This is a genomic window from Sphingobacterium sp. B16(2022) (assembly GCF_012030425.1).
GTDB lineage: Bacteria > Bacteroidota > Bacteroidia > Sphingobacteriales > Sphingobacteriaceae > Sphingobacterium > Sphingobacterium anhuiense.
This window is the reverse complement of record NZ_JAAUVN010000001.1, coordinates 1672476-1903161: the sequence shown is the minus strand read 5'-3', so window position 1 is coordinate 1903161 and position 230686 is coordinate 1672476. Positions and strand designations below refer to the sequence as shown.

Below are 230686 nucleotides of genomic sequence, written 5' to 3'. Positions count from 1 at the left end.
GTGCTTTCGTTGGGTTAAATAGAGATATAGATGCAACAGGGCTTGATGTCAAGATTCAGGAGTTATATCACATTTTAAAAATGCCGAATGTGGAATTAGTAGAAGGTCTGGCAAAAAGAAATGCGGAAGTATCGCAATCGAGAAGGTCGGCACCTTGGATTAAAATGAATGATGACCGTTTGGAAGTGAACCACCATGAAGGAGGTTATCCGCTTAGAGAATTCAATGGAGAAGAACAATATGATAATAGTTATTTTCTATATTCCTATTTACATATCCATAAACAGCTATATTAAGCATGAATCAATTAATTTTAAAAGAAGAGATTAAGGAAAAGATTGATGGTCAAAAAGTATATGCTGTCCTCATGTATAGTTTTAATTTTGACCCCATCTTCTTTGAAAACTATGTAATGCCATTATTCATACCAGATAATGATTTTTCAGATATCGCTATTTATAATAAAATTCTATGGCGCAAGTATCAAAAAGACGATCGTATTCCACCCGTCACTGTTTACTGTGATTTTTATGCAAAAGACAGAAGTGTAGCACCTTCATTAGGGTACTCCATCAATTGCATTCAAGTACCCGAAAAAAAAGGTTATATCTGCAATTTTCATCCTAAGCATATCTTTATATTGGTCCATGATAAAGGGAGCGGTGCAAACGCCGGTGTGAAAAGTCAAAAGCTCATTGTCGTAACCGGTTCTGGTAACATTACTCCGAGTGGCTGGTGTGATAATTTTGAAGTCTTTTCCATACGTGAGTTTAAAGCAAATAAAAGTAAACCTCGAAGTACTACCCGAAATGTCCTTCAAGATGTTATTCGTAGTACTGCTCATTTGAATCATTTACCTAATAACAGTTTGTCTGGTGCAGAAGAACGTATACATACATTCCTCAATTATGTCGATATCAAATCAGATTTTGTGTATCATCACAGTCAAAAACAAAGTTTTAAGGATTTTATAAAATCTGAGATCCCAGAAGACGAACAGATTCAAAAGATCGAAATTATATCGCCTTTCTTTAGTGCAGATACATATTTGCTAGAGACTCTTCAGGATAGCTTCATCCATGCTGAAATCAGCATTCTTATCCCTCGTTTAAAAACTAACGAAGTAACGCTAAAAAAAGAAACATTTGACTTGCTTCATGAAAGGGGGGCTGTCTGGAGTAAATGGAACAACAGCGATTTCAATAAAGAAGTACGCAATCTGCATGCAAAAATATACAGATTTCATGGCAAAGAAAACGTATATACTATTTTAGGTTCAGTAAATTTCACGAATCCAGCATGGGGTAAGTGTTTTACCGATGACAATCAGTCTAACGTTGAGACAGCTGTTTTGTATAAGGAGAAAATCACAGAAAACCGGTATTTACTGAAACCTGTTAACGAACATGAACTGGAAAATCTCCAATTTTTACCATTAGAAAGTTTAGAAAATAATGATGCTAATCCCTTTGTCAGATACGCCCCAGATATCCATTTTAAATTAGATTGGAAAAAGCGCACATTGTCATACGAACTGCACAGTAAAGAAAAAGGAGTGCGGTTTCAAAATATCTTAAATGATATTCCTATAGTAAAAGGTATTCATTGTAAAGCATTAAGTGATAGTGATATTAAACAGCTTTCGGCCAATACTCTTATTGAAATAGCAGTAAGGACCAAAGAGCAAGATCTAGTTTACACCTATTATCCCGAGCAATTACATGTAGAAAGCAAACCACTTGAATTCAGGCTGTCGGTTCTACATATATTAGATTATTGGAGAAACTTGGGTGATGAGTTGGCAAGCAATCAGCTTAGCCGCATGTTTGCACAACGTGCAACAAATGAATCTGGAGTGATACAAGAAGAGTTAGTCGAACCGAAATCAATCTTAAATGAAATGGCATCCTATTTCAATGCTCTTATTAAGCTTGAAAATTATCTCTTTAATCCAGGCAAACGAAAGGATAAACAAACGTGGTTTAGAGATCTAAAATATTATCTTTTTACAGAAAATATAGATACAATTCCCAATTGTTTAGTTATGTTGGAGAAGGACTGTCAGGCAGGTAAACCTAAAAGCCTTTACTGGATGGTACTTCAGATCGTAATTGTTAATTTTTATGAAAACGCAAGCAAGCTACTGCCAGATTTCGAGCACGCTGACTTTAGAAATGATATCCTGTCTATTGTAGGACGATTGAAGAAAAGGTCAAAACAGATTGCTAACCAGATACCGGGCATGGAAGATGTAGAGGTTCAAAATTGGGTTATTAAAGAATTGAAAAAGAATTATGATTAAGACCTTAGCACAAGTACGAGAGATCATTGATCTTAATCCAACAGGATCTATATCCACAGTTATTAGCGACCGTCAAATAGAGGTGATCAGGAAGTCCTTCAATTATTTAGTAAGTAGCAAGAATAATACAGTCGTTTATATTGCTGATGAAGTTGGATTAGGGAAGACCTACATCGCAATGGGCATTTTGGCCCTTTTTCGTTCAATTTCCAAAGAATTTTCGCATCGCGCATTGATCATCGTTCCAAAAGTCAATTTGCAACATAAGTGGCAGAAGGAATTGAAGCTTTTTATGCAGCAGAATTACCTTTTGTCCAGACAAGAAGAAGAAACATTTGAAGAATGTAACCCGAGAATTTACGATCGCTTAGGTGCCATAGATAGCGCTGAAGATTTTAATATTTTTAGAATAAGCTCCTTCAGTCATATTGTCTATTTTGAAGGGGATGAAAACAAAAGAAAGCAACTTAAAGAAAAACTTATCCAACAACATTTTTTAGATAACGCATACTGTAGGAGTATTGTAGAACAGGCCTATCATTTGGGTTATTTCCGCAAAGATAAAATATCGCAGCTCAGACATCTTTTAGCTTATCTACTCAATGTCTGTAGTCCAGCTATTGAATGCCTTGTTGTTGACGAAGCTCATAATTACAAACATGGACCTGGGCATGAAGATCAATTTAATGCCATCCGAAACGAAGTTACCGCAAGATATTTAGGAGCTATTCGAGATTCCGCAATTTTTAATGATTTTGAAGGATTAGAAGCGCAAGTTAAATTTCCATTGGCCAAAAAGGTTATCTGCCTTTCAGCAACACCCAAAGATAGCAGCCTTATTGAAATCAAGAATCAGTTTCACTGCTTTACCAATAAACATGTCCTGTCCGAATGTTTATCCGCTGAAGATATTAAAAAATGTTTAAATCAGTTTTTGATTAGGGGAAATATGGAATATCGCTTTGGTGATACATCCTATTCACGTAATCAGAGCCGTGAAGAACATCGGTTTGGTAATGTCAATAAATCGATAGATCCGGAGAGACTAGAGATCAAGGATGAATTTGAGGGCGTTTTCTGGCAATTATTACAGTATAAGTCCCTTAAGCATCTTCAGGTCAAAAATGGAATTGAATTTGAAATGGGTATGTTGGCCGGGTTTGAAAGTTATTCGGTAGATGTAGAGAAAAAGATAAAAAAAAGAAGCGCTTCGGTCGAGACAGATGCTACCAAAGAATATGAAGAGGTTGCCCATCGGAATAAAAAGGAGAGCGAAGATCTCAATGTGATAAAGAACATTATCCGTTCCTATACCAATAAATTTAAGAAGGAGCTCCCGCCACATCCAAAGCAGAGCAAATTTGAAGCGGAGCTACTAAAGCAGTTACACCGTCAAGAGAAATCTTTAACTTTTGTACGTCGTGTTATGACGGTACATGAGATGGAAAATCGGCTGCTTCGACAATATGAAAAACATATCGTGGTTGAAAAGCAGTTGAAATTTTCAGGAAAATATAAAGATTTCCAGAATGAAAACATTGAAGCTTTGATCAATGACTGGAGAGATCGAGATATTAAAAATAAATTGCCTGATTTCTTTCAGAAGCTACTCCAAAGGAGGACATGGCAAAGGTTGATGAAGGAGTGCCAAATAATGGACGAGCTTATTGTGAAACAAATGTTGAGAACGATTTACAATGAAAATGAAGCAATAAAGCAATTAATAAAACCTCTACTGGTAAAGAATTCAATTAATATACCATTTAAAACAGAAGAAGCTTTAATCGATACATTTAAGGCCAAGCACTTTGCTACGCATGTAGACGAAGCCGAGGAAATTTTAGACGACGAATCTTCAGAAGCAGATGACAGCGCTGTAGATGGTAACAGTTATTTTTTTGGAACCTATTTTAGGAAAGGGGAAAACGGACATCCGTTCCGTACAAAGATGTATCGCGAAAATTGGTTTGAGCTCGATATAAGCTATTTAAATAACCAATTTTCATTATTTAGTTTTGATGAGATCCATCTAGAAGAAAAGTTAAAGGGGCTTCCGGTCGCTTCAGATCGAGTCCGAAAACATCAGTTGTATGCTTTGAGACAGAACACCCTTATCGAATGCTTGGGACAGGCTGCAATACTATCTTTTGGTAAGGAAAGTACTATTTCTTCTGTAATTAATACAGAGGGATTAGATGAACATCAGATTTCGGCAGACAATAGCTTTTTGACTCAGTTATTATTGCAGTACTGTAGAGCTGAAATGAACAACTGGCTTAAGGCCATTTGTCAAGTTTCCCAAACGCCAAAAGATCTGTTGTCTCAGGTCCAAATTCTCAATACAATTCTAAGAAATATTTTCCGTAACGGTTCTGGACTTTTACCATCATTTGTGGCAGAGACACAGCCCGAAGATTTTTCAAAGTCATTACTAGAATTAATTCTTGCCGAAGATGCACCCTTTCATTTTTTACTCAGTGAGATTAAATGTGTTTTGACAGATTATCATCTCCAGATGAATACTAATTTTAGAAATAAAAGTAAAAAAGATATCACTAGCATGTTTCGATCTATGAGTCCAGTCGTAGGAGTGAGTGGCCTAGTGAAAAGAGACCGTAGTTTAGTCGCTGCTCAATTTCGAATGCCAGGGTTTCCCTATGTGCTGCTCTCGACTGATATTTTGCGAGAAGGAGAAGATTTGCATACCTATTGCCAGCATGTCTATCATTATGGTGTCGCTTGGAACCCTAGTGATATGGAACAGCGTACCGGAAGAGTAGATCGTATCAATTCATTGAGTTACCGAAAGCTTAACGAACGACAAAGGTTAGATTTTAACGATAAGATCCAAGTATTTTATCCCCATTTAAGTCAATCTATTGAGGTAAATCAAGTATATAAATTACTACATAACATCAATCGGTTCACGGAGACATTCAACGATATTACAACACATGCGTCTTATTCAAGTACGGTTCATATTGATGAGCAAATCAGTGAAGATACATTACCTAAAGCCATCAAACATAAGATAGAAGCACTTTATGATGTAGCTAATTTTAAAGATGAATTAATGGACGAGTAAAAGTATTGTATTTAAGGGGTAACAAACACATGTAAAAATGATATTTGCAATTGTTTTCATTTTGCCATTATGCTTATTCATGAAGTTTTGTAAATTTATAATATGAACCATATAACCGAGATTATCACTTTAGCTTGCGCTATTATAGGTGTAATAGTTGCAATTGCGACATATAAACGGACATTTCAAAAGAACTCTATTCAAGATATTAAATATTTGACTTCTCGGTATATATTAGCAAAAAGTCTAACTGAAAAAGTACTATTATCACTTGATCAGTATGCATCAATTCACGGCGCATATAATAATCATTTTATGCAGGGTATTACTTTTGGGAAATCTATTAATCTTTTAAAAGATATTAAAAGTGAAATATTTACACCTGAGATCGATATGCTTTTAGGAGAAAAGGGAATATTGAATAAATATGATAAGTCGGAAGAAAATCTACTTAAAACCATTGACATACATATCAAGCATATATGTGAGGTACAAACTTTTTTTAACTTTTATTTTGAAGACGAAAACAAAGGTTTAATTATTTGAGGTAATCCATCGATAATGGTGAAAATAAAATTGAATTTCTAAACGATCTTGATGGTGACGGATTTATAGGAAAAATAGATGGTAGTTTTTAATTGAAAAGATGGCACGAATATATTTTGATACAAATGTTTTTAGTAATCTTCGACGTAATGAAGTTGATGCTTTCCAAGCTCTTAAAAATAGGATAACAGAATTAGATCATAGTTTAAGTTTCTTTTTTTCGGTTGCACATATCCGTGATAAAGAAAAAGATAAGTCAGATTTTAAGTTTGATGATTTCAAATTTATGGAATCAATAACTAAAAATAACTATTTGGCATATGATCCAATTAATAAAATCACAAACTACTATTTAGCAACGCCTCAAGAAGTTTTTGAAGACGAAATAGGTGAAGATTATAGTTTCAATTTTTCAAAATTATTAGCTGAACAGGATGAAGATGATGATTTTTTAAAAGATATGAAGCGAATGTTTTCTAGTAAGATTATTGATTTAAAATGTTTAAATACTGATTCTCTAACAGTTGACCATTCAGCTTTGATTAAAAAGATGCTTCCTCAAGGGAACAAGAGAGTTTCATTGTCTGATATTTTAGATCAACAGATAAAATTTAATGCCGATTTATATGAAAATTATGACAGTTATAAACAGTTAAGAACCCTTTTAGATCAGGAGATTAATAAAGGTAAAATAACACTAAAGAATAATTTTGATTTTAATAGCGCTCTGCAAAATACTCAAATTAATAAAACTTTTTTTGAGTACGTTAAGGATTTGATGTATCAGCCAGATAAAAATAATTTACCTTTTTACGAATATTATTTGATGTCGTATAAATTATTGGATATGTTAGGAATAAGCAAGGATAAATTGTCTCATAAAAATAGTTTAAATAATCAAGATAATGATGGCCTCCACTCTTATTTTGCTAGTTACTGTGATTTTTTCGTTTCCGATGATGCAAAAATTCGTGAAAAAAGTAAAGCATTGTATAATTCTTTTGATATTGAAACAATAGTATTAAGTTCAAGTGAATTTCTAGGAAAGTTAGTTGAACTGTTTGAAATAAGGCAAAATACACTGAAAAGATTTCTAGAGAAACTTGTGTACATTTTTGTGAATTTTGAGAAGGAAAATGAAGTTGAACTTAATGGTCTGAAGATATCAAAATTCAAGAAATCATTTCTTTTTTTTGGATTTTTTAATAGTATTATTCAAGTTCAATATCCCGATAACTGTTTTTCTTTTTTTATGTTTAAAAGTCAATCACATAATCTAAGTGAACCTAATTATCATGAACTAAATCAAATTATAAATTATGCTATAGAGCAATTTGGTATTGATTTAGATATGAAAGGGAAATGCAATTTAGAAGTTGGCGAAAAATATCCTAAAGATTTTTTTGATAGGAAATGGCATTTTGGTAATTTTTTTTTTGAATTATGTCATTCAGAAATTGTTGATGGAAAATATACTTTTGCAGTCCATCAAAAAGAAAAGTAATAAAATATTATAAAATCTTATCTTACGGTTTCCCGTATATTAAGTAAAAAAAGATTACTTATCATTGTGCGCAATTGCAGATTACAAAACTATTTTGCTTTTAATTTTTTAATCTTTGATTTTCAGGTTATATTGTAGATGATTTCTAAACAACCATATGAATAATTATGAAATCTTAACTAATTTATGAAATAGAATCTCGATCCAATTTTTCGCTCAATAATTTAGGAGGCTTTTTTTGTATCTCCATGTCGAAAAAAGTAAACGGTTTTCTTTAATGTGTTTATATGAGCTACCTAGAGTTTAATAGATGGGCATACGAGTATTATAGGACCACTACTTTAAAGAATGGTGTGTGTTGCTTGGCTATTGATGAATATGAAATTGCAATATTCAAAAGGAAATATTCTCTAGATAACCTTTATTTTAAGGAAATCAGATTATCGCCATGGAGCAACTTACTTTGTTCGCATAATTATGGTGATGTGGAAATCCCTATTTATTTTGGACTGATAGCATTACAGTGCTTAGCTGCTAGTTCTATGGAAAATTCTGAAAGAGTATTTTCTGTTGAATTGAATGAGAAGGCTATTAAAATTTCGGCAGGGAACTTTTGGAGCCGCTTTTGTGATATAACTGGAATTGAAAAGGAGGGATTGTTAAATTTCTATGTAGAGTTGAAAAATAATGTACCAATTCAAGAAGTTATATGGGAAAGTGTTGGGAGATATTTAAAGGATAACTTAGGATTTCAATTAACTATTCCTCCAGCCATAACTGGCACGGGAAGATACATACAGTACCCTAAATCACAAGTTGTTTTAAATAAAGAGGATCTAAAGGAAATTGCAAATAAAGTTTTAGTCTGTTTCGATTTGGAAGAAGCGATTTCAGAGGAACAATTCTATAGCTTGTTTCAAAAAGAATTTTTGCTTCATAATTTCTATAGAAATAACAATAAGATTAATTATCAAGGGTCGACTCGTGATATTTTCTTTAAACAGGTTTTCAATTATTACAATTCGGGTGAATGGAGACTTATAGAGTCAAAAATTGAAATGCCAAGACGTCATCGGAAAATCAAGTATGTTATTGAGTTTAGTTTAAGTGGTAATCTTCATTTTTATAACCAAATGACTGAAATTCATCAACCCTATGAAATTTTTAAAGGAGGTGAAGTAAATATTTTTGAAAAGGTTGCAGGGTCAGAAGAATTTGAGCAGTCAAGCTTATTCTCTTTAAATACTGAATTGATAATAGTTTCAACCTCTACGCTTAAGATGGGGTGTATTGTTAATCATAAACATGTTGGGCTTAATATTGTTCGTTGCACTTTTAACAATGAAAAGGATATCCCTTTTTTGCTGCGAGATAAACTACGGAAAACCAGGGATGAAATACCAGTTTATTTAAAAGGAATTCGTTTAGGACATACTTGGCAATATATCCAGAATTTTGGTCCTGAGATTATAGGAGCAGATTATTCAATTTTATATACTGACTTTACTAATACAAAAGAACAGTTGATTCTTGAGGGATATGACTCTTTGAGCTGTAAGCCAGGTTTATACATCGTGAGAGTTGCTGGTTTTACTAGTTTACGATTTATAGTGTTGGAACAAAAAGGAATTAATATTCATAATGAAAATGAAATGGGCTTAAAGCTTAATAGTTTTACAATTGACACTACAGGTATTTTATTAAAAGGGTTGCAATTGTATGGACAGTCATGCACGTTAATCAATAATAAAATACACATAAATGGTTGGGTGAAAGCAAACATAGGACAAGATTTTTCATCCAAAAGCACTTTTTTAAAATCAATTAAATACAAGCATTATGAGTAATGATAAGTACATAGCTATTTTAGATAAGTATGTGGGAGATGATAGTGACAGTGCGTTTTGTACCGTTTTGGCGAAACAAATCTCTAATTCGTTAGATGGATATGTCATTGAAGAAGAAAAGTTAATACGTGAATTTGATGGATTTAGGGAAATTTTTGTGCCAAGATTAAAACATCATAATTTCAAGGAAGGGGAAGTATTATCTTTTACAAAAAAAGAACTTATTTCGCAAGAAGGTAGAAAACCTAGATTACATTTTTCGGGGGTGGAGAAAGCTAATGCTTCAATTTGTATTGAGTTAAAACAGGTAGAGATTGATGATGTATTTCTGAATGTTGAGTTGCTACAAGAAAATATAATTTCAAGATTTACGGCGACTGAAACTAGTTTTTATGTGAGTGACGGTGTTGGGATTTATGGAGATTTTAGGATTGAAAAAAATAAAGTTAAAGCTGGGTATGGTGTAAATGTAAATAGGTATTTAGCTGATCAATGTTTAAAAATTGAACATCCCTACGCAGATCAGAGTGATATTACACTTCTTTTACATTTACCAAAAGATGGTGCAAAGAAATACGATTGTTCTACTAATACGCAATTAATTGAAAGAGTTAAGGATATCATTGGTAAATCCAAGATAACCAATGAAACTGGCCGATATATTAATCATATTAAAGCTTTAATTACGAGCGAAGATCTAGATGAAATTGAAGTTGCAAAAATCAAGAGAGTACAAGTATTGTTAGACAAAGTTTCACTAAAATATGAGCAGTTTGAAGCATTACGGAGTAATTCAGAATTTTGGTCTGATGTTTTCAATAACAGTATTAAAGAGTTTGAAGAACGCTTAACCAATGAATTTTGGGAGAAAAATAAGGAAATTCTTGATCTTGAGATGCAAAAACAATCAGAGAAACTCGATTTGATTCAGCAGCGGTTAACCGATGAAGAGACAAGATTAGAAGAAATTGTATCCGTAATATTAAAAGAGAATGAAATTTTAGAATCGTTAAATAATCAAATCAATTTACTTGAGCTTAAAAAAGATGAAATTATTCTTTCTCTTCAAGTACAAGGAAAAATAGGTAATGGTGCTGTAAAAGAATTTCTACCAAATTATGAAATACAACAATCACTAAATAAGTGCAATACTTTCTACCCAAGACCACTTGATTTTTTAAATGAATTATCTATTATTACAGAACTAGAAGAAGCAATAGAAGATGATTTGCACAAAGTGATTAAGCAGTTAAAATGTAATAATTTTTTCAAATGTAGTAATATAAGTAATTTTATGACACTCGTCAATACATTAGGGAATAGCTGTTTATATGTAAATAATGCTGAAGTTGATTGGATAAAATTCGATAAATTCATGAATCAGGGGTTATTGGAAGCATTTAAGCATGCTTATAATAAACCTTTGCAATCCGTTTATTATCTATTGCAAGATTTTAATATAGCTAGTCCAGAATGTTATGCTAAACCTCTAATTGATTTAAGTCGGAAAATTCGAAAGACATTACCGGTAGATGGTCGGTCGTGGCCTAACAATCTTCGAGTAGTTTTCTTTCCACTAGAGTTAGATATTGATGATTTTGGTTTTGATGTGAATGATGAAACGTTTTTAAGATGGGAAGAACTAGAAGTGCCATTTTTTGATTGTAATGGTATTAATTTACCTAAAGCTCTTAATTTAGAAAATAGATAATGATGTTATTTAAGTTAGCAGGAATATATTATCAATTTTTTGCTCAGTCTAAAGATTACACACTTTCCGAAATTAAAAGAAAGCAAATTGGAAAGGAGTTAATTGAGAGGCGTCCTCATGAAAATGACAAGAGTACAGTTAACAGATCTTATTTTTTACTACTATATATAGGTTTAATAGATCGTGTCCATGTTAATGGCAAGATGGCCTATCAATTTACTCAACCCACTAAAATAAATGGCTCAAAAAGAAGTATTTTAATTCATTGTGCTTTAGCTCCTAATGATGTGAAGTACATAGGCTTGAATTATGATATTATCAATCATGAAGATGATATTGCTATTGAGGAAATATTTGACCCAGTTTCTATCTTGAAGGCTATTCCAAAAATATCAAATATAATTAAAAATCGATTTACTGATGTATCTACAAAACCAACCTTTAAATATTTAGAAAAATGGTTGCCAAAAAAAAGTAATGGTGAGTGGGTAAAAACTAAGGATTTTGACTCAATTCCATCTTTATATAGACTATACATTATTAATAACGAATATTATGACTACTTGTTTTTCATTAAAGGAAACTTTTATAGCTTTCCCATGAATGATCTTGTAACTGTCCAGCTAGTGAAGAGTTTTTTACGAATTTCCAATGGTGAAATGGGATTTAAGTATGCTGTGGATACGGAGGAATTAATAGAACTTTACCCTCTTCTTGAGCCAATTAAAAAAATATTATTTACTCATCATATTTTATCCACTGGTCTTATCCCATTGGATTATAAGTATCAAGTTGATAGTACCATTATTAAACAATTAAAGCGGATTTATAGATGACAAATGCATTTGAAATATGGTCTGAAATTAAAGATGTCTATTTAAAATACATAGACACAGGATTACCAATGTATGATGTAAAGCTTGAAGGAGAGAGAAGGCTATTATACGAAAAAGACGATGCTATATGTAAAAAGCCAATAATAGAATTGACAAAAAAATACAAAGAGTATTTATCGGTTATTGATACTTGTGCTAAATATCATTTAGATCCATTATTTGCTGATTTGATTTCTAGTGGTTTATTCCCCTATAAAGATGGGAAACTTTATGAACATCAGGTCGATAGTTTGAATGAAGCAGTTAATAATGAAAAAAACATAATCGTAACTACAGGTACTGGATCTGGTAAAACAGAAAGCTTTTTGTTACCCTTATTTTATAATATTTTACAGACTAAAAAGAGAAAAAGCAAATTCAAAGGTATACAAGGTTTAATATTATACCCTCTAAATGCTTTGGCAGAGGATCAAATGCGTCGCTTAAGAAAGTCCTTAAGCAGTGATCCAGTAGTCGATTTTTTTGATAAAAAATTAAACAGCCAATACATTACATTTGCTCGATACACTGGTATTACTCCTTTTTCGGGATTGGAAGAAAAGGCCAAGATAGAAAAAGAAAAAATTGCATTATTACAAAACTGGGAATCTGCCCGTGACTTATCTATAAAAAGTTATGATGACGAGTATTTATATGATGTTGTAAATCCAAATCGTCCAATTGAACTTTGGAATCGATTTGATATTCAAAGGAACCCTCCTGATGTTTTCATTACTAATTATAGTATGTTAAATATAATACTCATGCGTGAGGCGGAGGATAATATATTTGAAGAGACTAGGAGATGGCTTAAGGAAAGTCCAGAGCATATATTCCATATCGTTATCGATGAATTGCACTCTTATAGAGGGACCGCCGGTACTGAAGTAGCTTATCTATTACGATTATTGCTTCAGCGATTAGATTTACATCCTGAATCTCCGCAAGTTCGATACTTGTGTTCAAGTGCTTCCATGCAGGAGGGTAATCGTTCAAAGAATTTTATTAAAGGCTTCTTTGGTGTATCAGAGACTTATTTTAACGAAAAATTCAAACTGATTGGGGGACGGGAAGATGAAATTGTGGAGGATTTTGAGAAGTTAGATGCCGATGCAATTCTGAATAGCATTGAAGCGGGAGTAAATATTTTTGAAAAATATGATCTATTAAATTTATTACGATCAAAAATCCCTAAGCCTTCACTTACACGTGATGTCCTAGCTGAAATTTTTATCGATTCCACAACACCAACCGCGGAATCTGCTTTAAGCGGAATTTTGGAAGAACTAACAAAATTGAAAAGTAATGGCAGTAATGAACAACCGCAAAGAATTCATTATTTTTTTAAAAATGTTGATGGATTGTGGGCTTGTGTTAACAGTGAGTGCAATGCTGTTGAAAGCATTTTTAGATTTAATAGTCGTACGGTAGGGAGACTTTACAAGCGTCCTGTTAGTCATTGCGAATGTGGAAGTCCAGTGTTAGAGGTTTTAACATGTCGACAATGTGGTGAATTGTACTTTAATGGATTTAAAAAGAAAAATAGTATTGAAAATCAGCTTTACATTGAACGAGGATTTGATGGTGAAGAATATTCTAATATTGTTTTTAAAAACTTAAACGGCTCAGAAATTTTTGAGATAGGTGAAGAATATGATTCCAATAAAGAAAATAAATCAAAATGGAAAACTTACGAGTTAGGTGAGAACTTAAATTATGCAAGGCGTTCAAGAGATGATTTTAATTCAGTTTTTTTTGAAAAAACGGATAGCTATAAAGCCGTTTATCCAAATGAATGCTTTTCATGTGAGCATAGTTTGGATGAAAATAAATTAGATGAAAATTCTTTTACTCCAATTCACCGTCATTATACAGGGGTACAGAAAGTAAACCAGTTATTAGCAGATAGTTTATTGCGCATTCTTAGGAAAGGCGATTCAAACTTTGCCAAACTCGTTTTGTTTTCTGATTCTCGACAAGCTGCGGCAAAATTGTCTGCAGGAATAGAATTGGATCATTATAAAGACACTATTCGTGCTATATTATACAATCAAATTTCAAGTGGTGATAAGTATTCCCAATATGCAATGCAGAAACTGGAGGGTATTGAACATTCTGATGAGGTAGTTGATGAAATTGAGAACGAAAGAGAAGTTAATTTAACATATAATCGATTAATTAGAAAAATCGAAAAATATCTAAGGAATCCAAAAGAGCAGGCAAGTGAGTATGACTCATTGATTAATGAAATTACAAAAAGAACTGGGATTGAATTCACAAGTCTTATATCCTCAATTGCAGATAAGTTAATTCATATAGGTATTAATCCTGGAGGACCAAAACATTCGATATCCTTTTTGAATAGAGAAGATGGAGAAAAATGGTTTAAAGGTTTATATGATGAAAGTACCAATCATTTTCTATTTCAAGCTCAGCACAGTAGTCTCGAAAGAGCTATTAAAGATAGTCTAATCTATGAGTTACTAAGCAGCCTTTTTGCTAATGGCCGTCGTTCATTTGAATCTCTAGGTATTGGATTTATTCGCGCTAAAATTGAGAATAACTATGGCTTTAGCGATGATCTTATTCAAAACTCCATAAAGGTGATGGCTGAGTCAGGTTTAGTTGTTGGAAGTCCATATACAATTAAAAGTTTTCCGAAAAAATTATGGAAGTACTGGCGAGTTGCGTTAGACTTCAAAGGATGGGGGGTGCCAAATGATTTTAAAAAAGCCTTCGAATCTATTTTGCTAGAAAATGAGATAACTCTAAAAAATTGCAATAATATATCTGGGAGAAATTTATTTATTCACTACACGGAAAATGTCGATATCTTTTATCACTGCGGAACGTGTGGTAATAACCAGTTACGGAATTTCGGGAATGTATGTACGAATTGTTTTAATAGAACATTGCAAAAAAAATCAAAAGAGTTTATTAATAGTCTTCTTGAAGAAAATTACTATTTGTTTTTAGCAGAACTATATAAAGATAGCCCTGTTCGCCTTCATTGTGAAGAGCTCACGGGGCAAACAGATGCTTCAGAGGCTCGCATGAGACAACGTCATTTTCAAGGTCGAATGCTTAATGATGAAAAAGAACAATTTGATGGTATCGACCTTTTAAGTGTTACCACTACTATGGAAGCTGGGGTAGATATTGGTGCTTTAAGTGCAGTTATGCTTGGGAATGTTCCGCCACAACGTTTTAATTATCAACAGCGTGTTGGTCGCGCGGGCAGGCGAGGATTACCGATGTCAATTGCACTTACTGTTGCAAAGGGAAATTCTCATGATCAATCATACTATGCGCAGCCAGAAAGAATGGTATCAGCAACTCCGACAGACCCATACCTAGAAATGGAACAAATGAGTATTATGCTGCGTTTTGTTAATAAAGAGATTTTTTACATCGCTACAAAAAAATGCGGTTTTAAGGGTAAAGATGTACACGGAGCTTTCGGTACAATAGATGATTGGGTCGTTATAAAACCTCTTGTGAAGTCCATAATAGCGCAGTCCGACGTAGTACAAGAAGTAATTACCAAATTCAAAGTTGGTACCCAAATAAATAAAACTAGTTTAGAAATTTACGAAACATATTATAAAGACTGGATAGATAAGATTGAAAAAGATGTCATTCATAATTTCGAAGATTATCCCCAGAATAATATAGCTGAAAAACTAGCAAATGCAGGAAAGTTTCCAATGTTTGGGTTTCCTACTCAGGTGAGAAGTTTGTTCGAAAAAGAACCAGCAAACAGAAACGAAGAATCACAATTGATACAGCGAACAATGGATCTTGCTATTTCAGAGTTTGCTCCTGGTTCTGAAGTTGTAAAGGATAAGCGGATTCTCAAATCGGTTGGTGTGATAGGTTATAAAAAAGTAGAGGGGCGAAATAAAATTATTGATGGGAGAGGTTCGTTAGATAAGGTCGTCTTTAAATGTATTTCTTGTAATACCATTTACTCTAAAGAACCAAACGATGTCTTCTGTAAAGTATGTGATGGAGAGCTCAAGCCTTTTCCAGCTATATCTCCTTTAGGATTTTATGTTGAAGAGGGCGAAATTAAAGACTTTGATGGTCGATTCGAATTTAATGCTAGAAGTGGGGAGGTACAATTAGATCCAGATTCAAATCTTAAGCTTTCTAAAAATGTTATTGGTAACATTTGGTTATATAACAATGCGGAGCCCGATAGTGGTTTAGTTCATATTATAAATGACAACGGCGGAAATTTATTTAAATTAGGTAAATATCGTAAAGAGAGAAAGAATGGTAGTGGCTATGACTCTATTTGGGTGAGCAAGGACGCATTCGTCAACCGAAAAGTTAATGTAACCGAAGAGCAAGATTATGCATTAATATCGACAAAACAAACTGGAGTGTTAACGTTGACAATTAATGATTTTGGAAATAATAATGAATTTAGATATAATTCGATCTATCAAAAATCTGCTTTTTTATCTTGGGGTTACTTGATAAGGAAATCTATTTGTACTGTATTGGATATTGAAACAAACGAGTTGCAGGTTGGATATAGGATATCCCCCAATACTAAAAAACATGAGGTTTTTATCGTTGAAACTGCTGTGAATGGGGCAGGTTATTGTGGGTATTTAAATGGTGATACTGATTATGATATTGCGAAGAAAGTATTTCTAGATCAATTAAGCTCCGAAGGGAAAGACACTGTTTATCAATATTTAATCAGTGAGGTACATGATGATTGTACGGCATCATGCTATGATTGTTTACGAGATTACTATAATCAAAACCATCATAGCTTATTAAATTGGAGATTAGCTTTAGATCTAGCTCAATTGGCAAGGGACTCATCAGTTGAATTAAATTTTTCACAGCCTTATTGGAAACAGTACTTCACAAAATACCTTGCATCGTTGGTTATGAAAAAGTATGATTCATCTCTTTATGAAAAAGATGGCTTTTATTATTTTATGAAAAATCAACAAAAAACACTCATTATTCATCCATTTTGGAAAAGAGATTATATTAGCGAGACTCGGTTAGCGCATAGTTTTATTAATGATGTAGTAATTAATGAATTGAAATAATTTAAGTAAAAGACCTTAACTATATTATAATGTCTAAGAAAATAATTGCGTTAGAATTTCTCGAGGAACTTGAAAGTATCCATAAAGATGAAATATCGTCTTTGTCGGTAAAATATCCCCAACTTAGGACGTTGTTGGAGAAGGTTTGTAAAAACCTTACAATAGATAGCTCAACTCAATTTTCAAACTTCTTCTCTAGATTGGTTTATGTCTGCAGCATGTACAATGTAGATCGTGCGATACACGGATTACGTATTACAGCTAACAAAGTATTGCATGAGGGGATTAAACCTAATGAGGACGATTACAAAAATCATATAGCTTTTTTTGCAGGTTTTTTAAAAGTAGTTTATGCTATTAACGTACCAGAAGTGTTGTTGGATGGAAGAAAGCGAGGAGTTGAATACGCACCTGTTAAAAGTGTTCGACTTAATGAGGCTAAAGTATGTATTGTAGAGAAGCGAGAGAATCATTTAATTTGTCAAATTGATGGACTAAGTATCAAAGGTAGTGGCTATGAGTTTGCTCCTGAAAAATTGGTTACTGTTCAAATATTGGAAAAAGGGGTTAATGAAGTTATTACATCATGTGAGAATTTTTGGATTGGTGCTTTGTTATATCTTATAGATATTGATATTGATGCCAATGAAGTTTTTCATCCCAAGATAATTGTTCTAGAGCCAGATTACCTTTTAGATGTATCCTCTATTGCAGAATGCATTCAAGATTATGGAGAAAGCGAACTTTTATTTCTGAAGTCAAAATTTGAAGAAAAACCTGATTCTAAACATTTATTGTTGGGGAACTTTGCAAACTTGGTTGTTGATGAAGTTTTTTCTAATCCTTTGGCACCGGTGGAATTCAATAGTGTTTTTCTTAAACACTTTAAAACAACCCCACTTGAATATACCACCTGTAAGGACATAGCAGAAACAAAAGATTTTAAAATTTATTATGATGAAAGCCAAAAGCAGTTTCTGAAAATTAAAGATATTATTGAAAATGGATTTTCAAAATTAGGTATCAATTTAGAAAACATCTCTCTTGAGCCTTCTTTCTTATCAGAAAAGTTCGGTCTACAAGGTCGACTAGATATGCTCGATTGGCGAAAAGGAAGCGAGGTATCCAAGATAATCGAGTTGAAATCTGGTAGTGCACCTTGGCCTGATGACGGCGCTAGTATTAAAGGCAATCATCTTGCTCAATTGTTTATGTATTACCTTCTTTATTCTCAGGTAGGTAAGTTAAATGTTAGTCAGGTGAATAATAGGTTGCAAGGTTTTATCTTGTACTCGAAGCCTAGTCAAAATAATTTAAGGAATACGGGGGCATATTTAAAAGGTTTTCAGGAAGTTATTAACCTAAGGAATAAAATAGTCTCTACCGAGCATCTTCTAATAGCAGATAGTAAGGAGAACACCGAAGGTATTCTAACTAAAATAAATCCACAAAACTTAATCAATAAAGATATTCATCCTAATTTCCGAGTTCGAATAGAACCTCAAATAGTTGATTTTCTTACTCCAATTACATCGGCCTCAGATCTTGAGAAAAATTATTTTATTTCGTTTGCAAATTATGTTTCATACGAACATTTTTTGAGCAAGGTTGGTGGATCAGATAGAGATAAAGAAGGAGGATCGAATGGTTTAGCAAGACTTTGGTTGGATAGCTTTGAGGAAAAGAAAAGTAGGTTTGAGATACTGTACGATCTTGAAATTGTTGATAATAAAATTGACAGCGTAGAGCAGGAAATAGTTTTCAGAAGGAGAAGTTTGGATAATAAACATGTTAATTTTAGAAAGGGAGATATCTGTGTGCTTTACCCTCGAAATAACATGTCAGAAATCGTTTCACATAGTCAAATTTTTAAATGTACTATAAAGGAAATTGTTGGAGAATATGTGACTGTTTGTTTTCGATATAAACAGCGAAATAAGGCGTTCTTTGAGTCTTTTGGAAAGAAAGGTAAGTGGGCATTAGAGAGCGACTTTATGGAGACCTCTTTCAATTCTATGTATAGGAATCTTTATGGGTTTTTAAAAGCAGGCCAGTCATATAAGGATTTAATATTGACTCAAAAATTTCCTGAGAAAGCTGGAGATTATGGTTATAAAAATCCAGCTGTTTCTTTGGAACAAAGGACTGTAATAAATAAAGCGTTATCTGCTAATGATTACTTTTTATTGAATGGACCTCCTGGCACAGGAAAGACATCAATTATTATTAAAAATTTAATTAAGGAATTAATTGATACTAATAAAAGCATTTTAGTTCTTGCATATACAAATCGAGCAGTTGATGAACTTTGCGAGGCAATTGATAATGCTTGTGGTGGTAGAAAAAAACTTAATTTCATTCGGTTTGGTTCAAAGCTATCTACCAGTTCTGAGTATCATGACAACCTTATAGATGTTGTGATCGAAGCTAAAGAAAAGGAGTTATCAGCATTCAATAAAAAATTTGGACGTGCCGAAGTAACAAATGTTATAGTTCAAAACAATGTCTATGTCTCTACAGTAGCTTCTGTCGGAAGCAAACTGAGTATTTTTCAAGTAAAGAGTTTTGATTATATAATAGTTGACGAAGCCTCTCAGATTTTGGAACCGCAATTGGTGGGTGTCTTGGCAAAAGCATCAAAATTTATTCTTATAGGAGATCACAAGCAACTACCTGCCATTTCTATACAATCAATAGATAGATCAAAAACGAATAATAAGCTTCTCGAATCAATTGGGTTATTTAATAGAAAGAACTCGCTATTCGAGCGTCTTTACAAATTCTGTGAAGATAATCTTTTGTCTCATGCATACGATACATTAACTTATCAAGGCCGCATGCATAAGGAAATTTCCTTATTTCCCAATTTTGCATTCTATAAAGGTAGATTGCGAGAAGCTTATGATACCCCTGATATCGATGCTGAGACTAAATCGTCTCTAAATAGACAAGTCGTAGATTTAGATTTTCACGAGTCTAGTGCAAACACAGTGCGGAAACTATTAAGTCAAAAAAGATTAGTATTTTTTAATAACAACAAGGTTGACGATCACTATGCTAAGTCTAATACGTTCGAAGCTGATTTTGTTGTAAAAATAGTTAAAGACATTATCTCTTTATATGAAACAAACAATAAGGAATTTGATCCTAGTAAGACTATTGGTATAATAGCTCCTTTTAGAAATCAAATAGCTCTTATCAAACACAAGTTAGAGGAAACCGGAATCCCAAACTACGAGGCTATAACGGTGGACTCTGTAGAACGTTTCCAAGGAAGTCAACGAGATATTATAATTTATTCCTTTTCAATTAATAATCCGTTCCAGCTTAGGGGGATGATTAATTTGAATGATGAAGGTGATGTTGATAGAAAACTAAATGTTGTTCTTACTAGGGCTAGAGAGCAAATGATATTAATTGGTAATGACTATATTTTATCAAGTAACCTGATATATTTAAGATTAATAGAATACTGCAAGTCAAAAGGAGGTTATATCAATAATTCGCTGTCAGGAATAATAAATAATGAACCTATTTTTTTTCCTAATGACACGTCTTCTATTAAGGATAGAAAGCCTATGTCAATCAATGAACCGTTCAAAGCTGCATTCGAGAATAAAGTTGAGAGTCTCGTAAGAAAGGATCGACGTACCAAATGGCCAAATGAAATATTGGGATTGAATACGGATTTCGCCCGTAATAATCTTATACGTTATGGTTTGGCTGACTTTGATCAGCAGGTCGACTTGAACTATGAGCAGAATGTAGGAGATTTAATTGGTAATCAGGAACTACTTACTTACTATACAGCACGCGAGAATGTTTTGCTCTATTGTTATTGGAGTATGAGGAAGCATTTTATTTCAACGGAAAGTATTTTCTTAAACCACAAAGAATTCTTTCAATCAAAGTTTAAAAACACAGAAGAAAGAGTAATGTTTATAGATTTCGGATGCGGTCCTATGACAGCTTCTTTGGCATTTAATAATGTTTTTAAATCTGATAGTAGAAGAAAGGTACACTATCTAGGAATTGATGTATCTAAAACTATGCTTGCCAAGGCACAAGAGTTCATTGACTCAGGAATCTTTAAGTCTAATGATACTTTCGAACTTTGTTGTGAGTTAAGAGAAAGTGACCCCTGCTATTATAAAGATGAATTTGTATTGCCTCATACAGTTATTATAACCTGCGCTAATTCACTTTCTAACATTGATCTCGATGCAATAGGGGATCTAGCTCGCTCCTTGAATGATTTCATTAATGAGTATCCTTTGAATAACTATCTATTAGTTTATCAAAATCCAGTTAATCGAGACCAAAATCTTAGAAAATTGTTGGAGAAAGTACCTAAGTTGAATAAGGCTTTAATCTCAAGGGAGAGCGCTGTTTCATATGATAATCCACATCAAGATTGGTATGCAACAAATGAACATTTTAACTATGAGGTGATTACGAATTAATTATTCATTTTATGTAATTAAGTATTAAAAGTAAACGTTCTTGACCAATGGTTTTTAGGGCTTGATAAGCTTTTCGATGGCAATAGCGGTATTTTTTACCGCTATTGCAAAAGCACATTGAGGTGCGTGAAGGTGTGTTATTATTGTAGATGAATTTTAGTAGTTTGTATGCTTCGTTTGCATCATTAGTATTTAACAGGTCGTAAATAGATTCTAAAATACCTTCTGAACCATGCGACCTTTCATTGAGAAAATATCCTTCTTTTTCACGGAAACTTTGATTGTGTAAGTAGGGTGTTACATGCTCTTTAATAAAACCTTTAAGTGTAATTCGTTTAGAGCAATGAATGAATTCCTCTACAGGCGTGCAAATGCAAAAATGTCCGTCCCCATATACGTGCCAGTCAATATTATGTGGAAGACGCTGAGCGGTTTCAAAAACATAAGGAAAGCTGGCGGGATATTCTGTGGTGCACTCTATCCTGATTGAGTATTTGTCGTATACGACGTTGTTTTCGTCGTATAGTGAAATATCTCCAACCAAATAGGGATGTGAATCTTCCCGAACACATAATTGTAGTTCGGGAAATTCACCTATTGCTTCATTAGCTTCAGCAGTAAAACTTATATATGCATTATTCATGTGCAAATGGATATGAAGTTATTGCTCCTGCAGCAGCTGCAGCAGCCCCATATGTTCTTTTTTCGTCTTTATTATCGCCAAGAGGAAAGCTATCACCTAAATGTTTGCGCCACAATTTGCTGGCTTCTTTTTGATTACTTTCATGAATAGCTGCATCTGCGTCCGTGATAAACTTATCTAATGCTTCAAGAAACTTGTCTTTATTTGCATAGTTTTCCAGAAGGTCATCATTTGGTACTGCTGGCACTATACATTTAAAATCATTATTTAATGCTTTTTTAATCTCCTGTAAAATGTCTCGCATAGTGATATCGTCACGTTCATTCAAAACAATTTTTTCTTTAGCGTTACTAGCTAATATGGTCAAAGCCAAACCACTTGGCATTTTAAACGACTGTTTATCAGCCCAACCTTTAAGGTATTTAGTATTACGCACTAATCTACCTTCTTTATCTTTTTTAGAGATAAACCAGTTTACCATTGCTTTAGGGTCACTATCTTCAAAGCCGACTCCTTTCACTGCTATTTGGTATTCTTTCCCTTCCTCCTTGCAGTAAACAGGATGATCTATTTCGTAGTCGTCAACAAATATTGTACGAATGCATTTTTTACGGTTTTCAGCAGCAGTGCTTGTATAGCCCTCAACCGCTTGTTTAACCCATTGTTTTAATGCGGTGGCAGTGACATCTGGCGCACGTAAAAAGTAAATTCCATCGTCTAAATCACAAATATCTTCTGAAGTACGGATGCCGTTCTTCATTTTGTATGATCCTTGTATATAGAAATAAGGAATATACTTTGGCTGGTTTTCTCGAAACCATTTTCTAATTCTTTTTCTAAGCCCCTCTTTTGAATCCATCATTCTCTGGTTCTTTTTCGATCCAATGGATATCTCATCATGATAATCCTGAAATAAATTGTGACAATTTGCCATAGTGTTATTGTTTTAAAAAATTTAATATTTCCGTTAATCTGTTTTTTGCCAATTCCTCACCAATAGCCTTCATTCGGTCTATGTGTTTCTTCTTGGATGAATTGAGCTCTATATTATCTCCTTTCATATCATGCTGTATGCGGAGGTGTTGAAATGTATTTCCAATTTTGCCTAATGCACGTTGCAGGAAGTTTAAATATTGTTCCGTAATCTGCGCCTGTGTGTCAAGTACGATATCCACTAGCTTTGGATTGGGGAATAGCCAGTCAAATACATTCTTGGGTCTCCAAGAGCGTTTAATAATTTGCTTTCCCTGTCCAGTTCCAAGTGAAAGAAGGACTATATCACCGATGGCAATATCTAGTTTGTCTGTAGCTTCAAAGACACCGATGAGTGAAGGGTTGTTGGCAAAAATACCCCCATCAATCATATTTATATTTGTCCCTTCTCCATGCTCGTTTTTAAACGAGAAGCTGTGAGGAGGAAAGTACACAGGGGCGGAAGCACTCGACATCGCCACATGATAGGCAGGGAGTTTGTAATCTCTCCTGTACTCAGGATGATGTTTTGTCTTTAAGACGTTTATTGCCCCTTCATTCCCGTTAAAAGCAGGGATGCAAACCTTAGCTTTAAGATCAAGCAATAGCGGATCTCGACCTCCGTTAGCATCTGCATATACTTCTCTTAGCTTTTTTAAAAGCTTTTTATTGCTATATATAGCGTTAAAGAACGCCCTGCTTTTTCGAGGTAAGAAACGGAAAACAAATCTCGGGAAGATGATATTTGCATGGTCTTCGTAAAATTTTGCTAATTCTTTCGCCGGTATTCCCAAAGCGATTCCTATTGCCAGAATAGCCCCGGTAGATGTGCCGCATATTAAATCAAAGTGTTCATAAAGCTTTTTATCAGGCTCTTCCTTTTGAAGTTCTGCTTCTAGCTCTGCCAAGACTTTGGCTGGGATAAGTCCTCTTATCCCGCCTCCGTCTATGGAGAGTATTTTAAATTTTGCGCTAATATCTTCTCCCATTCTCATCTAGTTGAAAGCTTCTCCGCATACCGCAGCCCAGTTTGGTCCAAATTGAGTAGAAACACACCTTACTAGTTTTACCCCTAAGGACTTAGTAATGGCACGTGCTTCGTCTCTGGCAGTTGCAGCTGTCTTAGAAGCATGATAAAGTGTGGTGTTTGGAAAGTAAATTGTTCCACAATCCACATTTGAGATACTATCCACGTAGCCCAAATCAAACATCTTTTCTTTGAATTCCCGATGCTTAGAAGGAATGTCGTAAGTAATTATTATTGCCATATTTTTAAAATATTAATGTTTGCTATAGGAGCTATCCTTCTTTGATAGCTCCGATTATCTATTTGGATTTTTTGACTGTTTCCTTAACAGTTGTCTTAGGATGCTTATCCGCGTAAGTTTTAGTTACGAATTGACCTGATCCTGCGTCCCGATGTACTGATGTTTTCTTTGCCATTTTATATACCTCCTTTCTTTGGTTCTATATATGCTAAATGCATGCCACTGAAAAAAACAGCTCAAAACACTTGTTTTTTTAATTATATATATCAATATTTGACTTTAAACTATCAAATATTGATATGAAAATATTATTATCTTGGGTTGCGGCAATGCACGATTTTCAAAAGGAAAACAATGAAAGAGGCAACAAAGTGAATTTAAGTGGACCGACATTTAACTATCATAAAGAATTCTATAAAAATGATAAGCATGTAATATTATGTCAAGGTAGGGCGGATGAGCCTAATCCCAAGGTGGAGTTGCTTAGGTCAGAATTGAATAAGGTGTTCAATGAACATTTTGTTGAAGTGTATTATATAGATGTATTAGATGTTATCGATATTGACGAGATACGAAGTAAAGTTGAGTCATATCTTTTGAAGTTTCATAAAGATGATGATATAGATATTTTCTTCTCTCCAGGCACCTCTGCAATGCAGATATCTTGGTACTTAATTCATGAATCTTCTGCTTTTAAAACTTCTTTGTTTCAAGTTAGGCCAGCGGTACACTCCAAAAGTTCTAAGCCGGAATTGCTTCAAATAACTACAGAAAAGTCTACGATTCCTTTAAGTAGTTTAATGAAGGAACGATCGCTGGATTCACACGTAGAGAATTACAAAATAACACAATCGCTAAAGCCTATTTATAACAAAGCGAGACTGATTGCTGCAGCGGATTCGGTAACATCATTAATTTATGGAGAAAGTGGAGTTGGGAAGGAGCATTTAGCAAACTTCATTCATAAAGAATCTTCTCGCGCAGAAAAACCATTTATTGCTGTGAATTGTTCTGCATTAACCGATGAATTACTATCATCCCAATTATTTGGCCATAAAAAAGGAGCTTTTACTGGAGCTATAGAAGATAAAATTGGTTTTTTTGAAGAGGCTAGAGGTGGCTCTGTCTTTTTGGATGAGATAGGAGATATTTCTCCTTTCATGCAACAATCATTACTTAGGGTAATTCAAGAAAAGAAAATAATAGGGGTGGGAGCTACTAAGGAAAGAAAAATTGATGTTCGAGTTATAGCCGCAACTAACAAGGATTTACCGGGTTTATGTGCTGAAGGAAAATTTCGCTGGGACCTTTATTATCGATTGACAGTTACTGAATTAACATTGCCTTCTTTGAGGGAAAGGAACGAAGTAGAAAGAAGGGAATTGATAGATTTTTTTCTTAAAACCAAGAAAAAAATCTTCAAGCGGACAAAGCAATTATTATTGGATAAAGAAGTTTTTCATTTAATATTGAAATATAAATTTCCTGGCAATGTCCGTGAGTTAGAAAATCTTATCGAAAGTTTTTATGTTTACAATGAAAAAAATGTTTCAGTAGATTCAGTGCCTTCAAGAATATTAGCCCCAAAAGAAGAGGATAAATTGGATTTGGTATCTGTTGAAAGAAGTCATATTGCAAAGGTTTTAAAAATGACGAATAGCAATGCCGAAGCTGCTAGATTACTCGGTATTGCTATTAATACTTTAAAAGCAAAGTTGAAAAATGTTTAATATCTCTTAGCTAAACCTTATAGATTTATTCGCCTTGAATGTTTTATAATAAACACTGATGTTTATGGCATTAATATTACTCCTTCAGGTTAAGAAAACAGTTAATTGGAATCCAAAGGAATTGCAGATAAGATCAATGCCAGAGATTGAAATCTTGTACGTGAAGGTCCTCGAATGACTCCGGAACTTAAAATTTTTTGAATAGGAATATATAAATAAGTAATAATCTTTTGGGAGTTCTTTTCCATAGCAGAAGGGCAAAAGACTCCAGTACTATCGATCTTAAAAATTAACTGAGCGACTTTCATGATTGGTCTAGAAATATTCTACTGAGTACTGGACTGTATTTCCTTAAAACATATATGAGTAGCTCAGTATCAATGATACTAATTTAGTAATTTGAAACTCTACCCAATCCTACACACGACAAGGGGTGTCAATTGATTTTAGTATGCAGAATGCTTATGATGTTGTTCAAGGAAGTAAATAAAAAATGCCCTCTAAAAGAGGGCTATCTTGTTTCTTTAGTTTTTCTTGTAAGTCTATCTTGAAGTTCAATAAAAATAAAAATATATTTAATTATCTTTTATCTTGATGTATTTCTTTAATGCAAATATATAAATATATGTTTATATATAAAAATATATTTAAACTTTTAACCATTCATCATCAGGCTTAGCTATAAGCCTAGCATTATTAATCGCCATATCTAGAGTCAAGCATGTAGAAGCACGATAAACATCATTTTCCTTTTCTATGACCAACGCTAAGTCTGCCTTTCCTTTTTCTTGTAGGCATAAAGGCAAAAGTAATTGAAGTTTGCCTTTATAATATTGAGGTATTGCGGTTTTATAATTCCTCTTAACTCTTCGCTTTGCATCTTCAATGGTTCCCTGAAGTATATTTGATAATAAATAGTTTTCCATTCGATTTAACGGTGTAGGAAATCTTTCTTTATTATCCTGAATTATGTGATCTATGTTGATTCGTAATTCAAATTGAGGGTTATAAATTAAATCAGAAGGATCAGTGATATAGTTAGCTACATCAGCCAACTTAGAAAACTTTGAAAGATCTCTGTGGCTTGATTTCCTCCATCCAATGAAATAGTACGGTATGGATGAGTTAGGTCTTTTATTAATTTGAAGATAACAAAAAATTTCTTCCTGATTTTCAGTAACTAGCCCAGTGTTGAAACAACAGAAATCTTCTGTATATTCAATCTTTGCCTCGCCATGTACTTTCTCAAATGTATGGTGAACGTAATTAACTAGGATTGGGTGCTTGCCAGTTGGGTCATTGCAATAATCCCAATTATCTTCCATTGCCAATTCTTTTAAATCTTCAATACTCTGACTGAAATTGGGAAACCATGTAAAATCAAATAGGCTCATAGTATTAATTATTTTGAAATAATGTTTAATATTTTAAATTTAATGATTATAATTTTTAATGGGATGCTTTTCGATATAGTCCTTCATCATTTCACCTGGTTTCTTTCCGACTGCTTTTTCGATAAGTAAGAATTCGAAAGGTTCTGGTGCACCTGTTTTGTAATAGATGTCTTTTAATCGCTTTTCTTCGATCCCAGTCTTTTGCTGGATGATGTCAAAGGAATTTTTACCACCAACATATTCAATGGTGTCTGAATCGAAGTTTTCCTTCATATATAATCCGAACTTATTTGCACTTTTCTTTTCCTTCGTATCGATCTTGACTTTTTTCAGATTAAATTTTCTGTGAGGATAAATATAGTCTCTTGCATTTTCTATGGTATCACCTGAGTTTATAGCAATAAGATAGAAGGAGTTCAGAGAAACTCCTTGACGTTTCTTACTAAGAATTTTACTAATTTCTCCCTTGGAAATATTGACCTTCTTACCAAACCCTTCGTTCGATAAACCAAGCAGTAATTTTCTGGAAAGTACATAAGCACAAAAATTATCTAAGTCCTTTTTAGCTAGCTCGTTTTCTACCATAATTAATATTTAATCGGTTCCTTTTATTTTATTTGGTTTTATGGAACCCGTTAGTTATCTTTGTTTAAGCGATTTGAAATTCTCGGCTAATAAGCCTTGATTAACGATGTACCTCGACCTGTAAACGACTAATTTATCTCGAGAGAACCGTGAAATCGCCCCGTGCTCAAAAAAATTATTACATTTGTAATTCTTTTATAAAGAAGCATGTGGGTGGTTCCGCGTAAACTCTGGGGATTGCGCCAGACTCCTTCGGGAAGAGGCAAAAAGGCTAGTCACCTTCAGGCCCAGAGTTGGAACCACCCCTTGTTTTGTACAAGGTATCTCCAACCCTTTGAGACTAACATCGTTCACCATAACCAAAAATTAATTATGATGAAACGAAAAGTAACCACCCAAAGAACCATCCAAGACATGATCAAGGATCAGAGTCATCGGTTCACCAATTTCAATTTTATAAAGAACATATCCTGCGCGCCAGAATAGGGCGTTTAGTAAAATATAAGTATAAATAGGATAGGGGAAGATTGTTCCAAATCTAAAAAGGCGCATTTTAGTAAAAGCATGGGGTAGCGACCATACTTAATATTAAAAATGACGTTCTAATAAGGTTAAAACTAGCTTGTTCCCATGCTATGATGGCTTATGTTTACCGACTTTCATTTTGATATACAATTGCTTGCATAGGCTAAATTGGATCGGATTTTGACGTTTTGCAACTTAAAATTACACTTTTCTAGTCATAAAGCAAATTATTGTCATCAAGTTTTATTGATTTACAGCAATAAAGGAAAGTCGGTTCTTGTTCTTTAACCCAAATAATGCAATAATGAAGACCATTATATAACCAATTGACGCTGACGTAAAATTGCATTTTCTTGATTTAATATTTTTTTAACTGGTTTCCTTACGGCGCGAGCCATGTCCAAATTGTTCGGTTTTAAGGGAACCAATTTAAACTTTTAAACAATGCAAAATACTTGCTATTGGGAGAGCTATGCGCTAACCCTAAGAGAGGAAATGTCTTCTTATCTGCGTGAAAAATGTGTTCCTGTTATTAAAAAACGAACTATGATCACACTTTTACCCGAACGATTTTTTAAAAATTTGTCGCTACCAGTTTCCGAATGCTCCGCGCATTCGGCGATGAAGTATGTCATGAAGGAAAGACCGAAGCAGCGTTATTATTCGCTCATGATCCGCCTGTTAGAGCCTTCGGATTCTTTCAGTATGGTGGTGCGCAATGACAACACCGATGTACTGCGGATCTCACTGATCAATATGACCGTCATTGAGATTTATCTCTTTGCTCTGGGACTACCTGCTAACTTTCCAACTAACCAAATACTGGTGTTAGGAGATCATAAGGAGCGGTTTATACCAATAGAGAAAGGGCAGAGTATCTCCTCATATTGCTATGAACTGGCAGTACCAGCACGGACAGAAAGGGAAGAATACCGACAACGGATACTGAACGATCTCAACAAGCACTTTGGAATAGAAGTGACCTTAGAAAGATTGACCATCGTAAAAGATAGTCGCAAGGTATTGAGCATAGCAGGAGAGTCTGTAGAGTTGATCTGGGAGGAACAGCTTATGATGATCATTAAAGCCAAAAGAGCGGTAAAAGAAAACCAAGAGTTAATCTTAGAAAAGTATTAATAAAGTTTCACTACCTGTGATCTCCGGATGCTGCCGAGGGAAAAGGTCTTGATGATCAAGTCTCCCTTGGTAGTAAACGGAGCAGGGAAGCTTTATGTCCAAAAAAATAAAATAATGAACATAAACATACAATATATAGTCAAGTTCTGGGATTATCTCCGGAAACTATTTAAGCCTGAAAGGGAAGGTGTGCTGTTGAGCAAAAAGCAGACGGAATTAACTGAATTTTCTGTTGCTAAAAAAGCGCTAGAAAATAATATTGCACATGCAACTAGTGATGGTTTAATCTTTCGTTTATACATTGCTGGTGAAAGTCTGGTTATCCTTAGGGACTGCCTTGTACCTGAGTATAGGTTGGCTCGGCAATCCATGGGTAGATCTTTGATAGCTGATTGTCAATATACCGAGCAAACAGTAATAAAAGAGCACAGAAAAGGCAAGCAAGGTGTAACGGAGTCTGCAAGGAGAAGCCTGCAAGAAGTAAAGAATAAGCCTAGAAACGGTAACGAATTGGCAATGAAATGCCAGACAAACGGCAATGAATCGGCAATAAACAAGCAAGGAAATACCAAAGAAATAGCAGAAGGTAGGCAAAGAAAAACTGGAAAAATGGAAGGGTTAATAAATTCTGATTTTTTCCTGACCAACTTAACACCAACTTCTAAGTTTCTGCGACTGGGCTTCGACTTGGCATCGGGATTTCATCGGCTACAGTGCATGAAAAGTCGAAGGATAGTCGAGCAAAAGTCAAGTGGAAGTAGAAAAAGGGGGCAAGACAGGGAAAAGAAAGTTAGTAGAAGTTTACTGGATGTGGCAAACAGCAAATTGAGGCATTTTCTGAGAGGTACCCGCTATATACCTGCTTTTAACCCGCTTCGGACCTTGTTTTACCTCCGTCCGTCGTTGCACCGTATGGGCACCGTACCTCTCCCGTCCCTGCACCAGGAAAAGGACGGTGCAACTACGGTACAAGTGTGGTGCAGTTACGGGGAAACTTACTACAAGGGTAAAAGAAGGTTAAAAGAAAGCCCGAACAAGATCCGAACCAGTGGCTTTGCTTTTTTTATGATTTTCATGAAGAATGTACTTGCTAAAATCATGGTTAATGTACGTTCAGTGTACGGTTTATTCACCAATGCCCTACCGAAAAGGTACCCAAAAGGTACTGGGAATGTACTGGAGAGCTACCAAAGAGCTACTGAGGTTAGTAGCTTAGCAGTGCTTGGACTGGCTTGTGCTAGGAAAGTATTTGGATTTAGTTTTCCATGTGTTGCCCAAGCGTCCGTAATGCGTATGCTAAGTACTGGTAATGCATGGATAGTGCGTAAAACGGTACCCATTTACGCACTACTGACGCACTATCAACGCTTTATCTATGCTTCATCCATACTTGATCCCTACACTGAAAGTGCTTTATCTCAAATAAGAGGATTTAAGCGATCCAATTTCTTTTGTCAGGTATCTGAGTGGTTTTGCATTAATAATCAGTCTAATCGCTTAAAATGCTTTTCAAATCAAAAGCAAGGAGGTGTTAGAGATGATGTGAATGAGAGTTTTATGAGTCGATTGGGAAAATCAGTGTTTTCAGCACCATTAATCTTACTGCTGTTGATGACTTTTGGATCAGTATCCGCACAAGCTCAGAATAAGCAAAATTATGTGTTGCAGGGAACGGTTATTTCTGCTGTAGATAAGAAGCCATTACAAGCTGTATCTGTGCGTGTTGAATCGGATAACGTGAAGACATCAACCAAGAAAGATGGCTCTTTCAGTATTGCTATATCCCAGCGTAGCGGCAAAGTGAAGTTCACCTCTGTCGGCTACAAAACCCTGGAGCTGGATTATACATCTGGTGTGGTGTTGTCTGTGCAACTAAATCCTGTCGAAAATCAAATTGACGAGGTAGAAGTGGTGTCTACGGGATACCAGAAAATACCCAAAGAAAGGGCGACCGGAAGCTTTGAATTTGTGGATAATAAGTTATTCAATCGGAAGGTTTCGGCAGATTTTGTGAGTAGGCTGGAAGATGTGGTGCCGAGTATATCTACGAATAAAACATATGCGCCAAATCGCGGTCGATATTTAGGAATTAAAATTCGTGGTGAAAGTACAATGAATTCTGATATAAATCCTTTGGTAGTAATTGATGGGGTACCTTATCCGTGGTCATTCGATAAATATATTGGAACATTTAATAATATCAACCCGAATGATATCGAGAATATCACCGTACTAAAGGATGCTGCGGCTTCATCTATTTGGGGAGCTCAATCTGGTAATGGGGTCATCGTGATCACCACTAAGCGTGGTAAATACAACCAGCCTTTTCAGCTTTCAGTGAACAGTAATGTGACTATTGCACAGAAACCCGATCTGTATTATTATTCCCAGATGAATACATCAGATTATATCGATCTGGAAAAAGAACTGTTTGATAAAGGCTATTGGAACAGTCGTATGAATCGATACGATGTTAATTTGACACCCGTGATTCAATTGTTGAAAAAGCACAAAGAAGGTGATTTGAACCAACTTGATTTGAATCGACAACTGGATGTATTGCGGGGTATCGATATGCGGGAGGATTTCTTGAAATACATTTATCGTGAGTCTATGAACCAGCAATACAATGTGCAGTTAAGCGGAGGTTCAGAAAAGATGAATACTTCTTTTTCTATTGGTTATGATAAAAACTTGGACGATGTCGTGACCTCCTCTTATAACCGTTTGACCGTTAAAAATAACACACAACTTCGACCGATTAAAAATCTGACATTGGATCTTGGAATTACTTACACTGAATCGAAAAGGAAGGATGCTAACACGGCTATGGTCGGTTATAATCTTATGGGGAGAGGTCAAGGAAATGCCCCCTACATGAAAATGGCCGATGAACATGGAAATCCGTTGGTTGTGGATGCTATTGGCTTTAATCCGATATTCAGAGATACTGTAGCAGGAGGAAGATTGTTGGATTGGAAATATCGACCATTAGATGAGTTATATGATACCCACATTTTAACCAATATTAGAGAAACGTTTTTAAATACCAAAGTTAATTATCAGATCTTACCATCTCTAAATGCTTCACTTCAATATGCTTATCAGCGCGCAGTTCAGCCGATAGAAAATTGGCAGGGGATAGGATCAGTTCATTTGCGTGAAACAATTAATTATCGGGCATCATGGGATAAGGATAAAGTGACGTGGAATTTACCAGTTGGTGATTACCTCAATACTTCCCACAATAATAACGATACGCACCAGGCACGGTACCAGATGGATTTTCAAAAGAATTGGAATGAACTCCATGATTTAAATGCCATAGCGGGTGTTGAGGTGAGACAGATCAGAAGTTCTGTTCAAAACACTGCTTATTGGGGGTATGATCCTGAATTCTTGACCCATCAGCCTGTACAAACCGGTAAATTAATTCCTGCTTTAAATGGAACGGCAGGACAGGTTTTTCTGTATGATTATTCCTATTTAGGTGCTTATACAAATCGTTATACTTCGTATTTTACAAATGCAACCTACACGTATAACAACCGTTATATTTTTAGTGGAAGTGCGCGTAAAGATGCGTCGAATTTATTTGGTGTAAAAACAAATGGTCGTGGTCAACCCTTTTGGTCCATAGGAGGAGCGTGGTTACTCTCTAAAGAATCTTTCATTAATGATCAGCTATTCCCTTTATTGAAATTAAGAGCCACTTATGGGTACAATGGTAATGTCAATAATAGTACGGCTGCTTATCCGATCATCAATATACAGCCTTCTCCTGATTATACTACAGGTCAGCCTTATGCCAGTATGCAATCTCCTCCAAATCCCAATTTACGTTGGGAGCGTGTGGGAATGTTGAATTTGGGATTGGATTTTTCTTTTAAAGATCGGATATCGGGGGCATTGGAATATTATAGAAAGCGATCCAAAGATTTAATAGCGGGAGCCATGATTGATCCGACTACGGGATATAGTTCTCTGGATATAAATTCTGCTGACCTGGATGGGCGTGGGGTTGATATTTCGTTGAATACTGTAAATATCAATAATAACGAGTTTAACTGGACTTCTAATTTGGTTTTCGCCTACAATAGGACAAAAGTGGTTAAATCTTATATTGAAAACAGAAGAGGTAATAATTTTATACCGGGGCCATATTCAAGTCCGATGACAGCTGTAGAAGGGTATGACCTTTATAGTTTGTTGACGTATAAATGGGCAGGTTTGGATCCAACTACTGGAATGCCCCGGGGTTACCTCGACGGAGAAATATCGGATGATTATTTTTCGATCGTATTCAATAGTACTATTGACGATCTAGAAAACCATGGTACTTCACAACCAAAATATTTTGGATCTTTTCGAAATAATTTCTCGTATAAAAATTTTGAGATATCCTTTAATATATCCTATCAGCTAGGGCATAAATTTATGCGTTCTTCATTTTACAACAAATATTTTATAGATCAGGGAGTGGGGCATTCGGACTATGCTCGACGTTGGCAGAAGCCTGGAGATGAAAAATGGACAGATGTGCCAGCTTTTACGTACCCCAACAACAATTTTGCAGGAGAGCTTTACTATTATTCATCTGCTTTGATTGAACGGGCAGATCAGATAAAACTTCGCGACATCCAATTAAGTTATTCAGTTCCTCTTTTGAAAAATACAGGAATAAAGAATGCGCGAGTGTACGCCTATATCCAAAATCCTGGAACGATATGGCGAGCGAATAAGCTGGGGCTGGATCCTGAATTTGGAGATGCAATCCCTGATCCGCTGTCTGTATCTATGGGTATTAATTTTAACCTTTAACAGTATGATCATGAAAAGAATTATACAATATATCCTGATGCTAAACTTCGCTTTTTTTGGTATTTCCTGTTCCAATTTTTTGGATTTGAAGCCTGATCAGAAGATGGCGGTTCCTAAGACGTTAGCACATTGTGAATTGCTATTGAACGATTATTCAGCCATGAATACCGGTTATCCTACCTTAGGTGAGATGGCGAATGATGATTATTATCTGAATGCTTCTGATTGGTATTCTGTATCAGAATATGAAGATCAGCAAACCTATATCTGGGCAGTTGACAAGTTTAATTTAAACAATCAATGGCAGATTCCGTATAAAAAAGTGTATCTGAGTAATCAAATATTGGATGTGCTGTCTCAACTGGATTCAAAACAGGATGCTCAAAAATACAATAAAGTAATTGGAGCGGCTCATTTCTTTCGTGCTTTTGCCTTTCATCAGGTGGCCGCTATTTTTACCTTGCCTTACCAAGAAAGTACTGCATCTCAAGAGATGGGCATTCCCTTGCGAATGAGCCCAGATATGGATTATAAATCGGTACGTGCAACTTTGCAAGAAACTTATGAACAGATCATCTCAGATTATAAATTGGCCATCGCTTATCTTCCCGTGTCGGAAGTGTTGAAGGGTAGGCCTTATAAAGCAACTGCTTATGCGGGCTTGGCCCGGGTATATCTAGATTTGCAAAATTACGCTCTGGCTTATGCTTACGCTGATTCATGCTTGCAATTGCAGCCTGAGCTGTTGGACTACAAAGAGCTTGATCAAGATGAAGGATTTCCCTTTGCACGTTTTAATAAAGAGGTACTTTTCCCTGCAACGGGACAGTATTCGTCGGTATTGTCTCAGTATATGGCTCGAGTGGATTCAAATTTATACCTGACATATGAGCTTCATGACTATCGAAAGACATTGTTTTTTCAACCCAATGATTTTGATTTTGGAACTTATGCTTTCAAAGGGTCTTATGATAATTCAGATGCACAGCCTTTTGTGGGCTTGACCACCAGCGAGGTCTATCTGATCCGTGCAGAGTCTGCTGTCCGTACGGGTAAAGTCACTCAGGCCTTGTTAGATATCAATATGCTATTGAGAAATCGGATCGATGCTAATCATTTCACTCCGGTAGCGGAAAATGATCCAGATAAATTGCTACGTATAATTTTAGCGGAACGCCGAAAGGAATTGATATTTCGCGGTCAGCGTTGGTCTGATCTGAAACGGCTGAATCAAGATGAACGCTTTAAAAAGACATTGGTACGTGTTATCGATGGAAAGGAATATCGTTTAGAACCCAATAGTTTAAAATATGCACACTTGATACCAGAATTAGTGATTTCAGAGTCTGGTATGCCTCAAAATAAAAGATAATCTAATGAATAAGAAACTGATAATAATAGCAATCATGATTTTTTTGTGCCCAATAGTCTGGGCACAAAAACAAATCGACCGTAGTCAAGAACTGAAAATAGGGCAGGTGATGCCGGATATACCAATTCAGCCTGTTCTTAATTATAAACAGAGTAATATCGATATTAATTCGTTTCGTGATAAAGTAGTAATTCTGGATTTTTTTGATACCTTTTGTAGCAATTGCATTGCGGCTATGCCGAAACTGCAAAAACTTCAAAATGAATTGGGGGATAAACTGCAAGTGATTTTGGTGACCTGGCAGGATCAAAAGACAATTGAGAAATTCTTTCAAACGAATAGTTTTTTGAAGGAGAACAAAGTCAGTTTACCAACGATATATTCGGCTGATCTTTTAAGGAGCTATTTCCCGCATAAGGGTGTGCCACATACCACGTGGCTTTATCAACATAAGGTGCAGGCCGTAACTCATTCTGATTTTGTGAAAAATGAAAATGTTGAGCTGCTTTATAAAAATGGTTTCATTAAGTTGCCTTTGAAGTCAGATTTTAATGATGGCTTGAAAGAAGAAGGGAATGCTTTGGAACAAAGAAAGGTAATTGGTTCTGTGGAAATATCCGGATATAAAGATGGGGTAGAAACGACAGGAATCCAGATCGTGTCCGATTCCATAACTAATCAGCAAAAGGCTACTTTTTATAATATGGATATTCTTGGTGCTTATACAGCCGTTTGGAGTAAAATAAAAAAACCAACATTTTTAATGAAAGATGAACGTATTATATGGAAGGTACAAGATTCTAGTCGGTACAAATATTTTAAAGGGAAGGATGGAAATATTGAATGGTTAATTAAAAATGGAATTTGTTATGAGCGGTATGATCAAATGAGTAGATCAGAGTCGGAGCAGGCACAGACCATACTTGATGATCTCAATTCATTTTTTGGATTGAACGTATATTGGGCGACTAAGGAATTGCCTTGCTTGGTGATCAAACAGCTGAAAGTAGAAAAGGGAAATATGCCACCATTAAAAAGCGATGGAGGTGTAGAGGGAACAAATGTTCTTGCTTTTATGATCGATTATCAGGGGAATTTTCCTCCAATCATCGATGAGGCAGAAGTTAAGATCAATATTCAGGTTGATGATTACTCGAGCTTGGAGAAGTTGAATCAACAACTGAAGGCGTATGGATTAATACTTAAGAAGGAAATACGACCCTTAGAGGTCTTGTTTTTTGAAGAGGTGTTATAAAACAGTTACGGGGTAGCCAATGGTTACCCCGTTCTATTCCGTATATTTTGCTTCAGAACCCAGTTCTTAGGCTTTAGTTAAGTTGGATAATCCTACTAAGTCTTTAACTGTACATTGGTAGATGCATTCCTGTTATGTAGGGCTAAAATCATTTCATCTTTCAATGCTGCAGATAATACTGGTTGTCCAGCATTATCAGTTGCCTGAATTGCACAGATTTGATTTGTGCCGCTACATCCCGGAGGAGGCGTTGAACCCACTAATTGATAGTTGCTAGGCTGCGTAGGATTAGAGCCGGTTAGTGAAAACCATGCCATAATATGTTGCAATCTTATACTTTATCATAATTGTGTTAGTTAATTGGCCCCGGCTCACCCGTAAGTGTGCCTACAGTAATTATGGCGTCGGGACATTGTTTCATTCGGCCAAACTGTTTTGTTTTCCCCTGTACCCAGTAGGGGAAGGTTGTAAACTTACGTCCATGTGCATCCCTGACTGGACCGGCGCAACAACAGCTTCCTTTCAAAGAATGATGGCGGAGCCCAATTCGGTCAACCATCCTGCAGCATAGCGCTGTGGATGCATAGCTTGTGCTTGCAAACCTTACGTTGTGTGGTGGTTTTCCAAATTGTCCTTTTCTATTTGTCTGCTCTTGCATGATCGTTTATTTTAATTTTTTCTTAGTTGTATTAATATCGTATCTCAAAGGTATAGCTAACATTATATCGTGTGTTAGGTAGAATTCATTTCTTGACTATGCAGAATTCATCATTTGATAAAAGGGAACTTGTTAGTTAATTGTAGTCCCTTGTATTAACTGACTCATTTTCCAACTTTAATGAACCTTTTGAATTTTATTCCTTCAGTTTTTGCAGTTCAATTTCATGTCGCTAAATTATTGCAACTATTTATTAATCAGATATTTGTATTTGTTTATTTAATAATTGTTTTGTATCTTTATATTACCATTTATAAATTCCATTTCCTGTATATATAACTATCCCAACTATGGGAAATATACCGTCTGTATTTTCATTTAATTTTTAATTAATTGACTATCAAGGGTATAATTTCACTTTTTATGTTAGAGATAGTAGAGAAATGGACATAAAACCTAAGATATGGTAGATGAAGCATTTAGAATATTAATTGATGATCCGGATCTGGGACTCCGGCTTATCATGGAGCTGCATGGACCTGAGCTGGTGAAGCAGATAAGCCGTTGCATCCAGAATGATGATGAATTGGTAAAAGATGTTTATCAACTTACCCTGATCGCGATATGGACGGATCATAAAAAGATAGGGAAATTGGAAGATCCTTTTGCATGGATAATGGTCATTGCCCGGAATACAGCACTTAGTACGCTTCGGTCCGAAAGAATACGACTAAAAGAACCGATTGAAGATCATGAAAACCTACGCAGTTCTGAACAGGCCGATACGGCTCTGGTCTATAAAGAGACGCTCGATGAACTGCTGCAGTACGCAAAACAGCTTACACCAAAGGAAGAAGAGATTTTTATAGCCTCTAAAGTGGACGGAATGGATAATAAGGAGTTGGAAAAAGTCCATAACCTCAAGGCTCAACGAATCAGGAACTTGCTGAGTTCTGCAAAAAAGAAGATCCGGAAGTTGCTAAGACGGTGAGCGCAACAGTTAATTGAGTTATTCATGCATTAGAACTATACACAATGGGACACACAGATATAAATATAAAAGAGTTAATCAAAAAGCAGTTATTGGAACAGCTAACTGTGGAGGAAGAGGAATTGTTGGAACGGGAGAAGACCAGGTATTCGGAAGATGAATACGAGCTTATGGTTATAGAGGTGTTGCGGGGATTGGGCGGACAATTGCCTAAAGGTATTCTGCAGGATTGGCAACCGGATGTTGATGCGATTATCGAAAAAGCGAAAGCCTTAAAAGCCGAAAAGGAAAAAGTGGTTAAAGTACAAAAGGAAGAAAATATTTACTGGGCTGTTGCCGTGGCAACCCTCTTATTTTTTGGACTCGCTACGCTAATATATTTTGCTTTAAGGCAAGAGGTTACCTATATATTTCCAGCTGGAAACAACAGTCTGCACTTTGCTAATGATGGAGATATTCCTTCTGAAGAGTCTTCCTGTATGCTTCTTGTCGGTAAATCGACCTGGATTAAAGTTTACCCCGATCATGTCGGCAGAATCAAGCAGGTAGGGGATTTATTGATCAGCAGGACAAAAGAGGGTGTGTTGAAAATTGAGAGAAGGGCAGGGAATCATGAAGAGCCAACGATCGCAAATCTAGAGATCTACACGGAGGCGAGACAGCAATGTGTCCTGGAGACTGAAGATGGTACACGTATCAGGATGAATGCACAGACCTGGGTGCGCTACCCGATACAGAAAAGGGACACATCTTATATTGATTTGATCGGTGAGGCTTATGTAGTGACCAGTGAGAAAACATTTATTATTGGTACTGTTAAGGGTAAAGTGACGGCAACGGCCAGTGATTTTGTGATTAAAGCGGAAAAAGAATCGACCAAGATAGTACTCAATAATGGAAAGTTGGATCTATACGCGTACAGTCTTAAGAAAAGTAAGAAGATGTATTGTCCCGGTGATCTTGGGGTACTGGTGGCAACACAGTCTTCTAAATCCAGTGTACCTAAAGATACGCTATTCCGTATGGAGAATATGGATTTTGAGATCGCTAAAATGTGGACCCGTAAAGTGCGCATTTATAAAAATATACCATTGCGTGCTTTCGTTGAAGAAATGAGCCGTTGGGAAGGATTTACAATCAAGCGGTGGGACTGTGTGCCCAAGAATAAATTAGTCACAGCATCTGTACATTATCGAAGCGATAAGCAAGAGGTATACAGTACTATACGCGATGCTGGTGTGCTTTTATACGAAGAAAGAGGAATGCTCAGTTTCTGCCCAGAAGATAAAAAGAATAAGATCGCAATGACTGAAAGGAGGAAATATCATGAGTAGTTATAAAAAGTTTGTGGACAGTGTGTTTTACAGTATCGAGATCAACGAAGTGATCGAGAGGCGCAAATGCCGAGCAACTGGGAAAGTAAGATTCAACGGTGTGGCAGAAGCGACCTTCTTTATTCATTGGCTTAAATGGCGGATTCGGAAATGGCTGAAAAATCCTGTGCGACGAAAGCATCGAAATAAAGGTTTCGGTGCTAAAACTGCAACTCCGCGGTATGTGTACCACTGTGAATTTTGTGAGGGATATCATATAACCAAAGAGCATCCATATGACTACCAACTTAAAAAAGAAAAGTATCATCGGAAATATTTTGGATAGTTATGTTAACAGTCTTTAGGAACGAATACTAGGTGTTATTATAATTGACCATTAACTTTTTCTAAAAATATGTTAATTTTAAAGTTGGTAAGGAAACAAGGGGATATGATCAAAATTAATAGGAGTGAACATTGTCTTATTTAAAAATAAAAGATGTCTAAAGAAAATTTAAATAGCCCATATAAAATTATAATCTCGAATGGAATCACCTATAGACAGAATGATCCAAAGACTCCGTATTCTGGAGCTTTCAACTGGACCGCTGTTGATGGCTCTGCTATAACATCTGTTTATGAAGATGGTTTTCTTGTCAGTCAGTTGATTACGGACAATGGTCTGGCTAGAAGTAAAACGCTATTTAGAAAAGATCACAGCAAAGAGATAACGATCTACGATGATAATGGAGATATTTACATTAGAAATCAAATGGTGGACGGGAAATTGGACGGCATGACAGAGATTTACACAGATGGAGTATTATTGATAACTACAGAATTTAAAAAAGGAAGAAAAAATGGGGAGTGCATTGTATACCATGCTGATGGGTCTATTGCTAGGCGGGAGTATTATCTCAATAATGTCAAACAAGATTAGAAACATAAGATGAATTCTAGCTCTGTTCAATATGTAGGAATTAATGAAAACTATTTATTTCTTGTACTTTCTGGAGAAAAACTCATTAGAGAAGTAATGGAAAAATTAGGAAGCCATAATATGAAAATAAAGCCCATTACAGATCTAATTTAGAAAAGTATCCATATTGAAAAAACGAACATGAGCATAGTAAAAATACCGAAAAAATTACGAGATATTTTGGACACTTTAAGAAGTGGACAAATTGAAATTGGTCTAGAGCAGTTAGAGCAAATAAAAGGCTTTGAACCTCAGAAAGCTATTGTTCATGCGGAGATAAATTACTTCAAGAGCAATTACGAAATCGCGATGACAAACGATGAAAGTGGTTTGCCATTTAATGACCAATGGTATGCTGGAAACGTTTTAAGTGAACACTTTTCTGCATACACAAATACAGCTCTAATGACGGGAAGTATTTCAAGAGCAGAGACTTTTTACAGCAATTTCTTAATTGAAAAAGAAAAATTAAATTTACCTGAACATCAGATACGTACTTATAGGTTTCAAATTGAACGTCATTTAGCTAAACTAAAGGGTGAAAATGATTTGAGTATTTCGCGTAAACCGCTCAAAATTATAAATGACGGTAAATCAACTGCTGAATTTATTGCACAATTGAAGCAGTATCGTCCAAAATTGACATTTGATAGTGAAAAAGGAGCAGAATACCTGCTTCACTTTATGTTAGAGTCAGGGAATACGGACGAAGGTCTAGCCTATTATGAAAAGTTTGCTGCTAAAATTTTCCTAGATAATATTCACATAAATGCCGCAAGACTTTTTTATCTGACAGGGCAAATCGATAAAGCAAAACAAGCTTTACTAACGTTTGCAAAAAATTGGTATCCTGTTGAGCACATTCAAATTACCCCAATGGTGTTGTTCGATTATGATGACTTGTTACCGGTTTTGACAAAAGAATTTAAACAAGAGATTTTAAGTCTTCCAAAAGGAAAACAATAAAGCAATTTAGGGAGTGACAGCTGTTGTGAAAAAAGAAAACATCTCCATTGTCACTGACAATCAGATGCTCAGTTGTACAACAATTCGTCTGCCGGGTAGTGGCGTATATAATATCAAAGAGCACGAATGGAGACAAATACCTTACGAATTGTAAACGATGACCCTCAAATATAAATTGGTCATAGATTGCCAGCGATAAAACTTGTAATTTACGGGAGTTCTTAGTGTTGCTAAATGAATATAATCATGATGAGAAAATATCTTTGTATAATGCTTCTTTTTATCGCTGCAGCGAATGGTCTGCATGCGCAAACGGTGACCAGTAAATTGCTCCCAACCAAATTAAAGGCAAGTTTTGAACGTGTAAAAGATGCTATCCCTGATATGCCCGGCTGGTACATTGATCAGGATATGGAGGTTAAAGCCCTGGCGCATACAGATAGTACGGCTACCTTTGAAATCCAGGAGAAAGGTTTAAGTACTGAAATTCTTGTTGATAACGAAAAAGAGTATAATAAGTTGGTCGCAGCGGCAGCAAAAGACGTTTCCAAACCAAGTATTTATATGCTCTATAATTACAAGTTAAAAGGCAAAAAAACGCAGTTTGTGCCGATAAAAAAAAGCTTTTTATTTTTTGAATACGGGTTTATCTGGACACTGACCGTAAAAAAAATAGCAGAAAACGAAACTGAGCTTTCATTTGCATATAAATCGCTGGCCCCCACATTTGCCAATAAAATAGAAAGCGAATTTAAAAGCGATACCTATTATAGCAACAAAATTCTAAAAATCTCGGTCGATGATAAGCGCATGCGTCAGCGGATCAACGATATTTTGATCAACAAAATGCATGTCGACAGGGATTATCCGGCGCCATCATATCCAACCCGTAATTAGGTTTTATATTTTGTGCCATGGATAATCTTTTAGATGTGATCCTGTTCAAATATTTCTACGGCGTATAGACCATATAGCCATCTTTTAAATCAACTCCAGTAAACCAGATTGGTCTTAGGAAATCCTCTTTTGTAATAGGAGTAGTCATATAATGACGAATGATTTCAAAGGGGTCTCCGTCCTGAAGGTCTACTTGCTTTGTATCCGAAATTTGAAAATGAATGGTTGAATTTGCCAAGATTGCCTCGTCCTGCTCGGTTAGTTCTCTTTTATAATATTTTTTTTCTATCAATGCTTTTATCGTTTCATAGTCCGCATCAGACTCCATGAAAATTGATGCAGCCCTGCCAAAGGAGATTCCATCAACATACATGTAGTCCTTTGGATCCAGACCTTTCATCGCTGCATGTGCTTTTGCTTTGGCATGGTCAGGCATACAATCTAAACTATAGATAAGATTGGTGAATCTTGTAGCATATAGGGATTTGGAATTTTTAGCTTTTGGGTTGACCGCAAGCATTATCTCTGCATTAATTTTTTGACCAAAAAATGCCCCTAACTTGTCATAAGATGCTACTTTTTGGGTATTGGGTGACGATTCGCTTACTATTACTGGTAATACATCCTCATCAAAATCTTTCATTATAAAATTGATCATCGCAGATTTGCTCGGAACTATGAGCGTGACATCTGTTGTCTGTAAATAGTCTACAGGCGGAAGGTTTGGAGCTTCAATAAATTCATAATTATCCTCATTGAGCGAACTGATCTTCATAATTGCACCCAGGTATAGTTTCTCAATATTTTTATTGGTGAAAATCCTATCTCTGTCATCGTCGACTTCTTGTGCTATGACGTTTAAACAAAATAGGTGCAATAATATGATGAGTATTTTTACTTTCATGACTTTACATTTTCGGGTACATAAATAATCTTGATCTTTAACCAGATTGTTTTCATAGCGGCTCTACTTTTATCACTCAATATGTCATTGATCGACGATGGATTGTAAAGCTGACCCGAGCGGAGGGCATTGGAATTCTCGCTTTTTAATTGGCTGTTATAGAGTGCAATATTTAATGAAATCTCATTTTTGTCGTTCTTGGTGGCAAAGTGTTTCCAATCCTTGTCTTGATCCTGATAAATAAACAAATCTTCTTTTTCCCATTTTATTTTATACGACTCTTTGTAGCCACCAGCTTTAGTAATGAACAGTGAATCCTTTTTGAGGGTCATAGCCTGAGGCCTGAAATATTTTGGACGGTTCTTGAAGTTCTTATCTTGATCAGTTTGTGCAAATGAAGATAGCAACTCATTATTTTGATAAAGGCTAAATTCCAATAGGCTCTCCGTGCTGTAAACATATGTCTGATCTTTGATCGGGTCTGGACCTTTCTCAGGTTCTGGCTCAGGTATTACTTTTGGTTCTTCGGGCGTTGTTTTTGTACAGGATTGGAATACGATGGCTCCTAGAAAAAGTATAAGGATATATCGAATATTGATAGCGGGTATCTTCATTTTATTAAACTTATAAAGTTAAAAGCTCTATTTTTTCTTATATCATATTTGGTTTTCTTTATAAATGTAGTGATTGTAAAATAGATTAACAAAATTAAATTCACTATGCAGGGAATATTTGATTTTGGAAATTTGTTGGTTGCTACCTTTGAAAAGTTTTTAGCCTTTGTTGATGGGATAAAAAGTAATGTAGAGATAGGATGCTCACTCTGACAATTCTAAAGTTCTTTTCTTTTTAAACTTCAATTCCGAGATCAGAGTTCCAATAAAAATGAGGCTTCCTCCGAGCAATAATTTTATGGATAAACTCTCATCTAAAATAAAGTAGGCCGCCACTGCTGCAAAAATAGGTTCGAACAAGTAAATAATAGCTACTTTTTCAGCGGAAATATATCGCTGGGATATATTGGATATGGTATACATATAGGCTGTTGAAAATATTGAACAGTACAAAATACCTAACCAAAAACCTTCATTTTGCGGAATCCATACTGTATTGTTATCCATAACTGTAAAACCAAACATAATAATGGTACAAAAGAAAAACATAGGAACAATCGTAGGTAAAATATTCTTCAGTAGACTATACTTTTCCACTTTTATTAAATAGACTGCAAATCCTATGGCGCCGATAAATGTATACAAGTCACCTAGTCCAATGCTGAAGTTTTTATTGACGGAGATTATCATCAAACCCATCAACGCAACTGTAGCTGCCAACCAAATTTTTAATTTTACTATATTTCTATAGAAAACCAGTTTTATAATGGGAATTATTACAACACAGATGCCAGCAATAAAAGCACATTGAGAGGCTGAGGTCATCTTGACTCCTAATGTCTGCATACTAATTCCGAACGTGAGTGGTACAGCTAGGAGAAGAGCATTTTTTAATATGCTCTTATCTATTTTAGAAAAATGCTTAAAAAAAAGTATCGAAAGAATTATTGTGGCCAGAAAAAATCGGTAAAATAAAAATGTATACGATGACCCGCTTCCTATGGCAGTCTTTGTGACCGGAAATGAAATGCCCCAAAAAGCTGTTCCAAGAATCAGAAGCAGTATAAACAGATTTTTACTTTTCATATTAAAAGATGACTACAGCATTTTTTTCATCATGATATCAGTTTGCTCATCGTCACCTAGAACAAATATGTGTTTGTCAAACTCTATAAAACCATTTTTCTTATAGAAGCTTATCGCTCTCGGGTTCTCTTCCCAAACACCTAACCATACATATTCAGATTTTCTTTCCAATGCGATCTGTAGTGCTTTTTCGTAAAGAATCTGACCGATTTTTTTTCCGTGATAATCCTGCAATACGTAAATCCTTTCTATTTCCAAGCTTTCGTGATGCTGCTCTTCAGTTTGAGATTCTCCAACATTTATTTTTAAGTATCCTATCACTTCCTGATTATCTAAAGCAAAATAAAACTCTGAATACGGATTGGTCAGTTCTTCTGTCAACTTATCTATTGAAAAACCTTCCTCAAGATATTTTTTCATATTTTCTTCCGTATTGCTTTCGGAAAATGTTTCGAAAAACGTTTGTTTTCCAATTTTTTGTAAATCTTTTATATCACTTAAAGTGACCTTTTTTATATTGATTTTTTCCATGTTTTTTATTTTGAAATGTTCCACTCATAGTTTAACCATTCTGTATTCTCATTTGCACCCAGCCGTTCGTAGAATTTTTTTCCAGATTCGTTCCAAGGTGCTACGGTCCATTTTATTTGTGCACAGTTGTTATGCTCAGCTTCGATACGTAATGCGTTCATTAACTGTTCTCCGATTTTTTGACCTCTGTAATTGGTATCCACAAATAGTTCTTTTAAATAGATCGACGGTCTGTTCTGTGCCGTATACGGAAGAAAGTAATATACCAGCATACCTACGAGTGAATCCCCATCTACAGCAACGATAGCGTAAAAGTCAGGAGGACTTTTTTTAAAGCCACTTTCTAAAACGATATCTGGTGTAATAGCAAAAGATTCGATGTAACTTTCAAAGACTGCCAATTCTTTCATCAGAAGCCACAGCTTTTCACTGTCGGCAGCAACTGCCTTGCGTATTTTTATTTCTGGATGGTTTGCAATCATATTTTTAAAGTTGAATTGAAGTTTTTTTGTATTTCAATGATCTATGGGATAATTCGTATATCATGATTCTAAATACAATAGATGTGATTTTAAGCTTAGTTATTATCTAATTTTAAATATATCTTATCCTCTTTCTAAGTGTAAAAGTATCAAATGTATTAATGCAAAAAAATGCTATTTTACGATTATTTAATGCGTTTTTTGCATAAGTAACAATATGCTCAGTTGTATAGTGGTGCATTAAAAGTGATTCCACGGATGTTATGGATAATGTTGCTAAGTATCTTAAAGTCTCAAAATGGAAAGTTCGGGAGTATTCCAACCTGTTATTCGGAAAGTCAATTCATAAATATGTAAGGAAGCCATGTATCATGGACTTCAATAGATGTAGGTCTTGATGCTTCCAATATCTCTGTTAGTCTTACCTTTCAAACTACTGATTCTAATGGAGGTAAAGCAAATTGGAAGGCAACAACATAAAAATGGTTATCTTGTTAGTATGAAAAAGCTTATTTTTATTCCATTTATAATTTTATTATTATTCTCTTGCGAGAATAGTAATAGAACAGTAGAAAATAAAAAAGTAACGAAAACTAAGAAGGAAGAGCCCTATTTTAGACCTGATTACCATTATGCGCAGCAGACACCTGATAGTCTACGAACTCCAGAACAAAATGCTTTGCTAAAAAAGCTTTCAATTGTGCTTTATGAAAATCTTGCTGTAAAAGACAACAAAATGGTGTTCAACTTAAATGAAAAAGAATTTGTAGCTAAAGGAATTCCTGTTGAATATTATGAATTAGTCCAAAAAGATTTGATCAATAATAACAAATTTTTCAAAGAAAACAATTATACAAACGTGGATTCAATTTTAAGAGAATCTAACAAACAGATCAAAGATTCACTGGGGTTATAGCAGTTTAAAAAGACATATGGACGGTACTTTAAAAAAACGTTTACAATCATGTAAACGTTTTTTTTAATGATAAAATTTTCACAGATGGTATTCACATAAATGCTGCAAGACTTTTTTATTTGAGTAATTTTACCGTATTTTTCACATCTAAACCGGTTGATTATTTACCATTGCCCTTATGCTTTTGGAGGAGATATTGGTATAAATTATCTACGTCTTCCTTCAAAAAAAGCCCAGTTCCTTCTGCCATTGTGGTCGCTGTACCACAAGCAATGCCCATACGCAATATTTCTTCCGCATTTCCCTCATTTACCAAAACAGAAACCATACCTGCGACCATACTATCTCCTGCTCCGACAGTACTCCTGACTTTTACAAGCGGTGCGGCTTGTTGTATCTTTCCTTTTTCAGAATACAGTACAGCACCTTTAGCACCTAAAGAAACAACAATTATTTCCGCTTTACCGTTTTGTATCAAATTTTTGGCGGCTTCATCCATTGTAGTTTCGGTCAATTCGCTTTTTCCTGAAAGAGCTGCTAATTCTCCAATATTCGGCTTCACGAGAAAAACACCCTCGTTCACAGCTATTTCCAATGCTTTACCAGAGGTGTCTACAATGACTTTGCTGTTTTTGTGCTTACATATCTGAATAATGTCCTTTATAAAGTCCGGCTTAACTTGTTCAGGTAAGCTGCCGCTTATAATCGTTATTTCGGGAAAAGTACTTATACTTTCAATAGTTCTTAAAATATTGATTTGTTCTTCCTCAGATATAGGTTGCCCCGGAAAACCGAACCTGAATTGCTGATTATTTAAAATATCTACAACAATAAAGTTTTCTCTTGTTTCATTTCCAACCGGCAACGGCAAAATATCAAGCTCTTCCTTTTGCAAAAGCTCTTCAAGAAGTTTCCCTGTCCTGCCTCCCGATGTAAGAATTGTAGTTGATGCTATGCCTAATCTTTTTAATGCGCGTGATACATTAATACCTCCGCCACCAGGTTCATATTTTGGAGCTTCACAACGCAGTTTCTTTTCGGGTACTAGCCCTTTAACCGTACTGCTTTTATCAATGCAGGGGTTTAATGTTATGGTTAGGACTGATTTTGACATTTTGTTTATATTTAGCTGTTGGCGAATCATAAAGTTGCCACGGGGATTTTTAACATCGCGTTTAATAGAAATACCTATTCAAATATAGTTAAAAAGTTTAATAGATTTCCTTCAGCCCCTCTTTTGGCAATACCTTGTTAGCGGTCATGCTTTCGGTTTTTAGTGTTTTATTTTGCCAAACGGCTGTTGTGCATTCGCCCTTATTTCAGTTCGCTTATAAAACAAATTGTTGATAAATCTGGAACGATCAATGATTGGTAATTTACCATAAAATAAAAACGTGGCCTTCTGAAAATCACGCATCTCTAAAAACTTATTTTTTGCCATTTGACAAATAATTATATTTTTGTTGATCCAAATTGGATTATTCATGATTTAAATCACGAATCCAGCAACAAAGGTAGAATTGAAAATTTTCAAAATGATGAATATGAAGAAAATGCTAGGTATGGTGATACTTTTGCTGGTTACACAGCTGAGTTTTGCGCAATATTTCAAATTAACAGCCAACGGTTTTGTATCTAACGACAATAACGATTTTGCGGTAGTAGATGTGCCTAACGTAAAACAGGCGGATTTGTACAAGAACGTACTCAATGCCATTAATTCGCTGTACAGCAATCCTCAAAAAGGCCTCAGTGTCCTGGAAGGTGAAAGTATTACACTGACAGCCTATGAAGAAAAAGCGATACCTGTAAGACATAGCAGTGGTGGTTTTGGAAAAACGAATTATAATTATGACCTGTCGTATACCTTGTCCTTTCTTTTTAAAGATGGCAAGATTCGGGTCAACAGTCCTACTTTTGAACTTAAAAGATGGTACGAAGGAACTTTCAGAGCTGGAAGTGGCTATGGCAATAGTGGCTGGACGACGCTAAATCTTGTTAAAGGCAAGAAGGATAGAGTGGCGATTTATGACCAAAATGGCAAATTGATTTTAGAAGATGCCACCAATGGATTGAACACTCATCTTAATACAATCGTAAAACAGATTATTGATAAATCGAATAGGATCAACAATTGGTAATAAGTGTTTAAAATAGGTTTTGGTTAGGATAAGTTATGGCAGAAAAATGGATTCATTCCATGAACGGAGTTCCTTGGACAAACGTTAAAATGAATGATGCAATTCAAATATTGCGACCTAATGCTTCTGTAACATTTGCTTTTGGAGCGGAAGAATTATCAGTATTAAAAGAACTAAATGAAATCGTTTTTCAGGTAAGACCAGATTTAATTCTTCATGTTTGGAGTGTTGCTGACAATCGCATCATAACAAATGAAGAATTGTCATTATTGACAAAAATGGGTAATGTCAAAAAGCTTTATTTCAATGGTTTTAATAATACTTCTTTACAAGAAGTTGCAGAAATGGAGCAACTGACAAGTTTACGACTTGAACCTAAAAAAAAGCTTGATCTTTCCTTTATTGAAAAATTAAATCACCTGACCAATATTAGTTTGACAGGAAAATTTATGGCGTTAGAGCCTTTGTCAAGTTGTAGTAAATTGACTAATCTACATTTATCTACTACAATTAATTCGTTTAGTTTTTTCAAAACTTTGAACAATATTAGGCATTTGAGTATTGATAATTGTATAACGTCAAGTGATTTTAACCAAATTAATAAGGAGACCCTGATCAACCTGAGCATTACTTCGATAAAAATGTTAGAAAATGTTGATTTTTTGGCAGACTTTCAAAACTTACAGTCTTTAAGACTTGGTGCTACAAGAGTAAAGACCTTACCAAGCTTAGCTAAACTCACAAAGTTGAAAAAATTAGAATTTGATTGTATGAAAGTTTGGGAAAATCCCGAAATTCTGCAAACCTTGCCCATGCTGGAAGAGTTATTACTGAAAGAAATTAACACGAAACTAAAAGCAGAGCAATTTTATTTTTTAACAGCTATGGATACTTTGACATCACTTGACTATAGGTTTATGGACTTCAATAAAAGTAGAATTGAAAAGCTAAATAATAGGTTTAAGGAAAGAGGTAAGGAATATATCCTAAAAAATTAATAATAAGTAATAAGTTAGTTATCAGTGGTTATAATTTGACTGTCTGAACGCATTGATCGGGTCGTCGCTTATTTTTCTAATGCAGTACTTAGCCCTTGAATTTGAGATCCTTGTCAGATGCATTGAAGCTTTTTAATTGCAGCAAGCTCACCAGAGAATGCTCATCTTAATACGCTCTTAAAACAGATTATTGATAAATCGAATACGATCAGTAATTGGTAATGTATATTTTTGTCTGTTTTTAATAGACTACTTAAGATCTTTCTAATTTCCCTATTAACAGATGGGAATAAAAATTTAATAAGCCATCTTGATTATGAGATGGCTTATTTTTTATCGGATTACAGTTTTATAAAACAAACAACTCGTTTTTTAAAGCAAACAGCACCAGTCCGGTTCTTGATTTTATTTCAAATTTTTGAAACAGATTTTGTCTGTAATTATCAATCGTATGTGGGCTTAAATTCATTTGATCAGCTATTTCTTTATAGGTATCTTCTGAACAGCAAAGCTGTAAAAATTTAATTTCATTCGCACTCAAATCCGCTAAAATATTTTGACCGGATTTGTTGTCCTGAATATTTCTTAATAATCTCCCAGAAACAAGATCGTTAAGGAAATAACCATGGTCGTTAATTGTTTTTATCGCCGCTACAACCTCACTTGTTTTAGATTCTTTAAGCAAATATCCTCCTGCGCCGTTTTTAAGCATTTTGATAATTGATTTATCTTCATCAAACATGCTTAAAGCGAGCACTTTGATTTGAGGATAGTTTGCCTTCAGCCAGCTGGTTGATTCGTAACCATCCATGACAGGCATGTTGATATCCATCAAAATAACTTCTGGAATTGGATTGCATACAATTTTATCTTTCATCTCTTTACCGTTGGAGGCATTAAAAACAATCTGGATCTCTTTAAATTCAGAAAGCAGGCTGATCATGCCCTGACGGAAGAGGGTATGGTCGTCAATAATTGCGATTGATATGATTTTATCGGCAGTCATAATAAAATAGATAAGATATTAATAAGGTATAGTAATAACGATTTTGGTACCTGATCCAGGTTTAGAACTAAATAGGGCATTCCCGTTAATCATTGCTGCTCTTTTCTGGATGTTCTGCAAACCCATGCCTTCATATTGTTGATTTACTTCAAAGCCAATACCATTGTCTTCTAGGGATAATGTTAAAACGTTGTTCGATAATTCTAAACTAATGGTAATTTGTGTGGCTTGGGCGTGCTTGAGGATATTATTTAGAATTTCCTGAAAAAGCCGGAAGATAATGGTTTCCTTTTCTGGTTGCGCTTTTAGGTCTTTTGCGTCGTTTAGATAGGTAATTGTAAAAAGGTCTGATTTTTCCAGCCATTCTAACTCAAATGCAATAGCCCCGGTTAATCCGCGGCTTAACAATTCTTCACCATGTAATAATCGCGAAATTGACCTAATGGCTTTTATGGATCTTTTCGTTAATTCCTCGGCAGTACTGATCTTCTCTGCAGCCTTTTCTCTATTTTCTAGATCAATGGAGCTTAACGTAATGACAGTTAAGCCCAAAATTTGACCAATATTGTCGTGTAAATCGTAAGCTATGGTTTTTAAAGTTTGTTCCTGAACTTCTATTTGAGATTTTAGAAGTTCGTTTTCGAACGCGCTTTTCAAGTTTCTTTTTTCTTCCGCATGTTTATTCTTCCGCTCGTTGTAAAGCCTGATATAAGCAATCAGAAATAACGGGATCGTTAAGAAAATAACCGTTATTATACTGATTAAGACGAGGATTTCCTTTGATGATATCTGCATATAAAAGCGTATGACCAGCAACAGTATAAAGTTATATTAAGTACGTTGAAAATAATATACCGAATAGAGTGCTGAAATTGTGATAATTGATCCCTGATCAGGTAGTCAAAGAAGATATTAAGTGCCGTGCTGCCAAAATAGAAAATAAGCGTTCCGTTTACCCACCAAAAAGGTGCATAGGAGTCTAATTTTTCATACTTTTCATCCCGTAATAATAGATAGTAATAGTATAAACTTGCCAGTACAAATACAAAGGAAATAGCAGCTGCAGTTTTAAAAGCAAAATTAGAAAATTGATTGCTGAAGAGTTCTGCGCTGTAAAGGATGATGAAAAGAGATAACCAGGTCATAAGCCATTTACTTCTGTCCGTATATTTTTTAAATAAGTTGTAAAAGAAGACACTAATGCTGAAACACTCTATTATTAGAAAAATGTTGTAGAGGGGTAGATTGGACATTTCCCATACTTTGCGCATATGGATTGCGAAAATCTCGGTAAGACATATGAGTACTAAATACAAAATAAAGAACCTCCATATTGGTTCTTTGTCGTTATACAGACAAAAACAACCAATAAGGAGGCAAATGAGTTCCGCGATTGTATTTACTGTCAAATAAATGCTCATCGGTTATTTTTAATCATTTTTTTGGGGAGTTGGTTATGGCTTATTAATGTATTAGTAATGCTCCAACATCCTTGCAATTTGCTGGAGGTGGGCACATCTCTCCACGGTTTTCAGGCACAGTGCCAATGATAAAACCGTTTATACCGTTATTTGCGCCAACTTTTCTATCATTGTAATAATCCCGATGGTATCTTTTCAAACTGTCTTTGGTCGAAACCATAATTAACGTATTGTGGTTCCAGTAAGGTCGAGGTGGTTGATGTTCCTTGCTTTTAGCATTGTAAGTACTGTCATAAGTTGCAAAGTAAAAACGAATTCCATCACCGCCTTCGGCTTCTATTTTTTCAACTAAAGCTTTTAATCTCGCAACACTAAACCATACGGCGCGGGTATCCGGTAGTTTCTTGATTTTAGAAATACCTTCTTCAGTAAAGACTGAGTCAACCGTACCAGCACGTTTAGCGTAGTTTCGGACATAATTTTCAGCGACCTGTAAGCTAAGGGTGTCCAAATTATCTTTAAAGTCGTTATCATTTGAAACGTTAACGGTTTTGTTCTGGCATGCAGCTAGACAGAGAGCTGCTAGGGCCAAAGTAATAGATTTAGTTCTGAGGTTCATAAAAGGTTTTTTATGTAAGTAAATATCAAAATAAATTTTTAGTTAATCAAATTATAATTATTTAATTTTATTGTTGAAAATAATTAATTAAAAGGCTTTTTTTAAAATTTAAAAGTTTTTACGGGTGATTTAAACCCTGTTTATAGCTTTTTAAAAACAGTGAAAACCCACAAGTGGCTTTGACTACAGGTAAGTAAATTTGATTTCATTAAATTTTTATAAACCATTTTACTTATTCAAACTATGAAATTAATCGTACAAGGCACCTATGCAAAGGCGCTATTTAACAACAATGTCGTTAATCCTGGTGAGGCAGGAACAGATAAGCAGGTAACTAGGGCTGTTTTTGAAACAGTAAATGAACTCGTTGATGCGGCGACGAATAAACCAACTGGCGCCGACCTTCCTGCTACAGTGACAGACAACCCAGCCCGGACGACTCCGGCAAAAGTACAAAGTCTTTTTGCGGCTCAACAGGCTACATCAACATCAATTGTTTTACTTGGCGAATCGCACGTTGATGAACCGGATCGGCAAAGGGCAGAAAACTACCTGGCTGCGATGAATGCAACGCCGCCAACGTTAAGTCCAACTCTTGTCGTTTTTGAAAGGGCCTTAAAGTACAACGCGCCTGATGATATTCCACTAGTACGCGAATCAAATCTAACAACGGTGAATTCAAACGGTAATATGATTGATTTTGGTATGCAATTGTCAAAAACCCAAAGAAGTATGGTTGTGGCGGGCTACTTAGCTGTATGTGTAGGTTCTGGAAATCAACAAGATATTAACCGTATTATTTTATTTTATGGTGCCAATCACAATGATATTTATAAATATTTTGATTATTTCGCCAGACATACCTCGGTTGATTATGTATTAAAGGAAACGCGTAACTTTTTCAACATACGCTCTAACGTGTAAAAAGATGCTGTAAAAACAGAAAAGCCCTTTCTTCAAGTCATAAACTTTGAGAAAGGGCTTTTTATTAACTTACCTTGCTTATTATTGCTTGATATCGGAAATGTTATTGACATCAATTTCCAGATTATTTAAAACCAGCAACGGTAAACTGTTTGTTGTTCCTGTGAGGTTGGAGTAGAAGAATGCTGAAAAGGTAATGACGCCACAGTTCAGTAAAGGTTTTGTGTCTACGAACCACTGCAATATGGTTTCATTTAATGCCTGTACAGCTTCGCCATTACCATCAACATCTGCTTTGGTAAATAATGTCGGCGGTACCAAAAGAATTGGTAAATTGATATAAGGCATTTCACCAAGCTTTCCGCTTGTTGTAAATTTATATTGTACGAGTATTTTTAAACTGGCTGCTGCGCTGCTTTGGTCCGGAGCAAGCAGTAACTTACTTAACAGATGGCAGAGATAGTGCTTTAACTGTTTTTGATCAGGAGCAGGTGGCTGCAGTTTAAAGGTATTGTTCAGATTCAACGATGGCATAATTGGATTGTTAAACCTGTTTAACGGTGTAGCGTAAATAAACTCGGGCGCAGTAGGGTACTGGCCTAGTGTTGCGTTTCTTTCAATCCATAAGCCGGCCCATGCATTTTGAATCAACAATACACTTAGATCTTTAAAGGTGATGCTTCGTGACCTTATCGTAACACCTTCTGTAAAGCTTAAGTATTCCTTTTTACCCTTAATAATTTTGTAATATCTCAAAATAACCAGTTCATACTGAGCGGGATCTTGACCCTGTGGTATAGGTAAAGGATCATTGCCATTGAGTTGAGTGCTGTAATACCATTCTGCTGTCCACTCAGGCAGGCTAACTTCAGGAAAATAGACATATGAAATTGCTTTATCGGCCGATACGACAGACCAATTGCTTATAGCAACCTGGAATAAACCTGTAGTCGGATCACTATCTGAAGATGATTCTGTAACCTGAAATACGGCTTTGATAACCTCCAAGATGGCTGCATAATTGGCTTTCAAATCTTTTGTGTACAGGCTGAGCCAAGCATCTCCGACATCGTTAACTAAATCGCTGTAGGAGCTGAGCATCTGGGTCAATGTTTTTAGTTCATCGCTGCTCGTATCTTTATTTACATTGGGCAGATTTGTTTTAAAATAATCTGTAAAATCATTTGAAACGGTTTCGAACTGGGCCAATTGAGCGAACAACGCTTTTTGTTTGGCACTTAGGTTTTTAGAATCTTGTAAATTTGCTATTTTTTCAGGATCAGCATTAAAGTAAACTTCAAAGTTATAACAGTCTTGTGCAATAAATTGATCTAATGTATAGTCGAATGAGAAATTGCTGAATTTGGCATCTTCTATCGTAATTTTATCTTGGTCAGTGTCTGCTATTTTAGGATTAATAATCTGGCTTCCAAAAACTGGTAATGCCGGGTATTGCCTCAGTGGAACAGGAATGTCAGTATTAGCCATGGTGCTGAAAGCAGCATCGAAAGGAATGATGAAATTTAACCATTCCGATAATTCGTAGTTTTCTAAATCGTCAGGTAAATTGGTTGCTCCTTCTTTTAATTTTTGAATATTGAATTCTGCATGCGTGATGTTGTACTGAACAGGAACCGAAATATGCGATGATAGCGAAGGAGTTTTAGCTTCAAAAGTATAGGTTAGGTAAGACGCTGAAGATTCTTGAGCTGCCGCAAAGTTTTTAAGTGGAATTTTCGCTGTAGAGAATGAATAGTTCTTTGCATCGTCTGCCACCTGATTATTAACAAATGGTTTACCATAATAATTTGGCGCTATTTGTTGTGTCTGATTTGGGTATGGTGTATCCATATCTACTCGATACTGCACCACGGTATTGATCATATACCCATTGTACAGGTTGATGAGCAGTTGCTGTTTTATTTTTTCAGATGCCAATGCTAAGCCACTTTCTTGCTGATCTGGATTTAAAAGGATCGGGATAGTCTGCAGGCCAATAGCATCAGCAACAATCTTTTTAGCATTTAATATTTTTGCTAAAATCCCTTGGTCGTCAGAACTTCCGTTTAAATGGTCTATCATCGTAATCGGTAAACTCAGATCGGAGCCTAATATGGTTTCGATGCTCTGTAAAAAATTTTGTGCCCACACTTCCGAATCGATCCCACTAAAATTGCGATTGCTGCTTCCGGTCTGACTTCCGGTATAGAAATCAAAATCATGTATTTCTATATCCTGTAAGCTGAAAAGGAAATTTGCCAGTGGTTGCGGTGCATAATAGTTTGCTTCATGGTAATTAACCGAACAAGCGATACCAGTTGTTTTATCGTTGGTATTTTTTATTCTAACCACCCACAATTCTTCGTTATGTGTATTGGTTAACGTGTTGTTTTTCTCTCCGACATAGGTTGCTGCCAGTTTAAACTGCTGGTTGCTGAAGGCCTGTTCAAAGTTTAAGGCAAAATCTCGAAGTGCTAATGATTTATTATCTGTATTCGTGCCTTTAGGTGAAAGGAAATCAGATGCTTTAGGTTTAATGGCATTGATCACCTGTTGTACGCCTGGCGCATATACTGCTATGCCGTTGTTATCGTAAATAAATTGAGGGTCGATTAAATTCGTTGATCTTGAAATGAACAGGTTTACAGATAATGCAAATATATCTTGCTGGTTTACAGGGTTGATGTAGCTATTAAATTCATAATCATAATTGTAAATCTTTGGGTTAAGATTTCCAGGTGCCTGATATTGATTATACAGATCTGGGTCGGCAATAAACGTTTGGATCCAGTCGGTCGTGGTATGGATAAAGGTAATCACGCCGTCCTTTAACGCTTGCTGCGCTGGAGCGAGCGGATATAGCTCATCTGGATTTGTCGATATTTTAAGATGAATGCTCACATCGTTCTGCATGACCTGGTCGAGGATGCCTGCGTAAATTTTTAAACTTTCTTTTGCCTGCGCAACTACGGCTGCCTTAAGATTTTGAACGTCAGGATCTGTTGGATTAAAGCTATACTTAGCGCCAGGTGTAAAATGGAATGTTAATTTAAAATTGGCATCAGAATCTTTGGCTACGGCTTTAAAGAAATAATAATCAGTAGTTAACGATGGCCATGTTGAAAAAGGTATTAACTGATCGAAGTATAAAATTTTATAACTTACCTGGTTCAATGGTGTACTAAAGATGTTTCCATAATTATCCTGCCAATTAAAATCTATCGTTACCGATTCACCCAGTCCGGTGTAGGCCGATGCAGCTTTTCCGTTGTAAAATTTACGCACAGGCATTGCTTTGCTATAATGCCAATCGTTATTGCTTGTATTGGGGTCTTTAGTCGGACTAACTGGTGTGACAGATTGTAAGCTGTTAAAGTGTTTACCATCACCATTAATGGCGTAATTTAATAAGTTATATTGGATCTGCAGGTCGTACGCATAGTTATCTGAATTGACTTTTTCAGCATGAAATAAATCATCTGGATTTTCTCTGTCCAGTTCAAAGCCTACATTTCCAGGTTTAATTACAGCGTTTCTGATAATCTGGTTTCTAATAAGCATCTGATTTAACTCTGCTGGTGTTGCAGTTTTTAGATCAGCCTGCCACTCACCAAAAAGAAGCGATTGCGAAGTGTCAATAGTTTGATAGAGCCCTGCCATATTCATATAAGCAGTAACTTGATTTTTTGGTAAGTTTTTATACTGAATCAAAAGGTAAATTTCCCCATTTCCGTTCTTATCAAAGAGTGATTCGGGCAATGTATCCCCATCTAAATCATAATACAGATAGTATCCACCAGTACGTACCAAAGAGGATTTCCATAAGCGGGATATAAAATCCATTGCTGTCGTATTACTTATTTTATTGTTTTCTGACCTTGCCGCAAATCTTAAGGTATCGGGATTGGTTTCGGTAGAAAGATTCGTGTTGATGAGCAACAATAAGAGTTTGCTAAAATCATCAGAACGTAATGCTCGAGCTTCGTCATTATCGGGGTTTGAGGAATATAAAATGCTTACAGAATCCAGTAGGGTATCGATATGATCAGCTCTGAGTAACGTTGTTAAGGTTTCAATACCACTAGCATCGGTTCCAAATACTTCAAAGGTGCGTTCGTTTATTTTTTCTTTAGCCTGTTCGCTTATTTTTTTTATGGTTATGGGAACCATTGTACCATAGAAATAGCTGTCTTGTGGTAAGGCATTAACTTGACGTGCAGCATCTGGTCTAGTTTGCATCGCAAGTTTTAAATCAACAATAGGATCGCTGCTTCCAATTCCGGCTAGGGATGATGGAAAATTCCAAATTGATGGGATCGGAGTGCGGCCAAAGGCACTCCAGGCAATCGGGTTAGAGAATGCAAATACGCGACTTTGATCTTGATACAATTGTATCGGGGATGGTCCCTTCGTAATTTTTGGGGTTATTCCAATTGTTTGGAAAGCGTATATTCTATCTATTTCTTCCTGCATTAATGCATATTCAATGCTGTTTACATCGGTGTTCTGTCCGTTGAAAATTAACCAGTTGATGGCTATTTCCGGATCTGTGGGTTTACTAAGTGTAAGGCTATAGTTAAATTGAGTAGGATCGTCGATCACGGGCATCGTGAATTGTTGTCCAGTCAGCTCATATAATCCATGTAATGCGGAACCTGGATTGCCATCAATGACTTCCGGTAACCGGAGGCCATGTAAGGCAAATCTGCTTGCGCTTCCACCTGCTTTTGAGAATCCATTGCTTTGATAAACAGCATTTAGAATAGTTTGAAGGCTTAGGGATTGTACATTGGTAATAAAGAAGCTTACACCATTTTGCAAAATATTTGCTTCAAGATTTGCTTCTGCAATTACATCCAGCTCCAAGCTGTAAGTTGTTGCAAATGACAAGAATGTACTGTCTTTGTCGATCGTAACGGTGAAGTGTGGCAGCGTTACAAGGCTAAAGGTCTCCAGTATGAGCTTTGTTTTATTATTTTCCATTACATCGGCCAGCTCACTTATTGTTAATTTATGGCTTTTTTTAATGGAATCGAACGTGTCGTTCGGTAAAATAATGTAGTCATGTCCATTGATCTCCATACCAGCGCCTGTCTGAAACATCATGGTTTTCAGGTTGTTGGTAATGAATTCCGTATTCCAGTCTGTACCTGTGTGGGTATATGGATATAACTTCTGTAAGCTAGAAAAGGTTTCTGCTGCGGCTAATGTGTATGCAATACCAGGGATTAGGATGTTTTTACCAGGTACTAAAATTCCCGGTATTGCTTTATTGGCTAAAACAATAGACAGGGCACTCACGTTAAATTCATTGGCAATGGCGTAAAGTGTATTTTCTGCGTCGCTCGGTAAGATGTAGTTGTAAACTTCTAAATTTTCCTGTGCCGATTGAAGAAGTGATTTGATCAATAGCTGGAAATAATCTGTAAACATGAGCGTAGCCATAGATTCGGTCTTTTCGCTTTGAACAGCTATCCTGTTTTCAGGGTCGCTATCGGTAAATTGCGATACCAATTTTAACACTTCATTCAGGTACAGCTCATTGACCGTATTGAAGGTGTTAAAATTGACGACATCATTATGTGCTGAATCTGTCATCAACAATTCTGGAATCATTGGAAAAACCGTTAACGGAAGTGTTTGCTCCTGATCTGCCTGTGCTTTAATTAGATTAAGCACATACAGTTCTTTTATAAAATTAATAAGCTGTTTATAGTTGAATGAATCAGTATTACCGGACTCAGGTAATGGTTGATTTAGGTTGTTTATGATCTGATCGATTTGCAGGGCAGAAATTTTGTCGCTCAATAAATCAGAAAAAGAGGTGTCATGTTGTTGCGCTAATGCTACATGAAGAGCCCATGACAAGAGGCCGATGCACAGTTTGTCAAATGGTTTTAATGTACTGTCGGCATGAAGCGAATTTTCATCAATGACATAATTTGTTATTGGTGTATGATTATCATTTTCTGCAAAAAGAGATGCAATACCAACTGTTGTTTGTACCTGCTCTGGTTTTGATGCACTAAAGAAAGGAATGAAGTATAGATCTAATTGTTGTGGAGTATCTATCGTCACCAAACTGTTCCAGTTCAAAGGAACAGTAGTTGTTTCATGATGGTTCAAGCGGTATAAAGAACCTTGGGCTGAGATTGGTTTCCATTGCGCTGGACCAGATGAACCAATGGTAAATTGCTCTCTGATAGTGGCACTAAAGGATAAGTGTATCTTGATGGAGAAAAAGCCTAGGTTTATTTTTACGGTTAGCTGAATGGAGACTCCAGCCTCAAAAGCAAGTAAAATAGGTTCTGCAGCTTCTATGGTCACGGTGGCTTGCGCATATACAATAATATCAAGTGTCGCTGATATAATAGCAAAGTTTACGGAACCAAATATATGGCCCACAATACCAAATGTCCCTTTCAGTTTATAGTACAGATCGGTATCTGAGGAACGGACAGTGTCGGGAGAATAAGGTTTGAACCAACCGAGTGTACCTTCTACAATACCATAAAAAACAAGGGTTAAGCCTGCGGAAAGAATACCTTTGTTGAAGGTTTTACCCAAACCCAGATTTAAACCGATACCAAATTCAAGGACAGGATTAAAAGTACCCAAATCTGTTTTAGGTACCGTTAATGAGGTTGATCCGTTTAATACGGCAAAATAAAAGCCGCCAGCTCCTGTGAATGGAAATGCTTGAACGGTGAACGAACGGGAAAAATCATTATTATAGGGGAAACCCAGATCAATTTTGAAGTTCCCGTTGGTATATATCCATATACCAATGACAGGAAGTGTGATGGATACGGCTCCAAATTCTAAATTTCGGATACTATCGGGTAGTTTCAATTCTATTTGAAAGACCCCGATATCGTCCGTTATTTTCTTGTATAAAATTTCAAATTCAAGTCCGGCAAATACTTTTGCTTTTTCGCCCGAAAGACTGAGGTAAAGTCCATAGAGTACGGGGTCATTAAATACAATTTTAAAGGCAACCGTATTCATAATAACAGCGTCAATAGCAAATAACCATTGACTGTTGTTGTTGAAATGTAGAGCCTGCGTAAAAGGTGGTACAACGGTTCCTGGGGGTGGTTCCTTCATTAATTCTTGCAGACGGTCGACAACCTCATTGACGTGATTGTACTTAGCTGCATCTGCAAGTTCTAAGTGCTGACCGGCACCTAAAAAGTTGAGTTTAAAGATACTTGGTTTAGGAGCTGGCTGCGGCATGCCCTGTGGATCGAGTAAATTAATACCATCCTGACCAAATAATTCATCAAGTTTATATTTTATCCCTAAAAAATCCAAACTACCTGTCATGTTAAAATTTACATCACGAATAGAGCGGGCCATGATGCTGAGTGAGGTGATCTCAAATCCTGGTATTTTTATAGCTGTATCGTATTGTATTCCAAATTCAATTGGTTTGCCAGATGATTTAGAAGGGACTTTTAGCTTTAGTTTAAAGTTTTTAATTTCGGCATTCAATATATAACTCCATGGCGCATCAAAATTTAAGGTATAGCTGGGCTTTACCATATGGATAATACCATTGATAAGTTCGCCTAGTGTAAATGTTGGCATGTCCACTTCGAAATTTGTTTCATTATCAGAAAGTGTTCCGGTAAGGACAAGTGGCTTGCCTGCAAATGTTAGATACATGCTGGCGCCATATGCAGTTTGATACGACATAAGTTTTATTGTATGGCCATGGTATTAGCCTGTTCTGGTGACTTTAATTTGAAATCCAACCCCATCAATAGTTATGTTTCCTAAAAGTGATGCCCCTTTATTTATTTTCACTGCAATTAGGAAAGAAATTTGGTCGATAGGGTGGATCTCGATAATCTGCATAAAGGCAATCTGGTTAGATGCCTTTAGTACAGTGAGCCCAGGAATGATCTCTTCAATTGTTTTGGTAATACTGTTTAACGATTCCTGCGCATTAATAAATGTCCCTGCTTCACCTAACTGTTCGGCAACGCTGGTAATGGCTTTGTCCGCCGCCGAAAAAATAACAGGATCGGCAGAGAGGGAAGGCACGGTATAATAGCAAATCAGTTTTTCGTCTGTTTTAGCTACTAACGGAATGACGCGTCCCTCTAAAGTTATGGTGGTGCAGATTTCAGACATGTTTAAGCGGTTTGAGTTAATGCAATATTGAAGGAAACCCCATCGAGTGTGATGGGCCCAAGTGTATTGCCCTCGGTCAATTTTAAACCCATACCAAAACTGTATCGACCGTCTTTTGCCGTATCGGATGATGGTGGCTGGATCACAAACTCTGTAATCACCAGTTCTGACTTTAAGATTTGTTTTAATACAGGTAAATTGCTTAAGCTGTCAATCTGCGTAGTAACTGTGTCGACTGAAATGCCTGTTTCGTCACTAAATTTATTTAAGATCTGCATCAGCGCATCTTTGATCTGCCCTAAGCTAACAGCCGTATAAAAAGATTCGGAGACATAGGAAAATCTAGGTATTTTAAGATTTGCTGCTGTCAGCATAATCTGCGAATCGCCAAAGGTTAAATAGACTGCACCTCCATACGTGGTTGCGTAAGTTGATGTCCCGGTTGTGGTTAAATTTTTAGAAGCCATTTTTTTTAGTTTTAAAGGTTATTAATTTATGTTAATTAAGTTTTTGATTTCTCCGCTTGATAAGCGCCATACCAGCCCAAATTGCCTTTGTTTGAATCATCCGTACTTCCATCGGGATTACCAAACAGATAGAAAATTGTATTTCCTGATCTGGGTAGTTTTAAACCCATTAGTGAAAGCCCGATTTGTGTAAATACCATGGCGTATTGTGTTTTTTGACCATCTGTAGCTGCTGTGTTGATAAACATGATTGAACCAACAGCAAACTTTAAAATACCTTGTAAGCTAAAGCCTTTGTCAGCCTTGCTACCACTGAAGGGCATTTTTATGAAAACCTGTGCGCAGTTACCTGCTAGACCAGGGCTCCAGGCGAGTAAAATTTCGGCATTAAAGCCAATTTTAGCTGTCAATGCACCCATGGATCCTAAATTGACATTAAATCTAAGTGCATACCAGGTGCTGGACAGGGGTAAGGTGGACAGCGGAGCGTCTACAGGAATATAAGATAAGGAAGCTGGTGTTACTGCCGGTGTATCTTTTGCAGCAGTGGCAGGGCTATTGTACAGTAGATTAGTTAAATCAAGAGGAAAATGGGGTACAAGGCTATCTGGACGTGTCTTCACATCGTTTTTACCGAAAACTATACCTGCAGGTTGAAAACTAAATGTCTTTGTCGGGGTATGGTCTGATCCCAGCACATTGAGATTAAACTTCATATCCAAGATTAAATTGCTGCATGGTAATGAAGTATAGGAAAGCATATCAAAATTGTCGAGCTGCTGGAAAGCTAAATTTCCGCTGATGTAAAATCTGGAGGTAACATCTGCAGTGTCTGTTTCATCTACAGTTGCCAACTGTACAGCAAGTACAGTTACATGGGTGATGGCTACACTGCTTAAAGTAAGCGTATTGGTATCGGTTATGGAAAATGAATAACCCGTGTTTCCATTTCTTTTATCGTAAAGGCCCTTCATAACAATGCTATATTGATTGATGGCATCCTTGTTTGGATTAGATTCAGAAATGACAGGTTCGTTAAAGAGTGTATTTAGCGTAAGCTGAATTTTAGACTTAAAGTCTTTAATGACCGACTTGTCAAAAATAACTTGCAATTCAAGTACTTTAAAGTCGAAGTCTCCGGGTGTAATCGGTAAGTTAACTGGAGGGTGTATTTTTAGTTTATTACGTGATTCGGAAGTTTCATTGACGTAACTAATGAGGCCAAACATCGAACTTTTAAAGTTTGCGTCCAGTTTGTTGTCTGCAGTTAAACCAATGTGATTAGCTTCTATACCGAAGTGATGAGCTGTAAATCTAGAGGTATCAATACCTGCCATGATGGCCTTGATTTCTTTTGGCAAACTGGTTAAATCGATCGTAACCTGGAGACAGATAATGCCAGTCCAGTTTGGATCGGTGACTATATTTACAAAGTTGTAAAATGGACTATTTTCTTTATCGTTGACTACTGCCTGTTTTGCTGTATTAATATAATCTAATATCCATTTGGTAAGTGCAGGTATTTTCTCTTGGTTATTGAAGTTTAACGGATCTGTCCACAATTTTTGATTTTTAATTCGTTCTTCAATGGAATAATTACAAAATTTAAAAATAACGATGTTGTTAAATCCGTTTTTATCTGTCCATTTATTTTGACCTGTAATATCCAGTATAAACGGCCATGCTGCGATATCAATTTTATTTTGAAAATAGCTGTTGTAGAAATCGATATGACCAGGAACGGGGTTACTGATCACTAAAAATTGCTCATTGGTTTGAAAGGCTTCCTGTAAACCCGTTTTGCTGCCTTCTGTATCCATGTTTTTAAACATTAAAGGCTGCAGAATTTCATTTTCATCCGTGGAAACCGTTGGATTGGCCAATGTTAAACTCTGCCAAGCAGATTGATCGTCAGTTAAGTTAACCAATAATCCTTGTGGAGTAGTACTTAAATTTACATTATTGGTGCTTGTTGCTTGTATACGTTTTTTCTGAAGGTGTTTAACAGTCTGGTTGGCAATAGCGATGGCTTGTTTACGCGCTGGATTTAAGATCTGTATTTCAAATTGACGGATAGTTTCTTGATCGTAGTAACCTGAGTCACCTTTTTTACGCATCCCTAAGTAGGGTTTACTGACTGCAGAACTAGCTAGTGGAAAATATGCGTTTTGATGTTCGTTCAGTTTTGAGGATGGGACTTCTGCATATCCTAAAATACCCGGTGTTTCACCAGGATTAAATAGTGCGGCGCCTTCTGGCTGTGAATGATAGAAAATAGGAGTAGCGTTATTTTGTTCCGATTTTTTAAACGAAAACCAGGCTGTGGTAAATTCATTGCTTAAAAGCGGTGATTCGTTTTTTACATTTTGGTCATTAAGAATAGGGAAAACCGGAGCATATGCTGGCTGATTGTTTTTAAAATTAATGATGTCACCTTTATAAATTTTATTTTCCCCAGTGAAACTGATGGTTTCAGTTCCCGAAATTCCGCAAAGTAGCCTGTTTTGAATCATGGTCTGCTCCATTGTGTCTGCATCCATTAATATAAAGTCTCCTGCAATGGTCCAGTAGTATCTTGATTTACCGGTATGGGTATCATCGGGCGATTTGCTAAAGACAAGAAGAGAATTTGCAGTGCTTTCGACGTTTAAGAGTTTACCATAGGTTGTCGGGATATTTGTGTATAGGGGTGAAGAAGGTTCTAATCTAAAACTTGTATAATCTGGACTGAAGATAGCGCCGGGATGAAATCTGGCAGTGAAATTGAGCAGATTTGTATTGTTGAAAAGCAAATAGGTCATTTCGGTCATACAGTTCTTTGGGCCAAAATAATACTTTAAACCAGTGGGCATAATGGTATATAAATTTTTACCGTTATAAGGATATAAATCTTGTTCAATTTGATAATATTGTGGTTTATCAAATTTCAAGGGAAAGGAAATAGCATACTGAATTGAACTGCCAGCACTGTTCAATAAAATAGTTAAAGGTATTTCTGAAGAGGGGTTCGCATTTTTTCGTGCTATACTACCCAAGGGTATAGGTGCCATAGTACTCAAAACATTGGTTAGGTATAAACCATAATCATATGGAACGGATATAGGAATCCTTTGGATAATAAAGCCATCGAGAGATTTATTCAGGCTTACCTGACTGTAAGGAGCAACAGCAAAATAGTTGCTGTTATTAAACCATAATTGTTGCGATGCCGTAACCGGATTTTTCTTTATGCTGTAAGAATTGTCAAATATAAGGGCTTGTGCAAACTGGTACTGTGCTATGACATCCGGGTTTCCTCCCTGGTTAAGCCACACAAAACAATGATCGCTTTGTTGTTGATAGAAAGGGTAATTGGTTTTTAAAAGGGTATATAATTTTTGAATGAATTGGTTATTTAAGTCTGGTGCTTCTAAGGCAAAAATATAAATACTGGCATGTTGATTAAAGCTGTCGGCTAGTGTAACTGATGGAGCTGTACTTAATTTGGGTAAAAAACAAGCCCGCCATTCTGTAGCAGTAACATAACTGTACAATCCTGGAATTTGAGTAGCTTTAAATATAATGCTCATCGGGTCTTTATTTTAGTGATTTATAAAAGTGTAAGAGGCAACAATATCTGTCCAAGCAGGTCCTGTACCATAAGTAATGGTGTACAATGTTCCCCGGATTAAATCGAGGTTGTTTATCGCAATAACATCTTCGCTCACAGTGGAATTGACAGTTTGCTTTTTAATCAGGTTATTGCAATCACTTAAAAAAGTCTCACCATTCCATACTCCGATCCAGTTTTTATTTTTAACAGGAATATTTCCTAAAGGCGTATTGAATTTGACAACTAAGTAATTATCTCCTCTTTCTAAAACCTCCAATGTTGTAGAAAAGGAAAGTCCGGGTTCGAAAAATTCAGCAGCTGCTTTAAAATAAAGTGTTGCTGAAACTGTGCTGGTATTACTTCCATTTCCAAGACCAATGATATATTCATTTTTCTGTATGGATAAGGAGTCGAAAGCAAAATCACCACTACTGGTCGTCCCTAAAATATAGGCTTTATGCAAAGGCGGCGAGTCGTATAAAATTTGACTTCCTTGCCATATACCGACCCAGTTTTGATTTTTAAGCGGATTGTTTCCTGACATCGTATTGTATTTTATCGTGATAATTTTGCCAGTAACCATATGCCCATTGATCGAAGTTTGACTTTGTATCGAAGAATCTTGTTGAACAAGAATTGATGTACTTTGCCCATTTGCAGTTAGAACCTGAAGGGTAATGAATTGCAGAAATAGAAACGTAAAACATAAGCCCTTTTTAATCTTCATGATTCTTTTTAAAAGTTGGCCCAAATAGGTATACTTGGGCCTTTGATCATGCGTTATGCTTCGAAAGAATAGTAGCTAATGATGTCGCTGTAGTTCGGTGAGCCACCTTTTGAGCTCATCCCATAAACAACTGTGTAGGTTTGATAGCGTTCAAGTCCATTTGGGATCTTATTCATAGATATCGAACCCGAGCTATTATCAGAGGTAGCATTAGCACTCGCAATTACATTAGCGCCAGTAAAGCAATTTGCGGTAAAAGGACCTTGAAATAAAGCGATCCAGTTCCCATTTGTTTTAGGTGAGTTATACAGAGGTGTGATGTAGCTCGCAATCAATGAATTTGTTCCTATTCCTTCCTCTGGTACCGAAACACTGCTTAAAGTTGGTGTTAATGGATCAAAAGGTTTCGAATTTTGAGGTACATATAAGGTTGCACAAATTGTAGTACCGACGTCATGATTTACGCCAAAGCCGATGATGTAATCTTGCCGTTGCAGTGTTAAACTGTCGAAATTTGTTGTGCCTGCTTGATTGTCTGTTTCAATTTCGTGCGTATCTAATGCTTGATCTAACGCTTGGATTTGAGATCCTTGCCAGATGGCAGCAAAGTAACCCATTGTTTTAGGGTGAGCCCCTGGTAAAGAATTGAAATTGATTTTTACCGTTCCACCATCGAAGATCGATCCGGTTAAATTGATGGTGCCCTTTTGAGAGTCAATAGTTTGTAGTCCCATGATTTAGTGTTTTAATGTTAAGTTTATTATACCACTAAATTGAATATTATAGTTAAATGCTGAGAAGCTGAAAACAGCCTTTTGTCTAAGCGCTTTTACCTAAATATAAGAAGCTGGAATTCATCATACTGGATGGAAATTGTCATGAAATGTATATGCATTAAAGCTTTTTAATTGCAGCAAGCTCACGACAGGATACCCATCTTAATAAGCTCTTAAAAACAAATTATTGATAAATCGAATAGGATCAGTAATTGGTAATCAAGGTCTTTAAACAAGAAAAAGCTAATCTTTCGATTAGCTTTTTCTTGTTGGATTTCGCTGCCATTCGAATAACAAATGTTGCAGCCGTAAACCATCAATTATTTAGTCCAGGCTTGTTTCTGGGGCTTTACCGATAAGTTCCATAAACTGATCTAACTTAGGGGTAATGATGATCTGTGTTCTTCTGTTTCTTGCTTTTCCAGCTTCGTTATCGTTAGGTGCGATGGTATTATACTCGCCACGTCCCGCTGCGGTTAAACGTTTTGGATCTACTCCATAATTGTTCTGCAAAGCCATCACCACGGATGAAGCTCTTAACGTACTTAAATCCCAGTTGTTGCGGATATTAGGCATGCTGATAGGCACATTATCGGTGTTACCTTCAATCAATACATCGTAACTGTTGTAATCGGTGATAATCTTAGCAATCTTCGCTAATGTTTCACCTGCTTTGTCTGAGATCTCATAGCTTCCAGATTTGTACAGCATATTATCAGCAAGGGATATATAGACGACTCCTTTTAATACCTGGATATCAACATCTCTGATTTCTTCTCTGCTTAGGGAGCGTGTCAGATTGTTGGTCAGCACTAAATTAAGTGAATCGCTTTTGTTTTTGCTATTGACAAGCTGCTGAATGTATTTGTTGGATGAATTAATCTCATCGACAAGTTTCGAAACATTTGCATTTCCCTGCGTGCTGGAATTTAGACAGTTGTTTAACGCCGTCTGTAAAGCAGCAACATTTGCTTTTTCGGAAGCAATCTGCTCATCTAGACTCTTGATTCTGATTTTTGAACCGTTTAAATCACTTTCAGATGCCTGTAAGCGGCTACTTAGGTCTTGATTACTTTGTTGTAGTTGGGTGTAACTTGCTTGTAGTGCGGCAAATTTTTTATTACTGGTACAACTTGATCCTAAAGTTGCCAGCGCTAGGAGAGCGCAAATAATTAACGGATATTTCATAGTTTTTAAAATTAAAAATTAATGCTTGACAGGCATCTCGGAGATATAATAAAAATAGTCGATTACCTTTTTTTATTAAGTCTCTAGCCAGACCAATAGTATAACACAAAATTGATGCCTTATTGGCTCACAAGCTGATGTTAATTCATAGATACAATCATAAACGTAGAAAATCGTTTCTTATTTTAGCAAACAAAAGTTTATAGCAAAAGTATGATGAGCTGCTTCTCTGCAACCGAAAATTAAGTGATGATTGCTGGATAATTCATCGTAGAAAAAGACTCGTAATGCATCATTAATAAGAGCAGCACCTCCGTCTGGAAGTGCTGTTTTTTTATATTGCAGCGTAGTGACCTGCGATGGCTATTTCATTCTGTTCTCATAAAAGTCATGATAAAGTGCTGATCCATTTGAAAGTAATAGAGCCAGAAAATAGATCAGATGATTTAATTGCTTTCCGTAGGGTGTAGATCTATCCACGAATAGCTTTTATGAATTATTTTCCAGGTACCCTCATATTTTAGCAGTAAGAAATAATCGGTAAACCTGCGCACATTGGGAATTACAATTTCAGCTTTGGCAATGGCGGCATCTTTTTCAATGTCAATCGAGATAATTTTCCCGATTCTATTTACTTTTTCTCCAACTTTTATGTTTGAGATGTATTCTTGACCGGAGCGTGTCCATAAAGAATCTTTTGCTACGGTGTATAGATTAAAATTGGGATGAAAGGCTTTGCGAAGCCTTTCTGGTTGTCCGTTTGCTGTTCCCTCTAGGTAATGCAGAAGTGTTGCTGTTACTTGCTCTGAATCGGTTTGCATAACAGGAGTGGTACTTTTTATATTTTTGTTTAAAATTTTCACCACTTCATTAGCCACTAACGTCGCTGAACTTGGATCTTGACCTGTTACAAATCTGCCATCGACTATATAAAAGCCATCTCCAGCCTTGTCGGAATAAACAAAATTGCCCTCATTTTTTTGAATCGCCTGGTCTATTGAAAACGGGAATGCTTTGTAATAATCCATCTCGGTATCTTCAAATTTGTCGGGATAACCGGTGATTCTTTTTCCTGCATACAGCGATTTGCCGTTATGATCCTTCAAGTAAGCTATTCCGGCTGTTCCGTGACAGAGGGTGGAAATAACGCCATTCTTATTATAAATGTCTCTAGCGATCTGCTGAATGGTCTGGTCTTCCGCTACTCCGAACATGGCAGCGCCACCACCACTGTAAAAAATGGCGGTGTAATTATCTGCTACTATTTCCGTTGGTTTCAATGTATGTTCCAATTTATCCATAAACCACGCATCATACAGGTACTTTTTCTGGAGACTATCGGAAGTGTTGAGGTAACCAATAGGGATGGCGCCACCTTTGGGACTGATGAAATCAACTTGAAACCCCGCTTTTATAAATACCTCGTAGGGATGAATAATTTCACCGAAATGGTTGGACGTACTGATCTTGGTGTTTCCGTAAAAATCCTGATTTGAGGTAACAAACAAGATTTTATGTTGTGTTTGAATGCTGACATTCAAATCTATATGCGCGTGAATGTTTACATTCAAACCTACAATAGCAAGTAGCAATATGAATAGTTTTGTCATGTTAGATCGATTTTTATTTTGCTGAAGCAGTTGGGGTTTCTAAGGTTCTGTGCGGACTTCTGGTCGAAATTTTATCGACAATATACCAGCCGTCACTGGTCTTCATGAGATTAAAGTAATCGGTAAACAGCAATTTTGCTGTGCTGATTTCCACTTTTGCGACGGCAACAGTGTTGGTGATATCAATAAAAACAATACGTCCTGACCATTTAGCCGATTTTACATGTGGAGCAATATCAAATCGTTCCATATATTTTGGTTTTTTGATGATATTTATCTTGTCATCCTCAAAATATTTCAATTGCCAGGAATCGTGAAAAGATTTAGATACCTTGATGGAATCGCTCGTGCCTATTCCGTCTAGGTAGAGATTTAGGGTTTTCTGAACCAAATGCCAGTCGTTATTGGCATCATCAGTTTGAGCGTTCACCTGTAGCATCAACAGAATTAGCCCGATAAATAATAGTACTTTTCTCATTTTTTTAATGATTTGAAATTGTTAAAATTAATAAGTTCAAATATCTGAGAAAGGCTATTGAAAGGGGTTTTAGGTTATAAATAAGAAGTTCGATGTTATAAAATAGAACTTATTTGGACTGTGATTTTTGATATTCAGCAGGAGTGGAGCCGGTGATTTTTTTAAATGCGGTGAAGAAAGTTGACTTCGAGCTAAAGCCACTGTCATAACCTAAACTTTCGATGGTGTAATTGCTTTCTTTTTCCAATAATTGTTTTGCTTTTTCAATCCGATATTCTTTGATCAGGTTGGAAAAGGATTTTCCCAAGGTTTCATTGATATACTGCGACAATAGATGCTTTGTCACTTTTAGTTCTTTTGCGGCGGTCTCAAGGGTGAAATTGGGGTCCAGGAACAATTCCTGATCAACGATGATAGCGAGTTTCTGATGCATGAGATCTAATGTTTCGGTATCAATTTCTTTGTTTTTGTATTTTTCTTTTTCCTGGAAAAAAGTAGTTTCCCGGCTATTTCTAAAAATGATAAGTAACAGAATTAAGTAGAAAACAAAAGAAAAGGACAATGACCCCACAATATAAGAGGCGTAAGCACCAAATTTGTAAGCAAACCAAATAATGGCAACACCTGTATAAATACTGAGCAACCAAACCTCGAAATCCATTAATTTTTCTTTTGCCTTTATTTTCATTAAAATCGGTATCAGGTATTTAAATGATAAGATCATATAAACCAGCCATTGCAGGTAAATTCCCAGGACAATCCAGTGGCTCCAGACACCTCGATGTTCGGTATAGGGATAGGCAATTCCTAAAATTGTAATGCCCACAATAAACGGCAGGATATGAACGACCCAACTGGAATTTTTGTTGGCGGAAAAAGATTTAAGATACAAAAACAGGAACGGGCCGATCAAAATGCAAGCAGAAAGGCCGATCTGAATAAAAATATTGGATAATTCAGGATTAAAATAGAAAAAGACGGATTTGATAATCCGGATACTTAGCACCAATAACAAGAAAGCTAAAAAATAGTTGGCAAAAACTTTTTTCTTTGTATTGATCGCAACATAAAGAGAAAGTAGCAAACCGTTGAAAGCACCTAATGCACTAAAAAAGAAAAGCAATTGATTAGGCTCTGTCATGGATTGAACTAAAAATATGTTTCAGCTAAAATAGTGAAATTTTAGCTGATAGTTTTTATAAATAATCGTGTTTTTTTCGTTACAATTATATTCTCTCTAGCGTTTTTGGTTTGCATTCTACCAAACTGGACTGCACCTTTAGGAGTTCATGTTTTTATTACGTTAAATAGCAATTTTATGGGTATTGTATCAATTATAACCAAAAAGCGCCTCCATATGGAAGCGCTCTTTGGTTTATGACATAACCTTCGTCTCATTTAGCTATGTACACAGGCTGATGCCGCCCTGTCCAATTGACTTTCTTCTTCGTTTTCTGAAATCTTATTAGGGAACCTTACAAAACTTAGGATAAACGTCACCGACAGCAATAGGATACTCACCCATAAAACGTAATGAACACCATAATGTACACTGATTATTCCGCCTAGAAATGCCCCTAAGGAAATTCCGATATTAAAAGAGGAAGTCAGTAGGCTGTTCACAAATTCTAAGGCATGATGCGGAACAGATTGCGTGGTCCGGATATTGGACACCAAAAATCCGCCGGTATGGATCATCCCCCAAAGGGATACGATGATGACCATCGGAATATAATGTCCGCCAAAATAGTAAGCGAGGATCTGTACCGTGACTAAGAGTATTAAAAACAGTCTGGCGGTTAAGAGTACATTTCTGTTCAGGGCCAGTCCCATCATCCAGTTTCCTAATGTTCCCATGCCACCGAAAAGGAGCAGCATCATACTGATCTGCGCACCGTCCATCTTGGTAATCTCTTCTAGATAGGCGGTCAGGTAGGTATAGCTGGCAAACATGGCCGCTAAAGTGGCTATAGTCGAAATAAGATTGAGCCACAGAAGTGGGCTTTTCAACACTTCGACCTGATTTTTGGTGGAGATCGCCTGATCGGCCGGCATAGAAGGAATAAAGAGCAATAGACCGATAAAGGCGATTAAACTGATTGCGCTACTGAGGAAAAAGGAAGCCTGCCAGTTCTGGAACAGATCTACGGCATAGGTGGTGAGGGGGATACCCAGTACCGTCGCTAAGCTTAACCCCAGCATAACGGTAGAAACGCCTTTTGCACCCTTTTCTTTAAATGCAATGGCGATGGCGATATTCCAGAATAGCGGATGCAGGATCGCAGGTAAGATACGGGCGACCATCAGCATGGTGAAGTTGGTCGAAAAGGCAGAAATTAAATTTGAAAAAACAAATATACTCATGACCTGACAGAGCAATAGCTTCCGGTTTATCTTTGTCGTAAATGAGGTGATAAAAGGGGAGGAAATGGCGACGGTGATCGCAAAGGCACTCAACAGCCAACCTGCCGTATCGATCGATACATCAAATTGCCGACTGATGGTCGGTAGGATGCCGACGATCCCAAATTCTGTGGTTATAATGCCAAAAGCGCCAAGTGCTAAGACGTAAATTGATGTTTTCATTATTTGTTAAAATTTATGTATGGCAAAATTGAACAGAAAAATTGTTAAAAATCAGTATATTTTCATGATAATTAGGTATTTTTGTCCTATGAAACGTGAGAACATCGATGAATTGGTCAAGGTGGAATACCATCAGGGCGCTAGTTGTCCGTTACGGGATATGCATTTTTCCTTTTTTCAGATTGTATATGTCATTTCCGGAAAAGGATTTCTGAACATCAACAACAATATGGCTTCTTACAGTAAAGGCAGTCTGATTCTCCTGACACCAAATGATCAGCATCACCTCGAAATCTTGGAAAGTACAGACCTTTTGCTTGTGAAGTTCAGTGAACGCTATGTGAAAAACTATCCTTGGAACAGCAATAATTCCATGGAATGCCTTTTATATGGTGCTTCCTTTCTTTCCGGATGTATTTTACAGAATAAACCTGATGTTGTTTTGGTCAATTCGATTGTGGAGTCACTGCTTCATGGTATCCACCATCCGGATCTGTATCAGGATGAGCTGACGTTGAATTACGTGAATGCGTTGATTGTCATCGCAGCACGAAATATCTCCAAGATGCGAGCGGAGCAAATTACCTCCAATTCGGATAAGAGGGTGATTCAGATCATTGATTATATCCAAGGCAACATCCATGATCCCGCATTATTGAAAGTTGCTGTGATCGCGAAGAAATTTGGGTTTTCAGAAACCTATCTGGGCAGTTACTTTAAAAATCAGTCCGGAGAAACGATTCAGCAATACATCTTGAATTATAAAATGCGCCTGATTGAACACCGGGTGCTGTTCAGTGATATGCGGGTCAATGAGATCGTCACGGAGTTTGGTTTTTCAGATGAAAGCCATCTGAATAAGTTTTTCAAAAAACGGCATCAGATGAGCTTATCAGAATTTAAAAAGACGAAGGGCAGTAAGGTCGTTGCCTAAGGCCTTTTTTGATTAGAAAAATTTTAAACTTCTACAATTAAATAGGACTGACCCTCTTTCTCCCGTTTTAATACCGGAAGAGCGACATTGTATACTGGGATTTCACTTGTGGTATGACCGCTGAGTGTGCCGCCATGTGCATGACCATGAAAGGCAATCGACACCTGTCTTCTGGTTAGGGGTTCTGCCAGGTGTGATGAGCCAAGAAAAGGGAACAGTTGCTCGGGTTCACCTACAACGGTATCTTTTATCGGTGCATAGTGAAGCAGTACGGCTTTGGGCAGATGGGGACATTCTTGTTCAAGCCGTGTGAGTGCACGGTCAAGCTGCAAAGATTCATTGACGACTTCATGCACAAATTGCTTCATCATATCTTCTCCGAAAATAGACAGCATATACTGATCAAATCCACCTCCAAATCCTTTTACACCTGCAAATGCAACATCTGCTAAGACAATAGATTCGCCATCTAAAATAGTCATATGATGTTCAGTCAGAATTTGTTTGATGATTTTCTGTCTGCCTTTTTCGTAATCATGATTGCCTAAAACGCCGACAACGGGTATGCGTAATGCTTTTAACTCTTCACCTAATATTTTAGCTTCTTCTTCGTCCCCGGTATCAGTCAGATCACCGCATATCGCCAACACATCGGCTTTTTCATTTAATTCTTCAAATATGCCCCTGAGCAATCCTTTGTCTGAAACACGAACATGTATATCCGCCATGGCGGCGATTCTCGTTTTTTTGCGTACTTCCATAGATTATATTGTCGTTATCGTGTATGATTTGTAATTCCATTCTTTTACATCTACCTCATATTGGGTTTGGTCGATAAGCGGACCCCGACATACTTTTTCGACGGGAGAGGGAATGTCATATTGCTCTGCAGCTCTTCTCATCAGTTCGTCAAATAACCACTTGGGGATGATCTCGCGATAATCTGAAGGATATACAAACTGGAAAATAAGCAATTGTGCCAAGAGGAGGTGCCAGTGTGGGTCTAAGCGTTTCAGCAGTAATTCCCAATCTACATTTTTTCCATATTTCAACAGAATATGGTTGATGTCAGCACTATCGTGACGCTCTCGGTTCTGCACATAAATTTTACACCAAAGGAGTTCTTCTACGGGAATAAATTTAACAGGTACGTCTGCAAAATGACCGCTTGGTGCCCGTTCGTACCAACTGTCGTCTACTGTACAGATATTGTTTACGGTATCGAATATAATATCGATAAAATAATCGCCATGGAAGACTTTTGCAAGCCATCTTACATCCGTCAGCTCGGTTTGATAACCCTTTTCGGCAAAGTGTTTCAGAATTTTAGGATATTCACTGCTCTTGCAGAAGATATCCAAATCTTTGGTGTCTCTAAAGATGCCGGTATAGTGGAACATGGCAAAAGCACCGCCTAACATAAACTGACACTCACACTCCTGTAAGAGGAGTAGTGCGTCTTTATAAAAATCTCCTGATTCCCGTTTTTCTTTGTCCGTTGTGAGCATATAGTATACTTAGTAAATGATATCGTTTAGAATACAACAATTTCACAACCCCATTAGTTTGGTAGCTAACAAGTCAACAGTCAGGAATGCTTGTTAAGGGCTTTTGCAAACAGCGTATTTGATACTTTGGACAAAATATCGCTTGATATCTTAAATTTTTAATCATTAGCTCCTGAAAGTGCTTGGTGTGGCATTGGTTTGCTTTCTGAAAAAGTGATTAAAATGTGATACATCTTTGAAACCTAAAGAAAAGGAAATTTCTGATATGCTCCAGTTCGTGTGTTTAAGAAGAATAATTGATTCTTTTAGTAACCTTTCATAAAGAAGTGTACTGGTTGTTTTACCTGTCACTTCTTTTAAAATGCGGTTGAGGTAGTTGACATGCACATGCAATAATGCAGCAAAGTCACTTGCAGTACGGAGGTATGAAATCTTTGAACTATCAATCGGAAACTGTCTTTCTAATAACTCATTAAAAATAGTATAGAGACGTTCTTTGGAAGTAAGTTTATGATTTCTTTCGGCTACTGGAGTAAGCGTATGAGCAATGTGCATCAATTCATTGATATGATTTCGGATCATATCGTCTTTCAATACATATGCAGAGCGACTCTGTTTTTCAATTTTATAAAATAAATTTTCAACTTCTTTTATTAGCGTTGCCGGGATATTATAAATTGGTTTATTTTTTCCATTAAATAAAGGAAATAGCGAGATACTGCTTTTAAAAAATGAATCGTAATAAAGTTCTGTGAAAATGATAAAACCAGCGTTTTCTTCCTCTTTCAATACCTCAATCGTATAGGGAACTAAAGGTGAAAAAAAAGATAATGATAGGCCTGATACGCTAATACTTTCATCGCCATAATGAACAATATAATCGCCTTTCAATAAACTGATTTTATAAAAATCCCTTCTCCGGTATGCAATCGTATTTCCGGTTGCGCAATCGGAAGAATTGAAAAATCGGAAAGATGAGGATTGATCATTATATTTCTGATCAAAACGAGCAGAGGATTCAAAGTCTGCGAACTTTTGTGTATGATTTATGTATTTTTCACGCATGCCTATTTCATTAGATGAATTGCATATTATAAATACGTTCAACTATCTAGGGCGCGATAGTTGAACGTATTTACAAATATATAATATTCTATTTTTTGTTCTTCTGATTGAATATTTTTTAATTTTTATGATTCAATAGGGGTTTTATTCAGGTATTCCGGGATAAATCTTGCACGCATGTAATCAACGTAGTTTTGATTCTCATTATTCTGTAATTTTCCTATATATAATTCTGCGTCTTTACCAGCTATATAACGTAGCTGATCGGTATTATCTATTGCGGCAGCAAAAATGGTAGCTGCAATTTCTTCTGGCGTCGAAGTCATTGTATCGTATTTAATCCAGTTTTGCAGTCCAATATTAATAAATTCTTCGTATTCCTTGTTATCTCCGGGTGTTCCTTCAGCAGCGCCAATAAATTTAGTGTCTGTTGATCCAGGTTCAATAATCTTAGTTCTGATTCCAAAAGGTATAAGTTCGTACGCCAGTGCTTCGGTGAATCCTTCTAAAGCAAATTTAGTTGCATGATAGAGACTACAAGTTGGAAATGTAATTCTACCACCAGTCGAAGTTATATTAATGACTGTTCCAGATCTCTGTTTTCTAAAATGTGGTAGTAACGCCCTCAGAACATGCATCGGACCGAATACATTAGTGTTAAAAAGATTTGTCACCTGCTCTTGTGTAGCATTTTCAAAAACACCGAACACAGCAGCGCCGGCATTATTGACGACTGCATCGATACTTCCAAATTTTTTAAGCCCTGCTTGGATTGCTGTGTCAATTGTTTCTGGTTTATTGACATCCAGAGCCGTGACTAGGATATGTGCTGACTTTTGTAATTCAAATTCCTTTTCGGGACTTCTCATTGTTGCGATGACATTCCATCCTTCTCTACTGAATTTCAATACAGATGCTCTTCCTATTCCTGAAGATGATCCCGTTATTAGTACTGTTTTCATTTTGTTAACTTTAAATATGTTTCATATTGTGTATGACAAAATTATAGTAATGACTACTTTTAAAATTGTTTGAAAGAAACCGAAACTTGTATCATTCAAACGATGGAGCGGTACTATTTGGCACCTGTAGTAAAATTCGCCATGCATATCATAAACTTATAACCCTTAAATAAATCAGCATAAGGATGAGAAGGGGGATGCCGGTAGAATTAGTTAAATCAGTATAAACAACTAATTCCTTTTGAAAATAGTTTCAAAAGGAATTAAGGTAAAAGAACAGTCGTAATAGAATGGAAGTTCCCTTTTTAATTTGACCTACATGAATGCGTCCATGATCCAGATCGGGTTCCAGTATTCGCGGTAGCTTGAAATTTTATCATCTTGTAATGTGATACGACCAATATAGATTTGTTGATAAGATTTGCCCGTAGCGATCACATCAGCACCGCCCTCAAATTCGACAAAGAAAGTATCAGGATTAGCTGTTGTTGTGAATACAAAATTTTTAAATTGCCAGTTGGTTGCACCATTAACGACATTTGTGATATAGTCGGCAATAGCTTCTCTACCGATCAGCTCTGTTGCGTATGGAGCAGGGGCATAAGGATACTGCTGAACGGCGTCTTCTGTAAATAATGCCGCGTATGCTTCCCGTGACATTTCTGGGTTAGTGAATTTAGAAAGATGCTTCTGAAAAAGATGTTGTGCAAGGGTTGTTTTTTGTGTGCTATCCATGGTGTTTACCTGTGTTTTATATACCATTAATTGAATTGATGAAGCAAAATTATTGATTCAATTCTATACCTTTGCTATGGGTTACAAAAAGGATATCATCTAAAAAAAGATACCACAATGAATAAAGATCGCTGTCTACTACCAGCCACTGACGATGAATGCAGGAAGGCGTGGCTTACACTTCATGATACCTTAGATATTGTAGGGGGAAAATGGAAATTGGTCTTGATCTCCATTTTAAGAGGGGGAAAAATGAAGTTTCGTGAGCTTGCCAAAGAGGCTGGAATATCGCCCAGAATTTTATCCAAGGAGCTCAAGGAACTTGAAGCAAATGGTCTTGTAAGCAGGACGGTTCTTGATACAAGACCAATTTCAGTTGAATATGAGCTTACTGCTTATAGCGTTTCCCTTAATGAAGTAATCTCAACAATGTATGAATGGGGGCAGATGCACCGCCAGAAAATAACGGGTAAAGTATAAAGCGTTGTTGATTATCGCATCAACGGTATCCTATAACTTGATCTGGTATATTTTCGATATAAGACTTATATCGTCTTTTTAGCGAAAGTGTCACCAGCCCTTATGTTGTATTATAAAATTTAAGTATACTTTTTTGAAACATCAAATTAAGTTGCTATGATTCACAAAGACATGCTCTAAGAGCAGTTTGCACAAACTCCTGTGAGTATGCAATTAACGTTGTGGACATTGTAATGCTCTGGCAATGAAAAGTTGACCATTACCGGTAGACACTCAATGGTCTGGCACTTCGTACAGCGAAAGTGAAAATGATGGTCAGGTAGCTGCTGCTGATCGCACTTTTGACAAACTGCAAAATATTGTTTACCATCATCTGCCACGATTTTATGGACTATTCCATCCTCACAGAACTGATTTAAGACTCGATAAATCGTTGCCCTATCAATCTCTATTTCTATTTTTTGTTCTATAGCATCAGAGCTCATTGCTCTTTTACTTGCATTGAGAACAGCGATAATCGCTTTTTTAGTGGGTGTGCTTCTCCTTGTCATATTATTGCAATAGTGTTGCATTAGTTATTGCGACACTATTGCAATAATACACAATTTTACTAGTTTTGTCAAGCAAAAAATATGTTAGCTAGCAATTTTGCAAGTTGTCTCTGCTGTTAATCGCATGAGGTAGTTATTTAATTAAAAAATCTTAATAAGTAAAAATTAAAAAATCCATGAAAAATCAAACATTAAAAGGATTGCTATTTCTAATACTTTTGCACTTGTTTATTCCGCAGCTTCGTGCTCAGCAAGAAGAAGGGGAGACAATCGTTGAAAACATTGCACAAATCGGCGATCAACACATCCATTATCTAAAAATGGGGTCAGGTTCAAAAACAATTGTGCTCCTCCACGGCTGGCCAGAAAGTTCTTATATGTGGAGAAAAATGATGCCTAAGCTCAAAAATGGAAACGAATTTACAATCATAGCGCCAGATTTATCTGGTGTAAACGGATCCTCAGCTCCGCACGGAAAATTTGATAAAGCTACTTTAGCTCAAGATATTCATAAATTGATTAAACATTTAGAACTACAAAATGTGATGCTTATCGGTCATGATATTGGAGGTATGGTTGCGTACGCCTATACTCGGTTATATCCTGCCGAAATCTTGGGAACAGCTATATTAGATGTTCCTTTACCAGGCCTGGGGACTTGGGATAATTTAATGAAAACCGAGCACGTTTGGCACTTTAGATTTCACGATCAAAAACCCCTGGCTGAGAATCTGATCATGGGAAAACAAGAGCTGTATTTCCGTTACTTCATCGATGGTCATTCCGCAAACAGAGCAGCCATAGATCAGGATGCTATAAAGGCGTACTCGAAAGCATACAGTACAGACTCTAGCCTTAAAGCAGGATTTGAATGGTACCGCGCATTCCCTCAAGATGTTTTATTCAATATCAGCCACAAAGGAAAAATTACAACTCCAATATTACTTGTAGGTGCAGAGTATAGCATGAAGGATTCTCTTGAAGATTTGAAAAATAGTCTTTCTAATTTAGGAATAAATAGCATAAAAACAGCTTTTGTAATGGGATCAGGCCACTATCTTGTGGAAGAAGAATTAGAAGAAACCAGTAAAATTCTTTTGACGTTTATTGCAGAAGTATATAATTGATATATCTTAACATACTCAAAGCAATTTTGAAAACGAGAAGAAAATTTTTAGCGGAAAGTTTGTTTGTTGCTGCGGCCGCACTCACACTTCCATCACATTTATCTGCAGATAAAAAAATATATAATATGACCGATAAAAACGAATTTGACGTAATAATTATTGGCGGGAGCTATGCTGGACTATCTGCCGCAATGGCGTTAGGTAGATCCCTTAGAAATGTACTTATTATTGACGCCGGTAACCCTTGTAATAAACAAACTCCTTTTTCTCATAACTTTATAACGCAGGATGGTAAACCTCCGGCTGTCATATCAGATATAGCAAAAGATCAGGTTTTGAAATATCCCAACGTTCAATTTTTAAAAGGAACTGCAAAAAGTGCCATCAAGAACAATATAGGAATAAAGGTCCTTATGGATTCTGGTAAAGCATTTCATGGAAGAAAGTTAATAATGGCTACAGGAATTACCGATATTTTACCTGAAATCGATGGCTTTGCGGAATGCTGGGGTATTACAGCTATTCATTGCCCTTATTGTCATGGTTATGAAGTGCGTCAGGCTAAAACAGGTATTTTGGCAAATGGAGACAGCGCTTATGAAACAGCAAAACTGATATCAAATTGGACAAATGACTTGACAATATTTACAAATGGTCAATCAAAATTGACGATTGGACAGGTATCAGAATTGAAGCAAAAGGGAATTCTAATTATAGAAAAAGAGATAAGCTCGATTATACATCATAAAGGCCATATCGATTATCTTGTTTTTAATGACAACTCAATAGAGAAAATAGAAGCATTATATGCAAGAGTACCGTTCAAACAGCATTCGAATATTTTACAGGAGTTAGGATGTGAAATGAATGAACAAGGCTTTGTGAAGGTAGATCAGTTTCAAAAAACATCTATTCCAGATATTTACGCCTGCGGTGACAATACAACATTCCTTAGATCTGTTGCGCAAGCAGTTTATACAGGAAGCGTTGCTGGAGCAAGCGCAAATCTGGAAATGATAAAAGAAGATTGGATTTAATGTTTTAAACTTAATTCTTTCCTCAAGTTTGGAATCTTTGAAATAAGTATTCCTTTCTTGGGTTTTACATAAAAAGAGACCTTTCATCTCAAAATGATCGGTCTCTTTTTTCGCTTCAATAATACAAATAGTAATTTTGTATTTTTATAAGATGCTAGATAATGCTCGATGTTGCTATTTAACCACCGTAGCTTCTAATTCAACTTTAAGGGTTTCAAATAGTTGCTGTACTTCTAGTACAGTACTTGTTTGCTTGATTTGGTTCCGATTGATCCATTCTTGGAAAAGATCAAAATTTTCAAACAATGCTGCTGAGTCTGTCGTGTAGATATTGAGCCGAACGATATTCCTGAGTTCGAAATCAGCTTCACGAATTACTTTTTCAAGATTTTCCAATGTCTTTTGCAGTTGGATTCGCATATGCTCATCACTTGAAATTCCATGCTCGTCAATCGCTGTCTGCCCGGATACATACAATGTACTTTCAACATGTTTCACTTCTACTGCCTGGACATAGCTTCGGGCATCTTGCCAAGTCCATGGATTGATGATCTTTTTTTCCATTTTAATGTTTTATTAAAGTATGGTACAAAGATCAAGATGTTGCTTTATAAGAGCGTGTGACAAATATCACAGTTTTCAAACATTTTATAAGATGCGGCTCAAAGTTTCGCGGGATACGCCCAGATAGGATGCCAACAATGTTTTGGGAATGCGCTGTATCAAAGAGGGCTGGTTTTTAATGATCTGCTCGTATCTTTCCTTTGCACTGGAAGTAAGAAATGATAAAATACGTTGTTGCGAACCAATATGTCCAGCAATCGATTTTTTAAGGAAAAAGTGTTCCATCTTCTGCATATCCGCACATAGCTTCTCAAAATTTTCCAGTGTTAGGCAAAGCATTTTTGTATTTTCAATGCATTTTAACGATAAGGTAGCGCTGCCCTTGGAATAAAAGGCTACGAAATCTGTTTCCCACCAGTCTTCCATTGCAAAAGAAATGAGATGTTCCTTGGCATCGCTATCGTTGTAGCTGAGCTTTACTAATCCTGAAAGTACAAAGTACACATGCTTAACCGGTTGACCTGCTGCGATGATCAGTTCATTTTTCTTAAATTCTTGAAATGTAAAATGATCGAATATTGATGAAATTTCAGCATCCGAAAGGCTGATGATTTTTTCGATATGTGCTCGCAATGTATCTTTTATAGCATTCATGTGAGATTATAATATGTGAAGTCAACTGCAATTTATGCATCGTTTATGAAGTTATAAAATGATTGCGCTATTTTTTCTAAATTGCCCCGTGAGCTTTGGCAATATATATGGACTGGCACTACCGTCTGTAATTGATGGTATGGCTCAAAACTAAAGCCGGCGGTGTTTTGTTATCTATTGGAGTAATTCGAATGGATATTGACAAACTGATCTGCCTCTTTTAAACCCTTTAAGATAATATTTGATCCCAGACAATGAAAGAAAAATTTAATCAGCTGATCGCAGAAGTGGTAAAACCGTTACTCAAAGAAAATGGCTTCACGAAGAAAGGGATGAGCTTTTATAAACGAAATGCTGATCTGGTTTTCCTTTTGAACGTTCAAAATAGTCATGGAAACACTTCTGAACAGACAAAATTTTATATTAATTGTGGTATTCATTCGACCACTATTGACAAAGTGATAGGTCGATCGGAACTTGTGGAACCAAAAGAGTACGAATGCTATTTCAAAGATCGCATTTCTTCGCTGATCAATGCCGTCGATGACGGTTACTTGATCACAAAGGATACGGACGTGGAAACGTTAAGTTTGACACTTCACCAAGATCTAAAATCGGTGCTGTTGCTATATGATAATATCAACAGGACCAGCGATCTGACGGACTTGATGATCAACAAAAATGGGCTCAACAATTATCAGGAACTATTTGAATATTTACTGCTAACCAATAATCAGGCAGATGCAAAACGTTTTGTGAAAAACCTGTATGATACTTTTGGACAGCAACGAAGGTGGACGATATTTGAAGACAACCTGTCTGAGCTGTTAAGAAAAAATAAACGAAAAGAAACCATTGCGGATTTATTACGCTAGCGTACAAGACCTTGAAATGAACTTTATGAAAAAACTTATCCTACTATTTGCTTTGCTTCCTGTCCTGGTATCTTGTAAAGACCGCGACAAGATAGATCTGTCCCAATTGCGCTTGAATGAAAGTATCGAGAGCCTCATTGATTTTGGTGAACCTAAAACAATCGCTGTTGAAACGGTTGAATACCCCTTTTGCTTGATGATTGAAGTAAATGATGGTGCAAACTATACTTTTGACGGTCTTGATCTGACGGGCCAAAAGGTATTTTTCCAGATCGATTCCGATTTGCTTAAAACAGATAGCCTGACGAAACAGGGCGGTGGTCATATTGACGTGCGATCTTTCAAAGACAAGAATGAGCTTGCTGAAATCCTAAAAAACTACCAAGCAGCAAATACCATCTACGGTATGCGGATCGAAATGAAAACGGAGGACTTCAAGAAACAGATACTCGCAAAACTGGAAAGCAGGTATGGAAAAGGAACTAAAAATCCGAATACCGATAATGGGCTGTATTGGAATGTCGCGAAAGAGCAAAAATACATCTTCTTTGCGCCAGATTATGACCGACTGATCATTTTAAACAGTACAGATCTCTCCAAAACCTGTTATTGGGATATCATGAACGGAACGATTGATTTTGGCGGATGTGATCAGGAGGCGTATACGAAGGAACTGCTTAAAAATACCAGTCCTGAAAAGGAAGTGACAGAAAAGCCTGTTGTGAAAATAGACAAAGATTGGAACCTCAATCAGCTGGTCGTAGGGAAAACTACGGAACAGGAGTTCGCATCCGCAGCGACGAATAAAAATTTTGAGCGAACGGTTGTGATCGACGGCAGTACGGCTTCGACCACGGAAGTATCTTATGACAACAAAGACAAAAACTTCTTTTTGTATTTTTCTGTAGGTCAAGGTAATGGTGAGAATCCCAAAAACAATCTTTTAAGTGGCTATAGCCTTCAGGATTTTAAACAGGTGGATATTTCATTTGACCATGGTCTTCGCCCTGGAATCTCTTTTAAGGAAGCTGTCAAATTATTCAACAAAAATGACATCATCAATTTCAATGATCTAAAATTTTCGAATTATATAGAAGTCAAAAGAGGGAACGGTAAGGTTACTCTTAACTTTGATGAAGACTATTTGTTTTCGGGTATTTATATAAAATGAGGGATATGATCTGCTTAACAAGAACATGTTGCAGCAATGGAATCAACAAAAAAAGTCTTTTCAGCGATTAGCTGAATAGACTTTTTTGATTTTGGATTAATTGTGTTACGGGTTGTATTGTAGCATTATAACTGTTATGATCTAAAGTGAAAGTATATAGTAGATTCTGATCGTAACCCATATTTTCCAATATATATTATCATTCATGTGAGATTATAAGATCTAACGTTACCTGCAAGTTATGCATCGTAGGTCAAGTTTAAATATGACAACGCTACTTTCTCAAGCGAATAATGCTCGATTGAATTTTACAACCTCTGGATGCGAAGGATAGCTAGACATAGCTGAAAGTTCGGCAATAGCTTTATCCCTCAAAATGGGCGCATCCTCTTTCACGCCGTCCGCCAATGCTTGTTTTAGTGCTGTCGCATTCAATTCTGTGCAGTAGGCTGGCGTTCCGGGTTGGTGTCTCCAGGATTCTGAAAGTGGACCAGCGTCAACGATATCGTATCCCGCTTCGTCAACTAATGTCGCAATTACTTTTTTGGCCTCAACATCATCACCCGCTATTGCCATTGCAATTCTGTCCTGAGTTCCAGTAGCTTTTCCACAACTGGCAAGTGTTTCCGCTAATAAATTGTTGAATGCTTTGATTACCGTTCTTCCCAATTGCTCAGATACCCAGATGCTCTCTATTTTTCCATTTTTGATCTCTTCAATATCAGCATCACGGAAGGGATAATAATTGGAGGTATCGACCACAATGACCTCTTCAGGAACGTCTGCAAAAAGATCTTGAGGTAATTTCGGGATTGCTATGGTCGGTATCGCTAAAATGATCACATCAACATCCTTCACCACTTCCTTTTGATCGGCAGCTGTAACACCTAATTCCTGAGCGCGCGCATTCAATTTATCCTTGTCGCTTGTATTGTTAATTTTCACCTGGTGACCAGCCGCAGCCATTTTTTTAGCGATTGTTCCGCCTATTGCACCGGTACCTATTATTCCTATTTTCATCTGCTCCTTATTTTAATATGGATTATCTTGTATTCATGCTATCATTTGCCTTCTCTTCAAAAGCTGTTCGGAATGATCTTTCGCACAGCACAAAGTTATCGCTATTTCACTATCATTTGTATAGGCCTTTCCTGAAGGAAAGCAGACTTTTGGATTTAAACGGCTAGAAGTGCTCTAATTGCCCTTTATAAATTTCACTTTCCTTTAGGTAACTACTATCTTTTGGTTAGTAATTTTGCTGTAATTTTGCAAGGTGTAAAATAGGTGCGATCAATACTTTAGAAAATCTCGAATTGAGATGGCGCCTTTTATATAAATCACCAGATATTATGGGTAATAAAAAGAAATTGAAGCTCGCTGCGATAATTGATGGACCTGGATGGAATCATACTTCTTGGCAACATCCGGATATGCTATCAGACGCAGGCGAAAATATCGACTTTTACGTTCAGCAGGCTAAACTTGCGGAAGATGCCAAATTTGAAAGTTTATTTTTGATTGATGTCAGTCATGTTGGTCCCGGGAATATTCCACATTATCTGAGTATGTTCGAGGGAGTTTCTATTATGTCTGCCTTAGCGATGAAAACCGAACGAATAGGACTCTCTATAACAGCTTCAAGTTCTTATACAGATCCCTATAATATTGCGCGTCAGGTCTTGTCATTGGATAAAATAAGCCGCGGAAGAGTGTCACTGAATGCCATTACTTCCAATCCGGGAGGGATGGTAAATTTCAGTCGGGGTCATTTGTCGAAAGCAGATCAGTATCCCATGCATATCGAGTTTTTAGAAATTATAAGGAACTTGTGGGACACCTATGAGGACGATGCATTTGTAAGAGATAAAGAAAATGGAATCTTTTTGAATCCACACAAAATGCATTTAACAAACTACAGGGGAAAATATTTTTCTGTTGAAGGTCCTTTGAATATAAGCCGTTCTGTTCAGGGAAGACCTGTTCTATACACCGCAGGTAGCTCGCCAACATTCGTTGATATTGCGACTACTTACACAGATGGTGCTTTTATAGGAGGCTTTTCCATGGAAGAGACAAGACATACCGCTATGGCGTTGAGAAGAAAGTTGGATGAGAAACAAAGAAACCAGGACAACTTTATCATCGCCACTTCGCAAAACCCGATTGTGGGAAGAACGGATGCTGAAGCGCATCAGAAATATATGGAGCTGGCTGTACTAAATCGGTATCAGCGAATTGCTCCACCGCTGTTTTTAGGGTCTGCCGAAAGTGTAGCTGATGAAATTCAAGAATGGCACGAACAGGGAATAATGGATATGCTGATCATTAAACAGGATCATCCCTACGGTCTCCGAGATTTTATCGAACTGGTCGTTCCTATTTTACAAGAACGCGGAATTTTCCATACGGAGTACGAAGAAACAACGCTACGCGGAAATCTCGAACTTCCAAAACCAGCATTCAGAAATTTTCAAAAGCATCAAGGGATTTAATTAAATCAAAAATACAAAAACATGAAAAAACATATCGCCCATTCCATTTTAGAACTCGCCATCGTTTCAGAAGGCAGTACATTTGGACAGACATTACAGCATTCGCTGGAATTGGCTAAAGTAGCAGAAGCAAATAATTATAAACGTTACTGGTTTGCGGAACATCATAATTCGGCTTCGGTAGGCAGCAGTGCCACTTCGCTATTAATTTTATATGTAGCCGAAAACACCAGTAAAATAAGAGTAGGGTCGGGTGGCATTATGTTACCCAATCACTCGCCTTTGATTATTGCAGAGCAATTTGGAACATTGGCGCATCTTTATCCGAACCGGATTGATTTAGGTCTGGGAAGAGCTCCGGGTACAGATACACTGACAGCTCAGGAGATCCGTTCGGACTTTATGAAAGCTGCGCACTCATTTCCTGCAGAAATTGAGAAAATTGAACATTATTTTTCAGAATCCAACAGTACGGGTAAAGTCAGAGCTCCGATCGCAGAAGGTGCTGATGTGCCGATTTATATTTTGGGATCAAGTACCGATAGTGCGCATCTCGCCGCTCGGAAAGGATTGCCTTATGCATTTGCAAGCCATTTTGCGACAGATCATTTAATATCGGCATTAAAAATTTACCGGGAAGAGTTTCAGTCTTCTGAAGTACTGGAGAAACCTTATGCGATTGCAGGTGTTAATGTGATTATTGCTGAAACGGATGAAGAAGCACAAAAATTGTTTACATCAGTAGTCCGAATGTTTTTGGGTATCTTGACCGGAAATTCTCAACCGCTGCATCCACCAACAGAAATGACGGAGGATTTGCAGGATATTTTCCATCATCCAAGTGTACATCAGATGCTGAAATACTCATTTGTGGGCACTAAGGAAGCTGTAAAAGCACAGACTAAGGCGTTCCTTGAGCAAACTCAAGTGGATGAGCTGATCGTCGTATCGACAATCTATGATTTCAAGGATCGAATCAAGTCGACCGAATTGTTTGCTGAAGTCATGAGCGAAATCAATGCCGATGATAGCACGGATTAACATTAACCTAATCCGCTTTTCATTATATTTAAAACTAAAACAATGGCACAAAAAAAAGTTCACTGTGACTGTCTAGAAACCATAAGACCGGTGCGCGACACGTTGGATGTTATCAATGGTAAATGGAAAATACCTATTATTATATCCATTGGTGTCGGTAATGATCGTTTCACGGATATCCAGGAGAGTATTCCCGGGATCTCGCCCAAAGTTTTGGCTAAAGAACTAAAAGATCTGGAGCAGCATAAGCTGGTCAGGAGAATTGTTATCGAGGAATATCCGGTAAAGATCTCCTACCAGCTGGAGGAATATGCCGATACGCTGACTCCAGTCATCTATGCACTGAAGGATTGGGGTATTAATCATAAGAAAAAGGTGCTGGAGTAATATTTTCTGATGTTAAAAATGCTGCTGGCTATGATTCCAGTTTTTAACTGGATTATAAAATTATAGTTTTACATTTGAAACTTGTACTTCAAACCTTAACATATGAAATCTAATTTATTGGCTTTGCTTTGTTTCTTTGCGCTGATCATCGTTATTGATCCTGTATTTTCTCAGATTTCTGACAAGGATATCATCAAGGAACAGCAAAATAAAAGTCTGAAGATCTTAGTTATATCGGATTTAAATGATAGTTATGGATCTACGACTTACAGTCAGGAAGTGTTGGATCTAGTGGGAAGTGTTTCAACATTAAAGCCAGATCTTATTTTGTGCGGTGGCGATATGGTTGCAGGACAAAAGAAGACTTTAACGAAAGATGCTATTCTGGCTATGTGGAAGGGATTTGATCAGGCTGTACTGCAACCTATAAAGGCTTCTGGAGTACCATTTGGATTTACCATGGGCAATCATGATGCCTCTCCTAATTTTGTGCTGGACCGTGAAGTTTCGGCATCATTTTGGGCGAGTCATAAAGCTGATGTCAATCTTACTTTCATCGAAAGCAGTCATTTTCCGTATTACTTTTCTTATATAAAAAATAATGTGTTCATGATCTCCTGGGATGCTTCATCATCTCAAATCCCAGCTGAAGTGAAAAGCTGGATGAAGGAGCAGCTGGATAGCCCTGTGGCTAAAGAGGCGAGATTTAAAATCGTATTAGGTCACCTGCCTTTATATGCACTCGTTGAAAGTAAAAATAAACCAGGAGAAGTTCTGGAGCATGCGGATGAGACCTTGCAGTTTTTGAAAGAATATCAGGTAGACCTGTATTTATCCGGTCATCAACATGTGTATTACCCTGCTAAAAAGGAATCGGTGATTTTATATCACAGCGGTTGCCTGGGTGGAGGGCCTCGTTCTTTATTGGGGCATCATGAGGCTCCCTATAAGTCCTATGGCTTTATTGAAATCCCGAAAAACATCAAAAATAAGGGTTCGGTAAAAGTAAGCGCGATAAGAGCGGATGATAAGCATGAAGTTAAACTGGAGGATTTACCTGCTCAAGTTTCTGGATTTAATGGGAGCTTAAACAGAATCGATCTCTCGAAGTAGTATAACAAAAAGACCTTTTCAGCTATGGGCTGAAAAGGTCTTTTAAATTATTGTGTTAGCTGTTATGTGCTCTATTATAGCTGTATAATAAATATGATCTAAGGTAACAGTTCATATACACGGACGTAATCGATTTCAAAAACATTCGGGAATATCTTGTCGTCAACTCCATGTTTACCGCCCCAATTTCCGCCGATGGCTAAATTTAGTAACCAGTGAAATTTTTGATCAAAGGGCCATTCGGCAAAGGTTTTATGTTCATTTTCAACTGAAAAAATCTCCTGATCATCGATAAATCCTTTGATATATTCGGGCGTCCAATCCACACGGTAAAGGTGAAAATCATCGGAAACACCTGCTACTTTTGTTGTTGCTGTTTTTTGGGTGTTGATATTGTGGTTATAAGCTTTCGTATGGGTTGAGATATGTAGCACATCCTGATCGTAACCTACGTGTTCCAATATATCGATCTCCCCCGAGTTAGGCCAATTGCCATATTTAGATGCTGTTGGTAGCATCCAGATCGCAGGCCAATTGCCGCGTCCCCGCGGTAATTTTGCACGGGCTTCAAAGCGGCCGTACAGGAAATCACCTTTATCTTTGCTCACTAATCGGGCAGAAGTGTAAGGTTTACCACCTTTTCTTTCTTTTAAAGCTTTGATTTTTAAGACCCCTTTACCGACAACTGAGTTTTTTAGCGAAGATGCAACATAATACTGATCCTCATTATTGCCCCAACCGTTATATTTTGAACCTACATCATACGACCATTTGGTGGTGTCGGGTAAGCCCTCATAATTAAATTCGTCAGCCCAGACAGGTTCAGTCGAAAAGCGGTAGGCATTTTTCTGGGTTGATGAAGCACTGGTATCTAACTTTTTAGCCGTTACATAGAAGGGGATATTGGCAGTAGCCACATTGTTATGACCATCGGAAACATAGACAAATAATCGGTATGCGCCTTCTTCCGCAGGAGCTGTAAGCTGTGTGTGCTGCTGAGCTTCATCTGCCACACGTCCTGGGATAGCCTTTGGTCTTTCTTCACGGTCGCCACCTTCTTTCAGGTCGGTACTTTCGTGCAGGAGCTCCCAGCGTGTCGTTAACTTGTCGCCATCCGGATCGTTTACAGACACAGCAACGGGATAAGTTTTCCCCGGTTCGACATAAACAAAGTCAGCTGCTTTTTTTCCATCTAACAGGAGGGACGATACATGTGGAGAACGGTTTTCAGGCCATTTTTTTGACCAGAGGTATTGCATCACATCGACCACTTCGTTTTCTTCACCAGCTTCGGTGAACAGTCCGTACCAGGTCGGGGTGCGCTCTTGTTTCTGTCCCCATAAGAAAACATAAGACCCTAAGCAGTTTTTGTCTGTACCGATAGAGGCTTCATAACGGCTTTTATAAACCGCCGCTTTTTCACTGCTGTTCTCCTCTATGGAAGCAGACCAAGGGGTCTGTGTCACCTCCCAGTGCCCTGTAGGACCCCATTCGGTCACCATATAAGGTTTAGTCCAGCCGACACTTTTAATCTGTTGCGGTACGGACGCGAGTCCTCCATATACCTGAACAGCGATCAGATCGATAGCCGGGCATTTCTCCTGAATATAATCAAATTCCTTTTGGTTGATGCCTGCCAACATGGTTGTCACCAAGTGATTAGGGTCTAGTTCATGAATCATTACTGCAATCGCATTGACCGCATCCCATACCTTGGGGTTGCTGTAATGGAGGTTCAGCTCATTGCCGATTCCCCAGGCTAAAAGCGCAGGATGATTGCGGTACTGCAGTACGGTCTTACGGATGCCCTCCAATTGTTGTGCTACCTGTTCGGGGTTGCTGTAGTCAAATCCATGTCTTTCGGCCCGTACGTCCAGTCCTAAGGTCACGGTAAGTCCCAAGCGATGGGCATCGTCCAATATTTTTCCCGCATTTTGTGGACTCCAAGTACGTATGGAGTTACCTCCATACGCTTTTAGACGATCCATATAATTGGTTCCACCAGCGCCTTTGATAAAATACGGCTGACCGTCACGCTTGATGGTGTAACCACCGTTTTCTTTAGCGATGACGGTTTTGACGGGTTTGTTGTCTTGCGATACCGCCAGCTGTACGTTGAAAAGGAGCAGGGAACCTAAAATTCCTGTTTTTATATGACTCATAATTTATCTGAAATTAGGGTTAGCATCGATCTGCGTTTGCGGTATAGGCAGAGATTCACTCACACCAGGAATAAATTTAGCGCCAAATACTTCTTTTGCTTTCCCGGTACGTACCAGGTCGTTGAAACGCTCACCCCACCATTCACAGGCAAATTCTGCTCTGCGCTCGTCTAAAATCTGGTTTAGCGTCACATTGGCAATAGCACCCAGTTTAGCTCTTTCGCGTACCAATCGGAACGGTTCGTCGCCATTTTGTCCTTTCCGTACTTTTGCTTCCGCATTTAGAAGCAATACATCTGCATAACGTAAGATACGAACATTATTGTTGGCGCCATATTCCATACGTCCCTCGGTCATCTGTGCTTTTGGAAGATAAGCTTTTCCGTTGAAATATTTAATACCAAATGGATTGCCATAGACCACATCACCGCTCGGGGTGGTGACCGAAGTTGCAGGATTACCATTGATGCCACAGTACTGAATCGTGTTTTTCAAGCGTTCAACATCGCCACGGTTCGTTAGGAAATCGACAATATTTTGAGATGGGGGTACCCAGCCGGCTCCTGAAATAGGACTTCCTTTTTGATCACCGGACGGTCCCTGCCACCTAAAGAATGTTCCCCAGTCTACTCCGGGACGTACAATATCGCCTGTACCTACGCCAAAATCAGAATATTGCAGTTCAAATAAGGATTCATTGGCCAGTTTTCCGGGAAGCTTAAAGAGCTCATACAGGTTTGGATATAAGGAGAATTTATTGCTCGCAATGATCTTATTGGTCGCATCCAAGACTTCTTCCCAATGCGGACTGCTATTATCATTACCGGCAAGATCTGCTGCTGCTTTGGCTTTGAGGAGCAGTGCCGTATACTTGGTCACGGCACCGATATGGATGGACTGATTCGGACGTGCATCTTCCAGTGCTTCGATGCATTCATTCATTTCGGCAATGATAAATTGTCTTACTTGGGCCGCAGTACTCTTTTCAATGGTCGCCAGGCGTCCAATATTTTCACTGTCGATCAAAATAGGGACATTTCCGAACAGGCGGGAGGCCATCAGATGTGCGTATGCGCGCAGAAAACGCACCTCAGCTTTGTATTGCTTATTGAGGTTGAGGTCTTTGCTGTTGCCGGCCGGTATTTTTGCCGCGAAATTATCCAGTTCGATCAGGGCATTGTTGGCCGCGATGACCAGGCTGTAATAACTGATCCACGATTGGTTCAGTCCCCAGTATGATTGCACGGTTACATCATTCTGGAAGTTTTTGATAGCCATGAGTTCCGGATTATCATTGGGGCTGGGAGCAGCCTGCAGGTAATCATCATCGCGCATGCAGCGGATGGATAGATCGATCCAATGGACCAGGTTGTCATCGGCTGCTGACCGGTAGACACCAGAAACGGGGCTGTACATCAGCGCAGGGTTGCTGTAATCAATTTCTTCCGAACGCTGCTGGTTTTCAAGAGGCTTGTCCAAAAACTTTTTACAGCTCATCATGGATAACGGTACTGCTATACAGCTTGCTATGAGGATATATTTAAAGGTATTCATAAGATTAAAAAGTAAGGTTAAAAATATTAAAAGGAAACTTTGACTCCTAGGCTGTACGTCGATGCAATTGGATACACATTGGCATCAAATCCCATTTCCCCGATTTCCGGTGTAAAACCATTGTATTTGGTAAACATAAAAGGTCGATCTGCCGTAACGAATATGCGGGTTGGCATTTTCGGGAAGTCAAAACTATAACCTAACTGAATATTTTGTACGCGGAGGTAAGCGCCACTTTCGACAAAGAACGAACTAGCCTGTAGGTTCCAGGAAGCCACCGAACCTGCTGCCGATGGATGGGTGTTGCTTGTTCCTTCACCTGTCCATAGTTTATCAACAAAGGCCGCATCCACATTCATCTGATTGTATTTTCTGCGCATAGCCCGGTTGAGGTTATGGATTTTATTGCCACTCACCCCTTGAAAGGCGACGCTTAGGTCAAACTTTTTGTAATCGAATGCCAAATTGAAACCATAGGTGATCTTTGGCAGGTAGTTTCCGAGATTGATACGGTCGTTTTCATCCAGTTCGCCATTATTATTCTGATCCTTATACTGAAGATACCCCGGTAAAATAGGAGCGTTTGGATTTTGCTGATTGTATGCCTTTGCGATCGGATCGGCATCGATCTGCGCCTGATTTTGGTACACGCCTGCTACTTCATAACCATAGTAAAAGTTGATCGGTTCGTTGATCTGGATTCTGGCCGGAAATTCTGCCGACCATTCCGGAAAGCCGTTCATGATATTCTCAAGTCCGCCCAGATTTTTAACGGTATTTTTCAATGTGGTTACATTTCCGCCAATGGAATAGCCCAATGCACCGACTTTATCTTTCCATTGAAGGGAAAGCTCCCATCCGCTGTTGGCGACACTGCCCCAGTTTCCATATACACGGTCCCACGAAAACGGAATAGGTCTGCTGAAGGCAAGATCATGGGTTGTTCTGTGGTAATAGTCTAATGTACCGCTCAGACGGTTGTTCAACAAGGCAAAATCGATACCGCCATCCCATTCTTCCACCACTTCCCAACGGACCTGTGAAAAGAACCTGCCAACACGGTATCCCGGAATACGGGTTCCGTTAGTACTGCCCTCACTACCAAAGATGCCTGAGAAATTGTTTCCGGAATACACGGTTGCATAGCCTGCATTGGGCTGGATACCGTCATTGCCCAGTTTACCCCAGCTTCCACGGAGTTTCAGTTGATTGAAAAGCTTTTGGTTTTCCATAAACTTCTCTCTGGTCAGCACCCATCCTAAACCCACAGATGGGAAATAGCCCCACTTGGTCTGGTATTTGGAACTTCCGTCCGCACGGAAGGTAGCGGTCAATAAGTATTTGTTGTCATAATCGTACGTTCCTCTGGTAAAATAAGATATTCCTGCGTTTCGAGAACCCCTTTCACCATATCCCGTGGCCGATCCGATTCCCTGAGCACCAACACCTACATACCAGAATTCTTCCGATTCAGGTACATCATTGGCCTGTACCCAGGTTTCACGCCAGCGGTCTTCACGTGTTGACTGTCCCAGGAGGACCGACCAGTGGTGTTTGCCAGCTTCATCTTTATACGTCAGTAAATTATCTAAGATGTAGTTGTTGTTACGGGCCTGTGCCGAACGTAGGAAAGAGCGGTCATTTCGCTGGTCGTTATCGATGTAATAGATTGGGTTATAGCCGATGTTATGCGTTGATTGATAGCGCTGGCTAAGCTGTGATTTGAATGTAATTTTATCTTTCCATAGTTCTGCCTCTACATAGAAACTCGGCAGGATCTGAAATCCTTTAGTCTGATTGTTTCTGTAGAAGGCTGTAGCGATCGGATTGTTGTACCAAAATCCTGACTGCATACCGATGGCGGTACTGGAACCGAATTTTTCAGGTTTCGAAAGTTCGATGGACGGATCGTAAACAGGGTATAAAGGCGATGCAAAGTAGGCCTGACGGAAAGCGGCATTATCGGGATGATAGGATTTAAAATTATTTAAATGTGCCATAAACCCAACTTTCAGCCAATCTGTAACCTTAGCATCGGCCTGCATGCGCATATTAAACTTCTGGTTGTTGTTTTTAGCATCCATGATGCCTTCTTGTTTGACGTAGTTGAGACCAAAGGCATAGGTAATTTTTTCACTGCCGCCCATGATATCCACATTATGGTTCATAATGAGTGCTTTTGAACGCAATAGTTCATCGAACCAATCGGTATCCATGGCCGGATTAGTCTCAGTACCACCATATTTTTCAACTGATTTTTTGACAAAGGCACCATTTCCGGTCGCATTGGCATAGTTGGCATACTGTTGTGCATTGGCCATTTTTAAGACATTGGTCGGGGTCTGAAAGCCTGCAAATCCATTGTACGTGACGCGCGATTTCATATTAAGACTTCCTTTTTTGGTTGTCACGAGGATAACCCCATTTGCGGCACGGACACCATAGATGGCAGCACCGGATGCATCTTTTAAGATGGAGATATCGGCAATGTCATTGGGGTTTAGGAAATCAATGTTATCCATAAACATCCCATCGACAACATACAGCGGGCTTTCATTGTTGAATGAACCTACACCGCGGACACGCACGGAGGGTGTTGATCCCGGAGCTCCTGAGCTGACGATCTGTACCCCTGCAACGGCACCCTGAAGGGCATCCATCGAATTGGAAACCGTACGTTTGGCCATATCTTGCATATTGACCGTTGAAATAGGTGCTGTTAGATCGCCTTTTCGTTGCGTACCGTAACCCACTACTACTACTTCATCCAGATTAAAATCGGCATTAGCCTTTAATTGGATGTTGACGGCATTGCCGGTGATGGCGACTGTTTTGGTTTCATAGCCCAAAGAAGAGACGGTCAAATAACTGGTGTTTTGGGGAAGAGATAGGGAAAAATCTCCCTGCTCGTTGCTGCTTGTTCCAATTTTGGAACCTCCAGATAAGGTAATACTTGCCACTAGCGGAATCCCCAGTTCATTTGTGACCTTACCTGTAATCATTCTGCTCTGTGCACTTACCGTATGGGTAAGACAAGACAGAAGAGCAACACTTGCCATGATGCTAACATTATTTTTCATGCTTGCTGAATTAAAAAATTTAGGAATGTTTATAATTAGCTCAAAATTAGATTTACATGGGCATAAGTTAAATTTAAACACTACTTCATTACTACTTCATGTTGCGTTAATGTGGTTAAAATCGCTATATTTGGGGTACGTCAATTGTACGTCAACCCTTATAAACAGTTTATATGAAGTATCTCGCAGTCCTATATTTTTTCGTTTTTTTTATAACACCCATTTCATTACGGGCACAAAATTTATTGGGATTACCGCTGGTCAATAACTATAATAAAACCGTGTATGGCGGTGGTAGCCGGACTTGGGATATTAAACAAGATAGCAGGGGCATCCTATATTTTGGAAACAGTGAAGGGCTGATTACTTTTGATGGCCGGTACTGGAAATCGTATGCGTTGCCCAACCATACCATTATCCGTTCGTTATGGATTGATCAGCATGATCGGATCTATGTGGGCGGTCAGGGGGATTTTGGTTATTTCGAACCTGCTGAGCAGGGTGGTCTGACCTATACATCATTAAAAGCATTGATTCCGGAGGAGTACCGCAATTTTGCTGACATCTGGAATACGCTGTCTTTTGGACAGTCTGTTTTTTTTAGGGCGACCAATGTCATTTTTGAACTCAAAGGCCAAAAAATAACGGTACATCCCGCTGCTGCGGAATGGTATTTTATGGGTAAGGTGGGTGAATCGCTTTTTGCGCAAGATAAAAAAAATGGCTTATTAGTCTACCGCAATAACCATTGGTCACCCGTGCTGGCAACGTTGCCTTACCGCGAAATGAAAATCGCATCGATGCTTCCGCTTGGTAAAGAGCGGATCGTGGTATCTACTTTAAATAACCAGAACTACTTATTGAAGGACAGGGTGTTATTACAGTTAAATAAGGAGCGTTGGGATGATAGTTATACACCATCTGCCGCACGTATCGATGACTCCACCTTCGTTGTCGGCAATGCCAAGGAGGGCTGCCATATCCGTGATCGCGATGGGAAAACGATTCAACGCATCGGTATCCGGGAAGGTTTGGTGAACAAGAATATTTCAGCGGTATTTGTGGACCAGCAAAAAAATATCTGGGTGGCCAGTGACAATGGGATTTCGGTGATTTCGTACGGATCTGCGGTACGGTATCTGCGTCCCAATCTTGAAAATGAGGTGACTGGGCTATCGTCGCTGATCTTTGATCATAAGCTTTATTTATCTTCATCCAACGGGGTATATGTGGCACCTATCAGCAAAGGGCTGAAAGATCAGAGCCGTTCGTTGAGTTCTTTTTCACTTTTTCCGAAAAGTGATGGTGGCGAGGCCTGGTTGCTGGAGGAACTGAACGGACGCTTATTACTGGGGCACAATAAAGGATTGTTTCAGATTCAGGATCAAGCTTTACTGCCGCTGTCCAATCGCACAGGTACCTGGAATGTATTGCCGTTAAGTTCCGTTTATCCGGTAGAACAGGCTCTGGTGGGTACTTATCAGGGTTTAGAGCTGTTGAATTATCAAAACGGTATTTTTCAGTCCGGCGGTCAGTTGCGCGGGTTTGTGGATTCTTATCGCTTTTTAGAATTAGATGATAAAAATACAATTTGGGCCTCACATCCTTATCGCGGCATTTACCGCATGCGACTGGAGGCAGACCGCCATGCTTACGATGCTGTTCTCTTAACGAAGAAGAATGGTTTACCGTCAGACTATCAGAATTTTGTGTTCAAGATTAAGGATCAGATCGTTTTTGCCACAGAAAAGGGCCTGTACACCTACGATTATGCCAAAAATGCGTTTGTCAAGTCTGCTGATTATAAGGAATTTGATGGTCTGACGATTCGCTATTTAAAGGAGGATAAAGAGGGCAATATCTGGTACTGTACAGATAAATACGTCGGGGTAGCACAATATGACGCAAAAAATAAGACCTATCAGCTTATTAAATTTCCGGAAATTGAAGGCATGAATACTTCGGGATTTGATCATATCAATACCTATGATAAAAACAACATCTATATCGGTGCTGAAAAAGGGATCATCCATATCAACTATGAAAAATATATTCAGGAAGCGCGGAAACCACTTGTGCTATTGTCGCAGGTAACGGCAAAATCAGCGCAGGACAGTATTCTATTTGCCGGGTATTTCACGAAAAACTCCACGGGCGCTTATGAACAGCTCCGTGCGGACCGGTTGGAGCTGGCTTCCAAATTCAATTCTTTTCAGTTTGCTTTCTCTTCGCCAAGTTTTGGTATCCATGAACATATGGAGTTCAGCTATCAACTGGTCGGTTATGATGAGAACTGGTCCACATGGGAGAATATTGCTGAAAAATCATATACCAACCTGCCAAGTGGAAAGTATCGTTTTCAGGTTCGGGTTCGAAACAATTTAAATCAGATCTCCGAGACCGTTAGCTATGATTTTACGATTTTACCACCCTGGTATCTGAGTATCTGGGCAAAGCTTGTCTATATTCTATTGGGAGCAATGGGCATCTATCTGTTTTTTAAGGTGCAAAAGCAGGTCTGGAAAAAGCAACAGCTCCAATATGAGAAGAAAATGGCACAGCTCCGCTACATCCATCAGCTGGAAATCGAAAAGAGCGAAAAGGAAATTGTCAAGCTCAATAATGAAAAGCTGGAACAGGAAGTACTGGTGAAGACGAAAGAGCTGGCCAGTGCGAGTATGCAGCTTTTGGAAAATTCGGGAACGCTTGTTAAAGTCCGTGATGAACTGGCAAAAATAGAAGGGAGTGAGGAAGAGGCTTCGGAATTAAAGCGGATCAACAATTTACTGAAAGATGTGGAGAAAAATAGTGCCAACTGGGATCAGTTTGCGCTGCATTTTGATGAACTAAATGATGGCTTTTTGAATAAGCTGAAATCCAATCACGAGGGGTTATCACGGAATGATCTTAAAGTCTGTGCTTATCTGAAATTGAATTTCACCACCAAGCAGATCGCGCAGTTGCAGAATATTACGGTCAGAGGAGTTGAAATACACCGGTACCGTTTACGTAAAAAACTACCAGTAGGAAAAGATCGGTCTTTAAGTGATTTTTTGAATGAAATCTAAAGGCATTTAAGCCTGGTTTTCTTCTTTTAGGTAAAAGAAAAGGGAATGATCTGTGGCTTGTGACGCAGTCTGTTGCTAGCTATATATTTAAAAAGCACCTGAACGGATCCGTTCAGGTGCTTTTTTTTGTGAAACTAAGGTTAATCTTGATAAGTGCCCACTTCGTTGAGCGCCGCCCATTGGGTGCCATCGGTGGCACTTGAAATCGTCACTTTAAAGTAACGGAAGGTTAGGCTATTGGGTAAAGTCACGTAGGCAGGTCCTGCCGCATCCGGGAGCACAAAACTGCCGGCATTTTGCCAGGTGCTGTTATTGGTACTGACCTGAATTTGAATATTCTTGGGTTTGCTTCCTCCAGAGCGCTGTACAAAGGTAAAGCGGTTCACCGGTTTTGAGGCTCCCATATCGATGGTAAAGAAATGCGGATGGGTAGAATTGGCTCCCGTCCAGCGGCTCACCCACTGCGTTGTTTTATCTCCGTCGATGAGATGCACAGCCTGACCGCTTTCTGCCTGAGTCTCTTCAGAACTTACGGCAACGATACTCCAGTTTGCTTTATTGTATTCGGGTCTGTCGCCAAATTGAATATCGGGTTTACCGTTCTGCATCTGATAACTGTAGCTGTTCCAATGTCTGTAGCCATTTTCATGGATTAGGCTGATCGTAAAATCATTCTGTAGGTTGCTGCGATCTTTGAATTCGGTTATGGCGATCTCGGTATAAAAACTATCCACACCGATCGGGGTGGTTACCCAGTTTTCCGAGTCGTAGTTTCCATCTCCGGCACTGCGCTTGGCATCGTTGGTAAAGCCGATGAAGTCCACCTTTTTGTTGCTGCTGAACCGTCCGGATACAATTACTTTTTGTATAGCATCGTCATAGCGGGCATTCAATTTGGTGATTTTCGCATTGGCAGCGGCATACCAGTCCGAACGTGTTGTGGTACTGAACACCTGTCCGCGGCTTAGTACGGCACAATCCCAGGCATCTAAATAAGTCGGTGCTACGACAAAAGTACCACCGTTTCCGGTGATGATCGGTGTACCGTAGAGGTTGTTCTGCGATACCAGACCGCCATTATGTGGCAGATTGAGACCGTGCATCATCTCATGCGTATTGCCTCCGATCCAGGAAGAAGCCAGCCCAGCTGTATCTGTACGGCTCATATTGGCGATTTCCATATCGGGGAAATCGATGCCGTAGCATTTTGTTCCGATGCCATAGTATGGCGCATTTTGCTCACCGAACTTATTGACCGTGGTTAGGATCAGGTAATGGTCACTGGATTTTTGATGGGTCTGAAAATACGTGGTAATTTCCTGCCACATAGCCGATTCTCCACCCTCATACGGATAGGAGGAAGTCGGAAGATTGCCCTGTACAACATGGATTTTGACCCTATTGGAAGCATTTTTTAACAATCCGAAGGTTTTGTCGCTATGTCCCCAATGCTGCATCCAGGTTTTGACAAAGTTTTGTTGGTAGATCAGTGTTTCGCTGATACGTCTTTCGTAATCGGGATTGGGAACCATGTCCGAGGGGACAAACAAGACGACGTTGAGGTTGTAGGGGTGGTCTGACGTGTAGACGGTGTCTAGGGTGTTCGTATTGGCATCAATACGGGTGAGAATTTCTGTTCTTTTACAGGAACCGAATAAGAGGGCCACTGCAAGTACGAGATGGTAAATTTTCATAACAGTTGTTTTTGGTTAAAGGATATATGGGTTATTCTAAATGATCGTATTGAAAAAACGGGTACTTGCATCTTATTCGGGACGAACCGTATATGTACGGATTTAGGCAATTGCTATACGTGATCTTGCTCTGGCTATCAGGTGTTTCGCTAAAAATCTCCCGCTTGATTATTTGACGAAACAAATGATTAGGTTAAAAATAGGAGGTTAAAATGAATAAAAATGCAAGTTTATTACCTTTTATTAAAACTATATTACCTTTAAATTGACGCTATCAAGACTGTTGCTCAGTCTTAAGTCTTCGGTCGGGGCTTGTTGCGCTGGGGATCTTTGGAAACAAATCGGAGGTTATGTTGTTACTAGTAATAGTGTCGGTCATGTGAAGGGTACCGACATGTTCTAATCTTCATCCATAACTTTATTTAAACATGGCTAAGCAACAAGAAAACAAAAAAGTGCAACAGATTCAGGAGCATACGATTGACAATGCCAATCGGGTATTGACGACGAATGATGGAGTTCCGATCAATGATAACAACAATATGCTCAAAGCAGGAGAACGTGGCCCTGCACTTATAGAAGATTTTATTTTTCAAGATAAGCTGGCTCATTTTGACCGCGAGCGGATTCCGGAACGTGTGGTACATGCAAGAGGTTCTGGTGCTCACGGTGTTTTTGAAGCGACAGCAGATGTTTCTCAATATACCAGTGCCGCTTTTTTAAAGAAAGGTACGGTAACGCCGTTATTTATCCGTTTTTCAACCGTTGCGGGCTTCAAAGGATCGACTGATCTGGCGCGCGATGTAAGGGGATTCTCGGTAAAGTTTTATACGGAGGAGGGTAATTATGATTTAGTGGGTAACAATATTCCGGTATTTTTTATCCAGGATTCGATGAACTTTCCGGATTTGATCCACGCTGTTAAGCCAGAACCGAATAATGAGATGCCTCAGGCCGCATCGGCTCATGATACGTTCTGGGATTTTATTTCTTTGATGCCTGAATCTGCACATATGCTGATGTGGGCGATGTCCGACCGTGCTATTCCACGTTCTTTTAGAATGATGGAAGGTTTTGGTGTCCACACGTTCAAATTTGTCAATGCAGAAGGCAAAGGCACTTTTGTGAAGTTTCATTGGAAACCTAAATTGGGAGTGCATTCGGTGGCATGGAACGAGGCGCAAAAATTATCGGGATTTGATTCGGATTTCTTACGCCGGGATCTGTGGGAGAATATCGAAAAGGGTAATTTTCCACAGTGGGACCTGGGTGTACAGCTTGTACCGGAAGAGGATGAACAGAAATATTCGTTCGATTTATTGGATGCAACGAAGATCATTCCGGAAGAATTAATTCCGGTGACGATTATCGGAACGATGACACTGAACCGTAATCCGGAAAATTTCTTTGCAGAAACCGAGCAGGTAGCCTTTGATCCAGGACGTCTGGTACCGGGTATTGACCTGACCAATGATCCTTTATTGCAGGGACGTATATTCTCTTATGCAGATACACAGAATTACCGATTGGGAGGTCCTAATTTTCATGAGCTTCCGATCAATAGACCGGTCAACGGTAAACATAACAATCAAAAAGACGGTTTCGGCAGACAGGATATCCTGAAAGGCAACGTCAGCTATTTCCCAAATAGTTTGGGTGGCGGTTGTCCCTATCAGGCCATGTTAAAAGGCGAGACCGGTTTTAAGAGTCATGAAGAAAAAGTGGATGGCTATAAAGTAAGACGCAGGTCTTCGTCATTTGCTGATCACTTTACACAAGCCCGCTTGTTTTTCAATTCGCAGACAGTACCTGAAAAGGAACATATCATCAGTGGTTATAGCTTTGAGCTATCGAAAGTCAATTCGGTAGCTATCCGTACACGGGAGCTGGCGATCTTAAATCAGATCGATCAGGAACTGGCGAAAAGAGTGGGTGCCAATCTGGGATTGACACCTCCGGAGCAACTGGATGAACTGACGTTACAGTTTGCGCGTCAGAACCATCCGGAATATCCGGTGAAAGCGCCTAAACCAGAGGTAGAGAAATCTGCCGCATTGAGTATGGCTACCGCTCCGGGCGAAGGAACGATTGAAACTCGGAAAGTGGCTTTTCTAGTGGCAGATGGTGTGAGCAAAGCATCGGTCGATGTGATGAAAAAAGCATTGGAAGCGGAGGGTGCTGAGGCCGTTCTGATCTCGACACATACGGGTAACGTGAAGTTTAAGGAAGGTGGAGAAGCGGAAATCCAGCATACTTATCTGACGGAAGCTTCGGTCTGTTATGATGCATTCTATACACCGGATGGCGATTCGGTTGAAACATTGGAGGATGAGCCGGATTATATCCATTTTATCAACGAAGGATTTAGACATTGTAAGGCTTTGGCCTTTGCTAAAGGTGCTGAAAAATTAATTGCAGGATCGTATATCGCCAAGCAGGAAAAAGATGCCGGCGTGGTACTCGAATCAAAAAATAACCTGACGGCAGACTTTATCAAAGCGATGAAAGGTCACCGGGTATGGGATCGGGAGAAAGTACGGAAAGTGCCTGCTTAGTGCGGGAACTATCGATCTCGTGCATATACAAAAAAGTCATGCTTCTGATGGGAGCATGACTTTTTTTATAAGGGTATATGTTGCTTATTTCGTCACAATGAACTGAAAATCTGCTTGGAATTTTACTTCGTCGCTCACCATCAATCCACCTGTTTCTAAAGCCGCGTTCCAAGTTAATCCGAAATCCTGACGGTTGATTTTACCGGTAGCGGTATAACCGATTTTTTCATTACCCCAAGGATCTTTTGCTACACCACCGAACTCCACGTCGAATGTAACGGATTTGGTAATGCCTTTGATCGTTAGATCGCCTGTTAATTTAATATCATCACCGTCTTTTTTACTGCTCGTAGCATGAAATGTAATGGTCGGGTTGGCCGCAACATCAAAAAAGTCTGCACTTTTCAAATGCTCGTCACGTTGTTCGTTTTTCGTGTTGATAGACGCTGTCTGAATGGTCAGGTCTATTTTGGCATTTTCTAAATGGTTTGAATCACTATCTACCGTAACGTCGAAATCTTGAAATTGACCTTTTACGTTAGTAATCATCATGTGTTTTACTTTAAACTCTATTTCACTGTGTGCTTTGTCTAAACTCCAATTTGCCATAACTTTAATGTTTAAATTTGTTTATAAATTTTTTATTTTCTTCTCTAATATTCTGCTACAAAAATAAGGGTTAACACCGTTATAATTCTTGACCTAGATCAATATCGTACATGTGCTTTGCCTTCTGACATTAGGTAAACAAAGAGGCGCTGTATTGGTTTCGATTTATTTTTGCACATCTGTTCAGATCTAATAAGGAACATTGAATTTTGTCAATCTCAGTACCACCTGCTGCAGTTTGGGTAAAAAGATCAGAATAATAATGACCAGTACGACTCCGGTAAGCATCAGGTCATAATAATCGCGGCTTGCGCGGGCGAGGATCTGTTCTTTGAGCATGGTATTGAAGAAGGCATTGGCGGCCACCTGCGATTTTAAGCCGTCATTACCTGCATTTTGATAGGTCTGTTCGATCTGTTGCAAGGCGAGGGGCAACTGCGGATTGATCTGGTTGACCGAATGGCGTACCTGATCCTGAACCGCGGCCCGGGTAAATAACTGCAGTTCGTTGTTAACTGCCATACTGCTGCAAAATCCGATAAATCGAGCCAGAATACCGATGAGTGATGCATTTACAGCGATTTTAGCAGGAGCAGCGGATGCTGTGAAGGTTACGATAGGCACAAATAAAACTCCCGTCGCAATACCATAGATAAACATAGGCAGTATAAAGTCTGCTGTCGATCCGGTCACGGAAATAAAGAGCAGCATATAGCTATAATACAAGCCCATGATGATAAATCCGACGATGATCATCCGAATCAGATGGGTTCCCAATAGTATAAAGCGCGCTGTTATATACATACTGAGTACTGTTCCGGATATGACAGCCAACCAAATGGGAATGGTATGTAAAGGATCGGTTCTTAAGATCGTTTCCAGATGGCTGTAGGTCAGTCCTGTACTTCCTTTGAAGAGGTAAAATACAAAAAGCAGTAAAAGACCGATAACAAAGTTTTTCGCTTTGAAAATCCGCAGATTAATCAATGGACGTTTTAACCGCATTTCTCTGATGATAAAAAGTATGAGGATGCACACTGCGGCCAGAACCAGCTGGCAGATCACGGTACTGCTGAACCAGCCCAGCTGCCTCCCGTAAATCAGGATATAGCCCAAGAGCAGTACAAAACTGGTATAGAAGAGGTAGCCGATCCAGTCCACCTGATAGAGCGGTATCTTTTTATGCAATCTTGCTTTGGCATCCATCGTGATCAATACGGTCGCGGTGAGCAGCAGCAGTAAGATATTGGCTCCGTAAAACAGCCAGTTAAAATCCAGATAATGAAGCACCATGCTGCAGTAGATGGAATAAAGTGGAATAGAAATCTGAATGCCGGCATAGAGAATGGTGTACCCGATGACTCTGGCCCGGGTGCTATGTAGCCTGGGGAACACCAGATGAAGTATAATACCCGATAGCAGTGCGCAGGTGATGCCCTGTGCAAATTGACAGACGAGAAAGAGGGGCCAGCTTTTACTATGGAAGCAGATCAATGTGCAGATACCATTGGTCGCTAATCCGATCAAGAGGTATTTGCGTGAGGTGAAGTATTTCACAATACGGGAATCGAGCGCCAAGAATGTCACTGTGGATCCATAGATGAGTACCATGGCATATTGTACATCTGTGGGTGCTACGCCGTAATACCCCATCACGGTTACAGGACTGCTGTAGAGAGCAAAACTGAATAAGCAGGTCATCAGGATTGCGAAGATAACCGATCTGGCCAGCCACTCGGATACCCAGTGTTTAAATAAAGGAATTTTATGTGCTTGCATCTTTAATTTTTTACCACATATACATGTGCGTTCATGCCGGCAGCGAGTTTGGCTAGCCCTTGGCTTGGGTTTAGTTTAATGCGGACAGGCATGCGCTGGATGATCTTCACGAAATTACCGGTGGCATTATCGGGAGGTAACAGGGAGTAGCGCGATCCAGTAGTGGGGGAAATGGATTGGATGGTTCCGGTGAATTGCTCTCCAGGAAAGGCATCAACTTCAATGTTGACCGTATTTCCGATATGTAGGCTGCCGATCTGGGTTTCCATAAAATTGGCCACGACCCATTTCTCTTCGGTATCATTGGTGAGAAATGCTAAGGTCTGTCCCGGTTGTACCAACTGTCCTTCCTGAATATTTTTTTTACCCAGTTGCCCATCAAAAGGTGCGGTGATCACGGTGTAGCGGACATCCAATTCCTGTCTTTTGAGCAGCGCTTCTTTGATCCGGATTTCGGCCTCAATCGCCGATCGCTGGGCTTTGAAATCTTGCAGTCTGGACTGCGCAACCTGCAGATTAGCCTGCGATTCATCATAATCTGCTTGATTGATGGCCAAGTTTGCCTCCACATGATCAAATTTCTGCTGTGTGGTGGATTGTTCGCCTAGCAGGTTCTGATAGCGGTTAAATTCTTTTTGTTGCTGTGTTAGTTTTGCCTTTGATCCGGACAGATGTGCTTTGATCACTTCGATGGTCTTGAGCTGAGTATCTTCATTTGCACTGAGGATCGGGAGTTTTGCACGTGAACTCATCAGTTCGGCCAATGCGGCTTCCTGTTTCAGGCCGTATTCACTTTCTTCGATGAGCAATAAGGTATCGCCTTTTTTTACCTGTTGGTTATCCTGGAAATAAATCTTGCTGATGTATCCACCGACTTTTGCGTTTACGGGTGAGAGGTAGGCATCGATCTGCGCATCGTTGGTTTGCTCGTATTGATATCCTTTCCAGAAATAGACGACGCACCAGCTGCTGATACCGACCAATAATAAGATGCCTAACCATTTGGTGATTGCGACTACAATTTTATCTGTTTTATTTTTGTCCATGGTGTTTACAATTAAAGTGCTCCTGTAATCAGCAGAAGCTTGATATGGCTTAATTTTAGATTGACCTGTGCTTGTGTTAAATTAAATTTTGATTCCAGCAGGATGTTCTCTGCATCGAGCAGATCGGTGAGCAGGGATTCCTGATTGAGGTAGCTGTTTCGGATGACCCGCACAGTTTCGGTCGTCTGGATGATATTGTCGGTTGCTGTTGTGACGCTTTCGAGCGCCTGTTGCTGTTGCAGGTATGCTTCTTTGACCCTGACCGAAATTTCATCTTTTTTGATGTTTGCTTTTTCTTTCTGCTGTTCGCTGAGATTGCGTGCTTGTGCGATGGTATGTTTGCTTTTGTAGAGGTTGTCTAGCGCAAACTGCATCTTGATACCGGTCTGTCCATAGCCCCAGGGATCGTTGGAGTAGGGATAAAAGGATACTTGCGGATACGTGTAGTTGTAATGTGAATACAAGGAGATCTTAGGCTGCAAGGTGGATTTTGCCTGTTTGATCTGAAGCTCGCTGATTTTGATATCACTTTGGGTGATTTTAAATTCCGGCGATTGACTGAGAGCCTCTGCCTGATAGCTTGCATAAGCTGCCCTATTGCCTGCCTCTAAGTTCACGATATCCTGAATAGGAATTTCCAATGGTTCGGTTTCGTTTCTTCCGATGAGTATATTGAGACGCTGTTTGGCCAGCACTACTTTTTTCTCCACGTCCGACAAACTGAGTTCCAATTGCGAGAGCTTGACCGAAGTACGTAAGACGTCACTTTTGAGGACGACACCATTTTTATGTAGGCTCTGGATGCTGCTGAGCTGCTGTTTTTCAGTTTTAATTTCTGTCTGCAGAAATTCATGGTATCGTAGATACTTGTACAGCTCGTAATAGACCATGGCGATGGCAAACTTGATGTTGTCATGTTGCAGTTCAAATTCAACTTGTTTGCGCTGTTGCTCTTCTTGTTTGATGTGGATATTTCGTTTATCCCTTCCGCCATTGTAAATGTTGAAATCCAGGCTGTAACCAAAGCCATAGCCATAACTGGAAACAGGAACATCCTGCGGTTTTGAAAAGAGACCGTTGTCGTAAATTAGAAATTTGGAGTTAAGGGCGTAATTTCCGGATACTGCCAGATCGGGAAGCAGTTTGTCCCGTGCTTCCTGGATACTGGTCCTGCTTTCCTGTACACTTAAATCCGCCAGATGCAGCTGCCGGTTCTGCTTTGCGGCGAGATCCCATATCTTTTCCAATGTCCAGGTGCTATCAGGAGCTTGTGCGAAAGAAGCCTGTGTGAGGAAAAGATTGCCGATCAATGCGATGATTAAAAAGGGGTACTGTTTCATTTTTGTATGCTGTATAATAATCTTTGTGCAAAATTATTGGAAGAAAAGAGCAGGTGTTTTATATAATTAGCCTAAAGTTTGTTAAATTGGGCCATATGGATCTTTTGGAGCAGCTCATTAAGAATATCGATCAGAATCCCGATTCGATTTTGGTGATCCGTCAACAGACGGAACAGCAATTGCTCGCCCATCAGCATGATAAGGGACAGCTTTTACTGGTTTACGGTGGGATTGCTTATCTGCAGACGCAGGAAAGGGACTATTATATTCCTTCTAATCATTATATCTGGATCCCGGGCCATTTTTCCCATAATCTGATGTTCAATACCAAGGATTTACAGATTATCAATTTTTATTACCCCAGTCAAGGTGATGCTGGTTTTTACGATGAACTGGGGATTTATCCGGTGAGTAAGCTCTTGTCCGAAATGCTTGTCTTCAGTGAAAAATGGCAGGGTGATTTTTTTCAGGGGTCCTGGGAATTTGAGTTTTTGAATACGGTGAAAAACCTGTTGCCGAAGGAGCATCTGAAGAAATTTGCAATTCAGCTTCCAGTTACTGATGACACCCGTCTGAATGCTATCACGAACTATTTACGTTCGAAAATAAGTGAATCTTTGACGCTGGAGGACATCGCCAGAACTTTTGGTTATAGTGTAAGGACTTTAACGCGGTTGTTCAAAAGCAAATTGCATATTTCTATTGTGCAGTATGTGAAAATGCTGCGGGTGATCCGTGCGATGGAATTGATGAAGGACACGGATCTTACGATTACCGAAATTGCCTATGAAGTGGGCTATTCGAATATTTCGGCATTCAGTAATACATTTTCCCAGCTGACCAATATGCGTCCGACTGATTTTAAAACGATGTAAGTTTCGCTCTAATATGTGGGCAGCTAGGCAAATCGTTTTTTGAGTTGAGCTACGACGATATTCAGGTTAGCAGGAAACAACATCCCAAGTTAACTGTTTTATAAGAGTATGACCTTAGCCGGTCGGAAAACTGAAGTGAGAAATATGATCAAGGAATTAGAATTTTAGAACATAAAATATAAAAAACAATGGAATACAGGAAATTAGGAGATAGTGATTTAGAGATTTCAGCGATTACTTTCGGTGCGTGGGCCGCTGGAGGTTGGATGTGGGGCAGTACGGATCGAAACGATGCAATCGAAGCGATCAAAGCTTCTTATGATGTCGGTGTAACGGCTATCGATACTGCACCGATCTATGGTCAGGGAACGAGTGAAGAAATCGTCGGTGAGGCGATTAAGGGAATTTCGCGGGATAAGGTCCAGCTATTGACCAAATTTGGCATGCGTTGGGATCTGGCAGAGGGGAATTTAGCAATGCATAGTAAAAACAATGCGGGTGAAGCGATCGATATCTACAAGTTTGCGGGGAAGGACAGTATTATTTACGAATGTGAACAGAGTTTACGCCGTCTAGGGACAGATTATATTGATCTGTATCAAATTCACTGGCCCGATACGACAACTGCAATAAGTGAAACGTTTGAAGCCGTAGGCCGGTTGATTGAACAGGGCAAGGTGCGCTATGCCGGTGTCTGTAATTATAGTGCCTCACAAATGGAGGAAGCTGAAAAAACGTTGAAATTGGTATCTAATCAAGTTCCTTTCAGTATGGTGAATCGAGGTATTGAAGAGGAAACCGTTTCTTACTGTGTGGTGAACAATAAATCGATTTTAGCTTATAGTCCATTACAAAGAGGGTTACTGACAGCTAAGATAACAACGGATTATCAATTTCAACCAGGAGACCACCGTGCAAATTTACCGCATTTTCAGCCTGAATTTATTGCTAAGACCAATGACTTACTGGCGAAAATAAAACCGATTGCTGATGAGCATCATGCTACCTTAGCCCAGTTGGTGTTGCGATGGACCATAGAAAGAGCGGGGATTACTATTGCTTTGGCAGGAGCAAGAAATGCAGATCAAGCGGTTCAAAATGCGCAGGCAATTGCGATCCATTTAAGTCAAGAAGAAATAGATACCATTAATGAATTTGTTAGTAATTTTTAGAGAGCTATGGAAAAAAGAAATAATGCTTATCAATTAGAATTAAAAGAAGTTAGTCTGAAGAATGGGGATGCGGGAACAAAATCTTTACATTTAAATTTTGATAATCATGATGATCTGTTCAACATTTTTGAGGTGATCAGTTCGAAACAGATTTTTGATAATAAGGAAACAGCGACTGAATTTGCTTTGGGACTGAAATTGTTTACGGAAGTTATGCTGAAAAACAAAGAAAATCCTTTGTTTGAGGATTTACGTCCGGCAATTTTAGAATTTATGAAGAAATTGAAAAGTAGTTAAAAGGATAGCGGAATGGCCATAGCAAAGTAGTGATCACATGCCTTTCAGCTTGCGCGATACCAATTGTATAAAATAGGAAAAGATGTGCTTAGCACAGGTTCTTGATTTTATGGAATAGCTATTTGCTATCAGTGGAAATTAAATGTTGGAAGTTGCTTTGCTATCGCTTTTTTGCATTACGCACGGTTGTAATGCTTATTGGACTGTACTTAAACTAAAATAGATTAAAATAATGAAATGGATCAATAACATGGTCTTTGTACTGACTTTATTCGGAATTATGGATCATACTTTAGCTCAGCAATACCACAGCGATGCGCTGATAGAAGCCGCTTCTTTTGGGAAATATCGGGCCATTGGCGTAAGTGTAAACACTGCTAATCGGCTATTTGTGGCTTTTCCGAAACAAAATACCGATTATCAGTACGGATTAACAGAAATTGTGAACGGTGAGCGTGTTCCTTATCCGAATGAAGAATGGAATAAACCGGGCGAAGAAAACGGGCATTTTGTGAGCGTCCAGGATTTGTATGTTGATGCGAATGATTTTCTTTGGGTATTGGATTCGAAACCTGCACCATCAGGTTCTATTTTTGGTGATAAAGGTGAAGCTGCAGAAGGGCAGTTCAAATTATTAAAAATCAATACCCGGACAAATCAAGTTGAGAAGCGCTACAACTTTGATGATCTGGATAAATCTAAATCGGGTTTGAACGATGTGCGTGTTGATGTCCAAAAGAATAAAGCCTATCTATCAGATCCTGGTCAAGCGGCAATCGTTGTACTGGATTTAGCAACAGGGAAAACACGTCAAGTTTTAGAAAAGACATCTTTTACTTTAGCCGATCCTGATCTGATACTTGTGTATGATGGAGTGGAAATGCGGGATAAAAACGGTAAACCGTTTATGTCAAATGTGAATGGTATTGCTTTAACGCATGATTTTAAATATTTTTATTTTAAACCGATTAATAAAACACATTTATATCGCATCGAAACGAAATATTTGACCGATGAATCTTTGACCGAGAAAGAATTGGAGTCGAAAGTTGAAGATATGGGGGATGTGGGTGTAACACATGGACTGATTGCCGATAAAAAGGGCAATATTTATTTAACCAATTCCTTGGACTATACCATTAAGTATTTAAGTCCAGATGGTCAGTTGCATACTTTAGTACAGGATTCAAGGTTACTCTGGCCAGATTCACTAGGCATCGGAACAGATGGCTTTCTGTATTTTTCTTGTGCTCAACTTCCACAGGATCCAAATTGGAGCAATGGAAAGAACAGAACGGAATTACCGTATCGTGTCTTCAAAGTCCAATTACCTTAAATCTGGAGTCAATCTTATTTGAAAATCTGGCTAAATTTGCCACAACAAGATTGATTCCTGCTTTCTTGCTGTGGATATCGATTAGTACGGGTACGGTATTACGTAAAAGCAGCTCATGCAGGTGAACATTATGCGAGAATAACAGTCTGTAGCGCTCCAAAGATAACTGTACAATGTTTATATAAATGTATTGATAATACAGACAAGGCCGATTATGATCAATCCGATGTACACGTATATAAAGAATTTTTTATGTTCGATCCGGTGGTTTAACCATCTGCCGATATAGATAGCCGGAATCATAACGGGTATTGATTTTAAGAAATAGAGGACAACTTCTTCTGTGATGAGATCTTTAAAATAATAACCGACTACGCTGATGAAGCTGACAGGTAAAAAATAACCTTGTAAGGTTGCTCTAAATTCGCTGGGATTCCAGCCTTTGATTTTTCCGTATACAACGAGCGGAGGACCGTTGATGCCAAAGGCTCCACCCAATACACCTGAAGCTATACCACAGGTCCAGAGCCATAAGCTGTTATGATCTGCTGTTTTAGCCTGTGTGTTTTTAGCAGTTAAGGCATAGATTGAATATGCAATTAGTAATATTCCCAATCCGATTTTAATCAATTTATCGTTGCCATACAGCAGCATACCCAAACCGGCTGGCAGGCCGATCAATGCGGCAAGTACGAGGTATTTGGTACTTTTAACATCTATTTTTTTGTGATCCTGAACGACGACCAATAAGGCAATAGCGACGGATAACATGACGGACATGGGAACTGCAATATCGAGCGGGAGAATAAAACTTAATAACGGCACTGCGATTAAGGCTTCGCCGAATCCAAATGTCGATCTGACTAATGTTGCAATAAAATTTATACCCAGTACTTTGATCAGTATGATATCCATCTGTATGTTGTTTTTTAATTAGTGCCGTATGTGCACAGCTTATGATGTTTTATTCTTTAAGAAATGTATCCTGCGAATAGGGTCTATTGACAAGTAAGAGTTCCTATTTTTAATTTTTTGGCAGCCGTGTTCATGTACTGCTTTGGATCAAAATATATCCTTATTTTTCAAGTTCCCGCAACAGTATTTTTTTGCGTCTGCGAATATTCTACAAGGATAAAAAAAACGCAGTGAAAACAGCCTGCAAATATGGGGTGTAGGTTGTTTAAATGTCTATTTTGAAGGCCTCAAGATGCATTATTCTTAGATGATAAATATACGAAATAATAGCCGGTTTTGAGGTGTTAATTGGTGGCTAAATGTCGTTAATTTGTTTATTTTCTTCATCTTTTCGGTTTAATAAAAAGATGAAGAAAAATGCGAACAAATGTTATTGCATAACAATCGTCGAATAGCCGAATGGTGGGATTTATTAAGGATTTAACTCAGGTTGCTTTGCTGTGGTTTATTGTCATTTTGATAGGCATCAATCTGTTTTAAAAGTTCTATTGACTTTAGTAGGGGTGTCCAATCATTGCCGTTGAAAATAAAGCGAAACCATTTCTTATCCCTATTTTCAAAATTGATATTGATGAAAAGCCAAATGGACAGATAAGTGCATGCAAGGGTTATGCTGCCCTGTAAAAACCATAACAGCCAGCTTCCATTGTCCAGCATGCTATCATTCCAATAAAAGGTGGTCCAGACCGGTAACTGTAAGAAAAGTAGACGGGTGACCCATAAGGTGGTTGATTTTAAATGAGCTATTTTCTTTTGTGTATCTAAGATGGGGCCGCTGATATCGACCTGATAAATGGTGATAAGCTGGTAGCTATAGGTGATCAATGCAATGGCCGACAGCATGACTTGAACCGTGGCTGAAAACAGAAAAAAGAGATTTGTTTTAGGGAAAGCGTATAAGAATAAGTAAACGACTAGTGTTCCTAAAAAACCGACCCAGACGACCCCCACTAAGATCGTAAAAAGCTTGACAGGCTTCATTGATGATAGGAAATGCGCCACTTTTATGTGCGTAATAGCTGCTGTATTTTGTGTGCTGATAGCCAGGTTAGTATCCAACTTTTCCTGTGCGGTTTGCCAAAGCTTTTTTAATTCTAACTCGTTCATTTCTTTATGGTTTTATTGTGAAAACTTTGTTTTTAATTTATCCTTGATGCGTCCTATTTTTGTTCCTATATTGCTGACGGATAGCCCTAAAATCTCTGCCATCTCGTGATGGCTTTTGTCTTCCAGATACATCAATATGAGGGCTTTGTCCAATTCTCTCAATTCGCTGATAAACTGTACTAATAAGTCAAGCTGCTGTTCTGTTTCTACTTTTTCTTCATTGTATAAATCTGATGTCTGCTCATTGAGAACCGTGAATCGGTTTGCCCTCGTTGTGTTTTTCCGATAAAAGGAAATCGCGACATTGAGTGAGATACGGTATAACCAGGTTGATATTTTAAACTGCTCTTTATATCTCGGAACAGATTGCCAGATCTGTATCATCATTTCCTGCATCAGATCATCCCTATCATGCTCGTCATGGCAATACACACGGGCAACTTTGAACAAAATTCCTTTGTGCTGTTCAATTATTTGCTGAAAGAATTCTTTTTGTTCCTGCTTGTTCATGATAAGTGCGCATGCCAACTCTTAATTTTATGTAAAGTTGTTGGGTTATACCTGATGTGTTTATCTCTTGCTTTATCCATAATAAAGCTTTGCGCAGAAATGTTTGCTAAAACGGACTTTGCTATGCGCGACCAGAAAAGCTGGATGTTAGTAGCCTGAAAGTACGGCTTCCAATGATGGAGAATAGGTGCTACTCGTTTCGGTAGCATACGATTTAAAGTGGCAGCAGTTATTGAAAATTCCATTGTTAAAAATATTAATTAAACTTATTTCCTTAATTATTCGCAGTGGGTGTCAAAAAATCACAGTTGTACACCAAATATTTTTTTTTTCGGCTGGTTTTTGACTGTAGATTGTATAAAACACTTCAATCACGGCCTCATGGGGTGACCAATCGGGTGTTTGGGTAGGAGTGATCAGCGAATGGATTAGTTGATTTTAGGATGTTATTGCCCGCTGAAATGCTGTGATTTACGTAGGAAAATAAACTGAAGACATTTGGAGTACTGGATGAGGAATGTTGATCATGCATCTTTTTTATTGAAAAATAATATGGAATATGATTGATGCTGGCATCTTAAAGATGAGTATTAACCAATTCTATCATTTAATCTAGAACATCATGGCAGAGCTAAATCAAAAACAACCGGAAGCAGGAAAAAAGAAAATCAGAAGTAAAAAACTGGCTCCTAAAGTCGATCTGACAGCAATGGTGGATCTTGCATTCTTATTGATCACCTTTTTTATGCTGACGACAACATTAAATAAACCTCATCGTCTAGATATCGCAATGCCTGATAAATCTGGGCATGAACCCATATTATTGGATGAAAGGCGTGTGATATCGCTTCTGTTAACCGATAAAGGATTGATGTGGTATCATGGCGATTTTAACCATCCGATCTCGAAACCGGAGTTCACTGACCTCAGTAAGAATGGGATAAGAAAAGTATTGGATCGAATGAAATTGGAGATCCCTGCAAAGGCAGATGGCAAGGATATGATCGTATTGATCAAACCAAGTAAGGAAGCACGGGCGGTGGATGTGGTACAGGCGCTGGACGAAATGAAGCATGTCGATATTAAACGCTATACCATCAGTAAAATAGGGGAAGATGAAGAAAAGATGGTCTTAGCTTCTCTATAATTTATTTTTGAAATTTCTGCATAGCGCTTCGTCCGATACAGACGAAGCGCTATGTTTTTAATCCTTATCTAGTTTTTCCCAGAATTGTGTTACCTGTGCTTTGATCACTTCAGGCAACTGACTGTAATTATCCGAGTATGTCGTCTTTTGGTACCCATCTGCTTGATCTGCCTGTAACCTGTAAAACTGTTTGTTGTAGAGTACAAGTGCGATACAGCTAAGCTGTTTGTCCATATTACCTTTTGGGTGTCGTGAATAGACAAAAATAGCATCTAGTTTTCCATCTTTATCGGCATCAAAAAAAGCTTTGCGGGCATCCCAGACGGAAGTGACGATATCTTTTTCTGAAACATGGTCTTCGGCAACAACAGTCCATTTGTCGTTATTTTTTTGAAACTGCTGGATATAGAGGTGATCGGGATCTGCATTCCGTTGTTCTTTAGAGAATACAATAAAATTATCTTCATTTGCTGTGGTAATATGCTCTACCTGTAGCACTCTTTTTCCTTTGAAGGGAAAACCAGATTGTTCAAAATTGGCTTTATTGACCGAAATGCTGGTAATCTGTGCATCGGCTGTACCCATACTGAATCCTAGTATAAGGAGTATAGCTAGTTGTTTCATCATATTTTTATTGTTAACAGGCTCTATTTGATTTAATCTTTCTTGAAGGTAGTTATTTATAGTGAAATATGTTAATTTTAGCACAGCAATTAACTATTTAATGTTCAGCGGTAAAGTCTAAAGGATCGTTATATAGTAAACCTTAATGAAGTTGATCATAAACATGAAATATTCGAAATTAACCACCGTATTACTTGCATTAGTGTTCTTTTCTGCCTGTAACCAGCATGGGAATGCTGGGGCATTAAAAGGAAAAGAAAAGGAAACAGCCCGGACAAGTAACGTGATCGACTTGATAGGGGAATTAAATGATAAAGTAAAGGAACTCTATAAATGGAATGAAACAAAGAGCACTCATGTGGATTTTGAACCGTTGCAACTGAAAGAGACGGATAGTGTTTACGCGGGACTTGATTTGGAAATACATAAAAAGAGAATCAACGAACTGCGGGAAACAAATCTATTCACGGATCAGTTTATTTCCAACTATGATAATATAGGCTTGATCATCGACGAGAAACTCCGAAACAAATCGTGGGTATGGTATGTGGGTGAACTTCCGCCATTTGGTAACGGAGCAAATCCCTGGTGCAACTGTCAGGATAATCCAGATAATTTCTGGGAAAAGATCATATTAAGAGATGTAAATTTTGCCAACAATCTGGCCACTTTCAACTGGTCGTGGGGAGATGGCTTTAATTACAAAACGAAGGCTCTGTTAGCTAACGGTATCTGGAAAATTGATTATCTGGAAGGTTTTGATCCGAAGGTGTTTCTTCCATCAGAATAAATGGTTTACCTTTGTGAAATTATCTATTGAGATTATGCAGCTTTATCCGTCATTGATGCTTTCCGCTATTGTAAAACACTACCTCATCATCAAGCATGATCATGATGGGTATGCCGATTACCGCTTGTTTTCGGATGGCAATCCGGGTTTGGTCTTTCACTTTAAAGATCCTTTCTTACAGGTGAATGCTTGTGAATCAGGAAGTAAACAGCCGCATAGTTTTCTTTATGGACAGATGACACATTTTAATGATATCAAGTCGGTCGGAAAATTGGATATGTTGATTGTGGTTCTCCATCCACATGGTCTGCATGCGCTGACGAACTTATCGGCTTATGAATTGAACAATACCATTACACCTTTGCGTACTGTTTTTGGTCAGGAGGGAAGTGATATGGAGGAGCAGGTATTGAGTTCTAAAAGCCCTTCTGAAGCGATAAAAGCGATCGAAAAGCTGTTGATATGCCGCGTGAATCGGTTTCAAAAGGAAGATGGTCTTATGCATGGGGCTTTAGATTTGATTTATCAAGCGAACGGAATGATTGCTGTTGCTGACCTGATCCAAAAACTGCCGGTAACGGAACGGCAATTGGAGCGGAAGTTTAAGGAACAGGTCGGAATCGCTCCTAAGAAATTTATAGATGTTATCAAGTTCCAGCATTTTCTCAAATCATTGCAAAAATCTTCTTCAGATATTAACCTTTCTCAGGTTGTGTATGCCTGTGGCTATTATGATCAGGCGCATCTGAATAATTGTTTCAAGCGTCAGGCAGGGGTTACCCCGATGCAATATCGCCATCATGATCATCTTCTTGCAATCAACCTGATGCAGGTGCTGTAAAACGATATTGTCGGTTTTTTCCAATTTATTGCGTGTTTGTCCCGCTAATTTTGAATCATTAATGGTTTTAAAAAATTAGAAATCAATGGAAAACTTAAAAATTGCCAGTGTACAGTTTGAAAATCGAAGTGGAGATAAGGTTTATAATCTTGACCTGATCAAAAAGCTTACTGCTGAAGCGGCAGAACAGGGAGCTGATGTGGTTGCTTTTCATGAATGTTCGATTACCGGTTATACCTTTGCCCGCAACCTTTCCTGTGAGGAAATGCTGGAGCTCGCGGAGCTGATCCCTGATGGTCCATCAGTAAACGCATTAACAGCAATCGCTAAAGAATATAAAATGACCATCTTGGCCGGCCTTTTTGAAAAAGATATTGCCGGTAATCTTTTTAAAGCGTATATCTGTGTTGATGAAACAGGTCTGATCGCGAAACACCGAAAACTGCATCCGTTTATCAATCCGCATCTTTCTCCGGGAACAGCTTATACCGTTTTTGAGATCAAGGGCTGGAAATGTGGGGTCTTAATCTGTTATGATAATAATATTATTGAAAATGTTCGAGCGACGACTTTACTTGGTGCGCAGGTGATCTTTATGCCGCATGTAACCATGTGTACACCTTCAACACGTCCGGGTGCTGGATTTGTAGATGCCAAATTATGGGAAAATAAACAAGAAAATGCTACGTTACTTCGGGAAGAGTTTGACGGGCTGAAAGGCCGCAGCTGGCTGATGAAATGGTTACCTGCACGTGCCTATGACAATGCCATATATGCTGTTTTTTCAAATCCTATCGGTATGGATGACGATCAGTTGAAGAATGGCTGTGCGATGATTATCGATCCTTATGGTGATATTATGGCGGAATGCCGTTCATTGGATAATGAAATCTGCGTAGCGGAACTAACTGCCGATAAGTTGGTGAAAGCGGGCGGATACCGATATATCAAGGCAAGGAAGCCTGCCCTGTACCGAGATATTTTAGGAAAAGAACATGTGAGTGAGCAAAAGGTGGTGTGGCTGGATAAGTAGCTGGCCTATTCGCAATTAAGAAATTGTCCGTGACACCTATTTTTAAGACTGGCTGATTAAGGGACGGTATCCAGGATGTTTAAAACATGCCTGGGTACCGTTTTTTGCGATTTTGAAATCAAGAGGAGTTGTGTATATTTGAGTACTGGCTATTGCCGCTAATACCAATTTATATTTAAGACTTTAATCTTTCAATACCGCTCATCAAGATAAGAACAGCATGACTTTAATACACCTCCATAAAATCCTGCTAATAGCCGGTGCGCTTACGGGCTTTGGTTTTTTGTTTTATCTCTTTCTTGGAGATGGTGTTGCATTTGAAACGCATGGTATATGGGCTAGTTTTGCCAACCTGTTAGGGGTTGTGATTCTACTGTCTCAGTTTATACTCCACTTTATTGTGCTACTGATCATTTGTGGTACCGGTACAAAGGGCCAAGAATTGACCGTCAAGCAAATGTGGATCATCGGTATCTACTGTTTGATTGCCGTGATTGCGAATATCGTACTTATTCTTAAGCATACGACGGTTTCCCGGTCTGAAATGACGGTTGAGCGGAAATGGCGCAATTCTGAAAAATACGAATGGGAACCGGCAATATCCAATCCTGAAGGCTATCCGGTTCGTGTGGTGGAAGGTCGTTTTTTTATTGAATCGTGGAGCAGAAATAATGCTTTTCCGGATATTGACAATAAATTTTACGATAGTCGCTGGGGGATAGGTACGTCTACTTTTATGAGTTCGGATCAGGGTGCTCTGGTGATGCCGGACAGCTTAAGTCTTTCCTGGTATTCTGTTGTGGAAGATTGTTATTATAAACTTAATGTGGCCCTGGATAAAGAAAAAATAAGTGCCCTGTTTAAGAAGGGGTTTGAAGCGAAGAATCACAATGGCGTATTCCATCGGACTTATGATGAAATTATTGTCGGATTGGCACCGGGAGGAGATGCGGCGTTATGGGTTGGCGGAAATTGGGGAAATGCTGTCGAAGTGAGTTTTTATCAGGCACAAAAAATAGATAGTACGGAGATTGAACTTGGTCAACGTCAGATGATTCAGGAGGAATTGGGAAGACTTCGTGCATCAAAAGAGTGGGTTGAGCAGACACATACAGCGGCTAATCCGCAGGCATACGATAAATGGCGTAAAAAATATCGCACACCCTATGCGTGGCGTCTTCAGTTTGTGAAGGATGCTGATTTGGTTAATCCGGAGGTGGAAGTTGAATTTTTTAATGGTGAGCAGGTGACCATCATCGACAGTCTATTGCTCGAACAGGATTTTCCAAGGCATGCTTTACCTTCTTCTTTGTTTTTAACTTCGACTGGACCTGATGGTAAAACAAAGCGTGATTATGTTGCTTTAGATGAGGAAAATACGTTTAGTGTGTTTGAGAAGCTTAAGATGAGTAAACAGAAAATAACAGTAGTTGTTACCTGTAAAATAAATAAGCAAGGTGAAATAGAAAAGATAACAGCTAAAAATAATTTGGAAGAGCTTCCGTTAAAATTAAAAGCGGACTAAAATTTGATCGTATTAACGGTAATGATTAAAACTAAAAAATGGACGATAAATTAATTGAACAGCTCAATCTATGGCATGAGAAAAGTAAGCACCGTCAAATTATTGAGACGCTTGAACAACTGCCGGCATCGGAATTAACCTATACGTTGAAAAACATGCTGGGACGGGCGTATAATAATATTTCGGATTACGGAAAAGCGCTTGATATTTTACTGTCGGAAAGTACGGCAGGAGCGGAAGATCCCTTGTGGAATTTTAGGGTGGGCTATGCTTACTACTATGGTAAGGAATATGAAAAGGCATTGCCTTATTTTCAAAAAAGTGCCGCGTTAGGGGATAGCACGGCTAAGAATTTTGAGGAATGGTGTGTTCAGGAGCTGAAAAATAAAATGGAGCAACCTCCTACGAATGATGGTGCTGATCTGGATAAAAAATGGTTTGATTTTACCTCACAATTTGTTGATAAGCTCAGCAATAATGAGAACGATTGGAACGCCCTGTCGGAGCACGAACAGGAATTGGCAGCACTTTGGAAACTTGAAATGGATATGTATAATGGCGGTTTTCTGCAGTTTTTCTGTAATTGGGGAACGGCTTGTTATGGCCATGCGGTAAGGGCATTGATGCGCTTAAAAGCAACGGAGTCATTAGCTATTATACAAAAGCAATATGAAATTATTGAACATCTGGAGGATAATCAAGAAATAGAGAAGTTGTGGGATATTCCGAATTATCTAACGGATGCTGAACAGCATGAAATTTCTGAGGTCCTGGATCTACAGTACTGGGATAATAAAGATCAGATTATTGAAAAGACATTTACAGTTTACGCGGATTTAATGGATAATAATGAAGGAAATACGGAACGTAAATCGACTTTAAATCAGATTGCCTGGTCTTTTTCATCGGAAGCGTACACAGATGCAGCACTATTTAATGAGGAGGTAATGCAATACCAAAAAGATATTTTCGGGTCGGCCGAGCGATGGAATCCGAATGAGATCGTGCTTGACGCCTCAGCGGTGCAGATTCAATATGAAGCCTGGATCATGAAACCATCTGACTTGCTGGAGAATGAACGTCTGATTTCGGAGGATGAGGATATTTTTGATGGGGAGGCCGATGATGAAGGATATCAGGTCGAGATTGTAGCTCAGTTTAAAGCCGATAATGATAAGAATTTTACCGCTTTGGAATTTTTGATGAAAGCACATAATCAACAGGCAAATAAGGAACTTGGCGACCATGTATTTTTCGAGGGTATTGCCGAAGAACCTACAGAAGTGGATGGTGTGCCGACGTATTATATTGCTTGTGGCAGCTAAGTAATCCGATAATTTTCTATTTCATAATCGTTATTAGAAATTAAAATCATGAAGCTATGGTGAGAAATATAAACTGGTTGGGACTGTTTGTTTTGTTATCTGGTATAATATTGACGGTGTGGAGTTGCCAGAATAAAGCTGCAGATACGGCACACAATAGGACTGAGGATCAGGACAGCACTTTCGTTATACGTGATTCCCTGGTTATGCAGGCAGATAAAAGAACGGTATTGCCTGATACCATCGTGATTTCTAAAAAACATGATCCCAATGTTGTTGTCTGTGATATGGATGGCGACAGTCGTTTGGATACTGTGCATATCGTTCAAAATACGATAAATCATAAATATGGTCTTAAAGTGTCTTTCGGCAACAAAAAAACTACTTATCTAGGAATGGGACAGGATATTTTAGGTCAGGGATTTGATGATATTGACTGGGTCGGTATTTTTGAAAAAGCGCCGAGAGGAGAGGTCTATTATAATAATGTGAGTGATGAAGGTGAAATTATGACAGAAGATGAGGTCGATGAAAAGGATAAAATTAAATTACCGCATGATGGTGTTTTTATCCATCAGGCAGAAGCCTGTGGTGGTGGGATCATTTACATGAATAACGGTAAATTTGAGTGGATTCAACAGGAGTAGCTTTTGACCAATGTCATGTACATAGATGGAAAATGAATTATTTTTGATGCTCGATCAGTTGAATCTGCAGTTCTCATAATGATCCCTGTGACTGAATCCGTTCGGGATAGGGTAAGAAATAAAAAGGCCAATCTCCTGTATTGAGATTGGCCTTTTTACTTTTTATAAGCTGCGATTAATTAGCAGGATAAACGAAAGGTTTACCATCAATCGTATTATTTTTGATATTGGCATTGATAACGCGCTCAAACAAAATTTCCTTTTTGTTCCAGTGAAATGCCGGATACTCCTTATTTGTCTTAATCGTATTGTTATTGAAAGTAATGCCATCTACAGATTTCGCATATAGAATTGGCTTATCAAAAGTTTCAAAATAGTTGTTTTCGATCTTGATACCGCTATGGAAGTATTTCTGCTGGTTTTTCAAGTCAGGAATCTCAGGATAGATGGAGATCACCGCATTGGTAAACTGGAACATGTTGGTCAAAGCATTGATAAACTTATTGTTTTTGATCGTGATATCACGGCATGTACCTGTTTCGTACCAGCCGTTGCTATCGCCACATAAAAGAATGGCTGTTCCTGAGGTATGATCAAATAGATTATTTTCCACTACGGTCTTTTGAGGAGTACTGAACAGTGCACCCCGTGCTCTGTTGTTTCGTACAGTATTGCCTTTAAACTCTACTTTTGGTGTCCACGTCAGGTTTTCAATACCGATGTCCAATTTGGTTGGATCGATGTAATCATCTAAGGGTTTTGTGAATACAATTTTGAAATCCTGGATCGGATCGCTATCTTTTTTACGGATTACTTCGATGGATTGAATACTGTTTTTATTGTCCCAGAGCTCCATTGTTTTGGATTGGATAAACTGTACTGAATCGGTCGCATAGCCCCAGTCAAAACCATAGGACTGTTCGTGCATGTATTTTGCAAGTACGGTTTTATTGTCCAGTTTTTGTGTGATTTTGAGATAAGTACCATGAATATTGATTGCATCGTCCATCATGTTTTCATATCGTCCATTATTGGATATGATCACACCTTTACAGCCTGAGAAATGGGTTGCATCTGCCTGTGCTGTAAAATAACGGGGATCGTTTTTCCCTCTTAATGAGACATTGAATTTTTCTAAATAAATGTTTTCAGTCAGCTGTGCCAACAGACCCATTCCTTCGGAATAGTGAACCGATATATTTTCTAATCTGGTGTCTTTACCTTTGTGCACGAAAATACCGGGATTAGGTCTATGCCAGCTTCTCATGGCAACGACTGTTCCGGGTATTAATTTTGAATTCTTCCACTTGAAGGCTTTGATGATTCCTTTTGATATTTCTGCTACATGTGCTGTGCCCACTGCGATATCACTGGTATTGTACACGATATACTTTGTTTTTTCTTCAAAAGCGATACCGGAGGTGGGTTTCATTTCCCAACCTTCACCGGTATTGTAGAAGGTGCTGTCTTTGATGGTATAAGTGACCCAGGGAGCAGTCTGGTACGTGATTGTACCTGCTTGGGTATCGTTTTCTAAGATTTTAACCTGACAGATCTGGGGTTGCTCGAAGTCGATATGCAGATTTTTAAGGCTGAGGTTTTGATTTTCAACCAATGCAAGGGGTAACATACGTCCATGAAAGATCAGGTCTGAGCCTTGTCCGTCTATGGTGATGTTGCTGAGGTTTTCTAAGGTAATACCAACGGTCTTAGGATTGTCCTGATCATGGTTGGAGATGTAATAGGTTCTTTTTTGAGCTCCTTCTTCATGGAAATCGTAACGTCCTTTTTTGAATTTGATTACTATAGGATTACCTTTTCCAGCCTCAGTAACTATTTTCTGAATCGCTTGATTGAGGGTTGCACTGCTGTTTTTCCCCGTATTGGGGTTGATGCCATACTTTGTTAAGTCGTAGACTTTGGGCGTAGAATTTGCCTGTGCCTGAAAGCTGATGAAAGCGATCATAACGACCGACATGTTTTTTCTGAACCAATTTGTCATTTTAATAAATTAGTAAGTTCGGTTTTTAAAAGATTTAAGGTTTTATATTGGGGGCTTTATGTCCGATATATTATGTACAAACATAGTTTAATAGATCAGGATTTCAAAGCGGATATTGGTTTAAAAATGCATTTACGGCCATTGTAATCAGATTAATACGTGTTCTCAAACAAATGCAGCTGATCGACAGACCTGTTTTTATTTCTGTTTTTTTTAAGTAAAACGGTCATGCAAACGTTTGTCATTGCCGATATTTTTTATTCCTTCATCAGGAGCATATGTTTATTTCCTTACTGATTTTGATGATCGGAGAATTTCATTTTTAATAAAATTACCGCCAAATCTATTATTCTGATTTTTACAACTCTGGTTATTGAGATAAGAAGATAAGCATGAATTAATAGCGTGATAGTAGTTGACGTTTGTTTTTAGTTATCGAGTTTAGTATTCATGATTTTGATGGCTTTTGAAATAATGTTTAAATATCTCGATGGTAGGAAAAATAATGTTGTATATTTGGGGTCAAAATAATTATTGGAATGAACAGATACTATAAACTTTTGCCTCTGGCAATTATTTTATTAGCGAGCGCTTGTCAAAAAACAGAAACATTAGAAGAAAATAAAGTCGAGGTTGATTTGTATTCGAAATCTGATAGTGTGTCATTCTATGTCAATGGAAAACACTATACCACAGAAGTAGATAGTGACATTGAAAAGTATGGATATAGGAATGGAGGTGCCAACTTGAGGTTAAGTGATACGAAAGGCAAATGGACATACGGTAGTGCAGGAAAAGATCTATACTGGGTAGGTGCACCCGATTCTATACAATATTCAACAAGTTATACGAATTATTTTCCAGGAGGTTCTATTGAATTTAATTATGTAAAAAACTATAAGGAAATAGAATTGGTGGAAGATAGTAATACGCTAGTGCCTCGAAAAGATAAAATATTCTATAAAGTAGGTAAATATGACTATGCCGTAGATTTTAAACGTAGGAACTGGGATGAGGGAGTTGCTATTGAATTATCCTTAAAAGATATAGGAGGATTAACGTCCTTTAGTACACTAGCTAATCGTTTTGAAACACAACTGAATACCATTAGTCAAAATGACTCCAAGTTTGAAATACTCAAAGTGGAAGAAATAAAAGGAACTAAGCTCGTTATGATCGAAGGTAAATTTGAGGTAAATTTATTTGATGATCAAGAGCAAAAGGTGGTTCGTGTTACAGATGGTTATTTTAGAAGTAAGGTGTACAGATCTGGTAATAGATCCACTTATTAAGTTTACTGCTTTGGCAAAAGTATTTTGACAAAGCAGTAATCAATAACCACATTTTCTTAAGGCATATTCTTAACAAACATATCATTAGGGGCGATGACAGATCTATTAAAATCTTATCAAAAGATCTTTACACTTTTTGTATCCCTTATCGAAGAGGCGGACAGTTGGGTAAATGAATGAGTTTTTTTTTATTAAAGCCTATGTTTTAAGTTTTTGTTAGGAAATATTTTATATATGTAAGGTACAGACTGTCGTATGATTAGTGTGTAAAATTATACTTTTTGAGGAAAAAAATGTTATCTTTTAGTTTTTAAAATTAAATATGAATAAATATTATATTCTTTTGCCGATTATGGCGCTTTTGTTGACTAGCTCATGTGAAAAAACGGAAGCAGTAGTAACTCCTGAAATCATAGAAGAGGCAAAGCCAGCTATGCTTTTAGATAGTATTTCATTTGTTCTCAATGGAAAACAGTATGGGTTTACTTCTGATGATTATATTGCTTCCGGAAGTGGACATGGTAATCAGGGCGTTAATTTGAGATTGAGTGATACAGCTGCGAATTGGTATCATTCTGCTCCAGATCATCGGTACTGGATCGGTGCACCAGATTCAGTGCAATATTATTCTGTCTCTAATTATAGTTTTGGCGATCGAGATATTACTGCTCGCTTTTATTTTATAAAAAATAATAAAATATCAGAAATGTTGGAATCAGGCGGTATGTATTATCCTCGAAAATCTGCCTTATTTTATCAGGAAAGAGATTACAATTATGCTGTAGATTTTGGACGCAGAGGTAAACAGGAGGGGGTAGCCCTTAAGATGGGAGTAAAAGGAGTTGGTTTTGGCTCAACGTTTAGCAGTAAAACCATGAACCAAGAATCAAAGCTTACAGCAGAAAGTCAGCTTGATTCGAAATTTAAGATCCTAAAAGTGGAAGAAATCAAAGACACAAATTTTGTATGGGTTGAAGGAACTTTTGATGCTAATTTATTTAACGATAATGAGGAGAAGACCTTTCGCGTTACGGGTGGATATTTTAGAATAAGGGCTCTCAAATATGGAAACGGGTTTACTTACGGATTTACATTTTAATAGTTTTTAAAATTAGATAAGTAATTTCAAACAATAAAAAAAAAGCAACTTTTAAAGTTGCTTTTTTTTATTGTTTAACGATCCTTTATTCTTAATAAAGCGGTCTGTGCAAACCTCTAAGTGCGCCTTTGCACTGAAAAGCAATACATTTGGGTTTCTTCCGATTCCCTATGATTATTGATTCACAAGTTTCATGGATCCTTCGTTATAACGTTCTCCCAAGATGGGGTATCGTTGGATCAGGTTATTAATTTCCGTTAAATTTTCGGGTGTTAGCTGAACATCAATTGCACCTACATTTTCTTCCAGGTACTTTCTTTTTTTAGTTCCGGGAATCGGGATAATGTCTTCGCCCTGTGCTAAGACCCATGCTAAAGCAAGTTGTGCGGGTGTACAATTTATATTTTTGGCTAATGCCGCAAATCCGGTCACCAGTTTATTGTTATTGACGATGTTTTCCTCTTGATAGCGTGGTAAAGATTTTCGAAAATCATCGGCTGCAAGGGTATCCATCTGGAGCGTATTGGTTACTAAACCACGAGCCAGAGGTGAATAGGGCACAAGTGAAATCCCAAGTTCACGTGTTGTCTGCAAAATCTCGCTTTCTACATCTCTGGTTAGCAGGGAGTATTCGCTTTGGAGTGCAGAAATGGGATGTACTGCATGTGCTTTTCTTAATGATGCCGGCGAAGCTTCACTCAGTCCAAGGTATCGTATTTTTCCTTCTTTAACGAGATCGGCCATTGCACCGACAGTTTCTTCAATAGGGATATTGGCATCGACACGATGTGCATAATACAGATCGATGGTATCAATTTTAAGTCGCTTGAGACTTTGCTCAACGGCAATTTTCATCCATGCGGGCGAAGCGTCAAAATAAGTTCCGGCGGCATTGCTTGGTCCTGCAATCCCATCTTTAAAGCGAAATCCAAATTTAGTAGCAATAAAGATCTTTTCCCGATTGGGGACTAAAATTTTAGCGATCAGTTCTTCATTTGCTCCATTTGCGTACATGTCGGCGGTATCCCAGAAATTGATGCCCAGGTCAAGGGATTTTTCTAATGTGGCTAAGCTCTCTTTATCGTCCGTAGGTCCATAAGCAAAGCTCATACCCATGCAACCCAATCCTAATGCGGATAGCTGTTCGTCTGTTGTTCCGAGTTTTCTGTATTTCATGATGTTCTCATTTTGTTTATACAAATGTAGCGCACGGTCTCAAAAACTGACTTATAACGATCAAACAGATTGTTATAATAATCAAACAATCTACCGCAGCTGTGTGGGTGCCATGCCGGTGTGTTTTTTAAAGTATAGTGTAAAGTAAGAGGGGTATTCGAAACCTAAACTGTAGGCGATATCGGAAATATTCCAATCGGTATGCTGCAGTAAAGCTTTTGCTTCTTTGATGATGCGTGCGGCGATATGTGCTGTAGTGGTTTTACCCGTTATTTCTTTGACCGACCGGTTAAGATGATTGATGTGCAGGGATAGTGCAGTGGCATAATCTGCTGGGTTCTTCAATTTGAGTACGAGTGCTGGAGAATCTATCGGAAATTGTCTTTCCAGTAGTTCGAGAAATAAGGCTGATATTCTAGAAGTAGCATTCACATACTTATGAAAGTTGGTCGTCGGATTGTTTTTCATTGCCTCATGAATGATCAAGTGCAGATAACTGCGCAATACATCGTATTTATGAGCGTATGTGGAAGACATCTCGGCCTGCATTTTCTGGAAAATAAAGGACAACTCCGCTAATTGGGCTTCGTTTGGGAAGAAAATGGGATTAGATCCGATCTGAAATAAGGGCGTGTCGTGCAACTGACTTGTGCGTTCACTATGTTGAATGAAATCTTCTGTGAAGAGGCAGTACCAACCGGACTGTTGTTCGGATTCAGCTTCCCAAGAATAGGGGACAATGGGGTTCGAAAAAAGCAGTGCTGGACCATCAATCTGGATCCATTTATCGGCATAATAAATCTTTCCTTTACCAATGATCAGGGAAACTTTATAAAAATCACGTCTACTATAGGGGCTTACAACTGCGCAGGTCTCTCGACTGAAAACATTGATATGACCGATGCCTGCATTGTCCAATGGCACATGAGTGGGTGCATGACTTGGCAAGCGGCTGTAAAAATCATTGACACTTTCTGCTTGTTTCATGGTGTAAATATATAAAATTCAAACAAATTAAGTGTCATCCTTTTGTGCGGAAATGAAAGGTTTAAGGAGGTGATGTGATTTACTTGTCCTATGAGAAGTAGAATAGAATTTGATTTGCTTAATTTTATAATAGATATAAAAGATAGTAGCGTATGAATCCAAAAAAGATATGGTCTAATTTGGCAGTGACCGATTTAGACCGGACAACAAAATTTTATACTGCGTTGGGTTTTCAACCGAATGGGCGATCAGCAGATCTGACAAGTTTTCTGTTTGGTGAAGATCATTTTGTAATCCATTTTTTCTTAAAGCATATCCTTCGCGAGGCGATGTTAGGGGCTATGGCAGATACATCCAAATCTAATGAAATCATTTTTACGCTTGCCGCATCAAGTACAGAAGAGGCGGATCGTTGGGCTACTGAGGTGGAAGATGCTGGTGGAACATTGATTTCTAAGCCTGCAGCTTTTGGAAAGGGATATTATGGTTTTGTATTTGCGGACCCTGATGGCCATCGGTTTAATGTTTTTCATATGTAAAAGAACATGAATTTCGATAGCATTTATTTGAAATTATGATTATTGTATCGGACTATAAATAATTTATTTTCTTTACAGTCCGATGCTACTTATTATTTTTAGTCCGTTATTTTCTGCCTACCCACCATTGTTTAAACTGCTTTTGATCGTCTTTTAGCAACACCGCTTCACCGATCATAGGTGTTATCAATGGAATATGCGCTTCTTTATTTAATTCGGTAATCTGAATTAATGGCGTATCCCAAGAGTGATTGGCGATATCAAACTTGGAGTTATGCACCGGAAATAGACGCTTCGTTTTCAGATCTTTTGCTGCTTTTAATACTTCCTCAGGGAGATGGTGGATGTAACGCCAAGTGCTGTCAAATTGCCCATTATCTAGAATAGCTAGATCAATAGGACCAAATTTTTCACCAATAGCCGCATAGTGGGTGTCATAGCCACTGTCTCCGCCGATAAAGATTTTCATCGTTGGCGTCTGTACTACATAGGACATCCAAAGTGTCTTGCTGCTTTGAAGAGACCGACCTGAAAAATGTCTTGCAGGAGTTGTGTATACGGTAAATCCACTGTCGAGTGAAATGCTGTCATGCCAATCTTTTTCAATTATATCTTGAGGATTGTAACCCCAGTATTCCAAATGTGAACCCACACCAAGTCCGCAGATTACTTTCTTGGTTTTTGTTTTTAATTTGATAATGGTTTCATAATCCAGGTGATCATAATGATCGTGGGTAATGAATAAATAGTCAATCTCCGGTAGGTCTTCTACTGTATAAATGTCTGTTCCTTTAAATGATTTATTGGTTCCGGGAACAGGAGAGACACTTCCGCTGAATACGGGATCGACCAACATGCGTTTTCCGTCTATTTGCATAAAATAAGAGGAGTGACCGAACCAGACCAATACGTCTTCCTTGCGGGACAAGTTCTGCAGATCTGTTTTTATGGTCGGTATATTTTCCAATGGACTCTTCCGGTCTATTTTTTTGAAAAAGTAATCATAGAGTACGCTCGCATAGCTTGCATCTTCAACGATTTGAGGGGTATGGCTAAAGTTGACAAATTTACCGTCTTTGTAATTGGGTGATTTCTTAATTAATTCAAGCCGAGCGCCACTTGGTACTTGACCAAATTTGGGCTGTTGCATGTACAGGACGATAATCGCAACGAATACGATGATAAGGATGAGGGCGATGAGCATAGTTTTATAAAATATTTTCATGTAGGGGGTGCTGAGTGGTTAGGCTTAATTACATGCTGTTGAAAGAAGCGGTATTGACCGGGCTATATCGGTTCATGATTTTTGAAGGAGCCTCGCCAAATGCTTTTTTAAAGGCAAATGAAAAATGGGAAAGGTCTTCGAATCCCAATTCCAAATAAATGTCTGAGGCTGCCTTACCTTTTTCTTTTAAGAGGTAATATGCTTCTTGTAGTCTTTTGTGCAGCAGCCAGCGTCCAGGTGTGGTATTGAATGTTTTTTCAAAATCTCTTTTAAAGGTTGCCAGACTTCTACCTGTTAAATAGGCAAATCGTTCTAAATGAACATTAAAGTGGTAATTTTTGTTCATAAAGTTTTCTAAGTCTATTTTATGCGGTTCGGTAAAATCAAACAATACATTTTTGAGTTCAGGATTGATCTGTAGGAGGAGTAATATCGCTTCTTTCATTTTAATCTGAACGAGTTTGGGATTGTCAAAACTGTGGGTCTGGTGATACGTCATCAAAGATTGAAAATAGCTATGCAACAGTACATGATCTTCAATATCCAAGACAGGTTGATCATATTGTTTTTGTTCCGCATTAATGCCGTATTCGAGACTGAAATCTTTTAATGTCTGCTGGTCAAGAAAAATAGTCAAAGATCGGAACTCGCCATTTTCAGGCGGTTCCTTTATAAATTTTAACAATTGATTTCTCCTTACCAGACGAAATGCTCCCGCATTGGAAATGTAGGTTTGATTTCCATCATTCAGCACCAGGGAACCAGCTATCTGATAGGTGAAGGTGCATTCTTGGACGAAGTGTTCTCCTTCTCTGCTTTTTGTAGCATAACACGAATAAGCAATGCCCGATGCCTGAATGTTGTCTTTTTTTGTTTCCATCTCTGATGCAAATTTAAGATAAGGATGTTGAATTTTAGCTATTTAGCTTAAAATTGCTTTAGGTTCTAAATATGCGTCTAATCCATAAGTTCCGAACTCTCGGCCGATACCTGACTGTTTGAATCCTCCGAAAGGAGCCTGTGGGTCGTGTTTAAAGCCATTGATACAGATTCTTCCTGCATCAATCTGTGATGCTATGCGATTGGCACGTGCAAGATCTGGTGAGCTGATATATGCCGCTAGACCGTAAGTGGTGTCATTTGCAATGGAAATAGCGTCTTCGTCACTCTGGTACGGAATGATGGAGAGGACAGGACCAAATATTTCTTCTTGTGCGATACGCATATTATTATGAACGTTTGTAAAGATGGTGGCTTGAACAAAGTTACCTTTTTCCAAACCTGCTGGCTTACCCAGACCTCCTGTTAGTAACGTTGCTCCTTCATCAAGTCCGATCTGAATGAACTGTTGAACTCTTTCATATTGCTTATGGCTTACCATAGGTCCTACATGGGTATCTGGATCTGCAGGATTACCGACTTTTACATGTGCGATGGTGGCTTGTGCTAAAGCATTGGTCTGATCTAGTTTGCTCGCAGGGACTAGCAGTCGGGTAGGAGCAATACAGGCTTGACCACTATTCATATAAGCGCCATAGATAGCCATGGGGATAACGGTTTCTAAATCGGCATCTTCTAAAATAATATTCGGGGATTTACCACCAAGCTCCAAAGTGACACGTTTCATTGTATCTACTGCGCCTTTAGCAATTGTTTTGCCAACCGCAGTTGAACCTGTGAAGGATATTTTGGCAATATCGGGGTGATTGGTTATTGCGGCGCCTACAACATTTCCTAGACCATTTACGATATTGAATAAGCCTTTAGGTAAACCCGCCTCATGGAAACATGTGGCAATAAGCTGTGTCTGTTGGGCACTCATTTCGCTGGGCTTGATGACGACGGTACATCCGGCAGCAATAGCTGTGGCAAGCTTACTGCAGATAAAACCATTGCTGGCGTTCCAGGGGGTGATGATGCCGACAACCCCTAATGACTCCATACGAACCTGTGATTGTCCAACAGTTTTTTCAAAGTCATAGTTTTGAAGTGTTTCGATCATTGTTGGGAATGCCGCGATCGCAATCTGCACACTGGCTTGGCAAAATTGGTAAGTTCCGCCGTATTCTTCGACCATAATAGCAATCAGTTCTTCTTCGCGCTTACTGACAGCATGATGTAGTTTTTCCAGATAAGCAATACGTTCTTCTTTACTTGTTTTAGAGAATGTTTTGAATGCTTCTTTTGCGGCCTGGACCGCAATATGGGTATCCATTTCGTCCCCAAGGGTAACTTCACCCAATTTTTCATTAGTAGTGGGGCTGATGAGATCAAAAGTTTCTGTCCCATGTGGTGTGATAAAGGCACCGTTTACATAAATCTGATTTATCTTTTTCATGTTCTGCTGATTTGTTTATTCAAAGTTAGCGGGATTATAAAGAGGCTGTTTTGCTAAAAAGCTCAATGTTGCTTTGTTGAAAAGCTCATTAATAAATGTATCAAGATGACATAAAGACAACAAATATGGAGCGCTTAATTGTTATGTTTGTTTCGAGATTATTAGATATATAGATATGGTTGATATTTTTAAGATTTTAGCAAATGAACATCGGTTACAGATATTGCAGTGGTTGAAAAATCCGCATGCTAATTTTATCGCCGAAGATATTGAACCGGAGGTAACGGATTATGGTGTTTGTATGAGCGTCATCCAAAAGAAGGCAGGTTTGTCCCAATCAACGATATCATCTTATTTGACATCGATGGTGAATTGTGGTTTGTTGAAATCTGTACGGGAGGGACAGTGGACTTATTATAAGAGAAATGAGGAAAAACTTCAGGAATTGGCTTCTTATATCAAGAATACGCTGTAGTTACTCATTATTTATTTGATGGATGGAGATATAAATATCTTCATTTTTTTTACTCAAGTATATCTATAAATCTAGATATATCGAAATATTTTGTCGATTTTAGGGATCAATTTTTAATGCAGTTACGGTGCTGTAAGGAAATCCGGATCTGAACACAATCTCTAAATAAGCTATTGACCATATTAATGTCTATACATACAACTCATTTTATTTGATAATTCATTTCAGAAGGTAAGAAGCCTTCCTTTTTTTAATTAGGTACATCTATAAATCTAGATATATCGAAATCATATAAGGCTTTTATATTAAATTTTTAGAACATGATAAGAAACTTTGAAAATCACCATGCATTTAACCGTGTATTTGCTCCAGATGTGTTGACTATTGGCTTATTTCTTCCCTTAGAAGTATATAGCGGAAAGCTTCCCCTAGTTGAGGAGCATATGGCATATATAAAACAGATCGATCGCTTAGATTTTGCGTCGATATGGGTTCGTGATATTCCGATGTTTGATCCGAGTTTTGGTGATGCTGGTCAAGTGTATGATGCTTTTAGTTATTTATCTTTTATCGCCGGACAGACAAGCAGGTTTGCATTAGGAACAGGAAGTATTGTTTTACCTTTCTGGCACCCGATTTCTTTAGCAAAGACAGCCGCTTCTTTAGATCAGCTATCCAATAACAGATTATTGCTAGGAGTAGGATCGGGGGATAGATCGATTGAATTTCCTGCATTTGGATTAGATTTTGAGCATCGAGGTGAACGTTTTAGACAGGTTTTACAGGATTTTCGACGCTTAAATAAGGAACATTATCCAAAAATTAAGTCTGAGCTGACCCACATTGACGGATTGGATCTTATCCCTAAACCCGTTCAAGAATATATTCCGAGTTTAATAACCGGTGGCAGTCAACAGCCTCTTTCCTGGATTGCTGAACATGGGGATGGCTGGATTACTTATCCGGGAGCAACAACGTCGAAATTACATGTTAGGCCGTTGGGAGAAAAGATAAAAGCTTGGCGCGACTTAATTCCCGATCAGATTTTTAAGCCTCATATGACCAATGAATGGATTGAACTAACGGAAGATCCCAATTTTCCGCGAACGCCATTGCAGGGTGGATTTGTGCTTAAAACAGGAAGGAATGGTTTATTGGAACTTTTACATGAATGGCAGGAAGCGGGTGTCAATCATGCAGCCTTAGGGATTCAATTCAGTACGAGACCTATTGCCGATGTTATTGATGAGCTGGGAGCAGAAGTGTTGCCGTATTTTCCTTCCTTAGTGAAGGCAAGTCATATTAATATGACCCCATAGTTTAATTTCAGGAGAATAATTCTATTTTAGCCGATAATGAAGTTATCGTTAAGTTTTCTAATGGAGTTATGCAAAAAGTGACAGGTAGAAAAAAGTTTTATATCGCTTATATGCTGATCTCACTGATCATGTTGGTCGATATTACAGTTATACTGACGTGGCAGATCAGTTTGGCGGGGTATTGGAGTGACCGCTTGGTCTTTTGGATATGGTTACTCACGACGCTTCCATTTCTAATTATTTTCTGGAAAAGTATTTATACGAAAATATACTGTATCGTATTAGTATTGGGGCTATTGTTTAGCATAGCCGCGATGATGTTGCCTTTTTTTGGTATTCTATTTTCAAGTACGGGCATGGAAAGACGATCGTACTATACACCAGATACCGGGAAATATAGAGTACAGCTTATTCAAAGTGTGATGGCCCGTCCGCGGTTACAGATTATTGAAAATAAAGGAATTGTTGAGAAGGTGATTTTGTTTACCGATGCCGATTTCCTGAAAAATGATAATCTTAAGGTGGGATATGAAAGTGTGATCGGCCTGGATGTCATAAAGGATACGCCAGATAGCCTGGTTTTGGAGTTTCATATGCCTGGTCAGAAAATTGTAAAAGGTTTTAAACTAAGCGACGAGAAGGATTAAATTTCGTGGCACGTTTTGTCTTGAATTAACAGTTAATACTAATCCCATAGCAGATCTATCATTGGGTAAGTCTGCTATGGGATTAATTTGTTCTGTCATTTTAGTTTTGTAACTGATCTGCATGAAAAATTTCGCTCTACTGCGGCATAACTTGCGTTTACATCTTTTTGCTGTCTTCGTAAGTAGGACCATACAGTCCAGGCACTTTATTTCCGGTTGCTCTTAGGTAGACAATCAATTCTCCACGATGATGATAAATATGATTAAAAAGGAATCCTCGTGCCACAATGCCTCTTTCCATTGGGCCTAAGAGTATGCGTTCACCTGCTTTCATTGTCCAGTGATCGCGTAGTTTTTCTTCTGTAAGTGTTGATAGAGCGGTTCTGGCTCGTGCTACATTTTTTTCAAAAAGTTCCAGCGTGGCTTTGATATCATCAGGTGCACCGCGCTCAAGATGATCGGTGGCCATATCATATACATCTTCTGTAAATGTGCCTACGTACCAATAATAAATAGTTGCGATATGTTGTGCCAGTTCTCCCATTGTCCAAGAAATAGCTGCTGGCTTGTAGTGTATGTCTTTTTCAGGCACTGCCTGCAGTAATTTACGGGTGTTGTTGACCTCGTGTTCGAATTCGGTTGTCAAATATTGAATGATCATGTCTTTGGGTTTAATGTTTTTATATCGGGTATAAAACAGATGCGTGCGTGAATATGTTTGGTGTTTAGGAGGTTTTTCTGAGGTTAATAAAACAAATTTATTTAAGTTTGAAGACGCTATAAATGAAAATTCATGTTAGAAGTATTATTTTCTCATATTGAAAAAAAAGTGACGCTCTCTCGTGGTGACAAAGAGGCGATAGCTTCTTTTTTTACATTCAAAAAAATCAGAAAGAAGCAATATATCTTGGAAGAAGGAGCTGTTTGTACGCATCTTTCATTTGTGAAAAAAGGTCTTATCAAATCGTACCGTTTGGATGAGAAAGGAAATGAGCATATCAGCCTTTTTGGATGGGAAGGCTGGTGGGTGTCTGATTTTAAGAGTTTTATTAATCAGCAACCGGCAATTCTCTATATAGATGCTATTGAAGATACCGAGTTACTGCTTTTATCGCGGGCAGATTATGAACAATTGATGGAAGAGGTCCCGGTGATGGAGCGGTATTTTAGAATGCTCTATCAAAATAGTTTGGTTACAAAAGATGAACGGCTGATCAGTTCGAACAGCTATACTGCTGAAGAAAAATTTCAGCGTATGCTACAGGCTAGTCCTGAAATTATGCAACGTGTGCCGCAACATCTGGTGGCATCTTATCTGGGATTGGCTCCTGAAACCTTGAGTAGAATCCGTAAGAAAATTGCATCTACAGATTAATTCCATTGATCTGGATCAATGGAATTTCTTGATCTGTATCATCTCTTTCAGTTTTTAATGCAGCGAACTTTGTTGTAGAAATTTAAAGAGATATAACAATGGATAAAATTGCATTAGTAGTTGGCGCAACTGGGATCACGGGAAGTCGTTTGGCTGAGGAGCTTGTTGGCCATGGATGGCAAACTTATGGTCTGGCACGTCATCCCGGTCAAACTGATAACGGCGTAATTCCGGTAAAAGCTGATCTTATGGATGTTGAAAATCTAAAGATCGCACTTGAAAATGTTTACCCAACACATGTGTTTTTTACAACATGGATGCGGAAAGACAATGAGACAGAAAATATTATTGTAAATCGTGCTCTTGTCCGTAATCTTCTCGATGTTCTGTCTGAAAAGAAAACTGTTGCGCATGTGGCTTTGGTAACGGGGTTAAAGCATTATTTAGGTCCTTTTGAGTCATACGTAGCTACGGGTGTATTTCCTAATACACCTATTCGGGAAGAACAGCCTAGACTAAGTCATCCTAATTTTTACTACGCTCAGGAAGATGCGGTATATGAAGCTTCGGCAAGAGATGGATTTACGTGGAGTATACATAGGCCGCATACGGTTATCGGGCATGCGATCGGTAATTTGATGAATCTTGGGGTGACGCTTGCCGTATATGCCAGTATTTGTAAACAAAAAGGGGCGAAATTGATCTGGCCGGGCTCGGAAGCGCAATGGAACGGAATTTCGGATGTAACGGATACTGGTGTTCTGGCGAAGCAGTTAATCTGGGCTTCGACGACTGAGGAAGCTAAAAATATGGCTTTTAATATTGTGAACGGCGATGTCTTTCGTTGGAGTTGGTTATGGGAGCGCATCGCGTCATATTTCGGCATTGAGGCTGAAGGATTTCATGGAGAGCCGAGGCCTCTTGCCGAACAACTTAAAAATGATGGTCAATTGTGGTCTGATATGGTAAAGGAGTATGGACTGGAACAGCATGAACTTTTTCAATTGGCTTCACCATGGCATACAGATCTTGATCTGGGCAGACCTATCGAAGTGATGGTGGATATGGCCAATAGCCGAAAACTGGGATTTACGGCTTACCAGAATACCGAAGAAGCATTTATCCACTTGTTTGAACGTCTTCGGGCAGAGAATGTGATACCCCAATAATTAGATTGATGTGGTGGTAAGGGATAGTAAAACCGGGCTTCTTTATTTTGTGATAGAGGGCTCGGTTTTACTGGCCTTTAATCATCAATCCCTTTGCCGTCAAGGATCTGCTGATAATATTTTTCAATTCGATTTTGCCGTGTTTTGGATTGTTTCGCCTGATTAAAATAAAATAGATATCCCTTTTGTCGTCCAGGTGCTAGGGAATAGAATGCTGTATTTAATTCTTGATCTTGTGCCAGTGCCTGCTGGAATTCTTCAGGAATAGGGTAGTCGTTCACTTTTTTCATTTCCACCTTTAATCCCGCTTTTTCGATCTCAATGGCTTCCCGTATGTAAGCTTGAATAACTGGTCTTAGCGTGAGAATCTCTGCTATATGTTTAAATCTGATCTGTCTGCCTGCCTGTACATTTTCTGTTTGCTGGATCAATATACCTTCAGGATCTTTTAGTAAAGCTCCTTTATGAAACAGGAGCGCGCAATATTCTTTAAATCCATGAATAAGAACGATGTTTTTTCCATCGAGCGTGTAGCATGGATGCATCCATTTGTATTCTTCTTCTAAGGATTTGTTTTCAGTAATGATATCACGAAGTAAATTGAACTCTTCGGACCATTGTTGTTTTTTTTCAAAGAAATGTTCTACCTGTGTGTTCATAATGGTTGTTTTTTTAAGTATAAGGCCTGATTTATTGTCTGGAACAGCTAGAAGTAATTCATAGACAAAGAAACGGTCTGTTAATAGATTGAGCTGTCCTAATCTTGTTTCTGTGTATTTAAGATCTCCTGTAACCGGTTGTGCGCCATATTGATACCTTGTGCAAAAGGCATCTTGAGCAGCTGGTCTCTAAAAGCAACAGATTTAAAAATAATCTGGATAGTAAGTTTACTGCTTGCATCTGTATAGGGTTCAAATGTGAGGTATTCAAGCTGAACAGGGAATGGACTATCTTCCATTTCGAATGTTCTTGTGATTTTTTCGTTTGGTACAAATTCATGGATTGTTCCGTTTGCCCGAAATACAACAGTGCCATCGTGTGATGTTTCAAATGCATAGGCACCATGTTTCTTGTTTTCCAGTTTCAGTACTTTTGTACCCATCCATTGTTCAAAGAGATCGGCATCTTCATATGCCTTAAAAAGCAATTCTAGAGGAAGATCAAATTCGCGTGTGATGATGATTTCTTGTTTGTCATGTTCGGCACTGATTTTTGTTTTCTGTTCCATGATTATTTGGCTATATAGTTTTTCATTACGGCTTCTAATTTATTGAATCTGTCATCCCACATCTGGCGGAACGGTTCGATAAAATCTGCAATTTCTTTCATTTTTTGCGGATTGAGATGGTAATAGATTTCCCGGCCATTTTGCTCAGGTTTTAGGAGTTCACATTCGGTCAAAATCTGCAGGTGCTTAGAAACGGTGGGCCTGGATGTGTCAAAATTGGAAGCAATGGCTCCAGCAGGCATCGCATGTGAGGCAACCAGTAGCAATATTGCTCTTCTTGTCGGATCGGCAAGGGCTTGAAAAACGTCTCTTCTTAAGTTCATTGTTATGGTCTTTTTCGCTTTAACACTTCAATCTATTATGATCTGTCCTGTCATTGCTTGATGTGTGTATGATCATATTTTATTAACGCTATTTGGAACTGTATTTATCGTTTAATCCTATACCGTTTAAAATTTGTTGTCGGTATTTTTCAATTCTTCCAATTCTTGTCTGTGCTACTTTGGGTTGTGAAAAATAAATGATGTATCCTCTTTGCCGCCCCGGTGTCAATGCGTAAAATGCTGTTTTTAACTTAGAGTCTTGTTCGAATAGCTGTAGGAGTTCTTCGGGGATAGGTTCTGGATTTTTTTGAAATGTTACCTTTTGACCACTTTCTTCTATCGCTATGGCCTCGGATATATACGATTTTAAGGTATTTTCTAATCTTTTGATTTCTGCTATATTAGTAAATTTGATGATCCTGTCCGATTGTAAATTACCTTGTTGGGTTAAGATTTTATGATCGTCGGATAATAATACACCTTTAAAAAAACCGATATTGGCGGATTGTTTTAATGCAGCAACGGAAACTATATTTTTTCCTTTGGAGGTATATACGGGTGCACCCCATTTTATTTCTTCCTTCAAACCCGCTTCCAGTACAATTTGGCGGAGCATTTCTAATTCTTCCCTCCAGTTATTGACTTTGCATAATGGTGTACCGCCATATTTGCAACGCATACAGCCATCTATCAAATATTTGTCAACTCCTGGATTCAGTTCTATTTTCATCTGGTCTAGACTTTACGTTCAACTGGTCTGAAATACCACGAAATAATCGTGAGCAGGAGTAACAGCGCAGGACCAAAATAGGTGACTGCTTTATCAGCAACTGCAAGGTGGGTGAAAATTGCGCCCGACATTAGAAAGAAAAATCCTGCATATGCCCATTCTTTTACTACTGGGAGTTTTGGAAGGAGAATGGCAATTACTCCTAGTAGCTTCCAAATACCGATAATGGTGAGAAAATAGGAGGGATAGCCTAGATCTTTCATTTTATTAACTTCTTCATCCATGTGGATGATCTGAACAATTCCAGTTGACACCATTCCTAAACTTAGCCAAATGGTAGAAAACCAATAGATGATTTTATCTCTCTTTTTCATAATGTGTTTTTTTAATCGGTACAATTCGTATGTTGATCTGTTTATACTTGAGCGGTTACTTAATACCTTATTTATCGCATGTTAGTTTTCGATCCATTGTTTGATCTTTACGGTTCGGGTATTAAAAAAGTACAACGCTATACGATTTCTTCAATTATATATCGGTTTTTTATGTTCCAAATCTCCATAGTACTGGTTAGTTTTAAATTATGAAGTCATTTGACTACAAATGTAAGTGTAGTTATTTGACTACGCAAATTTTTTCCAAGAATTTTAGATTATTTTGATCACGTGCGGTTGGATATTGGTGAATTTTTATTAATTAATGGTGTTGATCACGAGGTTGGTAGTTTTTTGAGGTTATGAAATGTTTAATAATTAACGAATAGGGTTTAAAGTTGTTTTCTTTGGTCCGAAAGCTAAAAAGCCCAATCTTTCGATTGGGCTTTGCTGTTTATTCCTGATGATTATTTTTGAACCAACTTTTGGGCTGTTGTTTTTAAATTTAGCTTGCTTGTATATCAATCAATATCTTAACTTCAGTAGGATCGTTAACTAAGGCTTCAAATCCGTTCGTGACGATTTCATCTAAAACAATCTTGCGTGTAACCAATTTCTCTACCGGCATCCTACCGCTATCGATCAGTGCAATGACTTGCGGGAAAATATTGCGATAGGCAATAATTCCTTTAATGGTGATTTCACGAAGAACTTGATCGAGCGCATCAGTTGTAACAGGTTTTCCAAATAGTGCTACTAATACAGCGGTTCCTCCATTTTTTAAACTCGTGATACCCGTTGTATAGGAGGCTTGTACACCTGCGCAATCAAGGAAAACATCTACTCCGAGACCTGTTATGGTCTTAATTTTTTCGGGTATACCGTCCTCTTTCGCATTGATGATATGTGTAGCGCCTATAGATTTTGCTTTTTCAAGACGTTTGTCGGCGATATCGGTTACGATAACGGTACTAGCTCCGGCTGCCAGGGCCGCCTGAACACATAATAAACCAATTGGACCGGCTCCGGAAACTAGAACAGTTCCGCCGATTTTTAGATTACTTTGCATGACCGCATAAACTGCTACTGCCGCGGGTTCTACCAATGCACCTTTCTCGAAGGACATAGTGTCTGGTATTTTGTGCACCATATAATCCTCTACTACAACGTAAGAAGCAAATCCGCCATTGCTTGATAGACCAACAAAGCCTAATGGTTCTGACAGGTTGTACTCTCCGTTTGCAATAAAGGGGCTATCAAAGTTTTTAAAGATTGGTTCTACGACTACCCGGTCGCCAACTTTTAAATGATGTACACCTTCGCCCACGGCATCAATAATTCCGGAGAATTCATGTCCTAATGTGGTTGTACCCTGGTGTCCATTGAGCGGATAGGGTGCGGCCACCGGGATGAGCTGTGGACCATGGACGTATTCATGTAAGTCGGAGCCGCAGATTCCTGCAAACTGAACTGAAATTTTAACTTGTTTCGCTTTTGGAGCTGGGATCTCCGTTGATTCTACCCTGATATCTTTTGCGGCATACCATCGTGCTGCTTTCATTGTATTATCCATATTGTTATGCTTTTTAATTTCATACTAAGTTACTTAAATACTGCCGGCGTGCCAAGATGTTTGAGGTGATAGATGTCACATAAATTGATGAATGTCATCATTTTCATTTGTTGAATAATAACTTATTAATCTGTGGCATCAGATATGCTCGGTAACATGATGATAATCTAAAAGCGATGATACTTAAAGAAACATTTGTGGGGCTATTGAAAAATTATACGAAAGATGAGCAATTGATCGCTTCCTTATGGAGGGAGGTAGAAGCCTATTATGGTGATACTCTCAGACATTACCATACTTTAGATCATCTTGAAAATCTGCTGCTTGAACTTACGGCTGTAAAAGAGAAAATCAAGAATTGGGAAGCTCTATTGTTTACACTTTATTATCATGATATTATCTACGATGCGTCAAAACAGAATAATGAAGATGAAAGTGCTCATTTTGCCGTAAAACGGATGAAAGAGATTGCTGTTTCCGAAGCAATTATCTTGACATGCACCTAACAGATCCTGGCGACAAAATCGCACTTAATTTCTAACGATCAGGACACAAATTATTTTACTGATGCTGATCTTTCTATTTTGGGACAACCATGGGAGAAATATGCAAAATACTATACAAATATCCGCTTGGAATATCAGATTTATCCAGATGTACAGTACCACTCTGGTCGCAAGAAAGCATTAACTCATTTTCTGTCCATGGACCGGATTTTTAAAACAGATTATTTTTATAACCGTTTTGAAGTACGGGCAAAAGAAAACCTGAAAAGAGAAATGGAATTGCTGCAGGACTAGGTATTGATGATAACGACCAGCATATACGGCGTTGTTCCTCCGTAGTGCCGTGATAAAAGCTTGACTGGCTTTCGTTGAAAGCTGGTTTATTGGTGTTTGTTAGTTATTGATCATATTACCGATTCTAGGGTCTTTATTACGAAGGTCGAGACCTCCTTCGTATACTGATTTCAAATTATGTAAATAGAATGCCCAACCATTAGAGCATCCCAGACGAATGTATTGCTTTGAGTGATCGTCCTGTGGAATATGGTGATGCCGTAATTCTACGATAACATACTCATGAAGTGTACTTAATGTCACATCAACCATACTGGTACCTTCAAATGTAAACTGGAGAAAATCTTTACCATTTGCTTTAAGGATTTCTCCATGCATGGGCGTCGGATCCAGGTACCAATACCAATCGTACTGCATGCCGCTTTCTTCTGGGTTGATCTGTTCAAGCTGATTTCCTGCCGCATCACGAAAAATGACACGTTCCAAAAACCATCTTTCTAAATTCGCCGCAACAGACCAAGCTTCATAAATCTCGGAAAGAGAGGCTTTAATCGCGATACGTTTTGTAAATGATGTCCAATCGAAATTATTCATGGTAATCAATTTAGATTTTGAGTGACGATATGATGTCGATAATAAAGATAAAATAATATATCCGTTTATTTTAACGGATTTTCATTGATTTTATTTCTTTTAGTTTATGGTCGATTTGTTTCTATAACTTATTTCTTATTCGATTGACATAAAAAAAGCGCTATCGGGAGATAGCGCTTTTGTGATATTGTTCGTATGTAGGATAGATCGTTCTTAATTATTCTTCGATCTGTTGTTTCGTTTTACTGAAAATAGTAGCGCCCATACTTGCACTTATAACGCAAGCAACGGAAATCCATTGTAACGGTGTAAGACGTTCCGATAAGAATATCATACCTGATAGGGCGGCAAATGCCGGTTGCAAACTTGTTAAAATACTAAATGTTTTTGCTGGAAGTCTTTTTAAAGCCACTAAATCTAGTGAAAAAGGTACAGCGCTAGAAAGTACAGCGACGCCAAGTCCTTTTAAAAACAGCATTGGGGTAAGACTAAAAATACCACCATCCCATAGGGCAAAGGGGATAATAATTAGGGTTGCAAATAGCATTCCCGTGCTTACAGCGTCTTTTCCTGGCATAATGCCGGTCACCTTGCTGCCCATAACAATGTATACCGCCCAAAATATACCCGCTAGAAATGCGAGAAGAAGTCCGATTAAATCAATGTTGTTACTTTGCCATGGCACGATAAATAAAATACCGGCACAAGCGATTAATCCCCAAAGGACGTCTAACCATTTTCGGGATAAAGATAAAGCTAGAAAAAGTGGGCCTATAAATTCTACCGTTACAGCCAGTCCTAAGGGGATGCGTTGGATGGCTAAATAAAAAATAAGATTCATTGCGGCAATTCCTATTCCATAAATAGCGCAATATAACCATTGTTGTTTCGTGAATTGAAAGAATTTAGGACGATTTATAATATTTAGCAATACGGTAGACAGGCCAATTCTCAACATACTTGTTCCTGTTGCTCCTATGGCAGGAAAAAGCTGTTTAGCGATAGAGGCACCACCTTGGACACTGACCATAGATAGTAATGCCGCTGATATGGCCTTATTTGATTTTTTCATTAGAATAAATTATTTGTCAGGAAAGTTTTCACTTGTACTTAATGAATTCTTTACGCTTCGTTTGTTTTAATAATGAGCATTGGAATTACTCGTATGATTATGCACTCTTTCTCTTGATATTTATATCTTATTTCTATATAACAGCAGTCAACAGATGACTGCATCAAGTTCATTTTTATTGTAAATGGTATAGCTGATGATCGTATCATTTATAGCATTACAAGTTCCAATGATTGATTGATAGAAGCAGGGAGTGATATTCGAATTTAACCGTTTTATACAAAAGAAAAGCTAATCATAAGATTAGCTTTTCTTTTGTGATCCCGCTGGGATTCGAACCCAGGACCCATACATTAAAAGTGTATTGCTCTACCAGCTGAGCTACGGAATCTTACTCTTATGAAGTTTCCTTCGTTGTTTGGAGTGATGCAAAGCTAGAAAAATCTAGCAAAGGGAACAAATATATTTGCTAATTTTTTTGAAATATGTTGTAACGTATTCTTTTTTAAAATCTTATTTTTTCTATTTTCTGTACTGGAGAGGGGCGGGACAAAATAAAAGGGACACTTTTTATTAAAGCGTCCCTTTTATTTTGTTGTGAATGGTAGTGCTATTCAACTACTACACCCATTTTGCTAAATTTCGCTATACGTTCGTCCACCAAAACATCTTCGTCTTTGGCGATCAAAATCGCTAAATCTTCAACCAATTTTGCTTTTAATAACTCGGCCGCTAATTCAGGGTTTTGATGTGCTCCACCTAGTGGCTCTTTGATAATACCATCGATAAGGCCATTGCCAAGCATGTCTTTAGAGGTTAATTTTAGTGCCTCTGCCGCCTTTTCTTTGTGGTCCCAGCTTCTCCATAAAATAGAGGAACAAGATTCAGGAGAGATGACAGAATACCAGGTGTGCTCTAGCATGTATACACGATCGCCGATACCGATACCCAATGCACCACCAGAAGCACCTTCACCGATTACTACGCAGATAATAGGCACCTTTAGTACCGACATTTCCAGTAAGTTGCGTGCTATGGCTTCTCCTTGACCTCTTTCTTCAGCTTCCAAACCTGGGTATGCACCCATTGTATCGATCAATGTAACGACAGGTTTGTTGAATTTTTCTGCCATTTTCATTAAGCGAAGAGCTTTACGGTATCCTTCAGGGTTAGCCATACCAAAGTTGCGGTATTGACGCTCTTTGGTGTTTTTTCCTTTTTGATGCCCGATAACCATAACTGATTGACCTCCGATCGATGCAAATCCACCGACGATGGCTTTATCATCTCTTACAGTACGATCTCCGTGTAATTCAATAAAATCATCACAGATCATGTTAATGTAATCCAATGTTTGGGGTCTCTCCGGATGACGCGACATCTGCACATTCTCCCAACCAGACAAATTACCGTATATCTCTTTTTCAGCGTTCGCTAGTTTTTCTTGTAGCTCTAACACAGTTGCACTCATATCGACTTTCGTCTTTACGGCAACTTGTTCCACTTTTTCTATCTGCAATTGCAAATCTGCAATTGGCTTTTCAAATTCAAATGTAGTTTTCATATAAAGTTGTTATGAAAAAATCAGATGGCTAAATTAGTGCATTTTTTCCGAAATTAAAATTACGTATGACATTTACATTGGAAATCCTTTATTACTTTTGTGATTCATTAAAGTATAGATGGCTTACTTTTTGTTTGATGTTTATTATCAATTTATGCGCATGTCAAAAAAATTACTATTCATAATCGGTTTATCTATTTCTACTGCAACAGCCTTGTCTGCACAAACTTATCCTGAAGTTGTGTTTGAGAACAGTCTCTTGTCAGGTAACTATGCCAAAAGCTTGGTGGAATATTCGGGAGACAGTTGGGTACAGAATGTAAAGAAAAATTTACCGACTACAGATTCTTTATTTTTTACTCCAGGAAATTCACTTTCACTCCGTTATTTGTCATCAAATGCTGGAAATTGGAAGGTTGCTTTACTAAATGATCGCCATAAGATCAATTATCAGGTCCTGGCCAGTGATGTGCTGACAATTAAAATGTATGTGCAAACACCGCATACGAAAGAAAAAACTCTTCCGAAAATTCAATTGCTTCAAAATGGTTCTGAAACTAATATTTTAGAACTTTCCCCATTTATAGATGACTTTGATCATGATACTTGGCTTAATATAGAGATACCCTTGTCAAAATTTGGAAATTTAAAAGCAGGGGAAGCAGTTTCTGAAGTGGTTTTTCATCAAAACGGAACTGATGAGATGACGCATCAGTTGTTTTTAGATCAATTGGAGTTTTTGCCTAAAAATCCTTCTCGTGTCAAATTGTCTTCAGGAGCTATTCTGTCACAGGTCTCCAGTATTGATAAGCAGGTGGAGCTTCAATGGCAACTGCCGTTAACACCAAGTATCCGGTATATAAAAATTTACAGATCAACGGATAACGTTGATTTTAAGCCGATTGCCATACGACCGGTATTTATGCAAAAATGTTATGATCTTGTAGAAGAATATAATAAGAAATACTATTATAAGATCGCATGGGTAGATTTTGATTATCTGGAATCTCCATTCTCTACTGTAAAAGAAATTCAAACCAAACCTGCTAGTGATATAGAGCTTTCGAACTTAATCAAATTGACAAATGTCAATTATTTTATTGAGAACTATGATATCAACAGTGGTCTTTTTCTACCAAATAAATCAAATAAGAAGGCTATAGTTTCTATAGAAGAATCGGGTTATGCAATTCTTTCGTTATTGGTTGGTGCTGAAAACAATGTTATTTCGCGTCAAGCTTTATTGTTGCGTTTGAGTAGGATGATCAAGTTTTTAAACAAGGCTCAGCATCATGAGGGTGTATTTACGGCATTTTATGATGGAAGGGAAGGCGTGCCATTTTATACTGATGGCGTACAGATGTATGATGTTAAAGCGACGGCGAAACTTATGGAAGGATTGCTTGTTGCTCGGGAATATTTTTCAAAGGATGTTGCTGATGAACACAATTTTAGAGAGGATGTAACGAAATTATGGAAGCGGGTGAATTGGCAAAAGCTAACATCAAAGTCAAATCCTGATGCACTGATGGATCGGTGGTCAGCTGTAGATAGCACCTATCAGTCTAAAGTTTTAAACGGCCTGAATGATGGTTTAAGTGCTTATTTATTAGCGATGTCTTCTCCGACTTATCCATTGACGGAAGCGAGTTACCTGAATGGATATGCTAAAAAATTACCTCTAGCGGATAGTTTACTTCGTTTATCTCCATCGACAGTTGATCAAGGAGCTGCTTCACATATGAATGGTGGGCTTATCATACCGCAGGTACAACCAGCTACCCCCGTATCCTTTGAAGATAGTTTGATCTTTGAAAAACATATGCTGTATGGTAAAAAAATTGCAATTGGCGATTTAAATAAAAGTTTGATTGAGTTTTATAAACCATTTTTAACCTTAGATCCGAGCGGAAAATACGATGGTTATGTCGATTATGGTGAGCTAGCAAGTAATTATATTTTAGCTTATAAAAGAAGGGATAATGAATTAAACTTGGGATCTAGTTATACAGATATTTGGGGAGTACAGAATCCGAGCGATAGCGTGGGGCATTATTTAGTGAATCCAGCAATCGCAATTTCGGCTGTTGCTTTCGAACAGGAGATCGGTCAAAAATCTTTGCGCAAATTTTATGATCAATATGCTAAGGTGCTGTTTACCCAATATGGTTTTAGATCTTGGATTGATTTGAAAAATAATGATGTTTCCGATGGTTTTAATGCGAAAAATCAGGCGAGTGTGGCTGTTTTAATGGAGAATGCAAAATCTGGATTGATCTGGAAATTGTATAACCAGATACCGGAGATTAATGCAACTATTAAAAAGATCTATCATAAGAAATAAGCGAAACTGCTGAACGAATTAAAGGGATACAAGATCTTGTAGCGTTATGTCTAAGATCTGTATCCCTTTCTGTTTTTCTTGAGTTCACTTTTTTTTATATCTTTACAGTTAGTTTTTGCTTTCATAAATAATCTAAACATTCGATGATTAAAAAAATAAATAGTATTGCTGTTGCTTTGCTTTGTTCAATTTCTTTGTTTTCATGTAAACAACAAGCTGTAATTGTTAATCCAGGTGCTGTTGTTAGTATTGATGGTACTGATGATGGATTGAAAAACGTTAAACGTGATTTTGAAGATGCTACTCGTACAGATGAAGGAATTAAATTTACGATTTCATCAGATTTGCTATTTCCGACAAACTCTTCTTATTTAACAGAAAAAGCTAAAGCGGAATTGAGTAAATTGGCAACACTTTTAAAAGAAAATAAAAGTAAGATCCGTGTTGATGGGCATACAGATGCGACAGGTACTGTGGAGTATAATCAATGGTTAGCTGAAAAGAGAGCTAACTCGGTTAAAAAGTTTTTGGTAGATGCTGGAATTGCAGAGTCTAGAATCGCGGCAAAGGGTATTGGTCAGACTAAACCTGTAGCAGATAATAAAACTCCAGAAGGTCGTCAAAAGAATAGACGAGTTGAGGTTATTATTTTGGACGCAAAATAATTCTTAATTATAACAGGATATAAAGGGCTTTCATTGGAAAGCCTTTTTTGTGATATTAGTTTTTACTTTCGTCCCAATAGTGGGAGTCTGGATATATCCGCTTTCCAAATACTGCTGTCCCTATGCGTACAATTGTTGCTCCTTCGGCAATAGCAATTTCATAATCGCCACTCATACCCATGGACAATTCTCTCATTTCGACGCCAGGGATTTCAGCTTTGATAATGTCTTGCTGGAGGTTTTTCAATAATCCGAAACAGGCACGAATTTTATCTTCTTCTGCGCTGAATAGACCAATGGTCATGAGCCCTTTAATTTTTACATTTTCTAATATGGCTATCTGTCGTATCAGATCAATGGCTTTATCAGGTGATATGCCAAATTTACTTTCTTCCATGGAAGTATTCACCTGGATTAAAATGTCTATCGTTCGATTTTCAAGTTGTAATCTTTGATTTATTTTTTTGGCTAGATCAAACCGGTCTATAGATTGCACACAAGTGACATCATGCTGGAGTATGTATTTGATTTTATTGGTTTGTAAATGGCCTATAAAATGATTGGTATGCGGGATATTTTTTAAATCGTCATATTTGTCCCTTAATTCTTGAACTTTATTTTCTGCAATTAATGTATATCCTGCGAGTAAAGCCGTTTTTATACGATTTGCCGGAACTGTTTTAGTCGCTAACAATAGTTTGACTTCTTTGGGGTCACGATTGTATAGTAGGCAACATGCTTTGATTTTATCTTCAATTACTTTCAGATTCTCTAAGATTGTGTTAGTCATATCATCGTGATTTATTGTTTTTCCAATTTTGCTATCAGACTTGCTTTAACTTGTGTGAAAGCATGATCGCGAGCTTCTGCGTAGGATATCTCGTATTTTCTTTGAAACAGTTTAATATCTGCAGGGAATTTTTCGATAAGCGTATCATAATACTTGTCTAATTCTAACTGTGATGGTAAATCATAGCTGATCTGTAATTGAAATCGACGCAGCAATGCTTTATCAATAATGGATACATGGTTCGTTGCGGCGATCAGTAATACGGTCTGTGGTAAATAATCGATGAGTTGAATCAGTGTATTGACCAGGCGTCTCATCTCCCCAACATCTTTGTCGTCATTACCTCTTGCTTTTGCAATTTGATCAAACTCATCTAGGAATAGGACAGCCTTTTCGCGGGCCGCTTTATCAAATATTTGCTTTATATTTTGTGATGTTTCGCCAATACGGGAACAGACGATTGTACTGAGGTTTAGTGTTAAAATAGGTTTTCCCAGTGTTTGCGCGATTGCTTTGGCGGTTGTTGTTTTACCACATCCGGAACTTCCATGCAAGAGGATTTTATTGTTTACAGGTAGTCCGTATTGAAGGAGCTCTTCGCTGTAGGTATATTCTTTTATTAACTGCTGTATGGAAGCATTGTTCTCTTTATTAAGAAAAATATTAGCCAGTTCAGTCTGCTCGTTCTTAGTAATAATCAGATCGGAAATATTCATGGTGGCAATTTATTAATTTTTGAATAAAGCTTGAGTTTAATTTTTGAAGAATGACGAACGTTTTACGTTCGCCATTCTAGTATACTTATTTCCACCAATGATAATAATTGTGTAATCCATCATATTCAAATCCGCATTTCGGATATAACTTATTGCCGACTACGTTTGTTTTTTCTGTTTCCAGCATTAGTCCACAAGCATTTGTTTCTTCGCACCATAATTTACTTCGATCAATAAGCGCGATAGATAAACCTTGGCCCCGATAGTCCGGGTGTACATATAAGTCGCTTAATAACCATTGTTTAGCTAGTTTGGTATAATGGAAAAGTTTATAAAGCTGTACAAATCCTACTGCTTGATTATCTACATAGATTAAGAAGATCGTCGATTCGCTATTTACAAATCTTTCTTTAAGAAAAGCTTTTCCTTTTTCAAGATCTGGTTGCTGACGATAAAAAACACGGTATAAATCAAATAATACTGCTGTTTCGTCAAGGTTTGCTAATGTTGCTTGTCTAATTTCTGATTTCATATTTTCTTTTTTTAATTGTTATGACAAAATTACTCTTAAATAGGACTACCTTTGTGCTCCAGTTTTAAGTAATTAAGTAGTCCAGTATGCTTCCTTTTGAACATATTATAACCATTGATAAATCGAGTAATATTGCCCTATACAGGCAGATTTCGATTTCAATCATTAATGCGATCAGCGATGGGGTTTTAAAACCTGGGGCACATCTACCCAGCAGTCGTGAATTGGCAAAAAATCTTGCTGTTCACCGTAAAACAGTGATCGCTGCTTACGAAGAGCTCCAGTCTCAGGACTGGATTATTGTGGAGCCGCGTAAATATGTTGCTGTTTCAAACTTTATCCCAATTTTGAAGGCCCAAAAATGGAATAGGCCATTCGTGCGTACGGGGTACGGAAAAGATCTTCCCATTTCGTATAAAAAATCTCAGCCAGAAGTGTCGGTTGAAATCGCGGAAAGATTTGATAAGGTGCTTATTGATGACGGATATCCTGATATACGATTGTCACCAATTGATGATTTATTGAAGACCTATCGGACTTTTACAAACCGGAAAACAATTTCGAAGATTGCAAATATTGGTACGGGGCAAGGTGTGCGCAAGCTTCGCGAGCAATTGGCGAATCATCTGATCGAATCTCGAGGTCTCACTATGGGGGTGGAACATGTGCTGATTACTCATGGAGCGCAAATGAGTATATATTTGGCAGCACAACTTTTACTGGATAATAGTTCGCATGTGCTTGTTGGTGAACCCAACTATCCATTGGCAAATCAGGTTTTTAAAGATACCGGTGCATCGGTTATTTCTGTATCGGTTGATGAGGATGGTATTGATACGGATGCCGTGGAAGCTTGGTGTAAGTTGAAAAAAATCAGCTTGATATATGTTATACCACATCATCATTATCCCACCACAGTTACGCTTTCGGTAGAGCGTAGAATGAAATTATTAGCATTAGCTGAACAGTATGGATTTGTGATTATTGAAGATGATTATGACTATGATTATCATTATACCTCATCTCCTTATTTACCATTGGCCAGTAGTAATCATCAGGGGCATGTTATCTATATCGGTTCTTTTTCCAAAATCTTAGATCCTTCGATCCGTATTGGTTTTATGGTTGCTCCAGAAAAATTCATTGCGCAGTGTACTGCCTATAGAAAGATCATTGATGTGGGAGGAGATGGTTATATGCAACATGCTTTAGCCGAGTTGATTAAAGAGGGGGAGTTGAACAGATACTTAAAAAAAGCACGACGTTGCTATAAAATACGAAGGGATTATTTGGATCAGCTTTTACGGGATCGATTAGGTAATTATATTTATTTCTCCTTGCCTGCTGGTGGAATGGCCATTTGGGTGCGGTTAAAGCCTCCTTTTTTGGTGAATGATTTACTTTTGAACTGTTCGCTTGAAATTGTTCGTATCGATGAAACTCAAAATGCATTTCGATTTGGCTTTGCATCCTTGTCTGAAAATGAATTAGATCAGGCTGTTAGTGAATTAGTAAAAGCTTTTAAAAAGATGGCTTAATTTCATTGCTTTTTTTGCACAACGCAGTTTTTGTTTGAACAGGATAAGGGCAGGCGAAAAGATGAAAAATGAGCTTATTTTTTTTAGTAAAATGACTTGTTTTTCAGCTTTAGTGAGGAATAAATTTGTAAATTAGTAAACTTTTAAACAGGTCTGTTTTAATCTGTTTGAAAGTCTTTTAGTTGTTGATATTTAGCTGTTTAGGAAAGAATAAAGAATTAAGGTATGTACATTATATTTGATACGGAAACAACAGGATTACCCAAACGTTGGGATGCGCCGATTACAGATACTGATAATTGGCCCAGATGTATTCAAATAGCTTGGCAGTTACATGATGAAATGGGTAATCTGCTTGAGCATGAGGATTATCTGATCAAACCGGATGGTTACAATATTCCTTATGACTCCGAGAAAATTCATGGTATTTCCACCGAGTTAGCGACAGAACAGGGTGTTCCCATTCAAGATGTTCTGGTTAAGTTTAATGAAGCATTAGCTAAAGCCAAATTTATTGTAGGTCAAAATATTGGTTTTGATTTGAATATTATGGGTAGCGAGTTCTATCGTTATGATGTTCAATCTCCTATGGGTGAAATGCCTATCTTGGATACCTGTACTGAGGTTACAGCTGCTTTACTGCAATTGCCTGGTGGACGTGGAGGTCGTTTTAAATTACCAAATTTAACTGAACTTCATTCGTATCTATTTGGAGTTCCCTTTGCTGAAGCACATAATGCAACTGCCGATGTGGAAGCAACTACACGTTGTTTTTTTGAATTAGTTAGAAGGGAAGTTTTTACTGTTGATCAGTTACAGACTGATACAGGGTATTTTGTAGATTTTAAACAACAGAACCCATCAGTAATTCCAACTGTTGGTTTAAAGCACGTGAATCTGAAGGCGGCTTCGGATGAAATTAGAAAGCGCAGTCAGCCAAGTGGTGGTCAAGAAGTTGTGATTGATCATGATGTGCTGAATGATTTTGAAAATGCCGATTTTGCACATCTACATAATCATTCTCAGTTTTCGGTCCTGCAATCAACAATTTCTATTGCTAATTTGGTTGATACTGCTGCGAAGTATCGTATGCCAGCTGTTGCATTGACCGATCACGGTAATATGATGGGGGCTTTTCATTTTGTTTCTAAAGTAGGCGATCATAATAAAGCGGCGAAAGCAAAAAATGAAGAATTAGAAGCTGCTGGAGAAAGTCCTACGGAGAAAATAATCAAACCTATTGTGGGTTGTGAGTTTTTCGTATGTGATGATCATTTTGATAAGAAAAGAAAAGATAATGGTTATCAGATTGTCTTTTTAGCGAAAAATAAAAAAGGTTATCATAACCTGGCTAAAATGGCCTCAGTAGCCTATACGGAAGGGTTTTATTATGTACCTCGTATTGACAGAAAGGTTGTTGAGCAATATAAAGAGGATTTAATTGTCCTGTCTGGTAATCTTCAAGGAGAGGTGCCCAATAAAGTGCTTAATATCGGTGAAAATCAGGCTGAAGAAGCTTTGATCTGGTGGAAAGATCAGTTTGGGGATGATTTTTATATTGAAATGATGCGCCATGGTCAGGAGGATGAAGACCGCGTAAATACGACGCTAGTCAGTTTGGCTCGTAAACATGATGTAAAGCTGATTGCGACGAATAATACCTATTATATCAATAAGCCTGATGCTCACGCCCATGATATTTTGTTGTGTGTGAAGGATGGTGAAAAGTTGAGCACACCGAAAGGACGGGGGCGAGGTTTTAGGTTTGGATTACCTAATCAGGAATATTACTTCAAACCTGCTTCAGAAATGAAGAAGCTATTTAAGGATATACCAGATGCGATTATCAATATTCAGGAGATCGTCGATAAAATTGAAATCTTTACTTTATACCGTGACGTTCTTTTACCGGCTTTTGATATCCCTGAGGAATTTCAGGTTGCAGAAGATCAGGAAGATCATGGTAAGAGGGGTGAAAATAAGTATTTAAGACATCTAACAATAGAAGGAGCTAAGCGTCGTTACAAGCAGGGTGTAACAGACGATATCATGGAGCGCCTGGATTTTGAGTTAACTACCATTGAGAAGACCGGTTATCCAGGATATTTTTTGATTGTACAGGATTTTATTGCTGAAGCTCGTAAAATGGGCGTTTCTGTTGGTCCTGGTCGTGGTTCTGCCGCTGGATCTGCCGTAGCATACTGTTTAGGGATTACAAATTTGGATCCGATACAATACGATTTGCTATTTGAGCGTTTCTTAAATCCCGATCGTGTATCGATGCCCGATATTGATATTGACTTTGACGATGAGGGTCGTGGTCGCGTAATGCAGTATGTAATTGATAAATATGGAGCTTCGCAAGTAGCCCAGATTATTACATATGGTACTATGGCTGCCAAATCGTCTATTAAAGATACGGCTCGTGTACTGGATCTGCCTTTGCAGGAAGCCAATGAAATTGCAAAACTGATTCCAAATTTGAAGCTGGCAAAGATCTTCAATATGGATGAAAAAGCGTTGAAAGAGACTTTGCGCGCAGATGAACTGGAAGCTGTTAATCGTCTGATCGCCATATCGGAAGGTGCGGGTCTTGAAGCGGAAACGATTAAGCAGGCACGCGTATTGGAAGGTTCCATGCGTAATACAGGTATCCATGCTTGTGGGGTAATTATTACTCCTGACGATATCACTAATTTTGTTCCTGTATCATTAGCAAAAGATTCAGATCTGTATGTGACACAGTTTGATAACTCTGTTGTTGAATCTGCAGGTTTGTTGAAAATGGACTTTTTAGGGTTAAAAACATTGACCTTAATAAAGGATACGGTCGCTAACGTGAAGTTGAGTAATGGCCTGGAGTTAGATCCCGATGAATTTCCTATTGATGATCAATTGACTTACGAGTTATTCCAAAGAGGGGAAACGGTTGGGGTATTCCAATATGAATCTCCGGGTATGCAGAAGCATATGAAAGATCTGAAACCAACGGTTTTTGCGGATTTAATTGCTATGAATGCCCTTTATAGACCTGGACCAATGGAGTATATCCCCAGTTTTATCAAGCGTAAGCACGGGACAGAGCCTATTATTTATGATCTAGATGCTTGTGAGGAGTATTTGCAGGAAACATATGGTATTACTGTATATCAAGAGCAGGTAATGCTTCTTTCGCAGAAATTGGCAGGGTTCTCCAAAGGTGATGCCGATGTGTTGCGTAAAGCTATGGGTAAGAAGCAAAAAGCGGTTTTGGATAAGATGAAACCTAAGTTTGTTGCTCAGGCTGCTGAAAAGGGACATAACCCGAAAGTATTAGAAAAAATTTGGACAGATTGGGAGGCTTTTGCAAGTTATGCCTTTAATAAATCGCACTCGACCTGTTATGCTTGGATTGCTTATCAAACTGCTTATCTGAAAGCGCATTTTCCAGCGGAATACATGGCAGCTGTACTTTCAAATAACATGAATGATATCAAACAGGTCACTTTCTTTATGGAGGAGTGTAAGCGCATGGGACTTGAAGTATTGGCTCCAGATGTGAATGAGTCACATTATAAATTTACTGTGAATGATCGTGGTGCGATCCGATTTGGAATGGGAGCTGTTAAAGGTGTGGGAGCAGGAGCGGTTGATACGATTGTACAGACACGTGCAAAGGGACCCTATAAATCGGTTTTTGATTTGGCAAAACGGATTGATCTGCGTGCCGCTAATAAAAAAGCTTTTGAAAGTTTAGCTTATGCAGGTGGATTTGATGGTTTTCAAAATATGCATCGTGCTCAATATTTTCACAGTGAAGATAATTCGACTGGTTTAGAAAAAGCGATTAAGTTTGCACAGCGATTCAAGGAAAATGAAAATTCGGCTCAGGTAAGTTTATTTGGCGGAGATGGCGCAGCTGAGCTTCCAGAACCTGTATTGGCTTCTTGCCCACAATGGGGTTTGATCGAAAAATTAAAGTACGAGAAAGAGGTAATCGGTATTTATCTGACTAGTCATCCCTTGGATAACTATAAGTTTGAGATTAAGCATTTCTGTCAAAACAAAGTGAGTGATCTGCAGTTAATCAATAAGGTTAAGGCTTCTGAAGTTGAAGAAGATGTTTTGTTGGATTTTAATCGGATAAAAAATAAGGAGGTTGTTATCGGTGGTATTATTGCTCTTGCCAACCATCGTATTGCAAAATCGGGTAAGCCTTTTGGTTCTTTCATTATTGAGGATTATTCAGATTCTTATGAAATAATGGTTTTTGGTGAAGATTATGTGAAGTTCAAGGGGTATCTTGAAGAAGGCTATTTTGTGCAGCTCCGAGGTTTGGTGCAGGAAAGGTTTAAACAAGTTGGGAACTGGGGTTTTGAGATCAAGGGTATTCAGCTATTGTCGGATTTGAGAGAGAAAATGGCTAAAATTTTCACCATTAATATTGCATTGCCAGCATTAAATGATCTATTTTTGGAGGAGATGAAGCAAGTGCTGGATTCAAATGAGATCGAAGGGGTGGTTCCGAATTGTCAACTGCGTTTCAAAATTTGGGATCCGCAGGATGAAATTTCTATTGAGATGCCTGCGAAATTAAAGCGTATCAACTTGACAAATGAGTTCTTAGAGGCTATAGAGCAGTTTGAAGGTGTAAATTACCGATTGAATTAAATGGTGTCAATTTAATATTACACTTATATTACGGACATCTTTATTATATTTGTTCTTATAAATGAGTAAATAATAATTATCAAATAACTTCGGTTAAAAAAATAAAAATATGGCTTTAGAAATTACAGATAGCAACTTTGAAGAAGTTGTGTTGAAATCAGACAAACCAGTTTTAATTGACTTTTGGGCAGAGTGGTGTGGTCCATGTCGTATGGTAGGTCCAATTGTAGAAGAGTTGGCTAAGGATTATGCTGATACAGCGGTAATCGGAAAAGTAAATGTAGATGAAAACCCAGAAATTTCAGTTCGTTTTGGAATTCGTAATATTCCTGCGTTATTATTCTTCAAAAATGGTGAGATTGTCGATAAACAAATCGGTGCTGTGCCAAAATCAGTGCTAAGTGAGAAACTGGATAAGCAAATTGGTGCTTAAGCAAGTATTATTAAGATAATATCAAGTAGACAAATGTAGTTTTTTGTTATATAAGTCTTGTTAAAGGGGGTAGAATTAAGTTTCTACCCCCTTTTTCTGTTTTATATTTAGTAAAATGCATTATATATCTGTTGTTGTTTGTGTTTTTGTAGAATTTTGATGTTTTATTTGAAAATATTTGAAATAAATATTGTTTTTACTGTAATTTTTGCCTTAATTTGGATATTGATTAACAAAACAATTAAAAATGATTAAAAAAACAGCGATTCCTTTCTATTTTATGGTAATAATAGTTTTAATGGCACTATTTTTTCCTTCTTTACCTAAAAATGATGGAAATTATGAATATAATGGAGCTGATGTAGCATGGATGTTGACTTCAACGGCATTAGTGCTAATTATGACACCGGGTTTAGCATATTTTTATGGTGGAATGGTTAGAAAGAAGAATGTTATTTCAACGATGCTTCAAAGTTTCATCTGTATGGCTGTTGTTAGTGTTATTTGGGTTGTTTTTGGTTTTAGTTTAGTATTTGGAGATAGTATCGGAGGTTTCATCGGTAATCCGATGACGTATTTTATGTTTGATCATGTAATTGATGGTAAACCTTGGGTGGGTGCTCCAACGATTCCATTTGCACTGTTTGCTATGTTTCAATTGAAATTTGCGATCATTACACCGGCGCTTATTACGGGGGCTTTTGCAGAGCGTATCCGTTTTACATCTTATATTTTGTTCATCTGTTTATTTTTCGTCTTCATATATGCTCCTTTGGCACATGCTACCTGGCATCCTGATGGCTTATTGTTTAAGCTGGGTGTTTTGGATTTTGCCGGAGGAACTGTCGTACATATGTCAGCGGGCTTAACAGCACTGGCTTCAGCGATTTACTTAAAACAGGGTAGAGAGCCTGGTCATCATACACCTGCACGTGTAACCTATGTATTGCTCGGTACCGGTATGCTGTGGTTTGGCTGGTTTGGTTTTAATGCCGGTTCTGCCTTTTCTGCTTCTAGCCTTGCTTCGACGGCACTATCAACAACAATGACGGCTTCGGCAGCAGCTGCACTTACCTGGATTTTCTTTGATGCTATCCGTGGTACTAAACCATCTGCAATGGGAACCTGTATTGGTCTAGTAGTGGGTCTGGTTGCGATTACGCCGGCTGCCGGATTTGTAACTGTTCCGCATTCATTAGTAATTGGTGCTGTAGCCGCAATTGTAAGTCGCCTTGTGGTCGATTGGCGTACCCGTTCAAAGGTCGATGATACGTTAGATGTTTTTCCTTGTCATGGTGTTGGAGGTATTGTAGGGATGATTTTGACGGGTGTATTTGCTCATAAACAAATTAATGGTGTTGTTGAGCATAACGGTTTATTTTTTGGTGAAATAACCCTATTTAAGGCGCATATAATTGGTTTGTTTGCGTCCGCTGCTTTTATTTTAATTGTTGCTTTCTTATTGTTGAAAATAACAGATCTGATTTCACCCCTTCGTGCATCTGAGGAGGAGGAGTTATTAGGTATGGATATTTCACAACATGCAGAGAAATTATAAAGATTCCTTTCAATTCCCTTTCAATTAGAAACGCACACCATCGCTCGATGGGTGCGTTTTCTTTTTAAATGGGCATTTTGTAACAAGGCTTCGCTTTTAGAACGATATGCTATTTGATTTTTTTGTATTGATCCAGAAAGGGTCTGTAGCCAGTACAAATTTTTTGGTTAATGTATAAGGCCGGAAATAATATTTATTGTTAATGCAACAACAAATGTATTTAAAGCGAAAGCGAGTAATCCATGAAACAGAACCACTCTTCTAATTTTTCGTGACGAAACTTCAATATCAGAAACTTGAAATGTACAACCGAGCACAAATGAAAAGTATGCAAAGTCCATATAATCAGGTTTTTCATTTCCTGGGAAATCCAATCCTTTACCAGTGGCACCGTCTGCATAGTACAGATGTGCGTAATGGAAGACATAGGTCGTATGTACCAAAAACCAAGAGCTCATCATACTTAATACACAGATGCTGATGCTTGCGCCCTTGGGCATATCGGTCGTACTATCTGTGATAATAATGAGAAGTACAGCGAACAAACAGGCAAAACTTGCCATTAAAATAAAAATGGATACAAATAGACGGCTTCCGTCTTCGGATGCCGCTTTTCTAACAATTCGGTTTACGGGCATCTGGTAAAAGATAAACCACGACACAGCGCTGTAACTCAAACTAAAGGTAATCCAAAAAAGTATAGCACTCATTAAGAGGTTTATATTTAGACAATAGCAAATAACAGCTGTTAGGATGCTAAAGGAAAATGAAAATATACATTTTTGAACCGGATTGAAATCCTGTATGATCGCCTTTATTTTCATCGTTAACAATCAAATTGGACATCTTGCTTATAGCTGCTTTTCTCCATATCGTTATCTCTTATTTGAGATGAAAGGATAAGCATAATGCTGTTTTCTTCGTAATCGGTCGGGGTTGAAATAATAAAATCAAGTTTTCCATCACGATCAATATCTCCTACAAATAATGTTTTGATAAAAGTGTCATTAAATTGGTCAGCTTTGAACATGTTTATTTCTGAGTTTCCGTTGAATGAACATGTTAATTTATAATTTTTAACATCATGAAAGACTTCTTCATGGTTTTGGTCATTTGTTTGAATATTGGTTCCTACAATGTCACCATATCCTTTTAACAAGTATTTCTGGTTGTTAAAATTATACTGAACAGTTTCTTTAGGCCATATTTCAGCTTTGGTGATCTTTAGATTTTCAATTTTTCCTGCTTTTAAAAAAGGGAAATTGAGAAATAGGATGGAATTTCTTTTTGAAATTACTCCTTTCGTGGGTACTCCCGCACACTCACTGAATCCATCTTCTATTTTATAATCGACCTTTGCAAGGTAATATTCTCCTTTTTCCTCATAAAGATCTAGCCATCCATCATTTAAAATTTTGCTCGGATCTTCTGAATCGTCATAAATCCGATAGGTATCTATCATGAAAATGGATGCTTCTTTATTGGTAGAGGTTTTGATGCTAGGCTTGCTCACTGCATTTGTGTCGCTTGTTATTTCACTAGCGGCAGTGTCATTAGGAATTGTCTTATTAACCGGACTCTGATTTTGACAGGACTGAAAAATAAGTGTTATAAATAGTGCTGTAAGGCTTAAATATTTCATCGTGCATTATAATTTGAATAATTAAATATAGAAATTTTAATGCACGATGTAAATAAACTTTCTTAATCTGTTAATGCTTCTTTCAATATACGGAACGAGTCAAGACATTTTTGATCATCATAAATATAAGATATGACCATAAGTTCATCGATTTGTAGTTTTTCGATGAACGGTTCCAATTCCTTTCTGATGGTCTCTTTGTCTCCTATAAAGCTGCAGGAAAGCATATTGTCTGCGGCTTGTTCAATACTTGGAATCCCTTTGTAAATAACCTCAAATGTTGGAGGTGACAATGGTGCTCTTGTATTGGTTAGAATCCCCGCAAATAAATTTTTCACACTTGTTGACTGTAATTCGGCTTCTTCTACTGTTTTCGCGGCAATTACATTGACACAAACAATAAAATATGGTGCTGAAAGACTAGCTGACGGTTTGAAGTTCTGGTGGTAGATGGCACTTGCTTGAGCCAGTTGTGCCGGTGCAAAATGTGCGGCAAATGCATAGGGTAGTCCAAGGCTGGCGGCTAAATAGGCACTGTCTGTACTGGATCCTAAAATATATAAAGGAACGTTTAGACCTTCGGCCGGAAAAGCTCTTACTTTGGAGTCAACATTACTGTCACTAAAATATTGTTGCAGTGCCGCAACATCCTGTGGAAATTGGTATGCTGTATTAAAATTATTGCGACGTAATGCCATTGCTGTTTCTTGATCCGTTCCAGGAGCTCTGCCTAATCCAAGATCAATACGATTTGGATAAAGAGTCTCTAAGGTACCGAATTGCTCTGCAATGACAAGGGGCGAATGGTTCGGTAGCATAATACCTCCAGATCCAACACGAATGGTTTTGGTGTTTGCTGCAATGTGCTGAATAACGAGCGAGGTTGCTGAACTGGCAATGTATTCCATATTGTGATGTTCTGCTACCCAGATTCTTTTATATCCTAACTGCTCAATATGTTGCGCTATTTTTATGGTTCTGTTATATGCTTCTGACGTTGTGCAACCTTTTTTGATTGGCGCAAGATCTAAAGCTGATAAAGCAATATTTCTCATATAATAAAATTATGCTTTATTTTAGGAAAATATGTAATGGTATTGTCGCTTTACTATTTTCGTGTCGCGTGGATGACAATCAGTTCTCCTGTATGATCTGTAGTAAAAAAACTATGTAATTCACCGCCGTCCATAATTTTAAATTTCTTTTTTAGTACTTCTGTTTTTAAAGGGAAATTTCTAGCTACAGCGTTTGTTCTTAATTTTTCTTTTGATTTTTTGAAGATGGAAAACGGAATAACTTCGATGATTTCATAAATTTTTCCTAAAAAATCTTCTTGGTAAATTTCTGAACTATATAGGTGCGTATGTTGGTGCAGTTTTTTAAGATCAAATGCTTTGGTTATACTCTTAAAAGCACCAGCTTTAGTAAGACATACATCCGGTTCATAAAGATAACGCAGCGGTGCTGAAAATGAAGTGACCGTTTCAGTTTCTTCTGCCTGTGTGAATGTGAATTGTTGTGTTTTGTCACCAAAAATACGGACAGCGGTAATCTCTGGTTGACCAGAAAAATCTCTTTCTTGAATGAAAAGTAGCTCTTTACAGTCATTTTGGAGACTAATGACATAGATTTGCTTGACATGGTTTAGCTCAGACAATGCTGCTGTGATGTCCAGAAGAGGAGCAACTTTTATCATGATATGGGCTGCTCTTTGTAGAAAGTTTTCCTGTAAGGAAACGATGTTGGGTTCGCAATCACTCAACATAAAAACTTTTTGCTGCGCCACCCTGCGGGAAGGATCTATGTATATATACCCTATGTTAAGATCTTTATTTTTAGCAATATAGTCTACTCCATCTGAAGCGATAACTTCTATGTTTTTAGCTTGTAATTGCTTGGCATTGTATTGAGATATGAGTGCAAGTTGCGGATTGATCTCACAGGAAATTACTTTTTTAGCTCTTTTTGAAAAGTAAAAATCATCAATACCAAAGCCGCTTGTGATATCGATTAAAGTGACGTTTTCCGGAATTAGTGATACTTTGAATATCGCTGTTTTTTCCGAAGAACATTGTTCTAAGTTTAATTTATCGGGGTAATATATGTTCGCAGTTTCTGCCCAGAGCGGAATTTTTTTGCGACATCGCTGTCTGCCATCTATTTGTGTTGCAAGTTCAGACGAGGTAATTCCTTCAAAAGGAGATTTTTTTAGCGCTAATTTAGCGGAAGATTCTGATTCATTTTGATTAATAAAATCTTGAACCTCCTTTTGAAGGATAAGTGTATTCATTTATATTTTTTTTACAAGAAGCTGGCAAGTATAGGTATCTTTCAGTTCGCTGATCACCTGTTTATCCACTAAAACTCTATTGATTGTTTCTTGGTTATAGTAACGGATGGTGATAAGCTCTAGACCAGTTTCAATATTGACTTTGAATTTTTTCTTTAATTCGTCCAGTACTTCCAGGATGTTTTGACCGGTATCGTCTACAGCAACTGAAAAATTGATTGCACTGTTGTGCATCATATTGATTTTAATGCGGAATTGGTGAAACAAATTGAAAATATCGCGCAGATTATCTTCTACAATAAATGAAAAGTCACGCGGTGAAATGGATATCAAAATTTGATTGACCTTAAAAATAAACGATGGTACAGGTAAAGATACATTTGTGCTCTTGATCTTAGTTCCTGGTACTTCCGGATTTAGGAACGACCGCACATTTAACTGGATATTTTTATTCTGAAGTGGCTTAATTGTTTTCGGATGAATAACGGTTGCTCCATAATAGGTCAATTCAATTGCATCTGTATAAGATAATTCAGGTATCAATTCAGTTTTTTCAAACCATTTTGGATCGGCATTGAGTACACCTGGTACATCCTTCCAGATTGTCACGTGTTCAGCATTTAAACATGCTGCAAAGATTGCTGCCGAATAGTCTGATCCTTCACGACCTAATGTTGTCGTGAAATTTTCGGATGTCGAGCCTATAAATCCTTGTGTGACACCGATATATTCGCTAAGGATTTTTGGGATCTCAGCTTGAATAATAGCTTCAGTCTTTTCCCAGTTAACCTGCGCTTCGGTATAGGTGTTATCGGTCATGATGTAGTTGCGGGCATCTAGCCATTGGGATTTTACACCAATGTGATTGAGATAAGCCGCTAGAATTTTGGAAGAAACGATTTCACCCGTAGAAACGATTTGATCAAATAAATAATCAAAAGAATCTTGTGGTTCTTCTTCTAATATCCATTCGATTTCGACAAAACAATTGGCGATTTCATCAAATATGGGATGATTGGAATCTTCGAATAAACCGGATAATATGTTATAATGAAATGCTTTGGCTTTTTCAAGTATTTCAAATGCTTCACCTGTATTTTGGTGATATGCTTTTGTTACGTCTTCTAATAAGTTGGTGGTTTTACCCATGGCCGAGACGACGACCAATAAAGCGTCCACTTTATATTTAGAGATAATATGTGCTGAATTTTTTACACTTTCAGCATCTTTGACTGATGCGCCACCAAATTTAAAAACTTGCATCGGATAGGATTACGTTGAGGTTGATTGCTAATTAATACTATTGATATATTCTAGACCCTTGTTTGAAATCAAGTGTTTTATATCCTTATATGGCACTTTTAGTGCTGTATTTCCCCCAGAATAGGGTTTAATTTCATATACATTGTAATAGAAAAGTAGATCTTCTTTGTCTAAAGCAAAATTGTTTGCAAGGGCAAAATTGCCAGCTTCAAAAAAGAACTTGTCATTTAAAGATTCTTTGTCAGATAGATTTTCCAGTTTGCGAAAGTATTTTTCTGCAATTTTAATCAATTCTTTCTGATTTTCTTCATTTATGATATCGTTTAATGTTATTTTTTGATCTGAATTGATATCATAATGTGTAAAAAGAGTAAAATGGTCACCATGAGCACCACCGGTATATTCGGTTTGGTTGGTTTCTATGCTGATAAACTTAGGGGTATTTTGATATACTTTTGCCTGTAAATCCCGAAACCAGGCTGCAGAAGAACTGCCACTATTTTCTTCTACATATTCATCATATGCATCGACGAATCTTTTGGCTGAAATACTGATTTCCGAATCACCTTCTAAATTAATCGATTGATTGAGTAATGTGTTGATGACGGTATCCTTGAATTGTGGATATTTAGCTCTGAAGAATGTTGTGTCTATTTTTTCACCTTCTTTCACAAAAAAGTTGCTATACCGATGCACTTCTTTCATGTCATAATGAAGCGTATCACCACTAGCTTTCTTTTGTTCTTTTGCCGTATCGTTACCAGTACATGAAGTAATGGCAATTAATGCAAAAATGATCGAGGGGTTGAAATAGTATTTTGGTTTCATGTAATTTAACCGTCCTTTTCTGTTCTAATATGTTATCGATACATTAATCCATTCGGCATCGAAGTCCGCTTTATACTTTCGGTAGAATTGAATAGCAGGTTCATTCCAGTCCAAAACCTGCCAAACCATGCCTTGATATCCTTTAGATTTGCCGTAATTGATAGTTTCTTCGAAAAGTTGTTTGCCAATTCCATAGCCACGCATACTTTCTGTCACAATTAAATCTTCAAGATAGAGCCTTCTTCCTTTCCAAGTGGAATAACGAATGTAATATAGTGAAATTCCGACGATTTTCCCATCAAATTCTGCAATAAAAGCTCCCCATATTGGGTTTTCTCCAAATCCGGCGTCAATAAACTCTTCCATAGAGACCGTTACCTCATTGGGTGCTTTTTCTAATATGGCAAGTTCTTTAATTAATTCCAGCATTGCAGGACAATCTGCTTCAACAGCAGTTCTAATAATCGCTTTAGTCATTGTTTTTAAAATGTTTGATGACGCGTTTTCCAAAAATAGTACTTCCCACCCGGATCATGTTAGATCCCTTTTCTATTGCTAATTTGTAATCAGAAGACATACCCATCGACAGCGTATCGAAACTTTCGTTTTTACGATAGAAACTTGCCTTGATGCCATCATATAATGATTTTAGCTCATAAAACTCCTCTTTGATCTCTTTTTCATTCTCTGTATTGGTTGCAATACCCATTAAGCCACGGATGTTGACATGTTTTAAAGCGAAAAATTCCTCATCGCGTAACATTTCAATTAATTCTGCATGGTCAAAACCAAATTTAGTATCTTCTTCAGCAATGTGTACCTGAAGTAAGCAGTCGATCACACGCTTGTTTTTAGCAGCTTGTTTATCGATTTCTTTCAGAAGTTTGAAAGAATCAACAGCATGGATTAAGGTCACAAAGGGAGCTACGTATTTAACTTTATTTGTTTGCAAGTGACCAATAAGATGCCATTCGATATCTTTTGGTAGAGATTCATATTTTTCAACAAGTTCTTGAACAAGGTTTTCACCAAAAACACGTTGCCCAGCTTCATAGGCTTCCATGATATCTTCATTCGGTTTTGTTTTTGATACAGCGACTAGTTGAACGCCGAGCGCTTTAACTTCTAAATTAATCGCTTCTAGGTTGCTTGCAATACTCATGATAATTGTATATTTAAGAATTCAAAGGGTGACAAATGTCAGGCCTTTTTATAAATTTGTACAAAATTACGAAATGCAACGATTAATACTGAATGTACTTGCTCTGATTTTTTTATTTGTTTCTTGTAAAAGTACAAATGAGAAAGATATTATTCCAAAAAAGGATTTTGTGAAGGTCCTAACGGAGATTTATATAACTGATGCTTATCTATCAACATTAAACTCGGATAGTGCAAAGCGCGTTATATTTCCGTTATATGACAATACGTTCAAAAAGTATGATTTAGATTCCACTTCTTTTAAGAAAAATCTTTCTTTTTATGGTAGTGATGCCGAAGTGATGAACAAGATATATGAGGAGGTCGGTAAGAATCTGAAAAATATGAATGACGGTTATATCAAAACTGACCAGGTCAGAATGGATTCTATTCGACGAAAAGATTCTATACAGAATGCACATTTTCAAGATAGTTTAACTCGCATTAATGATTTTAAAGAACTTTATGAGTCGCAGAAAAAACTGATCCTAAATTATAAACAAGATAGTGTAAAATGGGATTACAAAAAGGCAGCGCAAGAATTTTATAATAAATCGGGTTTAAAAGGTAATTTGAATCTAGGTACATTTTTACTTAAAAATATGTCTGTACCAGCTACTTCCAAAAGCGATTCGACTGTTACTAAGAAAGTTGAGGCCAAATCCATACGAAATGGCCAGGGACCTAAACTTGAATCGGTCAAGGCTTCTGAAGATATACCTCTTAAAACTGATGTAAAGAAGGTGAGAAATCCGGTCAAACAACCTCTTTTACTGGACCGAAAGGTCAAACAAAAAACGGAGATTCTTTCTCCAGAACCGGTTAAATAAATAGTAATAGAAACATGATTTATCCTAATAACGCAAGTGATAAGCTCGGTTTTGCCGAGATTAAGGAATTGATAAAACAAAAATGTATCAGTGAGTCGGGGCGTAATTTGGTTGATAAGATACAGCCACAAACCCGATTTGATCAGATAGACAAGTTTTTACGTCAAACAAATGAATTTAAAGATTTATTAACAACTGATGATGCTTTGCCAGTTGATCATTTATATCCTATTCGTGCTTTAGTTGAAAAAGCTAAAGTCGAAGGAGCCTTTTTAATGGAGGAGGAGTTTCATCGTGTGCTTCTTTCGTTGAAAACTGTTTATGCTATCATCCGATATTTCAATGATCGGGAAGGGCAGTACCCTAATTTAGAATTACTGTTTGAACATCTTCCTATTGAAAAGCAGATTATCCGTGATATTGAAATGATCATTGATGATCGGGGTAAAATGAAGCACAATGCTTCACGCCTGTTGCTTGATCTCTCTCAAAGCATCTTGAAAGCAGAACAGGAAGCACGTAAAAGAATTGATATCATTTTTAAAAGCGCGCAGAACAGCGGATGGACAGCTGACGGTAATTTGACTATTCGAGACGGCCGTCTTTGTATTCCTATCTTAGCTGAGAATAAGCGTAAGGTGAAAGGACTGATTCATGATGAATCTGCTACGGGACAAACTGCCTACATAGAGCCTGAAGAAGTATTTCACCTGAACAATAAGGTTAGAGATTTGGAGTTTGAAAGACGACGTGAGATTATACGTATTTTAGTCGAGTTAACAACCAAATTGAGACCGCATATACCGTTGATGCTTTCGTATGATGGCTTACTTACTAAGGTAGATTTTGTTCGATCGAAAGCACTTTTTGCGTTAGATATTGAGGCGGAAATGCCTGAATTATCCAAAGAGGCTGAAATAAATTTAGTGAATGCGCGGCATCCTTTACTGACACTAAATGCTGGGCACGACCGCGGGACAATCGTTCCTCTAAATATCAAGATCGACGATGTACAGCGTGTTATAGTGGTGTCAGGACCTAATGCTGGAGGTAAATCTGTCTGTATGAAAACAGTAGGATTGATGCAGCTCATGTTGCAATCCGGATTATTAATACCCGCTGATGCGCACTCCAAAATGGGGATTTATAAGCAAATTTTTGCAGATATTGGTGATGATCAGTCGATAGAGAGTGATTTAAGTACTTATAGCGCTCATCTTTCTAAGATGAAGTATTTTACAGAGTTTGCGAATGCTCGAACGCTTATTTTAATTGATGAGTTTGGTACGGGTACTGATCCATTATTTGGAGGACCAATTGCTGAGGCTGTTTTGGAAACTTTAAATAAAAAGAACATTCGCGGTGTGGTGACGACGCACTATTCGAACCTGAAAGTATTTGCAAATCAAACACCTGGTTTAGAAAATGCTTCGATGCTATTTGATAATGTCGCCATGAAACCGCTTTATATCTTGCAGATCGGAAAACCGGGGAGTTCTTACGCCTTTGAAATTGCGCAAAAAATTGGATTGAATAAAGAGATTATTCATTTAGCAAAACAGAAGGTTGGAAACCATCAGAAAAAAGTAGATACACTTTTGGTAGATCTGGAGCGCGAGAAGAAGGAAATATTTGATACAAAAGCTGCTATAACAAGACGAGAAAAGGAATTGATCCGCATAAAATCTGAATACGAGGATTTACAATCTTATTTGGAGGAGAATAAAAAGACAATTCTCAAAAAAGCAAAGGAAGAAGCCCAGATACTCTTAAAAAACTCTAATAAATTAATTGAAAATACAGTAGCAGAGATTAAGTCTGCTCAGGCTGATAAAGAAAAGACTAAGGAAATTCGTGCCAATTTGGATCGTTCATTCTCGACCATACTACCTAAGGATAAAAAGATCGAGAAGAAACCTATTGCTACCGCTGATTTAACAGAGGAAATTGCTGTTGGCGATTGGGTAAAGATTATCGATTCGGAAAATGAGGCTGTTGTATTAGAGGTTGCAAAAAACAATCTTATTCTAGCGATGGGTGAACTGAGAACTGTGCAGAAGCGCAAAAATGTTATCAAGTTAGCGGGTAAAGATTTGAAGAAAGCAGCAAAAGCTGGATCTAAGACACTTTCTGCACATGCTGTAGCTGATTTCAATCCTGAGATTGATCTTCGCGGTATGCGCACCGAAGATGCGCTATATGAGCTGGAGAAAGTATTGGATAGAGCAGTAATGATCGGTTACCCTTCTTTAAAAATTATTCATGGTAAAGGGGATGGTATTTTACGCAAGTTTATACGTGATTATTTAAGAAAATACAGCCATATTTCCCGATTTGAAGACGAACATCAGGACCGCGGTGGTGATGGTATTACTTATGCATATTTATAATACGTTCGTCAATTATGGACTCTTTGTTGAATTTCTTTGATAATCAATACATCTGGAATGTGCTGGTTGCCATATTTTGTGGCGCTATAATAGGTTTTGAGCGGGAATATAGAAATAAAGCAGCTGGATTTAGAACGATTGTTTTGATCTGTTTTGGTTCAGCTGTTTTTACTGTTGTTTCAAAAATGATGGGTGGCAATGGGAGTGATGATCGTATTGCCGCTAATATCGTTACTGGTATTGGTTTTATCGGTGCGGGTGTTATTTTTAAAGGAAAACTGTCGGTAAAAGGTTTAACGACTTCCGCCGTGATATGGTCAACAGCAGGGTTAGGTATGATCTCGGGAATAGGAGAAACAAAATTAGCAATGTTTTTTACTTTCTTCATGGTTATTATCTTATCCTTATTTCAGGAAATTGAATTGATGCTATCGCGGTATTATTTAATTCGTACCGTGCATGTACGATTTATGGATTGTGACTTTGAACAGGTTACGAATTTCGAAAATGAGGCTCTAAAATTTAAGGTGAAATTCAATCGGAAAACTATTGAAAAGCTAGGTGGTGAATTGGCTGTGATCTATGACTTATCTGGTAAGATGGAGAACATTAATAAATTCAATGAAAGACTCATCCATTTTGAGCCGATTAAGGAATTTTATTATAATTAATCTTAATTTTTTATTTACAAATATATCTTTAATTTGTTGATATATAGGTGGTATTAGATGTGCTGTGTTGAGGGTTTTTTATTGTAGCCGAACGGATTAATTATCGTTGTAGTGAAGGGACTTTGGTTGCAAGTATTTAGGGAATGTCCTATTGAGCCATTTTCTAAATTCTGCTTCATTAAATGCCGAATCTTTTTTTAAGGTAAGTTCTAAATTCAATTCGCTTATCATCATTTCATTTTTAGATACGAGAATTCTAGTTTTGGCAACAGATTCATAACTGTTTATTTTTTCTTCTAATTCACTAAAATGAATAATTTCTCCGCCAATATTAAATGAAGAGTTTGTTCTGCCAAGATAATATAAAAATCCGTTTTTATCCTGGTGTATGCGATCTCCAGTACTTACATATTGATTTTTAGACAGATCGTGTATCCAGGGACATCTTATTTTGAGCTGCTGATCTGCTTGCAAGTGGTATTCGATACCTTTTAGAAATCGGCCAATCGTATTGTTGTTGTTTGTTAAATCCGTGTGGGTAGCAATGCTGCAGATTCCCAATTCTGTGGTTCCATAGAGATTATATATGTTCGTCTCGGTATATTGATTTAGAATAAATGATACCCATGTTGCTTCTAGTTTATCTGCTCCGGAAATAATGCATCGGAACAGGCCCAGTGCATTTTGATCTATTTCAAGGAATTTGGGAATCATAGAAGGTAAAAGAACCAAACAGTCTATTCTGTTGTTCGTGAATTGAGTAATGCATTTAGCGCTAAATTTTGTGGTGAAGTGTAGGTTGTGCTTTAAAAATAGTGCTAAAATCAAACTTGCAAGACCATAACCGTGATAAAATGGAACTGTAATGAAAGTAGAGGAATAGTTAAGTAGCCCAAGTTTTGAAATTAATTCTGTAAATGGACTCCATATTTTTGAGATATTGAGTTTACGTTCAATGGGTTTTGGAATATTTGAAGAACCTGTACTTAAAATTGTTATTTTACCATTGTTTCGTCTTATTTTATGAGAGACTTTATTGATGACGCATGCATTAATTTCCGCAAAAGAATAGATCAAAGACTTTGTACGTAGATTTGCTAATCGGTCTTTGTTATCTGTTAGCATTAGAACCTGAGGATAATTTTCCAAAATTTTCTCTAATTGGAGATCGGATAATTGGGAACTCATGATAATTACCTCTTTTGAAAGTGCGGAAAGGGCAAATAGATAGCTAATAAAATTGAAACTGTTGTCTGCGATGAGAATGACTCGGGAAGATAGCTTGTTTTTGGGTACTATTTTTAATTTTTCAATCGTAAGACAGGTTTCATCATACAGCGCTGCGTAAGTTATGGTACGATTACCATCATTTAAGTAGGAATCTTTTGCTTTCCGAATTGATTTCAATAAAGTAAATAAATTAATACCTGATTGAAGCGTATATAGGAGGGATTTAAATACTTGAATAGCGAAATCAATTTTTTGTCGTAATCTCATAGGAATATGGTTAAAATTTATCCCATATTTTTCGAATAAAAAATCCGATTGTTATAGGAAAGGGAGACCACCATGGCCTAGAATAACTACCAGTACCTAAGATGAGCTTTATAATACGCAAGGCTGCTTCACTACTTTGCATGGCAGGAAAGTTTTTATAAAGATCGTTAGGCGCTATCATTTCTGTTTTTACCAATGGTAAGTAGACTGTTTTTAGCTTTACATTCATTTTTTTCCATTCAGATTGGTTTGATCGGCAATATTGATCAAATGCTGTTTTTGATGCTTGGTATGCAGCCCAATGTGGTGCAGGTGGGAGCAGAACATTGAGCGCAGAAATATTGATAATCTGACCTTTTTGCTGTGATAGAAGAGGAGTAAGTGCTAATGTCAATTTCACTGGAGCCAAATAATTCAGCATGTTTGTTCTTGTAAAATCATGGTAGCGCGGCAAGGATTTTGTCAAACTGCGATGAATCGATTTACCTGCGTTAGAAATAAGGATATCTATCGTCATCTGTCTTGCATGAATATATTCAATAAGTTGATCTATTTGTTGTTCTTGATATAGATCTGTCACGTAGATGGACGCAGTGGAATTGTTTTGGATGGCAATTGCTTTTACTTCTTCTAATTTTTCTTGTGATCGAGCCACTAAAATGAGGTGTACCTGGAATTTGGAAAGAAGTGTTGCACAGGCTTTTCCAATACCTTCACTTGCTCCGGTGATTAAAATAGTTTTTCCTTGGAAATACTTTGTTGCTTTCCGTCTATTTAAAAAAACTTTCGGGTATAAGATATTTTCGATCCAGTTTATTTTCACAATTCCTTCATAATAAAAAAAGGTATACAATAAGCCTGCCTATTGTATACCTTTCTAATTAAGTGAGTGTAATTAATCTTCCAATTCCATAATTTCTTCAGCTAAATCTTCCCAATTTTTTTGCAATTGTTCTAATTCTGCTTTAGAGGAATTATAATTACGCGTGTGTTCTTGTAATTTGATTGCGTTGGAATAGATCTCTTCTTTTGCTAATTCTGTCTCCAGTGCTTTTAGAAGAACTTCTTTTTCAGCTACTTTAACCTCTAATGCCGCTAGTTCTTTATTCTTTTTGCTGATCAGTTTGAATTTATCTTCAGAAGGAGCAGCTTTGACTTTTTTAGGTTCTTCTGCTACAACTTTTTTCTCGACCTTTTTTTCTTCAGGTTTGATCACACGTTTTGAATTCCACTCTTCAAATTCTTGGTATGTACCTGGGTATTCTTTAATTTCTTTATCTTCAATATACCATATTTTGTTGGCAACATTATCCAGAAAGTAACGATCGTGAGAAACGACAATCAGGGTACCTTCAAATTGCTGAAGCGCTTGAATCAAAATATTAACCGATTGCATATCCAAGTGATTGGTAGGCTCATCTAGTGCCAAGAAGTTAGCATCAGCTGTTAATGCTTTTGCTAGTGCAACACGTGATTTTTCGCCTCCAGATAGAACTTTGATCTTTTTGAATGCGTCATCACCGGAAAATAGAAAACAGCCTAAGATTGAACGTAACTCCGTTTCTGTATGTTTGGGCGCAAAAGCTTGCATCTCTGCTATTATGCTGTTTTCCAGATGCAGGGCTTCCAATTGATGCTGTGCAAAGAACGTTTGCAATACATTGTGGCCATGTTCAGATTTCCCTTCATACTCCGTATCTGCACCTGCCACAATACGCAACAAGGTCGATTTACCTTTACCATTGGCACCGATCAAGGCTATTTTATCACCTTTTTCAATGATCCCCTCCGTATTTCTTAAAATTTCGAGGTTTGGATAAGATTTCGATACATTTTCTAAGGTAACAACATGTCTTCCCGATGGTTTTGAAAACTTAAAGCTAAAGTTTACCGTTGGGTTATCATCATCAACATCTTCCACTCTTTCCATTCGATCCAAAGCCTTAATACGGGATTGTGCCATCTTTGCTTTTGAGGCTTTCGCACGGAAACGTTCGATCAAACGTTCTTCTTGTTTGATTTTAGCTTGCTGATTTTTGAATTGACCAGCTTGAATTTCACCTCTTAGTGCTTTCTCTTCCAAATAAAAACTGTAATTACCAGCGTACAGCGTTAATTTACCTTTGCGGGATTCTACCGTTTTTTTAATAATACGGTCTAAGAAGTACCTGTCGTGTGAGACGATAACGATAGCACCTTCAAAGCCTTGCAAGTAATTTTCCAGCCATTTAATAGAAGGTAAATCCATATGGTTGGTAGGCTCATCCAGCAATAAAATGTCTGGAGTCTGCAATAAGATTCTAGCCAGCATGACACGCATGCGCCATCCACCGGAGAAGGTCGCTAACGGACGTTTCTGCTCATCTTCTGAAAAACCTAAACCCGCTAAAATTTCGTGAGCCCTAAATTCGATACTATAGCCATCTAAAGCTTCGAATTCCATCTGCTTGTCACTTAATTTATTTAGAATATCGTCAGAATAGTCTGTTTCTAATTTTTGGAGTAAGTTTTCTATTTCAGTATGTAATTGATTTTGGCGCTCAAACGCCTCCATTGCTACATGTAAAATACTTTTATCAGAATGATAAGATAATAAATCTTGATTTAGGTAACCAATTTTTAAGTCCTTTGCCATCGATATACTTCCTGAAGTAGGCGTATACTGTCCTACGATCAATCGCAACAAAGTAGATTTACCGGTACCGTTGGCTCCAATTAGACCTACCTTATCTCCAGGTTTAATATGCCAGTTGGCCTCATCATACAATGCGCGAGAGCCTATTTCGAATGTTAAGTTATTTATTGATATCATTTCGATTGCAAAAGTAATGAAATTTCTTCTTCTTTGCCTACCTTTGTGCATATGTACAAGTTGGTAAAACCTATTTTCTTTTCAATGGATCCTGAATCTGCTCATCATACGGTGACTGGGGGATTAAAAATGTTTTCAAAAATCTGGGGTGCTAAAAAATTATTAAGCAGTCTGTATACCTATGAAAATCCGAATTTGGCTCGCGAAGTATTTGGCCTTAAATTTAAAAATCCTGTAGGATTGGCTGCAGGCTTTGATAAAAATGCCGAATACATTACTGATATGGCCAATTTTGGTTTTGGTTTTATTGAAATTGGTACTGTAACGCCACGACCTCAACCAGGAAATGATCAACCACGGATGTTTCGTTTAATTCCTGATAAGGCATTAATCAATCGTATGGGTTTTAATAACCAAGGTGCTGACGTTGCGGCTAATCGTCTTAAACATTTAGCTACTGAAGATCGTAAAGGACTTTTAATCGGTGGAAATATCGGTAAAAATAAAATCACTCCAAATGAACAGGCGGTAGATGATTATATTTATTGTTTCAATGCACTTTTTGATTATGTTGATTATTTCGTTGTCAATGTCAGTTCTCCAAATACTCCTGGACTTCGTGATCTGCAGGAAAAGGAGCCTCTGAAACATATTTTAAATACGCTCGAGGAATTGAATAAACGAAAATTAAATAAGAAACCTATTCTTCTTAAAATTGCTCCAGATTTGACAAATAGTCAATTGGATGATATTGTTGAAATTGTTCAAGAAACTGGTATTGCTGGTGTCATTGCAACAAATACTACGATATCTAGAGAGGGCCTTCAAAGTGATGAAAATTTGGTTAAAGAAATGGGAGGGGTGAGTGGAGCTCCCTTGACCAAGCGCTCGACAGAAGTCATTCGCTATCTTTCAGAAAAATCAAACCGATCTTTTCCTATTATAGGTGTTGGCGGGATTCATTCTGCGGCAGATGCAATTGAAAAACTTGATGCTGGGGCTAGCCTTGTTCAAATTTATACAGGATTTATTTATGAGGGACCAGCTTTGATATCGGATATCTGTAAAGGAATTGTTCAAGCAGGAAAGTAGAAACTAAAAATAAAAAAAGAGAGGGTCTTAACATATGTTAAGACCCTCTCTTTTTTATCCTAAATTATACTAAAGGAGCTGGTGCTTCTTCTTCAAATAAAGGTAAATCTTTAATGATATTGTACCATGTAAAGATTTTTTTAATATCTGACGAATAGACGCGAGATTCATCGTGACCTGGTGCAATTTCGCGGAAAGCATCACGTAATGCTTGACCATCTGCTTTAGGATCTACAGTTAATCCTTTTTCTTTGATTGTTTCAAAAACATTCAATAAGCGAATTTCCTCTTCTTCGCCATAAATTGTAATGTCTTCTAATGTTGCCATTTTCGTAGAAGATAAACTTACTACCGATTTAATTTTAGCGCTGTCGAGAGTCTCTAAAATAAATCCGCCTTTATTTTGTCCAACTAATTTGAACAATCCTGGTTTTCCTGTTACAGAAACTAATGCTCTTAAATTCATAATACACTTTTTCTTGTTGAGAACTAGTCTTCGATAACTTCAATACTTAAAATACGGTCACCTTGACGGATATCATCTACAATATCAACGTTTTCAATAACTTTTCCAAAACAAGTATGATTTCTATCCAAATGAGCAGTGTTGTTACGGCTGTGGCAGATAAAAAATTGAGATCCGCCAGTGTTACGGCCTGCATGTGCCATTGATAATACGCCTCTATCATGAAATTGGTTTTCACCGGTTAACTCACAGTCGATTTTGTAACCTGGGCCACCTGTTCCAGGCATACCAGAAGCACCTTCACGTGAATTTGGACATCCACCTTGAATAACAAAGTCAGGTAGCACACGGTGGAAACTTAATCCATCGTAATATCCTTCTTTAGCTAATTTGATGAAATTTGCAACGGTATTTGGAGCATCTGCTGTATAAAATTGTACAGTCATGTCGCCCTTTTCTGTTTTAATAATCGCTTTACTCATTTTATTAAAATAAATGTTCAATTACAAATATAAGATTTCAAAACGATTTGAAAAAAAGAAAGCATGCTCATGTATGCTCTGAAATGCTAAAATTTATTTAAATAATTGATACTAATTATTTTAAGTTTTTAAATTTATGATTAAATTAGTAGATTATATAAACCTTTTTTACACCTTATTATTGTGATATGAGCAAACTGGTCATTCGAGATTGGGCGGAGGCAGATCGTCCTAGAGAGAAATTATTGGAGCAAGGTCGTCGTTCACTGTCTGATGCAGAGTTGCTTGCTATTCTTATTGGTTCGGGCTCAAGGCAAGAAACTGCAGTTGAATTGTGCAGACGTATTTTATCCAGTGTTCAAAACAATCTGGATAGTCTTTCCAAAATGGAGGTATTGCGGCTTTGTGAGTTTAAAGGTATAGGTGAAGCTAAAGCGATTACGATTGTCGCCGCACTTGAACTAGGACGTAGACGCAAGGAATCTGAATATATTGAAAAACCTTTGTTAAATAGTAGTCTGCGGGTCTATGAATATTTTCGGTACCAGTTACAAGATCTTCCTCACGAAGAATTTTGGGTTTTGTATTTAAATACAGCTTGTAAAGTGCTGGATAAACAATTAATAGGCCGTGGAGGCAATGATTTTACTCCAGTTGATGTTCGCATTGTTCTACGAAATGCTCTTAATTGTAAAGCTCATTCTATGATATTAATTCATAATCATCCATCGGGTTCACGTGAAGCAAGTAAAGCGGATAAAATTCTGACAAAAAAGATTGCGGAGGCTTCGAAAATAATGGATATCCGGGTTAATGATCACATTATTTTTACAGACAATGGGTATTATAGTTTTCGTGATGAAGGTCTTTTAGAATGACCTATGATTGGCGGGAGGATGATATTAGATATGGAAACACTAAGGCATAAAGGGAAGTTTCACTTCCCCTTTATGCCCTTAATCGTTAAATTTTCTTTTTTGTCTTCTATATAGAATATAGATTATTGCCAATAAAGCAACAACCGCAAGAATTATATAACTAGAATTCGAGTGTTCTTGTGCATTAATTGTATTGGTATCTGCAAAAACCAAGTTGCCTACCATTATCAGTAGAATTGTTAACCACTTAGCCATAATTTATAATATTTTTAGTAACATCACAATATAGTGATATTAACGATATTAAGCAAATTTTCTGCCACATATTTATTATAGTTCTAAATATGCTATTTTTTAACAAAAAATAGCAGTTTAAATGGTTTTGAACCTGATTATGTGGTAAGTAATGCCATTAATTAAAGATCTGAATTGTTAAATATAAGTCATGATTTGTAGTAGCTGCAGCACGGGGTTTATAGAAGTGAATTGGGGTGATGATAAATAAAAAAACGTTGAACCTACAAGTAGATCCAACGTTTTTCACTTGTGATTAGCAAGTGTTAGGGTTGGTTGGTATTCGGTACTTTTTATTAATTTAGGCAATTTCAGCTATAAAATTTCCTGTTTTGTTTATTTCAGATTTAAGATCTGTGATTTTCTTCAAATTTATTGTTCCAATAACGTACTTAAAATCAGGAGCATAATATCTTTCAATAATTTTTGTGAAACCTAATTTTTCAACTAGGCTGTCATCTTCATATCTCAAGTACACCTTGATTTCATGATCGGTACTGTATGATAATGCATCTGTATTTAAATGCTTCTTGTACTCATATCTGTAGTCATAACGTAGCGCTGTAATATCAGATAATACTGCAGATCCGGTAGGATGACCTCCAGCACCTTTACCGTAGAAAAATTGTTCATCTGCAAATGCTGCTTTTACAAGGACGCCGTTATTTTCATTTTCAACATTGAATAAAATGTTTTCCGAACTGATAAACTTAGGAATAACATAAAGAACCACTTTATTTTGATCTATTTCTCGAGCAGTAGGGATCAATTTGATCTTGAAATTTTTCTCTTTTGCAAAGCGAATATCTTGTGCTCCTAATTTATCAATACCGATATTGAAAACATCGTCAGGATTTACATTGATACCATAAGCATGAGCAGCGACGATCGTTAATTTGTATTTAGGGTCAAAACCACCGACATCTAAGGTAGGATCAGTTTCAGCAAAACCTAGGTCCTGCGCTTCTTTTAACGCATCTGCATAAGGTTGATTTTCATTGAAGACTTTAGACAATATAAAATTAGAGGAGCCATTAAAAATACCGGTCACGGCATGTAATAATTCATTGTCATAATACTCTTCTAAATTGCGGATAATTGGAATACTTCCGCATACTGCACCTTCATATAGTAGACTTGTGCCGTATTCTTGTTGTATTGCCGCTAATTCTTCTAAATGCGTGGCAATCATTTTCTTATTTGCAGAAACAACGTTTTTTCCAGATTTTAATGCACGAACAGTCAGTGCGTAAGCTGCATCAGCATCATCGATCAATTCTACTACGGTATTGATTTCAGAGTCACCAAGAATAGCCTCAGCATCTGTTGTGAATAATTCAGCAGGTAATGATCTTTTTTTGTCAGCGTTCTTGATGACAAATTTTTTAATTTCTAAATTTAAGTTTTTAGTCTTGATAATGTCGTACAATCCTTGTCCTACAACCCCAAATCCAAACATTCCAATCGTTAATTTCTTACTCATAGTTTTTTTTACGCTTTTATATAATAGTGCTATCTGAAATTATTTAATTTTATCGAAGGCCTGTTGTAAATCTGCTTTGATATCGTCAATATGTTCGATACCGACAGATAGGCGTAATAATCCTACAAATACACCTGCAGCTTTTTGAGCTTCTTCACTCAGTTGTTGATGTGTAGTCGCCGCAGGGTGTATGATCAATGACTTCGTATCACCCACATTTGCGAGATGACTTATTAGCTCTAAGCTATCGATAAAAGCATCGGCTTTTGTCACGTCACCTTTTATTTGAAATGAAAGAACAGCACCATATCCATTTTTTAAATACTTTTGCGCATTTGCAAAGCTAGGAGAGCTTTTTAACCCTGGATAATTCACTTTTTCCACTTGCGGATGGGCTTCTAACCATTTCGCAATTTCTAATGTGTTGTCTACATGACGCTGAACACGAAGCGATAATGTTTCTAAGCCCTGGATCAATTGGAATGAATTGAAGGGTGAAATAGCTGGTCCAAAATCACGTAGTCCTTCAACACGTGCGCGGATTGCAAATTGAATGTTTCCAAATGGGCCATTAACGCCAAAAACATCTGAAAAAACTAATCCATGGTATCCTTCTGAAGGTTCAGAAAACTGTTTGAATTTACCATTTCCCCAGTTGTAAGTACCACCATCTACGATGACACCACCAATACTTGTACCGTGACCACCAATCCATTTTGTTGCAGACTCTACAACTACAGAAGCTCCGTGTTCAAGAGGTTTAAATAGATATCCACCAGCTCCAAAAGTATTGTCTACGATAAGTGGTAAATCATGTTTTCTAGCAACAGCTGCTATCTTATCAAAATCTGGAATATCGTAACTTGGGTTTCCAATTGTTTCTAAGTATAAAGCTTTTGTGTTTTCATCGATTAGTGATTCAAACTCCTCGGCGGTTGTTTCTTTAGTAAAACGTACTTCAATACCAATTCTTTTAAATGCTACTTTAAATTGATTATATGTACCACCGTATACATTACTGCTGGAAACAAAATTTTCACCAGCTTCTACGATATTATTTAATGCAATGAATTGCGCAGCCTGTCCAGAAGCGACTGCTACAGCGGCGATACCGCCTTCCAATGCAGCAATACGTTTCTCAAATACATCTGTTGTTGGATTCATCAGACGTGTATAGATGTTTCCAAATTGTTTTAATGCAAATAAGTTCGCTCCATGTTCTGCATTTTCAAATACGTATGAACTGGTTTGGTATATAGGTACTGCACGCGCTCCAGTTGTTGGATCGGCAACTTGGCCAGCATGCACTTGAAGTGTTTCGAATTTTAAATTTTTATTTGTAGACATTGTAGTTATAATTAATTAGTTGAAGATTCGTTAATAAAAAATAGGGGTGAGATTGGGCACATGGATATGTACTTGAAATCAATAAATTTTAAAAAAGATTGATTAACAAGAAAACGTAAACATGTGCAAAAGCATTCGCATCTGTTTTGATGGAATATTTGTATCTGTTACGTTGGTGCTAGAATTTACCTTCTTGTTTTGTTGTAATGTTATTATCATTTGTCGTTTCATTTATATCCTCCAAAGCAATATTACTTTGGACAGGAATTGGCACCTTTTCAAACGTATTTTGAAGGTTGCCAGTGGGTCATTGAGCCAGTCTCTCGCCACTTCTTTATAAATCAAGACCTGATTAAGAGGTGTTGATTAGATGTATTTCTATTTGAACTACGTTGCAAATATATGCCTTGCTTTTTACAAACCAAAATATTTTATGCTATTTCTTAGAAAATACTTCTAATTCTACTCGTAATTGATCGTAAGCTCTCACTATTATGTAAGTATTGGTAGTTGATGGGGCAGCATTTATTTATTCCGATATGTTTATACGTCGTGGATGAAATCCATATCAGTAATTGAAAGCAATATAACTGAAGCATACGGTGTTAAACAGACAACAGCAGAGCGATGATCCTGTGATCTTTTTTAATAAAAAAAAAATAGGAACCTTGCGAGTTCCTATGCTTTCTTCTCATTACTTTGTATGAAACAATAATTCGCCTTTGCCAGTTGGAGCAAGTGGGTTTTATTTAATAATACGTTTAATCTTATTTGATTTTTTAATCAATTTGTGTAATTGAGTGTAATTTTCATCTTGGATGGCATCTTTTAAAGCCTGCAGCTGCTTGATGTTTTCCTCTAACACTTCGAGTACATTAACTCTGTTCTGTTTGAAAATAGGTGTCCACATATCCGGTGAGCTTTTTGCTAAGCGTACCGTTGATTCAAAACCAGATCCTGCCAATTCAAATATTCGACCCTGCGATTTCTCTTTCTCTAAAACAGTTAACGCTAGAGCAAAAGAAGTCAGGTGAGAAATATGGGAAACATAGGCTGTGTGTGTATCATGCTCCTCTGCAGTCATAAATGACGTCCGCATTTCCAGTTGTTCGGTAATGGAATCTGTTAATTCGAATGCATCTTCATCAGATTTAAATGCCTCAACGTAAACCATCATTTTATCTTTAAACAAATTTGGTAATGCTGCTTCGGGGCCTGAATATTCGGTACCAGCCATTGGATGGGCGGCAACATAGCGGCCACGATTAGGGTGTTCCGAGATTAACTGTAAAATATTTAGTTTGGTAGAGCCCATGTCAATGATGACTTGATCTTTTACGAGATCCAATAATTTGGGCGCTAATGTGATTATCGCATCAACTGGAGCTGTGAGAATGATCACTTTACATTTTTCTAAAGCTTCCTCTAATGTTGCCTTTTGATCAATGAAGCCTATTTGCAATGCTTTTGTTAGATTAGCATCACTTTTGTCAACACCAAAAACCTGATCACAGAATTTTTTTTCTTTTAGTTTCATGGCGACGGAGCCACCAATTAAACCGACGCCAATAATGGCTATATTCATCATGTTATTTCAATCTTAATTCGTTTGTTTTGCTTGTTCTATTCTAGCAATTGCTTCTTTTAATACTTCAACTGAGGCACATAAACTTATTCTAATATAGGTGTTTCCAGCACTTCCGAATATACCTCCGGGAGTAATAAAGACACGTGATAGATCTAACACCTCATCACTTAACGTGTAGCCTGATTCGTAATTATCTGGAATTTTGGCCCACACAAATAAACCGACCTGATTCTTTTTATATGTACAGCCCAACAGGTTCATGATTTCGAAAACCAACTGCCTTCTTTCGTGATAGATTGCATTTAAATCTTGATACCATGTTTGATCCAACTGCAATGCCTTGGCCGCTGCTAATTGAGCTGGTAAGAACATTCCCGAATCCATGTTGCTTTTAAAACGTAATACTTCATTGATCCGTGCCTCTGCGCCCACTAACATACCGATTCGCCATCCGGCCATATTGGAGGATTTGCTTAATGAATTAAGTTCCAAGGCAACATCCTTTGCACCTTCAATAGACATAATGCTTTTAGGGCTGTCTGTCAAGATAAAACTATAAGGATTGTCGTGGCAGATTAAAATATGGTTTGCCTCTGCAAAAGCAATCAATTCAAGATAAAATCCTTCGTTTGCACTCGAACCAGTTGGCATATGAGGGTAGTTGATCCACATTAATTTTACTTTTGATAAATCGTTTTCAGAAAGTTTTTTAAGATCAGGTAACCAATCTGTTTCTTCAGATAAATCATAGGTAATTGCCGTGGCTCCACTTAACCGTACTGCTGCCGCATACGCTGGATATCCCGGATTTGGTATTAAAACTTCATCACCTTCTTGTAAGTAAGTCATGCAAATGTGAACAATACCTTCCTTAGAGCCTATTAAAGGTAAAATTTCTGTATTTGGATTGAATGTTGCCTGATAATAACGTTGATACCAATCTGCAATTGCTTGCCTCAAAACAGGTGAACCTTTATAGTTCTGATAGCCATGTACATTGGTTTTAGCCGCTTCTGTCGTCAAGGTCTGAATAACTTCAGGGTGAGGAGGTAAGTCGGGGCTTCCGATGCCTAAATTAATCACGCGAGCACCTGCTTTATTGAGCTCATCAATCTCTCTTAATTTTTTTGAGAAATAATATTCTTCGGTTTGTTGCAACCTTTTGGCAACTTCTATTTGCATTATGTTCTGGTATTTTACAATTTACAAGGACTAAATTAGGCTTTTTCTATTAAAATACTAGTATAATGTCGTTTAAATTGGTGTTTATTGAATTAAATTTTTAATATCATCCAAGTGCAAGATTTCATTCCTTTAAACTATTCCTTATATATTGCGCGTAATTTTAGTATTTTTGCTACCTTAATATCATAAATGAAAACATACTTTAGATTACTTTCTTTTGCCAAACCCATTGAGAAATATGCTATTCCGTATATTATCTTTACATTAATTACAGTTGTATTCAGTACGTTAAACTTGGCGATGTTGGCTCCTTTGCTTCATGTATTGTTCAATACAGAACAGGTTTCAAGCGATGTCGTGTTAGTCAAGCCAGAAGGTCTTGGTCAATTACCGGCTTATTTTACTTATTATGCAAATTTGGCCAATCAACAGTATGGTCCTTATGGTGCATTGAAGTTTGTTTGCGTCGCAATTATTATATCTGTCTTTATCAGTAATTTATTCCGTTATCTATCTCAGAGAATCATGGAAAACTTACGTATTCATACTTTATTGAATTTACGTAAAACTGTTTTTAATAATGTAATGGATCTGCATTTAGGTTATTTTAATGGGCAAAGAAAAGGAGATATTATTTCAAAAGTAGCTTCCGACGTTCAGGTTGTGCAGTTTTCTGTAACAGGAACTTTGCAGGTAGTCTTTAAAGAGCCATTACAATTGATTGCTTTTTTAGTTACGTTATTTGCTATCTCAACAAAGTTGACTCTTTTTGCGATGTTAGTTATCCCAATTTCTGCATTTTTTATATCGAAGATCGTTAAGACATTAAAGGCGCAAGCTATCGCGGGACAAACTTCGTATGCAAATATGATTTCCTTTTTAGATGAGGCTTTATCAGGAGTTCGTATTGTTAAGGCGTTTAATGGAACAAATTTTGTCAAAAAACGCTTCAATGATGAGAATGATCGTTATGCCGGTATTATGCGTGCCATGGCAAGGCGGCAACAGATGGGTTCGCCAGTATCCGAATTGTTAGGTGTAATCATGGTGGCGATTATTTTATTATATGGTGGAAATTTAGTTTTGTCAGGTAGTGATGAATTTGGTGCGTCGGAATTTATTGCATATATCGCGATATTCTCCCAGGTTATGCGTCCTGCAAAAGCATTAACTGATGCCTTTAGCAATATTCATAATGGTATTGCTGCTGGAGAGCGTGTACTGGAATTGATTGATACCAAAAGTGAAGTTACTGATAAGCCTAATGCTAAGGAAGTTACTGATTTTAAAGAAGCGATTGAATTTCAACAGGTCGATTTTTCTTATGGTGAAAAGAACATCTTGAAGAATATCAATTTGACTATTGAAAAAGGTAAGACAATTGCGCTAGTAGGCCCATCCGGGGGCGGTAAATCTACACTGGTAGATCTGATACCACGGTTTATGGATGTTACCGGCGGTCAGATTCTTTTTGACGGAATAGACTTAAGAGATCTCGATCAAGAGTCTTTGCGCACGATGATTGGAGTAGTTAATCAAGAATCCATTTTGTTTAATGACACGATTTTTAATAATATTACTTTCTCTAATACTTCTGCTACGCAGGAAGAGGTTGAAGCTGCTGCAAAAATCGCGAATGCTCATGAATTTATTTTAAAAACAGAATTGGGTTATGAAACAAATATCGGTGATCGAGGGGCTAAACTTTCTGGAGGACAGCGCCAACGTATATGTATTGCCCGTGCTGTTTTAAAAAATCCTCCCATTATGTTGCTTGATGAAGCAACATCAGCTTTGGATACTGAATCTGAGAAATTAGTTCAGGATTCCTTATATAAGTTGATGGAAAATCGTACTACAGTTGTTATTGCACACCGTCTAAGTACGATTCAGAGCGCCGACACAATTGTCGTAATTGATGCTGGTCAAATTGTGGAATCAGGTAGCCATAGTGAATTGATTCAGCAGGAGGGTTTATACCGGAAATTAATAGATATGCAACAGTTCACAGATTAATTGTTGTTCAACATATATTGCAGTACCAAAAACAAGGCTAAATTCTACGAATTTAGCCTTGTTTTTGGTACATTTGTTATAGACTAGGAGACATGCTAATGGATGCTAAAGAAAAATTAAATTTCTTAATTTCTAATCCGCTTTTGGATAGTGAGTTAAGAAATATAGCGAATAAAGTGTTGCAAGAGGAACGCATCACATTTGATGAAGGGGTATACCTTTATGAAAAAGCCGAATTGGGTTATTTAGGTGTTTTGGCGAATTTTATTCGTGAGAAAAGACACGGGGATATCACATTTTTTAATCGTAATTTTCATATTGAGCCTACTAATGTATGTGTTTACGATTGTAAATTCTGTTCATATTCCCGTATGATCAAGGAACGTGCTGAAGGATGGGAAATGGATGTGGAAGGCATGATGGATATCGTGAAGAAGTATGATGATGAAGCTGTAACGGAAGTACATATTACAGGTGGTGTGGTGCCGAAGCAAAATCTTGATTTTTATGCGGAGTTCTTTAAAAAATGTAAAGCACATCGTCCGGAATTGCATATTAAAGGATTGACTCCTGTGGAATATTATTATATTTTCAAAAAGGCTAAATTGAGTCATTATGAAGGTATGAAGTATTTGCAATCTTGTGGTTTGGATTCGATGCCTGGTGGTGGGGCTGAAATTTTCCATCCAGAGATCAGAGAGCAGATTGCCCATGATAAATGTACTGCTGAACAGTGGTTGGATATCCACGAACAGGCACATAAGTTGGGAATGCATACCAATGCAACCATGCTTTATGGTCATATCGAGCAATTTTGGCATCGTGTAGATCATATGGAAAGACTTCGTCAGTTGCAAGATAAGACTGGCGGTTTTCAAACCTTTATTCCATTGAAATTTAGAAATAAAGAAAATCAAATGTCACATATTTCTGAGGTTTCTGTGATTGAAGATTTAAGAAATTATGCGATAGCACGTATTTATCTAGATAATTTTGATCATATAAAAGCGTATTGGGCAATGATTTCAAGGGATACTGCACAAATGTCCTTAGCATTTGGTGTTGATGATATCGATGGAACACTGGATGATACGACGAAGATTTACAGTATGGCAGGAGCGGAGGAACAGAATCCCGGTATGTCGACGCAACAGTTGGTTGAGTTGATTAGAAAGGTAGGACGTCATCCAATAGAGCGTGATACCTTATATCATGTTGTCACAGATTACAAGGATGTGGTTTTTGAAGACGATAGCAAGAAGAAGAATTATTATGCACTTCCTGTTGTAAATAATTAAGACATATTTTGAAAAAGACTTTTTATTTTATTCGCCATGGACAAACTGATCTGAATTTGAAAGGTATTGTTCAGGGACGTGGCGTGAATTCTCCTCTAAATGAAACGGGATTGGCACAGGCTCAAGCTTTTTATGATGCTTATAAAGATATCCCGTTTGATAAAATTTATACCTCAACCTTGTTGAGAACACATCAAACAGTAGAATCTTTTATTAAAGATGGTATTTCTTGGCAAGAGCTCGAGGGCTTAGATGAAATTAGTTGGGGAATCTACGAAGGTAAAGAGCAAGACGAATCTATCATGAGTGGATTCAATGCGCTGGTATCAGCATGGAAAAATGGTGAATTGGATGTCAGTGTAGATGAGGGGGAATCTCCTAATGCATTGATGTTACGTCAAAGTGATGCCATAGCACATATGGTTAAACAAGAGCATGAAGAAACCGTACTTGTCTGTATGCACGGTCGTGCCTTACGTATTATTCTTTGCCTATTGACAGGTGTAGATGCCTCAAAAATGGATGAATTTCCTCATACAAACACTGCCTTATATAAATTAACGTATGATAATGATCAATTTGAAATCATTGACTATTATAATACGAAACATCTAGAGGTATTGACAAATGGATAAAGTGAGAGTATCGGCAGTTTCGTATACGAATACATTGCCGTTTTTAAATGGGATTAGACAATCTGCAGTTTTAGATCAGATCGAATTGAGCTTGGATAATCCGAGTGTATGTGCCCAGAAAGTAATTGATGATAAAGCTGATTTGGGTATTATTCCTATAGCAGCGTTATTAAGTCTTCCTCAAGCGCATATCATCACCGACTACTGTATCGGTACGGAGGGGGCTGTTGATTCGGTTTTTATTTTTTCCCATAAACCGATTGAAAAAATCCAGACATTATATCTGGATCAGCAATCACGCACTTCTAATGGTTTAGCACGCGTGTTGTTAAAGCATCACTGGAAGCGTCAAGTTAAACTTGTTGCCAATATAGATGAGGCGGATGCTTATGTCTTGATAGGAGACCGAACATTTGGCAAAAAGAATGAAGTCCCTTATGTTTACGATCTTGGACTTACCTGGAAAGAATTTACAGGTCTTCCTTTTGCGTTCGCAGTTTGGGTCAGTAAAAAGCAGTTACCGGAAGCATTTATCACTTCATTTAATGAAGCTTTAAAACTGGGAGTTTCACATCCTGAAGCTGTGATTCCAGGATTGCCTGAATATAAAGATTTTGATTACCGTCATTATCTTACATCAAGTTTGAACTATCATCTTACAGCTAAAAAGCGAGAAGCTATTGAAAGATATTTAACACTTTTAAAAGGTTTAGATACATAATAGTGTTAGAAATGAATATATAAAAAGCGATTATGGAAATAGTCGCTTTTTACTTTATAACATGATGCCACTTATGGCATCTTAAAACGAGAAACTATGAATACGATTTATTTAGCAGGTGCAATGATTGTTGATGCTGATAATAGGCTTTTGGTTGTAAGAAAAAAAGGCTCATCCTATTTTATGATGCCTGGTGGTAAAATTGAAAAAGGTGAGCTATCTTCTCAAGCCCTTATTCGCGAGCTAAAAGAAGAATTAGATCTGGATATTTTATCACGAGATTTAGAATATATGGGCTTTCATGAAACCGAAGCAGTTAATGAAGCTGATACGCTCGTTAGAGGTGAGGTTTTTAGAATAGAGTTTAAGGAAAAATTAGTTATAATACCACAGGCAGAGCTTGAAGAAGCAACTTGGTTGACCGTAGATAATTATAAAAATTATAAATTAGCACACCTCATTGAAGAATTTACAGTTCCTATCTGGTTAGCAGGTACTTTTGAATATTAACATAGAATCCATAATTTTATCACTGATCTTTATTAAATATCTTTTATGCTATCTTTTCCAAATGCTAAAATAAACTTGGGTCTTCATATTGTAGGTAAGCGACCTGATGGTTATCATGATTTAGAGACGATCTTTTACCCCGTTAACCTGTATGACGCTGTTGAAATTGTTCCACTAAGTTCCGGTAGTACAACTTTTTCGTCGGAGGGTATTGTGATCCCTGGAAAGGGTATGAATTTATGTGAGCGTGCATATCATTTAATTCAACAAGATTTTGATATTCCTTCGGTTGCTATTCATTTATTAAAAAGAATACCAATCGGAGCTGGGATGGGTGGTGGATCTGCAGATGCAGCTTATGTGCTTAAAATGCTAAATGATCAATTTGAGCTGCAACTATCTGTTGTACAACTGGAAAATTATGCGAAGCAGCTGGGCGCAGACTGTCCATTTTTTATTGAAAATAAACCGGTGTATGCAACTGGTATTGGGACTGATTTTGCTCCTATTGAGGTCAATTTGAGCGCATACTATATTGTTATAGTGAATCCTAATATTCACATATCTACCGTTGAGGCTTATAGCGGAGTTGCTGCCAAAACTCCTGAGTTTGATTTAAGGTCCATTATTCAGTTGCCAATCCAGGAATGGAAGTATTATCTGAACAATGATTTTGAACTAACTATATTCGAGCAATTTCCTAAAATTAAGGAACTTAAAGATGCAATGTATTCATCTGGCGCATTATATGCCGCGATGTCGGGCTCAGGTTCTTCTGTGTTTGGAATATTTGAAAATCCTGTTGTGCTGGATGATTTAAAAATTTATGGTGATATTTATTATCCGATTGATCTATCATAAGTGTTATCTAATTTTCTTAATGGAATTGGAAGAAATGTGTTGATTTTTTTCTGTTAGTAGATTATTGAAAGTAGATTATTTTATATCTTATTGTCGCTTTATTTCTTAAAGAATAAGGCGACAATAAGAACTTTATTTTGGTTTTGAAGGCTAAGTAGGTGCGTACTAAAGCTTTGATTTTACTCTTCTTCAAGTTTATAGTCAATTAATTCTCTAGCCTCTTCAAGTACTAACCTTAACTTTTCGGAGTCTAATTTTAGCGACTTGAGTGCTTCTTTATTATTGATAATATCTTTCACGAGTATGATCTGGTTCTGTAATAAAGTTTTCTCTTCTACATCTGTAAGGGTTGTGAGGCAGGTAACAGGATAAAAAACAGCTTTATCCACTCTTTTTTTTATGCTATTGTCTGTTGGGTAGTCCCATGAAAGAAAATTGACGTTATAGTACTTACCAAAGTCCTTGGAGTCTGAAGTTAAATAGGCATTGGTAACGAGCCATCCTTGCGTGAATTTTTTATTTTGACCGAAGAAATGATAGGATATATCACTGATATCTTTAAATCGGGATAAGAAATACATGGGAGTTGTCACTGAAATTTTCGCATCTATATCATTTCGAAATTTGCACTCTATGGCCAACATCTCGTTTCCTTTCGATGCAACAACGTCTATCTCGTGAGAAACTGCGTGGCCTTGGATTGTTTGTCCTGTGGTGCTTTCAAAACCATATTCTTGAAATAAGCGTGCGATCCATTTTTCGAAATAAAAACCTTCAGGACCTAATTCTCGAAGTGCTTTTTTTAGGCTATATCGAGCTGCAAAAGAATTTCTTTGTGATTTTAGGGCTTCAAAAGCTAACTGATATAGCTCTCTTGTGCTTATCCCGTCAAATAGTTTTTCTTTGATTTGTGTATAAACTTTTTCAACTTGTTCATTGTTGGCACCAGATCGCGTTAAAGAATGACGTAAGCTGTCACTGTTAAATGGAACTAGTTCTCCAGAGTATTTTTTTACCAGCATATTAGATTATGGTTACAGTTTAATGTACTCCTGCAATTTACTTGCCATTGCTATTAAAAGTAGCTAAAAGAGTTCTTTAATTAAAATATAAATACCAACAATAAATATAAACCAGCCGAATATGGGCTTTAGATGATCTGTTTGAATTTTTTTCTGAAGTTGATTTCCTATTCCAACACCCAAGGTTGTTAAGGTAAGCAGCTTGAACAGAAAATTCCAGTCTATCGTTATATGATCGATATCGCCAAGAAAACCAATAAGAGAATTGATCGTAATGATTGATAATGATGTGCCTATTGCTATACGTATAGGCATATGAAGCAATATAACTAAGGCCGGTATGATCAGAAATCCTCCTCCAGCACCTAAAAAACCGGTTACAAGTCCAATTCCAATGCCCCATGCAATCATCTTAATGGTATGTTGTTTAACTGGATGTTGAGGGCTAGATTGAATTTTCTTGTTTTTTATCATACTCCACGAAGATCCGAGCATCAATGTAGCAAATGAGATCATGGTTAACGTTGATTTTGTAAGCTGATAATGGTTGATCTCTAGAATAACTTCGGGTATATGGACCAGTAAAACTTTACGGACTAAAAGTACAACGATAACAGAGGAAATTCCGAAGTATAATGTTGCCCGGAAATTTACACATTTTTCCTTTGTTTTGATGAAACTTCCTATGAAACTTGTACTTCCAACAATAAATAGGGAATAGGACGTTGCTAGTGTAGGATGTATATGGAATAGGTAGACTAAGACTGGTACTGTCAATATGGAACCACCAGCACCGATTAATCCGAGGGTGATACCGATGAAAATAGACAAAGTGTACCCTATAATTTCCATCGTTGCAACATTGTGTGGCCAAAGAACGGAATAATTATTAGTAAACAAAAACAAAATAGTGTACTGCTTGTTATTAATTACAGAAGAACTTATAAATTTTATACATATGGGCGCGATAGTAGATAAAGTAATAAGCAAAGTAAAAAGTAAAATAGACGAAGAATGTGAGAATGGTACTATTGAGACTTCAGAACGTATCCTTTCTGTTGTGGCTGGAGGTTTTATATTAGGTGCGGGTGTTCGGTATTTGATTAAACATCCACTAACGGCACTTTCTGGATTATCTTTGGGTGGTGCTTTAGTTTACCGTGGTATAACTGGAAAATGTGCAATAAAAAAAGCCATTGAAGACGATGTAGAACGTGTAGAAGTTATTGAGCATCGCTATTTTGTGAAAAAAGACTAATTCGCATTTCTAATTTAGGTTTATACAGAGGGGGTCTAATATGTAACGTATTGGACCTTTTTTAATTCATTACCTTACGTAGATTTTTTCAATTATTTATTTAGCATTAAATTAATTTAATAATTCCCAGCTAATTCATGAATTTTCCAGTAAAAAATCAATCTTTTGGATTTTCTATGCGGTAAATTAGAAAAAAAAGCCTACATTATCCTGATTTTTACAGTAAAAGAAAAAAATATTGAAATTCACAGAATTTGGTTTAGCACCTTCATTGGAAGAAGGCTTAGATAGCATGGGATATGAAGATGCAACACCCATACAGGAACAGGCCATACCTGTTGTGTTGCAACATAAAGATCTGATCGCTTGCGCGCAGACTGGTACAGGGAAGACAGCTTCTTATTTATTGCCTGTTTTACATAAAATAGCTGAAGAACAATCCGATTATATAAATACTTTAATTTTAGTTCCTACCAGAGAGCTCGCTTTGCAAATTGATCAGCAAATCATGGGGCTTGGCTATTTCACTGGGGCAACTTCAATTGCTGTTTATGGTGGTGGAAATGGCATGGATTATGAACAGCAACGGACAGCAATTAAAGAAGGAGCAAATATTATTGTTGCTACTCCTGGACGTTTAATAGCGCATTTAGCATCAGGAAAACTTCATTTTAATAAAGTAAAACATTTCATATTGGATGAAGCAGACCGTATGCTCGATATGGGATTTCATGAAGATATTATGAAGATCATCAGCTTTTTGCCAAAAAAGAGACAGAATCTTTTATTCTCAGCGACGATGCCAGGTAAAATCAGGACATTGGCGAAGCAGATCTTACATGATCCGACCGAGATTAATATTGCCTTATCAAAACCTTCTGAAGGAATTAATCAACAAGTTTATATGGTTTATGATGACCAGAAGACGGCATTGATACAGCATATTCTTACTAATCCAACTTATACGAGTACGATTATTTTTGCTTCCAAAAAGGAGTTTGTCAAACGGTTGAGTACTGATCTGCATAAAAGCGGTATCGCAGTAGAAGCATTCCACTCTGATTTGGAGCAAGCACAACGTGAAGATATCATGAATCGTTTCAAAGCAAAGCAAATAAACGTACTAATTGGTACAGATGTGATTTCTAGAGGTATTGATATCGTCGGTATCAGTTTGGTTATCAATTATGATGTTCCTCCAGATCCTGAAGATTATATCCACCGTGTTGGCCGTACAGCACGAGCCGCGACAACAGGAACAGCTATTACTTTCGTAAATCAGAAAGATCAGCCGCGGTTTGCAAAAATTGAAGAGCTTATCGGTTCAAGTATAGAAAAATTGGATTTACCCGAAGGTTTTTCTGCAGGACCGGTTTATGATCCAACACGTTATTCTGATCAAAAGAAGAAACCTTCTAAAAAGAAAAAATTCAAGAAGTTCGTTAAGAAAGATTAATTAAAAGAATTTGATATTTAGGTTTGCCCCCGAAGAGTTAGATGCTTTCTGGGGGCATTTTTATGGCAAAACATCCAAAGTGCAGTGCTGCAGTTATACTGTAATTTGTAAAAGAAAAAGTATAAGGCAAGTCCTATAACACTATTCTTACAACCAAATGTGATGATTTTTGTTGACTTCTATTGAAAAGCAGAAGTGCAATTAAATTTTTTACTGTATTTTAGTTTCAAAATTGACCTCGTATTAATTATTACCGTATGAATAATCAAAACCTTCATCTTAAAAAGCATGTCTACAGCATTGTAAGTACACTATTGTTCATCACTAATGTCTCTCATGTATGTGGGCAGTCGTCATTTAAAATGGAAGGTGATTCGGCAGTTGCCATGATCGATCCTACATATGATCAAGTGAGTAAGTTGCATCGTTTCTGGTTAGGTGATTCTTATCGTGAACTATACAATACGCCGGTTAAAATGCGGGTCATGCATCTTCAAAAGGAACTTGGCGGTCTTACTGTTGTCAAGCTTGGTGGAGGTATGCAAACACAATCGCTACGTTTAAGAGACAGTACGGGTAGAGAATGGGTTTTGAGGTCTATTAATAAATTTCCAGAAAGGAGTCTGCCTGAACATTTGAGAAATACGATTGCAAAGGATATTGTTCAGGATCAAATTTCAATTGCTCATCCATTTGGAGCGCTAACTGTACCGACTTTTAATCGTGTATTAAAAATCCCACATGCTAGTCCAGAACTGGTCTTTGTTGGTGATGATCCTGGTTTAGAAGAACACCGTGCTGTATTTAAAAATAGAGCTTATATGTTTGAGCCAAGAGTACCTTTGGAGGATGAAGATGCGAAAACTGACAATACACTTAAAGCGCAAAGAAAGTTGGAGGAAGATAATGATATTCAAGTGGATCAGCGTTTAACATTGCGTGCAAGACTACTTGATTTCATTTTAGGAGATTGGGATCGTCATGAGGATAATTGGCGATGGGATTCTAAAAAGATTGACGATAAGAAAGTGTATAGTCCAGTACCAAGAGATCGTGATAAAGTATATTATAAAACATCGGGTATACTTCCGGTATTACTATCCATGCAGTGGCTGAAAGCGCACTTGCAACCTTTTGGTGATCATATTCGCAATGTCGGTCAGTGGAATTTTAATGAAAGGCATTTTGACCGTTACTTCTTAAACCATTTGGATCGAAAGGATTGGAAAGAGGAAATCAAATTTGTACAAACGGTTGTTACTGATGCCGTCATAGATGAAGCAATAGCACAGATGCCAGATACTATTGTACGATTGGGTGGAGAACAGCTTAAGGGTCATATACGTGCTAGAAGAGATAATCTGATGTCTACTGCTTTAGATTATTATGGTGATCTAGCAAAGAACGTTGATATCGCCACTTCAGCTAAGAATGAGTTTTTATATTTTAACTATCATACTGACGGTTCGCTTGAGCTAGAAATCAGAAATAAAAGGAAAGATGGATCTGAAGGAAGGAAACTGGTTAAAAGAACATTCCTTCCGAAGGAGACAAAAGAATTACAGATTTATGGGCTTGATGGTTCAGATGTATATGATATTCGTGGTCAAAATAAATCGAAAATAAAGCTTCGGTTGATAGGGGGTAAGGGGAAGGATGATTACCGCATAGATCCTAATTTTGAGAACGGTAAACTTGTTTATATTTATGATGATAAGGAAGTTCAACCTAATTTTAAGAACACGCCTTTTATAAATCTAAAATTGTCAAATGATACCTTAGTGCATCGTTATGATCGAAATAGTTTCAAATATGATCGCACCGGTGTGTTGGCTTCTTTACAATATGGAGTAGATAAAGGCCTTTTGTTCGGGGCTGGTTATTTGATCGAAAAACAGGGCTTTCGAAAAGAACCTTATGCTTTTAAACAAGAGTTTTGGGCGCATTATACAACTGGACGCAAGTCCTTTAGTTTTAAATATAATGCCGATATTAAATCGATATGGAATAAAAATGACCTCTTGATTCAATTGGAATCTGATGGACCTAAAAACCAAGAAAACTTTTTTGGTTTGGGAAATAATACAGATTATGAACAGCGTAAAGAACGTGGGATTCAATATTATAGAAACCGATATGACGTTATTTATGCCAACTTTTTATTGAAGAGAGAATTTGCTGAAAACTGGAAATGGAAGATGGGTTCTTCTTCAGAATTTATTATGAGCCATGAAGAAGCTAATGAGGGACATTTTTTTGAAAAGTATGCCGCAGAAAATCCAGCTATACCTGTATTTGGTAAGTTTTTCTTTACAGGAATTCTAGGATCTGTTCAATACGATAGTCGTGATCAAAAAGATAATGCCAAAAAAGGTATTTTCTGGGATAATCTTATTGAGGCAAAGTCACAGTTAAATAGTAATGATAATCAATTTATAAGATTAAGATCTATTTTCAACTTTTATAAGACTAATGAAAGCGACTGGATAACTCTTGCCAATCGCACTGGATTTGAAACACTGATCGGTGATCCATTAATCTTTCAATATGCGCACTTAGGAGGTGAAAATAGCCTTCGTGGCTTTAACTCGAAACGTTTGAGTGGACAAACTATGCTCTATAATAATTTTGAGTTACGTTTTAAAGTTTTTAGTTATGATTCCTATTTGGTTCCTGGCACTGTAGGACTTATTGGTTTTCACGATGTGGGTAGAGTTTGGATGAAAAACGAATCCTCTAGTCGCTGGCACATGGGGTATGGCGGTGGCTTTTATTTTATTCCTGCTGATCTTTTAGTTATTCAGGCTGTTGGAGGTTTTTCAAAAGAAGGATTTCGTCCTTATTTAAGTATTGGTCTTCGTTTTTAAAATTACTTAAAATATTCTCCATGGATTGCAAAACACTGAGTTTGATACAATTCATGGAGAATATCGTTTTAGACTGCTTATTCTTTTCCACCAAAGGTCACCAGCACCATTCCTATTACAATGATTGTAGAACCAAGGATCTGCATCCAGGTCAAAGGTTGTTTAAAAACAAGAGCCATCGCCAGCTGAACTGTTAAAAATGTGCCCCCTGAACACAAGGCAATTACAATCGGCTGTGGAAATGTTTTGAATAATTGAATGAGAAACCAGCTTGCAGTGATTAGAATTATATTACCCGCAACTAACGCTGACCAGTGGTATTTTGGGTGAATTCCGCCATATTTAAAAATAATAGTTGAAACGATCTGACAAATCCAAAATAATAAGAAATAGAGATAATTCATGTCTGTGATTTACTGTTAATGATCCTTCAAATCTAATTGAATTTTAGGAAATACGAATTATTATTTTCATTTGTTGGTGTTGTTTTTCTTTTAAGAAAAAACAAATTGCCAAACCCAATGTTGTATTTGTAAATACAATTTATGGATTTATACGCAGGATTACCTTTTTGGATTATTAAAAATGCGCTTTACGATTATAACAATCCCTTAGAAAATGATTATGAAATTGATGTGGCAATTATTGGTTCTGGTATTACAGGAACACTAGTTGCGCACGAGCTCTGTGAACACGGTATAAAGTGTGCTATTTTTGATAAAAGAATCGTATCAAATGGCAGTACGGTTGCTAGTACAGCACAGCTGCAATATGAAATTGATGTTCCTCTTCATGAAATGATTAAGGACATCGGAGAAGCTCGTGCAGTTGGCGCTTATCGTGCAAGTTTAAGGTCTATTACAGATATCGAGCAAGTATTTGAGAAAACAGGTGTGAAGGGTGATTTTAAACGTGTCTCAACATGTTATCTGGCAAGTGATCAAGCAGGATGGAGTAGTATTAAAGATGAATATGAGGCGAGGGTGAAACATGACCTTCCTGTTCGTTTATTAAATAGGAAAGCATTAAAGAAGGAATATGGAATTGCAGGTCTTGGCGCATTATATAATGATACATCTGCACAAATGGATACTTATAAGTCTGCGATCGGTATTCTTAAGTATCATCAAAAAAAACATCAACTTCCAATTTTTTCTCCAGTTCAGATCGATCATTATCATGAAGTGAAAAATGGGTATGAACTATTGACGAACAATGGGTTTAAGATTCACTGTAAATACGTGATCATTGCCGCAGGATTTGAGGCGGGTCAATTTTTGCCAAAACAGGTTATGAATCTTAATTCAACCTATGCTTTAGTTTCTAAGCCTATTCATACAGGTCAATTTTGGAAAGAAAGAAGTTTAATATGGGAAACTGCGGAACCTTATTTCTATATGCGTACAACCGCAGATAATCGTATCATGATGGGAGGGGAAGACGAGGAATTTAGAGACCCTGATAAACGGGACCGTTTGTTAAAGGGAAAAGTTAAAAAACTGGTCAAAAAATTCAATAAATTATATCCGGATATTGCTATCGATGTCAATATGGCGTGGTGTGGTACTTTCTCTTCTACAGCAGATGGTTTGCCATTTATCGGTAGCTGGCCCGGTAAAAAAAGAATGCTTTATGCATTGGGATATGGCGGAAATGGTATTACATTTAGTATGATTGCCGCACAGGTGATCCGAAATATAATTTTGGGAAAGAAAGACTACCGTACGGATATATTTGGGTTTGGAAGATTAACAAACGATGGAGATTTATAGTTTGGTTTGAGATTTAAATAATAATAAAAGGCTTATCGGAAATACGATAAGCCTTTTATTATTTGTTGCAGGTGATACTTATATACCCATTTCTTTTAATATAAATTGAGCATTGTCAATTTTGTCTGCTACCCATAGTACGTAACGGATATCAACACCTATCGAACGGCTATAACTATCGTTCCATGCAAAATCATTAATGGTTGCATCGTATGAGCGGTCAAAATTGACTCCGATCAATTCGCCATATGCATTCATAATAGGAGATCCTGAATTACCTCCGGTCGTATCCATATTATAGAGCATATTAACAGGTACATCGTTCAGTTCTTTCTTAACATATGGTCCAAAATTCTTGTTTTCCCAAGCAGTTTTTATTTCAGCTGGATATTCAAAATCTGCCTCTCCAAGATTGCCTTTTTGTATAATACCTGCTAGTGTTGTAAATGGCTTCATGTAAGTAGCGTCAACAGGAGAGTAACCTTTTATGTTTCCGAATGTTAGTCTCAATGTGGAGTTCGCATCAGGAATAAAGTTTTTAGACTGGTACAATTCCTTAACTGCTACATAATCTCCCATCAATTTATTTAACACTCCATCTCTTCTTTTTTGCTCAACAGCAAATTGCTGAATATCTTGTTCTAGTGACGATTGAAATTTCATTAGGTTATCTGAATAAGCCAATAGAGTAGTCCTATTTGATAAAATATCATTAAATACTGCTGCGCTGTTATTTAATTTCGATTCTGTAATAAGCTCCCCGGCATATGCACTTGCAAGATTATTATCTTGGAACTTCAGTTTTTGAATTGTTTCGATTTGATTGTTCCCTTGGAAAGCATGTGCGTCAGCTAGCATCTTAGCAAAGATACGGAGATCTGCATACATGCTGTAGCTTTCGTAGATACCTTTTAAGTTTGTTTTTAACTTATTAATATTAGCTTCAAAAAAAGCATTTTGATCTTGTGATGTACTTTGTTGTAGCATCGCTGCTTTAAACGTATTTATCTCTTTTGCAACGCGCATTAAACTCGTGCTCGTGTAGATATTATTCATCCACATTTCCTTGTAGACGTCTTGATTGATTAATTTGTATAGGCCATCAATATCATCCATCAGAGTACCATATTTATTTTTTAAATCTGATTTGCTATTGATAAAAGTACTTAGCGCTTGATCTTCTTTTATTTTGGTATTTATTAAATCAATATTACGAAGACCTTTTAGTTTTCCTTTATAGTTTTTTAAAACATTAGCGTTTCTTTTAATACGTGTCGCTAAGTAAAGGGCGGCATCATTATCTGTTTTTCCTGCTTCGTACATGCGCTCATTTTGAAATTCATACAAATTAGAAACATAAGGCAGTAAAAAATTTTGTTGATATTGAATATATTGCGCAGGACGGTGTCTAAATGTTTTACCTGGATAACCTAAAATGAAGACGAAATCATTCTCATTAACACCTTTTGGGTTTACTTTTAAAAACTTCTTCGGTTGGTAAGGGACATTTTCTTTTGAATATTTTGCAGATGCCCCATCTTTACCAACATAAGCACGTAAGAATGAATAGTCTCCTGTATGTCTTGGCCAGATCCAGTTGTCGGTTTCACCTCCAAATTCTCCGATGTTTTGACGAGGAATATATACTAAGCGTACGTCTTCAATTGTTTTATATCGGAATAGTACATATGTCTTACCGATAAACATTTCAGAAACTTCAGCTTTGATCGTTGGATCCTGTTTTTGAGCCTGTTCTACCAGTTCTTGTTGCTTTTTCTTAATAATTGTTATTCTTTCGGATGGATCCGTGATATGTGCAACTGCCGCCAGAATTTTCTCAGAAACATCTTCGTAAGAGTCTGTAATACGTATAGTTAGTCCTCTTGCTTCAATTTCTTGTTCATGTGACTGTGCTACGAAACCATTTTTAAGATAGTTGTTGATGGGAGTACTCGCAAGCTGTACTGCTGAGAATGCACAGTGATGGTTCGTGATGATCAATCCACTTCCTGATACAAATGAACCCGTACATCCGCTTACTTGTACTAAAGCATCAACTAGTCCAACTTTTCCTGGATTATAGATATCCTTTTCATTTATTTTTAGTCCCGCATTTTTCAATCCCGCTTTATTCAATTCGCTAAGAGGAAACATTCCTTCGTCAGGAGATTTCGCATGGATAGTAGGGGCAGCTGTTGCTAAAAGTAGGAGTAAACTCCAGGATTTTGTATTCAGTAACTTCATGTTTGTTTATATATTATTAAATAGGATTGTTCTGTCCGATCGAAGCTCAAAGATAAAAAATATTAAGTACATATCTTTCGATCGCGATTCGATCATTTGGTATGAAATATGTTTGTTACTTTTGTATAAATAAAATTGATAAGATGACGCTCATTCAATTAGAGTATATAGTCGCCGTTGATACATATAGAAACTTTGTAGCCGCTGCCGAAAAATGTTTTGTAACACAGCCCACGTTAAGTATGCAAATCCAGAAATTGGAGGAGTCTATTGGAGTTAAAATTTTTGACCGAAGCCGTCAACCTGTAATCCCTACTGAAATTGGAGAAAAGATAATTGCACAAGCTCGTATTATTCTGATAGAAAGTAAAAAAGTTTTGGAGATTGTCCAAAATGAAAATGGTGAATTGGACGGAGAGTTACGTATAGGAGTGATTCCGACGATAGCCCCTTATTTGTTACCGACGGTTCTAACACGGTTTATGGATAAATACCCCAAAATGCAATTACAAATTTGGGAGTATACCACCGAAAGAATTGTTCACGAGTTGAAAGTAGGACTTTTGGACTGCGGGATCTTATCGACACCATTACATGAAGCAGGAATAATTGAAAAGCCACTTTTTTATGAAAACTTTGTGGCATATATTTCGGAAAACAGTCCGCTTTTCGGTAAAAAGATGTTGAGCTCTGATGACATCGGAGAGGATAAGCTTTGGTTATTGAATGAAGGTCACTGTATGCGTGGACAGGTATTAAACATCTGCCATCATAAACATAATTATGATAGTTCTGGTCGTTTTGAATATAATACCGGGAGTGTAGAGACTTTAAAAAAGATGGTGGATATCAATTCGGGAATTACAATATTACCCGAATTATCTATTGTAGATTATAATGAAGATCAGCTAAACCGGATTCGTTATTTTAAAGCTCCGGAACCTGTCCGTGAAATAAGTCTTGTAACAACACAGAATTTTGTCAAAAAACAAGCTATTGAAGCGTTATCGCGTGAGATTATGGAAGCAATACCGGAGAAGTTTAAATCAAAGAAAAAGAAAGAGGTTCTAAGTTTTCAATAATATAAAATGAATAGTAAAACATTAAGAGGCAGGCTTAATAGAAAATTAGATGCGCTTAATCATTGGCGGATGCATAAAATTTCGAATCGAAACTTTATCATTATTTTAGCTTTTGTAGTCGGGATTATAGGTGGGGTAGCTGCTTCTGTGTTAAAAGCATTAACGCACTTTATTGCTTCGACCTTACAGGATGATGTGGATTGGCATTATAAATATTCATTCTATTTATTCTTCCCATTATTAGGTATTCTTTTGAGTGTCTTGTATGTGCGTAAGGTGCTAAAGGCGAAACATCTTGAGCACGGTATAACACCGATTATTTATGCCATTTCCAGAAAATCGAGTCAGATTCCTGTTCACAATGTCTATTCGCAGATAGTCACCTCGGCTATAACCGTTGGGTTTGGAGGATCTTGTGGATTAGAGGCACCTATTGCGATGAGTGGATCTGCCATCGGATCTAATACGGGACGGTTTTTTGGCTTGCAATATAAAGAGGTGACGATGCTATTGGCTTGTGGGGCTGCAGCTGGTATCGCAGGCGCTTTTGACAGCCCTTTAGCAGGGATGGTGTTCGCCATCGAAATTTTATTACCGGAATTCTCTATTCCGGTGCTTATTCCGTTACTGATTTCGGCTGCAATGGCATCGGTAGTTGCACAATCATTATATAGTGAACCCCTATTTCACACTTTTAGTACGGAGTGGGAGGTATCAGCACTATTTTTCTACTTATTGTTAGCTTTATTGGTTGGTGGATATTCTGTTTATTTTGCGAAGATCAGCAGTATTGTCAAGAATTGGTTTACTAATATTAAAAATCCTTACAATAAGGTGTGGGTTAGTGGCATATCATTGGGGTTGATGATCTTTATCTTCCCTGCTCTTTACGGAGAAGGATATATTGCGATTCAGCAAATATTGAATGGTCAATTTAATGCCATTGTTAAGAATAGTCTATTTGCAGATTATCAGGATATCGGGCTTGTAATATTAGCTTATTCGGTCTTAACTCTTTTTGCCAAATCATTTGCCGCTCTGTTTACCCTTAATGGTGGTGGAAACGGCGGTGTTTTTGGTCCTAGTCTGGTGATGGGCGGGCTATTGGGCTTTGCTTTTGCTTATGGAGTCAATCTGACAGGAATAACAGAATTGAATGTTCCTAACTTTGTAGTGGTCGGCATGGCCGGCGCCTTGAGTGGAATCATGCATGCACCATTGACAGGTGTTTTTCTAATCGCAGAAATCACTGGAGGGTACGGATTGATGGTACCGCTAATGCTTGTCACTTCCATTTCATATTTAATTAATAGATCGATACTGAAATACTCTATTTATACGAAAGTTTTAGCTGATTCAGGAGACTTGCTGTCTTACGAGGACAAGGATCGATCTGTATTAAGTATGATGAAGGTAAGGTATGTTTTAGAAACTAATTTTGTCATACTAAGACCTGAAGAAACCCCTAAAATGAGACAATCTGATATTATTCACAGTAAGCGTAATATTTTTCCTATTGTTACTGAAAAGGGCAAATTGCTAGGTATCTTATATAGCGAACGCTTATTTTCTATTTTGTTGGGTGAGGAGGAAGGTATCGACCAACCTTTTAGTAAGTTAGCGGAAACACCTACTGATCTTGTTAAAATACATGAAGAAGATATGGAGTCGGTCATGCTCAAGATGAAAAAAGATGATGTATGGATATTACCAGTGATTGATAAGGATGGGAATTATCTCGGTTTTGTATCGAAATCAAGTGTCTTTAATAAGTATAGGGCATTGCTGATGCGACAAGGACATTATTTGGAGTAACATAAAATATGGCTTTGAGATTAACCTCTCAAAGCCATAATTTTTGATACATATTTGCCTATGATATCAAATTCCAGATTTACTTTTGTACCTACTTCTACATTTTTTAAGTTTGTGTGTTCAATAGTGTAGGGGATAATTGCGACAGAAAATTGATCAATTTTAGAGTTAACTACAGTCAGGCTAATCCCGTTTACTGTAATAGATCCTTTTTCAACTGTGATATTCTGAAGCTTTGGATCATATTGAAATGTAAATACGAAACTTCCATCTTGATCTTGTTTGTTAATACATGTTGCTACCTGATCAACGTGACCTTGTACAATATGTCCGTCAAAACGCCCATTGGCCTGCGTACAACGTTCTATATTCATGACATCGCCAATCTTTAAATCTTGAAGATTTGTTTTTTGCAGTGTTTCATCAATTGCAGTTACTTGATGCAAATTTTCTTCAATTCCAACAACGGTTAAACAAACTCCGTTATGGGCTACACTTTGATCTATCTTTAATTCATTGGAAATCTGGCTCTCGATATACAAATGAATATTTGTATCTTCTTTGACAATATCTTTGACCTTTCCTAAGGTTTCTATAATTCCTGTAAACATGTGTTTTTCTGATTTTATACAAAGATAAAGATAATCTGAGGATATAAAAACACTTAGAATCATTCTAAATTGTAGTAAAATCACTACAATTTAATATTATTAAAAAAAATAAGAATAAATAATTTGTTATAGTGTAATATATACACTATCTTTGTTGCATCATAATTTAGGTTTATAATTGGTTTTAAAGGTTTTCATTCTCCCCGTTTGAAAACCTTTATTTATTTATAGCGATATTATTTATCTTTTAAGTTTTAATATTGTCATTTTTCTAATTATATAGGTTTTAATTCGATTTCACTGTTTTTTATTCAAAAAAAGTTATTGTGTTGGATTTACACCATATCAAATGGGGCATACTGATATCTTATTACTGGTTAAAAGAGTTGCAGTAATGGTATTTTTAGCATTATTTTTTATTGAAAAATAATAAATAACGTATCGTTTTACACTATATTTCCTTATTATTTTTTCAGTGTTCAAATAATTATTTTGTAAGAATAATAAATATATTTTACCTTTGACGTAGGTTTAGGTTGATTACCTCTTTCAAGAGGTACTTTAAAGCCTGGGAAATCGCTCGATTCTCTCAGGCTTTTCTATTTTATAGCCATATTATCAATCATTTTTTTAAATTTGAAGATTAATCATTTATTCCATACTATGCGTATATTATATCTATTTCTATCTCTCTTTTTTTTCCAATCACTTTATGCTCAGAAAGGCATTTTAGTTGAATATCAGCGTTCCAGTAACAATAAAGTTATGGAATCGCAGGATCCGACTTTAGTTTATGCAAATGCCGAGCAAACAGTGATTACAAGCCGTAAGATTATGAGCGGTGAAGCGAAGATGCCTTATGAGATTTTTGTTATTAAAAGACCTTCAAATGCTTATTATAAGATGACACGGGTCAATGCAATGAAACAAATAGGTACAATTGATTCCAATGCGATCAATAAACAAAATTTGGAAATTACTAAGGAAACTAAAAAAATATTAGGCTATACTTGCTATAGGGCAAAAACTAGTGTAAACTCGAATAGCATTGATATCTGGTATACGACCGAGCTGAAGGTAAAAGGTGGTCCTTCAGATTTAGGGCAGAACCTTGGCTTTGTACTTGAAGTAGTCCGTAATGGTAATTCTGCAGTAACAGCAAGTAAAATTGAAAAACTAAAGGAATGGCCAACGTCATTAAACTTGCCTCAGTCATTGGTTTATGTTGATGATTTGACCTATAAAGATGAGCTGTGGAAAAGCAGGTTTACACAAGTTCCTGTCTTTAAAAATGAAAAGATCAGCTTCTCCGATGATAGTAAATCGGATAGTATTTTAAGATTTGCAAATGGTACTGTCATTGTTAAAAAAGTAAAAATTCCAAAGATTAATCCAGGACAAACTGTATTTGTGCAATTGACTGAAAAATCTAAAGGTGACGCTTACGATCGTACAGGTTCTGTTTTTATTATTCCTCAAGATCAGCAACTGTCTTTTTTAGATGGTATGCAAAAAGGGATGAATACGCTACCGTTTTATGATAATGGCAATGGTAAAAAATACCAAGGTGTGATCCGTACGGCTATTTATTCTCCTATCTTAGAGCTTATGCGCTTCTTTACACCTTTTGGTGTGAGTCAATTTAATTATTTAAAATTGAAGGGCAAGACCTGGCAAGATTCTGTATTATATAGACAGGATATCAGCGAGCTTGCGGGGGCTATCAGTGATCAGGAAGTTTATGTAGGTGCTTTTATTGGAAATTATGATAAAAATGGCCATGAGATAAGTCTTGAATTGACGGTACATCCGGGGTTTGATAGAAGCCAATCATTAAAAAAATTACTGCCAATTTTTAATACTACTAATGTAATGGAAATGGGTGGGCAGGAGTACGGAACGATGTTCAATAAGGATCAAGGTTTGGTAGTAACTTTTGAGTTGAAGGAGGATGCGGAAAATGTTCAACTGCGCTATGTTACTACTGGACATGGTGGATGGGGGAATGGTGATGAATTTGTCCCTAAAACAAATCGTATATTTCTTAACGAAGTGCCGTTATTTAGCTTTACACCATGGCGTAATGATTGTGGATCATATCGATTAAGTAATCCTGCTTCCGGAAATTTTGCTAATGGTCTATCTTCTTCGGATTTGAGTCGTTCTAATTGGTGTCCAGGAACGGTAACTTATCCTATTTTTATCGATATAGGAAAACTTAAAGCTGGAAAGCATACTGTCCGTGTTCATATTCCGCAAGGCGAAAGCGAGGGAACAAGCTTCAGCAGCTGGAATGTATCGGGTGTATTGTTATATGACTAAAACGAAAAGGGCTGAAAATATTTATTTTCAGCCCTTTCTAATTATTTTAATATTAATTATACATTGAATCTGAAGTGCATAATATCACCATCTTCAACAATATATGTTTTTCCTTCTACCGATAATTTACCAGCTTCTTTACAAGCTGCCTCAGATCCTAATTCGATAAAATCATTATATTTAATGACCTCTGCACGGATAAATCCTTTTTCAAAGTCTGTGTGGATAACACCTGCTGCTTGTGGGGCTGTAAATCCTTTTTCAATTGTCCAAGCACGAACTTCCTGCACACCAGCAGTAAAGTATGTTGCTAAGTCCAGTAGTGAATAAGCTGCCACGATCAATTTAGAAACACCAGATTCTGCTAAACCTAGATCATCTAAGAACATCTGACGCTCTTCAAAACTTTCTAATTGTGCAATTTCCGATTCAATCTGAGCAGAAATAATTAATACCTGTGCATTTTCATCCTTAACTTCTTCTTTTACACGGTCAACATAAGCATTACCGGTATTGACAGAAGCTTCGTCCACATTACACACATATAATACAGGTTTTACAGTTAGTAATGCTAAATCTTGAATGAAATCGAAATCGTCTTTTTCAAGAGGTGCTGTACGAGCTGATTTACCAGCTTCTAAATGGTCTTTTACAATAGATAAGATTTCGTAAGTGCGTTTTGCATCTTTATCTCCACCTGTTTTGGCCATTTTTTCTACTTTTTGAATACGTTTCACAACAGTATCCAAATCTTTCAACTGTAACTCAGTATCAATGATTTCTTTGTCACGAATAGGATCTACAGATCCATCAACATGGATCACATTGCCGTCATCGAAACAACGTAAAACGTGAATAATTGCATTTGTTGTACGAATATTCCCTAAGAATTGATTACCAAGACCTTCACCTTTAGAAGCGCCTTTTACTAAACCAGCGATATCAACAATCTCAATTGTATTTGGAACAATTTTTTGAGGATTAACCAATTCAGCTAATTTATTAAGACGGGTATCAGGAACAGTGATAACCCCAACATTTGGTTCAATAGTACAAAAAGGAAAGTTTGCCGCTTGTGCTTTAGCGTTAGACAAACAGTTAAATAGTGTTGATTTACCTACGTTAGGTAATCCAACGATACCGCATTGTAAAGCCATAAAATATGCTAGTTTTTTGAATTTACGCAAAGATAAAAAATAAGTCGAAACTTTCTATGTATCTTTAATTATGTTGCAATGGTATAAGATCGATAAGGCGAGTATTTATATTGAAGACCGAATTTATGAGGTAGAAGCGGGGCGTACCCGGTTGTGTATTTTGCATAATGCAAATGGCTGGAAAGCATTTTCTAGGAAATGTCCACATGCGGGAGCTTCATTTGTAACGGGTTGGTGCGAAGGTGAAGAGATTGTTTGTTCTTATCACCGGCATAGATTTAATTTGACAAGTGGCACAGGTTGTCCCGGACAAGGGGATTTTATTAAGATATACCCTACTAAAGTTGAAAATGAAGAATTGTATGTTGCCATTGAATCTTCAGGTTCTTTCTTTAGCAGGCTATTTAAATAAGAGTTTTTTTGATTAATGATTGGATACGATTATTTGTTGTGCGGATATTCCTGTATCCAGTTAAAACCACGATTCATTAACTCAAATGTTTTCGGATCTCTTTTTTTAAGTCTGATTTCTTCCAATCGCTCTTTTATTTTTACTTTTAATAGCACATCACCATTCTCCTCCAGTTTATAATCAAAGGTGTAATTGTTTAAGGTCATCTTATTTTCTGATGTATTAAAGCCGACTCCGATTCGTTGTACATTGTAAAAATTATCACGAGCTCGTGCATTTCCTTCATATTCAAAGATTAGAAATGACCAATCATTGGGTATGCTAACTCTTTTTTCTGAAGTTGTGTCAATTTGATAGATACCATACAATGGCGATTTTTTGAAATATTGTGCTATTATTTTTTTTTGATTAAAAACACCAAATAGCTGGGTTGAGATAAACAGCATAATCACTAAGACTTTGCATATCGATGCAACCCACTTTTTCCATACTCTATTGAACACTGGCCTATTAATTTGCTTAAGTTGACTAGACTCGCCTTTGAAAAAAAGGTCTGTTAAAGATTTGAGATATGGAAGTAATAAAAATACCGATAATAAGACTAGTGCAGTTGACATCAACTTTACAGGTACATCGTAAAAATAGTTTATGGCCATTATATTTAAACTTGTAGCCACTGTGATTAAAGCGCCTAAAACCATTGTTTTCCTAAACAGGAGTAGGCCTGCCATTACCTCCACAATACCAATAAAAATATTGTATCCTTTCGAAAAACCAAAGAAATTCCATGCCAATCCCATTGGAGAAAATTCACCTAGAGGTTGCATAAGCTTGGTCAATCCTGGAGGCGGCATTTGCGCATGCATCAATTTGCTTACACCATAGTTGATGAGCATGAATGCAATGTAATAGCGAATAAAAACCGTCAACCAATAATAGCACTTATTGTAATTATTTCTTTTTGTATCTATCAAGGTCCAAATGATGGTTCCCAGAACTCCAATGATAACTAATATCAGAAGTGTTACCCAGTCATAAGAAGTATCTCCGCTACCGTTGGAGAAAATGGAATAGTCGTATTGATATTTTAATATATTTTTCGAAAACCATGGTGTACAGATATGCATTAGCATAATCAATGGTCTATTGATGAAGCTGAATAGAGGGAATGAACCGTTATTACATATCACTATAAATAATAAAATAAAAACGAAAGAAAAACGGAATCCTATTTTTTTTCCAAAACTCCAGTATATGGTCGTGTTATTAGTGGAATTAATCATAAAAAGGTTTAAATAATTAGCTATTGATTACTAAGATAGTGTTTTCATTTAATTTTCCATTTACTTGCGAGAAATATTGTTGGGATGTTTATAGATTGATGCTAGGAACTGAGTTCGGTATGCTTTTTATGAATCTTAATTCTTAACAAAGGAAGTTATCTTAATAATCTGTTGCAAATTCAATTATAGTATGATTTATTTTATTTAACTTGGTCGATTGACTTATATATAACACCAATATTATATAGAACCTACAAAAATAATTGGATAATTATGAAATATTATTGTTTCCTGGCTTCTTTGTTCATCCATAGTCTATGTCAGGCTCAGGATCAAAGAAAAGAGGTCGTTTCTTTAGACAGCGCTTATAAAAGAGCGTATCATATTACAAAACTTACAGGAGAACAGCCTCGAATTGATGGGAAACTGGATGAAACTATATGGAAGGATAAGGGAGAATGGTCGGAAAAGTTTTCTCAGGTAATTCCTTTTGAACGCGTTTATACACCCTCATGGACTCGGATGAAAATATTTTATGATGATGAAAATGTTTATGTAGGAGTTTATTGTAAGGATGTACACCCGGAAACCATGAATGCATTTATTGGTAATCGCGATGATAACAGTAATGGAGATTTGATCAGTATTGCATTTGACACCTATCATGATTATCGTGTGGCATCTGAATTTAATGTTAATCTCGGGGGAAATAAGACAGATTTGACGGTGACGGATAAATTATCTGTCAATCTGAGTTGGAATACTGTGTGGGAAGGACGGACGAATATCGACCTTGCAGATTCAAGCTGGACGGCAGAACTGAGGATTCCTTTTAGTCAATTACGTTATAATCAGAAAAATGAAGATGGTATTTGGGGTTTACACGTAAGGCGTATCATTCGGAGAAATAATGAGGTCCAGAATTGGAGTTTAATTCCAATAAAAAATAATGGACATGTTTTTTCTTTTGGAGAGATGCACGGTATGACAGACTTGCCAAAGCCAAGAGGAATTGAATTTTTGCCATACACGATGAGCAAATTTGTCCGAAATCCGAAAGTACCTAACAGCCCTTTTCAGAAAGGGAGCAGGTGGCAAGCCACTGCGGGTTTAGATGCGAAATTTGCACTGAATGATTTTACACTGGATATGACTATAAATCCAGATTATGGTCAGGTTGAACTGGATCCGTCGGTCATGAATCTATCTGCTTTCGAGATTTTTTATGATGAAAAGAGACCTTTTTTTCTTGAAGGTAAACATATTTTGGAGTTTGATAATAATGAAGAGGGGATGATGTTTTACTCCCGTAGAATAGGAGCAATGCCTACTTATCAACCCAAAAATATAGATAATCTGACAAGTTTTGCGAGCACACCAAATCCTATTCCCATTTTAGGTGCTATGAAGTTAACGGGCACGAACAGAAATGGTGTTACAGTTGGGTTTCTGGAAAGCATTACTGCGGAGACTAATTCTAAAGTGATGCGAAATGGTGAACCCGATAAAGAGATTACAGAGCCTTTAACCAATTATACGGTGGCTCGTGTACAAAAAAATTGGGAAGGTAATACGCTATTAGGTGGTATGGTAACTTCGGTAAATCGTAAGTTAGGAAGAAAACATCTGGAAGATGCAATGGTTGAAAATGCTTTCACAAGTGGAGTTGATTTTACGCAGTACTTTGCTAAGCGTCTTTACTATATCGATGCAAAAGGTATGTTCAGTACTTTACATGGCTCAGCGGATGCGATCCTTAATACGAAAATGAATGCGACCCACTATTATCAACGTGAATCAGGCTCGGGGTATCTGAATTTAGATCCGGATAAGAAGACCTTACAAGGTACAGGTGGTTATGTAAAAGTGGGTAAGAGAGGAAATGCGCAATGGAATTTTGCAGAAACTTTTAGTTGGTCATCACCGGGATTCGATCTTAACAATGTGGGGTATCTTCGTCAATCTGATTTTAAATTTAATGAATCTGAGATCACCTATCGAAAAACAGATCCATGGGGCCCATTTCGTTTTGCAGGAATTAATCTAACGCAGAAAAATATGTGGAATTATGGTGGAAAGGCTATTAATAATAATATTGCACTCCGTTGGAGGAGTTTAAGTACGAAACGTCGTATCGAAATGGATATCAAGGAAACCTTTAACTGGAATACCATTGATAGCCGTCAACTTCGTGGAGGGCCAGACTTAAGATTGAATTCTAATTTTGAATCTAATGTAATGGTTAGTTCAGATCGTGCAAAACGGATCGTTTTTAAATTAGATTATAATGGGCGACACTATTTGGAACAGGAAACGGGGTATAATGCAATACACCCAAGCATGATTTTCCGGTTAGGGGACCATGTTCGTCTTACAGGACAGCTAAATTATGCATGGAATAAAGATAATCTGCAATATGTAAATAGTATTTTACCAACGGAAAACAGTATAGATCGCACGACCTATGTTATGGGGCGTATGAAACAACAAACCTATGGTATTACCTTAAATATGCAGATGAATCTAACACCTGATATTTCAATTCAATATTATGGTTCTCCTTTCACTTCAGTTGCTAAATATGATCGCTTTAAAGAAGCCGCGAATACAGATTCTCACACTTATGAGGATCGTTTTAGAACGTTTACTGTAGAGGAATTAAGTTTTAATTCAGGTGTTTATGAAGTTGATAAAGGAAACCATGTGCTAAAGTTCAAAGATCCAAACTTTAGTTTTAATGAATTTCGCTCAAACTTAGTTGCGCGCTGGGAGTATCTTCCTGGATCTACTTTGTATCTTGTCTGGGAACATAATCGATCTAATCGTGACGAGATTTATCAAACCGGCTGGGGAAATAATCTAGATCGGATGTTTGGGTTACCCGCAAGCAATACTTTTATGATGAAGATCAATTATTGGATCAATATGTAGTATTCGCTTCTTATCTTGCTGAGAATAAGAAGCGAATAGTTTTTTTATAATGCTATCTCAAACAAGCTAAATGATCCTTCTTTATAATGTTCAGGTAATTCTGGGGTCCATTTAATTTGACTCACTCCTTTAAACATAAAACCACAGCTTATGTAGTAGTTGTTTATTTTATCATTCCCACTATGAGTATCTAGTCTAATGAATTTTTTTTCATTTGCAATTGCATATTCTTTAGCCCAAGCGACGATTTTTGTTACATAAGAATTTCCTCTAAATAGAGGATTTGTCGCTATTCTGTGAATATAAATTGCGTTATCGTTAGCAGATTCTTTCCAGATAACATCATCTTTGAAAGTAAGTACAAATGTACAAGCTACAACTGATCCTTCTAGTATAACAAAATGTCTATTTTCATCGATCTCCTTTTGTACCTGAGCTAATTTAAACCCCTTCCATCCTTTATTACCAACTTGTAGTTTATATGCTGAGGCCTGTTCGTAAACTTTGAAGATATCCTCAATATCATGAGCTGTGCTGTTTCTTATTTCCATTTCTAAATAAATTTCTGATGTACCTGCTTATTTTCACTTTAGTAACATCATTTGGTGATCTGTGGCAAATATATTTTATTTTTTCCTTTAACAGGGCAAGGATAATGGGATTCAATTAAAAAAGATAGGGATCCACCAGATTTCTATAAGCTCTAGGACGAAATGGAAGTTTTTAGCTGATGAACAATGAAGCTTAATTTTTTTAGTCAATTTCAAAGATAGCTTGAATTTCTACAGCAGAATTTACAGGAATGGAAGATGCACCAAATGTTGCGCGGGCATGCTTTCCTTTTTCTCCGAAAACATCAACTGTAAGATCAGAGGCTACGTTCATTAAGTCAGCATGCTTGGTATAACCTTCGGGTGTATTGAATATTCCAGTTAACTGAACACAGCGTTTAACCTGTTCGAGATTTCCGCCAACAGCTTCGTTTAGCACAGCTATCACATTCAGCATTGTTGTTCTGGTCGCTTCTTTTACTTGTTGTTCGTTGAGTTCTTTTCCTAATTTTCCAGGATTAAGAATCTTTCCGTCTTTTAACGCTACCTGGTTGATGAAGATTAAATTACCTGTACGAATGTAAGGTTTGTAATTACCTGCTGGTTGGGGAACTTCTGGTAGTGTAATCTTTTTTTGTTTTAATGTTGATGCAACTGTTGTTTTATTTTCTAACAAAGTAACAGTGCTCTTAAAGAAGGTGCCTTTTAAGGCAAGTGCAATTTTGGCAAAATTTTCACCTTGGAGCTTGATTAAATAGCGCTCACTTTCGCTTGGTCTTTCGACATTTTTTGCAGAGGAAAGACTTGTTGTACCCAATACCGTGTTACCTTGTGGAATTTTGACGTCAATTTTTTCATTACCACGAATGCCATTTGAAACGAGTATCATCCCATGTACAGCGAGGCTATTCCAAATGGATTGAATGGCTAGTTCTTTACCCGCGCCGCTACCTGCAGACATGAAAACGGTAGCAGGCATACCTTCCAAACCATGTTTTGTCCAAAGATCGACAGTCTTTGATAAAAATTCGCTCATAGCAGTACTCATGTTCCCAAAATAAATGGGTGAACCAAAAGCTATTCCATCATATGATGAAAGTTCATTTGGGGTAGCAACAGGAATTTCTTTTAATTTTGCATGCTCATTTTTTTTAACCATTTTGATAATTGCTTCTGCTTGATTGGAACTTTCTAGTCCTTTTGCAAATTCTTTAGCGAGCTCATAAGTGCTTCCATTGTCGGAATGTATGAGTACAAGTACACGCGCTTTTTTTTGTTGTGCGTGTGCTACAATTGAAAATATTGATATTAATGCGATTAATATATTACGTAAGTTAATCATAGATCTTAATTATTATGTTCCCTTACAAAATTAGGTAAGTCATTTTTAGTAAATTTGCCAAAAACAACATGCAAAACGACAGATCGAAATGCGGACTTACGGAACAAGGTAAAGGAATCTATGTAGATCTTATTCCAAAGGATATGTATGTTTGGTATGAAGATAATTGGCAACATGATGAACATGAGCATCTTCATGCGCGAAGTCAATTAACTTTTGTAGAAGAGGGGTACCAGTATTTTCATCTGGATCGTAATATATACCTTGTTCCTAAAAATCATGTTATCTGGATTCCTTCGGGTCTCAAACATCGTGTTGTTTCGGAAGCTTCACAGGTGAAACTTATGGTCGTCTTATTTAAATCTGATTTAGAAAACAGTTTTTTTCAGGACATTCATGTATTTCCTGCACCGGCTGTTTTAATAGAGATGCTTCGGTACGCATCAAAATGGAATAAACTTCTTACTGAGGATGAAGAGCAGGCTATATTCTTAAAAGCATTGCAGATTAGCCTGCCTAATTTTTGCAAAGAGAGCAATTACTTACAAATACCTGTACCTGGAGATCAACGTTTGTTGTCTGTTTGCAATTATATAAATAATCACTATACTATAAACCTTAAAATTGAAGAACTTGCTGCGCAGTCCACATTGTCAATCCGTACACTGCAGCGTTTGTTTAAAAAGGAAACAGGAATAACTTTAAAAAAATACATACAACTTATTCGGGTGCTAAAGAGTATTGAGCTCATCGATACGAAACAACATACTTTAAGTGAAATCGGTTTTATGGTTGGATATAAAAGTTTAGCTGCTTTTACAGCGTCTTATTATTCCATTATGCGAAATCATCCAAATAGGAAATATTAAGAAAATCTCTTTTTAACTGTATCGTTTGCGATGATTAAAATAAAAAATCCAATGTAACTGTTGTAATTACATTGGATTTCATGTTGCTGATTAGCCTTTTATACCTTTTATCCAGTCTTTAAACTTGGTGATCTGTTCTTGCACAAAAGATTCATGATCATCATTTTCGTTACTTCCTATTGGTAAAATATGTTCAAAGTATGAACCTTTTAACACCTTTCTTAATAGACCTTCTCCAACGAAAGGCTTATCGTCGTTCAAAGTTTTAGCCGCTTTCAAGAGGTGGCGGATATCATATTGTAAAGGATTAATATCTGGAACTTGTTTATTCAGGTTCAGTAATTCATATACTGCGATTCGTGCTGTTCTCACCGAACTTTCCATGGTGAACACGACATCATTATTTGTTTCAATAAATTGCCCCACAAGGCCTAAATTTTTGCAACCATTTGGGACTACTCTTGGGCGGTCTCCTTTGGCGCGAGGCATAAACATGGAGGTAATGTATGGCATGAATGAGGTTCTTACTATGGTGTTTTTAATCACATCATCCAATTGATCCACAATACCTAGATGAAAACATAATTCGCTCAAAATTTCATCTCCTGTACATGCTGGCATTGTTTTTTTGATGTAGTTACCTTGTTTATCCATAAACAATGCATATACCCATAGAACGAGTACATCGTCAGGTTGTCCAGGGAAATGGGGTTGCCTATTGCAGGTAAAACTCATCAACCAATTGGAATCTGTAATCGTAATTATACCTCCAGTAACTGTTTTTCCAGAATATGGATCGTTTACCGAATATTCCTTCAGTTTATCAATTAAAGCAGAAGGTTTACAAGTTAATGTAGCTGATTCCCACGATGACTTTTCAATATTACTACAAAATTTCTCTGGTTTTCCAAATACTTCCGACTTAGCAGCGAGATTTTTCCATAATTTCCATCCGGCACTTTGTCCACTTGTACTGTTATCGATTTCAATAATGGGTGCTGTTTTATTGTCGCCATAAAACGTATCTTCGGTCATAGAGCCTGTAGTAACGATCACAAAATCTTCCTTTCCTACTGGAATGATTACTTCCTTTCCATCTTGTTCAGTAATGATACTTTCGACGGTTTTCCCTTCCGTATTGCTGTGAATATGTAGATCACTAACTAATACATTTAATCTGATATTAACGCCCTTTTTCTGTAATACACGGCGTAATGGTGTAACGAAGGTGTCGTACTGGTTATATTTTGGAAATACAAGCGAAGATAGGTCATTTAGCCCATCAATAGCATGTAGAAAGCGATGCATGTATAGTTTTAGCTCCAATAAACTATGCCAGTTTTCGAAAGCAAACATGGTTCGCCAAAAAGTCCAGAAATTACTGCTCAAAAATGATTCACTAAAGTAATCCGATATCGTGATATTGTCTAAATCTTCTTTTTTCTTTAATAAAAGTTTAATGATAGCAAGCTGGTCTAATTTTGCTAATCCAAATTTGCTGAAGTCCTTAATTTCTCCATTGTTATGGATCAACCGTGCTTTGGAAAAGTTGGAGTCATTATCATTGATCAAACGGTATTCATCAAGAACTGAATAAGGTTCAGGCATTTCAAGAGCAGGAATATCTTGAAATATGTCCCACAAATTTTCGTAGGTCATATCCATTTCTCGTCCTCCCCGAATCACATAGCCTTCTGTAGCATTCCCAGATCCGTCCAGGGAACCGCCATCAATGTGAAGTTGCTCTAGAAAGACTATGTTTTCTGCAGGAATATGTCCATCTCTTATGAAATAGTAAGCGGCCGACATACCTGCAATACCACTTCCAATAATATACACTTTACTATTTTGATACGATTTTGGGGGAATACCTTTATTGCGTTGATAATTACCAATTTGATCGGAAAATGGCATTGATTTCTGAGGAGTATTTCGCTGTTGTTCTTTGCTTGAATCGGGTTCGTGATTTACATTACCATAAGAACTAGATGCATTAAGTACTTTTTCAAATTTTGAGGTGATTTCTTTCATGATACTGATTTTTTCTTATTTCTAATTTTTACTAAATAATGAGCATTCTTTTTAAAATTATTTTTCCATTCTAAAATCTAAGCTAATCTGGTTCGCTTAATATGTTAATTGATGCTTTTTAAGTACCTTACTTAATGAAATATTTTTTCACTATCGCTACTGATTCCATAACAGTAATTAATAGATTTTTGTTTAAAATAATTGTTAATTAATGTAAATTCATCTTTTTGCGGTTATTTAAATGCGCTAATTTGTTTTTTTAGTGTAGCATATGAAATGTAAGTATGTGTTATAAGTGACATATTCAAACGTTTTCGTAAATAATTAATTTGTTTTGGTGGATTTTTAGATATGTAATTGATACTATTGTTTTAATTTTAATAAAATGATAAACCAACTGATTGAAAAATTACCATGATGTATGTTTTCAATTGTAAACCGTTTTATATTATTTCTTGATCAATAATCATATTTATGAGTTAATTTCATAGATTCTTTAATTATTGTTTTTACTAAAGCATTTATCATTGCAATTTATGTGAAAACATATAGTGATTGTCCTGATCATATTGATTAAATATGAATAAAATGAGCCTTGTGCTCAATAACTAATTATGTAGGTGAAACTATTATAGATCAATTCATGCTTTATACGTGATTCATCTTGTTTAAAAATATAATTCCAATGAAAAAAAATGCAATTGTCAAAGCAGTCTTTATCGGTGCAATGTTAAGTAATGGCGTATTCTCATATGCTCAGATGAATACAGATACAGAAAAAGGGTGGATGAGTCTATTTGATGGGAAAACATTAAATGGCTGGAAATCTGTAGGAGGCAAGGCACCCTATTCTGTAGAAGGGGATGCTATTGTTGGACGGATGACTAAAGGGACACCTAATTCATTTTTAATCACCGATAAGGAATACGGTGATTTTATATTAGAGCTAGATGTGAAACTTGAGGGAGACCAAACAAATTCGGGTATTCAGACACGGAGTCATTTAGACCCTACTGCGAATGGCGGACTTGGCCGGGTGTATGGTCGTCAGGTTGAAATTGATCCTACTTCAAGATCATGGACTGGTGGAATATATGATGAGGCACGTCGTAGTTGGCTTTATCCGCTGGATCTAAATGAAAATGCAAAGAAGGCTTATAAGCAAGAAGAATATAATCATATCCGCATTGAAGCTATTGGAGATGAGTTACGTACCTGGGTAAATGATATTCCGGTCTCCTATGTCGTGGATACAATTGACCGATCTGGATTTATAGGTCTACAAGTACATAGTATACCTGAGAAATTAGATGGAAAGAAGGTTTACTTTAAAAATATCAAGATCCAAACTTCTAATTTAAAATCTCGTGCTTTTCCTAGAGATATTTACATCGTAAATCTAAAACCTAACGACGTAGTTGCTTCTGAGAAAAAAAATGGAGTTAAATTGCTATTTGACGGAAAGAGCAGCAATGGGTGGCGTAGTGTTAATGGGGCAAAATTTCCGGAAAAGGGTTGGGAAGTAAAAGATGGGCAATTAATGGTTTTGAAGTCCAATGGTGGTGAGTCCACTAATGGTGGTGATATTGTGACAAAAGATAAATATAAGGTTTTTGATCTATCATTTGAATTTAAACTCAGTCCGGGAGCTAATAGCGGCGTTAAATATTTTGTAACACTCAAAGAGAAGACAAAAGGATCTGCTATAGGCTTGGAGTATCAGGTGTTGGACGATAAGTTGCATCCAGACGCAAAGTTAGGTAGAGATGGCAATCGTACATTGGCTTCACTGTATGATTTGATGACATCAAATCAAGATGGACGTGCTCGCAGACCAATTGGTGAGTGGAATAGAGGTCGTGTTGTAGTGACTGCCGATAATAAAGTTGAACACTATTTGAATGGTGTTAAAATGTTGAGCTATGAACGAGGTTCTAAAGAATTTAAGGACTTGGTTGCAAAAAGCAAATATAAGGATTGGGTGAATTTTGGAGAGGCTAATGAAGGTTATATTCTATTGCAGGATCATGGCGATCAAGTATCATTCCGAAGTATTAAAATCAATGCTAGTAACTAAATTATAAAAGTATGAATCATTATTTATCGCGTAGAAGTTTTATGAAAAAATCTGCGTTAGCGGGTGGAGCTGTATTAATGGCAAATAGTGTATTTGGAAACATTAATTTGGCGAAGCCTAATGAACGTGTTAATTTAGCTTGCGTAGGTTTGGGAAACAGAGCTGGAGAAATCATCAAATCGTTGTATAAGACCGGTTTATGTAATATTGTTGCCCTTTGCGATGTTGATCTGGGCGCTAAACATACACAGGAGATTCTTTCGATGTTTCCTGATGTACCCCGATTTAAGGATTTCAGAATTATGTTTGATAAAATGTCTAATCAGATTGATGCTGTAAGTATTGGAACACCTGATTTTTCCCATTTCGCGGTTACAATGTTAGCTTTAGATCTTGGGAAGCATGTCTACGTAGAAAAACCTATGGCAAGAACTTTTCTGGAAGTTGAATTGATGACAAATAAAGCAAAGAAATCCCCCAAGCTAGTCACGCAGATGGGTAATCAGGGACATTCGGAAGCTAATTATTTTCAATTTAAAGCATGGAAAGATGCTGGAATTATTAAGGATGTGACGCGTATTGATGCACACATGAATATGCCTCGTAGATGGCATGGTTGGGATGTGCATATGAAAAGGTTTCCAGCTGCTACAGCTGTTCCTCAGACATTGGACTGGGATCTGTGGCAGATGCAGACTATGGGGCATGACTATAATAAAGATTTCGTCAATGGGCAATGGCGATGCTGGTATGATTTTGGCATGGGCGCACTTGGTGATTGGGGAGCACATATATTGGATACTGCTCATGAATTTCTTAATCTGGGTTTACCTACTGAAATTACAGCCGTTAATCTGGAAGGACATAATTCATATTTCTTTCCGATGTCTTCTACACTTAAGTTTCATTTTCCAAAAAGAAGGAGAATGCCTGCAGTAGATATTAATTGGTACGATGGATTGAACAATCTTCCTCCGATACCTGAAGGTTATGGTGTTTCAGGATTAGATCCAAATATTCCTGCACCAAGTACAGGGAAGCTTGAACCAGCAAAATTGAACCCAGGTAAAATTATCTATAGTAAAGATCTTCTATTTAAAGGCGGTTCACATGGAAGTACGTTACAAATCATTCCAGAATCTAAAGCGCAAGAACTGCAGTCAAAGTTACCTGTGGTACCAAATTCGCCATCAGACCATTTTGCTAATTTCTTAAAGGGATGTAAAGGTGAAGAAAAAACAAGATCGCCGTTTGAAATAGCCGGGCCATTGAGTCAAGTTTTTTGTTTAGGTGTTATTGCACAGCGTTTAAATACAAAGCTTATTTTTGATTCTGAAAAGAACGAAATTGTCAATGACATTTTTGCTAATGCTTTATTGGCCGGCTCTCCACCTGCAAAAGGGTGGGAGGAGTATTATCTCATGTAGCCTTAGTTTGAAAGATAGTTGTTGTCGAATAATACCAATAGAGCAATCGCAAATTGCTCTATTGGATTATAGGGGATAAATATGTAAAATAATTATGTGGTGCATATTTAGTGAATAATATTTTTTAATAGGAACTAAGGGAAATTGGATTCTCCTTATTTATTATTAGCAAGAATTGCGATATCCTTAACTTCTATAGTATGTGATGGATATCCGTTAACAGTAATATTTATCATCGCTTTTCCTACCTCTTGTAACGTTAAAAAATAGTTTTTATTGAATGCTCTCAATAATGGAAAAATAGCGTTAATTACTCTGTAAAATCCTTTTACATTTTTAGCCCCTTTATTGGGTTTCATAAATGCTGGTCTGAAATTGTAAACAGATTTAAAAGGAAGTTTCAAAAGATCATTTTCTGTTTTTCCTTTTACTCTTGCCCACATTTGTTTCCCTTTTTCACTGCTATCCGTACCCGCTCCAGATATGTAGCAAAATATGCTATTGGGATTGACCTCAGCAAAGGTTTTTGCAAAACCTAAGGTTAGATCATAAGTAATCTTGGTAAATTGATCTTCATTTATGCCTAAAGATGAAATTCCGGCACAGAAAAAACATGCGTCATATTCTTTTAATTGATCAGAAATAACGGAGATAGTACTAAAGTCGCTGTGCAGGATTTCCTTAATTTTCCCTCCCGAATATCCACAAGGTTTTCTACCAATGACAAGAATACTTTGAACTTTATCATCAGCAATGCATTCCTGTAGGACACCTTCTCCGACCATTCCACTTGCGCCGGTGATGATCACTTTAATTTTGGAATTAGTCATTTTGTAGTGGTTTCGTTTATTGAGTGTACGTATAGTTTTGAATTCATTTATGATCGTTCATTAATGATTTAATGAGATGTCGAACATGCTCTTTTCTGATTTGAAAGTATATTCCCTAAATTTTTATAAGGACCAATATTAATCCATTGATCTTGCTCATAGATTAGTTCATTACTAATTTAATGAAAATTAGTATTATAATCAATGAAAGCCAGTACTCGATTCGATGATTTATTTTAATATAATCGTTGTCATTTTTACTGTGTTATATTGTTTAGGTTCATTATACAGGCATAATTGTTGTGTGGATATTTAATGTGGAAAATATTGATTTGTTGGTCAATTATTTTCTAGTAAAATGAATATGTAGCTATCAATTAAATGATTTGATTATGAAGTCTATTCTTATTCTCACCGATTTTTCTTCCGCTACAGAGCAAACAATAGGTTATATCAAAGAAAATGGATTACAGCTTGGTATACAACGGATATTGATTTATCATTCATTTGGCCCCCAAGGTATTGACACATTGGTGCCTGATGGGATTAAAATTCCTATTTTAGGTGATGAACATCAATTATTTGAAAATTCAATTGCCACACTTCAAAAATTACGCAATGAATTATTAGAAGTATTGCAAGATGTCGAGATCGATGTTCTGATTGACTCTAAACCTGTTGTTGAGGCTGTTCATGAAATCGTACAGGAGAAGAATATTGATCTTGTCGTATTAGGTATAAATGGAAGTGATGATGGGGGTAAAAACAGTGTTGGAAAAATACCTGCCCATTTAATGAAAAACCATAGTTTAGATCTTCTGCTTGTTCCTTCAAACTCGAAATCATATCGTATGGATAATGTAATGCTGGCTTGCGACCTAAAAAATATTGTTCAAATTCTTCCTGATAAGAAGCTAAAAGAGTTTGTACGTGATCTAAACGCACATCTTTTTGTAGTCAATGTTGGTGAGGAAAATGATATGGATGCGGTATCTTTAGTACAGGAGCAGACCGTTTTACATGAGCTTATCGATGATCTCAATCCTGAGTTTCACTATTTAAAAAGTAAAGATACCGTGCCGGTTTTACTACAATTTGCACAGTCTAAACAAGTTGGGCTCATTGTTGCAGTACCTCTTAAAAGAGGTTTTTTAGAAAATTTATTTCATAAAAGCGAAACAAAAAAGTTAACATTAAATACCATTATTCCATTATTACTGATGCATAAAAGGTAAGTGTTAATTTCTTACTATATATTATTGATAAACCTCTTATTAAAAAATATTGATTAAATTCATTTTTATATTACTTACATGGAAGGAATTATTGGAATTACAGCAAAAATTGTGATTGGTATTGTTGCTGTAGAACATCTTTATATTTTATGGTTAGAGATGTTTGCATGGGAAACCAAGGGTAAGGAAACATTTAGATCTTTACCTAAACACTTATTTAAGGATACCAAAGTTCTAGCCGCAAATCAAGGCCTCTACAACGGCTTCTTATCTGCTGGTCTTTTTTGGTCGCTTTTAATAGGAGACTCTTTATGGCAACATAATATAGCTTTGTTTTTTCTAAGTTGTGTTTTTATAGCGGGTATTTATGGGGCTGCAACAGCAGAAAAAGGTATTTTTTTTAAGCAAGCATTACCAGCTTTGATTGGAATTATACTTCTATTATTAAGTTAGAAAAGTTTTATAATTAACTGTTATATATTTTGTTGTATTTATTTGTGTGAATATTCACTTTAGTATTTGCTATTTATTTTTAATAGATAATCTTTGTTTTGGATATTTATAAAAGCTATTTTTGCCCAAATTGACTTACAACAAAGAATGAATCTAGGACGAATTTTTATTATGACAATGACTATGGTCTTTCTAATGAAACCGTTTGTTCCTACGCTTTTTTATTTGGCGAATGTCGACTATATCAAGGAGTATTTTTGTGTGAACAAAGATAAACCGATGTTGCATTGTGATGGTACTTGTTTTTTGGCTAAGAAAATCGCAGAATCCAAGAAAAAGGAACAATCTGATCGCCTTCCGGTTGATAATGCAATGGTTCAAGTTGATTGGATCAAAGAAATTCAACATTGTTTCTTAAGTCCTATTATACAAAAATCTATTAAAGTTGCTTATATCCCAGTTTATTATCATAAAATATATCTAGGAAATCCTTTTCGTCCTCCCCAGTTTACATAAAATATTTTGTTTCTGAATTGAAGTTTTAGAGAACTTCACATCAGTATCCTATGGCTACAGGCCTTATTTTACATCAGTTTTAACAATTGGATGGTTCCGATTATGAAGTTTTTTGTTGCATTATATGAACTATAATGTAAGCGACTGTCATGTGAGCCAAACAAGTATTTTATGTCATTATGCCACTATCTAAAAGTCCTATGGGACTAGGTTATGTGCTCGGCTTGATCATTACATTGCAATTGATCAATAGTCGAACGCTATTTGCAGGAGTATATCCAGACCAGATTTTATTTAAACAGATTACGATTACTGGGGCCGTTGAGGATGCTAAGGGTAAGCCAATTGCTCATGTGACTGTAGTCGAGGCGGGAACAGTTAATCGCACTCAAACGAACCAGTACGGTCAATTTTCATTAAAAACTAATAATAATACTGCCACATTGCAATTTTCTGCAGTTGGTTTTAAAAATAAGCTTATCCAAGTTAATGCAGGGCATAAAGTCTTGGTTACGCTAGAAGAGGAGTCGAGTATTATTGATGAAGTTGTGGTGACTGCATACGGCAGTGCCAATAAGCGTAATTTCACGGGCTCGTTACAGGAGATAAAAGCGGATAACTTAACGAAAACATCAGCGGCAAGTTTTGAGAATTCATTGCAGGGAAATGTGACAGGCCTTCATGTTTATACTACCGGTCAACCTGGTGGTAAGTCGAGTGTTCAGATTAGGGGGATGGGTTCGATTAATGGAATTAGAGAACCTCTTTATGTATTGGATGGAGTTGTTATGAACAGTGATAACAATTCAAAAATAGGAGGTAACGGTGCCGTTAATCAAATTAATCCACTGACATCTATCAATTCAAATGATATTGAAAGTATTACTGTTTTGAAAGATGCGGCCGCTGCTTCTCTGTATGGTTCAAGAGCTGCAAATGGTGTTATCTTAATCACGACAAAAAAAGGACGTAAGGGGGAAACTATTCTCAGTGTACTTTCGCAAGGCGGAATACTTTCTAATCTAACTAAAGAGAAGACTATTTCAAATCAGGACTTTAAACAGCTTTGGCAAGTTGGTCAGGTGAATCAATATATTCAAAATAATGAAGGATCGGATTATACCCGTATTTATAACGATTCACAGTTGTTACAACATTATCAATCTTTGGCTCAAAAAGATTATTCTTCCGTTTATGGTCATGATGATGCGAATTCAAACTGGTTAGATGCCATTTACAGAACAGGAACTACACAACAGTATTCTATTGCAGCAAGTGGTGGGAATGAGTCGACTCTTTTTTACGCATCGGGTGAATATCTAAAACAAAATGGTACGATTATCAAATCTGACCTCGAACGAAAATCCGGTAGGTTGAATATGGAGAATAGGGCTAAATCATGGTTAAACTTAGGAGCAAATTTATCTGTCGCTCAATCAGACCGTAATAGCGGACAGTATGATTCAGAATACGTTGGCGGATTAAATCCTTTATTTATGGCTAGGGTCTTGCCGCAGGCAGCTCCTATATATGATAAAAACGGTTATCAGGGAATAGCAGACCTACCAAATCTCATTGAAAAAAATGCTAACCCTATCGGAGTGATTGAAGTGGGGAAATATGAAAATAAAGATTTGCGGTTAAGGGGGGCAGCCTTTGCAGAATTAGTATTACCTTATTCAATTAAATTTAAATCAACTTTAGGTATTGATCATCAAAGTCTGGAAGAGACTTTATATGATAATAAAGTATTTGGAGCTGGAGGAGGACAATGGAATGGGGCGCTTTATGTTGCTCAGGGACAGCGCTCTCAATTAATGACTTCTAATATATTGTCTTATCAAAATAGGATAAATAAGCATTCTTTTGATATTCTTGCTGGATTTGAGGCAGAGGAATCCAAAATGAAGTCCATTAATAATTCAGGATATGATATTTTGGATAATGAATTATTGTCTTCGAGCAGTATTGGAACATTGTGGTCATGGAATGGTCAATCGGATAACTATGCTTTGATTTCTTATTTCAGTCGTTTGAATTATAATTTATCCAATAAATATTTTATTTCTGGAAGTATACGAAGTGATGGCTCATCGCGATTTGGAAAAGATTCCCGTTGGGGTAATTTTTGGTCGGTTTCGGGAGCATGGTTAATCTCTGATGAGAATTTTATTAATCATAATAAAATTAATCTTTTAAAACTTAGAGGAAGTATGGGGACTAACGGAAATCTTCCGCCAGCTTCTTATGCTTCTTTAGGTTTTTTCACGACGGCAGGTAAGGCTTATGCTTCGGAATCGGGATTGTCTTATGGACAGTTAGCTAATCCAAATTTATCTTGGGAGCTAAGTAAAAATATTGATCTGGGTTTAGATGCGCGATTGTTTAATACTTTAGATATTACATTAGATTATTTTAATAAAAAAACGAGCAATTTATTGTTAAATATACCAGTTTCTTCAACTACAGGATTCACTAGCCAATTGCAAAATTATGGCGAAATGAAGAATTGGGGTTGGGAATTTAGTATGAAATACAGAGTAATTGACCATAAGGACTTGAAGTGGGATACACGTATTAATGGGACCATCCTCCATAATGAAATTACTAAGTTACCATCTGATCTTATTCCGACCTATAGTTCATCCAACGGTCAAAATCCCCTTATTACTAAAGTTGGCGAAAGCTTAAATTCATTTTATCTAAGAGATTATGCTGGAGTAAACCATGAAAATGGTTTGGCAAGCTACCATGTTCTTAAAGATGGAAGAAGAACAGGCGAGCTGACGACAAATGCAGAGGAGGCCGGATTTGGAATTTTCGGAAACGCTGTACAAAAGGTTCAAGGAGGTTTTTTAAATCAATTTAATTTCAAAAAATTTAGTCTTGATGTATTGTTAAATTATGGAATTGGAGGCAAAGCTTATGATTGGACTGCATTTAAACGTGATGATGATGGTTTTTTACCACAGTTTACAAGCACAAAAGCTCAATTGAACCCTTGGACCCCACTTAATCCAGATTCAAAAGTACCGATACGCATTAATGGTAATAATACTTTTTCAAATGATGTGTCTACCAGACATCTATATAATGCCGATTATTTAAAGGTTAGAAATATACGGTTGAGCTATCATTTGGATAAATTTAGGTTTTTACAAGGTGCTACCTGTTTTATTCAAGGCGATAATCTGCTTTTATGGACAAAATTAGACGATTTTGATCCTGAAGCAATTACTAATGGAGTCAATTTATTTCAAACGCCAACTTCGAGAAGTGTTTTAATAGGCGTTCAATTCAAATTATAAGATATCTTACATGAGAAATAAATACTATATAAGTGGAGCTTTTATGCTGATTTTGACAATCTTTATGGGGTGTCAGAAGGACTTATTAAATCAAAAGCCGGATCATGTCATATCAGAGGAACTGGTGATCAATTCGGTAGACAAGTTAAAACGCTTGCTCGCGGGATCATATAATGAAATTTCAAATGGTAATTATTTGGGAAGAGTGCTATATAAGCGATCTGCCGTAAAAAGTGCAGATTTTAGATTCGTACAAACCATATACAATCCAAGAAATTATGAACAGATCGAATATCGTTATGAAGAAAGTGGTAATAACAACGGTAGTTCGTCGATATTATGGTTGCAATGTTATAAAGTAATCGGCAACCTCAATCTAATTTTGGCTAATATAGATCGTGCTATTGGTGATGATGCACTTCGTGCACAAATTAAAGCTGAATCTTTAGCATTACGTGGAATGGTCTATTTTGATCTTTCCAGAACATTTGCATATCCATGGATAAAGGATAAAGGAAAGTCACAGGGGATTCCATTAAAGCTTACACCAAATGAGGTGGTTATAGAAAGGGGAACCCTGGCACAGACATACAATCAGATCTTGATTGATTTACAGATGGCTGAAACTTTGCTAAAGGAGAGTGTTCCCGCAGCAGAGAGTTCCAAGTATATTACTAAAGTTGGAGTACAGGCGCTTATGGCAAGAGTATATTTGTATCAAGAGAATTGGCAGATGGCACTTCATTATGCTCAAAAAGTAATGGAAGTTATACCTGAAGAAAAACTGATGGGATTGACGAATTATGTTTTTTCAGATTATACTTCTGAATCAATATTTGAGCTAAGTGTCACAAATGATAACTCGCCGGGGAGTAATGGTTTAGGTGCTCAATTTGATTTTAGAGCAGGGGGACAGGGAGATATTTTAGCGACACAGACTTTCAGTGATTTACTGAAGGAATATGTTGCAGATCCACGTGCTAATCTACTATTGACTGATAAGGAAGGGACGAAGAATGCTTTTGTGAAATACATCAATAGAAGTGGTGGGTCTGGCTTAAGTATTCATAACATTCCTGTCATCAGGCTTTCAGAGACTGTGTTAATTGCTGCTGAGGCTTGTGCAAATGGGGCCACAGGAGGAGAAGAAGCTGCACTTCTTTATTTAAATATGTTGATTAAACGAAGAACTGGCGATTTTCAACGGGATAGGGCTACTGAAAGTGGTGTGGGGTTATTAAATAGAATTGCAAAGGAGAGACGGAAAGAATTAGCACTAGAGGGGCATGAAATCTATGATTTGATCAGAACTGGAACTGCTTTAGAAAGGAAGCTAACTGATCATATCAATACTGGACTTAATAGTAAAAATTTGAATATACCAGCTATATCTGTAAAAATGATCTATCCGATTCCGGCTAATGAAATTAGCGCTAGTGGAATGAAACAAACTATTGGTTACTAAAAGTTATTCTTATGAAAAATACAATTAAAATAATTGGATTGCTATATATGATACTATTGCTGTCTGCATGTGATAATAAGCTGAAAAAGGAAACTGATTTTCAGGAAATTCCATTTGAAGAAGGATCAAATGCTGTTCTGCCACATCTAACGTCTTATATGGGGCAATTATATTTATCTTGGGTAGATACAGTATCTAACTCGAATCCTAGCTTACGGTACAGTAAGCTTCGAAACGGGAAATGGCAACCACAGGTACTACTAGCTTCTGGTAAAAACTGGTTTGTGAATTGGGCCGATTATCCTATGATTGCTATGCATAAAGGGAAGATATTGAGTCATTATCTACAACTCTCAACCACAGGTAAGATGGCTTATGATATTAAATTTAATGTTTCTGATCATCAAGGATCTACTCATTATAAATTGTTGCACAGTGACCATACGGCTACTGAACATGGATTTGTATCTATGATTCCTTATCGTGACAGTAGTTTTTTGGTTACTTGGTTAGATGGTCGAAATATGGTTACTGATGCTCATGCTCATGGACATCATAGTGGAACAATGAGTGTAAGGGTTGCAGAAGTAACAGCTCAGGGTGAAATAAAAGATGAAACTATTGTTGATGACAGTGCATGTACTTGCTGTCAAACGACTACTAGTCTAACAGCAAATGGGCCGGTGGTACTGTATAGAGACTGTACTTCTGATAATATACGTGATATTGTTATTGTAAGAAAGGTGGGAAATGGGTGGACTAAACCGGTTCCTATTCATGCCGATAATTGGTTTATCCAGGGTTGTCCTGTAAATGGACCAAAATCAGCTGCTATTGGTAATACTTTAGCGGTTGCATGGTTTACTGCATCAGATGAAACTCCTCGTGTGCAACTGGTGTTTTCAGGTAATGGTGGAGAGCAGTTTATGGATCCTATATTGATCAGTAACAAGGGTGTACTTGGGCGTGTTGATGTAGCCCTTGTTGATACTGACCAAGCGATAGTAAGCTGGATGCAAACTGACGGTAATTTAA

The 230686-nt window shown here is 37.3% G+C and carries 192 protein-coding genes, 1 tRNA gene and 1 riboswitch (2 of these 194 only partly in view); of the genes, 94 read left to right on the top strand and 99 right to left on the bottom strand.

Annotated features, from left to right (window positions below):
- From HCX49_RS08370 to HCX49_RS08325, 10 genes are all read left to right on the top strand, one after another.
- Positions 1-296: the final stretch of a hypothetical protein gene (locus HCX49_RS08370; RefSeq protein ID WP_168126784.1), read on the top strand. It extends 844 nt beyond the left edge of the window; the window shows 296 of its 1140 coding nt (coding positions 845-1140); the start codon falls outside the window, past its left edge; it ends in the stop codon at positions 294-296.
- Positions 297-298: 2 nt separating this feature from the next.
- Positions 299-2302: a phospholipase D-like domain-containing protein gene (locus HCX49_RS08365; protein ID WP_168126783.1), complete on the top strand. Its 2004-nt coding sequence runs from the start codon at positions 299-301 to the stop codon at positions 2300-2302.
- Positions 2295-5387 carry a helicase-related protein gene (locus HCX49_RS08360; protein ID WP_168126782.1) on the top strand — a complete coding sequence of 1031 codons (3093 nt, stop codon included), beginning with the start codon at positions 2295-2297 and terminating at the stop codon, positions 5385-5387. The genes HCX49_RS08365 and HCX49_RS08360 overlap by 8 nt, the downstream gene beginning before the upstream one ends.
- Positions 5388-5489: 102 nt before the next feature.
- Entirely contained in the window at positions 5490-5933 is a 444-nt protein-coding gene (locus HCX49_RS08355; RefSeq protein WP_168126781.1) for a hypothetical protein, read from the top strand.
- 100 nt (positions 5934-6033) lie between these two features.
- Entirely contained in the window at positions 6034-7437 is a 1404-nt protein-coding gene (locus tag HCX49_RS08350; RefSeq protein ID WP_168126780.1) for a hypothetical protein, read from the top strand.
- A 287-nt stretch (positions 7438-7724) separates the two neighbouring features.
- Positions 7725-9284: a hypothetical protein gene (locus HCX49_RS08345; RefSeq protein ID WP_168126779.1), complete on the top strand. Its 1560-nt coding sequence runs from the start codon at positions 7725-7727 to the stop codon at positions 9282-9284.
- Complete coding sequence (locus HCX49_RS08340) at positions 9277-10995, top strand: hypothetical protein (protein ID WP_168126778.1); 1719 nt, start codon at positions 9277-9279, stop codon at positions 10993-10995. Before HCX49_RS08345 ends, HCX49_RS08340 begins: the two co-directional genes overlap by 8 nt.
- Positions 10995-11831 (top strand): hypothetical protein, encoded by an 837-nt coding sequence (locus HCX49_RS08335; RefSeq protein WP_168126777.1) that lies wholly within the window; start codon positions 10995-10997, stop codon positions 11829-11831. The genes HCX49_RS08340 and HCX49_RS08335 overlap by 1 nt, the downstream gene beginning before the upstream one ends.
- Positions 11828-16948, top strand: a complete 5121-nt coding sequence (locus HCX49_RS08330; RefSeq protein WP_168126776.1) for a DEAD/DEAH box helicase — start codon at positions 11828-11830, stop codon at positions 16946-16948. Before HCX49_RS08335 ends, HCX49_RS08330 begins: the two co-directional genes overlap by 4 nt.
- 29 nt (positions 16949-16977) lie before the next feature.
- Positions 16978-21411, top strand: a complete 4434-nt coding sequence (locus HCX49_RS08325; protein WP_168126775.1) for an AAA domain-containing protein — start codon at positions 16978-16980, stop codon at positions 21409-21411.
- A gap of 4 nt (positions 21412-21415) precedes the next feature.
- Here HCX49_RS08325 and HCX49_RS08320 read toward each other — a convergent pair whose 3' ends face one another.
- The 4 genes from HCX49_RS08320 to HCX49_RS08305 are packed head-to-tail and all read right to left on the bottom strand — an operon-like array spanning position 21416 to position 24294.
- Positions 21416-22054, bottom strand: coding sequence for an SEC-C metal-binding domain-containing protein (locus HCX49_RS08320; RefSeq protein WP_168126774.1), 639 nt, complete (start codon positions 22052-22054; stop codon positions 21416-21418).
- Complete coding sequence (locus tag HCX49_RS08315) at positions 22047-22988, bottom strand: cyclic GMP-AMP synthase DncV-like nucleotidyltransferase (protein ID WP_168126773.1); 942 nt, start codon at positions 22986-22988, stop codon at positions 22047-22049. The genes HCX49_RS08320 and HCX49_RS08315 overlap by 8 nt, the downstream gene beginning before the upstream one ends.
- Positions 22989-22992: 4 nt before the next feature.
- Positions 22993-24021: a CBASS cGAMP-activated phospholipase gene (locus tag HCX49_RS08310; protein WP_168126772.1), complete on the bottom strand. Its 1029-nt coding sequence runs from the start codon at positions 24019-24021 to the stop codon at positions 22993-22995.
- On the bottom strand, positions 24022-24294 hold the full coding sequence (locus HCX49_RS08305) for a hypothetical protein (RefSeq protein ID WP_206368311.1): 273 nt from the start codon (positions 24292-24294) through the stop codon (positions 24022-24024). It lies immediately after the preceding gene.
- A gap of 299 nt (positions 24295-24593) precedes the next feature.
- Between HCX49_RS08305 and HCX49_RS08300 the strand changes: the two genes are divergently transcribed.
- Positions 24594-26024 carry an RNA repair transcriptional activator RtcR family protein gene (locus tag HCX49_RS08300; RefSeq protein WP_168126770.1) on the top strand — a complete coding sequence of 477 codons (1431 nt, stop codon included), beginning with the start codon at positions 24594-24596 and terminating at the stop codon, positions 26022-26024.
- Positions 26025-26125: 101 nt separating this feature from the next.
- Here HCX49_RS08300 and HCX49_RS08295 read toward each other — a convergent pair whose 3' ends face one another.
- From HCX49_RS08295 to HCX49_RS08280, 4 genes are all read right to left on the bottom strand, one after another.
- On the bottom strand, positions 26126-26332 hold the full coding sequence (locus tag HCX49_RS08295; protein ID WP_206368309.1) for a hypothetical protein: 207 nt from the start codon (positions 26330-26332) through the stop codon (positions 26126-26128).
- 339 nt (positions 26333-26671) lie between these two features.
- Positions 26672-27418 carry a DUF3825 domain-containing protein gene (locus HCX49_RS08290; RefSeq protein ID WP_168126768.1) on the bottom strand — a complete coding sequence of 249 codons (747 nt, stop codon included), beginning with the start codon at positions 27416-27418 and terminating at the stop codon, positions 26672-26674.
- A 39-nt stretch (positions 27419-27457) separates the two neighbouring features.
- Positions 27458-28003 carry a hypothetical protein gene (locus HCX49_RS08285; protein ID WP_168126767.1) on the bottom strand — a complete coding sequence of 182 codons (546 nt, stop codon included), beginning with the start codon at positions 28001-28003 and terminating at the stop codon, positions 27458-27460.
- Positions 28004-28369: 366 nt separating this feature from the next.
- Positions 28370-28555 carry a hypothetical protein gene (locus HCX49_RS08280; RefSeq protein ID WP_168126766.1) on the bottom strand — a complete coding sequence of 62 codons (186 nt, stop codon included), beginning with the start codon at positions 28553-28555 and terminating at the stop codon, positions 28370-28372.
- Between the two features lie 417 nt (positions 28556-28972).
- On the opposite strand from HCX49_RS08280, the gene HCX49_RS08275 reads away from it, so the two are divergent.
- The 4 genes from HCX49_RS08275 (at position 28973) to HCX49_RS08260 (ending at position 37113) form a co-directional block, all read left to right on the top strand.
- Positions 28973-29665, top strand: coding sequence for a hypothetical protein (locus HCX49_RS08275; protein WP_168126765.1), 693 nt, complete (start codon positions 28973-28975; stop codon positions 29663-29665).
- Positions 29666-29779: 114 nt separating this feature from the next.
- Positions 29780-34486 carry a SusC/RagA family TonB-linked outer membrane protein gene (locus HCX49_RS08270; RefSeq protein ID WP_168126764.1) on the top strand — a complete coding sequence of 1569 codons (4707 nt, stop codon included), beginning with the start codon at positions 29780-29782 and terminating at the stop codon, positions 34484-34486.
- A gap of 10 nt (positions 34487-34496) precedes the next feature.
- Positions 34497-35858 (top strand): RagB/SusD family nutrient uptake outer membrane protein, encoded by a 1362-nt coding sequence (locus tag HCX49_RS08265; protein WP_168126763.1) that lies wholly within the window; start codon positions 34497-34499, stop codon positions 35856-35858.
- Between the two features lie 4 nt (positions 35859-35862).
- The gene (locus HCX49_RS08260; protein ID WP_168126762.1) at positions 35863-37113 is read left to right on the top strand and encodes a TlpA family protein disulfide reductase; all 1251 of its coding nucleotides are present in this window, start codon (positions 35863-35865) and stop codon (positions 37111-37113) included.
- Between the two features lie 95 nt (positions 37114-37208).
- On the opposite strand, the gene HCX49_RS08255 is transcribed toward HCX49_RS08260, so the two are convergent.
- Positions 37209-37430 (bottom strand): hypothetical protein, encoded by a 222-nt coding sequence (locus tag HCX49_RS08255; RefSeq protein WP_168126761.1) that lies wholly within the window; start codon positions 37428-37430, stop codon positions 37209-37211.
- Positions 37431-37465: 35 nt separating this feature from the next.
- On the bottom strand, positions 37466-37771 hold the full coding sequence (locus tag HCX49_RS08250) for a hypothetical protein (RefSeq protein ID WP_168126760.1): 306 nt from the start codon (positions 37769-37771) through the stop codon (positions 37466-37468).
- A gap of 463 nt (positions 37772-38234) precedes the next feature.
- Between HCX49_RS08250 and HCX49_RS08245 the strand changes: the two genes are divergently transcribed.
- The 7 genes from HCX49_RS08245 to HCX49_RS08215 all read left to right on the top strand — a co-directional run bounded on the left by HCX49_RS08245 (position 38235) and on the right by HCX49_RS08215 (position 42917).
- Positions 38235-38762 carry a sigma-70 family RNA polymerase sigma factor gene (locus HCX49_RS08245; protein WP_168126759.1) on the top strand — a complete coding sequence of 176 codons (528 nt, stop codon included), beginning with the start codon at positions 38235-38237 and terminating at the stop codon, positions 38760-38762.
- 44 nt (positions 38763-38806) lie between these two features.
- On the top strand, positions 38807-40096 hold the full coding sequence (locus tag HCX49_RS08240; protein WP_168126758.1) for a FecR domain-containing protein: 1290 nt from the start codon (positions 38807-38809) through the stop codon (positions 40094-40096).
- On the top strand, positions 40089-40421 hold the full coding sequence (locus HCX49_RS08235; RefSeq protein WP_168126757.1) for a hypothetical protein: 333 nt from the start codon (positions 40089-40091) through the stop codon (positions 40419-40421). The genes HCX49_RS08240 and HCX49_RS08235 overlap by 8 nt, the downstream gene beginning before the upstream one ends.
- A gap of 153 nt (positions 40422-40574) precedes the next feature.
- Positions 40575-41015: a toxin-antitoxin system YwqK family antitoxin gene (locus tag HCX49_RS08230; RefSeq protein WP_168126756.1), complete on the top strand. Its 441-nt coding sequence runs from the start codon at positions 40575-40577 to the stop codon at positions 41013-41015.
- Between the two features lie 9 nt (positions 41016-41024).
- Entirely contained in the window at positions 41025-41168 is a 144-nt protein-coding gene (locus HCX49_RS08225; protein WP_168126755.1) for a hypothetical protein, read from the top strand.
- A 27-nt stretch (positions 41169-41195) separates the two neighbouring features.
- On the top strand, positions 41196-42020 hold the full coding sequence (locus tag HCX49_RS08220) for a hypothetical protein (protein ID WP_168126754.1): 825 nt from the start codon (positions 41196-41198) through the stop codon (positions 42018-42020).
- 246 nt (positions 42021-42266) lie between these two features.
- The gene (locus HCX49_RS08215; RefSeq protein ID WP_168126753.1) at positions 42267-42917 is read left to right on the top strand and encodes a transcriptional regulator; all 651 of its coding nucleotides are present in this window, start codon (positions 42267-42269) and stop codon (positions 42915-42917) included.
- Between the two features lie 55 nt (positions 42918-42972).
- On the opposite strand, the gene HCX49_RS08210 is transcribed toward HCX49_RS08215, so the two are convergent.
- The 5 genes from HCX49_RS08210 to HCX49_RS08190 form a co-directional block, all read right to left on the bottom strand.
- Entirely contained in the window at positions 42973-43821 is an 849-nt protein-coding gene (locus HCX49_RS08210) for a hypothetical protein (RefSeq protein WP_168126752.1), read from the bottom strand.
- Positions 43818-44435: a hypothetical protein gene (locus HCX49_RS08205; RefSeq protein WP_168126751.1), complete on the bottom strand. Its 618-nt coding sequence runs from the start codon at positions 44433-44435 to the stop codon at positions 43818-43820. The genes HCX49_RS08210 and HCX49_RS08205 overlap by 4 nt, the downstream gene beginning before the upstream one ends.
- A gap of 204 nt (positions 44436-44639) precedes the next feature.
- Complete coding sequence (locus HCX49_RS08200) at positions 44640-45521, bottom strand: DMT family transporter (protein ID WP_168126750.1); 882 nt, start codon at positions 45519-45521, stop codon at positions 44640-44642.
- A gap of 12 nt (positions 45522-45533) precedes the next feature.
- Positions 45534-46052, bottom strand: a complete 519-nt coding sequence (locus HCX49_RS08195) for a GNAT family N-acetyltransferase (protein WP_168126749.1) — start codon at positions 46050-46052, stop codon at positions 45534-45536.
- Between the two features lie 5 nt (positions 46053-46057).
- Positions 46058-46534, bottom strand: coding sequence for a GNAT family N-acetyltransferase (locus HCX49_RS08190; protein ID WP_168126748.1), 477 nt, complete (start codon positions 46532-46534; stop codon positions 46058-46060).
- 445 nt (positions 46535-46979) lie between these two features.
- On the opposite strand from HCX49_RS08190, the gene HCX49_RS08185 reads away from it, so the two are divergent.
- Positions 46980-47450 carry a hypothetical protein gene (locus HCX49_RS08185; RefSeq protein WP_168126747.1) on the top strand — a complete coding sequence of 157 codons (471 nt, stop codon included), beginning with the start codon at positions 46980-46982 and terminating at the stop codon, positions 47448-47450.
- Between the two features lie 160 nt (positions 47451-47610).
- Here HCX49_RS08185 and HCX49_RS08180 read toward each other — a convergent pair whose 3' ends face one another.
- Positions 47611-48564, bottom strand: coding sequence for a 1-phosphofructokinase family hexose kinase (locus HCX49_RS08180; RefSeq protein ID WP_168126746.1), 954 nt, complete (start codon positions 48562-48564; stop codon positions 47611-47613).
- A gap of 430 nt (positions 48565-48994) precedes the next feature.
- Here HCX49_RS08180 and HCX49_RS08175 point away from each other — a divergent pair, with 430 nt between their 5' ends.
- Entirely contained in the window at positions 48995-49591 is a 597-nt protein-coding gene (locus HCX49_RS08175) for a DUF4468 domain-containing protein (RefSeq protein WP_168126745.1), read from the top strand.
- 35 nt (positions 49592-49626) lie between these two features.
- Entirely contained in the window at positions 49627-50589 is a 963-nt protein-coding gene (locus tag HCX49_RS08170; RefSeq protein WP_168126744.1) for a hypothetical protein, read from the top strand.
- A 349-nt stretch (positions 50590-50938) separates the two neighbouring features.
- On the opposite strand, the gene HCX49_RS08165 is transcribed toward HCX49_RS08170, so the two are convergent.
- The 3 genes from HCX49_RS08165 to HCX49_RS08155 all read right to left on the bottom strand — a co-directional run bounded on the left by HCX49_RS08165 (position 50939) and on the right by HCX49_RS08155 (position 53635).
- Entirely contained in the window at positions 50939-51595 is a 657-nt protein-coding gene (locus HCX49_RS08165; protein WP_132768642.1) for a response regulator transcription factor, read from the bottom strand.
- Positions 51596-51613: 18 nt separating this feature from the next.
- Positions 51614-52390, bottom strand: a complete 777-nt coding sequence (locus HCX49_RS08160) for a sensor histidine kinase (protein WP_168126743.1) — start codon at positions 52388-52390, stop codon at positions 51614-51616.
- Between the two features lie 669 nt (positions 52391-53059).
- Complete coding sequence (locus HCX49_RS08155; protein WP_168126742.1) at positions 53060-53635, bottom strand: hypothetical protein; 576 nt, start codon at positions 53633-53635, stop codon at positions 53060-53062.
- Positions 53636-53878: 243 nt separating this feature from the next.
- On the opposite strand from HCX49_RS08155, the gene HCX49_RS08150 reads away from it, so the two are divergent.
- On the top strand, positions 53879-54559 hold the full coding sequence (locus tag HCX49_RS08150; RefSeq protein ID WP_168126741.1) for a hypothetical protein: 681 nt from the start codon (positions 53879-53881) through the stop codon (positions 54557-54559).
- 81 nt (positions 54560-54640) lie between these two features.
- Here the strand turns inward: HCX49_RS08150 and HCX49_RS08145 are convergent, their stop codons facing one another.
- The 11 genes from HCX49_RS08145 to HCX49_RS08095 form a co-directional block, all read right to left on the bottom strand.
- Entirely contained in the window at positions 54641-62257 is a 7617-nt protein-coding gene (locus HCX49_RS08145) for a LysM peptidoglycan-binding domain-containing protein (RefSeq protein ID WP_168126740.1), read from the bottom strand.
- A 24-nt stretch (positions 62258-62281) separates the two neighbouring features.
- On the bottom strand, positions 62282-62698 hold the full coding sequence (locus HCX49_RS08140; RefSeq protein ID WP_168126739.1) for a hypothetical protein: 417 nt from the start codon (positions 62696-62698) through the stop codon (positions 62282-62284).
- 2 nt (positions 62699-62700) lie between these two features.
- Entirely contained in the window at positions 62701-63165 is a 465-nt protein-coding gene (locus HCX49_RS08135; RefSeq protein WP_168126738.1) for a hypothetical protein, read from the bottom strand.
- 35 nt (positions 63166-63200) lie between these two features.
- The gene (locus HCX49_RS08130) at positions 63201-66734 is read right to left on the bottom strand and encodes a hypothetical protein (protein WP_168126737.1); all 3534 of its coding nucleotides are present in this window, start codon (positions 66732-66734) and stop codon (positions 63201-63203) included.
- Positions 66735-66746: 12 nt separating this feature from the next.
- The gene (locus tag HCX49_RS08125) at positions 66747-67484 is read right to left on the bottom strand and encodes a hypothetical protein (protein WP_168126736.1); all 738 of its coding nucleotides are present in this window, start codon (positions 67482-67484) and stop codon (positions 66747-66749) included.
- A 53-nt stretch (positions 67485-67537) separates the two neighbouring features.
- A complete protein-coding gene (locus HCX49_RS08120; RefSeq protein WP_168126735.1) occupies positions 67538-68218 on the bottom strand; it encodes a hypothetical protein in 681 nt (226 codons plus the stop codon).
- 366 nt (positions 68219-68584) lie between these two features.
- Complete coding sequence (locus HCX49_RS08115) at positions 68585-69448, bottom strand: flagellar motor protein MotB (RefSeq protein WP_132768623.1); 864 nt, start codon at positions 69446-69448, stop codon at positions 68585-68587.
- 446 nt (positions 69449-69894) lie between these two features.
- Positions 69895-71058 (bottom strand): nuclear transport factor 2 family protein, encoded by a 1164-nt coding sequence (locus tag HCX49_RS08110; protein ID WP_168126734.1) that lies wholly within the window; start codon positions 71056-71058, stop codon positions 69895-69897.
- Between the two features lie 13 nt (positions 71059-71071).
- On the bottom strand, positions 71072-71536 hold the full coding sequence (locus HCX49_RS08105) for a nuclear transport factor 2 family protein (protein ID WP_168126733.1): 465 nt from the start codon (positions 71534-71536) through the stop codon (positions 71072-71074).
- A 109-nt stretch (positions 71537-71645) separates the two neighbouring features.
- On the bottom strand, positions 71646-72677 hold the full coding sequence (locus HCX49_RS08100) for a helix-turn-helix domain-containing protein (RefSeq protein WP_168126732.1): 1032 nt from the start codon (positions 72675-72677) through the stop codon (positions 71646-71648).
- A 257-nt stretch (positions 72678-72934) separates the two neighbouring features.
- Positions 72935-74122, bottom strand: a complete 1188-nt coding sequence (locus HCX49_RS08095; RefSeq protein ID WP_168126731.1) for an MFS transporter — start codon at positions 74120-74122, stop codon at positions 72935-72937.
- An 88-nt stretch (positions 74123-74210) separates the two neighbouring features.
- On the opposite strand from HCX49_RS08095, the gene HCX49_RS08090 reads away from it, so the two are divergent.
- Complete coding sequence (locus HCX49_RS08090) at positions 74211-75056, top strand: AraC family transcriptional regulator (RefSeq protein WP_168126730.1); 846 nt, start codon at positions 74211-74213, stop codon at positions 75054-75056.
- A gap of 23 nt (positions 75057-75079) precedes the next feature.
- On the opposite strand, the gene HCX49_RS08085 is transcribed toward HCX49_RS08090, so the two are convergent.
- The 5 genes from HCX49_RS08085 to HCX49_RS08065 all read right to left on the bottom strand — a co-directional run bounded on the left by HCX49_RS08085 (position 75080) and on the right by HCX49_RS08065 (position 79326).
- A complete protein-coding gene (locus tag HCX49_RS08085; protein WP_262887337.1) occupies positions 75080-75784 on the bottom strand; it encodes a metallophosphoesterase in 705 nt (234 codons plus the stop codon).
- A 36-nt stretch (positions 75785-75820) separates the two neighbouring features.
- Positions 75821-76564, bottom strand: coding sequence for a nucleotidyltransferase (locus HCX49_RS08080; RefSeq protein WP_132845302.1), 744 nt, complete (start codon positions 76562-76564; stop codon positions 75821-75823).
- A 165-nt stretch (positions 76565-76729) separates the two neighbouring features.
- On the bottom strand, positions 76730-77629 hold the full coding sequence (locus tag HCX49_RS08075; RefSeq protein ID WP_168126729.1) for a helix-turn-helix domain-containing protein: 900 nt from the start codon (positions 77627-77629) through the stop codon (positions 76730-76732).
- A 125-nt stretch (positions 77630-77754) separates the two neighbouring features.
- Positions 77755-78591 (bottom strand): SDR family oxidoreductase, encoded by an 837-nt coding sequence (locus HCX49_RS08070; RefSeq protein ID WP_168126728.1) that lies wholly within the window; start codon positions 78589-78591, stop codon positions 77755-77757.
- A gap of 315 nt (positions 78592-78906) precedes the next feature.
- On the bottom strand, positions 78907-79326 hold the full coding sequence (locus HCX49_RS08065; RefSeq protein ID WP_168126727.1) for a nuclear transport factor 2 family protein: 420 nt from the start codon (positions 79324-79326) through the stop codon (positions 78907-78909).
- A gap of 117 nt (positions 79327-79443) precedes the next feature.
- Between HCX49_RS08065 and HCX49_RS08060 the strand changes: the two genes are divergently transcribed.
- Positions 79444-79806 carry a winged helix-turn-helix transcriptional regulator gene (locus tag HCX49_RS08060; protein ID WP_168126726.1) on the top strand — a complete coding sequence of 121 codons (363 nt, stop codon included), beginning with the start codon at positions 79444-79446 and terminating at the stop codon, positions 79804-79806.
- Positions 79807-79982: 176 nt separating this feature from the next.
- Here HCX49_RS08060 and HCX49_RS08055 read toward each other — a convergent pair whose 3' ends face one another.
- Entirely contained in the window at positions 79983-80357 is a 375-nt protein-coding gene (locus tag HCX49_RS08055; RefSeq protein WP_168126725.1) for a Fur family transcriptional regulator, read from the bottom strand.
- Between the two features lie 176 nt (positions 80358-80533).
- On the opposite strand from HCX49_RS08055, the gene HCX49_RS08050 reads away from it, so the two are divergent.
- Positions 80534-81484 (top strand): alpha/beta fold hydrolase, encoded by a 951-nt coding sequence (locus HCX49_RS08050; RefSeq protein WP_168126724.1) that lies wholly within the window; start codon positions 80534-80536, stop codon positions 81482-81484.
- A gap of 26 nt (positions 81485-81510) precedes the next feature.
- On the top strand, positions 81511-82521 hold the full coding sequence (locus tag HCX49_RS08045; protein WP_237682742.1) for an NAD(P)/FAD-dependent oxidoreductase: 1011 nt from the start codon (positions 81511-81513) through the stop codon (positions 82519-82521).
- 174 nt (positions 82522-82695) lie between these two features.
- Here the strand turns inward: HCX49_RS08045 and HCX49_RS08040 are convergent, their stop codons facing one another.
- Together HCX49_RS08040 and HCX49_RS08035 are read right to left on the bottom strand one after the other, a co-directional pair.
- Positions 82696-83085, bottom strand: coding sequence for a RidA family protein (locus HCX49_RS08040; RefSeq protein WP_168126723.1), 390 nt, complete (start codon positions 83083-83085; stop codon positions 82696-82698).
- An 84-nt stretch (positions 83086-83169) separates the two neighbouring features.
- Complete coding sequence (locus HCX49_RS08035) at positions 83170-83739, bottom strand: Crp/Fnr family transcriptional regulator (RefSeq protein WP_206368307.1); 570 nt, start codon at positions 83737-83739, stop codon at positions 83170-83172.
- Positions 83740-83993: 254 nt separating this feature from the next.
- On the opposite strand from HCX49_RS08035, the gene HCX49_RS08030 reads away from it, so the two are divergent.
- Together HCX49_RS08030 and HCX49_RS08025 are read left to right on the top strand one after the other, a co-directional pair.
- Entirely contained in the window at positions 83994-84614 is a 621-nt protein-coding gene (locus tag HCX49_RS08030; RefSeq protein WP_168126722.1) for a DUF4304 domain-containing protein, read from the top strand.
- A 25-nt stretch (positions 84615-84639) separates the two neighbouring features.
- Positions 84640-85785, top strand: coding sequence for a hypothetical protein (locus tag HCX49_RS08025; protein WP_168126721.1), 1146 nt, complete (start codon positions 84640-84642; stop codon positions 85783-85785).
- 282 nt (positions 85786-86067) lie between these two features.
- Here HCX49_RS08025 and HCX49_RS08020 read toward each other — a convergent pair whose 3' ends face one another.
- Entirely contained in the window at positions 86068-86805 is a 738-nt protein-coding gene (locus HCX49_RS08020) for an NADPH-dependent F420 reductase (RefSeq protein ID WP_168126720.1), read from the bottom strand.
- A 329-nt stretch (positions 86806-87134) separates the two neighbouring features.
- Between HCX49_RS08020 and HCX49_RS08015 the strand changes: the two genes are divergently transcribed.
- From HCX49_RS08015 to HCX49_RS08000, 4 genes are all read left to right on the top strand, one after another.
- Positions 87135-88277 carry an LLM class flavin-dependent oxidoreductase gene (locus HCX49_RS08015; protein WP_168126719.1) on the top strand — a complete coding sequence of 381 codons (1143 nt, stop codon included), beginning with the start codon at positions 87135-87137 and terminating at the stop codon, positions 88275-88277.
- A gap of 21 nt (positions 88278-88298) precedes the next feature.
- Positions 88299-89318, top strand: a complete 1020-nt coding sequence (locus HCX49_RS08010) for an LLM class flavin-dependent oxidoreductase (protein WP_132768597.1) — start codon at positions 88299-88301, stop codon at positions 89316-89318.
- 90 nt (positions 89319-89408) lie between these two features.
- Entirely contained in the window at positions 89409-89705 is a 297-nt protein-coding gene (locus tag HCX49_RS08005; protein WP_243655380.1) for a winged helix-turn-helix transcriptional regulator, read from the top strand.
- Positions 89706-89807: 102 nt separating this feature from the next.
- A complete protein-coding gene (locus HCX49_RS08000) occupies positions 89808-90818 on the top strand; it encodes a metallophosphoesterase family protein (protein ID WP_168126718.1) in 1011 nt (336 codons plus the stop codon).
- A 98-nt stretch (positions 90819-90916) separates the two neighbouring features.
- On the opposite strand, the gene HCX49_RS07995 is transcribed toward HCX49_RS08000, so the two are convergent.
- The 3 genes from HCX49_RS07995 to HCX49_RS07985 form a co-directional block, all read right to left on the bottom strand.
- Entirely contained in the window at positions 90917-92980 is a 2064-nt protein-coding gene (locus tag HCX49_RS07995; RefSeq protein ID WP_168126717.1) for a glycoside hydrolase family 16 protein, read from the bottom strand.
- A 3-nt stretch (positions 92981-92983) separates the two neighbouring features.
- Complete coding sequence (locus HCX49_RS07990; RefSeq protein ID WP_206368305.1) at positions 92984-94315, bottom strand: RagB/SusD family nutrient uptake outer membrane protein; 1332 nt, start codon at positions 94313-94315, stop codon at positions 92984-92986.
- 245 nt (positions 94316-94560) lie between these two features.
- Positions 94561-97614: a SusC/RagA family TonB-linked outer membrane protein gene (locus tag HCX49_RS07985; RefSeq protein ID WP_168126715.1), complete on the bottom strand. Its 3054-nt coding sequence runs from the start codon at positions 97612-97614 to the stop codon at positions 94561-94563.
- Positions 97615-97787: 173 nt separating this feature from the next.
- Here HCX49_RS07985 and HCX49_RS07980 point away from each other — a divergent pair, with 173 nt between their 5' ends.
- Positions 97788-100682 (top strand): triple tyrosine motif-containing protein, encoded by a 2895-nt coding sequence (locus HCX49_RS07980; protein WP_168126714.1) that lies wholly within the window; start codon positions 97788-97790, stop codon positions 100680-100682.
- Between the two features lie 140 nt (positions 100683-100822).
- Here the strand turns inward: HCX49_RS07980 and HCX49_RS07975 are convergent, their stop codons facing one another.
- Positions 100823-102376, bottom strand: coding sequence for a discoidin domain-containing protein (locus tag HCX49_RS07975; RefSeq protein WP_168126713.1), 1554 nt, complete (start codon positions 102374-102376; stop codon positions 100823-100825).
- 428 nt (positions 102377-102804) lie between these two features.
- Between HCX49_RS07975 and HCX49_RS07970 the strand changes: the two genes are divergently transcribed.
- The gene (locus tag HCX49_RS07970; RefSeq protein ID WP_168126712.1) at positions 102805-104931 is read left to right on the top strand and encodes a catalase; all 2127 of its coding nucleotides are present in this window, start codon (positions 102805-102807) and stop codon (positions 104929-104931) included.
- Positions 104932-105015: 84 nt separating this feature from the next.
- On the opposite strand, the gene HCX49_RS07965 is transcribed toward HCX49_RS07970, so the two are convergent.
- The 4 genes from HCX49_RS07965 to HCX49_RS07950 all read right to left on the bottom strand — a co-directional run bounded on the left by HCX49_RS07965 (position 105016) and on the right by HCX49_RS07950 (position 109705).
- Positions 105016-105540 carry a YceI family protein gene (locus tag HCX49_RS07965; protein WP_021191618.1) on the bottom strand — a complete coding sequence of 175 codons (525 nt, stop codon included), beginning with the start codon at positions 105538-105540 and terminating at the stop codon, positions 105016-105018.
- Between the two features lie 189 nt (positions 105541-105729).
- Positions 105730-107193 (bottom strand): MFS transporter, encoded by a 1464-nt coding sequence (locus HCX49_RS07960; protein WP_237682772.1) that lies wholly within the window; start codon positions 107191-107193, stop codon positions 105730-105732.
- A gap of 128 nt (positions 107194-107321) precedes the next feature.
- Positions 107322-108365 carry an HlyD family secretion protein gene (locus HCX49_RS07955; RefSeq protein WP_168126710.1) on the bottom strand — a complete coding sequence of 348 codons (1044 nt, stop codon included), beginning with the start codon at positions 108363-108365 and terminating at the stop codon, positions 107322-107324.
- An 11-nt stretch (positions 108366-108376) separates the two neighbouring features.
- Positions 108377-109705, bottom strand: a complete 1329-nt coding sequence (locus HCX49_RS07950; protein ID WP_168126709.1) for a TolC family protein — start codon at positions 109703-109705, stop codon at positions 108377-108379.
- A 95-nt stretch (positions 109706-109800) separates the two neighbouring features.
- Here HCX49_RS07950 and HCX49_RS07945 point away from each other — a divergent pair, with 95 nt between their 5' ends.
- The 4 genes from HCX49_RS07945 to HCX49_RS07930 all read left to right on the top strand — a co-directional run bounded on the left by HCX49_RS07945 (position 109801) and on the right by HCX49_RS07930 (position 113385).
- Entirely contained in the window at positions 109801-110580 is a 780-nt protein-coding gene (locus tag HCX49_RS07945) for a helix-turn-helix domain-containing protein (RefSeq protein WP_168126708.1), read from the top strand.
- A gap of 188 nt (positions 110581-110768) precedes the next feature.
- The gene (locus HCX49_RS07940; RefSeq protein ID WP_168126707.1) at positions 110769-111752 is read left to right on the top strand and encodes an aldo/keto reductase; all 984 of its coding nucleotides are present in this window, start codon (positions 110769-110771) and stop codon (positions 111750-111752) included.
- A gap of 6 nt (positions 111753-111758) precedes the next feature.
- Entirely contained in the window at positions 111759-112049 is a 291-nt protein-coding gene (locus HCX49_RS07935; protein WP_021191612.1) for a DUF3861 domain-containing protein, read from the top strand.
- A gap of 232 nt (positions 112050-112281) precedes the next feature.
- Complete coding sequence (locus HCX49_RS07930) at positions 112282-113385, top strand: L-dopachrome tautomerase-related protein (protein ID WP_132768570.1); 1104 nt, start codon at positions 112282-112284, stop codon at positions 113383-113385.
- Between the two features lie 177 nt (positions 113386-113562).
- Here HCX49_RS07930 and HCX49_RS07925 read toward each other — a convergent pair whose 3' ends face one another.
- From HCX49_RS07925 to HCX49_RS07915, 3 genes are all read right to left on the bottom strand, one after another.
- Positions 113563-114300: a sulfite exporter TauE/SafE family protein gene (locus tag HCX49_RS07925; protein ID WP_132768568.1), complete on the bottom strand. Its 738-nt coding sequence runs from the start codon at positions 114298-114300 to the stop codon at positions 113563-113565.
- A 480-nt stretch (positions 114301-114780) separates the two neighbouring features.
- Positions 114781-115467: a hypothetical protein gene (locus tag HCX49_RS07920; protein ID WP_168126706.1), complete on the bottom strand. Its 687-nt coding sequence runs from the start codon at positions 115465-115467 to the stop codon at positions 114781-114783.
- A gap of 12 nt (positions 115468-115479) precedes the next feature.
- Positions 115480-115977, bottom strand: a complete 498-nt coding sequence (locus HCX49_RS07915) for an RNA polymerase sigma factor (protein WP_168126705.1) — start codon at positions 115975-115977, stop codon at positions 115480-115482.
- 622 nt (positions 115978-116599) lie between these two features.
- Between HCX49_RS07915 and HCX49_RS07910 the strand changes: the two genes are divergently transcribed.
- A complete protein-coding gene (locus HCX49_RS07910) occupies positions 116600-117124 on the top strand; it encodes an ExbD/TolR family protein (protein WP_168126704.1) in 525 nt (174 codons plus the stop codon).
- 57 nt (positions 117125-117181) lie between these two features.
- Here HCX49_RS07910 and HCX49_RS07905 read toward each other — a convergent pair whose 3' ends face one another.
- Positions 117182-117751 (bottom strand): hypothetical protein, encoded by a 570-nt coding sequence (locus HCX49_RS07905; protein ID WP_168126703.1) that lies wholly within the window; start codon positions 117749-117751, stop codon positions 117182-117184.
- 160 nt (positions 117752-117911) lie between these two features.
- Between HCX49_RS07905 and HCX49_RS07900 the strand changes: the two genes are divergently transcribed.
- The 6 genes from HCX49_RS07900 (at position 117912) to HCX49_RS07875 (ending at position 123909) form a co-directional block, all read left to right on the top strand.
- Entirely contained in the window at positions 117912-118538 is a 627-nt protein-coding gene (locus HCX49_RS07900) for a hypothetical protein (protein WP_168126702.1), read from the top strand.
- 13 nt (positions 118539-118551) lie between these two features.
- Positions 118552-119379 carry a helix-turn-helix transcriptional regulator gene (locus HCX49_RS25720; protein WP_132768554.1) on the top strand — a complete coding sequence of 276 codons (828 nt, stop codon included), beginning with the start codon at positions 118552-118554 and terminating at the stop codon, positions 119377-119379.
- Positions 119380-119464: 85 nt separating this feature from the next.
- Positions 119465-120412 carry a nitrilase family protein gene (locus HCX49_RS07890; RefSeq protein ID WP_168126701.1) on the top strand — a complete coding sequence of 316 codons (948 nt, stop codon included), beginning with the start codon at positions 119465-119467 and terminating at the stop codon, positions 120410-120412.
- 220 nt (positions 120413-120632) lie between these two features.
- Positions 120633-121937: a DUF2931 family protein gene (locus HCX49_RS07885; RefSeq protein ID WP_168126700.1), complete on the top strand. Its 1305-nt coding sequence runs from the start codon at positions 120633-120635 to the stop codon at positions 121935-121937.
- A gap of 38 nt (positions 121938-121975) precedes the next feature.
- Positions 121976-123262 carry a DUF4375 domain-containing protein gene (locus HCX49_RS25375; protein WP_206368303.1) on the top strand — a complete coding sequence of 429 codons (1287 nt, stop codon included), beginning with the start codon at positions 121976-121978 and terminating at the stop codon, positions 123260-123262.
- Between the two features lie 56 nt (positions 123263-123318).
- Complete coding sequence (locus tag HCX49_RS07875; RefSeq protein ID WP_132768548.1) at positions 123319-123909, top strand: hypothetical protein; 591 nt, start codon at positions 123319-123321, stop codon at positions 123907-123909.
- A gap of 175 nt (positions 123910-124084) precedes the next feature.
- Here HCX49_RS07875 and HCX49_RS07870 read toward each other — a convergent pair whose 3' ends face one another.
- Positions 124085-125911, bottom strand: coding sequence for a right-handed parallel beta-helix repeat-containing protein (locus HCX49_RS07870; RefSeq protein WP_317166818.1), 1827 nt, complete (start codon positions 125909-125911; stop codon positions 124085-124087).
- 539 nt (positions 125912-126450) lie between these two features.
- On the opposite strand from HCX49_RS07870, the gene HCX49_RS07865 reads away from it, so the two are divergent.
- Together HCX49_RS07865 and HCX49_RS07860 are read left to right on the top strand one after the other, a co-directional pair.
- A complete protein-coding gene (locus tag HCX49_RS07865) occupies positions 126451-127203 on the top strand; it encodes a hypothetical protein (RefSeq protein ID WP_168126699.1) in 753 nt (250 codons plus the stop codon).
- 322 nt (positions 127204-127525) lie between these two features.
- Entirely contained in the window at positions 127526-128302 is a 777-nt protein-coding gene (locus HCX49_RS07860; protein WP_132768544.1) for a hypothetical protein, read from the top strand.
- Between the two features lie 174 nt (positions 128303-128476).
- Here the strand turns inward: HCX49_RS07860 and HCX49_RS07855 are convergent, their stop codons facing one another.
- Together HCX49_RS07855 and HCX49_RS07850 are read right to left on the bottom strand one after the other, a co-directional pair.
- A complete protein-coding gene (locus HCX49_RS07855; RefSeq protein WP_132768542.1) occupies positions 128477-129478 on the bottom strand; it encodes an aldo/keto reductase in 1002 nt (333 codons plus the stop codon).
- 90 nt (positions 129479-129568) lie between these two features.
- The gene (locus HCX49_RS07850) at positions 129569-130465 is read right to left on the bottom strand and encodes a helix-turn-helix domain-containing protein (protein ID WP_132768540.1); all 897 of its coding nucleotides are present in this window, start codon (positions 130463-130465) and stop codon (positions 129569-129571) included.
- Between the two features lie 152 nt (positions 130466-130617).
- Here HCX49_RS07850 and HCX49_RS07845 point away from each other — a divergent pair, with 152 nt between their 5' ends.
- The gene (locus HCX49_RS07845; protein WP_132768538.1) at positions 130618-131004 is read left to right on the top strand and encodes a VOC family protein; all 387 of its coding nucleotides are present in this window, start codon (positions 130618-130620) and stop codon (positions 131002-131004) included.
- A gap of 106 nt (positions 131005-131110) precedes the next feature.
- Here the strand turns inward: HCX49_RS07845 and HCX49_RS07840 are convergent, their stop codons facing one another.
- The 3 genes from HCX49_RS07840 to HCX49_RS07830 are packed head-to-tail and all read right to left on the bottom strand — an operon-like array spanning position 131111 to position 134567.
- Entirely contained in the window at positions 131111-132229 is a 1119-nt protein-coding gene (locus tag HCX49_RS07840; protein ID WP_237682741.1) for an MBL fold metallo-hydrolase, read from the bottom strand.
- A 28-nt stretch (positions 132230-132257) separates the two neighbouring features.
- On the bottom strand, positions 132258-133109 hold the full coding sequence (locus HCX49_RS07835; protein WP_132845542.1) for a helix-turn-helix domain-containing protein: 852 nt from the start codon (positions 133107-133109) through the stop codon (positions 132258-132260).
- A gap of 42 nt (positions 133110-133151) precedes the next feature.
- Positions 133152-134567, bottom strand: coding sequence for an aldehyde dehydrogenase family protein (locus HCX49_RS07830; RefSeq protein WP_168126698.1), 1416 nt, complete (start codon positions 134565-134567; stop codon positions 133152-133154).
- A gap of 175 nt (positions 134568-134742) precedes the next feature.
- Between HCX49_RS07830 and HCX49_RS07825 the strand changes: the two genes are divergently transcribed.
- The 3 genes from HCX49_RS07825 to HCX49_RS07815 all read left to right on the top strand — a co-directional run bounded on the left by HCX49_RS07825 (position 134743) and on the right by HCX49_RS07815 (position 137008).
- On the top strand, positions 134743-135042 hold the full coding sequence (locus tag HCX49_RS07825) for an ArsR/SmtB family transcription factor (RefSeq protein WP_132768533.1): 300 nt from the start codon (positions 134743-134745) through the stop codon (positions 135040-135042).
- Positions 135043-135362: 320 nt separating this feature from the next.
- The gene (locus tag HCX49_RS07820; RefSeq protein WP_168126697.1) at positions 135363-136361 is read left to right on the top strand and encodes an LLM class oxidoreductase; all 999 of its coding nucleotides are present in this window, start codon (positions 135363-135365) and stop codon (positions 136359-136361) included.
- A 68-nt stretch (positions 136362-136429) separates the two neighbouring features.
- Entirely contained in the window at positions 136430-137008 is a 579-nt protein-coding gene (locus HCX49_RS07815) for a hypothetical protein (protein WP_168126696.1), read from the top strand.
- A 157-nt stretch (positions 137009-137165) separates the two neighbouring features.
- Here the strand turns inward: HCX49_RS07815 and HCX49_RS07810 are convergent, their stop codons facing one another.
- Complete coding sequence (locus HCX49_RS07810; protein WP_237682740.1) at positions 137166-137654, bottom strand: DinB family protein; 489 nt, start codon at positions 137652-137654, stop codon at positions 137166-137168.
- Between the two features lie 147 nt (positions 137655-137801).
- On the opposite strand from HCX49_RS07810, the gene HCX49_RS07805 reads away from it, so the two are divergent.
- Together HCX49_RS07805 and HCX49_RS07800 are read left to right on the top strand one after the other, a co-directional pair.
- Entirely contained in the window at positions 137802-138383 is a 582-nt protein-coding gene (locus HCX49_RS07805; RefSeq protein ID WP_132768527.1) for a Crp/Fnr family transcriptional regulator, read from the top strand.
- Between the two features lie 98 nt (positions 138384-138481).
- The gene (locus HCX49_RS07800) at positions 138482-139552 is read left to right on the top strand and encodes an SDR family oxidoreductase (protein WP_168126694.1); all 1071 of its coding nucleotides are present in this window, start codon (positions 138482-138484) and stop codon (positions 139550-139552) included.
- 77 nt (positions 139553-139629) lie between these two features.
- On the opposite strand, the gene HCX49_RS07795 is transcribed toward HCX49_RS07800, so the two are convergent.
- From HCX49_RS07795 to HCX49_RS07770, 6 genes are all read right to left on the bottom strand, one after another.
- A complete protein-coding gene (locus HCX49_RS07795) occupies positions 139630-140211 on the bottom strand; it encodes a YdeI/OmpD-associated family protein (RefSeq protein ID WP_168126693.1) in 582 nt (193 codons plus the stop codon).
- Between the two features lie 98 nt (positions 140212-140309).
- A complete protein-coding gene (locus tag HCX49_RS07790; protein WP_132768521.1) occupies positions 140310-140780 on the bottom strand; it encodes an SRPBCC domain-containing protein in 471 nt (156 codons plus the stop codon).
- A 2-nt stretch (positions 140781-140782) separates the two neighbouring features.
- The gene (locus tag HCX49_RS07785) at positions 140783-141103 is read right to left on the bottom strand and encodes an ArsR/SmtB family transcription factor (protein ID WP_132768519.1); all 321 of its coding nucleotides are present in this window, start codon (positions 141101-141103) and stop codon (positions 140783-140785) included.
- Positions 141104-141191: 88 nt separating this feature from the next.
- Entirely contained in the window at positions 141192-141833 is a 642-nt protein-coding gene (locus tag HCX49_RS07780) for a YdeI/OmpD-associated family protein (protein ID WP_168126692.1), read from the bottom strand.
- 5 nt (positions 141834-141838) lie between these two features.
- Positions 141839-142207: a DoxX family protein gene (locus HCX49_RS07775; protein WP_021191581.1), complete on the bottom strand. Its 369-nt coding sequence runs from the start codon at positions 142205-142207 to the stop codon at positions 141839-141841.
- 505 nt (positions 142208-142712) lie between these two features.
- The gene (locus tag HCX49_RS07770; protein WP_168126691.1) at positions 142713-143780 is read right to left on the bottom strand and encodes a 2,3-butanediol dehydrogenase; all 1068 of its coding nucleotides are present in this window, start codon (positions 143778-143780) and stop codon (positions 142713-142715) included.
- A gap of 176 nt (positions 143781-143956) precedes the next feature.
- On the opposite strand from HCX49_RS07770, the gene HCX49_RS25370 reads away from it, so the two are divergent.
- Both HCX49_RS25370 and HCX49_RS25365 read left to right on the top strand, forming a co-directional pair.
- Entirely contained in the window at positions 143957-144286 is a 330-nt protein-coding gene (locus HCX49_RS25370) for a hypothetical protein (RefSeq protein WP_206368301.1), read from the top strand.
- Between the two features lie 78 nt (positions 144287-144364).
- A complete protein-coding gene (locus tag HCX49_RS25365) occupies positions 144365-144580 on the top strand; it encodes a hypothetical protein (RefSeq protein ID WP_206368300.1) in 216 nt (71 codons plus the stop codon).
- Between the two features lie 99 nt (positions 144581-144679).
- Here HCX49_RS25365 and HCX49_RS07760 read toward each other — a convergent pair whose 3' ends face one another.
- From HCX49_RS07760 to HCX49_RS07745, 4 genes are all read right to left on the bottom strand, one after another.
- Positions 144680-145174 carry an SRPBCC domain-containing protein gene (locus tag HCX49_RS07760; protein WP_132768511.1) on the bottom strand — a complete coding sequence of 165 codons (495 nt, stop codon included), beginning with the start codon at positions 145172-145174 and terminating at the stop codon, positions 144680-144682.
- Positions 145175-145391: 217 nt separating this feature from the next.
- Complete coding sequence (locus tag HCX49_RS07755; RefSeq protein ID WP_132768509.1) at positions 145392-146246, bottom strand: EamA family transporter; 855 nt, start codon at positions 146244-146246, stop codon at positions 145392-145394.
- A 318-nt stretch (positions 146247-146564) separates the two neighbouring features.
- A tRNA-Lys gene (locus tag HCX49_RS07750) sits at positions 146565-146637 on the bottom strand.
- Positions 146638-146856: 219 nt separating this feature from the next.
- Entirely contained in the window at positions 146857-147810 is a 954-nt protein-coding gene (locus HCX49_RS07745) for an acetyl-CoA carboxylase carboxyltransferase subunit alpha (protein WP_168126690.1), read from the bottom strand.
- A 160-nt stretch (positions 147811-147970) separates the two neighbouring features.
- On the opposite strand from HCX49_RS07745, the gene HCX49_RS07740 reads away from it, so the two are divergent.
- Positions 147971-150154: a glucoamylase family protein gene (locus HCX49_RS07740; protein ID WP_168126689.1), complete on the top strand. Its 2184-nt coding sequence runs from the start codon at positions 147971-147973 to the stop codon at positions 150152-150154.
- Positions 150155-150297: 143 nt separating this feature from the next.
- On the top strand, positions 150298-150819 hold the full coding sequence (locus tag HCX49_RS07735; RefSeq protein ID WP_206368298.1) for an OmpA family protein: 522 nt from the start codon (positions 150298-150300) through the stop codon (positions 150817-150819).
- Between the two features lie 55 nt (positions 150820-150874).
- Here the strand turns inward: HCX49_RS07735 and HCX49_RS07730 are convergent, their stop codons facing one another.
- The 3 genes from HCX49_RS07730 to HCX49_RS07720 all read right to left on the bottom strand — a co-directional run bounded on the left by HCX49_RS07730 (position 150875) and on the right by HCX49_RS07720 (position 152857).
- Positions 150875-151609: a YggS family pyridoxal phosphate-dependent enzyme gene (locus HCX49_RS07730; protein WP_168126688.1), complete on the bottom strand. Its 735-nt coding sequence runs from the start codon at positions 151607-151609 to the stop codon at positions 150875-150877.
- 11 nt (positions 151610-151620) lie between these two features.
- Positions 151621-152325: an AAA family ATPase gene (locus tag HCX49_RS07725; RefSeq protein WP_132768501.1), complete on the bottom strand. Its 705-nt coding sequence runs from the start codon at positions 152323-152325 to the stop codon at positions 151621-151623.
- 85 nt (positions 152326-152410) lie between these two features.
- A complete protein-coding gene (locus HCX49_RS07720) occupies positions 152411-152857 on the bottom strand; it encodes a GNAT family N-acetyltransferase (RefSeq protein WP_132768499.1) in 447 nt (148 codons plus the stop codon).
- Positions 152858-152943: 86 nt separating this feature from the next.
- Here HCX49_RS07720 and HCX49_RS07715 point away from each other — a divergent pair, with 86 nt between their 5' ends.
- The 4 genes from HCX49_RS07715 (at position 152944) to HCX49_RS07700 (ending at position 161036) form a co-directional block, all read left to right on the top strand.
- A complete protein-coding gene (locus HCX49_RS07715; RefSeq protein WP_132768497.1) occupies positions 152944-154395 on the top strand; it encodes a PLP-dependent aminotransferase family protein in 1452 nt (483 codons plus the stop codon).
- 225 nt (positions 154396-154620) lie between these two features.
- Positions 154621-159045, top strand: coding sequence for a DNA polymerase III subunit alpha (dnaE, locus tag HCX49_RS07710; protein WP_132768495.1), 4425 nt, complete (start codon positions 154621-154623; stop codon positions 159043-159045).
- Positions 159046-159154: 109 nt separating this feature from the next.
- Complete coding sequence (gene trxA / locus HCX49_RS07705; protein WP_021190487.1) at positions 159155-159478, top strand: thioredoxin; 324 nt, start codon at positions 159155-159157, stop codon at positions 159476-159478.
- Between the two features lie 247 nt (positions 159479-159725).
- The gene (locus HCX49_RS07700; RefSeq protein WP_183912819.1) at positions 159726-161036 is read left to right on the top strand and encodes an ammonium transporter; all 1311 of its coding nucleotides are present in this window, start codon (positions 159726-159728) and stop codon (positions 161034-161036) included.
- A gap of 167 nt (positions 161037-161203) precedes the next feature.
- Here HCX49_RS07700 and HCX49_RS07695 read toward each other — a convergent pair whose 3' ends face one another.
- From HCX49_RS07695 to HCX49_RS07660, 8 genes are all read right to left on the bottom strand, one after another.
- The gene (locus HCX49_RS07695) at positions 161204-161746 is read right to left on the bottom strand and encodes a DUF1345 domain-containing protein (RefSeq protein WP_237682739.1); all 543 of its coding nucleotides are present in this window, start codon (positions 161744-161746) and stop codon (positions 161204-161206) included.
- Positions 161747-161862: 116 nt separating this feature from the next.
- Positions 161863-162678, bottom strand: a complete 816-nt coding sequence (locus HCX49_RS07690) for a hypothetical protein (protein ID WP_168126687.1) — start codon at positions 162676-162678, stop codon at positions 161863-161865.
- Positions 162679-162740: 62 nt separating this feature from the next.
- Positions 162741-163733 (bottom strand): LLM class flavin-dependent oxidoreductase, encoded by a 993-nt coding sequence (locus HCX49_RS07685; RefSeq protein WP_168126686.1) that lies wholly within the window; start codon positions 163731-163733, stop codon positions 162741-162743.
- A 53-nt stretch (positions 163734-163786) separates the two neighbouring features.
- Positions 163787-164968, bottom strand: coding sequence for a class I SAM-dependent methyltransferase (locus HCX49_RS07680; RefSeq protein WP_168126685.1), 1182 nt, complete (start codon positions 164966-164968; stop codon positions 163787-163789).
- Positions 164969-166231, bottom strand: coding sequence for an aspartate kinase (locus HCX49_RS07675; protein ID WP_021190493.1), 1263 nt, complete (start codon positions 166229-166231; stop codon positions 164969-164971).
- A 27-nt stretch (positions 166232-166258) separates the two neighbouring features.
- Positions 166259-167059 (bottom strand): DUF3298 and DUF4163 domain-containing protein, encoded by an 801-nt coding sequence (locus HCX49_RS07670; RefSeq protein WP_021190494.1) that lies wholly within the window; start codon positions 167057-167059, stop codon positions 166259-166261.
- 24 nt (positions 167060-167083) lie between these two features.
- Positions 167084-167536 carry a GNAT family N-acetyltransferase gene (locus HCX49_RS07665; protein WP_132768482.1) on the bottom strand — a complete coding sequence of 151 codons (453 nt, stop codon included), beginning with the start codon at positions 167534-167536 and terminating at the stop codon, positions 167084-167086.
- The gene (locus HCX49_RS07660; RefSeq protein ID WP_021190495.1) at positions 167529-168221 is read right to left on the bottom strand and encodes a YggS family pyridoxal phosphate-dependent enzyme; all 693 of its coding nucleotides are present in this window, start codon (positions 168219-168221) and stop codon (positions 167529-167531) included. The genes HCX49_RS07665 and HCX49_RS07660 overlap by 8 nt, the downstream gene beginning before the upstream one ends.
- A 73-nt stretch (positions 168222-168294) precedes the next feature.
- Here HCX49_RS07660 and HCX49_RS07655 point away from each other — a divergent pair, with 73 nt between their 5' ends.
- Genes HCX49_RS07655 through HCX49_RS07645 form a run of 3 tightly spaced genes read left to right on the top strand, consistent with a single transcriptional unit; the run spans position 168295 to position 172150 of the window.
- Positions 168295-169089: a DUF4296 domain-containing protein gene (locus HCX49_RS07655; RefSeq protein WP_168126684.1), complete on the top strand. Its 795-nt coding sequence runs from the start codon at positions 168295-168297 to the stop codon at positions 169087-169089.
- A 14-nt stretch (positions 169090-169103) separates the two neighbouring features.
- A complete protein-coding gene (locus HCX49_RS07650) occupies positions 169104-171479 on the top strand; it encodes an endonuclease MutS2 (protein WP_168126683.1) in 2376 nt (791 codons plus the stop codon).
- 14 nt (positions 171480-171493) lie between these two features.
- The gene (locus tag HCX49_RS07645; RefSeq protein ID WP_021190497.1) at positions 171494-172150 is read left to right on the top strand and encodes an MgtC/SapB family protein; all 657 of its coding nucleotides are present in this window, start codon (positions 171494-171496) and stop codon (positions 172148-172150) included.
- Positions 172151-172246: 96 nt separating this feature from the next.
- On the opposite strand, the gene HCX49_RS07640 is transcribed toward HCX49_RS07645, so the two are convergent.
- The 3 genes from HCX49_RS07640 to HCX49_RS07630 all read right to left on the bottom strand — a co-directional run bounded on the left by HCX49_RS07640 (position 172247) and on the right by HCX49_RS07630 (position 176459).
- A complete protein-coding gene (locus tag HCX49_RS07640) occupies positions 172247-173647 on the bottom strand; it encodes an AMP-binding protein (RefSeq protein ID WP_168126682.1) in 1401 nt (466 codons plus the stop codon).
- Between the two features lie 10 nt (positions 173648-173657).
- Complete coding sequence (locus HCX49_RS07635; protein ID WP_168126681.1) at positions 173658-174470, bottom strand: SDR family NAD(P)-dependent oxidoreductase; 813 nt, start codon at positions 174468-174470, stop codon at positions 173658-173660.
- Between the two features lie 72 nt (positions 174471-174542).
- Entirely contained in the window at positions 174543-176459 is a 1917-nt protein-coding gene (locus HCX49_RS07630; protein ID WP_132845490.1) for an ABC-F family ATP-binding cassette domain-containing protein, read from the bottom strand.
- A 51-nt stretch (positions 176460-176510) separates the two neighbouring features.
- Between HCX49_RS07630 and HCX49_RS07625 the strand changes: the two genes are divergently transcribed.
- Positions 176511-177551, top strand: a complete 1041-nt coding sequence (locus HCX49_RS07625; protein WP_132845489.1) for a quinone-dependent dihydroorotate dehydrogenase — start codon at positions 176511-176513, stop codon at positions 177549-177551.
- 64 nt (positions 177552-177615) lie between these two features.
- Here HCX49_RS07625 and HCX49_RS07620 read toward each other — a convergent pair whose 3' ends face one another.
- Positions 177616-178017 (bottom strand): DUF5606 domain-containing protein, encoded by a 402-nt coding sequence (locus HCX49_RS07620; RefSeq protein WP_132768468.1) that lies wholly within the window; start codon positions 178015-178017, stop codon positions 177616-177618.
- Positions 178018-178040: 23 nt separating this feature from the next.
- Complete coding sequence (locus tag HCX49_RS07615; protein ID WP_021189688.1) at positions 178041-178499, bottom strand: peptidylprolyl isomerase; 459 nt, start codon at positions 178497-178499, stop codon at positions 178041-178043.
- 188 nt (positions 178500-178687) lie between these two features.
- Between HCX49_RS07615 and radC the strand changes: the two genes are divergently transcribed.
- Positions 178688-179377 (top strand): RadC family protein, encoded by a 690-nt coding sequence (radC, locus tag HCX49_RS07610; RefSeq protein WP_168126680.1) that lies wholly within the window; start codon positions 178688-178690, stop codon positions 179375-179377.
- A gap of 595 nt (positions 179378-179972) precedes the next feature.
- On the opposite strand, the gene HCX49_RS07605 is transcribed toward radC, so the two are convergent.
- The 4 genes from HCX49_RS07605 to HCX49_RS07590 form a co-directional block, all read right to left on the bottom strand.
- Entirely contained in the window at positions 179973-181154 is a 1182-nt protein-coding gene (locus HCX49_RS07605) for a homoserine dehydrogenase (protein WP_168126679.1), read from the bottom strand.
- 39 nt (positions 181155-181193) lie between these two features.
- Entirely contained in the window at positions 181194-182501 is a 1308-nt protein-coding gene (locus tag HCX49_RS07600) for an O-acetylhomoserine aminocarboxypropyltransferase/cysteine synthase family protein (protein ID WP_132768462.1), read from the bottom strand.
- 228 nt (positions 182502-182729) lie between these two features.
- Positions 182730-182844: riboswitch (SAM riboswitch) on the bottom strand.
- 402 nt (positions 182845-183246) lie between these two features.
- Entirely contained in the window at positions 183247-184089 is an 843-nt protein-coding gene (locus tag HCX49_RS07595; protein ID WP_232789290.1) for a prephenate dehydrogenase, read from the bottom strand.
- A gap of 12 nt (positions 184090-184101) precedes the next feature.
- Entirely contained in the window at positions 184102-185271 is a 1170-nt protein-coding gene (locus tag HCX49_RS07590) for a pyridoxal phosphate-dependent aminotransferase (protein WP_168126678.1), read from the bottom strand.
- Positions 185272-185463: 192 nt separating this feature from the next.
- Here HCX49_RS07590 and HCX49_RS07585 point away from each other — a divergent pair, with 192 nt between their 5' ends.
- The 6 genes from HCX49_RS07585 to ispE all read left to right on the top strand — a co-directional run bounded on the left by HCX49_RS07585 (position 185464) and on the right by ispE (position 191315).
- Positions 185464-187290 (top strand): ABC transporter ATP-binding protein, encoded by a 1827-nt coding sequence (locus HCX49_RS07585; RefSeq protein ID WP_168126677.1) that lies wholly within the window; start codon positions 185464-185466, stop codon positions 187288-187290.
- Between the two features lie 98 nt (positions 187291-187388).
- A complete protein-coding gene (gene mqnE, locus HCX49_RS07580; protein WP_168126676.1) occupies positions 187389-188588 on the top strand; it encodes an aminofutalosine synthase MqnE in 1200 nt (399 codons plus the stop codon).
- 8 nt (positions 188589-188596) lie between these two features.
- Positions 188597-189223 carry a histidine phosphatase family protein gene (locus tag HCX49_RS07575; protein WP_021189679.1) on the top strand — a complete coding sequence of 209 codons (627 nt, stop codon included), beginning with the start codon at positions 188597-188599 and terminating at the stop codon, positions 189221-189223.
- The gene (locus tag HCX49_RS07570) at positions 189216-189944 is read left to right on the top strand and encodes a menaquinone biosynthetic enzyme MqnA/MqnD family protein (protein ID WP_168126675.1); all 729 of its coding nucleotides are present in this window, start codon (positions 189216-189218) and stop codon (positions 189942-189944) included. Before HCX49_RS07575 ends, HCX49_RS07570 begins: the two co-directional genes overlap by 8 nt.
- Before the next feature lie 96 nt (positions 189945-190040).
- On the top strand, positions 190041-190454 hold the full coding sequence (locus HCX49_RS07565; protein ID WP_237682737.1) for an NUDIX hydrolase: 414 nt from the start codon (positions 190041-190043) through the stop codon (positions 190452-190454).
- 45 nt (positions 190455-190499) lie between these two features.
- Positions 190500-191315, top strand: coding sequence for a 4-(cytidine 5'-diphospho)-2-C-methyl-D-erythritol kinase (gene ispE, locus HCX49_RS07560; RefSeq protein ID WP_132768452.1), 816 nt, complete (start codon positions 190500-190502; stop codon positions 191313-191315).
- A gap of 179 nt (positions 191316-191494) precedes the next feature.
- On the opposite strand, the gene HCX49_RS07555 is transcribed toward ispE, so the two are convergent.
- Together HCX49_RS07555 and HCX49_RS07550 are read right to left on the bottom strand one after the other, a co-directional pair.
- A complete protein-coding gene (locus HCX49_RS07555) occupies positions 191495-192337 on the bottom strand; it encodes an ATP cone domain-containing protein (RefSeq protein ID WP_132768450.1) in 843 nt (280 codons plus the stop codon).
- A 63-nt stretch (positions 192338-192400) separates the two neighbouring features.
- Positions 192401-193189: a sulfite exporter TauE/SafE family protein gene (locus HCX49_RS07550; RefSeq protein ID WP_168126674.1), complete on the bottom strand. Its 789-nt coding sequence runs from the start codon at positions 193187-193189 to the stop codon at positions 192401-192403.
- Positions 193190-193295: 106 nt separating this feature from the next.
- Here HCX49_RS07550 and HCX49_RS07545 point away from each other — a divergent pair, with 106 nt between their 5' ends.
- The 3 genes from HCX49_RS07545 to HCX49_RS07535 all read left to right on the top strand — a co-directional run bounded on the left by HCX49_RS07545 (position 193296) and on the right by HCX49_RS07535 (position 197918).
- Positions 193296-193595, top strand: coding sequence for a DUF2892 domain-containing protein (locus HCX49_RS07545; protein WP_021189673.1), 300 nt, complete (start codon positions 193296-193298; stop codon positions 193593-193595).
- 238 nt (positions 193596-193833) lie between these two features.
- Entirely contained in the window at positions 193834-195051 is a 1218-nt protein-coding gene (locus tag HCX49_RS07540) for a DEAD/DEAH box helicase (RefSeq protein WP_132768446.1), read from the top strand.
- 257 nt (positions 195052-195308) lie between these two features.
- A complete protein-coding gene (locus HCX49_RS07535) occupies positions 195309-197918 on the top strand; it encodes a BamA/TamA family outer membrane protein (RefSeq protein ID WP_168126673.1) in 2610 nt (869 codons plus the stop codon).
- A gap of 77 nt (positions 197919-197995) precedes the next feature.
- Here the strand turns inward: HCX49_RS07535 and HCX49_RS07530 are convergent, their stop codons facing one another.
- A complete protein-coding gene (locus tag HCX49_RS07530) occupies positions 197996-198322 on the bottom strand; it encodes a hypothetical protein (protein ID WP_132768442.1) in 327 nt (108 codons plus the stop codon).
- 141 nt (positions 198323-198463) lie between these two features.
- Between HCX49_RS07530 and HCX49_RS07525 the strand changes: the two genes are divergently transcribed.
- A complete protein-coding gene (locus HCX49_RS07525; protein ID WP_132768440.1) occupies positions 198464-199690 on the top strand; it encodes an NAD(P)/FAD-dependent oxidoreductase in 1227 nt (408 codons plus the stop codon).
- 78 nt (positions 199691-199768) lie between these two features.
- Here HCX49_RS07525 and HCX49_RS07520 read toward each other — a convergent pair whose 3' ends face one another.
- On the bottom strand, positions 199769-201934 hold the full coding sequence (locus HCX49_RS07520; RefSeq protein ID WP_168126672.1) for a S46 family peptidase: 2166 nt from the start codon (positions 201932-201934) through the stop codon (positions 199769-199771).
- Positions 201935-202077: 143 nt separating this feature from the next.
- On the opposite strand from HCX49_RS07520, the gene HCX49_RS07515 reads away from it, so the two are divergent.
- Entirely contained in the window at positions 202078-203016 is a 939-nt protein-coding gene (locus tag HCX49_RS07515; RefSeq protein ID WP_021189329.1) for a hydrogen peroxide-inducible genes activator, read from the top strand.
- A 6-nt stretch (positions 203017-203022) separates the two neighbouring features.
- Entirely contained in the window at positions 203023-204831 is a 1809-nt protein-coding gene (locus HCX49_RS07510; RefSeq protein WP_132768436.1) for a chloride channel protein, read from the top strand.
- Positions 204832-204851: 20 nt separating this feature from the next.
- Here the strand turns inward: HCX49_RS07510 and HCX49_RS07505 are convergent, their stop codons facing one another.
- Positions 204852-205442 carry a riboflavin synthase gene (locus HCX49_RS07505; protein WP_132768434.1) on the bottom strand — a complete coding sequence of 197 codons (591 nt, stop codon included), beginning with the start codon at positions 205440-205442 and terminating at the stop codon, positions 204852-204854.
- Positions 205443-206105: 663 nt separating this feature from the next.
- Between HCX49_RS07505 and HCX49_RS07500 the strand changes: the two genes are divergently transcribed.
- On the top strand, positions 206106-207764 hold the full coding sequence (locus HCX49_RS07500) for a GLPGLI family protein (RefSeq protein ID WP_132768432.1): 1659 nt from the start codon (positions 206106-206108) through the stop codon (positions 207762-207764).
- Between the two features lie 56 nt (positions 207765-207820).
- Here HCX49_RS07500 and ychF read toward each other — a convergent pair whose 3' ends face one another.
- The gene (ychF, locus tag HCX49_RS07495) at positions 207821-208921 is read right to left on the bottom strand and encodes a redox-regulated ATPase YchF (RefSeq protein WP_021191342.1); all 1101 of its coding nucleotides are present in this window, start codon (positions 208919-208921) and stop codon (positions 207821-207823) included.
- A gap of 70 nt (positions 208922-208991) precedes the next feature.
- Between ychF and HCX49_RS07490 the strand changes: the two genes are divergently transcribed.
- A complete protein-coding gene (locus HCX49_RS07490) occupies positions 208992-209333 on the top strand; it encodes a Rieske (2Fe-2S) protein (protein ID WP_168126671.1) in 342 nt (113 codons plus the stop codon).
- A gap of 29 nt (positions 209334-209362) precedes the next feature.
- On the opposite strand, the gene HCX49_RS07485 is transcribed toward HCX49_RS07490, so the two are convergent.
- The gene (locus HCX49_RS07485; RefSeq protein ID WP_021191340.1) at positions 209363-210466 is read right to left on the bottom strand and encodes a hypothetical protein; all 1104 of its coding nucleotides are present in this window, start codon (positions 210464-210466) and stop codon (positions 209363-209365) included.
- 423 nt (positions 210467-210889) lie between these two features.
- Here HCX49_RS07485 and HCX49_RS07480 point away from each other — a divergent pair, with 423 nt between their 5' ends.
- Entirely contained in the window at positions 210890-213547 is a 2658-nt protein-coding gene (locus HCX49_RS07480) for a DUF5916 domain-containing protein (RefSeq protein WP_168126670.1), read from the top strand.
- 44 nt (positions 213548-213591) lie between these two features.
- Here HCX49_RS07480 and HCX49_RS07475 read toward each other — a convergent pair whose 3' ends face one another.
- Together HCX49_RS07475 and HCX49_RS07470 are read right to left on the bottom strand one after the other, a co-directional pair.
- Positions 213592-214098 carry a GNAT family N-acetyltransferase gene (locus HCX49_RS07475; RefSeq protein WP_168126669.1) on the bottom strand — a complete coding sequence of 169 codons (507 nt, stop codon included), beginning with the start codon at positions 214096-214098 and terminating at the stop codon, positions 213592-213594.
- Positions 214099-214300: 202 nt separating this feature from the next.
- The gene (locus HCX49_RS07470; RefSeq protein WP_168126668.1) at positions 214301-215440 is read right to left on the bottom strand and encodes an Atu1372/SO_1960 family protein; all 1140 of its coding nucleotides are present in this window, start codon (positions 215438-215440) and stop codon (positions 214301-214303) included.
- 68 nt (positions 215441-215508) lie between these two features.
- Here HCX49_RS07470 and HCX49_RS07465 point away from each other — a divergent pair, with 68 nt between their 5' ends.
- Complete coding sequence (locus tag HCX49_RS07465) at positions 215509-216309, top strand: AraC family transcriptional regulator (RefSeq protein WP_168126667.1); 801 nt, start codon at positions 215509-215511, stop codon at positions 216307-216309.
- 90 nt (positions 216310-216399) lie between these two features.
- Here the strand turns inward: HCX49_RS07465 and HCX49_RS07460 are convergent, their stop codons facing one another.
- Positions 216400-218340, bottom strand: coding sequence for an oleate hydratase (locus tag HCX49_RS07460; protein ID WP_132768418.1), 1941 nt, complete (start codon positions 218338-218340; stop codon positions 216400-216402).
- A gap of 685 nt (positions 218341-219025) precedes the next feature.
- Here HCX49_RS07460 and HCX49_RS07455 point away from each other — a divergent pair.
- Both HCX49_RS07455 and HCX49_RS07450 read left to right on the top strand, forming a co-directional pair.
- Entirely contained in the window at positions 219026-220417 is a 1392-nt protein-coding gene (locus tag HCX49_RS07455; protein ID WP_168126666.1) for a DUF1080 domain-containing protein, read from the top strand.
- A gap of 11 nt (positions 220418-220428) precedes the next feature.
- Positions 220429-221844: a Gfo/Idh/MocA family oxidoreductase gene (locus HCX49_RS07450; RefSeq protein ID WP_168126665.1), complete on the top strand. Its 1416-nt coding sequence runs from the start codon at positions 220429-220431 to the stop codon at positions 221842-221844.
- 155 nt (positions 221845-221999) lie between these two features.
- Here the strand turns inward: HCX49_RS07450 and HCX49_RS07445 are convergent, their stop codons facing one another.
- Positions 222000-222674, bottom strand: a complete 675-nt coding sequence (locus HCX49_RS07445) for a hypothetical protein (RefSeq protein ID WP_021188317.1) — start codon at positions 222672-222674, stop codon at positions 222000-222002.
- A gap of 392 nt (positions 222675-223066) precedes the next feature.
- On the opposite strand from HCX49_RS07445, the gene HCX49_RS07440 reads away from it, so the two are divergent.
- The 6 genes from HCX49_RS07440 to HCX49_RS07415 all read left to right on the top strand — a co-directional run.
- On the top strand, positions 223067-223909 hold the full coding sequence (locus HCX49_RS07440) for a universal stress protein (protein ID WP_168126664.1): 843 nt from the start codon (positions 223067-223069) through the stop codon (positions 223907-223909).
- Between the two features lie 78 nt (positions 223910-223987).
- Positions 223988-224362 carry a DUF1304 domain-containing protein gene (locus tag HCX49_RS07435; protein ID WP_206368295.1) on the top strand — a complete coding sequence of 125 codons (375 nt, stop codon included), beginning with the start codon at positions 223988-223990 and terminating at the stop codon, positions 224360-224362.
- 93 nt (positions 224363-224455) lie between these two features.
- On the top strand, positions 224456-224878 hold the full coding sequence (locus tag HCX49_RS07430; protein WP_021188320.1) for a hypothetical protein: 423 nt from the start codon (positions 224456-224458) through the stop codon (positions 224876-224878).
- A 179-nt stretch (positions 224879-225057) separates the two neighbouring features.
- Complete coding sequence (locus HCX49_RS07425) at positions 225058-228186, top strand: SusC/RagA family TonB-linked outer membrane protein (RefSeq protein WP_168126663.1); 3129 nt, start codon at positions 225058-225060, stop codon at positions 228184-228186.
- A 10-nt stretch (positions 228187-228196) separates the two neighbouring features.
- Positions 228197-229651 carry a RagB/SusD family nutrient uptake outer membrane protein gene (locus HCX49_RS07420; RefSeq protein WP_168126662.1) on the top strand — a complete coding sequence of 485 codons (1455 nt, stop codon included), beginning with the start codon at positions 228197-228199 and terminating at the stop codon, positions 229649-229651.
- An 11-nt stretch (positions 229652-229662) separates the two neighbouring features.
- On the top strand, positions 229663-230686 hold the 5' portion of the coding sequence (locus tag HCX49_RS07415; protein ID WP_168126661.1) for a hypothetical protein. The gene runs 200 nt beyond the window's last position; 1024 of the gene's 1224 nt are visible here — the first part of the coding sequence; its start codon is at positions 229663-229665; the stop codon falls past the right edge of the window.

Coding starts and splice junctions, on each gene's coding strand:
- HCX49_RS08160 (WP_168126743.1), bottom strand. CDS start 52,390: ATGCAGATATCATCAAAGGAAATCCTCGTCTTAATCAGTATAATAACG.
- HCX49_RS08035 (WP_206368307.1), bottom strand. CDS start 83,739: ATGAATGCTATAAAAGATACATTGCGAGCACATATCGAAAAAATCATC.
- HCX49_RS07925 (WP_132768568.1), bottom strand. CDS start 114,300: ATGGATATCATACTGATCAAAGTACTGGGTATAAATTTTATTGCAACA.
- HCX49_RS07720 (WP_132768499.1), bottom strand. CDS start 152,857: ATGAAATCAGAAATTAGACAAGCAACATTAGCAAACCTTGACGAAACA.
- HCX49_RS08230 (WP_168126756.1), top strand. CDS start 40,575: ATGTCTAAAGAAAATTTAAATAGCCCATATAAAATTATAATCTCGAAT.
- HCX49_RS08015 (WP_168126719.1), top strand. CDS start 87,135: ATGGGTAATAAAAAGAAATTGAAGCTCGCTGCGATAATTGATGGACCT.
- HCX49_RS07500 (WP_132768432.1), top strand. CDS start 206,106: ATGCGTATATTATATCTATTTCTATCTCTCTTTTTTTTCCAATCACTT.
- HCX49_RS07470 (WP_168126668.1), bottom strand. CDS start 215,440: ATGATTAACTTACGTAATATATTAATCGCATTAATATCAATATTTTCA.
- HCX49_RS07775 (WP_021191581.1), bottom strand. CDS start 142,207: ATGAAAAAGAGAGATAAAATCATCTATTGGTTTTCTACCATTTGGCTA.
- HCX49_RS08245 (WP_168126759.1), top strand. CDS start 38,235: ATGGTAGATGAAGCATTTAGAATATTAATTGATGATCCGGATCTGGGA.
- HCX49_RS07795 (WP_168126693.1), bottom strand. CDS start 140,211: ATGAACACACAGGTAGAACATTTCTTTGAAAAAAAACAACAATGGTCC.
- HCX49_RS08060 (WP_168126726.1), top strand. CDS start 79,444: ATGAATAAAGATCGCTGTCTACTACCAGCCACTGACGATGAATGCAGG.
- HCX49_RS07605 (WP_168126679.1), bottom strand. CDS start 181,154: ATGAGTAAGAAATTAACGATTGGAATGTTTGGATTTGGGGTTGTAGGA.
- trxA (WP_021190487.1), top strand. CDS start 159,155: ATGGCTTTAGAAATTACAGATAGCAACTTTGAAGAAGTTGTGTTGAAA.
- HCX49_RS07845 (WP_132768538.1), top strand. CDS start 130,618: ATGAATCCAAAAAAGATATGGTCTAATTTGGCAGTGACCGATTTAGAC.
- HCX49_RS07625 (WP_132845489.1), top strand. CDS start 176,511: ATGTACAAGTTGGTAAAACCTATTTTCTTTTCAATGGATCCTGAATCT.
- HCX49_RS08365 (WP_168126783.1), top strand. CDS start 299: ATGAATCAATTAATTTTAAAAGAAGAGATTAAGGAAAAGATTGATGGT.
- HCX49_RS07595 (WP_232789290.1), bottom strand. CDS start 184,089: ATGATGAATATAGCCATTATTGGCGTCGGTTTAATTGGTGGCTCCGTC.
- HCX49_RS07530 (WP_132768442.1), bottom strand. CDS start 198,322: ATGAATTATCTCTATTTCTTATTATTTTGGATTTGTCAGATCGTTTCA.
- HCX49_RS08315 (WP_168126773.1), bottom strand. CDS start 22,988: ATGGCAAATTGTCACAATTTATTTCAGGATTATCATGATGAGATATCC.
- HCX49_RS07785 (WP_132768519.1), bottom strand. CDS start 141,103: ATGAACTTAAGAAGAGACGTTTTTCAAGCCCTTGCCGATCCGACAAGA.
- HCX49_RS08265 (WP_168126763.1), top strand. CDS start 34,497: ATGAAAAGAATTATACAATATATCCTGATGCTAAACTTCGCTTTTTTT.
- HCX49_RS08125 (WP_168126736.1), bottom strand. CDS start 67,484: ATGAAGATTAAAAAGGGCTTATGTTTTACGTTTCTATTTCTGCAATTC.
- HCX49_RS07650 (WP_168126683.1), top strand. CDS start 169,104: ATGATTTATCCTAATAACGCAAGTGATAAGCTCGGTTTTGCCGAGATT.
- HCX49_RS08030 (WP_168126722.1), top strand. CDS start 83,994: ATGAAAGAAAAATTTAATCAGCTGATCGCAGAAGTGGTAAAACCGTTA.
- HCX49_RS07615 (WP_021189688.1), bottom strand. CDS start 178,499: ATGAGTAAAGCGATTATTAAAACAGAAAAGGGCGACATGACTGTACAA.
- HCX49_RS08310 (WP_168126772.1), bottom strand. CDS start 24,021: ATGAGAATGGGAGAAGATATTAGCGCAAAATTTAAAATACTCTCCATA.
- HCX49_RS07680 (WP_168126685.1), bottom strand. CDS start 164,968: ATGAATACACTTATCCTTCAAAAGGAGGTTCAAGATTTTATTAATCAA.
- HCX49_RS08340 (WP_168126778.1), top strand. CDS start 9,277: ATGAGTAATGATAAGTACATAGCTATTTTAGATAAGTATGTGGGAGAT.
- HCX49_RS07760 (WP_132768511.1), bottom strand. CDS start 145,174: ATGAATAATTTCGATTGGACATCATTTACAAAACGTATCGCGATTAAA.
- HCX49_RS08190 (WP_168126748.1), bottom strand. CDS start 46,534: ATGATTGCAAACCATCCAGAAATAAAAATACGCAAGGCAGTTGCTGCC.
- HCX49_RS08320 (WP_168126774.1), bottom strand. CDS start 22,054: ATGAATAATGCATATATAAGTTTTACTGCTGAAGCTAATGAAGCAATA.
- HCX49_RS07655 (WP_168126684.1), top strand. CDS start 168,295: ATGCAACGATTAATACTGAATGTACTTGCTCTGATTTTTTTATTTGTT.
- HCX49_RS08000 (WP_168126718.1), top strand. CDS start 89,808: ATGAAATCTAATTTATTGGCTTTGCTTTGTTTCTTTGCGCTGATCATC.
- HCX49_RS08120 (WP_168126735.1), bottom strand. CDS start 68,218: ATGGGACTACAAACTATTGACTCTCAAAAGGGCACCATCAATTTAACC.
- HCX49_RS07475 (WP_168126669.1), bottom strand. CDS start 214,098: ATGGAAATAAGAAACAGCACAGCTCATGATATTGAGGATATCTTCAAA.
- HCX49_RS07910 (WP_168126704.1), top strand. CDS start 116,600: ATGGCAGAGCTAAATCAAAAACAACCGGAAGCAGGAAAAAAGAAAATC.
- HCX49_RS08130 (WP_168126737.1), bottom strand. CDS start 66,734: ATGAGCATTATATTTAAAGCTACTCAAATTCCAGGATTGTACAGTTAT.
- HCX49_RS07930 (WP_132768570.1), top strand. CDS start 112,282: ATGAAATGGATCAATAACATGGTCTTTGTACTGACTTTATTCGGAATT.
- HCX49_RS07585 (WP_168126677.1), top strand. CDS start 185,464: ATGAAAACATACTTTAGATTACTTTCTTTTGCCAAACCCATTGAGAAA.
- HCX49_RS07945 (WP_168126708.1), top strand. CDS start 109,801: ATGGATCTTTTGGAGCAGCTCATTAAGAATATCGATCAGAATCCCGAT.
- HCX49_RS07620 (WP_132768468.1), bottom strand. CDS start 178,017: ATGAATTTAAGAGCATTAGTTTCTGTAACAGGAAAACCAGGATTGTTC.
- HCX49_RS07875 (WP_132768548.1), top strand. CDS start 123,319: ATGGTGAGAAATATAAACTGGTTGGGACTGTTTGTTTTGTTATCTGGT.
- HCX49_RS07900 (WP_168126702.1), top strand. CDS start 117,912: ATGAAATATTCGAAATTAACCACCGTATTACTTGCATTAGTGTTCTTT.
- HCX49_RS07745 (WP_168126690.1), bottom strand. CDS start 147,810: ATGAAAACTACATTTGAATTTGAAAAGCCAATTGCAGATTTGCAATTG.
- HCX49_RS07855 (WP_132768542.1), bottom strand. CDS start 129,478: ATGAAATACAGAAAACTCGGAACAACAGACGAACAGCTATCCGCATTA.
- HCX49_RS07715 (WP_132768497.1), top strand. CDS start 152,944: ATGCTTCCTTTTGAACATATTATAACCATTGATAAATCGAGTAATATT.
- HCX49_RS07985 (WP_168126715.1), bottom strand. CDS start 97,614: ATGAAAAATAATGTTAGCATCATGGCAAGTGTTGCTCTTCTGTCTTGT.
- HCX49_RS07915 (WP_168126705.1), bottom strand. CDS start 115,977: ATGAACAAGCAGGAACAAAAAGAATTCTTTCAGCAAATAATTGAACAG.
- HCX49_RS07515 (WP_021189329.1), top strand. CDS start 202,078: ATGACGCTCATTCAATTAGAGTATATAGTCGCCGTTGATACATATAGA.
- HCX49_RS08360 (WP_168126782.1), top strand. CDS start 2,295: ATGATTAAGACCTTAGCACAAGTACGAGAGATCATTGATCTTAATCCA.
- HCX49_RS08285 (WP_168126767.1), bottom strand. CDS start 28,003: ATGGTAGAAAACGAGCTAGCTAAAAAGGACTTAGATAATTTTTGTGCT.
- HCX49_RS07970 (WP_168126712.1), top strand. CDS start 102,805: ATGGCTAAGCAACAAGAAAACAAAAAAGTGCAACAGATTCAGGAGCAT.
- HCX49_RS07690 (WP_168126687.1), bottom strand. CDS start 162,678: ATGAAATATTTAAGCCTTACAGCACTATTTATAACACTTATTTTTCAG.
- HCX49_RS07940 (WP_168126707.1), top strand. CDS start 110,769: ATGGAATACAGGAAATTAGGAGATAGTGATTTAGAGATTTCAGCGATT.
- HCX49_RS07520 (WP_168126672.1), bottom strand. CDS start 201,934: ATGAAGTTACTGAATACAAAATCCTGGAGTTTACTCCTACTTTTAGCA.
- HCX49_RS08210 (WP_168126752.1), bottom strand. CDS start 43,821: ATGAAAGTAAAAATACTCATCATATTATTGCACCTATTTTGTTTAAAC.
- HCX49_RS08040 (WP_168126723.1), bottom strand. CDS start 83,085: ATGGAAAAAAAGATCATCAATCCATGGACTTGGCAAGATGCCCGAAGC.
- HCX49_RS08205 (WP_168126751.1), bottom strand. CDS start 44,435: ATGAAGATACCCGCTATCAATATTCGATATATCCTTATACTTTTTCTA.
- HCX49_RS07800 (WP_168126694.1), top strand. CDS start 138,482: ATGGATAAAATTGCATTAGTAGTTGGCGCAACTGGGATCACGGGAAGT.
- HCX49_RS07815 (WP_168126696.1), top strand. CDS start 136,430: ATGCAAAAAGTGACAGGTAGAAAAAAGTTTTATATCGCTTATATGCTG.
- HCX49_RS07725 (WP_132768501.1), bottom strand. CDS start 152,325: ATGAATATTTCCGATCTGATTATTACTAAGAACGAGCAGACTGAACTG.
- HCX49_RS08105 (WP_168126733.1), bottom strand. CDS start 71,536: ATGAGAAAAGTACTATTATTTATCGGGCTAATTCTGTTGATGCTACAG.
- HCX49_RS25375 (WP_206368303.1), top strand. CDS start 121,976: ATGGACGATAAATTAATTGAACAGCTCAATCTATGGCATGAGAAAAGT.
- HCX49_RS08260 (WP_168126762.1), top strand. CDS start 35,863: ATGAATAAGAAACTGATAATAATAGCAATCATGATTTTTTTGTGCCCA.
- HCX49_RS07835 (WP_132845542.1), bottom strand. CDS start 133,109: ATGGAAACAAAAAAAGACAACATTCAGGCATCGGGCATTGCTTATTCG.
- HCX49_RS07460 (WP_132768418.1), bottom strand. CDS start 218,340: ATGAAAGAAATCACCTCAAAATTTGAAAAAGTACTTAATGCATCTAGT.
- HCX49_RS07695 (WP_237682739.1), bottom strand. CDS start 161,746: ATGAGTGCTATACTTTTTTGGATTACCTTTAGTTTGAGTTACAGCGCT.
- radC (WP_168126680.1), top strand. CDS start 178,688: ATGAGCAAACTGGTCATTCGAGATTGGGCGGAGGCAGATCGTCCTAGA.
- HCX49_RS07505 (WP_132768434.1), bottom strand. CDS start 205,442: ATGTTTACAGGAATTATAGAAACCTTAGGAAAGGTCAAAGATATTGTC.
- HCX49_RS08195 (WP_168126749.1), bottom strand. CDS start 46,052: ATGGAAAAAATCAATATAAAAAAGGTCACTTTAAGTGATATAAAAGAT.
- HCX49_RS08325 (WP_168126775.1), top strand. CDS start 16,978: ATGTCTAAGAAAATAATTGCGTTAGAATTTCTCGAGGAACTTGAAAGT.
- HCX49_RS07550 (WP_168126674.1), bottom strand. CDS start 193,189: ATGGAAATTATAGGGTACACTTTGTCTATTTTCATCGGTATCACCCTC.
- HCX49_RS07820 (WP_168126697.1), top strand. CDS start 135,363: ATGATAAGAAACTTTGAAAATCACCATGCATTTAACCGTGTATTTGCT.
- HCX49_RS07965 (WP_021191618.1), bottom strand. CDS start 105,540: ATGGCAAATTGGAGTTTAGACAAAGCACACAGTGAAATAGAGTTTAAA.
- HCX49_RS08225 (WP_168126755.1), top strand. CDS start 41,025: ATGAATTCTAGCTCTGTTCAATATGTAGGAATTAATGAAAACTATTTA.
- HCX49_RS07950 (WP_168126709.1), bottom strand. CDS start 109,705: ATGAAACAGTACCCCTTTTTAATCATCGCATTGATCGGCAATCTTTTC.
- HCX49_RS07755 (WP_132768509.1), bottom strand. CDS start 146,246: ATGAAAAAATCAAATAAGGCCATATCAGCGGCATTACTATCTATGGTC.
- HCX49_RS07905 (WP_168126703.1), bottom strand. CDS start 117,751: ATGATGAAACAACTAGCTATACTCCTTATACTAGGATTCAGTATGGGT.
- HCX49_RS07685 (WP_168126686.1), bottom strand. CDS start 163,733: ATGAGAAATATTGCTTTATCAGCTTTAGATCTTGCGCCAATCAAAAAA.
- HCX49_RS07590 (WP_168126678.1), bottom strand. CDS start 185,271: ATGCAAATAGAAGTTGCCAAAAGGTTGCAACAAACCGAAGAATATTAT.
- HCX49_RS07510 (WP_132768436.1), top strand. CDS start 203,023: ATGAATAGTAAAACATTAAGAGGCAGGCTTAATAGAAAATTAGATGCG.
- HCX49_RS07740 (WP_168126689.1), top strand. CDS start 147,971: ATGTCAAAAAAATTACTATTCATAATCGGTTTATCTATTTCTACTGCA.
- HCX49_RS07870 (WP_317166818.1), bottom strand. CDS start 125,911: ATGACAAATTGGTTCAGAAAAAACATGTCGGTCGTTATGATCGCTTTC.
- HCX49_RS08135 (WP_168126738.1), bottom strand. CDS start 63,165: ATGGCTTCTAAAAATTTAACCACAACCGGGACATCAACTTACGCAACC.
- HCX49_RS08170 (WP_168126744.1), top strand. CDS start 49,627: ATGGCAGAAAAATGGATTCATTCCATGAACGGAGTTCCTTGGACAAAC.
- HCX49_RS08215 (WP_168126753.1), top strand. CDS start 42,267: ATGATGAGAAAATATCTTTGTATAATGCTTCTTTTTATCGCTGCAGCG.
- HCX49_RS07600 (WP_132768462.1), bottom strand. CDS start 182,501: ATGTCTACAAATAAAAATTTAAAATTCGAAACACTTCAAGTGCATGCT.
- HCX49_RS08050 (WP_168126724.1), top strand. CDS start 80,534: ATGAAAAATCAAACATTAAAAGGATTGCTATTTCTAATACTTTTGCAC.
- HCX49_RS07535 (WP_168126673.1), top strand. CDS start 195,309: ATGAATAATCAAAACCTTCATCTTAAAAAGCATGTCTACAGCATTGTA.
- HCX49_RS08070 (WP_168126728.1), bottom strand. CDS start 78,591: ATGAAAACAGTACTAATAACGGGATCATCTTCAGGAATAGGAAGAGCA.
- HCX49_RS07425 (WP_168126663.1), top strand. CDS start 225,058: ATGCCACTATCTAAAAGTCCTATGGGACTAGGTTATGTGCTCGGCTTG.
- HCX49_RS07670 (WP_021190494.1), bottom strand. CDS start 167,059: ATGAAACCAAAATACTATTTCAACCCCTCGATCATTTTTGCATTAATT.
- HCX49_RS08085 (WP_262887337.1), bottom strand. CDS start 75,784: ATGGCGGATATACATGTTCGTGTTTCAGACAAAGGATTGCTCAGGGGC.
- HCX49_RS07975 (WP_168126713.1), bottom strand. CDS start 102,376: ATGAAAATTTACCATCTCGTACTTGCAGTGGCCCTCTTATTCGGTTCC.
- HCX49_RS07805 (WP_132768527.1), top strand. CDS start 137,802: ATGTTAGAAGTATTATTTTCTCATATTGAAAAAAAAGTGACGCTCTCT.
- HCX49_RS25370 (WP_206368301.1), top strand. CDS start 143,957: ATGATACTTAAAGAAACATTTGTGGGGCTATTGAAAAATTATACGAAA.
- HCX49_RS07485 (WP_021191340.1), bottom strand. CDS start 210,466: ATGCTAATGCATATCTGTACACCATGGTTTTCGAAAAATATATTAAAA.
- HCX49_RS08175 (WP_168126745.1), top strand. CDS start 48,995: ATGAAGAAAATGCTAGGTATGGTGATACTTTTGCTGGTTACACAGCTG.
- HCX49_RS07465 (WP_168126667.1), top strand. CDS start 215,509: ATGCAAAACGACAGATCGAAATGCGGACTTACGGAACAAGGTAAAGGA.
- HCX49_RS07455 (WP_168126666.1), top strand. CDS start 219,026: ATGAAAAAAAATGCAATTGTCAAAGCAGTCTTTATCGGTGCAATGTTA.
- HCX49_RS07780 (WP_168126692.1), bottom strand. CDS start 141,833: ATGAAAATAGAACTGAATCCAGGAGTTGACAAATATTTGATAGATGGC.
- HCX49_RS07825 (WP_132768533.1), top strand. CDS start 134,743: ATGGTTGATATTTTTAAGATTTTAGCAAATGAACATCGGTTACAGATA.
- HCX49_RS07770 (WP_168126691.1), bottom strand. CDS start 143,780: ATGGATAATACAATGAAAGCAGCACGATGGTATGCCGCAAAAGATATC.
- HCX49_RS07660 (WP_021190495.1), bottom strand. CDS start 168,221: ATGAGTATTGCAAGCAACCTAGAAGCGATTAATTTAGAAGTTAAAGCG.
- HCX49_RS08345 (WP_168126779.1), top strand. CDS start 7,725: ATGAGCTACCTAGAGTTTAATAGATGGGCATACGAGTATTATAGGACC.
- HCX49_RS07555 (WP_132768450.1), bottom strand. CDS start 192,337: ATGCTGGTAAAAAAATACTCTGGAGAACTAGTTCCATTTAACAGTGAC.
- HCX49_RS08270 (WP_168126764.1), top strand. CDS start 29,780: ATGAACATAAACATACAATATATAGTCAAGTTCTGGGATTATCTCCGG.
- HCX49_RS07830 (WP_168126698.1), bottom strand. CDS start 134,567: ATGAAAAAGATAAATCAGATTTATGTAAACGGTGCCTTTATCACACCA.
- HCX49_RS08140 (WP_168126739.1), bottom strand. CDS start 62,698: ATGTCTGAAATCTGCACCACCATAACTTTAGAGGGACGCGTCATTCCG.
- HCX49_RS08145 (WP_168126740.1), bottom strand. CDS start 62,257: ATGTCGTATCAAACTGCATATGGCGCCAGCATGTATCTAACATTTGCA.
- HCX49_RS07570 (WP_168126675.1), top strand. CDS start 189,216: ATGGATAAAGTGAGAGTATCGGCAGTTTCGTATACGAATACATTGCCG.
- HCX49_RS07860 (WP_132768544.1), top strand. CDS start 127,526: ATGAATAAATATTATATTCTTTTGCCGATTATGGCGCTTTTGTTGACT.
- HCX49_RS08200 (WP_168126750.1), bottom strand. CDS start 45,521: ATGAAAAGTAAAAATCTGTTTATACTGCTTCTGATTCTTGGAACAGCT.
- HCX49_RS08235 (WP_168126757.1), top strand. CDS start 40,089: ATGAGTAGTTATAAAAAGTTTGTGGACAGTGTGTTTTACAGTATCGAG.
- HCX49_RS08275 (WP_168126765.1), top strand. CDS start 28,973: ATGCAAAATACTTGCTATTGGGAGAGCTATGCGCTAACCCTAAGAGAG.
- HCX49_RS08100 (WP_168126732.1), bottom strand. CDS start 72,677: ATGACAGAGCCTAATCAATTGCTTTTCTTTTTTAGTGCATTAGGTGCT.
- mqnE (WP_168126676.1), top strand. CDS start 187,389: ATGGATGCTAAAGAAAAATTAAATTTCTTAATTTCTAATCCGCTTTTG.
- ychF (WP_021191342.1), bottom strand. CDS start 208,921: ATGGCTTTACAATGCGGTATCGTTGGATTACCTAACGTAGGTAAATCA.
- HCX49_RS08300 (WP_168126770.1), top strand. CDS start 24,594: ATGAAAATATTATTATCTTGGGTTGCGGCAATGCACGATTTTCAAAAG.
- HCX49_RS07565 (WP_237682737.1), top strand. CDS start 190,041: ATGAATACGATTTATTTAGCAGGTGCAATGATTGTTGATGCTGATAAT.
- HCX49_RS07665 (WP_132768482.1), bottom strand. CDS start 167,536: ATGACTAAAGCGATTATTAGAACTGCTGTTGAAGCAGATTGTCCTGCA.
- HCX49_RS08240 (WP_168126758.1), top strand. CDS start 38,807: ATGGGACACACAGATATAAATATAAAAGAGTTAATCAAAAAGCAGTTA.
- HCX49_RS08180 (WP_168126746.1), bottom strand. CDS start 48,564: ATGTCAAAATCAGTCCTAACCATAACATTAAACCCCTGCATTGATAAA.
- HCX49_RS08010 (WP_132768597.1), top strand. CDS start 88,299: ATGAAAAAACATATCGCCCATTCCATTTTAGAACTCGCCATCGTTTCA.
- HCX49_RS07545 (WP_021189673.1), top strand. CDS start 193,296: ATGGGCGCGATAGTAGATAAAGTAATAAGCAAAGTAAAAAGTAAAATA.
- HCX49_RS08330 (WP_168126776.1), top strand. CDS start 11,828: ATGACAAATGCATTTGAAATATGGTCTGAAATTAAAGATGTCTATTTA.
- HCX49_RS08110 (WP_168126734.1), bottom strand. CDS start 71,058: ATGACAAAACTATTCATATTGCTACTTGCTATTGTAGGTTTGAATGTA.
- HCX49_RS07420 (WP_168126662.1), top strand. CDS start 228,197: ATGAGAAATAAATACTATATAAGTGGAGCTTTTATGCTGATTTTGACA.
- HCX49_RS07960 (WP_237682772.1), bottom strand. CDS start 107,193: ATGGGGTATTACGGCGTAGCACCCACAGATGTACAATATGCCATGGTA.
- HCX49_RS07865 (WP_168126699.1), top strand. CDS start 126,451: ATGAACAGATACTATAAACTTTTGCCTCTGGCAATTATTTTATTAGCG.
- HCX49_RS08165 (WP_132768642.1), bottom strand. CDS start 51,595: ATGACTGCCGATAAAATCATATCAATCGCAATTATTGACGACCATACC.
- HCX49_RS07730 (WP_168126688.1), bottom strand. CDS start 151,609: ATGACTAACACAATCTTAGAGAATCTGAAAGTAATTGAAGATAAAATC.
- HCX49_RS08290 (WP_168126768.1), bottom strand. CDS start 27,418: ATGAGCCTATTTGATTTTACATGGTTTCCCAATTTCAGTCAGAGTATT.
- HCX49_RS07920 (WP_168126706.1), bottom strand. CDS start 115,467: ATGAACGAGTTAGAATTAAAAAAGCTTTGGCAAACCGCACAGGAAAAG.
- HCX49_RS07840 (WP_237682741.1), bottom strand. CDS start 132,229: ATGAAAATATTTTATAAAACTATGCTCATCGCCCTCATCCTTATCATC.
- HCX49_RS08220 (WP_168126754.1), top strand. CDS start 41,196: ATGAGCATAGTAAAAATACCGAAAAAATTACGAGATATTTTGGACACT.
- HCX49_RS07995 (WP_168126717.1), bottom strand. CDS start 92,980: ATGAGTCATATAAAAACAGGAATTTTAGGTTCCCTGCTCCTTTTCAAC.
- HCX49_RS07980 (WP_168126714.1), top strand. CDS start 97,788: ATGAAGTATCTCGCAGTCCTATATTTTTTCGTTTTTTTTATAACACCC.
- HCX49_RS07700 (WP_183912819.1), top strand. CDS start 159,726: ATGATTAAAAAAACAGCGATTCCTTTCTATTTTATGGTAATAATAGTT.
- HCX49_RS07435 (WP_206368295.1), top strand. CDS start 223,988: ATGGAAGGAATTATTGGAATTACAGCAAAAATTGTGATTGGTATTGTT.
- HCX49_RS07490 (WP_168126671.1), top strand. CDS start 208,992: ATGTTGCAATGGTATAAGATCGATAAGGCGAGTATTTATATTGAAGAC.
- HCX49_RS07955 (WP_168126710.1), bottom strand. CDS start 108,365: ATGGACAAAAATAAAACAGATAAAATTGTAGTCGCAATCACCAAATGG.
- HCX49_RS08185 (WP_168126747.1), top strand. CDS start 46,980: ATGGAGGTAAAGCAAATTGGAAGGCAACAACATAAAAATGGTTATCTT.
- HCX49_RS07440 (WP_168126664.1), top strand. CDS start 223,067: ATGAAGTCTATTCTTATTCTCACCGATTTTTCTTCCGCTACAGAGCAA.
- HCX49_RS08355 (WP_168126781.1), top strand. CDS start 5,490: ATGAACCATATAACCGAGATTATCACTTTAGCTTGCGCTATTATAGGT.
- HCX49_RS07645 (WP_021190497.1), top strand. CDS start 171,494: ATGGACTCTTTGTTGAATTTCTTTGATAATCAATACATCTGGAATGTG.
- HCX49_RS08115 (WP_132768623.1), bottom strand. CDS start 69,448: ATGAAATATCCGTTAATTATTTGCGCTCTCCTAGCGCTGGCAACTTTA.
- HCX49_RS07885 (WP_168126700.1), top strand. CDS start 120,633: ATGACTTTAATACACCTCCATAAAATCCTGCTAATAGCCGGTGCGCTT.
- HCX49_RS07445 (WP_021188317.1), bottom strand. CDS start 222,674: ATGACTAATTCCAAAATTAAAGTGATCATCACCGGCGCAAGTGGAATG.
- HCX49_RS08155 (WP_168126742.1), bottom strand. CDS start 53,635: ATGAACCTCAGAACTAAATCTATTACTTTGGCCCTAGCAGCTCTCTGT.
- HCX49_RS07640 (WP_168126682.1), bottom strand. CDS start 173,647: ATGAGATTACGACAAAAAATTGATTTCGCTATTCAAGTATTTAAATCC.
- HCX49_RS07480 (WP_168126670.1), top strand. CDS start 210,890: ATGAAATATTATTGTTTCCTGGCTTCTTTGTTCATCCATAGTCTATGT.
- HCX49_RS07790 (WP_132768521.1), bottom strand. CDS start 140,780: ATGGAACAGAAAACAAAAATCAGTGCCGAACATGACAAACAAGAAATC.
- HCX49_RS07675 (WP_021190493.1), bottom strand. CDS start 166,231: ATGCAAGTTTTTAAATTTGGTGGCGCATCAGTCAAAGATGCTGAAAGT.
- HCX49_RS08150 (WP_168126741.1), top strand. CDS start 53,879: ATGAAATTAATCGTACAAGGCACCTATGCAAAGGCGCTATTTAACAAC.
- HCX49_RS07630 (WP_132845490.1), bottom strand. CDS start 176,459: ATGATATCAATAAATAACTTAACATTCGAAATAGGCTCTCGCGCATTG.
- HCX49_RS07850 (WP_132768540.1), bottom strand. CDS start 130,465: ATGAAACAAGCAGAAAGTGTCAATGATTTTTACAGCCGCTTGCCAAGT.
- HCX49_RS08080 (WP_132845302.1), bottom strand. CDS start 76,564: ATGCTCACAACGGACAAAGAAAAACGGGAATCAGGAGATTTTTATAAA.
- HCX49_RS08335 (WP_168126777.1), top strand. CDS start 10,995: ATGATGTTATTTAAGTTAGCAGGAATATATTATCAATTTTTTGCTCAG.
- HCX49_RS08055 (WP_168126725.1), bottom strand. CDS start 80,357: ATGACAAGGAGAAGCACACCCACTAAAAAAGCGATTATCGCTGTTCTC.
- HCX49_RS08075 (WP_168126729.1), bottom strand. CDS start 77,629: ATGCGTGAAAAATACATAAATCATACACAAAAGTTCGCAGACTTTGAA.
- HCX49_RS08350 (WP_168126780.1), top strand. CDS start 6,034: ATGGCACGAATATATTTTGATACAAATGTTTTTAGTAATCTTCGACGT.
- HCX49_RS07525 (WP_132768440.1), top strand. CDS start 198,464: ATGGATTTATACGCAGGATTACCTTTTTGGATTATTAAAAATGCGCTT.
- HCX49_RS07735 (WP_206368298.1), top strand. CDS start 150,298: ATGATTAAAAAAATAAATAGTATTGCTGTTGCTTTGCTTTGTTCAATT.
- HCX49_RS08025 (WP_168126721.1), top strand. CDS start 84,640: ATGAAAAAACTTATCCTACTATTTGCTTTGCTTCCTGTCCTGGTATCT.
- HCX49_RS08295 (WP_206368309.1), bottom strand. CDS start 26,332: ATGAAAGTCGCTCAGTTAATTTTTAAGATCGATAGTACTGGAGTCTTT.
- HCX49_RS07450 (WP_168126665.1), top strand. CDS start 220,429: ATGAATCATTATTTATCGCGTAGAAGTTTTATGAAAAAATCTGCGTTA.
- HCX49_RS07890 (WP_168126701.1), top strand. CDS start 119,465: ATGGAAAACTTAAAAATTGCCAGTGTACAGTTTGAAAATCGAAGTGGA.
- HCX49_RS08095 (WP_168126731.1), bottom strand. CDS start 74,122: ATGAAAACATCAATTTACGTCTTAGCACTTGGCGCTTTTGGCATTATA.
- HCX49_RS08020 (WP_168126720.1), bottom strand. CDS start 86,805: ATGAAAATAGGAATAATAGGTACCGGTGCAATAGGCGGAACAATCGCT.
- HCX49_RS07990 (WP_206368305.1), bottom strand. CDS start 94,315: ATGCGCGATGATGATTACCTGCAGGCTGCTCCCAGCCCCAATGATAAT.
- HCX49_RS08305 (WP_206368311.1), bottom strand. CDS start 24,294: ATGGCAATAATAATTACTTACGACATTCCTTCTAAGCATCGGGAATTC.
- ispE (WP_132768452.1), top strand. CDS start 190,500: ATGCTATCTTTTCCAAATGCTAAAATAAACTTGGGTCTTCATATTGTA.
- HCX49_RS08280 (WP_168126766.1), bottom strand. CDS start 28,555: ATGCGCCTTTTTAGATTTGGAACAATCTTCCCCTATCCTATTTATACT.
- HCX49_RS08065 (WP_168126727.1), bottom strand. CDS start 79,326: ATGGATAGCACACAAAAAACAACCCTTGCACAACATCTTTTTCAGAAG.
- HCX49_RS08090 (WP_168126730.1), top strand. CDS start 74,211: ATGAAACGTGAGAACATCGATGAATTGGTCAAGGTGGAATACCATCAG.
- HCX49_RS08255 (WP_168126761.1), bottom strand. CDS start 37,430: ATGGCATGGTTTTCACTAACCGGCTCTAATCCTACGCAGCCTAGCAAC.
- HCX49_RS08250 (WP_168126760.1), bottom strand. CDS start 37,771: ATGCAAGAGCAGACAAATAGAAAAGGACAATTTGGAAAACCACCACAC.
- dnaE (WP_132768495.1), top strand. CDS start 154,621: ATGTACATTATATTTGATACGGAAACAACAGGATTACCCAAACGTTGG.
- HCX49_RS07935 (WP_021191612.1), top strand. CDS start 111,759: ATGGAAAAAAGAAATAATGCTTATCAATTAGAATTAAAAGAAGTTAGT.